Here is a 227083-nt window from a genome sequence, read left to right as displayed (position 1 = left end):
GCGGCGTACCGGTTTCGTCGTGCAGTTGGCGGACGTGGGCGTCCGGGCCGGGGAAGAACACGGTGGTACGGCCGGTGTCGGACCAGCGCGTCGCGCTGTACCCGGGCGTGCGTGGCCGAGAGAGCGGAGAGCGCGGCGACCGCGCGGTCCGCCCGGACCTCCTGGGTGACACCCACGGTCGTGTTGAAGACGACCACCAGGCCGATGACGACGGCCTTTCGCTCACGCGGGACCGGCTGCTGCGTGAACACAGCACGCTCGACATCAGCACCCACGGCACTGAGGGACTCGCGCCCTCCAAGGTCCTCGCCGCGTCTGCGGCAGAGGCGGACCTGCTCGTCCTCGGCTCTCGAGCACTCGGCGCTGTCGCCGGATTCATCGTGGGCTCGACCGCCTCGGCGACCCTTCCCGAGACCGACACACCCGTCGTACTCGTGCGCTCCGTCGACGGCCGAGACCAACCGCCCGGGCACACGGACGATGCCGGACCGGTGGTGCTCGGAGTGGACCTGCGCAGCAACTGCGACCGGCTCCTCGCCTTCGCCTGCGAGGAAGCGGACCGGCGGGCCTGCCCTCTCGTCGTCGTACACGGCTGGTCGCTCCCGCCGGTCTTCTCCTACGCTCCCGCCCTCGATCCCGGCGTCGAGAAGGAAATGGCCGACGGACTCGAGACCACGCTGCGCGAGCTGCTGAACCCCTGGACGCAGATGTACCCGCAACTCGCCGTCGACGCACGCGTCGTCATCGGCCGGCCCGCCATCCAGATCCTGGACGCGGCGTCCGGCGCTGCACTCGTCGTGGTCGGCCGGCGTATCCGTCGCCCGGCACTCGGTGCCCGCATCGGCCCCATCGCCCACGCGGTGATGCACCACGCCACCTCACCGGTCGCCGTCGTGGCGCACGACTGAGGCCGCACAGACAGGAACAGCCCCGTGACCGCAACATACTTCGACCCCGATACCGTCATACGGCTCGTCGGCGACGCCGTCACCGCCCCGTCCATGCACAACGCCCAGCCGTGGAAGTTCGTGTTCCCTATAGGCGGCGGTGCCCTCGCTCTGTACGGCGATCCGGAACGCGCCATGACCCGAACCGACCCGAATCACCGTGGCCTCCACCTCGGTTGCGCCGCGGCACTGTTCAACCTGCGTGTGTCCGCGGCCTGGATCGGTCTCCCGGTTCGCGTGCAGCTCCTGCCCGACGACGCCGAACCATGGCCGCTCGCCACGGTGACCATCGACGAATCGACGGGCACGGACCGCGAGCTGGCCTCCTTGCACGACGCCCTCCGGCGTCGGCACACCAACCGGTAAGCCCCAGCCGATCGCACAGCTCGCCGCGCCGGGGCACGGGTGCTCCCTGGAGCGCGGACAGCAGATCGAGCGTTTCCGCTCCGGAGAGTTCCGGGTAAAGGCGCAGTTCACCCGGCAGGTACCCCAGATGCGGAGCCACCCTGCTGTGATCGGCTACCGGGTCCAGCCCGAGCACCCGAACGCGCCCCTCGGTCGGCCGGAGCAGCCCGGTCAGGCACCGCAGCGTGGTCGTCTTTCCCGCACCGTTCGGCCCGAGGAAGCCGAACACCTCACCCGGTCGCACTGTGAGGCTCAGGCTGTCGACTCCCATCACCGGCCCGTACCTCTTGGTCAGTCCGGTCAGCTCGATGGCCGACCCGTCACCCATGGGTCCAGTCTGATCCTGCTGCTGGAGACCTGCCTGCTCACCCAAGGTCGTAGGCCGAGAGGGGGGCGTGCCGCGGTGCGGTCCCCGCTGCTGCCATGTCGGTGTAGGCAGTGCGCTTGAGCTGCATCGCCAGGTTCTCGAGCGCCCGGGCGGCCGCGAGTTCGTCGCCGATCTCGGGCACGTCGTTGTCCGTGGGGTTGCAGCGCGCGGTGCCGTGGCCCGTGAGGCGGGTGGTTCCGGTGTCGAGTTCGACGCGGACCTTGGTCGCGTGATCTTCCTCGAAGAGGTAGAGGTGGGTCTTCCATTCGGTCGTGTGCGACATGGTGTGCCTCCGATCGGATCAGGAGTAGCGGTGGTGCCGGCGTCGGGCCCAGCGTCGGATCTCGTCGCTTCCCCAGACCAGCGGTGGGGGCCGGGATGAGGAGGACGACATCCAAAGGCGGCGGTTCTCGCGGTGAGCGGCGGCGCGGTTGCCGTCCGTCCAAGCCGCCGCTCTGAGGGCGACCCCGACGATGACGGCCGGCACGCAGGTCAGCGGGAAGGCGGGTGCAGACGGGTCCGGGTGCGGTCGGCATCACGCCTGAGCGGGTTGCCCACCGTCCCTTTCGCCCGGTGGTGCATGGCACGCCTCCGTGCTGGTGCGTACCGGAGCAGGGCCGTCCCTTCAGGCGGCCACGAGCTCGGCGCTGATGTGGTGGGCCCACTTCTGGATGCGCTCGGGGTTGCGGAAGTCTCCGCCCTTGCCCTGGCGGTTCAGCGCCTTGGCAAGGAAGCCCGGGGTGCGGGCCGTAAGGCTGCCGCCGAAGGTCATGTGCTCGCGCGCTCCGATCAGCTGCATCTCCCGGGCGACGGCGGAGACCGGGGGGATGTCGTGATCATCGGCCGAGCGGTCGAGCGGGCCGCTGCTGAACATCCACACGGGGCGGTGCCGCAAGGAGTCGGCATTGCGTTCTGCGCAGTGCTTGGCCTTGCTGCTCCAGTGGCCGGCGTAGAGGGATCCTCCGAGGACGACGGCGTCGTAGGCGCGGACGTCGTGGACATCGTCGGCGGGAAGTACGACGGCGTCGAAACCGTCCTCCCGGAGGGTCGTGCCGATCTGTTCGGCGATGCCGGCGGTGGCTCCGTGCTTGGTGCCGTAGGCGACCAGGACTCGCTTGGTGCTCATGGCGGGTGCTCCTTGGTTCCGTGGTGAGGGGCTGATGCCACTGTCACGCGGCCGCGGGCTGGTCCGCTTGGGCCGGACGGATCCCTACGGGGGCCATTCGGTCCTCCCCGAAGCGGCCCTCCTCGACGGCGACGTGCTGCTTGAGGGCGGCGAAGCTGTCCGGGGCGACGGAGATCGAGTCGATTCCGACGCGGACGAGGAAGGCGGCGTAGGCCGGGTCGTCGCTGGGCCTCTGTCCGCACAGGCCCACTGGACGGCCCAGGGCCTGGACCCTCGGCAGGAGGATCCGGATGAGGTTGGTGACGGCCGGGTCGTTTTCGTCGAAGACGTGGGCGAGGGCCTAGGTGTCGCGGTCGACGCCGGGGGTGAGCTGGGTGAGGTCGTTGCTGCCGATGGAGAAGCCGTCGAAGCGCTGGGCGAAGTCCTGGGCGAGAAGGATGGTGGCCCTCCCGGTAGCCGTCGCTGTAATAGCGGCTGGCACCACGCCAACCGATCATCGGGCTGGCCTCCACCGGTTCGAAGGGGCGGCCGCCGAGGAGCTTGGCGTACTCGTTGGTCTTGAAGTCGCTGGTGCGGATGACGACCCGGTCGGGCCAGCGGGAAGCGGCGATCCGGGCGATGCCGTACGCGAGGCGGTCGTGGCGAAGCCGGGCGGTACACGCAGGTGCCGCTGGTGTCTGTCGGCCCCACCGTGCGGGCGGTGACCGCCGGCGCGAAGCCGCCCACGGCGCAGGACGCGGTCCGGCTCGCATCCGATCTGGTTGCCGCGGGCTTCGCCACGCTCGCAGCAGCGGCCGAGGGATGCGACGTGCTGCTGGCAAACGGGATGACGGCGGCTGCCGCCGACGCAGCCACCGTCACCGCAAAACTGCTCCTCAGCTCAGCCCATCCGGAATGGCCTACGACCACCGTGTAGACCTGCGCGGCCTCGATCAAGTGCCCGCGCGCACGATGGTGCTCGGCTCCCGGGACGGCCCGGCTGCCCGCGGAGACGAAGGAGTGGCTGGGCCGAACGCCAGGCGTGTCAAGCTGGGGCTATGGGACGGACACGTCCGCCCGGACGATGGTGATCGGACACGGCGCGTGGACCGCCGCCTGCTGACTCACCGAACCGAGCAGGGCCCGGCGGAAGCCGCCGCGACCACGGCTGCCCACGACCAGCAGGTCCGCCCCCTCTGCCGCATCGACCAGGACATCGACCGGATTGCCGCGCACCAGGCGCTGGTGCACACGGGAGGCACCGTCCTCACCGAGGACCGTGCGGACCTCCTCGACCAGACGCCGCTCGGCCTCCTCCTCGTCGAACGTGGCGTCGACCGCCGGAGCCGACCACGACGCGGCACCGGGCAGGTCCCACGCCGCGACCGCCTCCACTCGCCCGCTCACCAGCGCTGCGTACCGGACCGCCCAGCGCAGCGCGGCCTGGGACGAGGACGATCCGTCGACGCCCACCACGATCCGCGGAGCCTCATGCTGCCTGTCCATTCGGTTCACCCTTCCAAACGGCTGATACATCCACAGTGTGCGCATCACGAACGCACCGCCACGCGGAACCGCGGTGGCTACCGTGTCAGCCCTTGGGGAGCCGGAACCACCGATCCTGGCCTGCGCCAATGCGTTCGTGCCGGTCGCCGGGCAGGACCAGGGGCACCGGGCCCAGCGGTGACGGGGGGACGCTGATGCCGAGCCGGCCGGGCCGGAACCGGATCCGGATGTCCCGGTGCCCCAGGTAGGAGACCGAGAACGAGGAACCGGGCACTTCGGAGAGGGGCACCGGGTCGATGTGCAGGCCGTCGCCGTGGGGCTCGAGTCCGACGATGCCGCGCTCGACGAGGTCGAGGGTGCCGCCCATGGCACCGAGGTGGATCCCTTCGCCGGTGGTGCCGCCCTGGACGTCGGTGACGTCACTGAGCAGGGCTTCCTGGCAGTAGTGCCAAGCGTCCGGGCCCTGCTCCCGGGCGAGGACCCAGCCGTGGACGAGGCTGCTCAGCGTGGAGCCGTGGCAGGTGCGGCGCAGGTAGTAGTCCACCGTCCGGCCCCAGAGGCCGTCGTCGAGGCGGTATCCGAGCCGAAGGAAGAGTTGTTCGAGTTCTGTGGGGCGGAAGAGGTAGCCGAGCATGAGGGTGTCGGCCTGCTTGGACGCCTGGTACCGGTTGGGTGTGTCCCCCTCGGCTTCCAGGATGCGGTCCAGGCGGCGGATGTCGTGGTAGCGGGCGCGGTAGCCGTCCCAGTCGAGCTCGGCGAGGTCCCCGTAGCCGTGGAACTGGCTGATCACGTCGCGATGGAACGGCACGTACAGGCGGCGGGACACGTTCTCCCAGACGGTGAGCTCGTCGCGGCCGATGCCGAGATGCGTGAGGAGCTCCGCGCGCCGGGCCGCCGGTAGTTCCCCGTACAGGTCGAGGGCGCGGGCCAGTACCCACGCGGTGGTGACGTTGGTGTAGGCGTTGTCGTCGATGCCGGGAGCGGCGGCATCCGGGTAGGCATCGTGATACTCGTCCGGTCCGACGACGCCACGGATCCGGTAGCGGCCGAGGCCGGCGTCCCACGTCGCCGCGTCAGCCCAGAAGTGGGCCATGTGTAGGAGGAGTTCGGCGCCCGAGCCGTGCATGAATCCGGCATCGCCGGTGGCCTGCCCGTACCGCCACACGTTCCAGGCGATGGCCGACCCCACGTGGCGCTGGAGGTGGGAGAGCGGTCTCAGGATGAGTGTCTGTGTGGCGGTGGCGGCGGTGCATAGCCGGTCTACCGGTGCCACAGGTCGTGCTGATGTCCGGACTGCGAGCCCGATCCGTACCCGGGAGGTGGCGGTAGTGCAGGAGAGCCAGGCGGTGCCCTCCGCCTCCACCCCGGACCGGTGCTCGACGAGGTGCCGCCCGGCCAGGGCGCGGTAGCGGTCGACTCCCGCGTTGACGACGTCGCCGTCGAGTACGGACTCGATCTCGATCCTGCCGCTCCAGCCGTACGCTCTGAACACCGTGTTCTGCGCGGCCAGGTTCGGGTCGCCCATGTGGACGAGGCGCGTGTGGGTGACGCCCAGGCGACGGCCTTCGGCGTCGTGGAAGAGCATGCGGCGGGTGAGCGTTCCGGCGCGCAGGTCCAGCGACACGTGGCTGTGGCGCAGGGGCGGGTGGTCGGGCGTGAGCCAGTCGCCGGGAGGTGCGCCCTCGGGCAGGCAGCGGTACCGCAGGGCGGTCCAGTCCGGCAGCCGGACCATGTCCTCGTTGGAGACCGTACGTCCGCCGACGGTGGAGGTGAGCCGGTCGTAGCAGCCGGCCAGGTAGGTGCCCGGGTAGTGGATGTCACCGGCGACGCTTTAGGGCGCTGAACCGCGCGTGGCGAAGCGGCCGTTGCCCAGGGTGCACAGGGACTCGACCAGCCGCTCGGTCTTGGGGTCGTAGCGTTGGTACTCCCGGCTCCAGGCCGTGGTCACGGGCAGCCGCCTTCGAGTGCGGCGGGCAGTCCGCCGAGGTCGGGGAGGACGAGCTGGGCGCCGTGTGCGCGCAGGGCGTCCCTCATGTGCGGGTCGCCCTCGCGGTTGAGTCCCACCACCAGGCTGAACCGGCCTCGGTGTCCCGCTTCGACGCCGGCGAGTGCGTCCTCCACCACGGCGGTGTGAGCGGGGGGCGCGCCGAGACGGCCGGCGGCTTCGAGGAAGAGGGCAGGGTCGGGCTCGCCCGGAAGATCAAGTGCGGCAGCGTCCCGGCCGTCCACTAGGGCGTCGAAGTAGCCGATGAGCCCTGCGGACTCCAAGAGGGAGCGGGCGTGCCGGGAAGCCGAGACGGCCGCGCACCGGATCGTCTTCTCCCTCAGTTCCTGGAGCACGGGCCGCACGTCCTCGAAGGCGCGGACACCCTCAGTGCGCAGCATAGCGGAGAAGACCGCCTCCTTGCGGGCGGCGACCGCGTGGACGGTGGCGCACCCGGGCGGGTCCTCGGGCGTTCCGGGCGGGAGGTCGATGTGGCGGGCAGCGAGGAAGGCGCGTACGCCGTCGAGACGGGCCCTGCCGTCTACCAGGTCCCGGTCCTCGCGGACGGCGTCGAACGGGCGCAACCGTGCTCCGGCCTGCGATGGCTGCCACTCGGGGAGGCAGCCGTGGCGAGGAGCACTCCGGCGGTGTCGAAGACGACCGTGCGCAGTTCGTTCATGAGTCGTGCACCACGCGACGGCCGGTGATGCGGGCGGGGGTGAGCTTCATCCAGTGGCTGCGCGGTCCGCCGGCCCAGGGCTGGGAGCGGGCCGTGGTGCTGAGGTGGTGAATCTCGTCCGGGTCTGTGACCGCTGCCAGTTCGCCCACGGCCAGCACGCTCCAACCAGTGGCGGTCACGTCGTCGATGTTGTCGATCTCGAAGGCGACCTCGGTTCCGGCAGCTCTGGCGGTGACGGCTTCGGCGGAGGTGCGGAAGGCGATGTCGGGTCCTGCGACGAGGTAGTTGACGGGGAGGACGGCCGGGCCTTCGGGGGTGAAGATGGCGATGCGGCCCACGCCGTGCGTGTTCAGCAGCCGTCGGCATTCGGTCTCGTCCAGTGGCACGAGCGTACTGTCGCGCCGGGCGGTGGATCGGCCGGCAACGCGGTGGGCGTTGACGCCGGTCAGGTCGTCGACGGTGAGGCCGAGGGCGTCGGCCACCCGGACGAGGGTGCCGATGGCAGGACTGGCGGCGTGCTCCTCAAGGTAGGCGATGTACGTGCCGTCGGCGCCGCACCGCCGGCCCAGTTCGTCGCGGCTCAGACCGAGGGCTTCGCGGCGGGCCGCCAGGCGGCGGCCCAGGTCGGTGCGTCCGGTCGTCTCGCCGGACTGCTGGGGGTGCATGCGCGGTGTGCTCTTCACGGCATTCACTGCTCCTGGGGCGGTACGGCTACCGCGTCGTGCTGCGGTCCGCCGAGCACGACCTTGAGGGCGCCGGTGTCTCCGGCGCGGGAGAAGACGTCGTACGCCTCTTCCATTTGGTCCAGCTCGAAGCGGTGGGTGACCATCGCGTCCCCGGGCAGTCGGCCTGCGGCCATCATGCGCAGCAGCATGGGCGTGGAGTGGGTGTCGACGAGACCGGTGGTGATGGTCACGTCCTTGATCCACAAGTCCTCGAGGTGGAGGACGGCGGGCTTGCCATGCACGCCGATGTTGGCGACCCGGCCGCCCGGGCGGACCATGCGGGTGCACATCTCGAAGGCCTCGGGCACGCCGACGGCCTCGATGACCACGTCCGCCCCGAGCCCGTCGGTCAGGTCCTCCACCAGCCGCTCGGGCTCCTCGTCCGCGCTCGCGGTGGCATCCGCGCCAAGGTCGCGCGCGGCAGCGAGCCGGGACGCGGCGAGGTCGACGGCGATGATCCGCCCGGGGCTGTAGAGCTGCGCCGTGGCGATGGCGGCCAGGCCGATGGGGCCGGCACCGACCACGACGACCGTGTCGCCCGGGCGCACGTTGCCGTTGAGCACGCCGACCTCGTAGGAGGTCGGGAAGATGTCGGCGAGCAGTACGGCGTCGTGGCCGGCCAGGGCGCTGGGCAGCGGGTACACGGAGAGGTCGGCGAAGGGGACGCGTACGTATTCGGCCTGAGTGCCGTCGATGGTGTGGCCCAGGACCCAGCCTCCTCCTCCGCGGCACTGACCGTAGCGCCCTTCACGGCAGAAGCGGCAGCGGCCGCACGCGGAGATGCAGGAGATCAGGACGCGGTCACCGGGGCGGACGCTGCGGACGTCGCCGCCGGTCTCGACGACGGTCCCGACGGCCTCGTGTCCGAGGATCCGGCCGGGCGTCACTTCGGGGACGTCGCCCTTGATGATGTGCAGGTCGGTGCCGCAGATGGTGACGGCGTCGACCCGGACGATCGCGTCGGCGGCGTCCTTGATCGAGGGGTCCGGGACGTCCTGCCAGGAGGTCTGTCCGGGCCCGTGGAAGACGAGTGCCTTCATGGCGCGGCCTTCTCTCTGTGTGCTGTGCGGGAGGGGTCACCGTCAGGCTGTGCCTGAGTCCCCCCGTCGCGCTTGGGCCGGTCGGCCCCGACCCGGGGCCGGTAGGTCCCCAGCGGACAGGGCGTTCCGGTGCAACGGTGGAGACCGGCATCCGTTCCGAAAGGAGGGCTGCTGCCATGTCCCAGTCAGCCCCGTCTCCAGCTTCCACCCGCTCGGCCCTGCTGAGGTTCCTCGGCGGAGTGCGGACGGTCACCGGCAGCAAGTTCTTGGTCGAGAGCGACCACGCCCGGATCCTCGTCGACTGCGGACTCTTCCAGGGTGTCGCGGACCTGCGCCGTCGCAACTGGGACAAGCTGCCCTGCGACGCCTCGGACATCCACGCTGTCGTGGTGACCCACGCCCACCTGGACCACTGCGGCTACCTGCCGCGCCTGGTCCGGCACGGCTTCCGCGGCCCGATCCTGACCAGCGCCCACACCACTCGGCTCGCCGAGATCGTGCTCCGCGACAGCGCCCGCCTCCAGATGGAAGCCGCCGAGCACGCCAACCAGCACGGCTGGTCCAAGCACCGCCCCGCCAAGCCGCTCTACGACGACGATGACGTCGACCAGACGATCAAGTACTTCGACCCGGTACCGGTGGGCAGTGAGATCGAGATCATGGCCGGCACGAAGCTGATGCTGCACCACGGAGGTCACATCCTCGGCTCCGCCTGGACGCACCTGACCCTGGAAGACGGCCACACCCTCGCCGTCAGCGGCGACCTCGGCCGCCCCGGCCACCCGCTCCTCCTGCCGCCCGAGCCGTTCTCCGGCGCCGATGTCCTGCTGATGGAGTCGACGTACGGCAACCGCCGCCACGACCACGAGAGCGCGCGACGCGAATTCGCCTCGGTGATCACGCGGACGCTGTCCCGTGGCGGGACCGTGGTCATCCCGGCCTTCGCGATCGACCGCACCGAGGTCGTCCTGCACGAGCTGGCCACCCTGCGCAGTGACGGCACCCTGCCCCGCCACGTACCCGTCTACGTCGACAGCCCCATGGCCCTGGCGGCACTGGACGTCTACCGCGACGCCGTCCGGGCCCACTCGCCCGAGCTGCGTCCCGAGATCCTCGCCCAGGGCGAGGCGGCGATCAGCCCGGAGCCCTTCCTGGCCGCCCGGACCGTCCAGGAGTCGACCGACATCAACAACACCAGCGGCCCGGCGATCATCGTCTCGTCCGCCGGCATGGCCACCGGCGGCCGCGTCCTGCACCACCTCCACCGGATCCTGCCCGACCCCCGCAACGCCGTGGTCATCGTCGGCTTCGCAGCCGCCGGCACCCGCTCCCGCGACCTCGTGGACGGCGCCCGCACGCTCAAGATGTTCGGCGAGTACGTCCCCGTACGCGCGGAGGTGGCCGACGTACCGCACTTCTCCGCGCACGCGGACGCCGACCAGATCATCGACTGGCTGCGCGCCGCCCCCGCCCCGCATGCCACCTACCTCGTCCACGGCGAGGAGACCGCCTCCGAAACCCTGCGGGACCGCATCGAACACGAGCTGGGCTGGACGGCCGTCGTACCCAAGTCCGGGGAGGCCGTCCTGGTCCGCTGACCGGGCCGGACGGTCCCCACGGTGTGCACCGCGCGGCCCTCCCAGCCACGGTGCCCCACCGAGCAGGGTGAATGCCAAGGGTTGGAGGCACTCCATGAGCACCATGCACACCATCCTCGAAGCGATGGCACCGGAAGCCCGCGAAGCCCTGCTCGCCCGCTCCCGCCAGGTGACCTTCCCGGCCGGCACCCGCATCTTCAACGAACGCCGACGGGCCGAGAAATTCTGGATCATCCAGTGCGGCACCGTGGACCTCGACACCCACGTCCCCGGTCACATGAACGTGGTCATCGACACCCTCGGCTACGGCGAGCTCCTCGGCTGGTCCTGGATGTTCCCTCCCTACAGCTGGCACCTCGGCGCCACCGCCTCCCACGCGGTGCGCGCCCTGGAGTTCGATGCCGCAGCCGTACGCCAGCTGTGCAACGAGGACTCGGCCGTCGGCCGCTCCGTCTTCGTCGCCGTGGGCGCGGTCATCGCCGACCGGCTCGACTCCGCCCGCACCCGGCTCCTCGACCTGTTCGCCCCTCACGGAAGCGGCACCCCGCTCGCCCACGCACGCTGAGGACCCCGCCATGACCTCCACCCCGTACACCGTCGCCGACGTCATGACCACCAAGGTCATCGCCGTCACCCCCTCGACCGGCTTCAAGGACATCGTCACCGCGATGGAGCGGTGGAAGGTGACCGCCCTACCCGTCATCGAGGGCGAGGGTCACGTAGTCGGCGTGGTCTCCGAGGCCGACCTCCTGCCCAAGGAGGAGTTCCACGAGCACCGCCCGGGCCTGATCGAGCAGATGCGCCGCCTCGGCGACACCGCCAAGGCCGGCTCCACCCGCGCCGAGAACATGATGACCACCCCGGCCGTCACGATCCGCCCCGACGCCACTCTCTCTCGGGCCGCCCACCTCATGGCCGACCGCCACATCAAGCGCCTCCCGGTCGTCGACGCCGACGGCACCCTCCAGGGCATCGTCAGCCGCGCCGACCTCCTCAAGGTCTTCCTCCGCACCGACTAGGAACTCGCCACCGAGATCCGCCGCACCGTAGTCGACCGCCTCTTCCCCCTCTCCCACGAAGCCGTCAAGGTCACCGTGACCCAAGGGATCGCCACCCTGACCGGACGGGTCCGCGACGGCGACCTGATCCCCCTGGCCGAACGCCTCGCCCACTCCGTCGAGGGCATCGTCGACGTCCACTGCCAACTCAAGCACCAGGCTGGCGCCACCAGTTCCTGAACCTCCACAGGACGGGGTACCGCAACTGGCAGAACGCAGTCGCTGCGATTCCGTGGGGGCTGCTGGAAGGCGCCATCCAAACTGAGGGGCTCCGTGCCGCTGGAGGCGCTGGCGCTGGCCGGGGTGGTGATCGCCGTGGTGGGCGCACTGCTACCCACTGGGTGGGGCGCAGGAGGGGGCGGCAGCCTTGGAGTCCGTGCCACTGGGCGACGTCCGCTCTGTTCGTCCGGTGATTCGTTTCGCCTTTCAGGTCTGCTTCGTGCAGCCTGCTCTGCCGACCGGTAGTCCGCTTGTCCAAGATTTGCCCAAGGTCGGGCCAAGCTGCGATGGCACGAGCCCAGCCGCTCCTGGGCGCGTCTAGCTTGGTCCGGCATGACTGTCGATGCTGAGCTTCATGGGTTGGTGGGGCGGCGGCGGTTCGTTCGGGCCGCGCTGACGGGAGCGGTGGCCGTGGGCGCCGGACTGGTCTCCGGTTCGCCGGCGACGTCGACCGTCACCACCAGGTTGAACGGCCCGCGGTCCGCCACCCCTGAGTCCGCGCTGGGGGAACTCGCCGCAGGCAACCGGCGCTGGCGGACGTTCCATGAGCGACATCCCGACCGGACGCGGGCCGTGCGGCAGGCGCTGGCCGCGGGGCAGCATCCCTTCGCCGTGATCCTGGGCTGCGTCGATTCCCGCGTGCCTCCGGAACTGGTCTTCGATCAGGGCCTGGGCGACCTGCTGACCGTGCGCTCGGCCGGCGAGGTCCTGGACGAAGCGGTCCTCGGGAGCATCGCGTACGGGGTGTTGGAGTTGGCCATCCCGCTGGTCGTGGTCCTGGGGCACCAGTCGTGCGGGGCCGTCACTGCTGCTGTCCAGGCGGCCGAGAGTGGGGAACGGCTGCCCGGGCACATGCAGTACCTGGCTGATCAGGTCCGTCCCGCTATCGACCGCACGCTGACGGGGGCCGCCCGTGTCGATGCGGCGATCACTGAGAACGTGCGGCTGGTTCGGTCTCGTCTGGCCGTCGAGCCCGCCCTGTCTCCGAGGATCGCGGGGAAGGGGCTGGCGGTGGTCGGAGCCCGGTACGAACTCACCAGCCAGCGGGTGCACCGCATCCACTGACCTCCGCCCGCGACGCGGTTTGCGTCGCACTCGCAGCCGCTAGACTTGCAGAGTTATGCAATTTACTAGTTTCCAATTGGTTGGACGGGGGTTGCGGTGTGGCTGGGTTCGCGGAAGCGGCGCTGGAGCGGGTCCGGGTGGCGCGGGCTCGTCTCGCGGCTGCGCGGGAGGCTGATGATGCCTTCGAAGAGGCGCAGGCCTCGGACGAGCTGGAGGACGCGCTGCGTGTGGCCCACGATCACGGCGTGGCCACGGGCGACGAGGGCAGCCGGTGAGCCCGGCGGCGGCGCCGAGTCGGCCGGTCGCACGGTGATGGTCCGCCGTTCGAGCGGGCAGGCGCCGACGCGCAGGCATGCGTGGACGGTGCCGCTGGTGCCGGGCTCGGTGCGGTCCGCACGCGAGCGCACCGAGCGGTCGCTCGTGCTGTTCGGCCTGGAGAGCAGCAGGGGTTGCGCATCGTGGCCGAACTGGCCCGTACGTACGGCGGCGACGTCCGCGTGGAGCCCGCGGGCGAGCACGGCAAGGCCATCGTGGTCCGCTTCATCCTGCCGGAAGGAACCCCGTGATCAGCAGTCACAGACCAGACGCCCAGCTGTATCGGATCACCTATCCCGGCAACGTCGGCGATGCCGATGCCCGTACCGTCGAGGCGGGTGAGGTCGCGGGCATCGTCGAGGAGGCCGGGCAGTACGGCAGGCAGGTCCTCGTGCGCCCGTACGCGCACCCGCAGGATGCCCTGGACACCGGGGAACGGAGAGGACTCGTGATCGACGGCAAACCCGAGGAGAGCGCGGCGGCGAAGCACGAGAGGTGGCTGGCGAAGGGTGTCGCCCTGCGTGCCTTCTTCTATATCGCCGGCACGCACCTGTTCGCCGGGTTCGTGTGGCTGCTGTTCTTCCTGGGCCAGCACGCACAGAAGTAGGAAGCGGCCGTCTCCCGGTGTCAGAAGCGCGATGAACCCCGCGCTACGGGAGACGGCCGCCGTTCATGGCCCCGTGCTATCGGGGGCTGTTGGCGCGAAGGTCGGCGAGCAGTTCGGCCTGACCTTGAAGGACACCGGAGAGGATGCTGCGAGCAACTCGCAGCAGCTCTACGACCTCGTCGCTGGTGAGCCGGTAGTACACGTTCGCGCCTTCGCGGCGGGTGATCACCAGGTTGGCCTTGCGTAGGACCGCGAGCTGTTGGGACAGGCTCGCGGCTTCGACGCCGACCTCGGGCAGCAGCTCGGCGACCGCGTGCTCACGCACACTGAGCAGCTCCAGAACGCGGATGCGGACCGGGTGGCCCAGTGTTTTGAAGAACTCCGCCTTGAGCTGGTACAGCGGTGCGCTCACTTGGGTACCCCTGCCTCGACTGCCCATCGCATCCACCCAGAACCGTTTCGCCGTAGGGGGCGTCCTTTCGCCCCTACACACCTTGTGACCTCCACAATTGCAGATCAGCGCAACTCCTGGCGCAGGGCGGCCTGTCTTTGTGACGTTCGCCCCCCCCGCGGAGGGCTTTCGTCGTCAGCCCTTCGTGACGAACGCGGTCCCCGTGGAGCAGGCCCCCTCGGCCGGCCACTGGTCGCTGCTCCATTGGCGCTGCTCGTCGCCCACCGCGTGGTGGGCGGCCAGCGCGGAGGGCAGGTCGCAGTGGACGGGGATCGGCGGGCAGGAGCCGTCGGGGACGAGGGAGCCGTCCGCGGGGATCGAGGCGAGTTCCAGGGGCCGCCCCTCCTCGGCGAGCCGGCGGGCCGCCTGGGCGACGGCGAGTTGTCCGCCCACCGACCAGCCGAGCAGTCCGCTCAGGTCGAGGACGACCGGTCCGGTGCCGCGGGCCAGGACCCACCCGATCGCGCCGGTGAAGCGCGCGATCGCATCCGAGCCGAGGTGTCCGGCCAGGGACAGGACCCCCAGGCCGGGGTGGGTGGTGTAGCGCCACTCGATCGTCATCGTCATTTCCTCAGGTCTCACAGGGGAAGGGTGATCCAGATGCTCTTGCCGCGCCCGTCCGCATCCGGCCGGAGCACTGCGGTCCCGCCAAGCTCCATCGTCATCTCGACGACGGTGGCCAGCCCGCTGCCCGGAGCCGTGGCCAGCGCCCCGAAGAGGGCCGGCTGATACGGGTGACGGTCGTGGACGGCGAACGCGAACGCACCCGCCCCGTGTGCGAAGGTCACGGTGATCGTCGGCGACAGTACGGCGGCGTGGCGGACGCTGTTGGTGACCAGCTCGGCCAGGATCAGCAGCCCCGGCCCGACGCTCGGATGCCGCAGGCCCGCACCGCACTCGACCAGCACCAGTTCGGCCGTCTCCCGGGCGATACGTACGGCCGAGCCCGTGGCGGGCACGTTCAGCACGTGCCGGTAGGGCATCGTCCGGACCTCGACGCTCACCGCCCGGCCCCCTGAACGGGGCGGGCGAGACGGAACCCCGACACCTGCTGCGGGTGGATGCGCAGCAGCGTGTCGTGCGGGCCGTGGGCCCAGCCGGACAGCGTCCGCCGGTAGTGCGCGGCCTCGTCCGGGTCCGTGATGATGTCGGCGGGGCCGTGGGCCGTCACCGTCCATCCGGTGCCGGTCGGGGTGCGGATCTCGTCCGCGTGATAGGTCAGCACCGCCCTGCCGGGGATCGCCGCGGCCTGCACGGGCGTGCGGACGATCAGGCGCCCGTACTCCAGGACGTGGGTGGCCGGGCGGACGAGAGCGTGCTCGCGCTGGACGTAGACCAGGCGTCCTTGGGCAGAGCCTTCGAGGAGCCACAGGGCCTCGGTGCCGGAGACATCGATCATGAGGCGTTCGCCGGGGACGGTCATCGTGCGGCCTTCCGGATACGGTGCGGATGGTGCTTGAGAGGCAGCAGCCCTGCCTGTTCCAGATGTTTGCGGGCTCCGGCGATCGCCTCGGGCGTGGTGGCGTACTCCCGGCCCGCGTGCCGCAGCAGGTCGAGTGCACCGACGGCCTCGAGTGCCTGGCGCTGACCGGGCCGGATGCCGGACGTCATGACGGCGATGCCACGCCGGGTCAGCTTCTGGACCGCGTCCTTCAGCACGAGTGCGCCGGTGGCGTCCATCGTGGTGACGCGGGACATGCGCAGGATCACCACCTTCACGTCGGAGACCTCCGACAGCTCCAGCAGGAAGCGGTGCGCGCCGGCGAAGAAGACGGGCCCGTCGATGCGGTAGGCGACGATGTGCTCGGCCAGCAGCGCGTGCTCCTCGTCGCTGTGTTCGCCGGGCAGGTCCGGGCGGAAATCCACCTGGTCCATCCGCGCCTGGTTCGCGACCGCCTTCAGGGCGAGTGCCCCGGCCACGACGAGGCCGATGATCACCGCGTAGACGAGATCGAGGACCAAGGTGGCGGCCGCCGTCAGTACCAGCACGACGGCGTCCGAGCGGGTCGCCTTCACCATCGCCCGGAGCGAGCCGACCTCGACCATCCGGATCGCGGTCGCCAGCAGCACCCCCGCCAGGGCGGCGAGCGGGATCTTGGAGACCAGGGGTGCGGCAGCGAACACGATCACCGCGAGCACGGCGGCATGCGTCAGGGCGGCGAGCCGGGAGGAGGCGCCGGTGCGGACGTTGACCGCCGTACGGGCTATCGCCGCGGTGGCCGGTACGCCGCCGAACAGCGGGGCGGCAAGGTTCGCGATGCCCTGCCCGAACAGCTCCTTGTCCGGGTCGTGCTTCTGCCCCACCGTCATCCCGTCCGCGACCGTCGCCGACAGCAGCGACTCCAGCGCGGCCAGCGCGGCCACCGCGATCGCGGGTGCGAGAAGCGACCCCAGCGTGGACGGGTCGAGGAAGGCCAGGGAGGGCGCGGGCAGCCCGGACGGCAGCTTGCCGATGGGGGCCGCCGCGTCCAGACGGAAGACCTGCGCGATCACGGTCGCGGCGATGACCGCCACGATGGAGAACGGGACGGTGGGCCGCCAGCGGGCGCCGAGCATCATCACGGTCGCGACGCCGAGTGAGAGCGCGATGGCCGTCCAGTTCGGGGCGTGCGCGAACTCGACGACGGCCCGCCAGGCGACGGCGAGGACCTTCTCGCCGTCCGGCTTGGGCACCCCGAGCGCGCTCGGTATCTGCTGAAGTCCGATCACGCAGGCGATTCCGAGGGTGAAGCCCTCGACGACCGGCGCCGGCACGTAGCGCATGTACTGCCCGGCCTTCATCAGCGCCAAGGCGATCAGGAGGACACCGGCCATCAGCCCGACGGTCAGCACCCCGCCGGGCCCGTACTGGGCGACGATCGGCACCAGAACCACCGTCATCGCACCCGTGGGCCCCGACACCTGAAGGTTGGACCCGCCGAACAGTGCGGCGAGCGCGCCCGCGACCACGGCGGTGGCAAGCCCGGCCTCGGCGCCGAGCCCGGAGGAGACCCCGAAGCCGAGCGCGAGCGGCAGAGCGACGATCGCGACGGTGAGACCGGCCAGGAGATTCCCGCGGGGGTTTCGGCGCATCACCGCGAAGTCGCCCCGGGTCGGCATCAAGGAGCGGACCCGGTCGAGTCCGGTGGTCAGCACGGTATTCACTGTGCGGGGACCTCGGACTCGCGCAGCTCCTCCAGGAGCTCACTCTGTCCGGTCAGCACCTCGGTCAGAATCCGCCGGGCCGCCCGCATCAGCTGCGCGACGTCCCCGCCCGCGAGCTCGTAGACCACCGTCGAGCCGTCACGGACCGAGGTCACGATTCCCGAGCGGCGCAGCACCGCGAGTTGCTGGGACAACGCCGAGGGCTCGACCTCGATCGAGGCCAGGATGTCCCGTACCGGCATCGGCCCGTCCTGCAACAGCTCCAGGACCCTTATCCGTACGGGGTGCCCGAGCATGCGGAAGAAGTCGGCCTTGGCCTGATACAGGGGAACAGGCATGGTCTCGCATCCTTCTCATCGCCCCGGGCGCCGGGGAAGTGGCTGGTGCTGTGCCCGTGGCTACCTACGGGCGCAGCCAGCACAGCATCTACGAAATTGCATAACTTTGCAATTCGTGGATTCTGCGGCTGTTCCCATGTCGAAGGCTGTAACGTCACGGCGTGGGCCCCGCCGCATCCCCCGTCGGCGGGGCCCCTCCGGCGGGTTCCGTGCCGGCGTCGGTCGCCCTGGAGTGGATCCGTGGCCTGGGCGTGGAATGTTTCCCCGGTCGTGCCGGGGAGCGCGGCCGTTGCCTGATGATGTGGTGGAACGAGCACCTGCGCCCTCCGATCCTCCAGCGCTCGCGTGCCAGCGCCTTGAGGACGTAAGGAATTGCAGAAGTTTGCAATTAGGATATCCTCGGCTCACCATGGCGCGGGTGCCTCGAGCCCCGCGTGTACGTACCGAGCTAGGACAGAACAGATGACGGCGAGTCTGCCCCCGTGCCCGAAGTGCTCCAGCGAGTACACCTACGAGATGAACGCGCTGATGGTCTGCCCGGAGTGCGCCCACGAGTGGGTTCCCGCTGCGACCGGGACGGATGACGAGAGCGCCTCGGGCGAGCGGGTGATCAAGGATGCCGTCGGGAACGCGCTGAGCGACGGTGACACCGTGACCGTCGTCAAGGCCCTCAAGGTCAAGGGCAGTCCGTCGGGGATCAAGGCGGGCACCAAGGTGCGCAACATCCGTCTGGTCGACGGGGTCGACGGCCACGACATCGACTGCAAGATCGACGGATTCGGTGCCATGCAGCTCAAGTCGAGCGTGGTCAAGAAGGCCTGACCTGGCTCCCGGTTTTGGAGAGCCTGGGCAACGTTTCGGGTGCACTCTCGTAGGCAGAGGCTCTCGGCGGCCGGCGGCTCCTGTCGCGCTCCTCCAGCAGTCTTGGGCGCGAACCGGTGCACGAAATGGCGAGACGGCCTGACCCGCCCGTGCGGTCAGGCCGTCTTCCGCATGGCCCTCAGGCCAGGGCGAGGAAGAGCTTCTCGAGTTCTTCCTCGGTCATGGGGGGCTGGGTTCCGTCGGCGTTGTTCATGCACTGACGCATGCCGCTGGCGACGATTTTGAAGCCGGCGCGGTCGAGCGCCTTGGAGACCGCGGCGAGCTGGGTGACGACGTCCTTGCAGTCACGGCCGGCTTCGATCATGGCGATGACTCCGGCGAGCTGTCCCTGGGCGCGGCGCAGACGGTTGAGGACTGAGCTGACCGCTGCTTCGTCGACCTTCACCGGGTGCCTCCTGGTTCGTGTGCTGTCCCCTCATGGTACCCCAGGGGGTATATGTGGGGGTCAGTGCTTGCGGAGGGCCGCGAGTGCGGCATCTAGGTCGCCTTGGTGGGGGCGGTTGTGGGGGAGCTTGGCGAGGATGGCTGCCATGCCGCAGGTGTTGGTGAGGGCGGAGAGGGCCAGGCCGCCGGCGACCGCGGCGGAGATGAGCTGGAAGGCGGGGTGGATCAGTCCGAGTGCGAGGCCTGCGAGGACGAGGGCGCCGGCGGTCAGGCGGACCTGGCGCTCCATGCCCCACGTGGTCCGGGAGGGGGGCTCGGGGTGGTGGAGGTCGTGGCCGGCGGCTGCCCAGGCGCCGGTGCCCCCGGTGAGGGTGGCGGTGCTGATGCCGTGCTCGGCGAGCGTCGTGCAGGCGCGGTCGGAGCGTGCTCCGGAGGCGCAGACGACGAGGATGTCGCCGCGGTCGGCGGCGTGACGGATGTCGGGCAGGGCGCGTGAGAGCTGGTCGAGGGGGATGTTCAGGGCGCCGGGCAGGTGGCCTGCGGCGTATTCGCCGGGGGTGCGGACGTCGAGGATGGTGAGCTCGTGCAGACGGGTGCGGGCCTGGGCGGAGTTGAGGGTGTGGGGGGTGGTCATGGCGGAGTGGTCCCTCCTGGGTGTCGGCCGGGGCCGGGAGCGGGCGCCGGGTGAGCTTGGGGTGTGCCGTGGGGCGGCTGTGGTGTCAGCGGATCGCGTCGGTGAGCATGAAGGCCGCGACGGCCAGCAGTGTGACGGCGAAGGTCCGTTGCAGGGTGGGGCCCGTGATCTTGGCGGCGAGGCGCTTCCCGTCCCAGGCGCCGAGGATCGCGGCGCCGGTGAAGGGTGCGATGACCGCCCAGTGCAGAGGTGCGGCGCTGCCGGTGCGGGCGGTGAGCGCGGCGAGTGAGTTGACGGTGATGACGAGCAGGCTGGTGCCGACGGCTGTCCGCATGCGCAGGCCCAGGACTCCCACGAGGGTGGGGACGGCGAGGAATCCGCCGCCGACGCCCAGGAATCCGGTGATCGCGCCCAGGCCCGCGCCGGCTCCGGCGGCCCGTACCGGCTGTACCGGGCGGAACTCCTTCTCGGCTTGGGGAGGTTTGAGCATGCGCAGGGCAGCGACGCCCGCGATGGCCGCGAACGCGCCGGTCAGCACCTGTCCGGGCAGCCGTGCGGCGAGGGTGGCCGCCGCCATGGCGGGGAGTATGCCGGCGGCTGCGAAGAGGGCGCCGGTTTTCCAGCGGACGTTGCCGGAGGTGGCGTGGGCGTAGAGAGCGGTCGCGGATGTGGCGGTGACGATGATCAGCGACGCCGTGGTGGCGGCGGCCGGGGTGAAGCCGAGCAGGTAGATCAGGGCCGGGACCGCGAGCACACTGCCGCCACCCCCGAGAGCCCCGAGTGCGAGGCCGATGACCGCTCCTGCGATCAGGGCGAGGAGGAGCGTGCTCACGCTATCGAGCCGCTGTTTCCACGGTCGTCGACAACCGGCAGCCCGGCCGCTGCCCAGGCGCTCATGCCGCCCCTGACGTCGGCCGCGTCCGCCCCGCGCGCGGTCAGGAGCTTCACGGCCCGTTGGGAGCGGTGCCCGGAACGGCAGATCACCACCAGTGGCCGGCCCTGGGCGGCCGGGGGCAGGCCGTCACTGGTCATCAGGGCGGAGAGCGGGGCGTGTACGGCCCCGGGTGCGTGTCCGGCGGTCCACTCGGCGCGCTCGCGTACGTCGAGCAGGACGGCGCCCTCGTCGCGCGTGCCCTGATGGGCCTGGGTCGGAGTCACGCGGGCGGGGCCGCGGCGGAAGAGGGACATCTGCGGGTCTTTCTCTCGTCGGAAGTGGGGAGGGCGAGTCGTCAGCCGCCGAGGCCGCCGAACCCGCTGACCACCTGGAGGCCTGCGCTCCGGGCGGCGTCGAAGGAGTCGTCGACGGCCACGACGTCGCGCCCGGCGGCGTCGAGCAAGGAGGCTGCGATGCCCGCGCGCATTCCGCCCGCGCAGTGCACCCACACCACTCCGTCCGGAACTTCGTCCTGGCGCCGGTGGAGCTGGTGGACAGGGATGTGTACCGAGCCCTTGATCCAGCCCTCCGCCCGCTCGGAGTCCCGCCGCACGTCCAGCACGATCCGGTGCTCGTACGGGTCCAGGGCGGCGAGGTCGGCGAACGTGGCCCGCGGGAAGCTCCGCGGATCCTCGCCCTCCGGAAGCCAATCGGCGGGCTCTCCGGTAGCCGCGGCGGCCGGCCGGTCGATACCGACCCGGGCCAGTTCGCGCTGCGCCTTCGCCAGCTGCTCGGGGGATTCGGCGAGGAGGGTGACGGGCTTGCCCCAGGGGATCAGCCACGCGAGGTAGGTGGCGAGCTTCCCGTCGGCCTCGAAGTTGAAGGCCCCCGCGACGTGCCCCTGGGCGAATGCGATGCGGTTGCGCAGGTCGACCACCCATTCCCCGGCCGCCAGGCGGGCCGCGATGTCGGCGGCGTCCGCCACGGGAGGTGTGGTCAGGTCGACCGGAGCCGGTCCCGCGGCGTTGGCCGGTCCCATGTGGGCGTAGTACGCGGGTACGTCGTCGAGCCCGGCCAGCAGGGCGGAGACGAAGGCGTCGATGTCCTGGACGAGGGCGTCGTTTCCCGCCTTCTCCTTGCCGATGGTGCTGGCGTTTCCGTCCGCCTGGGCCGAGGAGCAGAAGCTTCCGAACCCGTGGGTGGGCAGCACTTCGGTTTCGTCCGGGAGTTCGGCGGCCAGCCGGTGCGCGGAGGCGTGCTGGGCGCGGGCCAGCTCCTCGGTCAGGCGCGGCTCCACCAGGTCGGGTCGCCCGACCGTCCCGATCAGCAGGGAACCCCCGGTGAACACGGCGACGGCCGCGCCCTGCTCCTCCAGGACGTAGGAGGTGTGGTGCGGGGTGTGCCCGGGGGTGGCCAGCGCTCGCAGTGTGATGCCCTCGTCCACCGTGACGGTGTCGCCGTCATGGACGGGGGTGCGGGCGAAGGACACCCGGGCCGTGGCCGGCACCAGGTAGTCCGCGCCGGTGAGGCGTGCCAGATCCAGGCCGCCGGTGACGTAGTCGTTGTGGATGTGGGTCTCCACTACATGGGAGATCCGCACCCCTCGTCGGGCCGCCGCGGCTAGCACCTGGTCGATGTCGCGCGGCGGGTCCACCGCCACGGCCGCGTGGGCACCGCCTGCCAGGTAGCTGCGGTTGCCGAGCCCTTCCAGGTCAAGGGTGTCGATGAAGAACACGCTGTCGCTCCTTCTCGCGAGAATTACCCCCGGGGGTATATATCGAGCGTAGCATTAGTACCCCCGGGGGTATTTTTGGCGGAGTCTCGACCCGTTGGAGGCCCGTGGGTGGGCCTACTCGCGAGCAAGGCCGCAACCGCCACGAAAGGGATGAACCAATGCGCTACGACCGCACCGTCCGCCTCACCGGTGACTTCGCCACCACCGTGTCCGCCGTCCGCGAGGCCTTGGCTGCGCAGGGCTTCGGGATCCTCACCGAGATCGACGTCACCGCCACCCTGAAGGCCAAACTCGGCCACGACATGGAGGACTACCTCATCCTCGGAGCCTGCAACCCGCCGCTCGCCCACCAAGCCCTGGACGTCGACCGCACCATCGGACTGCTCCTGCCGTGCAACGTCGTCGTCCGCACCGACGGGGGCGAGACCGTGGTCCAGGCGCTCGACCCGGCCACGATGGTCACCCTCACGGGCCTGCCCGCCCTCCAGCCGGTCGCCGAAGAGGCCGGTCGCCGCCTGGATGCCGCCCTGGCCGCTCTGCGCGACGGCGGCTGAGCTCTTCGCTCCAGCCGCTCCCCGCCCGTTGGAGTGGGCGTCGGTGTGGGCGGCGTCCGTGCCGAAAGCCGCCCGCGCGGTCCCCGACGGGCGGTCATCTGCTGTTCGGCGCTGACCGGCCATGACTGAGACGAGGGCGGCGCGTTCGGTGAGTGCGTCGGCAGGCGGGCGCTCGGCCATGGTGGCCAGGACTGCTGCAACGCGGTGTCGGGCAGCGGAGCCGGATACGGTGAAGACGACCTCGACGGCCCGCCCGTGCGCCGATGCGGGAGGCGATCTGGCTGCATCGCCCGGGTGAGGGCCCGTTGAGGTTCGGCGCCGCAGGTGCGGTGGCCGGGAGGTGTCGAACCGCCGTGCCAGGCACGGTTCCACGGCCTCGGCGATCCTTGGATCGTCCGGGTCGTGGTGTTGCATTCCAGATATAGCGGGCCTTCGGTGAAGGCGGGGTGGGCCGGGATTGCGGGGCGGCCCCGCTGTCCACGGGCAGGTCGGCCAGGCGCCATTCCAGCATCCCGTCGGTCAGCCGGACGGCCTTGCGGCCCCGGTCGTGCGACGAGACGGATCTCGGCGGCCTGATCCTGCGCGCACTGGCCACCCCGGGCCACACCGACGAACACCTCTCCTTCCTGCTCCTGGACGGCACCCGTGAGCTGGCAGTGTTCACCGGCGGCTCGCTCATCGTCGGCTCGGCCGCCCGTACCGACCTACTCGGCGCCGACCGGGCCGAGGAGCTGGCCCGCGCCCAGTACCACTCGCTCAGGTGGCTGGCCGAGCTGCCCGACACCACCGACGTCTGGCCGACGCACGGCGCGGGCTCCTTCTGCTCCGCCCCGCCCGGCGCCGAACGCACCACCACCATCGGCGCCCAGCGACGGGCCAACCCGCTGCTCGCCGCGCCGGACGAGGACGCCTTCGTCGCGCAGCTGCTGGGAAGCCTCGGCTCCTACCCCGCCTACTTCGACCGGCTCGGCGAAGCGAACCGGCGCGGGCCCGCGGTCCTCACCACCGCCCCCGCGCTCGCCGCGCTGTCGCCTGCCCAGGTCCGCGCTCTCCTCGGCGAGGGCGCTCACCTCGTCGACGTACGACGCGTGGCGGACTTCGCCCAAGGCCACATCCCGGGCGCCGTCTCCATCCCGCTGCGCGACCAGTTCGCCACCTGGCTGGGCTGGCTGCTGCCCGCGCGACAGCTACCCGTTCGGCATGTTCGCCGTGCCGACCTCCGATGTCCGCCGCATCCACGCCTCCAGCGGCACCACCGGCCGCCCCACCGTGGTCGGCTACACCGAGCAGGACCTTTCGATGTGGGCCGACGTCGTGGCCCGCTGCATCCGCGCCGCAGGCGGCCGGCCCGGCGACGTGTTGCACAACGCCTTCGGGTACGGCCTGTTCACCGGCGGACTCGGTGCCCACTACGGAGCCGAACGAGCCGGCTGCACGGTCGTTCCGGCCTCCGGCGGCATGACGGCCCGACAGGTCCAGATCATCCAGGACTTCAAGCCCAGCATCATCATGGTCACCCCCTCCTACATGCTCGCGCTCCTCGACGAGTTCGAACGCCAGGGCGTGGACCCCCGCACCACCTCACTTCGGATCGGCATCTTCGGCGCGGAACCCTGGACCGAGCAGATGCGCTCCGAGATCGAGGAGCGCTTCGACATCCACGCCGTCGACATCTACGGCCTGTCCGAAGGCATCGGCCCCGGCGTCGCCGACGAATGCGTCGAGACCAAGGACGGACTGCACATCTGGGAAGACCACTTCTACCCCGAGGTGCTGGACCCGCTCTCGGACGAGGTCCTGCCCGACGGCGAAAGCGGAGAACTGGCCTTCACTTCGCTGACCAAGGAAGCCATGCCCATCATCCGCTACCGCACCCGGGACCTCACCCGCCTGCTGCCCGGCACGGCCAGGCCCGCCTTCCGGCGAATGGAGAAGGTCGCCGGCCGCTGCGACGACATGATCATCCTGCGCGGAGTCAACGTCTTCCCCACCCAGATCGAGGAGATCGTCCTGCGCATCCCCGCGCTGTCGCCGCACTTCCAGCTGGAGCTGACCCGGCGCGGCCGCATGGACCACCTGACCGTTCGCGTCGAGGCGCGGCCGGACGCGACGCCGGACGAACGCGCCGCCGCCGCGGGCATCCTCGCCAAGGCAGTCAAGGACGGCGTCGGGGTCTCGGTCACCGTCGACATCGTCGACCCGGAAACCCTCGAACGCTCGGTCGGCAAACTGCGGCGCCTCGTCGACTCCCGCGATCAGTGACCACCGGTCCTGCCGCCCTGATCGCATGACCAGGCCGCCGCCACCCCCGGCCGGCCCGCGGCGCGGGGGTCCCGCCCACAACCGCGACTCCTTGGTGGAGATCGCGGTCGAGGTGTTCAACGAACGCCTGGACCCTGGGCGGCAGTGCGAGGCGCAGCCCGAGTGCGGTGACCGCCACCGGGTCGGTGCTCGCGAGGACGGCCCCGAGAACCAGCGCCATCCGCCAGGACGGCGGAGTCAGGGCGGAGGCGACGTACCCCACCACGGCGGCCGAGGCCAGGACGACGTCACGCCGACCAGACTTCCCGGCACACCGCCTTCACCATGTCCGCATGGAGTGTGTCAGGGCAGCGTCAAGGTGTTCGCGCACTGCCGTGACCCGGCCGATTTTCACCTGATGATGATCGTCAGCAGCACTTGTGTGCCTCTGCCGGCCAGGGAAGCCCTCTGCGCGGATCGGGGCGTGTTCTTTGGCGTGAGGAGGCGCGTGTCGTGGTGGAGGCGGTTGCCAGGCCCGGGAGGCTGAAGGTCTTTCTCGGGGCGGCCCCCGGCGTGGGCAAGACGTACCGGATGCTGGACGAGGGTCGGCGCCGGGCGGACCGTGGGACGGATGTGGTCGTCGCCTTCGTCGAGTGCCACGGACGCCGCCTGACCGAGGCGAAGCTGGCCGGGCTGGAGATGGTTCCGCGTGCGGAACGTGCCTATCGGGGCGGCCGGTTCGAGGAGATGGACCTGCGAGCGGTGCTGGAGCGGCGGCCCGGGGTGGCGCTCGTCGACGAGCTGGCCCACTCCGTCGTCCCCGGTGGCAACCCTGCCAAGCGGTGGCAGGAGGTGGAGGCGTTGCTCGCGGCCGGGATCGACGTGGTGACCGCCGTCAACATCCAGCACCTGGAATCCCTCAACGACGTCGTCGAGAAGATCACCAAGGTCCCGCAGCACGAGACCGTGCCGGACGCGGTGGTACGCCGGGCCGATGAGATCGAGCTGGTGGACCTGCCGCCCGAGGCGCTGCGACGGCGCATGGCGCACGGGAACATCTACACGCCGGAGAAGGTCGATGCGGCGCTGTCCAACTACTTTCGGATCGGGAACCTCACTGCTCTGCGGGAACTTGCCCTGTTGTGGCTCGCGGGGCGGGTGGACGAGGCGTTGCAGAAGTACCGTGCCGACCACGGGATAGGGGGAGTGTGGGAGGCCCGGGAGCGGGTGGTCGTCGCGATCACCGGCGGACCTGAGGGTGACACGCTCATCCGGCGGGCGGCCAGGATCGCCGCCCGATCGGCGGGCGGAGACCTTCTCGCCGTGCACATGGCGCGCAGCGACGGCCTGGCTGCGGGAGCGTCGGCTTCCGCGTTGGTTCGCCAGCGTGCGCTCGTCGAAAGCCTCGGCGGGAGCTACCACTTTCTCGTCGGCGACGATGTGCCCACGGTGCTCACCGAGTTCGCCCATGCGGAGAACGCCACGCAGTTGGTCCTCGGCACGAGCCGGCGCCGTCGTATCGAGCGTTTCCTGACCGGGCGGGGGACGGGTGAGACGATCGTCGGGCTCTCCGAGGATATCGACGTACACATAGTCACTCACGAACGGGCGGGCGGTGGAAGGCTGTTGCCTTCCAGGCGGCGAACGCTGCCGACGTCCCGGCTGATCGCCGGACCGGTTCTGGGCCTCGTGCTTCCGTTCGCCCTCACATTCCTGCTCGACCAGACCCGGGGCAGCCTCAACCTCACCAGTGAGGCGCTGCTGTTCCTGGTGGCGGTGGTCGGGGTGGCGTGCGTGGGCGGAGTGGTGTCGGCGCTGGTGGCGTCCCTGACCGCGTCGCTTCTGCTGAACTACTGGTTCATCCCGCCGGTCGGTGAGTTCACCATCGCCGAGCCCAACAACATCCTCGCGCTGGTGGTGTTCGCCGTGGTCGCGGGGACCGTCGCAGTGGCCGTAGACCGGTCGATGCGGCTGTCGCGCCGGGCCGCCCGGGCGACGGCGGAGGCGGAGACGCTCTCCTCGCTGGCCGGCTCCATCGTGCGGGGAGGCCAGGCCGTTCCGGCGCTCCTGGAACGGACGAGGGAGACTTTCGGCATGGATTCGGTAGAACTCGTTGATCGCCCGATCGAGGGGGACGACTCCGTCGTTCAGGTCCCGGTGGGAGGGGATGCGCGTCTCGTCCTACGGGGACGTCCGCTGCCCGCCTCCGACCGGCGCGTCCTGGCCGCCTTCGCCGCGCATGTGACCGTCGCGGTTGAACAGGCGAGGCTCGCGGAGGCGGCCGCCGAGATCGAACCCGTCAAGGCCGCCGACCGGATGCGTACCGCCCTCCTCGCGGCGGTCAGCCACGACCTGCGCACCCCCCTTGCCGCCGGCTGGGCGGCCATCGAGTCCCTGCGGGCCAGCGACGTGGAGTTCAGCGAGGAGGACCGGAACGAACTCCTCGCCACCGCCGACGAGTCGATGGCCCGGCTCAACCGTCTCGTCGAGAACCTCCTGGACATGAGCCGACTGCAGGCCGGGGCGCTGAAGCTGGACCTCCGTGCGACCCACCTGATGGAGGTACTGCCGGCCGCGCTGGACGGCCTGCCCACCGACGCGCCCGCCGTCGATGCCCAGAGTCTCGAGCAGGCCCCGGCCGTGCTGGCCGATCCACCGCTTCTGGAGCGCGTGGTCGCCAACCTGCTGAGCAACGCCGCCCGGCACACCCCGCCCGGGCGACATGTGCTGCTGACGGCGAGCTCGTTCGACGACCGGGTCGAGATCCGGGTCGTCGACCGCGGGCCCGGAATCCCCGAGGCGGACCGCGGACGAGCCTTCGTGCCCTTCCAGCGCCTCGGCGACACCGACAACACCACGGGCGTCGGGCTCGGCCTCGCGCTCTCCCGAGGCCTCGCCGAGGCGATGGGCGGCACGCTCACCCCCGAGGACACCCCGGGAGGCGGCCTGACGATGACCCTCTCGCTGCCGGCTGCCCTTCCAGTTCCCGTCTAGTGCGACACCCCATCTGGCGTGCCCGCTCGCCTGTTCGCCAGTTTGGCAAAGGGTCGTCAAGTCCGACCCGCCCCGCATCCCCTTACGCCAGGAGGGCGCGCCAGCGGTCGGCCGACTTCAGCATGTCCTCGACGACCCGCTCCAGGAACGTCCCCACCTTGGCCAGCCGCTGCCCCACGGGTGTGTCCAGCCCGAGCGTCTCGGCCGCCGCCATCGCGGCCTGCGCGGACGAGCGCGTCTGCTGCGAGCTGATCACGATCGAGTGGTACCAGGCGTCGTCGTCGACCACGTAGATGTCGCGACGCCGCTGCGGATCGCGCTCGCGCCGGACGTATCCCTGCTGGACCAGGAAGTTCACGGACACGGACACGGAGGCTGGGCTGACCTTCAGCCTGTGGGTCAGCTCGGCTGCGGTGCGCCTGCCGTCCTCGGACAGCAGCAGGTCGACGTGCACGCGCGCTGTCATCCTCGGCAGCCCTGCCCTGACCGCCAGCTCGATGATCTCCTCTTCCATCGCGCTTCCCGGCGCTCCGGCCGGCGCTCCGGCTGTGCACGGGGGTGCCGGTGTGCCGCGCTGCGCCCGCTGGACCGTCGCGCGGTGCGCCTGCTGGGGCCGGTAGCCGCCGGGGCTGCCGTTGCGTGCGACCTCCCGACTGATCGTCGAGGTCGACCGGTCGAGCCGCCTGGCGATCTCGGCATAGGAGAGCCCATCGGCGAGTCCGGCCGCAATGCGCTGGCGTTCCTGCTGGGTCAACCGTCCTCCAGGCATGCTGCCAGTATTGCTTTCGCCGCCGGTCAGTGCAACGGAGCATTGCATTCGAGCTCAGCGCCATTGCATCAATTTGCCGCCGCCCAGCTGCGGTTATGCCATCTAGTGGATTGCGGTCACCCTGAATGCGACGTAGCTTTCGAGAAACGTCAAACGCGCACTATCGCGAGCTGAGGAATGATCATGGGTGAATCCCTCCACACTGTCACGTCGCTGCCGACGGAGCGTCAGCCCGGTTGTCCCTTCGACCCGCCGGCAGAGTTGATCGATGCCCGCGGGCACGGTCCGATCAGCCGCTACACCCACCCCGGCGGGAAGCCCGGCTGGATGATCACCGGATACGACCTGGTCAGGTCGGTCTTGGCCGACCCGCGGTTCAGCTCGCGCAAGGACCTGCTGAACGTGGTCGACTTCGAGATCCCGCCGGCGCCGCCCGGGGAGTTCCTCCTCATGGACGAACCGCAGCACGGGCGCTACCGGAAGCCTCTGGTGGGCAAGTTCACCGCGCGGCGGATGCGCCTGCTGACCGAGCGCATCGAGCAGATCACCAACGACTGCCTGGACGCCATGGAGGAGGCCGGGCCGTCGGCGGACTTGGTGACCGCGTTCGCCAAGCCCATCCCCACCATCATCATCTGTGAGCTGCTGGGGGTGCCGTACGAGGACCGGGCCTCCTTCCAGGAACAGATCGACAAGTTCATGAACGGGGAGACGGGCGACGAAGAGCTGCTGGCGGCCTACACCGCGACCCAGGACTACCTCGCGAAGCTGGTGGCCGCCAAGCGCGCGAACCTCACCGACGACGTGCTCAGTGAACTCACCGACAGCGACCTGACCGATGAGGAGCTGCAGGGGATCAGCCTGATCCTGCTGGCGGCCGGATTCGACACCACCGCGAACATGCTGGCCCTCGGGGCCTTCGCGCTGCTGCAGAACCCGGAGCAACTGGCGGCCCTGCGCGCCGATCCCACGCTCGTGGACCAGGCCGTGGAGGAGCTCCTGCGGTATCTGAGCGTCGCCAAGTCGTTCATGAGGACGGCAGTGGAGGACGTCGAGGTGGGCGGCCAGACCATCGAGGCCGGCACGACGGTGGTCCTGTCGTACAACACCGCCAACCGCGACCCCGAACGCTACGCGGATCCCCACGAGCTCGACCTCCGCAGGGACTCCGGCGGCCACCTGGCCTTCGGGCACGGCATCCACCTGTGCCTGGGTGCGCAGCTGGCCCGTGTCGAGATGCGCGTCGCGTTCTCCGCGCTGCTGGCCCGCTTCCCCACGCTGTGCCTGGCCGTACCGGCCGAAGAGGTTGCGCTGCGTCCGGAGACCGCGGACATCTACGGGGTGAAGAGCCTCCCGGTCACCTGGGACGTGTGACCGCCGACGCGCTGAGGAGATCCTCAGCGCGTCGGCGCTTGCGGCCGGGACGGGCAGCTCAGGTCGTGGCTTCGGCCGGGAGGTCGGGGGGCGTCTGCGGGGCCCCGTCCTTGAGGGGCAGGGTGATCACCATGGTGAGTCCGCCACCGGGGGTGTCCTCGGCGGTGAGGGTGCCGTCCATGGCTTCGAGGAAGCCCCGGGCGACCGCCAGACCGAGCCCGACCCCGGCGCCCGCAGGGGTGTCTCCGTACCGCTGGAAGGGTTCGAATATCCGGTTCTTCGCCTCGTCGGGGACGCCGGGTCCGCGGTCCACGACGCGGAGCTCGATGCGTGCGCCGAGGGTGCTGGCGGACACAAGGACGGTCTCGCCGGCGGGGTTGTACTTGACGGCGTTCTCGACGATGTTCGCGACGGCCCGTTCCAGGAGGCCGCGGTCGACGGCGACCATGGGCAGGGTCTCGGGGATGTCCAGGGCCACGCTGTCGTCGGGGACTCCGGCCAGTGCCATCGGGACGACCTCGTCGAGGTCGGTCTCGCGGATGAGCGGGACGACGGTGCCCGTCTGGAGGCGGGACATGTCCAGGAGGTTGCCGATCAGGTGGTCGAGGCGGTCGGCGCCGTCCTCGATGCCCTCCAGGAGATCGGCCCGGTCCTCCTCGGACCATTCCACGTCGTCGGCGCGCAGGGAGGTGACGGCCACCTTGATGCCGGCGAGCGGGGTGCGCAGATCGTGGCTGACGGCGGCGAGGAGCGCGGTGCGGATCTGATTGCCCTCGATCAGGCGGCGGGCTTCCTCGGCCTCGTCGACCAGGCGCTGGCGGTCGAGTACGACGGCTGCCTGGGCGGCGAAGGCGCCGAGGACCCGGCGGTCCTCGGCGGGCAGGACCCGGCCTGTGAGGGCGAGGGACATGTTCTCGCCGATGGGCATGTCGACGTCGGCGTCCTCGGGGCGGGCGACGGGATTGCGCCCGGTGCTGCCCGCGCAGGCCCACGGTTCGACGTCCGTACCGCGTTCCAGCAGTGCCACGGATTCCATGGCGAAGGTCTCGCGGACCCGTTCCAGCAGTGCGTCGAGGGCGGTTTCGCCGCGCAGGATGCTGCCGGCGAGGAAGGAGAGGATCTCGGACTCGGCGCGGAGCCGGGCGGCCTGTTGGGTGCGGCGGGCGGCCAGGTCGACGACGGACGCCACGGACACGGCCACGCCGACGAAGATCGCGATGGCGACGATGTTCTTGGGGTCGGAGATGGTGAACTCGTGCAGTGGCGGGGTGAAGTAGTAGTTGAGCAGCAGGGAGCCGAAGGCCGCCGAGGCGAGCGCGGGCAGCAGCCCGCCGAGGAGCGCCGCCGCCACCGTGAAGGTGAGGAAGAGCAGCATGTCGTTGGCGAGCCCGAGCTCGGGAACGACCTGGCTCAGAAAGACGGTGAGCAGCGCGGGGCCGGCGACACCGGTCAGCCACCCCCAGACGACTCGGAGCCTGCCGAGCCGCGCGCCGCGCGCGACGGGCAGTCCGCGGCCCTTGGCGGCTTCGTCGTGGGTGACGATGTGCACGTCGAGGTCGGGCCCCGATTCCCGGGCGACGGTGGCGCTCACGCCTGGGCTGAAGACGGATCGCCAGGATCGTCTGCGGCTCACGCCGAGGACGATCTGGGTGGCGTTGCAGCCGCGGGCGAACTCCAGGAGCGCGTCGGGGACGTTGTCGCCGATGACGTGGTGGAAGGTGCCGCCGAGGTCCTCGACCAGGGTGCGCTGGACGGCGAGTTCCTTGGGGGAGGCGGCGGTCAGCCCGTCGCTGCGGGCGATGTAGACGGCCAGGACCTCGCCGCCCGAGCCCTTCTCGGCGAGGCGGGCCGCGCGGCGGATGAGCGTACGGCCTTCCGGGCCGCCGGTGAGGCCGACGACGATGCGTTCGCGGGCCTGCCAGGTGGAGCGGATGTTGTGCTCGCCGCGGTATTCCTGGAGGTACTCGTCGACCCGGTCGGCGACCCAGAGCAGCGCGAGTTCGCGCAGGGCGGTGAGGTTCCCGGGGCGGAAGTAGTTGGACAGGGCCGCGTCGACCTTGTCGGGCTTGTAGATGTTGCCGTGGGCCATGCGGCGGCGCAGGGCCTGCGGGGACATGTCGACCAGCTCGATCTGGTCGGCCCGTCGCACCACCTCGTCCGGGACGGTCTCGCGCTGGCGCACGCCCGTGATCGTCTCGACGACATCGCCGAGGGATTCCAGGTGCTGGATGTTGACGGTGGAGACGACGTCGATGCCGGCTTGGAGGAGTTCCTCCACGTCCTGCCACCGCTTGGTGTTGCGGGAGCCGGGGATGTTGGTGTGGGCGAGCTCGTCGACGAGCGCGACGGCGGGGCGCCGCGCGAGGATCGCGTCCACGTCCATCTCGGTGAAGGAGGATTCCCGGTACTCCAGTTCGCGCCGTGCGATCTGTTCCAGACCGTGCAGCATCACCTCGGTGCGCGGACGGTTGTGGTGCTCCACGAAGGCGACGACGACGTCGGTGCCGCGCTCCACCCTGCGGTGGCCCTCCGAGAGCATCGCGTACGTCTTGCCGACGCCGGGGGCCGAGCCCAGGTAGATGCGAAACTTGCCGCGTCCCATTGTTGAATCATCCCTCGAAGCGGTAGCCCATGCCGGGCTCGGTGATCAGATAGCGGGGGTGCGAGGGGTCCGCTTCCAGTTTGCGGCGCAGCTGGGCCATGTAGACCCGCAGGTAGTTGGTGTGCCCGGAGTACGTCGGCCCCCAGACGTCCAGCAACAGCTTGGTCTGGGTGATCAGCCGCCCGGGATTGGTGATGAGGATTTCCAGGATGTGCCACTCGGTGGGCGTGAGCCGCACCGTGCGATCACTACGCCTGACCTTCTTGGCGATCAGGTCGACGGTGAAATCGTCAGTCGTGATCACGGCAACCTCGTTGGACGGTGCCGGGATCTCCTGACGGCGGACGGCGGCCCGCAGCCGGGCGAGCAGTTCGTCCATGCTGAACGGCTTGGTGACGTAGTCGTCGGCGCCCGCGTCCAAGGCGCGGATCTTCTCCTCGGAGGTGTGACGGGCGGAGAGGACGAGGATCGGCACTCCGCTGGTCATCCGTACCTCCTTGATCACGTCGATGCCGTCCATGTCCGGCAGACCGAGGTCCAGCAGGATGACGTCCGGCTTGCGCGCGGCTGCCAGTCTCAGAGCGGTGTTTCCCTCGGAAGCCGTCTCCACCCCGAACTTCCGCGCCTCCAGGTTGATCCTGAGCGCACGGACGAGCTGGGCATCGTCTTCCACCACCAGCACCTTGATCATCGGTGTGGGGCCTTCCTCTTTCGGTGGATACGGGTCGGAGCCGGCGGGACGCGCAAGCGCCGCGTCCCGCCGGCTCCAGAGCCTTGGTCGTGGAGAACGTCAGCCCTTGGCCAGTGCCTTGAGCGCGGTGTTGAGTTCGAGGACGTTGACGCGGGGTTCGCCCATGAAGCCGAGGGTGCGGCCGGTGGTGTGGTCGGCGACGAGCTCTTCGACCTGCTTGACGTCGAGCTTGTTCTGCTCGGCGACCCGGTGGATCTGGAGCTTGGCGTACTCGGGGGAGATGTCGGGGTCGAGGCCGGAGCCGGAGGAGGTGACGGCGTCGGCCGGGACGTCCTCGGGCTTGACCTGGTGGCCGGCGGTGGAGTTGTCGGCGATGACGGCGTCCTTGGCGGCGATGACCTGGGCGCAGAGGGTGCCCTCCTCCGCCTGGTCGGTGCACTTGCCGTTGATCGCGCCGTTGTCGGCGGAGCGGTTGGTGGCGCCGGAGAGGATCAGCGAGTACTGCGTGTTGACGCTGTTGCTGCCCAGTCCGTTGGAGGGGCGCGGCTGGAACCACTTCAGGTCCGGCTTGACCGCCTCCTCCGCGTCATCGGGGTTCTGCTTCGGGAGGTTGTAGCTCTGCCCGATGAGGGAGGAGCCGACGACCTGGCCGCTCTTGTCCTTGATCTCGGAGCCGTTGGCCTTGTCGTTGAACAGGACCTGGGCGATGCCCGTGACGGCGAGCGGGTAGATGACCCCGCAGATCACGGTCAGAACGAGAAGGGCTCGGAGGCCCGCACCGATCAGGCGCGCTGTGGTGCCTACAGAGTTGTTCATGACGGATCAGCCGATTCCGGGGAAGAGGGAGATGAGCATGTCGATGACCTTGATGCCGATGAACGGGGCGATCAGACCGCCCACGCCGTACAGCCCCAGGTTTCGGCGGAGCATCTTGTCGGCGCTGGTGGGGCGGTACCGGACGCCCTTGAGGGCGAGCGGTACGAGGGCGATGATGATCAGCGCGTTGAAGATGACCGCGGAGAGGATCGCTGATTCCGGCGAGGTCAGGCCCATGATGTTGAGCTTGTCGAGGCCCGGGTAGACCACGGCGAACATGGCCGGGATGATCGCGAAGTACTTGGCGACGTCGTTGGCGATGGAGAAGGTGGTCAGGGCGCCGCGGGTGATCAGCAGCTGCTTGCCGATCTCCACGATCTCGATGAGCTTGGTGGGGTTGGAGTCCAGGTCCACCATGTTCCCGGCCTCCTTGGCGGCCGAGGTGCCGGTGTTCATGGCGACGCCCACGTCGGCCTGGGCCAGTGCGGGGGCGTCGTTCGTGCCGTCGCCGGTCATGGCGACGAGCTTTCCGCCGGCCTGCTCCCGCTTGATGAGGGCCATCTTGTCCTCGGGCGTCGCTTCCGCCAGGAAGTCGTCCACACCCGCTTCTTCGGCGATGGCCTTGGCGGTCAGCGGGTTGTCACCCGTGATCATGATCGTCTTGATGCCCATGCGGCGCAGTTCGTCGAACCGCTCGCGCATGCCTTCCTTGACGACGTCCTTGAGGTGGATGACGCCGAGGACGCGGGCGCCCTTCTCATCGTCGACCGCGACGAGGAGCGGGGTGCCGCCGGCTTCGGAGATGCGGTTGGCGAGGAGGTCGGCGTCATCGGAGACCTGGCCGCCCTGCTCCCTGACCCAGGTGATGACCGAACCGGCCGCGCCCTTGCGGGTCTTCTTGCCGTCCACGTTCACGCCCGACATGCGGGTCTGGGCGGTGAAGGCGATCCACTCGGCGTGCGCGAGCTCGCCCTGGTGGCGTTCGCGCAGTCCGTACTTCTCCTTCGCGAGGACCACGATGGAGCGGCCCTCGGGGGTCTCGTCCGCGAGGGAGGAGAGCTGGGCGGCATCCGCCAGTTCGGCCTCGTCCGTGCCGGTGACCGGTACGAACTCGGAGGCCTGGCGGTTGCCGAGGGTGATGGTGCCGGTCTTGTCGAGGAGCAGGGTCGAGACGTCGCCCGCGGCTTCCACCGCACGGCCGCTCATCGCGAGGACGTTGCGCTGGACCAGGCGGTCCATGCCCGCGATGCCGATGGCGGAGAGCAGGGCGCCGATGGTGGTGGGGATCAGGCAGACGAGGAGCGCGGTGAGGACGATCATCGACTGCTCGGCGCCGGCGTAGATCGCGAAGGGCTGGAGGGTGACGACGGCCAGCAGGAAGACGATGGTCAGCGAGGCCAGCAGGATGTTGAGTGCGATCTCGTTGGGCGTCTTCTGCCGGGCCGCGCCTTCGACCAGGGCGATCATCCGGTCGATGAAGGTCTCGCCGGGCTTCGTCGTGATCTTGATGACGATCCGGTCGGAGAGGACCTTGGTGCCGCCGGTGACGGCCGAGCGGTCGCCGCCGGACTCGCGGATGACCGGGGCGGACTCTCCGGTGATGGCCGACTCGTCGACGGACGCGACGCCTTCGACGACGTCACCGTCGCCGGGGATGATGTCCCCGGCCTCGCAGACCACCAGGTCGCCGATACGAAGCTCCGTGCCCGGCACCTGCTCCTCCACCGAGCCGTTCAGCCGGCGGGCGACCGTGTCCGTCTTGGCCTTGCGCAGCGTGTCGGCCTGGGCCTTGCCGCGGCCTTCGGCGACTGCCTCGGCGAGGTTGGCGAAGATCGTGGTCAGCCACAGCCAGGCAGTGATGGCCCAGCCGAACCAGTCGGTCGGGTCCTTGATCGCCAGCACGGTGGTGACCACCGAGCCGATCAGGACGACGAACATGACCGGGGACTTGATCATGACGCGCGGGTCGAGCTTGCGGACGGCGTCCGGGAAGGACTTCAGCAGCTGCTTGGGGTCGAACAGCCCCCCGCCCACACGGCCGGCAGGCGGCTTGTGGCCGGTTGGCAGGTCGTCGTGCGGAGCCCTGGTAGGTGTGGCGGTGCTCATGATGCGAGCCCTTCGGCGAGCGGACCCAGCGCCAGGGCCGGGAAGTAGGTGAGTCCGGTGATGATGATGATCGTTCCGACGAGCAGGCCCGTGTAGAGCGGCTTGTCGGTGCGCAGGGTGCCCGCCGTCTCGGGGACGGGCTTCTGCTCGGCCAGCGAGCCGGCCAGCGCGAGGACGAACACCATGGGCAGGAAGCGGCCCAGCAGCATGGCGATGCCGATGGTGCTGTTGAACCACTGGGTGTCGGCGTTGAGGCCGGCGAAGGCCGAGCCGTTGTTGTTGGCGCCCGAGGTGTAGGCGTAGAGGATCTCGGAGAATCCGTGCGCCCCGGAGTTCGTCATCGAGTTGCCCGGGGTGGGCAGCGCCATGGCCGCGGCGGTGAAGCACAGCACCAGAGCCGGGGTGATCAGGATGTAGCAGGCCGCGAACTTGATCTGGCGGGTGCCGATCTTCTTGCCCAGGTACTCGGGAGTGCGGCCGACCATCAGGCCGGCGATGAACACGGCGATGATCGCCATGATCAGCATGCCGTAGAGGCCGGAGCCGACGCCGCCGGGCGCGATCTCGCCGAGCTGCATGCCCAGCAGCTGGATCCCGCCGCCGAGCCCGGTGTAGGAGGAGTGGAAGGAGTTGACGGCGCCGGTCGAGGTCAGCGTGGTCGCCACCGAGAAGATCGAGGAGGCCGCGATGCCGTACCGGGTCTCCTTGCCCTCCATCGCCCCGCCGGCCACGTCGAAGGCCGGGCCGTGGTGCGCGAACTCGGTCCACATCATCAGCGCGGTGAAACCGACCCAGATGATGCCCATGGTCGCGAGGATCGCGTAACCCTGGCGCAGGTTTCCGACCATGCGGCCGAAGGTCCGGGTCATCGCGAACGGGATGACCAGGATCAGGAAGACCTCGAAGAGGTTCGAGAACGGGGTCGGGTTCTCGAAGGGGTGGGCCGAGTTGGCGTTGAAGTAGCCGCCACCGTTCGTACCCAGCTCCTTGATGACCTCCTGCGAAGCCACCGCCCCGCCGTTCCACTGCTGGGTGCCACCCATGAACTGGCCGACCTCGCGGATCCCGGCGAAGTTCTGCATGACCCCGCACGCGACCAGGACGAGCGCGCCGATCACCGAGATCGGCAGCAGGATCCGGACCGTGCCGCGCACCAGGTCCGACCAGAAGTTGCCGAGCTCGCCTGTCCGGGAGCGCGCGAAGCCCCGTACGAGGGCGACCGCGACGGCCATGCCGACGGCGGCGGAGACGAAGTTCTGGACCGCGAGGCCGCCGGTCTGGACGACGTGGCCCATGGCCTGCTCGCCGTAGTAAGACTGCCAGTTGGTGTTCGCCACGAAGGACGCGGCGGTGTTGAAGGCCTGGTCCGGGTCGATCGCCACGAAGCCGAGCGAGCCGGGCAGCACACCCTGCGCGCGCTGCAGCAGGTAGAGGAAGAGGACGCTCACGGCGGAGAAGGCGAGGACGCCGCGCAGGTAGGCGGGCCAGCGCATTTCGGCCGACGGGTTGGCGCCGATGGCCTTGTAGATCCACTTCTCCGGCTTGTAGTGCTTCTCGGAGGAGTAGACCCGGGCCATGTAGTCGCCGAGGGGGCGGTACGCCAGAGCCAGCGCGGCGATCAGCGCGAGCAGCTGGAGCACACCAGCGGTAACGGGGCTCATGCTCAGAACCTCTCCGGGTACACAAGGGCGAGGACGAGATAACCCAGCAGGGAGACGGCCACGACGAGGCCGACGATGTTTTCGACGGTCACAGCTTTGCCACCCCTCGGGCGATGAGAGCCACCAGCGCGAACACCGCGACCGTGGTGACGACGAAGGCCAGGTCGGCCATCGTGAGCTCCTGAGTGAAGAGGAAGGAATACGTATCGGCCAGATGGCCGATGACGACATAACCGTGTCTTCACCCCGGCGTTAAGACGCCTTGACGGGCTCCTTACGGGCGCAGGGGAACTCTTAACGCCATCCTTACGGGAAAGGCGGTCGGCGAGCGGATCAGCCCTGGTGGGGCAGGCCGGCCGTGTCCATGGCTCCACCGGCTTGGGCGGCCAGCGCGACAGCCACGAGGCGGGCTTCCTCGGTGGGAAGGGGGCGGCCGGGGTACGGGTCGAGGAGGAAGCGGCCGTAGTAGTGGCCGCCGCCGACGACGCGCAGTTCGGTCTCTCCGTCCGGCCAGCCGGCGTACTCGGTGATCCGGCCACCACGGCGGTGCCACAGACCGCCGCCGTGTTCCAGCCGCGGCAGGTTCCCCATCAGGGTTCCGTACTCGAAGCGGCAGGCGCGGAGCCCCAGCAGGCCGACGAGCTCGCGGCGCACGTACTCGACCACCGCGTCGGGCGAGCCGCCGTCCTCGGCCAGCCGGGCGGTTCCCTGGAGACTCGACAGGTACGCGGCGTCGGTGACGACGACCGCCTGGAGGCGGCGGGCGCGCACGGCCAGCTGCGAGACGATCAGGCCGACGACGAGCAGCAGGACCGCCGTCTCGACGTCCGCGCGGTCCGAGATGGCGAACTGCTGGTAGGGCCTGGTGAGGAAGAAGTCGAACCAGGCGGCTGCCGAGAGCGCGGCCACCGACGAGCCGGTCGTGATGCGACGCGTCGTTCAGAACGTGTCGGGCTTGATCAGAGCGAAGACGAGACAGCCGAGCAGTGCGAGGGCGATGAGCAGGCCGACCAGGTTCTCCGCGTTCATCGGGTTCATCGGGTTCTTCTCCTGTTTGTCCTGGTCGGGAATGTTTCGCCTACATCAAGGCTGCCCCTCCGCGGAGCCCGCACAACGTGCGACACCGCCTCTTGACGGAGCTCTGACGCCCTCCTCGCCCCCGCCGCGTATGGAACCCGTGAAGAGTGGCGGGGTGGCCGTATGAATCACGCCAAGGGTGCTGGCGGCCACCCGGTACGCCTTCGACGCTGTCCTCACTTTGCTCATTCGGAGGGATCGGCGACATGGCCTTGCAGGTAGGAAAAGCGATCACGGCGGCTCAGGGGCCGGGCCAGGAGGAGCCCCCTGATACGGGTGCGAGCCGGGTCGGGGACCGGCACAAACTGACCGCCGTCCAGGGCCTGGCCGCGCTGTCGCTCGACGCGATGGCCTCCGTCGCCTACGGACCGGAGTCGATCGTCCTCGTACTGGCCGCCGCCGGTGCGTACGGGATGGGCTTCACCCTCCCCGTCACCCTCGCGATCGCCGCGCTCCTCGCCGTACTGGTGGCCTCGTACCGTCAGGTGATCGCCGCGTTCCCGGACGGCGGCGGTTCCTATGCCGTCGCCAAACGGCACCTCGGCCGGCGTACGAGCCTCGTCGCGGCGGCCTCGCTGATCCTCGACTACGTCCTCAACGTCGCGGTGTCCGTCACCGCCGGCGTGGCCGCCCTGACCTCGGCCTTCCCGGGCCTCCACGGTGAGCGGGTCTGGATCTGCCTCGCGGTCCTGGTCCTGGTCACCGCCGTGAACCTGCGCGGGGTCGTCGAATCCGCCAAGGCGTTCCTCGTGCCGACCGCGCTCTTCGTCGGCACGATCCTCGCGATGATCACTGTCGGCCTCTTCCGCGACGGCCCGGCAAGCACCGCCTCCGCCGCCGGGCACGCCTCCGCGCTCGGCGAGGGCGCGACCACCGTCGGCGCGCTGCTCCTGCTGAAGGCCTTCGCGGCCGGCTGCTCGGCCCTGACCGGCGTCGAGGCCGTCGCCAACGCCGTCCCGTCCTTCCGGGCCCCGGCCGCCCGCCGGGCGCAGCGCACCGAGGTCGCCCTCGGCGCCCTGCTCGGCGTCATGCTGATCGGCCTGTCGATCCTCATCGGCCGCTTCCACCTCCAGCCCGTCGAAGGCGTCACCGTCCTCGCCCAGCTCGCGGACGCCTCCTTCGGCCACAACGCGGCTTTCTACGTGGTCCAGTTCGCCACCATGGTGCTGCTCGCGCTCGCCGCGAACACCTCCTTCGGCGGCCTGCCGGTGCTGATGAGCCTGCTGGCCCGCGACAACCACATGCCGCACTTCTTCGCGCTCAAGGCCGACCGGCAGGTGCACCGTCACGGCGTCCTCGCGCTGGCCGTCGTATCCGCTGCGCTGCTCGTCTTCTCCGGGGGCGACACCAACACCCTCGTCCCGCTCTTCGCCATCGGCGTCTTCGTCGGCTTCACCATCTGCCAGGTCGGCATGGTCCTGCACTGGTACGGCGAGCGCCCGAAGGCTTGGCAGGCCAAAGCGGTCCTCAACGGCTTCGGTGCCCTGCTGACCGGTGTCTCCGCGGTGGTCGTCACCGCCACCAAGTTCACCGAGGGAGCCTGGCTGATCGTCCTCGCACTGCCGCTGATCGTCCTCGGCTTCGAGAAGGTCAACCGGGCGTACACGGAGATCGGTGAACGCCTCGAACTCGGCCGCGTCCCGCGACCGCCGCACCGTGCCCACTCGCTCGTCGTGGTACCGGTCTCCGGTCTCTCCCGACTCACCTGCCAGGCCCTGACCGCGGCCCGCTCCCTCGGTGACGAGGTCCTCGCCGTCACCGTCACCCATCCCACAGCCGAGGACCGGCAGTCGACCGACGCCCTCCGCCGGGACTGGGAGCTGTGGAACCCCGGCGTAGAACTCATCGAACTCACCTCGGAAAAACGGGCGTTGGGTCGTCCTGTGTCCACGTACGTACGAAAGCTCAGCCAGACCCACCCGGGCGCCCAGGTCACCGTGCTCATCCCGGAGACCGAACCCGCCCACCTTTGGCAGCGGATGCTCCAGAACCAGCGCGGCTCCGTCGTCGCCCACGCCGTACGCCGCGACACCGACGCCGCGATCTGCCGACTCCGCTTCCGCCTCGACGCACAGGCCGAACAGGCGGTCCTTGACGGCTCCTTCACGGAGTCCTGACGCGATTCACCGTGCCGGCGTCAAGACGGCACAAATATCAGGCCGAGCAGGGCCGATGGCGTCTCGACGGCCGGTAGGTTCCTGCTCGTTCCACCGCCGGGGATCCCAACGTCACGCGACGAGCCGGAGGGGGTCCCACAAGGGACGGATCCCCCGGCGGTGCGCATCTCGTTCCGGCTGAGCCGATCCCACCAGAAGGTCTCTCCATGCCTCCCGCCGCCACCCGGCAGGTACCTCCCGTCCCGTCCCCGTCACAGGCGCCGGTCAATCGGCCGCCCAGAAGACGCCCGGCCGGGCCGCCCCTGCTGGAGTCGATACGGCCGGCGGCCTCGTTCCGCGAGGCCGTACGCAAGCTCCATCCCCGTGAACTGGTCCGTAAGCCGGTGCTGTTCGTGGTGGCCATCGGATCCGTGCTGACCACGCTGTCGGCGCTCATCCACCCGTCCGTCTTCACCTGGGTGATCAGTGTCTGGCTCTGGCTGACGGTGATCTTCGCCAACTTCGCCGAGGCCGTCGCCGAAGGCCGCGGCCGGGCCCAGGCCGAGTCGCTGCGCAAGGCCCGTACGGACACCGTCGCGCTGCGGCTGCGGCACTGGACCTACGGCATGAACCTGCGGCAGGCCGAGACGGAGGCCGTTGCCCCGAGCGAGCTACAGCCCCTGGACGTCGTACTGGTGGAGGCGGGGGAGCTGATCCCGGCCGACGGCGACGTCATCGACGGCGCCGCGGCCGTCGACGAATCCGCCGTCACCGGCGAATCGGCGGCGGTGATCCGGGAGTCCGGTGGTGACCGTTCGAGCGTCACGGGCGGCACCACCGTGCTCTCCGACTCGCTCGTCGTGCGCGTCACCTCTCGCCCGGGGCAGAGCTTCATGGACCGGATGATCGCTCTGGTCGAGGGCGCGTCCCGGCAGAAGACCCCGAACGAGATCGCGCTCAACATCCTGCTGGCCGCTCTCACGGTCATCTTCATCCTGGTCGTCATCTCGCTGCAGCCGATGGCCTCCTACGCGGGCGCCGCCCAGACGACCACCGTCCTGGTGGCCCTCCTCGTCACCCTCATCCCGACGACCATCGGCGCCTTGCTCTCGGCGATCGGCATCGCGGGCATGGACCGCCTGGTCCAGCGCAACGTCGTCGCGATGAGCGGGCGGGCGGTCGAGGCCGCCGGTGACGTGAACACCCTGCTCCTCGACAAGACCGGCACCATCACCCTCGGAAACCGCGAGGCGGCCTCCTTCATCCCGCTTCCCGGCATCGACCACATCAAGCTCGCGGACGCCGCCCAGCTGGCCTCGCTGTCCGACGAGACCCCCGAAGGCCGGTCCGTCGTCGCCCTGGCCCAGCAGTACGGGCTGCAGGCCGTTGCCGAGGAGGACCTGAGCAACCCGCGCTTCCAGGCGTTCAGCGCCCGTACGCGCATGAGCGGGATCAACCTGAGCTGGGAGAACGGCGCCGGCTGCGCCATCCGCAAGGGCGCGGCGGCCCAGGTGGCCGAATGGGTGACGTTGCGCGGCGGAACCGTACCGGCGGAGGCCCTGGACTGGTCCAACGGGGTCTCGGCTTCCGGCGGAACGCCGCTCCTGGTGGCCGTCCACGACTGGGACGGCCCGCGGGTACTCGGGATCATCCACCTCAAGGACGTCGTCAAGGAGGGGATCCGGGAGCGCTTCGCGGAGCTGCGCGCCATGGGGATCCGCACGGTCATGGTGACCGGCGACAACCCGCTGACCGCCAAGGCCATCGCACAGGAGGCCGGGGTCGACGAGTACCTCGCCGAGGCGACACCCGAGGACAAGCTCGCGCTCATCAAGCGGGAGCAGGAGGGCGGCAAGCTCGTCGCGATGACGGGCGACGGCACGAACGACGCACCTGCGCTGGCCCAAGCGGACGTTGGCGTCGCGATGAACACGGGTACCTCGGCCGCCAAGGAGGCCGGGAACATGGTGGACCTGGACTCCAACCCCACCAAGCTCATCGAGATCGTCGAGATCGGCAAGCAACTCCTGATCACACGAGGAGCGTTGACGACGTTCTCGATCACGAACGACGTCGCGAAGTACTTCGCGATCATCCCGGCGATGTTCACCGCGGCTTACCCGGGGTTGGAGGCCCTCAACATCATGGGGCTGCACAGCCCCACCTCCGCCATCACCTCGGCGATCATCTTCAACGCCCTGATCATCATCGCCCTGATCCCGCTCGCCCTGCGCGGAGTCCGCTACAGGCCGGCCTCCGCGCACGACCTGCTGCGCCGCAACCTCGCTGTCTACGGCCTCGGCGGTCTGATCCTGCCGTTCGTCGGCATCAAGCTCATCGACCTCCTGGTGTCCACGATCCCCGGGCTCGGGTGAGATCCGTCAAGACCTCATCAGAGGGCCGTCAGGACGCTTGAGGCCCCGGCCGCAGGCCAGTTGGATGGATGACGTGAACATCGGTCTGCTCCACGACGACCGGCCGCCGCATCCGGCGTAGCCCGGTACGCAACCCGTTCGCCTTCTCGTGCGCCAGAGCCCGTTGCCGGCCGCGCACGCCCCCCGCCCGTATCAAAACGGGACCCACCGCACGGTCATGGCCACGGCCCGGACCTCCGGGCCGCTCGCGGCCGTGCCTTTCCCCTGGAACCACTCATGTCTTCATTCCTGTCCGGCCGCACCATCATGGTCACCGGCGCCACTTCCGGCATCGGCTACGAGACGGCACGCCGGCTCGCCGAGTGCGGCGCAACCGTCCTCCTGCACGGCCGCACCCCGGAAGAGGCCCGGGCAGCGGTGAAGCGACTCATCGCCACCGCCGACGTCGACGCGGAACTCCTGCGGCCGTGCGCAGCGGACTTCGCGCACCTCGACGAGGTCGAGAGGCTCGCCATCCGGGTCATCACCGGTCACCCGCACCTCGACGTCCTGGTCAACAACGCCGCTGTCGCCGCCCCCGAGCGTCACACCATCACGCCCGACGGCAACGAGCTGACCTTCCAAGTCAACTTCCTCGCCCACTACCTGCTGACGAACCTGCTCGAACCGGCACTCACCAGCGGCACGGGCGGCCGGGTCGTCAACGTCTCCTCCTCGATGCACCGCACCGCGTCGATCGCGTGGAACGACCCCAACCGGACCCGCCGTTACGCGCCCCTCGCCGCTTACGCCCAGTCGCAGCTCGCGCTCACCGTCTTCGCCGCCGACCCCCGCGTCACCGCCGTCTCCGTCAATCCGGGGGTCTGCGAGACCACGCTGAGGCCGCTGTACGGACACGAGGGCGCGACGCCCGCCGAGGGTGCCGCACACGTCGTGCGGCTGTGCGACCCGGCCGTCGAGATCGTCAACGGCGCCTACTACGACCGCGGCGAGCGGATGGAGCCCGCCGTCGGCGCGACCGAGGAGCGCACGGTCAAGCGGCTGAACAAGCTCGCCGACCTGCTCGTAGGGCACGCCGCCTGACCGGGCCTGCGTACCGCTCCGACCACGGCCGCAAGGCCGACCGGCGCTGACGCCCACCAGCGCCGGTCCCCGCGGGGGCGGCCCACTGCCCCGGGTCGTCCCCGCCCCTCTTTCTCTCTCTGACCTAGGCGGCAACCGTCGTGATCGAGCTCCTTCCGTCCCGTCTGCCCGCCCTGGCCCGTTGGTTCCCCGGCGGGGCGCCCGGCGTCGCGGCGCTCCCCGAGCACGTCATTGCCACCGGCAACGGCCGCTGGTGGGCTGACCGTTCCATGAACCCGAGGGCCGTCGCGGTCTCCAGCGGGGACCACGTCCTGCTGCGCGGGGACCCGAGCGGGCTGACTCCCGAGGCTCTCGCTCCGTTCGCGGGCGGCTACGTCGAAGCCCCGGCCCGTTTCCTGCCGGTCCTCGGCGGCGCCTTCCGCCGTGTCGACCCGTGGGAGCGCCTGGTCTACGTACACCAGGCGCCCGCCATGCCGGCCCGCCCGGCGCGCGGCATCACGGTGCGCCGGCTGACCCCCAAGGACGCTCCGGCCCTCGTCGCCCTTGGCCCGGAAGCGGCCTGGATACACAAGACCTGGGGCAGCCCGGAGCAGCTTGCCGCCTCCGGCCTCGCCTGGGGTGCCTTCCACCGGAGCCAGGTCCTCTCGCTGGCCTGTACCTACTTCCTGGGCGGCCAGTACGAGGACGTCGCAGCCCTGGCCGACCCCGGCCACCGCCGGCAACACCTCGCACTCGCCTGCGTCACCGCCCTGTGCCAGGACGTCGCCGCCCGCGGCCGCACACCGAGCTGGACCTGCTCCCGCGACAACCGCCCCAGCCGGCTCCTCGCCTGGTCGGCGGGGTTCCGCCTGACGCGCGAGTACGTGCACTACGCGACCGGCCCCGCCCGCTGGCTGACGCCTGCCACGCAGACAGAGGCGGCGTGAGTGCGTACGGGAACTCCTGCCCCTCCCGCAGGCAAACTCAGTTGTGACGGGCGAGCTTGATCGCGGAGACGAGCAGGATCAAGGCCAGCACGGGGATGAGTACCAGGTCCGGGAACACACCCAGGAGGACCCCGCCCAGCACCGCGCCGACGACCGATCCTGCGGCCATGATCATGGTGAAGCGGACGTTCGCGCCGAGCACGGCGAAGCTTCCGTCACGGCTGTATCGGGCGAAGGCCACGAGCATGGTCGGCAGGGACGCGAGCAGGGAGAGACTTCCCGCGGTCTTGATGTCCACACCGAACAGCAGCACGCATCAGGGCGGCCAGCACCTTGTAGAGGGTGGAGCTGCGCATGCGTACCGCCCAGGTCGCTCCGGCCCAGGCGCCCAGCAGGCTCCCGGCCAGCAGGTTGACCGCGACCGGCCGGCGTGCGGCAGGATTCGTCCGGATCTCTGAGCTCGGGCTTCGACTCCGGCCGTGATCGAGTCGGGCTCTCCGCAGGACGTACGACAGGGAGGCGGCACGCCGGTGACTCGGGTGCTGGTGGTGGATGACGAACCGCAGCTGGTGCGGTCGCTGGTCATCCATCTGAAGGCGCGCAAGTACGACGTGGAATCCGCGAGGGACGGGGGCCAGGCTTCGCAGGTTGCCGCGGTCCGGCGGCCGGACGTGGTCCTGCTCGACCTCGGACCACCGGGGCCGGCTCGTCAGCCACCCCGGCATGGGGTACCGCTTCGAGGCGTGAGCGAGGCGGAGCCGCAGGGGCCCGGGGTCGGGCGCCCTGACCGGGCATCGGACAGGGAGATGGGGCGACCCCTGTGAACAGGGCCGCCCCGTGGGAGTCGGTTGCCGGTCAGCAGCAGGGTTTGCTGCCGTGGTTGGAGCCCTTCCTGCGGCGGGACCTCTTCTTGCGGGCGCGCTTGGACATGTCGGGTGATCCCTTCAGGCGGTGTGGCCGACGAGGAGGTCGGCGAGCTTGTTGAGGCGCTTGATCGTGCGGCCGTCGGTGGCTGCCGCGGCCGGGGCGACGCGCTCGTCGCGGTCGTAGTAGGCGCCGTTGACGATCTCGGTGGCCGGGTCGCAGAGCATGACGACGTGCGCCGCGCCCTCAGAGGCGGAGTCGCCCTCGTTTCCGTAGAGGGGGAGCAGGCCGGTCTCGCAGATCCCGGGGTGGACGTACACTGCGGTGACGCGCGGGTCGGCGGCGAAGACGGTCAGCGCCAGTTGCGACTGTGCGTACGCGGCGAGGCGCGAGTACCGGCGGATGCGCTGCGGGTCGTTCCACTGGATGGCGGCGGTGCGGTGGAGCGAGGAGGAGACGTTGACGACCCGGCCTCCCGGATCGCTGGTGAGAGCGGCTCCGAGGAGTTCCGTCAGGAGGTAGTGGGCGAGGAAGTTGACCTGGAAGGCGATCTCGTTGCCGTCGGGGGTGAGGGTGTGGGGCGCGGGTGCGGCGATGGCCGCGTTGTTGACCAGGACGTCGAGGCGCGGGTGTTCGCGTGCTACGGCGTGGGCCAGGTTCTCGACCTCCTCCAGGCGGGCGAAGTCGGCGGCGAGCGGGCGCACGAGGCTGCCGCTCACGCTGGAGGTGGCGATGAGCCGGTCGGTGGCCGCCCGGGCCTCCTCGGCGGTGCGGCCGTGCAGGAGGACGACCGCGCCGCGTTCGGCGAGTTGGCGGGCGGTCTCGTAGCCGATGCCGGAAGTGGCGCCGGTGACGAGGACGGTACGTCCGGACAGGGATGAAGGCATGTCGGATTCCTGGAAACGGGCATGGCTGACGTGCCCGGCGCCCCGGCAGAAGGCAGGGCGTGGGCTCAGATCATGCGGCGAGGGTGAGGACGCGTACGGAGCTTCGACCAGCGTCGTTCAAGAGGCTGGTGGCAGGTACGCGGAGGACGCGCGGCCGATGTATCAGAAGGCCGGGCGGACAGCGGGCGCCGTCGGCTGCACCTGATTCGGTGGCCGATCGTCGTAGTGCGGACCGCTGTTCATGACCCCATCCCAGCGCATGGGGGATGCGGCGGCAAGATCCTCGGCTGGTTTTGACGGCCTTCTGACGTACGTCGGGTGACGCCACCGCAGCCGTCCTCGTGCAGGTCATCAGGGCCGCGTCAAGATCGGCGATCGTGCGCAAGGAACGTGTCAGGAAGTGCCCGCGAGTCCGCCGGCCGGGCACAGACTGGTGTCGCGACGGAACCGGAGGACGGGCCGGTGGCACGCGGCTGGCGGGCGGTGGCCTGAACACCGCCGAGGAAGCGCATGGTCCCACCGTGGGGGTAGGGGCCGATGCGACCGCGTGCCGGTCAGCCGTCGCACAACACAAGGGCCGTCCGGCCTCCGGTGGGGGATACGGAGGCCGGACGGCTCGCGTGTTCTCGGCCGGCGGGCGGGCCCCGCAGGTCGCCGGCCACCAAGCCGGTGCCTCCCACCCCGGCTTCGGCCAGGCTTGGACGAGTTTCGTCAGGGCGGTGTCAATTCCCCGTATGAGCCCTTGAGCGCAGCCCCACAGGAGCAGTTTGATGAATGACACGGACCTGGGGCAGCGCCACGAGGACCAGCCGCCGCATCTGGCGCTGCCGACCACGTGCCGCGCTGTCCTCCGGGCGCTCCGGCGCCGGTAGAGACCCGGCGGCCGGCCGTGCCGGCCACCGGCCGCCCGCAGGTCCCTCTCCATCTGCTCACCACGGCCGTTCCAGACCGGTCGGCGCTGATCCACACTCCGCCGGCTCCGGCCTCCGTCCGGGCCGCCCCCGCCCGTCTGTTTCCCGCTGGCGCACCGCGGCGTCGACCGCTCCACGCGCTACCGCATCCTCGCCGCACACGACGAGGCCGCCGCGACCAGGTCCGGGGCCCCTCTGCGCCACGCTCTTGACTTTCGGGGCAGCCAAGCACCTCGGACTGCCCCTGGAAGAGATCGTCGAACTCCTCGCGGTGTGGCAGGCCGGGGCCGGCAAGGACGTGAAGGCGGACCTGCGACCGCGGCTCGCCGCCCGCCTGGCCGAGGCCGAGACCCGCGCCGCGCGAGGTGGTCGAAGGCGCCGTAGGGACCGCCGTCCCCGATGGCCTCCGGTTCACCCTGCCCGCCGAGCGGACCGCCTCGGTGGCAGCGCTCGCCGCCGCCGAGCAGCAGTGCTGCCCCTTCTTCGACTTCCGCCTCCACCTCGACGGCAAGGTGCTGCACCTGGAGGTCCGCGCCTCCGCCGACGGCACCATCCTGCTCACCGAGCTGTTCGGCCCGGGTGCCTGACCGGCGCCCCGCCGCCTTTTCTCTCCCGTTCCGTTCTCTGCCAGGAAGACCTCTGCCGTGCTCGTCGCCCGCTCCCTCGCCCTGTTCGCCCTCGCCGCTCTGTTCGAGATCGGAGGCGCTTGGCTGGTCTGGCAGGGCGTCCGCGAACACAAGGGCTGGATCTGGATCGGCGCCGGCGTCATCGCCCTCGGCCGCATCCTCGCCGCGTACGGCGGCATCCTCGTCGCCGGGTCGATCGCCTGGGGCATGGTCGCCGACGGCTACCGCCCCGACCGCTACGACGTGATCGGCGCCCCGGTCTGCCTCGCCGGGATGGCCGTCATCGTGTACGCGCCCCGGAGCCACTGACCGAACTCTGCGTCGCTCTGACATCCGCTACTCCATCGGGAGGGTGCGCGTTAAGGACGCGTCAGGATTGGCTCAAGTGCGGGCATAAGTGATCAGGCTGCGTACGCTTGCTCAGCCGTCGAGGTCGATGGCTGATTCTTTGCCGTACGACAGGAGCCCACCACGATGGCCACCCCTGCCCGCACGTCGCGCCTGAGGGCGTGGATGCTGGAAGGCTTGACCGCGCAGACCAGTTCGCCCGCCGCCAAGGAGGCGGCGGCCCAGCCGCACGGCCGCCCGTGGTGGCGGGTCATGTGCCTGACGGGTCTGGACTACTTCTCCACCCTCGGCTACCAACCAGGCATCGCGGCGCTCGCGGCCGGCCTGCTGTCGCCGCTGGCGACCATCGTGCTCGTCCTGCTCACCCTCTTCGGCGCCCTTCCCGTCTACCGGAGGGTGGCCGAGGAGAGCCCGAACGGCGAAGGCTCCATCGCCATGCTGGAACGGCTGCTGACGTTCTGGAAGGGGAAGCTGTTCGTCCTGACCCTGCTCGGGTTCGCGGCGACCGACTTCCTCATCACCATCACCCTGTCGGCGGCCGACGCGACCGCGCACTTGGTGGAGAACCCGCACCTCACGAGCACCTTGCACGGCCACGAAGTACTGATCACCATGATCATGATCGCGCTGCTCGGGGCCGTGTTCCTCAAGGGGTTCAGCGAGGCCATCGGCGTCGCCGTGGTCCTGGTGGCCGTCTACCTCGGCCTGAACATCGTGGTCGTGGCCGTCGGCCTGTGGAACGTGATGACCGAACCGCACGTCATCACCGACTGGTCGGACGCGCTGACCACCGAACACGGCAACCCCTTCATGATGATCGCCATCGCGCTCATCGTGTTTCCGAAGCTCGCGCTCGGCCTCTCCGGGTTCGAGACCGGTGTGGCGGTCATGCCGCACGTCAAGGGCGATCCCGAAGACACCGTTGAGAAGCCGGCCGGCCGGATCCGCGGGGCGAAGAAGCTGCTGACGACCGCGGCCATCATCATGAGCGTCTTCTTGATCTGCTCCAGCTTCATCACCACACTGCTGATCCCGGCCGAACAGTTCAAGCCGGGCGGCGAGGCCAACGGCCGCGCCCTGGCCTACCTCGCCCACGAGCACCTGGGCTCCGCCTTCGGCACGGTCTACGACATCTCCACGATCCTGATCCTCTGGTTCGCGGGCTCCTCCGCGATGGCGGGCCTGCTCAACCTGATGCCGCGCTACCTGCCCCGCTACGGCATGGCCCCGCACTGGGCGCGCGCCCTGCGGCCGATGGTCATCGTATTCACGCTGGTCGCGTTCCTGGTGACCTGGATCTTCAACGCCGACGTGGACGCGCAGGGCGGTGCGTATGCCACCGGTGTCCTGGTCCTGATCACCTCGGCGGCCGTCGCCGTGACCATCGCCGCCCGCCGGGCCGGCGAGCGCGGCTGGACCATCGGCTTCGCCATCATTTCGGCCGTCTTCATCTACACCACCGCCGTGAACGTCGTCGAGCGCCCCGACGGCGTGAAGATCGGTGCCTGCTTCATCGCGGGCATCATGGCGCTCTCGCTGCTGTCCCGCCTCGCCCGCGTCTTCGAGCTGCGCGTCACCGACGTGGAACTGGACGACATGGCGGCCCGCTTCATCCGCGACACCGCCAACCGCACCATCCGGTTCATCGCCAACGAGCCGGACAACCGGGACAAGGCCGAGTACCGCGAGAAGGTCGAGCAGATCAGAGCGGACAACGACATCCCGCCCGGCGACGACGTCATGTTCGTCGAGGTCACCATCCTGGACGCATCCGAGTTCGAATCCGGCATGCGGGTACGCGGCGAAGTGCTCCACGACCGCTACCGCGTCCTGACCCTGGAGGGCTCCAGCATCCCCAACGCGCTGGCCGCCCTCCTCCTCCACGTACGCGACGAGACCGGCCAACGCCCGCACATCTACTTCGAGTGGACCGAGGGCAACCCGATGGCCAACTTCCTCCGCTTCTTCCTCTTCGGCCAGGGCGAGGTCGCCCCGGTCACCCGAGAAGTCATCCGCGAGGCCGAACCCGACCGCACCCGCCGCCCGCACGTTCACGCCGGCTGACGTCAGGAAACCGACAGGAATCCCGCCGGATCCTCGCTTCCGCGAGGATCCGGCGGGATTCTCACAGCTGTGACCATTGACTGGCGTCCCGACCGCGGTATCCGCCGGACCGTACTCGTCCTCGGGGCGGCCGGCCTGACCCTCATCGCCACCGGCGCCGTCCTCGACGTCCTGTGGCTGCTTGGCATCGGTGTCTGGGGAGTGATCGCAGCCATGATGGTCGAGCTCGTCTACCGGCCCTAGCCAGTGCCACATCGGGCAACGTCCGCCCTGTCGACGACGGCGCGTAGGCGCCGGTCGTCGGCGTGGCGGTTTCGCCAGATGCAGCCGCGAGCCGCCCCCGATGGCCGAGGCCTGGAGCGCGCTGCGGCGACCGGCCGGTTCCTCAATCCCGATGCCGTCCGGTCGGTGCCTTCAGCAGCCGGTCCAGCTCCTTCCCGGCCGCGTCGTACCCGGCGTCGGAGATCCGTTGCAGCTCGCGCAGGTCGCCGGTCGCGGCCGCGCGTCGAGTGAGCAGGAAGCCGGCGTGCATGCATCCCTCATCCAGCAGCTCGCTCAGCTCCCCGAGGTCGTCGGCCGCGTCGGCGAGGTCGGCCAGCCGATCCAAAGCGGTCTCGTTGCCCCCATCGGCAAGCTCGCGCAGGGTCTCCCGATCGATATTCGTGTCCGTCATGACGCCATGCTGCAACCTTGCCCCAGGGGCAAGGTCAAGTGGGGCGATGGCCGTGTGATCACCATCGGGCAGCTGGCCAAGTACGTCGGAGTGTCGATCAAGACCATCCGCGTCTATCACGACAAGGGCCTGCTCCCCGAGCCCGACCGCGACGCATCCGGATACCGCCGGTACGGCGCGAACGACGCCATCAACCTGATCAAGATCCGGACGCTCGCCGAAACCGGCATCCCCCTGGCCCGCATCCGGGACCTGAGATCAGCAACGGACGAGGAGTTCCAGCAGGCGCTGGACGAGATCGACGACGAACTAAACGCCCGCACTTGCAACGCGACTTGTGGATCCTCGTGTTCGCCACCCACCCGGACCGCGCGATCACCCTGTTCCACGAGCAAGCCGAGATCCTGGCCGACCCCGCCCTACGGCAGCTCTTCCTCGAATACGACCACTCCTATGACCTCGACGCCGACGATCCCCGCATCGACGACCTCGCCCGCCGGATCGCCGAGGCGCATCGGGAACGCTACGGACCCGACGAGCTGCCCGAGTTGGACACCGCCTCCGAGATCCCCGCCCTCATCCAGGGCACGGTCAACGCCTCGTCCCCGGCATGGCAACGACTCGACGCACTCATTCGCGCACAACTGGGCGCGTGACCCGACGTGTACGGACACAGGATCCCGGTGCGTGCCGAGATCGGTCGACGCGCCGCGAACTACAGGCCGAGCGTTGCCCGATGCGGCACTATGGGTTGTCCCGTAACTGCTGGTCACGGGTGAGATGATCTTGGTGTGGCTGGTGTGATCACGGCGTCGGAGCCGTCCTGGATAGCCCCGTTCACCGGGCCGAGCCCGCGCTGTTTCGGGAAGCTGGTGACCGTGTTGCGGCGCGAGGGCACGGATGCGGTCCGCAAGGGCCGGCCGTGGAGCCTTCCGCTGGAGGACCGGGCACTGCTGGTCGCGGCGTACTGGCGGACGAACTTGACGATGCGACAGCTCGCCCCGCTGTTCGGGGCCGACGGCGGCTATCCCGGCACCGGACTCCTCATGCCACACCGCCGGCGCAAAGGCGAAGACCTGCCCGACTGGAAGCAGGAACACAACACGTCCCACAAGCAGGTCCGTGCACGCGTCGAGCACGTCTTCGCCCGCATGAAGACCTGGAGGATCCTCCGCGACTGCCGCCTCAAAGGCGACGGCGTCCACCACGCCATGCTCGGCATCGCCCGACTGCACAACCTCGCCCTCGCCGGATAGGCCAGCGGATCACACCACGACTGACCCTGCCCAGGACGACCCGAAGATCATTTACGGGACAACCCTTAGTCGTACCAGGTGGCGGTCATGTCCCCTGGCGTGGTGTAGCGGCGGGCAGCTGTTCTCTGCCCTGGGTGGTCAGCAACATGTCGCGGTGAGCCCGGCACCCGCGCTGGGCGAGGCGGATGCCGAGGCCAACCGGCAGCTGACCGGCTCACCACCAAGCGCCTGCGGACAGGGGGCCGACCGGTTGCCTGGCAGGGAACCCCATGGGGGACATGCACGCTCCGCCTTCGCCCTCCCAGGCGTCTTCCCGGTTCCGGACGTCGGGCCTTCGGCCGATGACGGTTTCGGCGGCGATCAGCGCGCCGGCGGTCAGCACGCTGCCGGGGACGGAGGCGGCCGCCATCAGGCGGGCCGCGGCGGCGGGTGCGGTATGGGGCGGGACGACGAGGAGGTCCCAGCGGCCGATGGTGTAGGAGAGCAGGATCAGCTTGTCGGGGTCCTGCTCGGTGAACCAACCCACGTGAACCGTACGCCCGTCCACGGGAACCGTGTGCGGGATGACGGGCCAGCGGTCGGGGTTCACGATGACGCGGGTGATGCGCCCCCAGGTCTCGTCCAAGGCGGCGAGGAGAAGGGGCAGCTCGGCTGCGAGGTCACGGGAGCGGGGCCACCAGGCGCCGTCCAGCTGCCCGCCGAGGGCGGTCTTCGGCGTGAGCACGAGGCGAGCGGGGCGAGGAGGCGCGAGGAGCGGGGCAGGTGTGGTGGGTTCCAGGGCGACGGTCATGGTGGAGACCTGTCCCCGGGCCGCCCGCAGATTCGACGGCCCGGCGTATTGATCGCCGGAAACGACACCTGAGTTGTATCCGGTGCGCGAAATACTCCCGGTATCTCCACCGTACTCCGGTACGGAGATCAGAAGGGGTTCTGACCAGGTATTTCGGCTGAGGCGGAGGTTCATGCCCCGGCCGTCTGGGCGGCTGACGCGGTCAGGGCGCAGTTGACGTCGACCACGCCTTCCACGGCGCGTGCGAGACGTGCTGCCACCGGAATGAGCGATGCGTCGAGGATGCCGCCGCAGAGGGTGACCACGCCGTGGTGGACATCGACCCGCACCCGGTGCTGTGCGAGCGGGAACAGTCGGCCGACCACCTCGCGCCTTATCTCGTCCGCCAGTTCACCGTCCGTCCGTAGGAACACCTTGAGCAGATCGGTGCGGCTGACGATGCCCCGGAGAGTGCCGGCCGGGTCGACGACCAGCAGTCGTTTGATGTGGCGTTCCGCCATGAGCCGGGCCGCCTGGGCCAGGGTGGTGTCGGGCGGAACCATGACGGCGGGGGTCGTCATCAGGTCCTTGGCCAGGGTCGATCCGGCCTTCAGCGTGTCGCCCAGCCGCCGCATCTGCTCGATGAGCCCGGGGTCGTGATCGCGGAACTCCTCCTTCGGAAGCAGATCGGCTTCCGAGACCACACCGATGACCTTGCTCGCGCCCTCGCCTTCGACGACCGGCACGGCTGTCACTTTCCACTGGTTCATGACGGCAACGATCTCCTTGAACTCGGCGAGGGGCGTGACGCTGACGACGACTCTCGTCATCACGTCGCGGACGAGATGCGGACTGGAGGTCATGGCGTGGTCCTCGATGAGAAGGCGAACATTTCGCGGGCTGTCATGGAGATCGGCGGCCGTCGTCCGGCGGAGAAGGCCCCGTCATCCACCCTCACACCTCCACGGCACGGGCCGAACGGGCCTGTCAGGCCCCGGTGCGGGACCGTCCGGCCCTGTCCGTGAAACGAGAGCCGGGGACAGCATGAGGTGACCTTTGCCGGAGCACGGGAGACAAAGAGAGGTGGCGTCATGAGGGCACTCGTCTTTGAGGGGCCGGGGCGCACCGCGTGGCAGGACGTGCCGGATCCGGGCATCAAGGATCCCGGCGACGTGATCGTGCGCGTCGACGCGGTGAGCATCTGCGGTACCGACCTGCACATCGTCAAGGGGGACCTGCCCGAGGTGGTTCCGGGGCGGGTGCTCGGTCACGAGGCCGTGGGCACGGTGGTGGAGAGCGGCGGTGATGTCCGCTCGGTGCGGCCCGGTGACCGGGTGCTCGTCTCGTGCATCTCCTCGTGCGGCCGGTGCCGGTTCTGCCGTGAGAGCCGCTACGGACAGTGCCGCGGGGGCGGCGGGTGGGTGCTCGGCCACAGCATTGACGGCACCCAGGCCGAGTACGTCCGCGTCCCGTTCGCCGACCTTTCGGTGTACCCGCTGCCGAGCACGGTCGACAGCGCTGAGGCCGTGCTGCTCGCGGACATCTTCCCCACCGCTTACGAGGTGGGCGTGCTGAACGGCAACGTGCGGCCCGGGGACACCGTCGTCGTGGTCGGCGCCGGACCCGTGGGACTCGCGGCCATCGCCACGGCCCGGCTGTACTCGCCGGCCCGCGTCATCGCCGTGGACCTCGCGCCGTCCCGGCTGGCGAAGGCGCGTGAGTTGGGCGCGGACGCGGTCGTGAACGCTGCCGAGGAGCCGGAGCAGCTCGTGGGTGACCTGACCGACGGTCTCGGCGCGGACGTCGTCATGGAGGCCGTCGGCGTGCCCGAGACCTTCGAGATGTGCACCCGGATGGTCCGCCCGGGCGGCCGGGTCGCGAACATCGGCGTCCACGGCCGGCCCGCGACCCTGCACCTCGAAGACCTGTGGATCAAGGACGTCACCTTCACCACCGGGCTCGTGGACACCTGCTCCACGCCGATGCTGCTGCGCATGCTGGCGGCCGGACGGCTGCCGACCTCGTCGCTGATCAGCCATCGTTTCGGGCTGGGACAGATGGAGGAGGCGTACGAGGTGTTCTCCCGCGCCGGTGAGACGGGTGCGCTGAAGGTCGTGCTGGGCGGGCCGCGCCACGATGACCTGGCCGTGTCGAACCCGTCGCGCGTCCTGGAGACCTGACGGCGCCGGTGCGCCACGTCGCCGGTGGCTGTTCCGTTGGGCAGGGGCGGGGCGGGGATCTTCGCGGCGAGCTCCGCCACGGGTGGCGCCTGGACCGCGGCGGCCGCAGTGGCGGCGGTGGCGGCGGTGGCGGCCGGCGAGGAAGGCGCCGAGTTCGCCGATGGTGCTCATGAGCGGTGCGGGGAAGACCACGGTGGTGTTCTTGTCGACGCCGACCTCCACGAGGCTCTGCAGGTTGCGCAGTTGCAGGGCGAGGGGGTGGGCCATCATCGTGTCGGGGGCGTCGCCGAGTGCGGTGGCGGTCATCGACTCGCCCTCCGCGTTGATGATCTTGTCCCTCTTCTCCCGTTCGGCCTCGGCCTGGCGGGCCATCGCGCGCTTCACGGGGCTCGGCACGGTTGCGACCGGGTGCGGCGAGCCTGCCTCGCTTCCATGCTCGCGCGGTGCGGGTGGGGCGGGCAGGGGCCGAACGGTCCACATCCTGAGTCAGCGGGGAACGTCTTCGGTGCCGCGGTCCGGCGGAGCGGTGCGGGTGCGGGTGTCGTCGGAGTGGGCCGTGAGCCGGTCGATGACCGTGACCACGCCGTCCAACTGTCCGGCGAGCCGGAGCGCGACGGGAATCTGGCTGCTCCTGGCGAGTCGGCCGTCCAGGGTGACGACCCCGTCCACTACGCGCACGCTCACGGCGTCGGCGCCGATGTCCATCGTGTCCGCGAGCACCTCCTCGACCAGCACGCGGTGTATCTCGTGGTCCGGGCGGAGGAACACGCGCAGCAGGTCCCGACGGGTCACGATGCCGACCAGCCGGTCCTCCTCGTCGACGACCGGGAGCCGCGTCACGCCCCGCCGGGTGATGAGGCGCGCGGCCTCGGTGACCGTCTGTTCGGCGTGGACCGTGACGGCCGGCTCGGTCATCACGTCTCGAGCGGTGAGGTGGTCTTGGATGAGCAGATCGGTCCGCGAAATGACCCCGATGACACGCTCGTCCCCGTCCACGACCGGCACTCCGCTGATGTCGTGGTCAATGAGCAGCGCGGCCACGTCGTCGGACGGAGTGCGCCCGACGACCGAGATGACCTCGTCGGTCATGAGGAAGCCGACTTTGGCGTGCTTCATCTGCGGCCCTCCTGTCGGCCTCGGCCAGTGAGCGCACCGTGTGGAGCACCCTCACCAGCCACCATCCGCCGCGTACGCCCGCAGTGCGAGGGCCGAACGGGCCCTCTGCCAGGACTGACCGGTCCAGGCGGTGTGCGGTCGGTGAATCGATGGGTGACGGGCAAGGGACCTTCGGTCCCATGACTGCCCCCTGCGGCCCATTCCTCGCGCCGGTCCGGGTGACAGTGTGAAAGCACCCCCGACGCCGTTCCACGGAGGAGGAAGCCATGCAAGGCGCCACCCCATACCGTCCGGACCTCGGCTCGGTCGTCGTCGGTGTCGACGGATCGAGCACCGCGCTGACAGCGGCATTGTGGGCCGCCGCCGAGGCGTCCCGACGCAACAGCACCCTTCACATCTTCTACGCGGGCGATACCGCCGACCGGATCTCCTACCTGTCGGCTCAGATCATCGAACGCGTCCACGCGGAGGGCCGTGACCTGTTGGAGGTTACGGCCGCTACGGTCTCGGAGCGATTCCCGACCCTCCACGTCACTACGGAGTACAGCCGCCGGGACCCCGTCTCCGGTCTGCACCGGGTGGCGGCGAAGTACGGCACCACGGTGGTCGGTCACCGCGGGACGGGCGGCTTCGAGTCGCTGATGCTGGGTTCGGTCGGGCTGAGGCTCACAGCGGGCGCCACGACCCCCGTCATCGTGGTGCGCGGCGGCGAGGACCTCGCCGAGAACGGCGTGGTCCTGGCCGCGGTGCGAGACGAGTACGACCTCGAATGCGCGCGCTATGCCGCCCGCGAAGCAGAGCTGCGCAAGGCAACGCTGCGCCTGCTGACCGTGTGGAACATCCTTCAGTACGCCGGAACCGTCGTCACCATGCTCGACGACGTCGACGAACTCACCAGCCGCCATGTCCGCAGTCTGGAGTCCGTCGCCGACCGCGTACGCGAGGAGTTCCCCGCGTTGACCGTGAACGCCGATGCCGAGAAGAGCGTGTCGGTGGCCGCGGTCCTGGTCGAGGCATCACGCCGTGCGGACCTGCTCGTCATGGGAGGACGGCGATCGCCCGGGTACTTCGGGCCCGCCCTGGGACGTACCGCGCACAGTCTCCTGCACCACTCGCACTGCCCCGTGGAGCTCATTCCGCGGCACGACGAGGAGCAGGGGAGCAACGCGTCATGACGGACATCGCGGAAGGACGGGACATCGCGGTGGGGATCGACCCCGCCGGCGGGTGGCGCCTGCCCCTCGCCTGGGCAGCCGACGAGGCACACCGCCGCAATGTACGCCTCCGTCTCGTCCTGGCCGTGCCCTCTCCTCACGACACCGAGCGCATCGTCGACGACACCGCGCAGCACAATGCCGTACGCCAGGCCAGCTCGGAGGCCCTCGCAGAAGCCGCGGCCTGGGCACGCGAGCGCCACCCCGGGACGGAACTGGCCACCGCCCTGCGCGACGGCTACCCGGCACCCGTGCTCTGCGGGACGTCCAGACACGCACGCATGGTCGTCCTCGGTTCCCGGCACCTGACCCGGCCCGAGGAGATCTTCAGCGGCTGCTCCGTCGTGCTGCCCGTCACCGCACAGGCCCACTGCCCCGTCGTCGTGGTGCGAGGCCCCGAACGCACCGCCCAGACACCGGCCCATATCGTCGTCGGGGTCGACGGCGGCGAGTCGTCGAAGACGGCCATGGCCTTGGCGTTCCAGGAGGCCGCGCTTCACGGCTGCGAGCTGCACGCGATCTCGGTGTGGCAGCCGCCCGTCTTCTCCTTCCAGAACGAGACGGCGGCTGTGGGGGCCCAGCGCCGCATGCTGACCGAGGTAGCCGCAGGTGGGGCACAGGAGTACCCGGACGCGAAGCTCACCCACGAGGTGCTGACCGGACACCCGGTGGAGCGCCTCGCCGAGGCGGCCGAGCACGCCCTGGCCCTGATCGTGGGCCGACGCGGCAAGGGCGGCTACACGGGCCTCCGGCTCGGATCGGTCGTCCACGGGCTGCTCCACCGTGCGCACTGCCCCGTCATCACCGTCCCGAGCGGGTGAACGGGCACCGCGAGCTTGCAGGTGGGCAACAGCCCGACCGGATTCGCTACGGTCCGGACCCCTCGTGCCCGTCACCCAGGGTGCCGACCCTGACCGGTCGACGGGCGGGGGACTACGCTGAAGGCCGGGCTGGCGCGCAGAGCCCCTCGATGCCGGCGGAGGTGTCCATGGTCGGGGACGGTCGCGATGCGCCGACGAGCCGGATTCCGCAGCCGAGACTGGACGCGCTCCAGGCAGAGATCAGTGACGCGAGGGGTACCCGTGACCGGCTGAAGGGCCTGCTGGAGGCGGTCATGTCGCTGGGGCAGGAGCTGGACCTGGCCCAGGTGCTGCGCGGGATCGTTGAGGCCGCGGTCGTCCTCGTGGACGCGGAGTACGGCGCGCTGGGCGTGGTGGGAGACGACGAGAAACTCGCCGAATTCCTCCCGGTGGGCATCAGCGACCAGCTCCGGGCGCGGATCGGCACCCTCCCCGCCGGGCACGGACTGCTGGGCGAGCTGATCAGGCACCCGCGGCCATTGCGCCTGGGAGACCTCTCGGAACATGCGGCCTCCGCCGGTTTCCCGGAAAACCACCCTCCGATGCGCTCCTTCCTCGGCGTACCGATCCGGGTCCGGGACGAGGTGTTCGGCAACCTCTACCTGACGGAGAAGCGGGGCGGCACGGACTTCGACGCGGAGGACGAAGGAGTCCTGTCGACCCTCGCGGTCGCCGCGGGAGTGGCCATCGACAACGCCCGTCTGTACGAGGAGGTCCGCCTCCGGGAACGGTGGCAGGCGGCCAGCTCCGACTTCACGAGCGCGCTGCTGTCCGGCTCCTCCGAGATCGAAGTACTGGAAGGCATGCTCGAGCGTGCCCGGGACATCATCTCGGCCGAGATGTGCGTCTTTTACCAGGTGGGGCCCAGCGGCGAGCTGCGCGGCTCGCTGGCCCTGGGGGAAGGCGCCGAAGCGCACCGCGGGATCGTGCTGCCCGGCGGCGAGGGGATTCTGGCCGGGCCCGGCATGGCGCGGGACGGACTCGTCACCTTGGCGGACGTGGCCACCGACACCCGGGTGGCGGCGCAGCCGGACGTCTGGACGGGCTTCGGGCCGGCCGTGGCCGTCACGGTGGGCACCCGGGCGAAGCTACGGGGTGTACTGATGCTGGCGCGGCGTACCGGGCGGCCGACGTTCTCCGCGACCGAGGTGGCGCCCCTGCCCGGCTTCGCGGGCCAGGCGGCCCTGGCTCTGGAGCTGGCCGACCGGCGCCGGGACGGTGAACAGGTGAGCCTGCTCGAGGACCGCGACAGGATCGCCCGCGACCTGCACGATCTCGCGATCCAGCGGCTCTTCGCGACGGGGATGACCCTGCAGAGCGCCCAGCGCTTCGTGGAGCACCCCGAGGCGTCCGAGCGGCTGAGCCGGTCGATCGACGACCTGGACGAGACCATCAAGATCATCCGTACGACCATCTTCGGACTCCGCGACCACGAGACGTCGGGCAGCACGCCGAGACTCCGGGTCCGCGCGGTGCGGGCCGTGGGCGAGGCGGCGGCGCTGCTCGGATTCTCACCCGCCCTGCGCATGGAGGGGCTGATCGACACCGACGTGCCGGCCCCGGTCGCCGACGAGGTGATCGCCGTCCTCGTCGAGGCCCTGACCAATGTGGCCCGGCATGCGCGGGCGGCTCGCGCGGAGGTCGGGATCGTCCTGGCGGAAGGCGTACTCACCGTGACGGTGAGCGACGACGGCGTGGGCGTCGCGGAGGGCGGCCGTCGTAGCGGGCTGCGCAACCTCGCGGAGCGCGCCGAGGCCCACGGGGGCGGACTGTCCCTCTCGCCGCGCCCGGACGGTGACGGGACCCGTCTGGAATGGCGGATCCCGCTCGCTCCTCCCCGGTGAGTACGGGCGTCAGCGACCGGTTTCGTCGCGCTCGCGGACCTCGGCGGCGATCACGGCTGCCTGGACGCGGCGTTCGACCCCGAGCTTGGCGAGCAGCCGGGAGATGTGGTTCTTGACCGTCTTCTCGGACAGGAAGAGCCGCTTGCCGATCTGACGGTTGGTGAGGCCCTCGCCAATGAGCTCCAGCACGGCGCGCTCCCGCTCGGAGAGCACCGTCAACCGCTGGTCTTCCTGAGGTTTCGTGCCGCCCGGATCCCGGAGCGAGCGCATCAGGCGGGCCGTGGTCGCCGGGTCGAGCATCGACTGCCCCGTCGCCACCGTCCGGATGGCGGCGACCAGGTCCGAGCCCTTGATCTGCTTCAGGACGTATCCGGCGGCGCCGGCCATGATGGCGTCGAGCAGGGCGTCCTCGTCGTCGAAGGACGTCAGCATGAGGCAGGCGAGGTCCGGCATGCGCGAGCGCAGCTCACGGCAGACGGTGATGCCGTCGCTGTCGGGCAGCCGGACGTCGAGCACGGCCACGTCCGGCCTGAGCGCGGGCCCCCGGGCCAGGGCCTGGGCGGCCGTCGCCGCCTCGCCCACCACCTCGATGTCGGGCTCGGAGTCCAGCAGGTCGTGCAAGCCGCGCCGGACGACCTCGTGGTCGTCGAGGAGGAACACCCGGATGGGAGCCGGGGCGGCAGTTGGTGCATCGGACATCCACGCCACACCCTCGGGTCGGGATACGTCTCGGGTCGATTGTCTCAGATGTGGCTTCCGCTGCCGTGGGGCGCGTAGAGGTCGAGGAGCCGGATCCGGGAGGAGACGAGCCGGTGGGCGAGCACCTGGCAAACCCACTGCCACATCGCGGAGGCGAGCGCGGGGTCGGCGTCCATCAGCTCGCGCACGGCTGCGGCGTCGAACTCGTCGGTACGGACCGGCGTCATGGCCTCGGCGCCGAAGTGCCAGGTGTAGGGGCGGAACAGCCAGGACCAGCCGACGAGCTCGCCGGGGCCGACGGTCTCGACCACCGCGGCCTGCCGGCCGGGTACGTGCACGTCCATGCCCACGTTCCCCGACCGGATGACCCAGAAGTGGCTGGTGTGCCCGCCTTGGTTGAACAGGCGCGCGCCGGCGGGGAAGTCCGCCTCGTGGGCGAGGGCCAGCAGGCTGCCGCGGTGTTCCGGGGAGAGGGCGTGGTCGAAGCGGTTGGGGGAGGAGGTGAGCCGGTGGGGGGAAGAGGTGCTCATGGCGGTTCTCCGTTCGGGTCCACCTCAACCCTCCGCCGGTGGTGGCCGGCCCGGGAAGGGCCGTTCGGTACCCTCCCGGACCCGGGCGGCCCACCCGTACCACCCCGGGCGCGGCTATCAGTAGGGCCAGGACCAGTCGGCGACCTCCGGCAGGTCGGTTCCGTGGAGGCGGATCCAGTCGTGGTGGCGGATCCGCTGGTCGGTCATGCTCTGGCGCAGGCCCTCGGCGCGGCCGGCGAGCCCGGGGACGCGGTCGATGACGTCCATGACGAGCCGGTAGCGGTCGAGGTCGTTGCGCACGACCATGTCGAAGGGCGTGGTGGTCGTGCCGGACTCCTTGTAGCCGCGGACGTGCAGCTGGGCGTGGCCGGTCCGGCGGTAGGCGAGGCGGTGGATCAGCCACGGGTACCCGTGGTAGGCGAAGATCACGGGCTTGTCGGTGGTGAAGAGGGCGTTGTACTCGGTGTCGGTCATGCCGTGCGGGTGCTCTTCGTGGGGCATCAGCCGAGCGATGTCGACGACGTTGACGACCCGGACGGCCAGCGAGGGGAGGCGTTCGCGAAGCAGGGACACGGCAGCGAGCACCTCCAGGGTGGGCACGTCCCCGGCGCAGGCGAGCACGACGTCCGGCTCGCGGGAGCCGTCGTCGGTTCCCGCCCACTCCCAGACACCGGCGCCGCGCGCCACGTGCGCGCGGGCCTCCCCGATGGGCAGCCAGTCGAAGCAGGGCTGCTTGCCCGCGACGATCACGTTCACCTGGTCGCGGCTGCGCAGGGCGTGATCGGCCACCACGAGGAGGGTGTTGGCGTCCGGCGGCAGGTAAACGCGCACGACGTCCGGGCTCTTGTTGAGGACGTGGTCGACGAATCCGGGGTCCTGGTGGGAGAAGCCGTTGCTGTCCTGGCGCCAGACGTGCGAGGTGAGCAGGTAGTTGAGGGAGGCGACCGGCGCGCGCCAGGACAGCTCGCGGGCGCTCTTGAGCCATTTGATGTGCTGGCCGACCATGGAGTCGACGATGTGGGCGAAGGCTTCGTACGTGGAGAACAGTCCGTGGCGGCCGGTGAGGAGGTACCCCTCCAGCCAGCCCTGGCAGACGTGCTCGGAGAGGATCTCCATGACCCGGCCGTCGCGGGAGAGGTTCTGGTCGGTGGGTTCCGTCATGCCTTGCCAGGCCTTGCCCGTCACCGCGTACAGATCGTCGAGGTGGTTGCTCGCCGTCTCGTCCGGTCCGACGACCCGGAAGTCCCGGCGTCCGGCCGTGGCCCTCATGATCTGGGCGAGGTAGCGGCCCAGGACGCGGGTGGGCTCGTGCAGGGTGCTTCCGGGCTTCTCCACGGGGACGGACCACGCGTCGAGCTCGGGCAGGGGGAGCGAGCGCAGCAGCCGGCCGCCGTTGGCGTACGGGCTCGCGCCCAGGCGGCGCTCGCCCTCCGGTACGCAGGCCAGTACGGCCGGCGCCGGACGGCCCTCGGAGCCGAAGAGCTCCTCGGGCCGGTAGGAGCGCATCCAGCTCTCCAGTTGCTTCAGGTGTTCGGGGTTCTCACGGACCCCGGCGAGCGGCACTTGGTGCGCGCGCCAGGTGCCCTCGACGGGTTGGCCGTCGACGGTCGCGGGCCCGGTCCAGCCCTTGGGGGTCCGAAGGACGATCACCGGCCAGCGTGCGCGCTCGGCGCCCGGATCCGTGCCCGCGGCCCGCGCCGCCCGCTGGATGGCGCGGATGCGGTCGAGGGCCTGGTCCATGGCTCGGGCCATGGCCGGGTGGACGAGGGCGGGGTCACTGCCGGAGACGTAGAGGGGCTCGTGTCCGTAGCCGCGCAGCAGCGTGTCGAGCTCGGCCTCGGGGATCCGTGACAGCACGGTCGGGTTGGCGATCTTGTAGCCGTTGAGGTGGAGGATCGGCAGGACGGCGCCGTCGTGGACCGGGTCCAGGAACTTGTTGGAGTGCCACGACGCGGCCAGCGGCCCCGTCTCCGCCTCGCCGTCGCCGATGACGCAGGCGACGAGCAGGCCGGGATGGTCGAAGGCGGCCCCGTACGCGTGGGCCAGTGAGTAGCCGAGCTCGCCGCCCTCGTGGATGGAGCCGGGCGTTTCCGGCGCCACGTGACTCGGAACGCCGCCGGGGAAGGAGAACTGGCGGAACAGCTTGCGCATCCCGTCCGTGTCGCGGCCGATGTCCGGGTAGACCTCGCTGTACGTGCCCTCCAGCCAGGAGTTGGCGAGGACGGCCGCCCCCCCGTGGCCGGGTCCCCAGACGCACAGGGCCTCCAGCGAACGCTCCTTGATCACCCGGTTCAGGTGGGTGTGGACGAGGTTCAGGCCGGGTGCGGTGCCCCAGTGGCCGAGCAGTCTGGGCTTGATGTGCTCCGGCCGCAGGGGTTCCGTGAGCAGGGGGTTGTCCAGGAGGTAGATCTGGCCGGCGGCCAGATAGTTCGCGGCACGCCAGTGCGCGTCCAGCTCCGCGATCCGGTACGTGGTGGTCATCAGTGCTCCTTCGAACCGCAGGCTGCGGCATGCGTCGGTTGAGCCGATGTCCGAACCGTGCTCCCACGGGGCTGGGGGAGGGAAGGGCAGGAGCGGCCCCTGCATGGGGGCCGGTCGGCCCCTTCTGTGCCGGCGGCCGGGGGCGGAGTGTGGGCAGGCGTACCGGCAGGGCCCGCTGCCCCGGCTGCCATCGGGCCCTGCCGGTACGCCGGGAACGGTGGATGGTTTGAGACGATGCGGGGCCCAGGACCGTGTCAGGGCGCTCGTCCCGAGGAGGCAGGCAGGTGAAGGGAACCGAGGCCGAGGCGGAAGCCGAGGCGCGGCATCATCCGGTTGTCGTCGCACACCGTACGAGCCGGGCCGCCGATGTCCAGTTGCGCGTCGCCGACGCGATCACGAAGTTCGCCGGCTCCATGCCGTTCGTCTATCTCCACGCGATCGGCTTCGCCTTCTGGATGCTGTTCGTGGAGGCCAATCCCTGGCCCATGCTGACGCTCATCGTCTCCCTGGAGGCGATCTTCCTGTCGACGTTCGTGATGATCGGCCAGAACCGGCAGGCAGCGTTCCAGCAGGCGAAGGCCGACCACGATTTCGTCGAGCAGGAGCTGGAACTCAAGACCAATACGGAACTGACCCGTGCCATCCACGCGATGACCACGGAACTCCACCGCCGACTGGTTCCCGAAGCGGACAGCGGTAGCGGGTCTCTTGTCCAGTGAAGAAGCTGCTCACGGCCGCTCGCGCGCGGCGGCCAGGTTCATGGGCATGCCGTCCTCGGACATCCCCAGCAGGTGGGCGCCCACGCGACAGGTGTGGAAGTAGTGCTCCGCCTCCTGCTCGCTGGGGTGGACGCCCAGCCGCGCAGCGCCTTGGCGAAGCCCTTCTTGTTGTCGTGCGGGCCTTCGATGCCGTAGATGGCCGCTGCGGCGGCGGGGTAGCGCATCCGCTCGGGCGTCACGTCCAGCACTGCGGCGAAGGAGATCTGCTGCGCGTTCGCCAGGCCGAAACGCTGCCCGGAGGCCATCAGTTCGGGGTCGGCCCAGGTGGGCAGTTGACGGGTCGTCTCCAGGAAGGCGCGCAGCTTGGCGGGCAGCCCGCCGGGGATGGCCTGGCCGTTGGTGTTCCGGCGCTTGATGCGGCCCGGGCGGCTGATGCCGTGGTCCCGCCGCCGAGAAGCGTGGTGGCGCCGGCCACCGCTGCGGCGGTCCCCGGGCGGGGCTGGGGGCGGGGCTGTCGCCCCTGGGTGTGATGTTTGGTGGATCAGCCCCCTGGCGGTGCTGCTGGTGGCAGATGATCACAGCGTCACGTGCGCGGATCGCGCGCACTCAACAGGAAGGCACCGCCATGGCCGCGCAGGTCGAGTTCCAGTACGAGACTCCTGACATCTCCGAGGAAGGCGACGTTGTCACCTGGGCATGGGCGGTCGTCAACAGCGGCTCCGAACCGGCCCGCGAGGTCGTGATGAAGCACACCGTCGTCCCCTCGCTTGAGGTCACCAACGTGACCGGACCGTCCGAGGTCGTCGGCGAGATCGTGAAGAGCACCTGGGCGACGCTGGCGGCCGGCGAGAAGGCCGAAGGCACGATCACCGCGAACCTTCCCGAGGACCTGAGCGGCTCGGTGAGCATCAAGGGCAGGGTCGTCTGGCAAGCCGACGAAAGCTGAGCATCGCCGGCGGGCCATGCACAGACACTGGGCGCGGCCCGCATTGGCGGTAGGTCATGGAGTCAGATTCCATGGCCTACCGCCAGAGCCCCGGCCCGGAGACGTCCCGCCCGACGGGCACTCCGCCCCGCGGCTCGACGTCCTCCGGCCCGACCAGGTGGACGCCGTCACCGGCAGGTGGAAGCCGCACGCTTCCGTGTGCGGCCTGATCCGGCCCGTCGAGGAGGAGGCCTCCTGCGGGTCCGAGGCGTCGGCGGCATCGAGCCGGGCGACGCCGCCCAGCGGCAGGCCCTTGAAAGACCTCGGGGCCGCCGACACGGTCGCCTGCGGCGACACCGCCTTCGGCGGGGAGACCGACCTCTGCGGTTACACCCCGAGGCGAGGACCGCATGGGCCCGACCGGCCCCGGTAGGGGGACCGTCCGGCCCTGTGCGCGCACCGGTAGTGGGTACAGCCTGAGGTTGACGCCCCGTGCGTCTCCAAGTTCCTGTACCTGCCACGAACCGAACCGCAAGGGTGTGACGATCATGGGAGAGACCACGGCAGATGCGTCCCCGACCAAGGTTCCGGCTGCCCGTGGCGACCTCGGGCGACGCGTGACCGCCCGCCGCGAAGAGCTGGGAATCACGCGTGAAGAACTCGGGGAGCGCTGCGGTGCCGCAGCGTCGTACATCGCCTACGTGGAGGAGCGGGCGGCGGCGCCCAGCATGGGCATGCTCGTGGGTCTCGCGGACGGCCTGGGGACCACCGTTGCCGAGCTGACCGGGAGAACGACCGACAGCCCTCCCGGCATGGGGACCGCGATGCGCGATTCCGCGTCGACGGTGCTGAGCGAGGCCGAGTGCCTCCGCCTGCTCTCCACCCATGGCATCGGCCGGGTCGGGTTCTCCGGCATGGAAGGACTGGCCGTCTTTCCCGTCAACTACGTCGTCGTGGGAAACGAGGTCGCGTTCCGCACGGCGGCCGACTCGCGCCTCGCCGAGGCATCCGGGACCGAGGTCGCCTTCGAGGTGGACCACATCGACGACGCGATGCGAGAGGGCTGGAACGTCATGGCCGTCGGCGAGCTGACCGGTGTCACGGACGGGGAGCGAGTCAGCCACCTGTACTCCGTCGCCCGCTCGCTCCCCTGGGCCGGCGGACCCCGTACGCACTGGATGTCCGTGACCCCGAACCGGATCACCGGCCGCCGTGTGGGATCCGGGTGAACGCTCCGCGTGCCGTCGTGTTCGACACCGACGGGGTACTCCTCGACTCGGCCCGGCTGCACGCCGCGGCCTGGAAGACCGCCTTCGACAGCTGTCTGGACGCCTGGGCCGCATCCGGGAACGGGCGGCAGCCGTGCTTCGACGAAGACCGTGAGTACCGCCAGTGGGTCGACGGCAAGCCCCGGCTGGACGGGGCGAGCTCTTTCCTGAGTTCCCGTGGCATCGACCTGCCGACCGGCAGCCCCGACAGCGCACCGGGCGACGACACGGTCTGGGCGGTCGCGGCGCGCAAGGAGGCGGCGTTCGTACGCACGCTGAGGTCCGGGGCCGTCCACGCCTTCACCGACGTCGCTCCGGCGCTCGCCCGGCTGCGGGCGCACGGCGTGTGCTGCGCCGCCGTGTCGGCCTCCCGCCATGCCCGGCCGCTTCTCGGATCAGCCTCCCTGCTGAGCTACTTCGACGCTGTGGTGGACGGTACGGACGCTGCCGAACTGGGACTGGCGGGCAAGCCGGACCCCGCCCTGTTCCTCGAAGCGACCGTACGGCTCGGGGTGGACCCCGCCCGCTGCGCGGTGGTGGAAGACGCCCTCGCGGGTGTCGAAGCAGGTCGGCGCGGCCACTTCGGCCTCGTCATCGGCCTCGACCGAACGACGATCCCCGCCACCGCGCGAGCGCTGCGGGAACGCGGGGCGGACCTGGTCGCCGCCGAACTCCACGCCGTCGCAGACACCGTCTGCGGGGCCGGACCGTGACGGCCGCGTGGACGTGGGAATACGGCCACTACGACCCCAAGACGGAGCGACTCGTCGAAGCCCTGTGCACGCTGGGCAACGGCAGGTTCGCCACGCGCGGTGCGGCCCCCGAGACCCCGGCGGGCCCCGTGCACTATCCCGCCACCTACGCCGCCGGCTGCTACAACCGGCTCACCTCGCACGTGGCCGGACAGCAGGTCGACAACGAGGACATGGTCAACCTGCCCAACTGGACGGCACTGCGGTACCGCTGCGTCGCCGACGATGGACTCCCGGGCGACTGGCTGACTCCCGACGACCCGGGGATGCTGCACCACAAGGTGGTGCTCGACCTGCGCCGAGGAACGCTCACCCGGCACATGCTCTTCCAGAACGGCCACGGCCGCCGCCTCGGCGTCACCCACGTCCGCATCGTGCACATGGGGGACCCCTACCTCGCGGCCCAGCGGACCACCTTCCACGCGTACGGCTGGAGCGGCCTGATCGAAGTGGAATCAGCGCTCGACGGAGACGTGGCCAACGCGGGAGTGGAACGCTACGGCGGGCTCGATGGCCACCACCTCACGGACCACCGGACGGGCTTCGCACCGCACGGCGTCGCATGGATCGCCTGCCGCACCACATCCTCCCGCACCGAAATCGGCCTTGCCGTCAGGACGGTCACCCGACCCCGCGCACCCACCATGACGAGCCACACCGCGGCCGGGACGGTACAGACGTTCAGACTGCCCATGGCTCCCAGGCGATCCGCGACGGTGGTGAAGACCGCAGCCCTGTACACCTCCCTCGACAGGCCGACCGGAGACCTCCTGTCACGCGCGATCGAACACGCTTCGCGGGCCCCCGGATTCCCGGACCTGCTCACAGCACAGCACTCGGCCTGGGAACGGCTCTGGGAGCAGGGCGAGTTGAGCGTCTCGGGGGAGACGGGCCGGATCCTGCGCCTCCACGTCTTCCACGTGCTGCAGACGCTCTCCCCGCACACCGCAGAGCTGGACGTGGGCGTTCCCGCGAGGGGGCTGCACGGTGAGGCCTACCGGGGCCACGTCTTCTGGGACGAACTCTTCGTCCTGCCCTACATCACCCTGCACTTCCCGGAAGTCGCGCGGGCCCTGCTCATGTACCGCCACCGACGGCTGCCGGCCGCCCGCGATGCTGCCCGGCAAGCCGGTCAGAGCGGGGCGATGTTCCCCTGGCAGAGCGGAAGTTCGGGGCAGGAGGAGAGCCAGGCCCTGCATCTCAATCCCCGCTCGGGCCGCTGGCTGCCCGACCATTCGCACTTGCAGCGCCACGTCGGCTCCGCGATAGCCCTGAACGTCGGCCGGTACGGTCGGGCCACCGGAGACACCGGCTTCCTGCACGGCCCCGGCGCGGAACTCCTGCTGGAGATCGCGAGCTTCTGGGCCCGAGCCGCCGCCTATGACCCTGAACGAAAGCGGTACCGCATACGCGGTGTGCTGGGCCCCGACGAGTACCACGACGCCTATCCCGAGGCTGCGGAACCCGGAATCGACGACAACGCCTACACCAACGTGATGGCGGCCTGGGTGATCCAGCAGGGGCTCGAGCTGCTCGGCGAGCTGCCGCCCGCCCGCCGGACGGAGCTGACCGAACGGCTCGGCCTGGACCGCGGCGCGCTCGAGCGTTGGGACGATGTGTCCCGCCGCCTGTACGTCCCGTTCCACCGGGGCGTCATCAGCCAGTTCGAGGGGTACGGAGACCTGGCCGAGCTGGACTGGGCGGCCTACCGCGCCCGGTACGGCGACATCCGCCGACTCGACCGGATCCTGGAAGCCGAAGGGGATACGGTCAACCGCTACCAGGCGTCGAAACAGGCCGATGTGATCATGCTCGGCCACCTCTTCCGGCCCGCCGAGCTGTATGCCCTCTTCGCCCGGCTCGGCTACCGGCTCGACGACACGGTGTGGCGGGCGACCGTCGCGTACTACCTGCCGCGCACGAGCCACGGATCGACGCTCAGCAGCCTCGTACACGGCTGGGTGCTGGCCCGCCAGAAGGACCCGGACGCCTGGAAGTACTGCGAGGAGGCACTCCTCGGCGACGTCACGGACATCCAGGGCGGCACCACCGGCGAGGGGATCCACCTGGGCGCCATGGCCGGCACCCTCGACCTCGCGGAGCGCGGCGTCACGGGCCTGGAGACCGGCCCCGAAGGCCTGTACGTCGATCCCGTCCCCCTCCGGGAGATGGAGCCCGTCGCGTTCACGCTCTGCCACCGGGGACACCGCGGTGTCCGCGTACGACTGCTCCCCGGCAGGTTCGGCATCACCGTGCCGGAATCCTGCCAAGGTCCCCTGGCCCTCATGCTGCCCGGGGAACGGGCCGTCGTGGTGGCGGCCGGCGACGAGCATCTGTTCCGCCTTCCACCGGACTGATCCCTGTCTTCAAGGAGATCCCCGGCCCGGACTAGGAACGACCGAAGGAGGAAGCGCATGAGTGCGAAACAGGTTCTGGTCGCCTACGGAAGCAAGCACGGAGCGACGGCCGGGATCGCGGAGCAGATCGGAACGTCGCTGCGCGAGGACGGCATCGACGTTTGGGTGGTCCCGGCCGGCGAGGTCACGGACGTCCGAGGTTACGACGGGGTGGTGCTGGGCGGCTCCCTGTACGCAGGGCGGTGGAACGGCCGGGCCCGGCGCTGCGCGAAGCGCAACGCCCGCTATCTGAAGCACCGTCCCGTCTGGCTGTTCAGCAGCGGACCCGTCGACTCCTCCGCCGAACGCAGCGACATCCCACCCGTGCGGGCCGTCGCCCGTCAGATGCGACAACTCGGCGCCCGCGACCACATCACCTTCGGCGGCAGCCTCACGGAGGGTACGCCCGGCCTGCTGGCACGCGCCCTCGTACGCCAGGGCAAGGGCGGAGACTTCCGCAACCCCGAGCGCATCCAGGCCTGGGCACACCACATCGGCGCCGAGCTCACAGCTGCCGGCCCGCCCGCTCCATGAGAAGACTCCCGGTGCCGGAGGCCCGCCATGCTTCACGGAACACCGCCCAATCCGCTGCGGCGGACAGCTGACCGAACGCGCACCCGGTGGCTCGTGGCCTTCGCACTGTCGACTCTCGTCGCTGCTCTCTGCGGAGTGGCCGTCGGGCTGGCCGTGTGGAACGTCGACAGCCGCACCGCGCTGGAACAGGCCGAGCACGTGCACCGGATCACGGCCACGACGGTGGGGGCCGCCGAACGGGCACCAGACGCTTGGACCGGCGGTGCCGCCGATTCCGTCGCACAGGCCGCCTGGCAATTCCCTTCGGCCACCCGGCACACGGGCCTCGTAAAGGTCCAGCCCAAAACCCCCGCGGGCCGGCCCGTCGCGATCTGGGTGGACGACACGGGCCGTACGGTCCACGGATCCCCGTCCGCGGGCGAGAGGGCCTTCGCCGCGATGACCGTCGGCGCCACTGCCGCTGCCCTGATCGCACTGACGGCCGCAGGCGTCGTCCACCTGAGGCTTCGGACCATCGAGGCGCGCAGCCTGTCCATGTGGGAACGGGATTGGGAACGTCTGGAACCCGGCTGGTCGGGCCGACTGCCCACTGAATCAGGAGTCGACGATGACTGAGGCCCTCACCGGAGTGCCGCCCACACCGCGTGATCGGAGCGAACCGCTGCCATGGCTGCGCCGGGAGCTCGACACGGAGCGGGCCCGGCACCTACCTCGGCACCGTCTCCGCCGTCCCGGGTCATGACCGTGTTCCTCTACGTTCTGTGGCGGGCTGGCGGGCTGGCGGGCTGGCGGGCTGGCGGGCACCCCGGGGACCCGACCGGTCAGGGAACCCCACCGCACCACGCGTACGTCATCGCGACGACCGCCACCTTCGCCGGCTTCATCACCTACCAGGTCGGCACGGTGGTGGCCGCCCGCACCGACCACGCGTCACTGCACGCCATCGCGGTCTTTCCCGTCCTGGCCTCGGACACCGAGGAACTGCGCCGCCTGAGGCGGCGCACCCGTATGCCCGCGCACACCTGACATGAGCAGGGGGAACACCGGTGCGTTCACTCGTGGGCGATCACGGCGACGGGTGCGGCGGCGTGGTGCAGGACCGCGTGCGCGATCGCCCCGATGTGGGTGCCGTAGGCGGACCGTCGGATGCGCCTGCCGACCACGACGAGCGCGGCACCTTGTGAGGCGTCCACGAGCTGGATCCCGGACTGGCCGATGCGCACCTCGGGGGTGACCGCCACCGAGGGGTACTTCTCGCCCCAGGGGCCGATCATCTCGTCCATGGCCGTGGCGAGCCCCTGACCGATCTCCTCCTGGACACCGGGATCGAGACCGGGGCCGTAGCCGACGACCGGCGGCGGTGCCCATGCGTGGAGCACCCGCAGGGTGCACCCACGTCGTGCTGCCTCGTCGAAGGCGAAGGAGAGGAGCGCGTCACAAGGGCGCCCGATGTCCACTCCCGCCACGATCGGGCCGTCGGTACCGGAACCCTCGGCCGGCGTCGCTCCGTCGTGCGGCGCCCTGACGAGAACAACCGGCTGATCGGCCGCGGCGATGGCACCGGCGCCGATGGAGCCGAGCATGAATCCGGCGATGCTGCCGAGCCCTCGGGAACCCAGCACCAGAATGTCCGAAGAGGCGGCCGCATGGGCCAGGGCCGTGGCCGGGATTCCCGACAGCCGGCGGGAGGTGATCTCCAGATCCGGGTACAGCCGCTTGATGTCCTCGGAGGCCTCGCGCAGCAGTCGCTCCGCCCACTGGCGCTGGATCTCGGTGGTCGCGACGGCGAGAGGGGGGCGCTCCAGCCACTCCTCCACGTGGACCAGGGCCAGAGGCACCCCTCGGAGGTGGGCTTCGTGCGCGGCCCATCGGGCCGCCGCGACACTTTCGCGCGAGCCGTCGAGGCCGGCGGTCACAAGGTTGGCCATGGAGCCCATCTCCCTCAGTTGACGTGTGAGTTCCATGCTCCGCCCCGGCCACCGCTTCCAAGAGGGGCCGAGGGGCCCGTTGTGGAGCCGACCGGCCCTTACGGGGCGACGTCCGGGGTGAGCGGCGGCCCTTCACCGCCCAGGTCGAGTCGGAAGGGCGGGTACTCGTCCGTCATGAGCGCCGCGTAGGCGATGACGCGCAGCACCCAGCGGTTGAGCCCGACCACCAGGTCGAACAGGTCGCGCGGGTACGTTCCGGTGAAGGCGAGTACGGCGACCGGCGCGGCCGTGTGGTGGAGGACGGCGTGGGCGACCGGGCCGAGGTGCGTGCCCGTGGGCGAGCGGCGGATGCGGGCGTCCGATGACGACGAGGTCCGCGCCCGTGGTGGCCTGGACGAGCTCCCGTCCCGCTGATCCGATGAACGTCTTCTCCTCGAGCCGTACGTCGGGGAACTTCAGCCGCCACGGCATGAGCATGTCGTCGAGCATCTGGGCGACGGTGCGGTCGACCTCGCGTCGCGTGCGACCGACGGATTGAGGACGGGCGTCACCAGGTGATGGGTTGCGCTCCGCGCTCCGGCGGGATCAGACGGGAGTCGTCCATGCGGGCGGTGAGCTCGTCCACCACGGCGACGACACCGTCCAGTCGTGCGGTGAGGCGCAGGGCGAGGGGGATCTGGCTCTGCCGTTCCAGCCGGCCTCGGAGGGTCACGACACCGTCCAGGACGTGCACGTCCACCGCCCTGGTGGGCGCCCCGATGCTGTCGGACAGCACGTCGTCGCTCACGTGCCGCCGTATCTCGGCATCGGGGCGCAGGAAGACGCGCAGGAGATCGCGCCGGGTGACGATGCCGATGAGACGCTCTTCCTCGTCGATGACCGGAAGGCGTTCCACGCCCCGTCGTGTCATGAGCTGTCCGGCCTCGGAGACGCTCTCCTGCGCGCGGACCGTGACAGCGGGAGCCGACATGATGTCCGCGGCCGTCCGGGCCGTTCGGGCGAGCAGGTCGCTCTCGGAGACGACGCCGACCACACGGTCGTCCTCGTCCACGACGGGCAGTCCGGTGATGTCGTAGTCGGCGAGGAGCTTGACGATCTCCCTGAACGTCGCCGAACGATCCACCGCGATGACCTCGGCCGTCATCACCTCGCCGACCTGGGTGTGCTTCACGAGCGGACCTCCTGTACGTCGTCATGCGGGGGCGCAGAGGGCTGGCGCGCACCACCCGTACCAGCCACCATCCGCCCCGCCGGCTTCCCTTTCGAGGGCCGAATGGTCCTGCACGAGGGCCGACCGGGTCCGTCCACGGGGGCCTACGCCGGTTCCGGGAGCGAGGAGGGACCAGTCGGCCCTCGTCCTGGCCTCTATGGCCCTCGCCGTCCACACGTCCGCGATGCCAGCGTGAGAGGAGAAGCACGATGGCCCTCGATCGGGAGAAACCATGGAAGGCAGCATCACCGCCGGTCCGGAACTCGGGACGGTCATCGTCGGCGTCGACGGGTCGGATCCCGCACGCGGGGCAGCCCTGTGGGCCGCGGCCGAAGCCGCACGTCGGGGGAAGACCCTGCACATCGTCCACGCCGCCGACACGGACAGCAGAGCCTTCTACGCATCGGTGGAAACCATCGAACGGGTCCGCGCAGCGGGCCGCGAACTACTCGATGACACCGCCGCGGCCGTAGCGGATCTCCATCCCGACCTGCACGTCACCACGGAATTCAGCCGCAGCGCCGCCGTACCCACCCTCCGCCGGGCCGCCGGCCTCCACGGCACCGTCGTCGTCGGCAACCGCGGTCTCGGCGGGTTCACCTCGCTGATGCTCGGCTCCGTCGGACTCAAGGCAGCCGCCAGTGCCACCACCCCCTTCGCCGTGGTGCGGGGTACGGACCCGAGAGTCGAGACGGGCAGCGTTCTGGCCGGCGTCCGCGACGAACACGACCTCGACTGCGTCAGGTACGCCGCGTGCGAAGCAGAGCTGCGCAAGGCGTCGCTGTGGCTGCTGCACGTCTGGAACCCGCTGCAGTCCGTGGGCAACGTCGTGAGCATCCTCGACGACGTCGAGGAGATCAGCGTCCGGCACGCACAGCGTCTGACGGCCATGGCCGGCCTGATCCGCGAGGAGTTCCCGGATCTGACCGTGCACGCCGACCTGGAGAAGAGCTTCTCGGTGGCCGGTGTACTGGCCGAGGCCTCGCAGCACGCGGACCTGCTGGTCGTCGGCGGGAGGCGCTCGCCGGGCTACATCGGCCGCACGCTGGGGCACGCGAACCACAGCCTTCTGCACCACGCGCGGTGTCCCGTGCTGCTCATCCCGCGGCACGGCAACGACCAGGGGAGCGAGTCGTGATGACGAACATGACAGGCCGTGAGATCGTCGTCGGCATCGACCCGGTCAGGGACTGGCACATGGCCCTGGCCTGGGCCGCCGACGAGGCGCACCGCCGGGCGCTCGGACTGGGTCTCGCACTGGCGGTGCCACCGCAACACGACACCCAGCACGCCGACGGGAGCACGCACCGCATCGACCTGCGCCGGACCGGATCGGAAACCCTCGAAGCAGCCGCCGCGTGGACGCGGTCGCGTCACCCGAAACTCGAACTGTCCACCCACCTGCTCGACGGGTTCCCGGCTCCCGTTCTCGGCCGGCTTTCCCTGAAGGCCCCCATGGTGGTGCTCGGCTCGCGACACCTCAGCCGCACCGAGGAGTTCCTCAGCGCCGGTTCCCTGGTGGTGCCCGTGGTCGCGCAGGCGCACTGCCCGGTCGTGGTCGTCGGCGATGCGGAGCACGTCAGCCAACTGTCGCCGTACATGGTGGCCGCGGTCGACGGCAGCGAGTCGTCGAAGGCGGCGCTGGCCGTGGCCTTCGAGGAAGCGAGCGTACGCGGATGCGCCCTGCGGGCGATCTCGGTGTGGCACCAGCCCCTGCTCTCGTTCCAGAACAAGAACGCCGGTCTCCAGGCGCAGCGCCGCATGCTGTCCGAGACCGTCGCCGGCTGGTCGGAGAAGTACCCGGACGTCGCGCTCACCCACGAAGTGCTCGCAGGCCACCCGGTCGAGGAGCTGGCGAAGGCAGCCGAACACGCTCTGGCCCTGGTCCTGGGCCGCCGCGGGAACGGGGGTTACACCGGCATGCGCCTCGGCTCCGTCGTCCACGGACTGCTGCACCGGGCACACTGCCCGGTCATCACGGTCCCCGTCTCGCAAGGGACCTGATGTCCGCGCCCGCGGCACGCCAGGCACCCGCCACCCCACGGAAGCCCACCGGACTCAGCGAACGGGAGGCCGAGCGCCGCCTGGCCGAGCACGGCCGCAACGAAATCGCCGCCCAGTCGGCCACACCCCTGTACGCGCGGGTCCTGGCGCAGCTCAAAGACCCCCTGATCATGGTCCTGATCGGCGCGATCCTGCTCACGATCGCCATCGGCGACCACGCCGACTCCATCGTCATCGGCCTGGTGATCCTCTTCAACACCACCGTCGGCGTGACCCAGGAGATCCGCGCCGACAACGCGGTGGCCGCCCTCTCGGCCATGTCGGCCCCGGGAGCACGCGTACTGAGGGAGGGCGCGCCGCGCGAGGTCCCGGCCACCGACGTCGTACCCGGTGACGTGCTCCTCCTCGGCGAAGGCGACATCGTCGCCGCCGACGCCGAACTCACCGAGGCATCGGCCCTCCTCGTCGACGAGTCCATGCTCACCGGCGAGTCCGTCGCGGTGGACAAGGATCCGGGTACGACCCTGAGCGCCGGAACCGTCGTCGTACGGGGGAGAGGCGTGGCCACCGTTGCGGCGACCGGCGCGGCCAGCGCACTCGGCCGTATCGCCGCCCTCCTCGAAGGCGGACGGGAGCCGACCCCGCTGCAACACCGCCTCGCCTCCCTCGGACGGATCCTTGCCGCCGCCACCCTCGGACTCTGCCTGGTCGTCTTCGCACTCGGCCTCCTGCAAGGCCTGCCCGTCGGGATCATGGCAGTGACCGCCATCAGCCTGGCGGTCGCCGCGGTACCGGAATCCCTGCCCGCCGTCGTCACCCTCGCCCTCGCCCTCGGCGCCCGCCGCATGGCCACGCGGCACGCGCTCGTACGCCGCCTCCCCGCCGTGGAGACGCTCGGTTCCGTATCGGTCCTCGCCACGGACAAGACCGGCACCCTCACCGAAGGGCGCATGGTGGTCCAGCAGGTCTGGATGCCCCATGCCACGGCCGACCTCTCCGGCGTCGGCTACGAGCCGGAAGGCGACGTCCTGATCGCCGGCCTGCGCCCGACGCCCGCGGAAATGGATCCGCTACGCGAACTGCTGACCACGGCGGCGCTCTGCAACGACGCCTCGATCCACCCGCCGACGGGACCCGTCCCGCCCGACGACCGCTGGACCCCCATGGGCGATCCCACCGAGGCGGCCCTCCTGACGGCCGCGGCCAAGGCGGGCTGTGCCGGTCAGGCCGACCTCCACGAAAGCCACCCGCGCGCGGACGAAGCTCCCTTCGACAGCCTGCGCAAACGCATGACCACCCTGCACACCACGCCCGAGGACCGGGTGCTCGTCTGCCTGAAGGGCGCGCCCGAAGCGATCCTCGACCCCGCAGTCCTCGCCGACCCCACGGACCTGCTCCACACGGCGGAACAGCAGGCCGCGCTGCTGGCCGCACATGGCTTCCGCGTCCTCGCCGTCGCTTCCGGTACGCGGGACGACGTCCCCCACCACCCCGCCGACGCCGAGCCCGGCCTCCACCTGCGCGGCCTGGTCGCCATCAGCGACCCGCCCAAAACGGAGGCCGCAGCCACGATCGCCGCCTGCCGGGCCGCCGGCATCACCCCCATCCTCATCACCGGCGACCACCCCGCCACCGCGCGCGCCGTGGCAACCCAGGTCGGCCTGCTGTCCGCCGGCAGCTCGCACGAGAATGTGGTCACCGGTGCGGACCTCGCCGCCGGCCGGGTCGCGGACCTCACCACCGTCCGCGTATTCGCGCGCACGACTCCGCAGCAGAAGCTGGACATCGTGGAAGCCTGGCGCTCCCACGGCGCCGTCACCGCGATGACCGGCGACGGCGTCAACGACGGACCCGCCCTGCGCCAGGCCGACATCGGCGTCGCGATGGGCGCGCGCGGCACGGAGGTCGCGCGGCAGGCCGCCGACCTCGTGCTCACCAACGACGAACTGTCAACCGTCGTCGCGGCGGTCGAGGAAGGCCGTCGCGTCTACGACAACATCCGGCGCTTCCTCGTGTACGGCCTGGCCGGCGGAACGGCCGAGATCCTCGTCATGCTCACCGGCCCCCTCATCGGCCTCCCCCTGCCCCTGCGGGCCGGACAGATCCTCTGGATCAACCTCCTCACCCACGGCCTCACCGGTGTCGCCATGGGCGCCGAACCCGTCTCACCGGGCGCCATGAACAGACCTCCCCGCCCGCCCGGACAGCACATCCTCGGCGCCGGCGCCTGGCAGCGACTCCTCCTGCTCGCCACCGCCGTCACCGCCTCCTGCCTGGCAGCCGCCCTCACCGCACGCGCCTGGGAACTGCCGTGGCAGAGCGTGCTCTTCCTCGCCCTGCTCGCCGGCCAGCTCGGAGTGGTACTGGGCCTGCGAGCCCGCCTGCTGACCAAGGAGAACCTCTTCCTCCCCCTCGCGGTCCTCGCCTCCGCACTCCTCGCGGCAGCCGCGCTCTACCTCCCCGCACTCCGGTCGATCCTGGAGACCGAACCCCTCGACGCGACCGGCATCGGACTGGCGGCAGCCACAGCCCTGATCGGATTCGTCGCAGCCCGCTTCGTACGGACGGCGTTCCACGCGCAGCCACGGGCGACGGCCATCTCCCACGGCTGAGGCGAAACGGCCTTGGCCGGGTGATGCCGCCTTGATGGCCATCCGTGCTCCGCCGCGTCCTCGGCCGTTCCCGGGAACCGAGCGGGGGCAGCGGCGGGGCGAACGGGCTCGCTCCAGGGGTGCGGTTCTCTGGGCAACCCGCTTGGCCGGGAGCGCTGTTCCTCCGTACCCCACCGCTGCCCACTTCGCCGCCCCGTGCCCGTGGCGGGTGCGGGGCAGTAGGAGCGCTCTCGGGCCGTCAGGCGGGGGCGAGTCACAGATCGGGGCCGAAGCCCTGGAAGTTGATGACCGCGGGGGCCGCGCCCTGGGTGATCGGTGCTCGCCCACCGCCCGCAGGAAGGGGAGCGGCCCGCAGAGGTAGGCCGTGGTGCCGGGGTGCCCTCGACGAAGAGGTCGCGGCTACGGAGGCGATGCGCAACTGGAGGCGAGAGCGCCGCGGCCCATTCCGTGCGATGGGCTCGAAGTCTTCGTTCGTGCGCGGTGCGTGGCTGTGTCCGGAGCGAGGGTCCTTCCAGCCTGACCTGTTCACGCCCTGTCGTGCGTCGATCTCAGTCGGTAGCGTCGCCGGTCCAAGATCATTCACTTTGAGGGAGTTCGATGAGCGCGAACACAGTGACCCCCTGTACTGGGACAGCTGCTGACGGCCCTGGCGGGGGCGCCGGGGACGGCAGGCAAGTTCGAGTCCTGGACCGGCAGGGGCCCCAATGAGCCGCTGACCGCGGAAGAGGTGGCCGCGGCGGCTCCCGCCGGCATGCTTTCGGCGCTGGCCGAGCTGGCCCGGGTGAGCGAAGCGGAAGAGGCGGCCTCCCTCGCCGAGGAGATCTCTGCCCTGGTGGACGCCATCCCGGCCGAGACCATCGAGGTGTTCCGGGCGGCGGCGCGGATCGAGGACCTCACCCCGGCAGAGGAATCGGCGGCCGAGCAGATCGTGGCGGAGGCCCGCGCCCTGGCGGCCGCCCTGCCGCAGAGCCGCTCCTGGCTCGGCTCCGGCCCCAACGAACCCCTCGCCGAGGAACAGGTGGGGCCTTGGGGCAAGGCCCGATGACGCTGATGGTTCTTGTCTCCGGTCGGTCGGCGTGACGTCGGTTGCACGGGGAAGGCGGTTGGCCATGGGCCGGGCGAATGTCGCCCGACCCATGGTTCTCCCGTGGTGGCAGGGGAACGAGGGAGTCCTCGCGGGCGTTGGTGCGAGGGTAGGAGCGGTATCGGGGGATCCGATTTCCGAAGCTTTCGAGGGAGCGCTCATGAGCACGGCGAAGGACTTGTTCATCATCGCCATGGACGAACGGCCCGGGGCTGGTGTCGGGCAGGGCGACTTGTCGCTCGCGCTCGCGGGCGCCGAACTGATCGATCTCCTCGCCGTACAGGCCGCTTCTCTGGACGGCGACTCCATCGTGCCAGGCGGGCCGTATGAGCCGCATGACGAGCTCGTGGCCGAGGCCTCGTCGGCGCTCATCCGGCAGACGCCCTACGAAGGGGTCGAAGACTGGTTGTGGCGCCGCGGCCGGGATCTGTCCACGACCTACCAGGCCACCCTCGAAGAGGCCGGCCAGCTGACTCGGGGACGGCGCGCCCTGCTGCCCTTCGGAAACGACCGCCTGGAAGTCGCCGAGACACCCGCTCGGCGCCGGGCCCGCAGCCGGTGGGAGGCGGGTGAGCCCACCCTCATCGCCCTCGCCGCGGTCGTGGGCATTGAGGCCGCCCGCTCCGAGGACGGAGGCGAGCGCGCGAACGAGCCGGTCGTCGAGGACGAAGCGGTGACCACCGTGCTGGCGATCGTCAACGACGCGGTGACGGAGCTGGAAGCCGTAAGACAGCGGCGTTCCATCGAGAACGCGGCCTTCGCCAATGTCTGGCGTGTCCCGTAGGCATATACGCCGCCTGGTGCCCTCCAGAGCCGTCCGATGTGACCGAGCCCTGGCGGGAGAAGTTCGCGTACGGCGGCGCCGTGGTGCTACCGGTCGAGGAGGGCGCTGACGGTCTTGCCGCCGGTCGGGTGGCGGGTGACGGCCGTAGCCCGGGCGAGGTGGTTGACCATGGGCCAGCCGAATCCTCCGGCGCCACCGTTCAGGTCAGGGCTGCGCATGCGCGGGGCCCGCGGACCGTCGTCGTGGACGGCGACCTCGACGGCGCCAGGGTGCGCGGTCAGGTCCAAGGTGCAGGTGCCGCCGCCGTGCCGCAGTGCGTTCGTGACGAGCTCTGAGACGACCAGGACCACGGTGTCGGCTGCTTCGGCCGCGATCACCGGCAGGAGGTCGTGCAGGAAGTGGCGGGTGGTCTCGCGTGCGCCGGCGACCGATGCCGTGGCGCAGGTGGGTGCGACGGTGATGCTCATCGTGCTCATCGGGTCTCCCAGGTCGCTGGTTGTCGCTGCGCGTCCCGTGGGCGCTCAGTGGGTTTCCCCGGACCGCGGGGACCAGGCCGGCGCTGACAGCGCTGCGCCCTGGTCCCTCGTTGGGGGCGGCTGTTGACCGGCACCGGGGTCGAGGGCGCTCGCCGGAGCGGCCGTACCGGAGCTGCTACTGGTGGGGTACGTGGTTCAGCCGCGGGGTGCGGGTACGGCGATGGGCTGCCGGGCCCCGGCGCCGCCGGCCGGGTAAGGGGTTGCGTCGTGCGGGGACGCTGGGGGCCAGGGCGAGGAGGGCGATGACCGCGAGGGCCGCGGCGATGAGGGTCACGGTGATGAGGGTCATGTTCCTGCCTTCCGTCGGGTTCTGACTGCCTGTAGCTACTTGGTGTTACCGAATCCCGGGCGGCTAAACACGGTGGGTGATGTTTGAGTGGCGGAGGCGGGGCATACGCCATGACGTAACGCTTTCTACCGCTTGGAGTGATGACCATGTCCGGTGACGAGAAGACTCAGGCCAAGGTCGAGCAGGCCAAGGGCAAGGCCAAGGAGACCGCCGGCCGCCTCGTGGGCAACGAGCGCCTGACCGCGGAAGGCCGCGCCGAGCAGGCCAAGGGCGACGCCCGCCAGGCCAAGGAAAAGATCAAGGACGTCTTCAAGGACTGACCACACACCGCGGTGTTCAAGGGGGCAGGCCCGGACCAGGGCCTGCCCCCTTTCCGTTTTCGCGCGACCACAGGGGTGCTGCCTCCGACCGGTTGCGTGCTGCGCCGCTCCCGAGAGCCGGACCGCCGAAAACCACCTCACCGGCCCTGACCGTCGGTGAAAAGGGGTCTCCAGCTGTATCCGGGCGGCGGCCGGGCGGGGCGGTGACATCGGCGGATTCGCAGGCTGTCGCCGCCGGACACAGGTCACGGCCCGAAGGCGCACTGCGTGGCCTGGTCTCTGCTCTTGCCGGTGTCCGACGGGGGGCGCCAGAGCCGGATGAGTGGTGCGATCCTCGGCGGCGTAAGCGGGGGGCGCCGCCGCGTCGGGCTCCTGCACCGGCGGTGCTCGGCACGTCGTGTCCCTCCGGCCCGCGGGTGCCCGGCCGCCGAGTACAGCTCGTGCCAGCCCTCGGCGGGCTTGAACCCGGTCCGTTAGGCCCTGCTGGAGTGCATGCGAGGGTGTATCTCAGATGGCTGTGCCCGGTAGCTTCGCTCGCAGAGAAGGCGAGGTCAGATCGTCATCTTTTACCCCTGTGTACCAGCAGCGTTCGGGGGTATCAGCGTGCAAGCAGAGGTGTGGCGTGTGTGAAGGAGGGTGGCGGTGATGGGCTCCTTGGTGCCCCTGGACGAGTGTGCGTCGCTGGTCAGCCTTCCGATTGTGTCTGCCCTGGCCCTGGACGGCTGTGAACCGATCGCAGGGGCCCGGCGTTCTGCCCGAGATTTCATGACCGCCGTGCAGGCTGTTCATGGACTTCCGGTGTCCGAGCGTGCGATGAGCATGGTGGAACTGGTCGTCAGCGAGCTGGTAACCAATTCCTACAAATACGCCCCCGGGCCGTGTCTGCTGGAACTGGAAGTCGTCAACGGCGCGGTGGAGATCAGCGTGTGGGATACCGGCGATCGGCTCCCCGTGGCGAGCCCGGCTGATCCGGGACGGGTTGGGCAGCACGGCCTGGAGATCGCGATGGCGGTGTGCCGCAGCTTCGAGGTACGGCGCGAGTCCGTGGGTAAGCGCGTGAAGGTTGCAGTGGCGCTGGCCGACGATCCCGGCGGCAACCCGGCCGGCCGGATGTCGTGATCATGCTGGTCAGGTCTCTTGCCCGGTAAGTGGGACGCGGTGTCATCAGAGTGATGACGGCCCAGACGGAGTACGCACGATCCCCTCGTGTCCTCGGCGCGGCTTTCGTGCAGCTGGCAGATCATCACTGCCACTGCGCTGGCCCTCGCCGGTGCCGGTCTCACCGCGCCCGCACATGCCGACCCCGTCTCCGACCTCGGCAGCGCGGTCAGCGCCGTGAACAAATGGAACTTCACGGCCGCGCCGCCGTATGCCCGCAGGAAGTCGCCGTGGTGCCCGTTCTCGGCGACCGGGTCGGCGACCACGCGGACAACTGCTCCAACGGCAACGGCAACGGCAACGTCATCGGCCACGCGAGATAGCGCGGCGCCCGGCCGAGCGCCCGCCCGGCATCGCGCGACGGCTTCGAACGGCGGCATGTCACCGGCGTGCGCTGAGCCCGGTGGCCGGGTACCTGGGGCTGGGGGAGCAGGCTCCTCCAGCGCATGCAGCGCCCGTTGTGGGCGTCCTCCGGAGTCAAGGACCCCGCCTACCCCGACACGATGTATGTCAGTGAACTCGTCGTCGCGGGCACCGTGAACACCATGCCGGGCGCCACGCTGGCCGCGTTCGCCGACCACGGCGCCCTTCCCGGGCCCCCGCCGGTGGCGGACGACTTCGCGGCCGCGGCCGCCCACTTCGAAGCACTGGAACGGGCCGGCGTCGACTTCGCCGACGTCACCGACACCCTGGACCGCGAAGGACCGGCCAAGTTCGAGGGCAGCTGGAAGGAGCTCGGAGCATAGGTGGAGCGCGAGATGCACTCCGAAGGCGTCCGAGTCGGCGAGGCAAGCCGGCGCACACTGGTCTCGTCCCACCACGGAGTGCCGGGTTCCCCGAGGGCGACCTTCGCCGTGTGCACGCGGCGCCCGGCCTCGCGTTCTCCCTGTTCGTCGTGCGCCCGCAGGGCGGCCCCGACGGCACGCCGGGCCGCCATCAGGTGCGTACGCAACCGCGCGGCGATATCGGCGGGAACGTCCGGGTCGGTGGCCCGCCAGCGCCTGCCGTCGAGGACGACGTAGCGTCCGTCCGAGGTGTGTTCCGGCGGAGAGCTTCCGGCATTAGGCGCGCCCGCCGTGACATGGGTACTCGCGGTCTTCGCAGAGCCGGGTGGAGGGGTGTCGTCGTGGCTCTTGCGCGCACAGTTCTGGCATGCGATCGGTTCCTTACGGTGGAGGCAGGGAGGCCATCTGGCCGAGGAGGGCAAACGGCTCGTCGGGCACGTGTCCCATGGCGAGTTGGGAAGCGAAGCGGGTGAGACCGTTCACGCCGTCGGCCACGTGGACGGTTCCCGCCCCAGCCCCCGCCGCGGCCGGGGGCTGGGGCGGGGGCGGGCCCGGTCAGGGCCCAGTCGACCTTGAAGGTCGCGAAGTCCCACTGGAAGCGTTGCAGGTCCCGTGCGAGGCGGGAGGGGAGATGCTCTTCGCCGACGAGGTCGCGGTACAGCGCCGGCGCCGACGTGTCGGCGGGTACGGCCCGGCGCGCGTCGACGGTTTCTCCGCCTGCTGTCCTGACCCCGACCGCGGTGCCGCCCCGTACGACGACGGACGCGACATGTTCCCCGTGGCGCAGGACGCCTCCGCGGCGCCGCAGGCGGCTCACGACTGCATGGGTCAGGGCGCCGGCACCGCCCATGGGAACGGGGAAGCCGGCTCTGGGCGAGCATCGACATCACACCGCGCGAGGGATGATGGGGATGGAATGACGGAACGTGAGGTCAGGAGCTTCCTCACTCCGCGTCCTCACGGGTAGGTGAGCCCGCTTCGCCATGGCTGCATGAGCCAGCTGACGGCACCGGGAACGAGGCACGTTTCCTGGACTGCTCGCGGACGCGGGTGTGGACGGTCGAAGTGCGCGTCAGCTGACCCGAAGACCGACCGCCAGCGTCAGTTCAAGGACCCGCTGTGGCGATGCGAGATCCGGGAACAGCTCCCGCAGCTGCGACATCCGGTACCGGACTGTCTGGGGATGGACGAACAACGCCGCCGCCACCTCGTCCCGCCTGCCCTGGTGCAGCAGCCACGCCCGCAACGTCTCCTCCAGCCGCCGTGCGGTCGCGACGGGCAAGGTCCGCAACGGTGCGAGGGCTCGGGCACGCAGGTCTGCGAACGCGTCCGCGTCAGCGCTCAGCACCAGCTCGGGCAGGTGGTCCTCGGTGTCGCGAACATCAGAGGAGAGGGAGCGCGCGCGTAGGGCTCGTGCGTACGAGGCCGACGCACGAGTCCATGGCCGGGCCGGGCCGACCACGGCGGTGCGGCCGGTTAGCTGCCGCAGGAGATGTGATCGGTCGGCATCGGGGACGAGCAGCACACCGGTGACGTCCGGCAGATCATCGAGGACGAGGGTGCTCGGGTCGAGGGCGCGGTAGGCGGGCCGGGCCTGGGCGGCGGGCAGCAGGACCGCGGTCAGGGAAACCGGAGGCTGCCACCCGGCCCGTTGAGCAGAGGCGAGCAGCACGTCCGTGCTCGCGTCGGCGAGGAGATCGCGGGCCAGGTGTTCCAGGTGGCGCTCGTGGGCCCTGCCCCGGGCGGCCAGTTCGTCGGCGTGGCCCGCGGCGCTCGCGGCGGAGAGCTCGTCGATGTAGGCGAAGGTCAGCTCGGCGAACTTGGCGACCTCGGCGGCGGGCAGACCTGCGGGTACGGCACCCGCTGCCAGGCATCGCCAGGCCACGCGGGCGCCGACGCGGTAGGCGCTGAGTAGGGCGTCCATCGAACGGCCGTCGCGCACCTCGCCGCGGCCCAGCTCGTAGGCTGCGTCACCGGCGTCGCCGCCTGTGGCGTTCCCGCTCGCGAGGTCCAGGTAGTGCCCCAGGGCGGTGCGGACGGATCGGCGGATGGTGGCGCCCATGCGGCCCGAAAGGGCGTTGGCGTAGGGATGGACCTCGTCGATGATCGCCTGGACGACCTCGTCGGCCGTGGTCTTCAGCGCGGCCCGAAGTGCGGTGACCGTCGTCTCATCCAGGGTCAGTTCGCTGGCCCTCCGGATTGCATGGCTCACGTTTTGTTCCCTGCGAACAGTTCAGTCGACCAGATTTACGTCCTGCGGTCAGGACTTTACCCCTTGAGGCGCAGCAAGCTGGAGTCATGACGAGTACAGCCCTCCGCAGCAGGGCGTGGAAACTGCTGGACATGGTCACGACGCCGCTGCTGCCGTCGGACTACCTCGACCTGGTCAGCCCGCTGCGTGCGGGCGCTGACCTGCGTGGGCGCATCGAGGCCGTGCACCCCGAGACTGGGGACGCCGCGACCATCGTGATCAGGCCGGGCCGGGGCTGGCGCGGCCACACAGCCGGTCAGTACGTGCGGATCGGGGTCGACGTCGACGGGGTGCGCCTGTGGCGTGCCTACTCCATCACCTCGCCGACAAACCGCCAGGACGGCCGCGTCACGATCACCGTGAAGGCGATCCCGGACGGCAAGGTCAGCAACCACCTGGTCCGCAGGGCGAAACCGGGCACGCTGATCCAGCTCGACCAGCCGACCGGTGACTTCGTGCTGCCGCAGGCCAAGCCCGCCAAGGTGCTCTACCTGACGGCCGGCAGCGGCATCACGCCCGTGATGGGCATGCTGCGCGACATCGAGCTCGACGACGTCGTCATGGTCCACTCCGCGCCACAGCCGCAAGACGTGATCTTCCGCAACGAACTGCACCACCTGGTCGCGGACAACAAGCTGCGGCTCACCGAGGTGCACACCGACACAGACGGCATGCTCGACATCGCCCGTCTCGACGAACTCGTGCCCGACTGGGCCGAGCGCGAGACCTGGGCTTGCGGGCCCGCGGGCCTGCTCGACGCCGCCGAACAGCACTGGACCGAGCACGGCGTACAAGAGCGCCTGCACACCGAACGCTTCCGCCCCAGCATCGTCGTCGCCGGCGACGGCGGCGAGGTCACGTTCAGCGCCACCGGCAAGACCGTCGACGCGGACGGCGCAACGCCGTTGCTGGACGTCGGCGAGGAGGCCGGCGTGCTCATGCCCTCCGGGTGCCGCATGGGCATCTGCTTCGGCTGCGTCACGCCGCTCAAGTCGGGCGCCGTCCGCGACCTGCGCACCGGCGAGATCACCGAGGCCGAGCCGGGCGTCCTCATCCAGACCTGCGTGTCCGCCGCGGCGGGCCCCTGCGACATCGAACGGTAGGAGCACCTTGACCGCCATCGACCCCACCGCCCACCTGACCGCGGAGCAGATCGAGGAGCTTGGCCGCGAGCTGGACGCGATCCGCGACGAGGTGATCGCCAGCCGCGGCGAGAAGGACGCCGCCTACATCCGTAAGGTCATCTCGGCGCAGCGCAAGCTCGAGCTGGTCAGCAGGGGCGTGCTGCTGTTCTCGATCTTCCCGCCCGCGTGGCTGCTCGGCACCGCCGGTCTGTCCGTGGCGAAGATCATGGACAACATGGAGATCGGCCACAACATCCTGCACGGCCAGTGGGACTGGATGCGGGACCCGAAGATCCACTCCACCACCTGGGAGTGGGATCACGTCTCGCCGTCCGAGCAGTGGAAGCACTCGCACAACGAGCTGCACCACACCTACACCAACGTGATCGGCAAGGACAACGACCTCGGCTACGGCATCATGCGCGTCGACGAGGACCAGAGGTGGCACCCGTTCCACCTCGGCCAGCCGCTGTGGAACTTCATCAACGCCTGCTTCTTCGAGTACGGCATCGCAGCGTACGACCTGGAGCTCGCCAAGAACCTGCACAAGCGCCGCCGCAAGAACCCGGAGTTCCGCGCGCGGGCCAAGGCCGTGGGCCGCAAGATCCGCAAGCAGGTGCTCAAGGACTACGTGATCCACCCGCTGCTGTCGGGCCCGTCGTTCCTCACCACGCTCGCCGCCACGTTCACCGCGAACCTGGTCCGCAACCTCTGGACCCACTCGGTGATCATGTGCGGGCACTTCCCCGAGGGCGTGCAGGTCTTCGAGCGCCGGTCGATCAAGGGCGAGACGCGCGGCCAGTGGTACCTGCGCCAGATGCTTGGCTCGGCGAACATCAGCGGCAGCAGGGCCATGCACTTCATGACCGGCAACCTGTCGCACCAGATCGAGCACCACCTGTTCCCGGACCTGCCGAGCAACCGGTACGCCGAGGTCGCGGTGAAGGTGCGCGCGCTGTTCGAAAAGTACGAGCTCGAGTACGTCACCGGGCCGCTGCCCAAGCAGGTGTTCTCCGCGTGGCACAAGGTCTTCCGGCTCTCGCTGCCGAACAAGAAGCCCAAGGTCAAGACGCCGGACCGCGAGCAGGAGCTCGTCGCGGCCTGATCCCCGGTACTGGTCGAACCGCAGCCGGCCCGATCCGGGCGGTGCGCACCGTGAACGGGGCCTTGCTCTCGAAGTCGGTGAACGCCAGGTCGAGCAGCTCAGGGTCGCTGCCGGCCTGCCCGTCAGGGGTGATCTGGTTGATCACCACCGGCAGCTGCTCGGCCACATAACCGACGAGCGTTCCACTGTAGGTCCCGGTCCTCTCCGCTACCTCAGCGAGCGTGTCCCGGCCAAGGACCGTGACGACCTCCTGGGGCGCGAGCGGCGCGTTGGCATCCGTGCCGATCCAGGACTGGGCCTGCCAGGCACGCGTGGTGGTGGACCTGGACCCCGAGATCGTGCTCGGGGTGACCTTCGTGGGGCCGGGCGTGGTCGAGCTGGTGCACGCGGCGACCGTCGCGGTCGCGGCGCAGGGACCGGACTACCTCTCCAGGGAGGGAAGCTCGTCAGGTGCCGGACAGATTCGCCGTCCGGCGTGATCGAAGACGTAGAGCTGAGCCAGGTCGACCAGCAGCGGAATCCGTGCCCCGACCCGCACCCGGACATGCGGTCCTGTGCGCACGACGAGATCGCTGCGCACCGCGCCCCGCCGTGCCGGACCGACGGTCGCCTCTGCATCCGGGGCGGCTTCTGCTAGGTCCTCCAGGACCGCTACCGGACCGGACAGCCGTTCCATGGCACGGTTCCTGAGCCGTCTGAGGCAGCTCTGCTGCTGCTTGTGGCCGCGCCGGGGAGCGGTCGGCTGCCGGGGTGCTTCCAGCTCCGTCACCACGGCGGGGCTGGAGCCGGTGTCCACGTGGACCAGTGCCTCGTGCCCCTGGTACTCGACGTGCTCGACGATGCCCGTCATCGCCGCCTCGCCGGGCCGCGCCTGGCTCGGCGGGGCGATCCTGACGGCCTCCGACCGCAGCCCGACGATGATCGGACGCCCCTGCTGGATCCGGAGCAACTGGTGGTCGGTGCTGAGGGGTTGGGAGAGGGTGAGCCGGTGGCGCCCCAGATCGATCCACTCTCTTGCTGACATCGCGCAACTCGATGGTTCGACCCACGACGATCCAACTGCGGTCCGGGCAACGCGGTGTACGCCGGTGTCGACCCGAAGCACGGGCCGCCACCGGCGTACACGGAAGCGATGGTCCCGCCCCCGTTTGCCGGAGGAGGGCGCTGAAGGTTCCGCGGGTAGGGGCTAGGCGTTGTCAGGAGCGTGTAGCTCGCCCGTCCGTGCCACCGCTGCGTACCAGTGGGCGCTCGACTTGGGCGTGCGCTTCAGGGTGTCGTAGTCGACGTGGACTGCGCCGAACCGTTTGGCGTAGCCGTACGACCACTCGAAGTTGTCGAGCAGCGACCAGAGGAAGTAGCCGCGCACGCCCACCCCGTCGGTGATCGCCCGGTGCACGGCCTCGAGGTGTGCGTGGACGTACGCTGCCCGTTCCGGGTCGTGGACCGTCCCGTCCGGTCCGACCTCGTCTTCGTACGCCGCTCCGTTCTCGCTGATGACCAGCGGCAGACCGGGATAGCGAGCGGCGGTCCGGGTCAACAGGTCGTACAGCGCGCTCGCGTCCACCGGCCAGCCCATCGCGGTGCGTTCACCCGGAGCACGGTGGAAGGCGACCTCGTCCGCGCCGGGCCAGGGCGAGTGCTCGCTGTTGCCGTGCCCGTCGTCCTGCGGCCGCTCCGCACCCTTCGCCACGTGCGAGACGACCGTCGGCGTGTAGTAGTTGACGGCGAGCAGGTCCAGGGGCTGGTGGATCGTGGCGGTGTCGCCGTCCTGGACGAAGGACCAGTCGGTGAGGTGGGCGGTGTCCGCGAGGAGGTCTTGGGGATAGGCGCCTTCGAGCATGGGGCCGAGCCAGATTCGGTTGCCGGCGGCGTCGATGCGCCGGGCCGCGTCCTGGTCTTCGGCCGAGGGCGTCAGGGGGCGGACCTCGTGGAGGTTGAGGGAGACCGCGAGCTGGGCGTCCCCGGGCAGTGCGGCGCGCAGGGCCTGGACGGCGAGACCGTGGCCGAGGTTGAGGTGGTGGGCGGCGCGCAGGGCGGCGACCGGGTCGGTCCGGCCGGGGGCGTGGACGCCGGAGGCGTAGCCGAGGAACGCGCTGCACCAGGGTTCGTTGAGGGTGATCCAGCGTTTCACCCGGTCTCCGAGGGCGTCGGCCACGAAGCCCGCGTATTCAGCGAAGCGCTCGGCGGTGGCGCGCTCCGGCCAGCCTCCGGAGTCCTCCAGGTGCTGGGGGAGGTCCCAGTGGTAGAGGGTCAGGGCGGGTTCGATGCCGGCGGCGAGCAGTTCGTCGACGAGCCGGCGGTAGAAGTCCAGGCCCTTCTGGACCGCCGGGCCGCGTCCGGTCGGCTGAACGCGGGACCAGGAGACGGAGAAGCGATAGGCGCCCAGGCCGAGTTCGGACATCAGGCGGACGTCTTCGGAGAAGCGGTGGTAGTGGTCGACGGCCACGTCGCCGGTATGGCCTTCGAAGACCTTGCCGGGGGTGTGCGAGAAGGTGTCCCAGATGGACGGGGTCCGGCCGTCCTGGCGGGCGGCGCCCTCGATCTGGTAGGCGGCGGTGGCCGTGCCCCACAGGAAGTCGGACGGGAAGGTGCGGACGGTGGTGAGTGGCCGGGTCTCGGACGCGGTCATAGGAGAGCGCTCCCAACGCAAGCTTGGATGGTGCGGTGCGGACAGGGGAAAGGAGCCGGCCGGTTCGTGAGCGGCCGGTCAGGACTGGACCGGGCGGTCAGTTCTTGACGGCGCCGGCGGTGATGCCGCCCACGATGTGCTTGCCGAGGACGGCGAAGACCAGGAGCAGCGGCAGCGTGGAGATGAGCGCGCCGGTGAGCACGACGGCCTGGTCGACGGTGTGGTTTCCCGCGCCGAGGCCGGCCAGGGCGACCTGGAGGGTCGGATTCCCGTCCGGGGTCAGGGCGATGAAGGGCCAGAAGAAGTCGTTCCAGGCCTGGACGAAGACGAGCATCCCGAGGACCGCCATCGCGGGCCGGGCGACGGGGAACACCACGTGCCAGATGATGCGCAGGCTGTGCGCGCCGTCCATCCGGGCTGCCTCCACGAGCTCCACCGGGAGGGCTTCGATGAGGTATTGGCGCATGAAGAACACGCCGAAGGCCGCGACGAGCGAGGGCAGGACCACCGACTGGAGCTGGTCGACCCAGCCGAGGTCGGTGATGATCTGGTATAGCGGGATCACGCTGAGCTGCGGCGGAATCGTCATGGTGGCGACCACGAGGGCGAGCAGGGCGCCGCGGCCCTTGAAGGGCAGCTTGGCGAAGGCGAACCCGGCCAGGGTGGAGAACAGGACGGTGGACAGGGCCACGAGCCCGGCCACGACCGTCGTGTTGACCAGTGCCTCGCCCATGTCGACCTGGTTCCAGGCGAAGGAGAGGTTGTCGAGGAGCCGGGGGCCGGGCAGGAGCGGGGCGGGGGCCTCGACCACGCGCTCGCCCGAGTGGGAAGCGGCGACGAGGTTCCAATACAGCGGGAAAAGGGAAATCAAGGCGGCCAGGCCCAGCAGGACGTAGGTCAGCGGTCCCGCGTGGTGCTGACGGCCCGGCGACTGGCGGAACCGCCCGGCCGTCGTCGTGTCGAGTGTGCGGGCCATGAGCTCAGCTCCCCGGCTTCTTGCGCTTGCGGTGCGAACGGGTGATCAGCATCTGGAGGCCGCCGATCAGCAGGAGGAGCAGGAGCATGACCCAGGCGATGGCGGACGCTTGGCCCAGCGCGCCCGTCACCCAGCCCTTCTCGTACATCAGCAGGCTCAGCGTCTGGAACTGGTTCCCGCTGCCGCCGCTGATGCCGACACTGCCGCCGAAGAGCATGGGCTCGCCGAAGAGCTGGGTGGCACCGATGGTGGAGACGACGATCGTGAAGAGGATCGTCGGCCGGATGGACGGGATGGTGACGCTGAGGAACTGGCGCCAGCGCGAGGCCCCGTCCAGCGCGGCGGCCTCGTAGAGGTCCTGGGGCACGGCCTGCATGGCCGCCAGGTAGATGAGCGCGTTGTAGCCCGTCCAGCGCCAGGTGACGATCACCGAGATCGCGATCTGTGCGGGCCACTTGGAGGACTCCCAGGAGACCGGGTCGAAGCCCGCCCAGCCCAGCACCGTGTTGATCAGGCCGTAGTCGGTGTTGAACAGCTGGGCGAAGACGAGCGTCGCCGCCGCGATCGAGGTGGCGTACGGGGCGAGGACCGCGACCCGGAAGAACGCCCGGCCGCGCAAGGTGTAGTTGAGCAGGTGCGCGAGGCCGAGGGCAATCAGCAGCTGGGGAACGGTGGAGATCACGCCGATGGTGAGGGTGTTGGCGAGGGCGTTCCAGAAGAACTCGCTGGTCGCCAGGGAGGTGTAGTTCTCCAGGCCCTTCCACTGCGCGCTGCCGCCGAGTTCGACGCGGTGAAGCGACAGCCAGCCCGTGTAGACCAGGGGGAAGAGCCCGAAGGCCGCGAAGGTGAGGAAGAAGGGGGCGATGAAGGCGTAGGGGGCCGCCTTCAGGTCCAGGCGGTAGAGCGTGCTGCGCCGGCCGCTGCGGCCGGCGGACCGCCGCTTGCCGGAGCCGGAGCCGGAGCCGGAGACCGGGACGGGGCTGGCGTCGGGGTCCGGGTTCTGTGCTGCGGGCGGCGGGGAGCCGCCACCCGTCGCCCGTACGGAGGTGGCCACGGGGGCGTCCTTCCAGGTCGATGCGTGCGGTGGTGCGGACGGGCACGGCCCGCCGCCGCTCGTGGGCGGCGGCGGGACGCGCGCGGCCCCGCTACTGGTCGATCTTGTCGTCGACCAGCTTCTTGACGTTGTCCCAGGCCTTCGCCGGGTCGGTGCCGCGCTGCTCGATGTCGAGGATGCCGTTGTCGGTGAGGAAGGTCTTCACCTGGCCGTCCCCCCCGCACATCAGAGAGCAGGCATTCCCATGGAGTTCGGCGCAGCGCTGCGGCAAGAGCGGCTCGTCGCCATCGTCCGCGGCAAGGACGCCGAGGCGTCCTTCCGCACCGTCATGACCCTCGTCGAAGAGGGGGTGCCGCTCGTCGAGGTCTCGCTCAGCGGGACCGGTGCACTGGACGTCATCGGCCGGGCCCGCAAGGAGCTCGGCGACGCGGCATGGCTCGGGGCCGGCACGGTCCTGACCGCCGAGGACGCCCAGCGGGCGGCCGAAGCCGGGGCCAACCTGATGGTCACCCCGGGGCTCGGCGCCGGCGTGGTCGAATCGGTCCGGCAGGGACTGCCGGTGCTGGCCGGGGTCATCACCCCGTCCGAGGTCATCGCGGCCGACGCGGCGGGGGCCGCGGCGCTGAAGCTGTTCCCCGGCACGATCGGCGGACCGGCGTACCTGCGGGCGCTGCGCGCGCCCTTCCCCGACCTGCCGTTCGTGCCGGTCGGCGGGGTGGACGCGGCAGCCGCCGCCGAGTACCTGTCCTCCGGGGCGGTCGCGGTCGGAGTCGGCGCCCCACTGGTCGGGGACGCGGCCGACGGCGGGGACCTGGACGCGCTGCGGCGCCGGGCCGCCGAGTTCAAGGCGGTGTGCGCGTGAGCGGGCCCGGCGCCACCCCCGATGTGCTGACCTTCGGGGAGACCACGGTCGCGCTGCGCGGCAGCGGGCCGCTGCGGCTGGGCGGGACCATGGAGGTCTGCGTGGCCGGCGCCGAGTCGAACGTCGCGATCGGGCTGGCCCGGCTCGGCCACGCGGTCCGCTGGGCGGGCGCGGTCGGCGCGGACGAGGCCGGCGAGCTGGTGCTGCGGACGCTGCGCGACGAGGGCGTCGACGTCTCCGGAGCCTCCCTCGACGACGGCGGGGCCCCGACCGGGCTGATGCTCGCGGAGCCGAGGACGCCGGAACCGACGCGGGTGCACTACCACCGCGCCGGCTCGGCGGGCTCCCGCCTCAAGGCCTGCTCGCTGGAGCGCGCCTTCACGGCGGCCCCGCCCAGGGTCCTGCACCTGACCGGCATCACCCCGGCGCTGTCCCGCTCGGCCCGCTCGGCGGCGACGATGGCACGCTGCGCCTCGCGGCCGAGCACTCGGCGCTGGTCTGCCTGGACGTCAACTTCCGGTCCCGCCTCTGGGACGCGGAGGAAGCGGCGTCGGTGCTCCGCGCGTGGGCCCCTTCGGTGGACGTCCTGATCGCCTCGAACGACGAGCTGCCGCTGTGCCTGCCGGCGGACGCCCCGGCCGACCCGACCGCCCGGGCGAAGCAACTGCTGGCGCTCGGGGTCGGGGAGGTGGTGGTCAAACTCGGCGCGGCCGGGGCGACCGCCTACGGCGAAGACGGCGCGTCGGTCCACGCCCCCGCCCGCCCGGTCCGGGCCGTGGACACGGCCGACGCGGGCGACACCGGCGGCGCGGGCGACGCGTTCGTCGCGGGTTACCTCTCGGCGTTCCTCGACGGGGCCGGTACGGAGGCCCGCCTGGACCGCGCCGTCAGGACGGGCGCCTTCGCGGTGTCCTCGCGGGGCGACTGGGAGGGCGCGCCGACCCGCTCGGAGCCGGCCCTCCTGTCGTCCCCCGCCGGCACGGTGCTCCGCTGAGACCCCGGCGGGGTCCGGGCCGACACGGGGGTGCGGCCTGGACCCCGCCGGCCCAATCCTCCCGCCGGCCCGATACCCCCGCCGGCCCAGTACCCCCGTCGGCGCGGGGCTCGGGGATTCCGGAGACCGGGTGCACTGCGTAGCCTGTACCGCATGCCCCGTTACGAATACCGCTGCCGGACCTGCGAAGACACCTTCGAGGTCAGCCGGCCCATGGCCGAGTCCTCCGCCCCCGCCGACTGTCCCGCCGGGCACCCCGACACCGTCAAACTGCTCTCCGCCGTCGCCGTGGGCGGGACGAGCAGCGCCCCCGCGGCCCCGATGGGCGGAGGCGGCGGAGGCGGCTGCTGCGGAGGCGGCGGCTGCGGTTAGGAAGCCCGCTCGTGATCAATACACCTAGCGCTTGCGCGAGAGGGTCAGGCCGTCGGAGATGGTGAGCATGACCGACTCCATGCGGGCGTCCGCCGCCACGTGGTCGTTGTAGGCCCGGACGCCCGCCGCCGCGCCCGTCGCCGATTCGTCCAGCACCGAGCCGTGGTAGAGCGTGTTGTCGGTGACGATCAGCCCGCCCGGGCGCAGCCGCGGCACGAGCTCCTCCCAGTAGGCGATCTGGCTCTCCTTGTCCGCGTCGACGTACGCCATGTCGATGTGCGGCTCCGCCGGCATCGCGCGCAGCGTCTGGAGCGCGGGCGCGATCCGCAGCTCGATGCGGTCCGCGACGCCCGCCTTCGCCCAGGCCTCGCGGGCGTACGCCGTCCACTCCTCGGAGACGTCGCACGCGATGAGCCGGCCGTCCGCGGGCAGCGCCTGGGCCATCGACAGCGAGGAGAAGCCGGTGAAGGTGCCGATCTCCACGATGTGCCGGGCCCCGGTCAGCCGGACCAGGAAGGCCAGGAGCGGCCCCTGCTCCTCGGCCGACTGCATGCCGGCCGAGCGCGGGAACACCTCGTAGGTCGTGGCCACCAGCCCCCGCTGGACCTCGTCCAGCGGGGGGATGTGCGCCAGCATGTACTGGTAGAGCTCATCTGTGATCTTGGTGCTGTTGCCCTTGGTCATGCCCCCAGTGTGCCGACCGCGGCCGCCTCGCGGGCGAATGCGCGCACGATTTCCTCACCGGCCAGCACGCCCTTCTCGGCCAGCGCCGTGACGTGCGGCGCCGTCCAGTCGGCGTCGGCCAGCTCTCCGTGGCCCGGGCGCCAGCCCTGGTCCGCCGCGAGCAGCAGGTCCGCGTCCAGCAGCGAGTCCCCGGCGGCGAGCGTGGCCGTGGCCCCCGTACGCCGGGCCACCTCGCGCATGGCCGCGCTCTTGGTCAGCGGGCGCGGGACGGCGTAGATCTTCCGGCCCTGCAGCGAGATCGTCCAGCCGCGCGCCTCGGCCCATTCCGTCAGCGACTTGATCCACTCCGGCGGGACCAGGTCCCGCTCCACGACCAGGTAGGCGAACAGGTCCTCGGCGACCCGCGCCTTGCGCAGCCACGCCGGGTCGGTCGCGGACAGCAGGTGTGCGCGCATCTCCTCCAGCGGGGCGGACTCCGCGGCCAGCCGGGCCGCGACCTGGCGGCGCCAGTCCCGGTCCGGGACCCCGTCCACCAGGAGCTGGCCGCCGTTGGCGCAGATCGCGTACGCCGCCGGCCGCCCGGGGAAGCGGATGCGCTGGTACTGCTTGCGCGTGCGGGTGGTGGTCGGGACGAACACGACGTCCGGGTCCGCCGACAGCTCCACCAGCAGCTGCGCCGCCGTCTCCGTCATGTACGACAGCGGCTTGCTCTCGTGCACCTCGACGCACAGCAGCCGCGGGGCCTCCGGGTCGGGCATGGTCAGGGCGAGCGCGGCCGCGGAGTAGATGAGCGTGCGGTCGAGGTCACTGGCTACGAGGACGGTCACTTGGCTGACACAGCCTTTCCGTCGGCGCCCGTGGCGCCGCGCGTGAAACGGGGGTGGATGAGGCCCACGCACGTGTAGGGAAGTCCGTCGACCTCCTCCACCGGCACCCCGCGCTGCTGCGCGAGGAGTCGTACGTGGTCCAGGTCGGCCCCGGCGCCGCGCTGCGCGAGGATCTTCCACGGCACCCGGCGCAGCAGGACCCGCGTGGTCTCGCCGACGCCCGGCTTGACGAGGTTCACGTCGTGGATCCCGTACTCCTCGCTGATGCGCTCGACCGCGGCCCAGCCCACCCAGGTCGGCGTGCGGTCGGCGGCGAGGAGCTCCTTGACCTCGGCGTCCACGGCCTCGGCCACCTCCTCGAAGTGCGCGGCGACGGTGTCGACGAAGTCGACGGAGACGTCGGCTCCGGCGAGCTCGCGGTAGAACTTCGCGCCGTGGAAGTCGGCGGGACCGACCAGGTCTGACCTCAGAACCGTACGCGAGACCAGTCCGGAAACAGTGGAATTGAGACAGGCCGACGGGATCAGGAAGTCCTCGCGGGTTCCGTAGGTCTCCACGCAGGATCCGGGGTCTGCGAGGACCACGATCTCCGGGTTGAAGCCCTCGAACTCGCCCAGGGCCTCGCGCAGCTCGCGGCTGATGGCGCCCTTGCCGGTCCACCCGTCGACGAAGACCACGTCGGCCGGATCGTGGTGGGCGGCCAGCCAGCGCAGCGCGTTGGCGTCGATGCCGCGGCCGCGCACGATGGAGACGGCGTAGTGCGGCAGGTCGAGGCCGTGCCGGGCCCGGGCCCAGCGCCGCATCAGGACCCCCACCGGGGTGCCGGCGCGGGCCAGGGAGACGAGGACGGGCGAGGGGCGGGGGTCCCTCCCATGCCGAAGGCTATGGGGGCGCTCGGCGAGGACGGTCTCGGTGACCACGCCGACCGCGCGGGCCATGCGGGCGGCGGAGGCGGTCAGCGCGCTCTGGTAGAGCCGCTGGTACTCCGGGGACGGCTGGTACTCGACGGGCAGGGACTCCGCGTAGTGGGCCCCGCCCGCCTGTATGGCCTCCTCGCGCTCCTCCGTCGGGGCTTCCAGCTCGACGTCGGAGAAGTCCTGGAGGAGCCAGCCGACGTCCTCGGCGGCGTACGAGGAGAAGGCTGGGCCGCGCAGCGGTTCGCGCCGGGGCTCGGTCATGGAGGGCTCCTGCGGTTCGGGGACGTACGACGGTATGACGGCCAGCAGGACGTGGCCGGTGTGCGGGGCGAGGGCCGCGAGGAGCCCGGCGCGGAGCTCGGGGGTGTCGCCGGCCGAGTCCACGACGGCGACGACGGCGTCGAAGGCGGCGCCCGCCACGTTGTACGCGTACCGGTCGCCCGGGCCGTCGGCGGGGGCGTCGTGGGCCGGGAAGACGAGGCGGGTGCGGATCGCGTAGCCGGGATCGTCGACGGCGAGCACCGGGGAGCGGGTGGTGGTGGAGAAGCGGACCTCGGCGGCCGCACCGGACGCCTCCAGGGCCTGCGCGAGGCGCAGCGGGGCGTACATCAGCTCCTCGTTGCCGAGTACGAGGACCCGTGCGGGGGCCGCGCCGAGCGCGGCCGTGAGCCGGTCCGCCATGGCGGGCAGGGCCGCGTCCAGCGCTTCGCGGTGCGCGGGGGTGAAGCCGTGCCGTCCGCCGTCGGGTATCCCGGCCGGCCAGTCCAGGGCCACCGTGGTGACCCGCGGGTCGGCTGCCGGGGCGCCGCCCCGGACCCCGCTCCGCGAACTCCCCCGGACTCCGTCCAGCGGGACCCCCGGGAGGGGCCGGATCTCCTCGTACTCCTCCACCAGTGCCTGTCCCTTCTCCAGGACGCCCTCCGGGAGGGAGACCGTGCCGGAGGCGAGGGAGATCAGGTCCACCCGGGCGCCGAGGTCGGCGGCGAAGGCGGTGAGCCGGTCGCGGTCGGCCGGGGAGCGCATGTCGACGAGGGCGACGACGACGTAGTGGCCGCGCGGGTGGCGGGCGTGCAGGTCGCGGATGGTGTTCAGGACCGTGTTGCCGGTGGAGAACTCGTCGTCGACGAGGACCAGCGGGCCCGGGCCAGCCAGCAGCTCCGGGTCCTCGGGGAGCAGCAGGTGCGAGGTGGCGTGCGAGTGGGCCTCCTCGAAGCCGCCCGCGGGCTCCACGCCGGGCACGGGGCGGCGGGTGGAGTGCAGGTAGGGGGCGAGGCCGAGGCCGTCGGCGACGCAGTGGCCGAGCCCGGTCGCGGTCTCGGCGTAGCCGAGGACCACCGCCGAGGCGGCCCCCCGCTCGCCCAGCAGCTCCCGGACGCGCTCGCCGAGCCCGTACCCGGCGGCGTACACGGCGGCCGGGGACTGCGGGACGTGCTTGCCCAGCACCTGCGAGACCAGCAGGTGCGCCCGCTTGGGGTTGCGCCGCAGCGCGAGCCCGAGCAGCTCTTCGAGCCTCGGCCCGCCGGCCCCGGTGCCCGCCCCCTCCTCCAGGCTGACGCCCAGCCGGTCCGCGACCCAGGTTCCCGACCACACCGCTTCGATCTTCTTGCCCTTCCTCGCAGTCAACGGCCCGCTCACACCTGGAGCCCGGCCGTGAGGAGATCGACGAAGCCGACCTCCTCCTTCGCCACACCGAAGACCTCGGCGCGCAGCATGGTGCGCTCGGCCCAGGCCCGGTGGGGCTTCACCTCGTTCATCTTGTTCGTGTAGGCGGAACGCATCACTCCGCCGCCTCCGCGCTCGGGTCGGAGGATGTCTTGAGCATCGCTGAACTCCTCGTGCGACACCACCGAGAGCGCGTGGACCGGGGTGACGTGGGCGGGGTGGATGCAGGTCTTGCCCAGCAGCCCGTTGGCCCGGTCCAGCTCGATCTCGCGCAGCAGCCCGTCCAGGTCGTGCTCGATCAGCGCGGTGCGCAGCTCCTCGACGCCCTCCTCCAGGAAGGGGCTGCGGCGCAGCTGCGGCTTGAAGAGGCGCTGCTGGCTGCGGAAGTACTCCCACACCGGGCCGGTGACCGTGAAGCCGGTGCCGTCGGCGCGGCTGAGCACGTTGACCACGTCGGCGATGACGCCCGCGACGATCTGGACGTCGTAGGCGGTCATGTCGGGGGTGCGGCGCAGACCGTACGCGGAGCAGAAGTCGGTCACTCCCAGCCGCAGCGCGAGCACCCGCTCGCGGTACTTGTTGACCGTGCGGGAGATCCCGGCGAGGGCCTCGACGCGGGTCTCCAGGTGCAGCAGCTCCGGGGTCTCCAGGACGGGCATCGCGTACAGCCGGGACTGTCCGCTCGCCGCCTCCGCCTCCGCGACGGCTTCGAGGAAGGCGATCCCGCGTGTTTCGGTGAATTTCGGGAGTACGAATCCGGCCAGTCTCGCTGCCGAGCCGCCGAGCCGGTGCACGAGATCGGGGATCTGCTCGGGCGTGCGGACGCGGATGAAGAGCAGCGGGAGCTCCGCCGGGTCCTCGTCGAGGGCGGCGAACTGCCGGACGAGGTTCTCCTCGCCCCCCACGACATCGGCGTCGCTGATGGAATCCTCCAGGCAGAGGACCATGGAGACGACTCCGCGGCCGGCCTGCTTGCGGATGTCCCGTGCGAGCTGGGTCCGGGTGGCCGGACTGTAGAGGGTGGCCCCCAGGGCGGCCGCGAGCGTGCGTGCGGGGGAGGCGGCGGTGAACTCTGCCGGCTCCTGGTGGAAGAGGTCCTTTCGGACTGTGGGCGAGATGTGCCCGAAATGACGCATGTGCTTCCCCCGTACTGCCTCGGCGGCCCAACTGGCGTGGCCGGTAATAGTACGTACGAATGAGATTCAAGAGTTCCTCAAGCACATGAAATCGAGGTAACCCTCTTGCACCATGCCCAGGACTCGCGGTCGGGACAAGGTCTCCGGGGGGCCGCATTGTCCCGGTCGTGCCCGGGAGTGCAGGATGGCCGTCATGACGCACGCGATGCAGAAGGGCTCGAACATCCCGGTGACCGCCGCGGCGGTCCGGGCGGTGCTGCGCTGGACCGGTGGGCCCGATGTGCCGGACGTGGACGCCTCCGCGCTGCTCGTGGGCCCGGACGGGCGGGTGCGCTCGGACGAGGACTTCGTCTTCTACAACCAGCCCCGGCACCCTTCGGGGGCCGTCTGGCGGCTCGGCAAGAAGCAGCTCGGCGACGGGATCACCGACGCCGTCCAGGCGGACCTGCGGGCCGTCACCCCGCTCGTGGACCGGATCCTGGTCGTCGCCTCCGCCGAGGACGTGCCCTTCCAGCGCGTCCATGACCTGCGGATCCTCCTCTACGACGCCACCGCGACCGGCGGCTCCGAACCGCTGGCCTTCTTCGACGTGCGGCCCGAGACCGGCGCCGAGACGGCGCTGATCTGCGGCGAGCTGTACCGGCGGGGCGAGGGGTGGAAGTTCCGGGCGCTCGGCGAGGGCTACTCCAACGGGCTGGTCGGGCTGGCCACCGACCACGGGATCTCCGTGGACGAGGGCACCGCCGACGCCCCCGACGCCCCGGCCGGCCAGGCGGCCGCCCCGGTGGCGCCCGCGCCGCCCACACAGGCCCTGCCGGACGCGCAGCCCGCCTACGGGTACCCGCAGCCGGTGTCGCCCGTGCCGGTGCCCGCTCCGGGCGGGGATCCGGCCTTCCGGCTGCCCGTGCAGGGTCCGCAGTTCATCCGCCGGTGAGCACGCGCCGCGTCATCCGCCGGTGAGCGCGCGAGCGGGCGCGCGCCGCCCGCCGGCCGCGCGCCTCACCGGCTGGACGTCTTGTAGCCCCGGCCCCACTGGAGGCCCCACCCGTACAGGCGGTCGAGCTCGGCCTGGAACCCGTAGACGAACTTGACCTCGCGGCGCACGATCAGCTCGCCCTTGATGTTCTCCATGGAGACCACGGCGCAGGAGCGGGCCTGCGGGTGGCGCTCCTCCAGCGGGATCTCGATGCGCGGCCCGGTGATCGGGTAGAGGGTGACCATGGCGTGCGTCCGGTCGAAGGCCGGGGTCTGGTCGTAGATGTAGACGAAGACCAGCAGCCGCTTGATGTCCTCCGCGTGGTCGAGGTTGACGAAGATCGTCTCGCCGGAGGGCGCCCCGAACCGGTCGTCGCCGCTCAGCTTCACGTAGGGCGGGCTGTTGATGTCGCCGTGCAGGTTGCCCAGCGGCTGGACGACGCCGCGGGTGCCGTCGGTGAGCTCGTAGAGGCAGCCGATGTCGAGGTCGACGTTGACCATGCCCTGGGTGTGCGCCTGCACCATGTCGGGTTTGAACAGTTTGAACGGATGCCGGAAGAGCTGTCCGCTCTGGCCGGCCGCGCGGCCGCCTATGTCCGAGGTCCGCATCCGCCAGGACAGGTTGACGCGCAGGTTTCCGTGCACCGCCCCCTGCTTGGTGAGCGACACCGTCGGATGGCGTTTGGTCAGCTCGATGGCGTTCGACGAGGCGCTGCCCGACTGGAAGTGCACACCGCGGTTGCCCCTGATGCCGTCGAAGAATCCCATTCCCTCAACCCCCCTGATCCCCTGGTCCGCTGGTTGCCTGGTTGCCTGGTTGCCCGGTCCCCTGGCTGCCCGCCGGCATGCGCGGGCGGGGCGGCCCGGTGGGTCCGTGGACCCTCCGGACCGCCCCGCACTTGAGCGTTCCGCATTACCGCCGTGATCATGCCTCGGCGGTGGAACCCTCCAGTTCCAGGCGCTTGTTGCGGCGCACCGAGGACCAGAAGGACCAGCCGATCAGCACGACGCCGACGAGACCGGTGATGACCTCGTTGATCTCGTGCTGGATGGTGACGAGCAGGATGACGGCGAGCGCGCCGATGGCGTAGTGCGCGCCGTGCTCCAGGTAGACGTAGTCGTCGAGGGTGCCCTGGCGGACCAGGTAGACCGTGAGCGACCGGACGTACATGGCACCGATGCCGAGGCCCAGGGCCATGAGGACGATGTCGTTGGTGATGGCGAAGGCGCCGATGACCCCGTCGAAGGAGAAGGAGGCGTCGAGGACTTCGAGGTAGAGGAACATGAAGAACGCGGCCTTGCCGGCCATGGCGATGGCCGTGACCGGCTTGCCGGACTTCTTGGCCGCCTCTTCCGCCTCGTGCTCGGCCTCTTCCTCTTCTTCGAGCTTGTTCTCGAAGTAGCCGGAGAGACCGCCGACGACCATGTAGGTGATCAGGCCGAGGACACCCGAGATCAGGACGGTCTGCGCCTTGTCCACGTGGGCGCCACCGTGCTGGTGGGCCTGGGTGGCGAAGGTCATGGCCGTGATGACCAGGATGATCAGCGCGATGCACGCCGACAGCATGTCGATCTTGCCGAGCTTCGCGAGCGGACGCTCGAGCCAGGCGAGCCACTTGATGTCACGGTCCTCGAAGATGAAGTCGAGGAAGATCATCAGCAGGAACATGCCACCGAAGGCGGCGATGGACGGGTGAGCGTCCGTGACCAGCTCCTGGTACCGGTTCTTGTCGGTAAGGGCCAGGTTGACGGCGTCGATGGGCCCGATCTTGGCGCTGATCGCGACGATGACGACAGGGAAGACCAGTCGCATGCCGAAGACCGCGATCAGAACGCCGATGGTGAGGAAGATCTTCTGCCAGAAGGCATTCATCTTCTTCAGGATTCCGGCGTTGACCACCGCGTTGTCGAAGGACAGCGAGATCTCGAGGATCGACAGGATCGCGACGATCCCGAAGGCCTCCCAGCTCCCGTAGAACAGCGCCGCAACCAGTCCGAGCGCAGTGATTGCGAACGACCAGCCGAAGGTTTTCAGAACCACTGGCATCCCATCGTCTTGTACGGCTTTACGAAACGTTGACCCCGAAGTCTAGAGCGATGCCGCGGAGCCCCGACGCGTACCCCTGCCCCACTGCGCGGAACTTCCATTCGCCGCCGTACCGGTAGACCTCGCCGAAGATCATCGCGGTCTCGCTGGAGGCGTCCTCGGAGAGGTCGTAGCGCGCCAACTCCTGGCCGTCCGCCTCGTTGACCACGCGGATGAACGCGTTGCTGACCTGGCCGAAGCTCTGCCGGCGGGAGTCCGCGTCGTGAATGGAGACCGGAAAGACGATCTTGTCCACGGACTCCGGCACCTTGGTGAGGTCGATGATGATCGACTCGTCGTCACCGTCACCCTCGCCGGTGAGGTTGTCCCCCGTGTGTTCGACGGAGCCCTCGGGGCTCTTCAGGTTGTTGTAGAAGACGAAGTAGTCGTCGCCGAGCACCCGGCCGCTGTTGCACAGCAGCGCGCTCGCGTCGAGGTCGAAGTCGGCTCCCGTGGTCGAGCGCGCGTCCCATCCGAGGCCGATCAGAACCCGGGTGAGGTTCGGTGCAGCCTTGGAGAGGGAGACATTGCCCCCCTTGGCGAGTGTGACGCCCATGTTGTGGTCCTCCCCGGACAACGGTGTGACGAGACGGTACGGCGGGTGCTGCGGGTACGGCGGTAAAGCCGGTCCGGCGCCGTACACACAGTGCACGGCGCCGGACGGGGTGAAGAGGCTCGCTCTGACGGATCAGGCCGGCCCAAGGCCTCAGACGTTGACGCCGAAGTCCTGCGCGATGCCGCGCAGGCCGGAGGCGTAGCCCTGGCCGATGGCGCGGAACTTCCACTCGGCGCCGTTGCGGTAGAGCTCGCCGAAGACCATGGCGGTCTCCGTCGAGGCGTCCTCCGACAGGTCGTAGCGGGCGAGCTCGGCGTTGTCGGCCTGGTTCACGACGCGGATGTACGCGTTGCGGACCTGGCCGAAGCTCTGCTGGCGGCTCTCGGCCTCGTAGATCGAGACCGGGAAGACGATCTTGGCCACGTCGGCGGGGACGCCGGCGAGGTTGACCTTGATCGCTTCGTCGTCGCCTTCGCCCTCACCGGTGGTGTTGTCACCGGTGTGCTCGACGGAACCGTCCGGGCTCTTCAGGTTGTTGAAGAACACGAAGTTCGCGTCGCTGGCGACCTTGCCCTGGTCGTTGGTCAGGATCGCGCTGGCGTCGAGGTCGAAGTCGACACCGGTGGTGGTGCGAGCGTCCCAGCCCAGACCGACGATGACCGCCGTCAGGTTCGGCGCGGCCTTGGTCAGCGAGACGTTGCCGCCCTTGCTGAGGCTGACTCCCACGGGTCCTCCATAAGGTTTTTGTGTGGGGCGGGGCCCCGTCGTGCGGTTTCTACCGGATCAACGTTTCGATCCTAGTGACGGGTTCCCGCCTGTACGGGCTTATTCGAAGCGGACAGGCGGACAGGCGGACAGGCGGACGTGCAACCGTGCGACCGTGCGACCGTGCCCATGAGCCTGCGGCACGCACTCAGAGGCTGTCGAGGGCCTTGATGTACTCGTTCAGGTCACGCGCGTCGGGCAGCCCGTTGACGACGCTCCAGCGCACGATGCCGTCCTTGTCGATGACGAAGGTGCCGCGGACCGCGCAGCCCTTGTCCTCGTCGAAGACGCCGTAGGCGCGGGAGGTCTCGCCGTGCGGCCAGAAGTCCGACAGGAGCGGGTACTCCAGGCCCTCCTGCTCGCCGAAGACGCGCAGGGTGGGCACGGAGTCGTTGGAGACCGCGAGGAGCTGCACGTCGGCGTTCTGGAAGCGCGGGAGCTGGTCCCGCAGCTCGCACAGCTCGCCGGTGCAGACACCGGTGAAGGCGAACGGGTAGAAGAGCAGCACCACGGCCTTCTCCCCGCGGAAGTCGGAGAGCCGCACGGTGGCGCCGTGGTTGTCCTTGAGCTCGAAGTCCGGGGCCTTGCTGCCGACCTCGATCGCCATCTGTCGCATCCCTTCGGTCCCGCAGCCCCGCGTTGGGCTGTCCGGGTGATCTCAGCTTATGGGTCCGCCGCGCTCGCGGCGGTGGCCGCGGCCGCCGCCGAACGCACACACCCCGCCGGCCGGGATGATTCCGGCAGGCGGGGTGTGTGTCCGCTTGGCTGCGGGGCGCGGCTCAGCGCTTGGACTTGGCCGTCTTCGGAGTCACCAGCTTGGTGGCGGTCCACTCCTTGCCGACGGGCAGTCCCTTGGCCAGGGAGAGGCCGGCGGTCTCGGCGGCCTCACTGATGTCGCTGGCCTCGACGAAGCCGTCCTTGCCGGTCTTGGGAGTCACCAGCAGGATCAGTGCGCCGTCCTCGACCAGCTCGGTCGCGTCGACCAGGGCGTCCGTCAGGTCGCCGTCGTCCTCCCGGAACCACAGCAGAACCGCGTCTGCGACATCGTCGTAGTCCTCATCGACGAGTTCGGTGACGTGATCCTCTACGGCATCACGGAATTCCTGATCGACGTCGTCGTCGTAGCCGATCTCCTGGACCACCTGTTCGGACTGGAAACCCAGCCGGGCGGCCAGGTTCTCCGCGTGGTCCGCGGTCGCGCTCACGGGGTGCCTCCTGCTCATGTTCGGTGAATGTTCTTCGGCGGCGCGCGTACGCGCAGCATTGGGCGTAGTCCACACGGGCGCGGCGGATCGCGCAAGTACCCGGCCGCCGAGACCGTCGAAACGGTGACGATTGCGGCCGTCTCGCCGCAACTTTCAGCCCCTCCGTATGTACCTCTGGTGATTCATCCCACACCATTCCACCCCATTCGGCATCGCCTCGGGACTTTCCTACCTGTTTGAGGGACGAACGACCTCGCGAAGCCGTAGATCGACATGGGCGTAAGGTTGCGGTTTGGCCGGTGCCGTCGCCACAGCCGTCACAATCCCGCCGACCTCGAGGGATTACCGAGCGGTAAAGATGACGATTACCGGCGAGCGTAAGACCATGGGAGGCGGCGAACCCCAAGGCACGACTCCCCCGACAGCGAAGGAACAGCGTGGCTTCCGCATCCGATCGCAATCCGATCATCATTGGTGGCCTGCCGAGCCAGGTCCCGGACTTCGATCCGGAAGAGACGCAGGAGTGGCTCGACTCCCTCGACGCCGCCGTCGACGAGCGGGGCCGCGAGCGCGCCCGCTACCTGATGCTGCGGCTGATCGAGCGGGCCCGCGAGAAGCGCGTGGCCGTGCCCGAGATGCGCTCCACCGACTACGTCAACACCATCGCCACCAAGGACGAGCCCTTCTTCCCCGGCAACGAGGAGATCGAGCGCAAGGTCCTCAACGCCACCCGGTGGAACGCGGCCGTCATGGTCTCGCGCGCCCAGCGCCCCGGCATCGGCGTCGGCGGCCACATCGCCACGTTCGCCTCCTCCGCGTCCCTCTACGACGTGGGCTTCAACCACTTCTTCCGGGGCAAGGACGAGGGTGACGGCGGCGACCAGATCTTCTTCCAGGGCCACGCCTCCCCCGGCATCTACGCCCGCGCCTACCTCCTGGACCGGCTCTCCGAGCAGCAGCTCGACGCGTTCCGCCAGGAGAAGTCGAAGGCCCCGTACGGCCTGTCCAGCTATCCGCACCCGCGGCTGATGCCGGACTTCTGGGAGTTCCCGACCGTCTCGATGGGCCTCGGCCCGCTCGGTGCGATCTACCAGGCCCGGATGAACCGCTACATGCAGGCCCGCGGTATCGCGGACACGTCCAAGTCACACGTTTGGGCGTATCTCGGCGACGGCGAGATGGACGAGCCGGAGTCGCTCGGCCAGCTGTCCATCGCGGCCCGCGAGCACCTGGACAACCTGACCTTCGTCGTCAACTGCAACCTGCAGCGCCTCGACGGCCCGGTCCGCGGCAACGGCAAGATCATGCAGGAGCTGGAGTCGCAGTTCCGCGGCGCCGGCTGGAACGTCATCAAGCTGATCTGGGACCGGTCCTGGGACCCGCTGCTGGCCCAGGACCGCGACGGCATCCTGGTCAACAAGCTGAACACCACCCCGGACGGGCAGTTCCAGACGTACGCCACCGAGACCGGTGCGTACATCCGCGACCACTTCTTCGGCGGCGACCACCGGCTGCGCGCGATGGTCGAGAACATGACCGACCAGCAGATCCAGCACCTGGGCCGCGGCGGTCACGACCACAAGAAGGTCTACGCGGCGTACGCGGCGGCCAAGGCCCACAAGGGCCAGCCGACGGTGATCCTGGCGCAGACGGTCAAGGGCTGGACCCTCGGCCCGAACTTCGAGGGCCGCAACGCGACCCACCAGATGAAGAAGCTGACGGCGGACGACCTCAAGCGCTTCCGCGACCGCCTGCACATCCCGATCACGGACGCCCAGCTGGAGGACGGCGCGCCGCCGTACTACCACCCGGGCCGCAACTCCCCCGAGATCCAGTACATGCACGACCGCCGCAGCGCGCTCGGCGGCTACGTGCCGACCCGCGTGGTGCGCGCCAAGCCGCTCCAGCTGCCGGGCGACGCCACGTACGCGGCCGCCAAGAAGGGTTCGGGACAGCAGTCGATCGCCACCACCATGGCCTTCGTCCGCATCCTGAAGGACCTCATGCGGGACAAGGAGATCGGCAGGCGCTTCGTGCTGATCGCGCCCGACGAGTACCGCACCTTCGGCATGGACGCGTTCTTCCCGAGCGCCAAGATCTACAACCCGCTGGGCCAGCAGTACGAGGCGGTCGACCGCGACCTGCTGCTCGCGTACAAGGAGTCCCCGACGGGCCAGATGCTGCACGACGGCATCTCGGAGGCGGGCTGCACGGCCTCGCTGATCGCCGCCGGTTCGGCGTACGCGACGCACGGCGAGCCGCTGATCCCGGTCTACGTCTTCTACTCGATGTTCGGTTTCCAGCGCACCGGTGACCAGTTCTGGCAGATGGCCGACCAGCTGGCCCGCGGCTTCGTCCTCGGCGCGACCGCCGGCCGGACCACCCTGACGGGTGAGGGCCTGCAGCACGCCGACGGCCACTCCCAGCTGCTGGCGTCGACCAACCCGGGCTGTGTGGCGTACGACCCGGCGTACGGGTACGAGATCGCGCACATCGTCCGGGACGGTCTGCGGCGGATGTACGGGCCCGACGCCGAGGACGTCTTCTACTACCTGACGGTCTACAACGAGCCGATCCAGCACCCGGCCGAGCCGGCGGACGTCGATGTGGACGGCATCCTGAACGGCATCCACCGGGTCTCGGCCGGCACGGCCGGCGCCGTCGGGGCGCAGATCATGGCCTCGGGCGTGGCGGTGCCGTGGGCGCTGGAGGCGCAGCGGATCCTGGCCGCCGAGTGGAACGTCAAGGCGGACGTGTGGTCGGCGACCTCCTGGAACGAGCTGCGCCGCGAGGCCGTGGCGGTGGAGGAGCACAACCTGCTCCACCCGGAGGAGGAGCAGCGCGTCCCGTACGTGACGCGCAAGCTGTCCGGCGCGGAGGGTCCGTTCGTGGCGGTCTCCGACTGGATGCGGGCGGTCCCGGACCAGATCTCGCGCTGGGTCCCGGGCACGTACACCTCGCTGGGCGCGGACGGCTTCGGCTTCGCGGACACGCGCGGTGCGGCCCGGCGGTTCTTCCACATCGACGCGCAGTCGGTGGTCCTCTCGGTGCTGACCGAGCTGGCCAAGGAGGGCAAGATCGACCGCTCCGCGCTGAAGCAGGCGATCGACCGCTACCAGCTGCTGGACGTCAGGGCCGCGGACCCGGGCGCGGCGGGCGGCGACGCCTGACCCCCCGCGGGTCGAACGGGTGAGGACGGGGGGCCGGGCCGCCGAGGCGACCCGGCCCCCCGTCGTTCCCGGGTCCGGGTGCGGGGTGCGGGGTCCGGACCCCGATGCCGGGGTCCGCCGCGTCTTACGCGTTCTTTACGATGCTCCGCATGAAGCAACCCTCCCGCCAGTCGCGGTGGGAGCGCCGGACGCAGACGCCTCTGCTGGTGCTCGCCCTCGGATTCGCCGTCGCCTATGCCGTGCCCATCGTCGTGCCCGACGCGAGTGCGGCCGTGCACCGCGCCTGCATGCACGCCGAGTGGGTGGTGTGGGCGGCCTTCGCCGCCGACTACCTGATGCGGCTGGGCCTGTCGGCTTCGAAGAAGGCGTTCGTACGGACCCACTGGATGGACCTGGCGGCGGTGCTGCTGCCGATGATCCAGCCGCTGCGGCTGCTGCGCGTGGTCTCCACGCTGATGCTGGTGGGCCGGCGGGCCCGGATGGCCCCGCAGATCCGGCTGACCACCTACGTGGCGGGCGCGGTGGTCGGGCTGCTGATGTTCGGCTCGCTCGCCGTGCTGAGCGTGGAGCGGGAGGCTCCCGGCGGCAACATCAAGAACCTGGGCGACGCCCTGTGGTGGTCGGTGACCACCATGACGACGGTCGGCTACGGCGACCACTCCCCCACCACCGGGCTCGGCCGGCTGCTGGCGGTGGGGCTGATGCTGTCCGGGATCGCGCTGCTGGGTGTGGTGACCGCCAACATCGCGGCCTGGTTCATCTCCCGCTTCGAGCGGGACGACCGGGTGGAACGGGCCCAGACGGCCGCGATCGCCGAACTGGCGTCGGAGGTACGGGCGCTGCGCGCGGAGGTCGCCCGGCTCGCCGCACCCGGGCCCGGGGCAGGACCCGGGCCCGGGACCGCTCCGGGCGCGGGGGCGGGCCTGCCGGCCCAGGCGCCCGGGGCGGCTCCGGCGGCGGCCGCCGTCAGCGCTCCCACACCTTGAACGCCCTGACCTGGTAGGGCGACTGGGGCAGCCACACCCCGTCGCCCGGATAGGTCTGGAACTCGCCCGTCTCGGCGCACTCGGCGGACTGGTAGGTGGTCACCGGGCGCCCGGTGCGGTTGACGAGGGACTGGGCGGTGGTGCCGGGCGGCAGCGCCGTACAGCTGTTGATGTCGAGGGTGCTGAGCTCGTGGGTCTTGCGGGCCCCTTTGAACTCCGGCTTCGCCCACAGGCACAGCTGACCGGTCGCGCAGGCCCCGAGCGTCGGCGGCCCGGCGGCCCGGCCCGGGGCGTGCCCGGAGCCGTGGGCCGGAGCCTGGCCCGCCGCGTGGGCGGCGGCGGTGGTTCCGGGGATCAGCAGGGTGGCGGCGAGGACGGCGGCCGGGGCGAAGGTCGTGCTCCACGTACGCATGACGGGTCAACTCCTGGTGGACGGACGGGCCCCGGACCGTTTCCGAAAGCTCCGTCGACACCACGCTGACCTGCGCGGACGGCCGGGCGGAAGGGGCCGCGGCCGGGTCCACCCTGATAGGCGACAACCCCGCCGGAACCGTCCGGCGGGGCTCTCGTACGCACGGAGTTGACGCCTCCGCGACCCCGTCCGATCGGCGGCGGACGGGGCCGGGGAGGCGCCGGAGGGGGCGCCGCCCGGGCCGCAGCGGGCGGCTCGGGCGGCGCCGGTCAGTGCCGGTCAGCGCCGGTCGGCGGGCTGGACACGGGCTGGACGTGGGCTGGACACGGGCTAGATGTGGGCCGCGCCCGCCCCCGCGGCGGCGTTCTCGCCGCGCTTGGTGAAGCCGGCGACGATCGCGGCGAGTACCGCGACCACGCCCGCGACGGTGAAGGCGGTGCTCATGCCCGCCACGAACGTGTCGTGGGCGACGCCCGTGATGGCCTGCGCGACCTGCTCCGCAGCGCCCGGCGGGACCGGGGCCACACCGACCTGGACCCCCTTCTCCGCGAGGTCGAGCTGCTCGGGGGTGAGCGGCGGCAGCTTCGCCGCGGCCCAGTTGTCCCCGAAGGTGCCGGCGACCTTGCTCGCCATGACCGCGCCGAGCACGGCGGTGCCCAGGCTGCCGCCGACCTGCATGGCGGCCTGCTGGAGCCCGCCGGCCACGCCGGACAGCTCCAGCGGGGCGTTGCCGACGATGACCTCGGTGGCGCCGACCATGACGGGCGCGAGCCCGAGGCCCATCAGGGCGAACCAGAGCGACATGGTGAGGGTGGAGGTGGCCGGGGTCAGCTGGGCCATCCCGAAACAGGCGACGGCGGTGGCGACCATGCCCGCGACCAGCGGCGGGCGCGGGCCGACCTTGGTGATGGCGAAGCCGGCCAGCGGCGAGCCGATGATCATCATCCCGGTGAGGGGCAGCAGGTGCAGGCCGCTGTCCACGGGGCTCATGCCGTGGATGTTCTGCAGGTAGAAGGTCACGAAGAACAGCCCGCCCATGAAGGCGAAGGCCATCAGGACCATCAGCACGGTGCCCGCGGACAGCGGCAGCGAGCGGAACATCCCGAGCGGGATCAGCGGCTCGGAGACGTGGTTCTCCCAGACGGCGAAGGCCGCGAAGCAGAGCAGGGAGCCGCCGAGGAAGGCCAGGGTCTTGAGGTCGCCCCAGCCCCATTCGGAGGCCTTGATCAGGGCCCAGATCAGCGAGAACATCCCGCCCGACAGCAGGGCGATGCCGAGGACGTCGAAGGAGCGCGGGGCGTTCTCGGCCCGGTGGTCGACCAGGATGAACAGGCCGAAGGCGAGCGCGAGCACGCCGACGGGCACGTTGATGAAGAAGACCGACTGCCAGCTCACGTTCTCCACGAGCAGGCCGCCGACGATCGGCCCGGCGGCGGTCGAGGCGCCGATGACCATGCCCCAGATGCCGATGGCCATGTTGAGCTTCTCGGCCGGGAACGTGGCGCGCAGCAGCCCGAGCGCGGCGGGCATCAGCAGGGCACCGAAGACGCCCTGGGCGACGCGGAAGCCGATGACGAGCTCGACTCCGCCGGAGAGGCCGATGGCCGCCGAGGAGACGGCGAAGCCGGCGATGCCTATGAGGAAGGTCTGGCGGTGGCCGAAGCGGTCGCCGAGCTTGCCCGCGGTGATCAGGGAGACCGCGAGGGCCAGGAGGTAGCCGTTGGTGATCCACTGGACGTCCGCGAGCGAGGCGCCGAGGTCCTTCTGGATGGCCGGGTTGGCGACGGCGACGATCGTGCCGTCGAGGGTGACCATCATGACGCCGACCGCGACGGCGAAGAGGGTCAGCCACGGATGGCCGCGCAGGCCGGTGCGGACCGGCGCCGGGTCCGGTTCCTTGCCGAGGACCACGCCTTGGCCGTCGACGGTGATCTGACTAGTCATGCGGACAGATTAGTGACAGTCGCTGACACTTCACAGACGGCTTAACGAGACAGTCGCTGTCAGGTCCGTCACAGATACGCTGACCGCCCACTCCAGCGTCAGAAGGGACCCCGTACGCCGTGATGACCGAAGAGCGTCCCGCGCCGCCCGCACCGGCGACCGGACTGCGCGAGCGCAAGAAGCGGCGCACCCGCGACGCGCTGCTGCGCGCCGCCCTCCTCCTCTTCATCGCCCAGGGGTACGAGGAGACCACCGTCGACGAGATCACCGACGCGGTGGACGTCTCCCAGCGCACCTTCTTCCGGTACTTCGCCAACAAGGAAGAGGTCGCCTTCGCGGTCCAGGACCTGGTCGAATCGCACTTCGTCGCCGCGCTGCGCTCCCGCCCCGCGGCCGAGGGCCCGCTCGAGGCGATGCGCGCGGCCGTCCTCGACGCCTGGGACACCGTCGAGGAGGCCATCTCGGACCTGGTCCCGGTCGACCTGTACATGCGCAGCTACCGGCTCATCGAGTCCACCCCGGCCCTGCTCGCCGTGCACCTGCGCCGCTCCACGGAGCTGGAGGAGCGGATCTCCCGGCTGATCGCCGAGCGCGAGGGGCTGGACGTGGACGCCGATCCGCGCCCCCGGGTGGCCGTCGCCGCGTTCTCGGGCGTGATGCGGGTCACCGGGCGGCTCTGGGGGCAGGGCGAGGACACCGGCGTCGCGACGATCCGGCGGATGACCGAGCGCTACCTCGACCAGATCGGCCCTGCGCTGGCCGCCGACTGGCGCCGCCCGGTCTGACCCGCGCGATCTTCCGGGCCGGCCCGCACGATCTTCCGGGCCGCCATCCGGCGCCGCTCCGCTCCGCGCGGCCCGCGGTGACTCCGGTCACCCGGCGCGCCGCGGGCCGGAATGGTCTCCTACGCTGAGCGCAGTGAAACTGTCCGGCCTTGCCCACCCCCACTCGTCCGACGCCGTCGCGCGCCCGGCCGTCCTGCGCACCCTGCTCGCGCTGACGGTGGTCTTCCTCATGCTCGCGACCACCGGATGGACCTCCGTGTACCGGCCCGAGGACGGGGCCTCGGCGCGCCGGGCGGCACTCACCTCCTGGGCCCAGTCGCGCTTCGGCGGCCGGCCGCTGCCCGCCGCCGACGCCCCCGCGCCGATCGTGGCGCGCTTCTTCGCGAGCCTGGACGGCGCCCAGCGCGCCCGGCTCGCCGAAGCCCACCCGCTCGTGGTCGGAAGCCTCGACGGCGTGCCCGTGGCCACCCGCTACCGGGCCAACCGGATCGCCCTGCAGCAGGCCGCGCGGTCCGAGGAGGCCCACCGCGGCGACGTCACGCTGGCCCCCTCCGACCGCGCCACGGCCGGGCGGCGCGCCCACCGCTTCGAGTCCCTCGCCGAAGCGGGCCGGCAGATCCTCATGTTCGACCCCACCGGCAGCGGCCTGGTCGCCGAGGTCTTCGGCGACCTCGGCACGGCCCGCCGGGTCTCGGTGATCATCCCGGGCGTCGACACCGACGCGCTCACCTTCGAGCGCACCGAGCGGCGCCTGACCGCCCCCGTCGGCATGGCGGAGTCCCTGTACGAGGCCGAGCGCGCGGCCGCGCCCGCCGGCCGCACGGCCGTCATCGCCTGGGCCGGCTACACCGCCCCGAGCGGGGTCGGCATGGACGCGGCGACCGGCCGGATGGCCGTGGACGGCGCCGCCAGACTGCGCGCGCTGACCTCCGCGCTGCCCGGGAGCTCGAGCGTGGCGCTGTTCTGCCACAGCTACGGCTCCGTGGTCTGCGGGGTAGCCGCGCACGAGCTGCCGGCCCGGGTCACGGACATCGCAGTGGCGGGCAGCCCCGGGATGCGGGTCGACAACGCCCGCGAGCTGGGCACTTCGGCGCGGGTGTGGTCGATGCGGGACACCGGCGACTGGATCGCCGACGTCCCGCACCTGGAGTTCGGCGGCCTCGGCCACGGCGCGGATCCGGTCTCCCCGGAGTTCGGCGCGCGCGTGCTGTCGGCGGCCGGAGCCAAGAGCCACACCGGCTACTTCACGCCAGGGACCGCTTCCCTGGACAACTTCGCCAAAATCGGAACCGGTGCGTTCGGTTCCACTGTGTGCGCCACCGGGGACGACACCTGCCGGCGCGGGATTTCCCGCGCCGACGGTTCCTGACCCACCCGGACGACCCGAAATCGGACCTCACAGCGGGGGGACGCGCGGGGGTGCGTCCCTTTACGATGTGCCGCATGGGTGACGTACTGGCCGGAAACCATGCCGTCTGGGAGTTCGACCGCACCACGGACTCGATGATCATCCGCTTCGCACGGGGGATGCGAACGCCCAGGCTCTGGCACGCCCTGGGAACCCGCCGGATCCCCCTCGAAGCGTTGTCCGGGGTGAGCGTGACCGCGGGGCGCCGGGACACCGTCGTGCTGCGCGCCCACGCGCGAGCGGGCGCGGACCCCCTGGTGGAGGCCGCGGCGGGGCAGCTGAGGGAAGCGTGCGATCCGTACCGGCTGGTGCTGCCCGGCGACGCCCGGGGTCGGGCGGCCGCCTTCGCACAGGCCCTGCGCGAGCGGCTGGGCCCGGCCGGACCCGCCGACCGCTTCCTGGTCGCGGCTCCGCAGCCGCCGCTCGCCCTGAAGGCGTACGACGCCCGCCTCGCCTTCGACGGCGCCTGCGTCGCCTTCCGCTGGTCCCGCACCGGGGCCACGAGCACCAAGTGGAAGGCCGGCGACCAGCGTTATCCGCTGTCCGCGCTGACCGGCCTCGCCTGGCACTCCCCGGACCGCCCCGGGGCCCACCTGCGGCTCTCGGTCCAGGGCGCCCCGGGTGACCCGCGCCCCGACCACGACCTCGCCTCCGCCGTCTTCGGCGTGGGCTACGGCGCCGTCCACGAGTCCCTGCCGTTCGCGGCGGCGGTCCTCGCCGGGCTGCGCACCCGCACCCCCGTCGCGTCGGTCCCTAGACCCCGCGCCGACGATCGCCTCCGGCACCTCGCCGAACTGCACGGCGCGGGCCTGCTCACCGACGCGGAGTACACGGCCCTGCGCGACCGCTTCGCGGCCGAAGCCTGACCCCGACCCGACCCGACCCGGCCCGGGTCGACCCGGGCTACGCCTCGCGGGCCACCGACGTCGCGGACATGTCCGGGTAGCGGTCTCCCGCGACCAGGGACGCGATCGGCTCCAGCCGCGCCAGCTCGGCTTCCGTCAGGGCGATCCGCGTCGCCGCCGTGTTCTCCGCGACCCGCTCCGGCTTGCGCGTGCCGGGGATCGGCACCACCGTCAGCCCGTGCACCGCCGCCCGCCGCTGCACCCACGCCAGCGCGATCTGCCCCGGCGTGGCCCCGTGCGCCGCCGCGATCTCCCGTACCGGCGCCAGCAGCGCCGCGTTCGTCCGCGCGTTCTCCCCCGTGAACCGGGGCTGGTCCCGGCGGAAGTCACCGGCCGTCAGCTCCGCCGCCGCGTCCGTGAACGCGCCGGTCAGGAAGCCGCGTCCGAGCGGGGAGTACGGCACGAGCGCCACGCCGAGCTCCGCCGCGGCGGCCGCGGCGCTGCGCTCCACGTCCCGGCTGAAGAGCGACCACTCCGACTGGAGCGCCGCGATCGGGTGCACGGCGTGCGCCTCGCGCAGCTCGGGCCCGGTCACCTCGCTCAGCCCGAGGTGGCGCACCTTGCCCTCCCGCACCAACTCCGCCATCGCGCCGACCGATTCGGCGAAGGGGACGGCCGGATCGTGCCGGTGCATGTAGTAGAGGTCGATCACCTCGGTGCCGAGCCTGCGCAGGCTGGCCTCCACCGCCCGACGGATGTACGCCGCGTCGTTGCGGACCCCCCGGTACACCGGGTCGTCGGTGCGCTCGATGGCGAACTTCGTGGCGAGGGTGATCTCTTCGCGGTGCGCGGCCACGAACGGCGCGAGGAACTCCTCGTTCGCGCCCCGCCCGTAGACGTCGGCGGTGTCGAAGAGGGTGACCCCGGCGTCGAGCGCCGCGTCGAGGGTCCGGCGGGCGACCGCCTCGTCCGTGTCCCCGTAGAACTCGCTCATGCCCATGCAGCCGAGGCCCTGGACGCCCACCAGCGGGCCGCCCTTGCCCAGTTCGACCTTTTCGAGCCTGCCGGTCTTCTCGGCGTGCTCGGCGTGCTCGGTGTTCTCGGTCATGTCCGGTCCGCCTTTTCCGCGACGGCGTGCATCGCATACATGTCGATCTTGTAGTCCAATACGGCGAGCGCGTCGCCCAGTTCCGCGATCCGCGCCCGCACATCGCGCCGCGTCCGCTCCAGCAGTTCGCGCCGCTGGCCGACGGTGTGCCCGCCCTCCCTGACCAGTTCGGCGTAGCGGACCATGTCCGCCACCGACATCCCGGTGGCGCGCAGCTTGCCCACGAAGGCCAGCCAGTCGAGGTCCTTGTCGCTGAAGCGCCGCTGTCCCGAGTGCGAGCGGTCCACGTGCGGCATGAGGCCGATCCGCTCGTACCAGCGCAAGGTGTGCTGGGTCAGACCGGTCCGGGCCTCGACCTCGCTGATCGTGTACCGCGTCTGCGTCAGGCTCATGGCCACACGCTAAAACCTTGGAGTGCACTCCAAGCAAGTAGGCTCGGCCGCATGGAGAGCATGCAGAGTCTGCGGACCATCGAGAACTGGCCGGTTGTGACCGCCGCGGCCGCCGTCGTCCGCGCCGACGGGACCGTACTGGGCGCCCACGGCCCGGTGGACCACCGCTTCGCCCTGGCCTCCGTGACCAAGCCGCTCGCCGCCTACGCCGCCCTCGTCGCCTACGAGGAGGGCGCGATCGAGCTGGACGAGCCGGCCGGGCCGCAGGGCTCCACCGTCCGCCACCTGCTGGCGCACACCAGTGGCCTGGCCTTCGACGAGCACCGCGTGAGCTCCCCGCCCGGGCAGCGCCGCCTGTACTCGAACGCCGGTTTCGAGGTGCTGGGCGACCACATCGCCAAGGCCACCGGGATCCCCTTCTCCGAGTACGTCCACCAGGCGGTCTTCGAGCCGCTGGGCATGGCGTCGAGCAGCCTGGAGGGCTCCCCCGCCAAGGACGGCGTCTCCACCGTCGCCGACCTCGCGCGCTTCGCCGCCGAACTCCAGCAGCCGCGGCTGCTGGACGTCCGCACCGTCGCCGAGGCCACCGCCGTGGTCCACCCCGGACTGAAGGGCGTCCTGCCCGGCTACGGCCACCAGTCCCCCAACGACTGGGGCCTCGGTCTGGAGATCCGCGACGGGAAGGCCCCGCACTGGACGGGCTCCGGCTCCTCGCCGCGCACCTTCGGGCACTTCGGGCAGGCCGGGACCTTCCTGTGGGTGGACCCGGACGCGCGCGCCGCGTGCGTGGCGCTGACCGACCGCCCCTTCGGCCCGTGGGCCGTGGAGGCCTGGCCCGTGTTCACCGACGCGGTGCTCGCCGACCTCCGCCGCCCGGTCTGATCGGCCGGCCGGTCAGGGAAGCTCCCAGATCAGCAGCTCGCCCGGGGATCCGGCGACGAGCTCCAGGTCCGGCTCGCCGGTGATCCGCAGGGAGTCCCCGGGGCCGATCTCCTCCCCGTGCTCGCCGTCCAGGCGCAGGTCTCCCCGTACGACGTGCACGTACACCCGCTCGGCCGCCGGCACGGCGACCCGCTCGCCCGCGCCCGGCCGCCGTACGTGCAGGACGGCCCCGGCCGCCGGCACCGCGTAGGGCGTGCTGTCGGCGATGCCCCTGACCAGGGCGTACGAGGGCTCCCCGGCCGTGTCGAGCGGCGCGAGCCACATCTGGACGAAGCGCAGCGGCCCGGGGCCGTCGTTGCGCTCCACGTGGCGCGTGCCGGAAGCGGCGCCGAGGTGCTGTACGTCGCCGGGCCGGACCAGGGTTCCGGCGCCCGTGGCGCCCTGGTGGGTGAGCTCGCCGTCGGCCACCCAGGTGACGATCTCGGTGTGGCTGTGGGGGTGCTCGTCGAAGCCGGCGCCGGGGGCGAGGGTCTCCTCGTTGCACGCCATGACCGGGCCGAAGCGCAGGTTGTCCGGGTCGTAGTGCTGTCCGAAGGAGAAGGCGTGCCGGGTGGCGATCCCGGCCTGCGCGTCCCCGCCCTCGTACCGGTCGGAGCCGCGGCGTACATCAATCATGGGGGTCACCGTAGCCTCCGGACCGGGTGGCGCCCGTGGTACCGGACGCCGCGAGCTCTCCCCGATAAGGCAGTCTTGTCACGTGCCCCAACCCGAACGTGAGCATTCCCCCGCGATCCATTCCGCGCATCCGGCTCCCGCCCATCCGCATTCCGCGACGCTGCGGCGGCTCGAGAAGTCCTCCGGCCGGCTCGCGGCCAACGCCATCGCGCGCATGGACGAGACGCTGCCGTGGTACCGGGCGATGCCACCGGAGAACCGGTCCTGGATCGGCCTGGTCGCCCAGGCCGGCATCGCCGCGTTCACCGAGTGGTTCCGGCATCCGGAGGCCCCTCAGGCGATCTCGACCGATGTCTTCGGGACGGCTCCGCGCGAGCTGACCCGGGCGATCACCCTGCGCCAGACCGTCGAGATGGTGCGGACCACGATCGAGGTCATGGAGACCGCGATCGACGAGGTCGCGGCACCCGGTGACGAGTCGATCCTGCGCGAGGCGCTGCTGGTGTACGCCCGGGAGATCGCCTTCGCGACCGCCCAGGTGTACGCGCAGGCCGCCGAGGCCCGCGGGGCGTGGGACGCCCGGCTGGAGTCGCTGGTCGTCAACGCGGTGCTGTCCGGCGAGGCCGACGAGGGCGCCCTGTCCCGGGCGGCGGCGCTCGGCTGGAACTCCCCGGACCACGTGTGCGTCGTGCTGGGCACCGCGCCGGAGGGCGACAGCGAGCTGACGGTGGAGGCGATCCGGCGCGCGGCCCGCCACCACAAGCTGCAGGTCCTCACCGGTGTGCTCGGCGACCGGCTCGTGGTCATCGCGGGCGGCAGCGACAATCCGATGCAGGTCGCGAAGTCCCTGATCGGGCCGTTCGCGGCGGGTCCGGTGGTGGCCGGCCCGGTCGTCCCGGACCTGCTGAACGCCACGAAGTCCGCGCAGGCGGCGGCGGCCGGGCTCAAGGCCTGCACGGCCTGGCAGGACGCTCCGCGTCCGGTGCTGGCGGACGATCTCCTGCCCGAACGCGCGATCGCGTCGGACCCTTCGGCGCGCGAGCAGTTGGTGGAGGAGATCTACAGACCGCTGGAGGAGGCGGGTTCGGCCCTCCTGGAGACGCTCAGCGTCTACCTGGAGCAGGCGAGCAGTCTCGAAGGCGCAGCTCGGATGCTGTTCGTTCACCCCAACACCGTGCGCTACCGGCTGCGACGTGTGACGGACGTCACCGGCTGGTCGCCCTCAGATGTCCGTTCCGCGTTCACCCTGAGGATCGCCCTGATCCTCGGGCGTCTGGCCGACGGCGATCCTCAGTCCTAGACTTTTGTCGGACATCAACAATTACCCCGAAGGTTCTTCGTCCCTGTCCCCACGGGCGGCGCGGACCGAACACAAGAGAGAGTGTGAGGGTGCTCGTACTCGTCGCTCCCGGCCAAGGCGCACAGACGCCCGGCTTCCTGACTCCCTGGCTCGAACTGCCCGGCGCCGCTGCCCGCGTCGCCGGCTGGTCGGACGCCATCGGGCTCGACCTTGCCCACTACGGCACGAAGGCCGACGCGGAGGAGATCCGCGACACGGCCGTGGCGCAGCCCCTGCTGGTTGCCGCCGGTCTGCTCTCCGCGTCCGCGCTGGGCGCGCCCACGGCCTTCGGTGCCGTCGCGGGCCACAGCGTCGGCGAGATCACCGCCGCCGCCTACGCCGGCGTGCTGTCCGACACGGACGCGCTGTCCTTCGTACGCACCCGCGGGCTCGGCATGGCCGAGGCCGCGGCGATCACCGCGACGGGCATGGCGGCGGTCCTCGGCGGGGAGCCGGACGTCGTCGTGGCCCACCTGGAGAAGCTGGGCCTGACCCCGGCGAACGTGAACGGCGCGGGCCAGATCGTGGCCGCGGGGACCATGGAGCAGATCGCGGCCCTGGAGGCCGAGAAGCCCGAGGGTTCCATGAAGGTCGTCGCCCTCAAGGTCGCGGGCGCCTTCCACACGCACCACATGGCTCCGGCGGTCGCCGGTCTGGAGAAGGCGGCAGCCGCCCTCTCCCCGGCCGACCCGGTGCTGAAGTACGTATCGAACAAGGATGGCCAGGTCGTGACCACGGGCGCCGATGTCGTCGCCCGGCTGGTCGGCCAGGTGGCCAACCCGGTCCGCTGGGACCTGTGCATGGAGACGTTCGCCGAACTGGGTGTCACGGGGATCATCGAGCTGTCCCCGGGTGGCACTCTGACGGGTCTGGCCAAGCGCGCGCTCAAGGGCGTACCGAGCGTGGCCCTGAGGACCCCGGACGATCTCGAGAAGGCCGCGGCGCTCGTAGCCGAGCACGCGGTCTGAGAGAAGGAGCCCACACAGCATGTCGAAGATCAAGCCATCCAAGGGCTCCCCGTACGCCCGCATCCTCGGTGTGGGCGGCTACCGCCCTGTCCGCGTGGTGCCCAACGAGGTCATCCTCGAGACCATCGACTCGTCCGACGAGTGGATCCGCTCCCGTTCCGGCATCGCCACGCGGCACTGGGCCTCGCCCCAGGAGACCGTCGCCGCGATGTCGGTGGAGGCCTCCGGCAAGGCGCTGGCCGCCGCCGGGATCGAGCCGGAGAAGATCGGCGCCGTGATCGTCTCGACGGTGTCGCACTTCAAGCAGACCCCGGCGGTCGCGACGGAGATCGCGCACCGCATCGGCGCGGGCAAGCCCGCGGCCTTCGACATCTCGGCGGGCTGCGCCGGCTTCGGCTACGGCCTGACCCTGGCCAAGGGCCTGATCGTGGAGGGTTCGGCGGAGTACGTCCTCGTCATCGGCGTGGAGCGGCTCTCGGACCTCACCGACCTGGAGGACCGTGCGACGGCCTTCCTCTTCGGCGACGGCGCGGGCGCCGTGGTCGTCGGCCCCTCGGACGAGCCGGGCATCGGCCCCACGGTGTGGGGTTCCGAGGGCGACAAGTCCGAGACGATCAAGCAGACCGTGCCGTGGGACGAGTACCGCAGCACGGACAGCGCCGAGAAGTTTCCGGCCATCACCCAGGAGGGCCAGGCGGTCTTCCGCTGGGCCGTCTTCGAGATGGCCAAGGTGGCCCAGCAGGCGCTCGACGCAGCCGGGATCACCGCCGATGACCTGGACGTCTTCATTCCGCACCAGGCAAACATGCGGATCATCGACTCGATGGTGAAGACTCTGAAGCTGCCGGAGCACGTCACGGTCGCCCGTGACGTCGAAACCACCGGCAACACCTCGGCCGCCTCGATCCCGCTCGCTATGGAGCGGCTCCTGGCGACCGGAGCGGCGAAGAGCGGCGACACCGCGCTCGTCATCGGCTTCGGGGCGGGACTCGTCTACGCCGCGACGGTCGTTACCCTCCCCTAGGGTCCGGAATCCCTTTTTCCGTCCCTGTTCCACCCCAGTACCCAATGAAGGAGCGCCACATGGCCTACACCCAGGATGAGATCGTCGAAGGTCTCGCCGAGATCGTCAACGAGATCGCCGGCATCCCGACCGAGGACGTCCAGCTCGAGAAGTCCTTCACCGACGACCTGGACGTCGACTCGCTGTCCATGGTCGAGGTCGTCGTCGCCGCCGAAGAGCGCTTCGAGGTGAAGATCCCGGACGAGGACGTCAAGGGTCTCAAGACCGTCGGCGATGCTGCGAGCTACATCCTCAAGAACCAGGCCTGAGCCTGACGAGCGTTTGTCGCCACCTGGCGGTGGCGCCGTGACAATTCAGCACCCCCTGAGACGTGGAGAAAGAATTCCTGTGAGCCCGACCAATCGCACCGTGGTCGTCACCGGTATCGGCGCAACCACTCCGCTGGGTGGCGACAGCGCTTCGACCTGGGAAGGTCTGCTTGCCGGCCGTTCCGGCGTAAAGCCCCTCGAGGGCGAGCGCTTTGCCGAACTCCCGGTTCGTATCGCCGCAACTGCCGCCGTGGACCCGAGTGAGGTCCTTCCCCGGCCGCTGGCCCGCAAGCTGGACCGCTCGGCCCAGTTCGCGATCATCGCGGCCCGCGAGGCGTGGGCCGACGCCGGCTACACCGCCCCGGCGGGCGAGGACGCGTCGATCGCGCCCGAGCGCCTGGGCACCGTCATCGCCTCCGGCATCGGCGGCGTGACCACCCTGCTCGACCAGTACGACGTACTGAAGGAAAAGGGTGTGCGCCGGGTCTCCCCGCACACCGTCCCCATGCTCATGCCGAACGGCCCGTCGGCCAACGTCGGCCTGGAGGTCAACGCCCGCGCGGGTGTGCACACTCCGGTCAGCGCCTGCGCGTCGGGCGCCGAGGCCATCGGCTACGCCGTCGAGATGATCCGCACCGGCCGTGCCGACGTGGTCGTCGCGGGCGGCACCGAGGCGGCGATCCACCCGCTGCCGATCGCCGCGTTCGCCAACATGATGGCGATGTCCAAGAACAACGAGAACCCGACCACGGCCTCCCGCCCGTACGACAAGGCCCGCGACGGCTTCGTCCTCGGCGAGGGCGCCGGCGTCGTGATCCTGGAGTCCGCCGAGCACGCCGCCGCGCGCGGCGCCCGGGTCTACTGCGAGGTGCTGGGCCAGGGCCTGTCCGCGGACAGCCACCACATCGCGCAGCCGGAGCCGACCGGCCGCGGTGTCGCGGCCGCCGTGCAGAACCTGCTCGACAACACGGGTCTCGACCCGGCCGAGCTGGTCCACCTGAACGCGCACGCCACGTCCACCCCGCAGGGTGACACGGCCGAGCTGAAGGCCCTGCGCAAGGTGCTGGGCGACGACCTCGACCACATCGCGATCTCGGCCACCAAGTCGATGACCGGTCACCTCCTCGGTGGCGCGGGCGGCATCGAGACCGTCGCGACGGTGCTGGCGCTGTACCACCGCCTGGCCCCGCCGACGATCAACCTCGACGACATCGACGACGACATCGACGCGGACATCGTGCGCGGCGAGCCCCGCAAGCTCCCGGCCGACGGCCCGATCTCCGCGATCAACAACTCCTTCGGCTTCGGCGGCCACAACGTGACGCTCGCGTTCCGTACTGTCTGACCGAGACCCACGCGAAAGGCCCACCCGGATGGTTCCGGGTGGGCCTTTCGCGTGCGCGAGCAGGGCTCAGACGACCTGGTGGAGCCAGCGCACCGGAGCGCCCTCGCCGGCGTAGCGGAAGGGTTCGAGCTCGTCGTCCCAGGGCTTGCCGAGCAGTTTGGCGATCTCCGCCTCCAGGTCCGTCTCTCCGCGCGAGGACCGGGCGAGGGCGGCACGCAGCCGGTCCTCGGGGATCAGGATGTCGCCGTGCATTCCGGTGACGGCGTGGAAGATGCCGAGCTGCGGGGTGGAGCTGTAGCGCTCGCCCTCGGCCGTCGGGCAGGGTTCCGCGGTCACTTCGAAGCGGAGCAGGTGCCAGCCGCGCAGGGCGGAGGCGAGTTTCGATGCGGTGCCCGCCTCGGCCTGCCAGGAGAACTCGGCTCTCCAGGTGCCCGGGGAGGCGGGCTGACGGATCCAGTCGAGGTTCACCCGCACCCCGAGCACCCCCGCAACAGCCCATTCCACGTGCGGGCAGAGCGCGCGCGGTGCGGAGTGCACGTACAGGACTCCACGTGTCGTCACCGGGACCTCCAGTGTGGGACGAGGTCGGGAATAAACTCCAGAAAACGGACAGTATGTGACGTGATGTAATGTAACGGAAATTATTTGACATTGCGTTGCGGGACTTGCGGCCGAAACGCCACGGGAAAAAGCTACCGTGCGCCGGGGGTCATGGTGTGACGTACGGTCGCTCCCAGGCCCGTAAACACAGAGCATTCACTCAGCAGGACGCCCCCGATGGACGCGGGGCGACGAGGAGGGACCTCCCGCATGCGCACCACCGCCCCGCGCCGCCGAGCGCGCAGGACGCTTCCGGGCGCGGGCGCGACGGCCGCCCTGCTGGTCGTGGCGGCGGGTGTGCTGGGCGGGTGTTCGGCCGACGGGGCGAAGCCCGCGGGCGAACGGGGGGCGCAGGCCGCGCCCCGCTGGAACACCGCGCCCGCCTCGGTCGCCGCGGTCGGCGACTCCATCACGCGCGGTTTCGACGCCTGTTCGGTGCTGGCCGACTGCCCGGAGGCCTCCTGGGCCACCGGTGACGACCCCGCCGTCCACTCGCTGGCCGCTCGGCTGCTCGGGGAGGCCGAGGCGCCCGCGCGCAGTTGGAACTACGCGGTGACCGGCTCCCGGATGGCCGACCTGCCGGGACAGCTGGCCTCCGCCGCCGCGCACAGGCCCGGCCTGGTCACGGTGATGGTGGGCTCGAACGACGCCTGCCGGCCGTCGGCTTCGTCGATGACCCCGGTGGCCGCCTTCCGCTCCGGGTTCGAGAAGGCGCTCGCGGACCTGCGGGCCGCCTCGCCCGCCTCGCAGGTGTACGTCTCCAGCGTCCCGGACCTCCAGCGCCTGTGGGAGCAGGGCAAGGACGATCCGATGGTGCGCCAGGTCTGGCGGCTCGGCATCTGCCAGTCGATGCTCGCCGAACCCACCTCCGAGACCGCCGGGGCGACGGCCCGGCGCGAGCAGGTGCGGGCGCGCGTGGTCGAGTACAACGAGGTGCTGCGCGAGGTCTGCGCGAAGGACGGGCTGTGCCGCTACGACGGCGGCGCGGTCTTCCAGTACCCGTTCTCGGCGGAGCAGTTGAGCCGCTGGGACTGGTTCCACCCGGGCAAGGACGGACAGGCGCGGCTCGCGGAACTGGCGCACCGACAGGTGACCTCCGCCGAGCCCCCGCGTTGACGCCGGACAGCGGACAGGACCGGGGGCGGGTGTCAGGGCCCGCCCCCGGTCCAGCTCTTGGATCACCTCAACACGGGTGATTTCCGGCCATTACAGATCGAGGGTCGCCGTCAGCCGCGTGTCGCCGTGCGCGTGGCTCGCGCGGACCTCGTAGCCGCCGCCGATCCGCTGCCAGGCGCGGGCGTCCTCGTCCCAGATCTCGAAGGCGCGCCCGGGCAGGGCGATCTCGACCTCCACGCTCTCGCCGGGCCCGGCGCTCACGCTCGCGAAGCCGGCCAGCCAGCTCGCCGGGCGCTCCACGGTGTCGGCCGTGGGGGCCAGGTAGATCTGGACGGTCTCGCGGCCCGGCCGGGCGCCGGTGTTGGTGAGGCGGACCCGCACCGCCTCCGGGGTGGCCTCCAGGGACTCGTACGCCCAGTCCGTGTAGCCGAGGCCGTGGCCGAAGGGGTAGGCGGGGGCGATCCCCTCCCGCTCGTACGCCCGGTAGCCGATGAAGAGCCCCTCTCCGTACTCCAGGCGCCCCTCGGTCGGGATGACCTCGGTGACCGGCGCGTCCGCGAACCGCGCGGGCCAGGTGGTGGGCAGCCGCCCGCCCGGCTCGGCGTCGCCGAGGAGTACGTCGGCCAGCGCGGCCCCGCCCTCCTGCCCGGGGAACCAGGTCAGCAGGACGGCGGCGACCTCCTCGCGCCACGGGAGCTCGACCGGGGAGCCGGCGTTGACGACGACCACGGTGTTCGGGTTGACCGCGGCGACGGCCCTGACCAGGTCGTCCTGGCGGCCCGGGAGGGTGAGGTCGACCCGGTCGAAGCCCTCGGACTCCACGCGCTCGGTGGTGGCGACGACCACGACGGCGGTGTCGGCCGCGCGCGCCGCCTCCACGGCCTCGTCGATGAGCTCGTCGGCGGAGCGCTGCGGGCCGAGATGGAGGAAGGAGAACATGATCGCCTTGAGGGGCAGGGCGCTCACGTCGGGGACCTGGTAGGTCAGGGAGACCTCGACGGCCTCGCCCTCGGTGAGGGTGAGGCGGGTCCGTTCGTTGGGGGCTCCGAAGAAGGCCTCGAACGGGTCGGCCTCGTTGCCCATCGACTGGACGCCCTCCCAGCGGATCTCGCCGCCGACGGCGAGGGCGAAGGCGCCGAGTCCGCGGGTGCCGAAGGCGTGCTCGCCGCTCTCGCGCGGGACGAAGGTGCCGACGACCTCGATGCTCGCCATCGTCTCGTACGCGGCGCCCTCGGGCAGGTCGTCGCCGATCCACTGGACCTGGCCGGTCGGCAGCGAGCCCGTGCCGAGGACGGCGCCGGAGGCGTCGCGGCAGATCGCGCGGAGCTCGAAGCCCTTGTCAGCGGGGGTGAGTTCGTCGCTGGGGTCGGCGCCGACGGCGAAGCGCACCGCGCCCTCGGGGAGGGCCGCGGTCAGTCCGTCCAGCGGGGAGACGATCCGCTCGGGGAAGACGGTGGCGGAACCGCCGCCCAGCACGCGGGCGTCGCGGGCGGCGGCGCCGATGACGGCGACGGTGCGGCCGGCGGAGGTGTCGAGGGGCAGGGCCCGCTCGGTGCCGGACACGGCCTCGTTGCGGACGAGGACGAAGCCGCGGGCGGCGAGCTCGCGGGCCAGGGCCTGGCCGTCGACGGGCGCCGGGACCTCGCCGACGACGGCGGGGGCGCCCTCCAGGATGCCGACGCGGGCGGCGAGGCGCAGGACGTTGCGGACGGCCTCGTCGACGGCGGCTTCCGGCACCTCGCCGGAGCGGACGGCGTCGGCGAGCGGTGCGCCGTAGACGCAGGCGGGGCCGGGCATGACCACGTCGAGGCCGCCGAGGATGTCGCCGGTGGTGGAGCGGGCGGCCATCCAGTCGGAGACGTTGCAGCCGTCGAAGCCCCACTCGGCGCGCAGGACCTCGTTGACGAGGTGGGCGTTCTCGCTCATGTACACGCCGTTGACCCGGTTGTAGGCCGTCATGATGCCCCACGGGTGGGCGTTGGCGACGATCGCCTCGAAGGGCGCCAGGTACAGCTCGCGCAGCGGGCGCGGGGCGATGACGCTGTCGACGGTGAACCGGTCGGTCTCGGCGTCGTTGCCGACGAAGTGCTTGACGGTGGTGCCGACCCCGCCGTCCTGGACCCCGTTCACGTAGCCGCTGCCGACGGCGCCGGTGAGGTACGGGTCCTCCGAGTAGCACTCGAAGTGGCGGCCGCCGAGCGGGGAGCGGTGCAGGTTGACGGTGGGCGCGAGGAGGACGTGGACGCCCTTGCGGCGGGCCTCCTGGGCGAGGAGGCGGCCGGCCCGGCGGGCGAGCGCCGGGTCCCAGGCGGCGGCGAGCGCGGTCGGGGAGGGCAGGGCGACGGACGGGTCGTCGGCGGTCCAGCGCACGCCGCGCACCCCGATGGGGCCGTCGGAGAAGACCAGGGAGCGCAGCCCGATCTCGGGGACGGCGGGCAGGGACCACATGTCCTGGCCGGCCAGCAGCCGGGCCTTGGTGTCGAGGTCCAGCTTGCCCAGCGCCGCCTCTACGACGTCGTTGCGGACCTGATCGGCATCGGTCACGGCCATGCCTCCTCGTTGAGTGCGGGTAGTCGAGACGCGGGGCCGCGCGCCGGCCGTGCGGGGCGGCTGCGCGGTGCGGCTGGCTCCATCGTGGACCGTTTACCTGTAGAGCGGTAGGGTTCGTAATCTGTTCGTGATAGAAAGATGCCGTACGGTCCTGCTGGCGGGCTGAACGGAAGGGGCGTCGCGGCGATGGCCAGGGCGAGAAGTGAGGAACGGCGCGGGGAGATCGTCCGCGCGGCCGTCGAGGTCATCGCGGAGCGCGGCTACCGCGGCGCTTCACTCGGTACGGTCGCCGAGCGCGTGGGGCTGACCCAGCAGGGGCTGCTGCACTACTTCCCGACCAAGGAGGCGCTGCTGGTCGCCGTCCTGGAGGAGCGCGACCGCTGGGACACCGGCGGCGGCAGCCGCGCCTCGGCCGGCACGTGGCGCCTGGACCTGCTGGCCTCGCTGGTGGACTACAACGCGATGCGCCCGGGCATCGTGCAGACCTTCTCCGCACTGCTCGGCGAGAGCGTCACCGACGGCCATCCCGCACGGGAGTTCTTCACCGATCGGTACGCGCAGGTGCGCGGGGAGATGGCGGCGATGCTGCGCGCCGAGTTCGGCGAGCGCCTCCCCTCGGGCCTCACCCCCGAGCAGGCGGCCCCGCTGCTGGCCGCCGTGATGGACGGCCTCCAGTACCAGTGGCTGCTCGCCCCGGAAGCCGTGGACATGCCGGCCGTCTTCCGGTCCTTCCTGACGCTCCTGCACGGACCGGCGGCCTGACCCGGACCCGCTCCCCGCCCCCTCGCGCCGGCTGGCAAGCTGGAGCCCGTGAAGATCGCCGCCGCCCAGCTGACCTGCGTCCCCGCCGACGTGCCCGCCAACGCCGCGCGCGCGGCCGCCCTCGCCGCCCGGGCCCGGGCGGAGGGCGTCGACCTGGTGGTGTTCCCCGAGCTCACGCTGACCGGGTACGAACTGCCCGCGCTCGCCACCGACCCGGGACTGTGGCTGACCGGGCCGGACGACCCCCGGCTGGACCCCGTCCGGGCCGCCGGGACCGCCACCGCCGTCAACGTCGCGCTGCGCGGGGACGGCCCCCTGCCCCTCATCGCGACCCTGGTGCACGACGCGGCCGGCGCGCACGTGACCACGTACGCCAAGCAGCACCTCTTCCGCCACGAGCAGGAGGTCTTCGCGGCGGGGGCGGTCCCGGGCCGGTTCGAACTCGGCGGGATCCGCTTCTCCCTGGGCATCTGCTTCGACAACCACTTCGCGGACGTGCCCGGCGCGGGCGCGGCGGCCGGCTGCCGGGTGCACCTGGCGAGCTCGCTCTACGGGACGGGCGACGGCGTCGGCGAGCGCGCCTGGGTCCACCCCGGGATCGCCCGGGACCACGGCATGTACGTGGCCCTCGCCAACCACGTCGGGCCGGCGGGGCCGTGGACCGGGTGCGGGGGCGCGGCCGTGTGGGCGCCGGGCGGGGCGCTGCTGGCCGAGGCCGACGACCGCACGCCGTCCTTCGCGGTGGCGGACATCCCGGCGGAGCGGGCCAACGCCTGACGGGCGGGCCCGCGCCGGACGGGCGGGCCCGCGCCGGATCAGCGGGCCGCCGTCGCCCGCGGCTGCGCGCCGGAGCCGGCGGCCTCGTCCGGGTCCGCTCCGCCGCGGCCCGCTCCGTCCGGTTCCCCGGGCGCGCGGTCGCGCATCAGGGCGGGCACCACGAGGGCGATCGCCGCCACCGTGTACACGCCGCTCCACAGCACCCAGCCGCCGGGCGGGTTCCAGTGCGCCGAGTACGGGATCCAGGGGCCGCTGACGCCGACCGCGAAGCGCCGCAGCGCCCAGAAGAACGCCGCCGCGTTCGCCAGCGCGAGGCCGGCCACCGCGAAGCCGACCAACCGGCGCCAGGGGAAGCCCTTCTCGGGCGCCCGGCTCGCGCAGATCAGCGCCGCCATCAACGGCAGGCCGACCGCGAAGGGCAGCAGGTAGCGGCCCTGCCAGACCATGCCGAGCGTCTCCGCCTGCGAGGCCTGGGCCACCACCGGGACCACGACGATCGCCACCAGCATGCCGATCAGCGCCACCGCCTCGCGCCCGCGGCCGTACGCCAGCCCCAGCACGGTGACCACGGCGATCACGCCGAGCCAGACCTGCCAGGTGAAGGCCGGGGCCGGGGTGTCCAGCCAGCCGAAGTAGCCGAGCATCTGGTGGACGTAGGTCTCGGTGTTCCCGAAGGTCTGCCGGGCCGCTTCCCGCATGGTGAGCGACTTGGGGACGTTGATCACCGAGTTGTCGGGGTGCGCGCGGGCCCAGAGCAGCGCACCGACCGTGGCGAGGCCGAGCAGCGCCGTCCAGATCCACAGGGCCTTGCGGCGCAGCACCGGGCGCAGCGCGCCGCGCTCGGCCAGCAGCACCGAGAAGACGACCGCCCCGGCGAACCAGATCAGTCCGAGCGGGCGGATGTTGATGAGCACCAGGCCGCCGATGCCGACCCTGGCCAGCCTGCGGTTCAGCAGTCCCGGATCGGGCGACATGAAGATCGACAGCAGGGCGGTCCACACCAGGATGCCGGCGGCGATCTCACCGCCGCTGGGGTTGACCATGCCGGCCATGTACAGGGCCATGGGCGTGGCCGCGGTGAAGACGCCGAGCAGCGCGACCGAGCGCCTGCGCGTCCACTCGGCGGCCGTGACCACGGCGCTCGCCAGCAGGGCCGAGCAGAACAGGGCCGCCATCAGGCGCATCAGGTACAGCCCGCGCGGACCGTCGACCAGCAGGCTCGGCCAGCCGGTCACCATGTAGTACGCCGGGTGGTAGCGGCCGGCCGCGGTCGGGACCTCGGCGGTCTTCTCCGAGTGGCCGAGCTTGCGGGCGCAGGACGCGGGCCGCTCCTCGTGCCAGGCGTAGCACTCGTGCTGCTTGGGCAGCTGCTTGTACCACTCCGGGAGCTTGACCCCGGTCTCGGCGAACTTCCCCTCGATGCCCGCCACCATGTGCGGGACCATCACCTCGGAGCCGTTGATCTGGCCCCGGGCGACGGCCGCCGCGCGGATGAAGTGCGCGTGCTCGTCCGGGGAGCCGCCGAGCGGGGTGGCGGCGGACCAGGAGGCCGCGAGGGTGAAGAAGAGCACGAAGGAGACAGCCCAGAGCCGCTTGGGAGTCTTGGCCGACCAGTCGGCCAGCCGCGTCAGTGCGGAGATCATGTCGTCCTTCGGGTCAACGGATGTAGCTCAGCCAGGACTGGTCGCCGTCCTTGGAGCACTCGTGCTTGGGGGCGAACTTCGGGCACTTGCCGTTCTGCTGGCGAACGGTGTGGGAAACCCAGGGCAGGATCCGGTACGTACCGTCCTGCGCCGGCATGTACCGGTCGGACATCGCGGAGGACACCGTGCCGAGCAGGAGCAGCAGGGCGCAGAGGGCGCCGATCACCGCTCCCTCGCGGCCGGGGAAGCCGCCGCCCGTGACGCCGGCCCGTCCCGGCGCGGCCGGGGCGCCGTCGGCCGCTTCGGCGGTGCGCCGCTCGGCCATCCGCTGCGAGACCAGGTGGGCCACCAGGCCGCACAGGATCAGTCCGCAGTAGAGCAGCTGGTTGTTGGTGCGCGTGTACAGCTGGACCGTGTGCGTCTCGTACATGTTCTGGGCGATGTACATGCGCATCACCCACGCGCTGATGAACATCGCGGCGATGGTGACCACCAGCGGCTTGCGCAGGCCCAGCCAGATCGCGACGCCCAGGCAGACGAAGGTCACGATGGCGAACAGGCCGACCCCGCCGAACTCCCCGGGCGGCGGCCAGTCGCCCACCTTGCCCGGCATGTCCGTGCGCCACATCAGGTAGTACGCCGGGTCGGTGAAGTTGTCGAAGCGGAAGTTGTAGTCCTTGGTGGTCTGCCCCTCCTTGAGCATGACCATCAGGTACTTCCCCGCCACCACCATGAAGGCGGCCAGGGCGGAGCCCATGAAGGCGGCGCCCTTGAGCCGGCCGCTCTTCCACGGGAAGTACAGCAGCGCGGCGAAGAACACGCCGCCCGCGCTCCACAGGAACCAGCCCGAGTACGTCAGGAAGAGCACCGCGAGCAGCGCGCCGAAGCCGGCGCCCTTGAGCAGCAGCGGACGCCAGTTCGCGGTGCCGCTGCGGCGCAGCGCCACGACCATGGCCACCAGGACCGGCACGAGCACGACGAGGACCGTCTGGCTGTACGGCTTGTAGGAGTCGATCAGCGCGAAGGCCGGTACGACGCCGAAGGCGAGCGCCCGGATCGGGCTGAGGAGCAGCCGCCAGGCGAAGTAGGTGAGCGGGCCGAAGAACGCGGCCCCGAGGATCTGGAGGTCCTTGAAGGCGTAGGCGGTGTTCCCGCCGCGGAACAGCTCGGCGTAGTAGCCGAGGGTGTAGAGCGGAGCCGGCGGGTAGACCGGGGAGCCGGAGGGCTTCCCGTTGGCCACCAGGTGGGCCCACTCGACGATCCGGCCGCTGTCGCCGTTGAGGCCGAACATCGGCCACGGCGTGCCCTGGAGCGCGACCACCGCGCCCGCCGCGACGAAACCGCTGGCCAGACCGGCGATGCCGGCGGCGGATATCCGGGTGGCCAGATCGAAGTGGCGGCCGCCGCGGAGCTTCATCGCCAGCAGCACCAGGCCGATGAGCAGCAGGCCGAGCAGCGCGAACCGCAGCTGGATCGCGGCCAGGCCGCTGACCTGCGCGATGCGGTTCAGCGGGTTGAGTTTGAAGCCGCGCGCCAGCACGGGGAGGATGAGGGCGGCGGTGAAGGCCACGACCGCTTCGAGCAGCAGCAGCGCGCCTCGGGAGCGCAGGAGGCGGGCCGGGCCCGACTCCGATCGGGCGGGCGCCGCGGGGGCGCTCTCGGGACCCGGGCGCACGGGCGCCGACCCCTCGGTACTGACTGTCACTTGAAGATGTCCCTACTGCTGGTCGGTCCTCGGCCCTGCGGCCGGTCGTTTCTCAGCAAGCCACTGTCCGGCTCGGGCCCCGAACGACCCGTGCTCCGGACAAGGACGCGGACTCAAGGACGGTGTGGGACAGCTTTGACTCTTGCCGCCGCACATACTATCGGGTGGCGCAGGAGGATAGCGGAGCCCCAGGGGCCCCGACTCCCACGGTGGCAACGGCCCCGGAACTCCTCGCGAAACCCGCTCCGGCGCGGCCTCGAACAGCCCCGTGACGGCCACCGGCGGGGCCTGCGGGCGCCCCGCGCCCGGTGTGCGCAAGCCGGGTCCGAGCAGCCCGCGACACGACCCCGTACGGCCCTCAAAGCGATCTCCAGGCATCCCGCACACCCCACTTGACCTGGGATTTCACTGTTCCCGACGGTAAGATCGGGGACACGGGAAAGGGGTTCGGATGGACCGGAACATACGCACTGTCGACGATGTGCTCGCCCTCATGGACGGCCTCTTCGCACCGGAGGCCGACCGCTGGACGACCGGCGGATCCTCCTGGTGGGACGACTTCTACACGGACCGGGAACGTCCGGTTCCCTTCTTCGCGGCGAAGCCCGACGAGAACCTCGTCTCCTGCCTCGCCCGCGGCCTGATCGCCCCGGGCGGCCGCGCCCTCGACCTGGGCTGCGGCCCCGGCCGCAACGCCCTGCACCTGGCCTCGCTCGGCTTCGAGGTGGACGCCGTGGACCTCTCCCCGACGGCCCTGGCGTGGGCCGCGGAGCGGGTCCGCGCGGCCGGGGCGCCGGCGGATCGGATCCGCTTCCACCAGGGCGACGCCTTCGGCGCGGCCGGCGCCGGGCTCGTGGGCCCGTACGACGTGATCTACGACTCCGGCTGCTTCCACCACCTGCCGCCGCACCGCCGCGTCAGCTACCTGGCCCTGCTGGACCGGCTCCTGGCGCCCGGCGGCAGCTTCGCCCTCACCTGCTTCGCCTCCGGCGCGATGGGCTCCGAACTGCCCGACGCCGAGTTCTACGGCCGGGCCCGCCTCGAGGGCGGCCTCGCCTACACCGCGGAGTCGTTGCGGTGGGTCTTCGGCGACCTCACCGAGGTCGAGCTGCGCCGGATGAACGACGAGCCGCCCTCGTCCGGCTCCTTCGGCGAGGCCTTCCTGTGGACGGCGCTGTTCCGCCGCCCGGCCGACGGGGCCCAGGGCCTCGGGCCGGGCCTCAGGCCGTGATGCCCGGCGCGTCGGGGAGCAGGTGCTTGGCGCCCCACGCGCCGAGGGACGCCAGGGCCTCGTTCAGCTCCAGGCCCAGCGGGGTCAGGGAGTACTCGACGCGCGGCGGCACCTCCTCGTAGACCTCGCGGTGGACGACGCCGTCCGTCTCCAGCTCGCGCAGCTGGGCCGCGAGGACCTTCTCCGAGACCCCCGGCACCAGTCGGCGCAGTTCGCCGAAGCGGCGCGGGCGCTGCTCCAGCTCCCACAAGACCGACACCTTCCACTTGCCGTCGATCACGGACATCGCCGCGGCGATCCCGCAGTGATCCGCGCCCGGCCGCTGTGTCTGCGCCATCACGCACCCCTCCCCACCTGTTCGCTCACCTCGGGGTAACCACCCACTCCGAAGTGCGTACTTGAGCATCCCACGGCCCGCCACCAGGCTGAACGGCATGACCGACACCAGCACGAAGACCCCGCTCACCCTCATCGGACTCGGCTCGATGGGCACCGCCCTCGCCCGCACCTGGCTCGCCGCCGGGCACCCGCTCACCGTCTGGAACCGCACCCCCGCCAAGGCCGAGGCCCTCGCCGCCGAAGGCGCCGTCGTGGCCGCGAGCGCCGCCGAGGCGGTGGCCGCGAACGGCCTCGTCGTACTCTGCCTGCTGGACGACGCCAGCGTCGGTTCGGCCCTGGAGGGCCTGGACCTGACCGGCAAGGACCTGGTCGACCTGACCACCGGCACGCCCGCCGACGGCCGCGCCCGGGCGGCGTGGGCCCAGGAGCGCGGGGCCCGGTTCCTCGACGGCGGGATCATGGCCACGCCGTCCATGATCGGCGTCCCCGAAGCCGGCGGGTACGTCTTCTACAGCGGCTCCCCCGCCCTCTTCGAGGCACACCGCGGCACGCTGGAGGTCCCGGCCGGCCCCCGCTTCGTGGGTTCCGACCCCGGTCACGCGGCCCTGCACGACGTGGCCCTGCTGAGCGCGATGACCGGGCTGTTCGCCGGGATCTCGCACGCCTACGCGCTGATCGAGGGCGAGGGGATCTCCCCGAAGGACCTGGCTCCGCTGCTGACCGAGTGGCTGGGGGCGATGGGCTTCTTCGCGGGCGCCGCCGCCGAGCGGCTGGTCTCGGGGGACTTCACCACGGGCGTCGAGTCGAACCTGGCCATGCAGGTCGCGGCGAGCGCCACCTATCTGCGGACCGCAGCGGAGCAGGGCGTCAGCCCCGAGCTGATCAGTCCGTACCTGGACCTGATGCGGGAGCGGCTGACGGCCGATCCGGCGGCCCACGGGGGCGAGGACACCACGGGGGTGATCAAGCTGCTGAAGCGCCGGGCCGCTTAGTACACGGGCGGCGGGCCGAAACTGCCGGCCGGGGTCTCCCCCGCCATCCCGGCACCGGCTTCGCCCGGGCCGTCCTGCCCGTGCTGCCTGTCCTGCCCCTCCCGCGCCCGCGGGTCCGTTTCCCCGTCCACGTCCAGCAGGTCCCTGGCCATCAGCGTGGCCCCGGCCACCGCGCCCGGCATCAGGAACACGGCGACGAACGGCACCAGGAAGGCGAGCACCAGCGGTACGCCGAAGCCGAGCACCAGCGCCCGGCGCGAGCGCAGCAGCGCCAGCTGCCCGGGGAGCTCGATCCGACGGCGCATCAGGGCGACGGAGACGAGCTCCTGGGTCAGGAAGAAGCCGGTGACGCAGAAGCCGAGGGCCGGCACCACGGTCTGCCCGAGCACGGGCACGAAGCCGAGGGCGAAGAGCAGGATCCCGTAGAGCAGCACCCGGCCGAGGATCTTGAGGCTGTCCCGGGCGGAGATCCACAGTTCCTGCCAGAGGGTGAGCCCCGACTCGGGGACCTCGCCGCCCTCGCTCCGGTCCACCTGCTCCGAGAGGGACTCGTAGAAGGGCTGGCCCACGAGCAGCGTCACGGCGGTGAAGGTGATCACGGCGAGGAAGAGGCCGAGGCCGAAGAGCACGGCGGTCAGGAAGCCGCGGAAGAACCCGAGCCACGGCGAGGACCAGCCGTCGGCGAAGGGAGTCGCCCAGGCGGTCAGGTCGTCGGCGCCGTAGCCGAGGCCGATGAGCGCCCCGGCGTACAGGACCAGGGAGACGAGCCCGGGCAGCAGGCCGAAGCCCAGCCAGCGTCCGTGCTTCAGCACCCACCGCTGTCCGGCCAGCAGATACCCGAATCCCCCCGCAAGATCACGCATGGGGCCAGTCTAGGTCGTGTCGTCACGGGCCCGTCCGGCCGGGCCCGCGCAGGCCGAAGGCCGCACCCCGGTGCCGGGGTGCGGCCTTCGTACGGTCATGCCGCTGCGGAGATCAGACCGCGAGCTCGACCGTGATGTTGCCGCGGGTCGCCTTGGAGTACGGGCAGACCTGGTGGGCCTTCTCGATGAGGTCCTTGGCGATGGCGGCGTCCACGTTCGGGATGGTGGCCGAGATCTTGACGATGATGCCGAAGCCGTCGTCGTTCTTGCCGATGCCGACCTCGGCGGTGACCGTGGAGCCGGAGATGTCGGCGTTCTCGTTGCGGGCGACGACGCCGAGCGCACCCTGGAAGCAGGCGCTGTAGCCGGCGGCGAACAGCTGCTCGGGGTTGGTGCCCTCGCCGCTGCCGCCGAGCTCCTTCGGCGGGTTCACGACGACGTCGAGCTTGCCGTCGTTGGTGGCGACGCGGCCGTCACGGCCGTTCTCGGCGGTGGCCACGGCGGTGTAAGCGACATCGGAGTACTGGATGGACATGTAAGGAAATCCTCCTGGTGAATCGCCCCGACTCGCGCCCACGCGTCGTGACGGTGTGGAGTGAGCCTAACGGGTGAAGGAAACGATCATCTTTCCGGTGTTCTCGCCGCGCAGCATTCCGAGGAACGCGCCGGTCGCGTTCTCCACGCCCTCGAAGACCGTTTCGTCGGCGACGAGCTGCCCCGAGCGCAGCCAGCCGGCCACGTCCTGGACGAACTGCTGCTGCATCCCGGCGTGGTCGCCGACGAGGACGCCCTGGAGGCGCAGGCGCTTGCCGATGACCAGCGCGAGGTTGCGCGGACCGGGCGCGGGTTCCGTGTCGTTGTACTGGGCGATGGCCCCGCACAGGGTGGCGCGGCCGTGCACGTTCAGGGAGGAGATGGCGGCTTCGAGGTGGTCGCCGCCGACGTTGTCGAAGTAGACGTCGATGCCTTCGGGCGCGGCCTCGCGCAGCTGCCCGGCGACGGGGCCGTTCTTGTAGTTGAAGGCGGCGTCGAAACCGTACTTCTCCGTGAGGAGCGTCACCTTCTCGTCGGAGCCGGCGGAGCCGATCACCCGGGAGGCGCCCTTGATCTTCGCGAACTGGCCGACGAGGCTGCCGACCGCTCCGGCGGCGCCGGAGACGAAGACGGAGTCGCCCGCCTTGAAGGAGGCCACCTCGAAGAGGCCCGCGTAGGCCGTCAGGCCGGGCATGCCGAGGACGCCGAGGTAGGCGGAGAGCGGGGCGAGGGAGGCGTCGACCGCGGTGGCGTGCTTGGCGTCCACGTCCGCGTATTCGCGCCAGCCGAGGCCGTGCAGTACGTGGTCGCCGACCGCGAAGCGCTCGTCCGCGGAGGCCACGACCTCGCCGACCGCGCCGCCGTCCATGGGCTTGTCGAGCTGGAAGGGCGGGATGTAGGACTTCACGTCGTTCATCCGGCCGCGCATGTAGGGGTCCACGGACATGTGGAGGTTGCGCACCAGGATCCGGCCGGGGGCCGGGGCGGCGACGGGCACCTCGCGCAGGGCGAAGTCCTCGGCGACGGGCCAGCCCTGCGGGCGGCGGACGAGGTGCCACTCGCGGCTGACGGCAGGGATCTGGGACATGGGGCGCTCCTGAATGGGGGGAGGAAATGCTTCACGACGTGAAACAACCATGCGCCTGGATATTTCATGTTGTCAAGTAAATGGGTACGCTGGTTTCATGCCCAGTCGTCGTGTTGACCCCCTGACCGTTGAGGTCGTCGAGCTCATCGGCGACGTCGTGTCCCGCTACCACGAGGAGTACGAGCACGCGGCCGCCAGCCACCAGCTGACCGGGGCGCAGGCACGCGTGCTGAACCTGCTCTCGCTGGAGCCGATGGCGATGCGCAAGATCGCGCAGAAGCTGAAGTGCGAGCCGTCGAACGTCACCGGCATCGTGGACCGGCTGGAGACCCGGGGCCTCGTCGAGCGGCGCCCCGACCCGGCCGACCGGCGCGTCAAACTGGCCGCGCCCACCGAGGAGGGGCTGCAGACCGCCGACCGGCTGCGGGAGTCGCTGGACTTCGCGCGCGAGCCGCTGGCCGGGCTCTCCGCGGCGGAGCGGGCGGTCCTGCGCGATCTGCTCAGGCGGATGCTGGGCTGAGCCCGCGGCTCAGTTGCAGTCGAAGATCCAGAACTTGCACGTCTTGCTCGGCTTCGGCGTGGGCTGCGGATGCGGGGGCGTACCGGGCGGCTGCGCCGTGCCGGAGGTGCTCGGTACGGGCTGCCCCGATGCCGTGGGATCCACGGTTCCCCCCGGTCCGGGAGTGCCCGGCCCCGCCTTGCCCGACGCGGAGGCCGACGGCGCCGGGCCCTGACTTCCCCCGGCGGTGGCCCCCGGCCCGGCCGTCTTCGTGGCACCGGCGGTGGCCTTCGCGGAGCCGGCTCCGGTGGCCTTGCCCGAAGGCACCGCCGACGGGGCGGCCGGAGTCCCCGTCAGGCCCGGGAGCGGAGCCGGCTGCTCGGGACCGGCGTCGTCGGTCAGCACCACGGTCGCCGCCCGGTCGGTGCGCTGCCCGTCGGTCGCCATCCGGGCCAGCCCGAGCGTGGCCCCGCCGGCGAGCAGCAGCCCGATCCCGGCGGTGAGCGCGGTCCGGCGGCGCCGCCGGTGCGTGGCGCGCCGGCGGCTGCCGGCCCGGCCCTGCTGTCCGGCCCCGGCGCCGGACAGCACGACGAGCGAGTCGGCGTACACGTCGGCGAGCGCGGCCGGGTCGCTCCCGGGGGAGGCGGCGGCCGGTCGTGGGGGAGCGGCCGGTATCAGGTACTCGGCCGGGGTCCCACATCCGGCGCACGCGAGCGCGCCGTTGAGGTGCCTGCGGCAGGCGATGCAGTAGTCCATGGCGCCCGCAGGCTACGCGCTCACCTGCAACATCCGGATCGCGGGATCGTAAGGATCCTGTGTGGAATCGTGGAGTCCGTGACAGGGACAGCAGGCACACCGCCCCCCGCCCGGAAGGCTTTCGGCCCGGCCGGCTTCCAACTGGTGCTGCTGCGCCGGATGGCGGACTTCCAGCCGGGCCTGGCCGAGGAGGCCCGCCGTCGGCTCGGCGCCTCGCTCGCGGAGCAGCGGGAGGCGAACAAGCGCTGGCAGGCCATGGTCCGGTCGCCGCGCTCCCGGGGCGCCCTGGCCCGCTACCGCTCGGTGCTCGGCCCGCCGGAGGCCGCCGAGCCCCGGACGATCGGCGACCTCACCTGCGAGGCCCTGCTGTGGCCGGTGCCGCTCTGGCCCGACCTGCGCTTCGAGGTGCTCGCCGCGCCGGACGGGGCCGTCTGGAACGAGTGGCTGGTGCGGGCCCCGGGCGCGCGGAGCCCCGTACTGGAGTCGGCGCGGGACCTGCTGCCCTGGTCGGCGACGGTGGACGAGGTGGCGCGGGCCTTCGCACCCGTGCGGCCGATGGAGGGGAGCGCGCCGACGCGGTGGCGGCTCGCGTTCACCGCGTCGGGACGCTCCTGCGTGGCGGAGTTCACGTACGGCCTGCTCCAGGAGGTCTCCGTGACGGAGAATCCGGAAGCGACGGCCCGCACCCCCTAGGAGCGCAGGAAGGCCCGCACTCCCGCCGAGGTGGGGTCGTCGCCGAGCAGGTCGTTGTGCTTGAGGCAGCCGACCGGGGTGTTCGTCGCGCCGGTGAGCGGAACGCTGTCGTCGGGGTTGACGACCTCGTCGCAGTTCGACCAGAAGGTCGCGTACTTCACGGCGCCGGGCGTCTCGTCGCCGGAGTTCAGGTTCTTCACGACGTACGAACCGGGGGTCATGTCGCGGCAGGCCTGGTCCCACAGGGCGCAGGCCCAGGCGGTGGAGGTGCCCCGGTTGGGGCCGGCCAGGGAGACCCAGTGGCCGACGCCCGCGGCGCCGCCGCCGAACTTCACGTACCAGCGGCTGACGAGCGAGCCGAAGGAGTGGCTGACGATGTCCACGCGGGCGGCGCCGGTGTCCCGGCGGACCTGGTCGACGTAGGCGGCGAGCCGGCCGGCGAGGACCTCGTTGACGGACTGGTGGGTGTCGTATCCGAAGGAGAAGAGCTCGGAGTCGGCGTACCCGTCGGCGCGCAGGTCCTCGCGCAGGGAACCCCAGACCCCGGGGTCGGCGTTGTAGCCGTGCACGAAGACCACCGGGGTGCGGGCGGTCGCGGGCCGGGCCGGGGCCCCGCCGGAGGCCTGGGCCGGGAGCGCGGGCGCCGCGAGCAGCGCCAGGCAGAGCGTCAGGAGCGCGAGCAGTCTCTGGCGGGCCGTCAGCATCGGTTCCCCTTTACCTTGTTACGGGCCAGTAGCACGTTCGGTGCGGGCATGCTCGCGCCTGTCGGGACAGAAATCCACCCCCGTGCAGCACCCTCTGGCGCCTCTTGCGCCCCTCCTTTATCCGAAGACACCCCCCACCCGGAGCATCAAATCGGGCAATACGGGTAATTCACCCGAGAAGATGTGAAGTGTGACCGGCGCCCGCCGGTCTTCTTGCGTCAGTGCTCTCGGGAGGATCTGCCGTGACCGTCAGTCTTGAGCAGTTGCGCCGCTGCCACGTCGCCGTCGACCTCGGAGCGGCCCGGACCCGCGTGTACGTCAAGGGCGCCGGTCTGGTCGTGGACGAACCCAGCGTCGCCGCGGTGAACACGCGGACCGGCGCACTCATCGCCGTCGGCACCTTCGCCGAGCGGATGACCGGCCGCACGCCCGACTACATCCGGGTCGTCCGCCCCGTCTCCGGCGGCACCGTCGTGGACATCGAGATGGCCCAGCGCATGCTGCGCCACCTCCTCGGCGAGAAGCTGCGGCGCGCCCTGCGCCGCAAGCCCCGGCTGCGGGCCGCCGCCTGCACCCCCCACGACGCCGACCCGCTCGCCCAGCGGGCCGCCGTCGAAACCCTCGTCGGACTCGGCGCCCGCCGCGTCGAACTCGTCGACACCCTGATCGCGGCCGCCGTCGGCTGCGGACTGCCCGTGGAGCAGCCGACCGCGACGATGATCATGGTGTGCGGGGCCGCCGCCACCCAGGTCGCCGTCCTGTCCCTCGGTTCGATCGTCACCGCCGAGCGGATCCCCGTCGGCGGCGAGGCCATCGACCACGCGGTGGTCCAGCACCTGCGCCACGCGCACGAGCTGATGCTGCCCAGCCAGGCCGTCCGCCCCCTCCAGCTGGCCCTGCACGGCAACGGCATCACCGCCGAGGGCCCGGCCTCCACCCTCATCCACGGCCGCGACGTGGCCACCGGCCTGGCCCGCTCCGTCCACGTGGACACCGCGGCCGTCCGGGACGCCATCCACACCCCGCTGACCGCCGTCCTCGACGGCATCGGCAAGGTGCTGCGCGACTGCCCGCCGGACCTGGTCGCGGACCTGACGGACCGGGGGATCATGATGGTGGGCGGCAGCGCCCTGCTGCCGGGCCTGGATCAGATGCTCCGCGACGCGACCGGAATGCCCGTCGCCATCGCGGAACGGCCGGACATCTGCGCGATCCTGGGCCTCGGCATGATGCTCGAAGGAAAGATCGCCCCCATGGTTCTGAACCCGCTGGCCGAATGACGCGTCCCGCCGTGTCCCCCCACGACGGCGAGGACGCGCAGCCCTCGAGCCTGCCCGTCCTGCTGGAGGCGGTCCTCAGCGTCGGCTCCGAACTCGAGCTGCGCAGCACCCTCCAGCACATCGTGGATTCGGCGGCCGAACTGTGCACGGCCCGGTACGCGGCGCTCGGGGTCATCGACCCCGAGCGCGCCCGGCTGACCGAGCTGTTCACGACCGGCCTGACCGAAGCCGAGAGGGCGGCGATCCCCCACCTGCCGGACGGCCGCTGCGGCTTGCTCGGCACCCTGATCGCCGACCCGCGCCCGCTCGTGCTGGAGGACCTCACCCAAGATCCCCGAGCGGCCGGCTTCCCGCCCGGGCACCCGTCGATGCGCAGCTTCCTCGGCGTCCCCATCCGGGTCCACACCGAGGTCTTCGGCAACCTCTACCTCACCGAGAAGGCGGGCGGCGGCCCCTTCACGGACGCGGACCTCGCGCTGGTCCGCGTACTGGCCTCGCAGGCGGGCATAGCGATCGGCAACGCCCGGCTGTACGAGACGGTGCGCCGCCGGGAGCGCTGGATCGAGGGCGCCGCCGCCGTGACCACCACCCTGCTCGCGGGCCGGCCCGCGGCCGACGCGCTGATGTGCGTGGCCGAACGGGCGCGGCTGCTGGCGGACGCGGCCGCCGGGGTCGTCCTGCAGCCCACCGCGGAAGGCGGCATGGAGATCGTGGCCGCCTCCACCCAGGGGGACCCCGGGGACCTGGTGGGCACGGCCATCGCGCCGGGCTCGGCGGTCCTGGAACAACTCCTCGGCGGCGAGCCGGTCTTCATCGACGACTCGGCGACCGACCCCCGGATGACCACGCACGTGCGCGAGCGCTTCGGCCCCAGCATGATGCTGCCGCTGCAGAGCGGCGGCCAGCTGATCGGCACCCTCGCCCTGCCCCGGGTCCGCGGCGGCCCCCCCTACGACGCGGTCGACCGGCTGCTGGCCTCGCAGTTCGCCTCCCAGGCCGCGCTGGCCCTCGTACTGGCGGACGCCCAGCACGACCGCGAGCAGTTGGCCGTCTACGAGGACCGCGACCGCATCGCCCGGGACCTGCACGACCTGGTGGTGCAGCGGCTGTTCGCGACCGAGATGATGCTGGAGAGCACCCGGCGCCGCTCCGCCAACGCGCCCGCCGGCGACACGGTCGGCGAGGAACTGAGCCGGGCGGTCGACGAGCTGGACTCCACGATCCAGGAGGTCCGCACGGCCATCTTCGCCCTCCAGCAGCCGCCCACGGACGCGCCGACGACCTTCCGCGGCCGGGTCCTGCGGGAGACCGGCGGGGCGGCGGTCCTGCTGGGCTTCCAGCCGTCGGTCCACTTCGCGGGCACGGTGGACGCGCTGTTGTCGGAGCCGGTGGCGGCCGACCTCCTCGCCGCGCTGCGCGGCGCGCTGGCCGCCGCGCACCGCCGCTCGGAGGTCACCTCCATCGAGGTCGAGGTCGACGCCGTCCCCGCCCGCGTCCGCCTCACCGTCTCCGACGACGGCCGCACGGAGGCGGGCACCCGGGGCACGACCCTGACGTGGGAGTCCCCGCTCTGAACCGGCCGCCGCCGTACTGGACGTACCGGTGTGGTCCGACAACGCGGCGAGGTGCCGTGCCGGGCGCCGCGACCCGGTGGACCTTTCCGGTCACAGCACCAGCGCGAGGCCCTAGGCTTGCGGCGTGACGAACCGCCTCTCGGCCCGCGCGGCCGTCGCCTCCGTGACCGACTCCGGCAGCTTCGAGGAACTGCCCGCGCCCCTCGGGGAGTCGGCCCCCGACGGCCCCCTCGGCTGGGCCGGCTACGACGACTCCCGCACGCGCGCGGCGCGGCGGACCGGCGAGGACGAGTCCGTCGTCGTCGGTACGGCCCTCCTCGGCGGACGTCCCGCCGTCGTGATCGCCTTCGAATTCGGCTTCCTCGGCGGGTCGCTGGGCGGGCGGACGGGCGACCGGCTCGAAGCCGCCCACGCCCACGCCCGCGCCCACCGGCTCCCCCTCGTCTCGCTCATCGCCACCGGCGGCTCCCGCATGCAGGAGGGCATGCTCGCGCTGACCCAGCTGCAGCGCGTGGCCCGCCAGTGCGCCCTCACCCGCGCGGCCGGGCTGGCGCAGATCGCCGTCCTTCGCGATCCCACCACCGGCGGCGGCTGGGCCACCCTCGGCGCGGGGGCCGACGTGATCCTCGCGCTGCCCGGGGCGCAGGTCGGCTTCGCCGGGTCCCGGGTCCGGCCGGCGGACGCCGATCCGGCGGCCTACAGCGCCGAGGGCCAGTACGCCGCCGGGCACGTCGACGCGGTCGTCCCCGCGGCGGAGCTGCCCGCGACCCTCGCCGCCTGGCTCCGCGTGCTGGCCGCGCCCCGCTCCGCCGGGCCCGTCGAGCCGCCCGCCGCGCTGGCCGACGTGGCGCCCCCGGCCACCGGGTGGGACGCCGTCCGCCTGGCCCGGGATCCCGGCCGGCCGCGCGCGGGGCGGTACCTGGACGCGTACTTCGAGCTCCGGCTGCCGCTGTCCGGGGACCGCGCGGGCGGCGTGGACCCCGGGATGCTGTGCGGTTTCGGGCTCCGGGAGGGCCGGGCCGTGGCCTACGCCGCCCAGTGCGGCACCGCCACCCGCCCGGCGGGCTACCGCACCGCGGCCCGCGTCGTCCGGCTCGCGGACCGGCTCGGCATCCCCGTGCTCACCCTGGTGGACACCCCGGGCGCGGCCAACGACGCCGCCGCCGAGCACGCGGGGGCGGGCGCCGCCATCGCCGACGCCTTCGCGGCGCTCGCCTCGGCCGCGGTGCCCTTGACCACCCTCCTGATCGGCGAGGGCGGCTCGGGCGGCGCCCTGGCCCTGGCCGCGCCGGGCAACACCTGGGTCACCCCGGACAGCTACTTCTCGGTGATCGCCCCGGAGCTGGCGGCGGCCATCCTCAAGCGGCCCCCGGAGTCGGCCCCGGCGACGGCGGACCAACTGCGCGTCCGCCCCCAGGACCTGGTCGCCCTGGGCGTCGCCCGCGGGATCGTCTCCCCCGCCAAGGACTGACGGCCCGCTCAGCGGCCCCAGGCCCGCGCCGGGAGCTTCACGTCCACCCGGTACAGCCGGGTGGTCCGCTGCGCCAGGCGTCGAAGTCCCCGATCGGCGTCTTGCGCGCGGTGCGCAGGCCCGGCCCCTCCGCCGGCGCGGCCACCTTCGAGGCGTCCGTCGCGCCCAGGGGGTCGGCGGCGTACAGCCGTGCCGTGATCTCGAACTGCTGGGTGAAGCCGCGCTCCAGCACGATCAGCCGGCCGTCGCGCGTCGGCGCGAGCTCCACCAGCCCGTGCCCGGCGGCCACCGGGTAGGCGTACCGCCGGCCCGGGACGAACTCCCCGCCGCCGCCGCGCCGTTCCCAGGTCTGGATTCCGCCGCAGCGTCCGCCCCAGCGCGTCCTTGCCGTCACGGAGAGCCCGGAGAGCCCGCCGACCGGCTTCCCGTCGAGGGTGGCCTTGTCGAGGGAGTCCGAGTAGCCCGCGACGGAGAGGTACGGCGAGCAGGAGCGGTCCCGCTTCGGCCCCCCGGTGTCCGCGAGGGCCTGCGGGGCCCCTTTCGCATCCGGCCGAATGCGCCCGCGCACCCGCCCCGCTCAGGCCTTCGGGTCCAGCGCGTCGTAGCGGGCGAACCCCCGCCACCGCAGGGCCAGCAGCCCGAGCACGAGCACGCAGCCGAGCCCGCCGCCCGTGATCGCGACGGTCGGGGAGGAGAGGTCGGCGACGGTGCCGGCGATGAAGTCCCCGAGCCGGGGCCCGCCCGCGACGACCACGATGAAGACGCCCTGGAGCCGGCCCCGCATGTCGTCGGGGGTGGCCGCCTGGAGCATCGTGGTGCGGAACACCATCGAGATGGTGTCGGCGCAGCCGGCCAGGGCCAGGAAGAACAGCCCGAGCCAGAGGTTGCGGGTCAGTCCGAACACGGCGATGGCCAGCCCCCACGCGGCGACGGCGATCAGGATCGCGACCCCGTGCCGGCGGATCCGCCCCTGCCAGCCGGAGAACAGCCCGCCCAGCAGCGCGCCCACGGCGGGGGCGGCCACCAGCAGTCCGACCGTCTTGGCGTCGCCGCCGAACCAGAGCACGGCGACGGCCGGGAACAGCGCCTTCGGCTGGGCCAGCACCATCGCGGCCAGGTCGGAGAAGAAGGTCATCCGGATGTTGGGCCGGGTCCCGAGGAAGCGCAGGCCGTCGAGGACGGAGGCCCGGCCCGTGCGGCCCTCCGCCCGGTCGGGCCGCATCGCCGGCAGCCGCCAGGTCGCGTAGAGGGCGGCGCCGAAGGTGACGGCGTCGATCAGGTAGGCGGCCTGGTAGCCCCACCAGCCGACGATGAACCCGCCCAGCATCGGCCCGGCCGTCATGCCGAAGGTCATGGTCACGGAGTTCAGGGCGTTGGCGGCGGGCAGTTGCTCCGCGGGGAGCAGCCGCGGGATCATCGCGGAGCGGGCCGGACCGTTCAGCGCCCCGCACACGGACTGCAGCGCGACCACGGCGTACAGCAGCCAGACCCGGTGGTAGTCGAGCAGCGCGGCGCCGGCCAGCCCGATCGACAGGGCGGTCAGGCAGAGCGAGCTGTAGAGGCCGAGCTTGCGGCGGTCGACGGTGTCGGCGACGGCGCCGCCGTAGAGCCCGAAGGCGACGAGCGGGACGAGCGAGAAGAGCCCGACCAGTCCGACGGAGAAGCTGGATCCGGTGATCTCGTACACCTGGAGCGAGATCGCGAGTGCGGTCATCGCCTGGCCCAGCCAGGAAATGGTCCCGCCGAACCACAGCCGGCGGTAGTCCGGGGAGGTCTTCAGCGGGGTGAGGTCGGCGAATATGCGGCGCCGGGGGCGGATGGGCGACTGGGGAACGGTTGTACGAGTCACGAGCGATGGTAACCAGGCGGCCGCCGGGGCCCCGTGGGGCCGGACCCCCCTCACGCACCTGTTCACGCACCCGCAACAGTCGCCCCACCGCGATCCGGCGCCCCAGGGGCGGGTGCCTTTTACCGGTAACCCGCCACCACCACCGGACATTTGACCGAATAGACGTGCGCTCCTCGCCGGGAGTTCAGCTCATGATGAAAAGACTCGTATGTCCAGGGAGGCGTAGTGATCGAACCTGGCACCAGCACCACGAGCACCGGCACCGCGCGCACCGGTACCACGCGCACCGGAACTCCGAGCGCGATCGATGGGCTCTTCCCCCTCACCGTGGGGGTCGAGGAGGAGTTCCTCCTCGTCGACGCCCGCACGCTGCGGGTGGTCCCGGCCGCCCCGCTCGTCCTCTCCACCGCCGCCGGACTCCCCCACGAACTGCACGCGGAGGGCACCCGCTACCAGGTGGAGATCGCCACCCCCGTCGCCGACTCGGCCGTCACCCTGCGCAGAGACCTCGCCGGGCTGCGGCGCACCCTCGCCCGGGCGGCCCGCGCCCACGGCTGCCGGCTGCTGGCCGCGCCGTCCCCGGTGATCGCCGTGGAGGGCCCGCTCCATCTGACCGACGACGAGCCCCGCCAGCGCGAGCAGCACCGGCGGTTCGGCGCGCTCACCGACACCCTCGTCAGCTGCGGCCGGCACATCCACATCGGCACCCTCGACGTGGACACGGCCGTCGCGGTGTCCAACCGGGTCAGGCCCTGGCTGCCCACGCTGATCGCGCTGGCGGCCAACTCCCCCTTCTGGGGCGGCCGCGACACCGGGCACGCGAGCTGGCGGGCGATGGCCTGGTCGGGCTGGCCCTCGGCCGGCCCGCCCCCGCACTTCACCTCGACGGCGCACTTCCGGCGCTCGGTGCAGACCCTGCTCGGGTCCGGCGCGGCCCTGGACACCAAGATGGTCTATTGGGACCTGCGCCCCTCGGGGAACTGGCCGACGCTCGAATTCCGGGCTCCCGACATGTCCCCGGACATCGACACGGCCGTCCTGCAGGCCGAGCTGGCCCGCGCCCTGGTGGCGACGGCGCTGCGCGAGATCTCCGAGCAGCGTCCCGACCCGCCCGTACGGGACGACGTACTGCGCCTCGCGCGCTGGCGGGCGGCCCACGACGGGCTGGAGGGGTTCGGCCTGGACCCGTACACCGGCGCCGAACTCCCGGCGGCGGACCTGGCGGAGGCCCTGCTCGACCTGGTGGCCCCCGAACTGGCCGCCTCCGGCGACCTCGACCACGCGGCCAAGACGATGGCCGCACTGCTGCGCGACGGCTCGGGCGCCCACCGCCAGCGGGCGGCCTTCGCCCGGCGCGGGGACCTGATGGACGTCCTGCGCCACCTGGCGGACGAAACGGAGGCCTTCTAGTTTCTGTGACCGGGAAGGTCCACCGGGTCGCGGCGCCCGGCACGACACCTCGCCGCCGTCCCGCGGAAACGCCAAGCCGCAGGTGCGATCGTTTCTGCACCTGCGGCTCGCAGGGGGGCGGGCGGTGGCGCGGGCCCGCGCCGGTCGGCAACCGGCCAGGAAAGGCCTGCTTGCGCCCCTCCGCCGGACCTGGCACCGGGCTATGCTGCGAACAGAACGTCCCCGTTCCAGACCCTGACGGCGCGTTGCCTGCCACAGATTTCCGCGTCCGGCCCGGACCCCCAGGTCCGCCCGCCCCGGCGCATCCGAGGGCACGGCTCGTCCGCATCCTGGGACTCAGGCCGCCGGACCGGCCGTCACCCGCCGCGCACGCACACCCACACCGGGAAGTGCCTGGAGGGGCCGGGGAGTTCGGCGCCGAACGGCGCTGCCCGACTGGTCCCGAACCGAGGCACCCCATCATGCGTGTCCCCGATCCGAACGCCCACCGGTACGACGAGAGCAGCCGCGTGCTGATCTCGCCCACCGGAGAGATCGACCTGTCGACCGTCGACTCGCTGCGCACCTCCCTGTCCCAATGCCTGCACGACGGCGTCCGTACCGTCGACGTCGACCTGTCCGCCGTCACCTTCTGCGACTGCAGGTGCCTCAACGTCCTGCTTTCGGCGTGGTGGCGCATCACGGCGGCCGGGGGAACCCTGCACCTGCACCACCCGCCGCCCGTACTGGTCCGGATGATCGACATCACCCGTACCGGTTTCCTGCTCGGCGACCGGCCCGCTCCCGCGCTCGGAGTCGCGCTGTGACGGACACCGCGCCGCCGGGGCGCCCGCAACGGGGCCGCCGCACGGCGCTGTCCGGTCCGGACGCCTTGGCCGAGCTCCGCCTGCGGCGGCTGAACCGGTGGCAGGCCGAAGGGCTGAAGAAGGACGTGGCGGACCTGTACGTACTGTCCTCGCGCCCGGTGGCCGGTACGGCCCACAGCAGCAGGGAGGCCTTCCTGCACCGGCTCACGGGCGACGTCCGGCGGCCCGGATTCGCCATGCTGGTCGCGGAGCGGCCCGCCTTGTCCGGATGCGTCTTCGGCTTCCCCCTGCGGCGCGACGGCTCATGGTGGCGCGGGTTCCTCGGGGCCCTTCCCCGGGATGTCGAACAGCTCACCGCCTCCGGCCACGCCTTCGCCATCAGCGAAGTCGTGGTCGCCCCGCACGAACGGGCCCTCACCGTCGGCCGGCGGCTGCAGGAGCGGCTGCTCGACGACCATCGGGCCTCGCTCGGCGCCACCCTGGTGCCCGAGTCCGACATCAGGGCCCTGAAGGCCTTCCAGTCCTGGGGATGGCGCGAGATCGGAGAGGTCCACAGGCCGCCCGGTAGGACGATGATCCGGGCCCTGGTCCTGCCCCTCGGCCGTCCGGCGGCGACCACGACCACGACCAGCACGTCGCAGCACCTCGACGGCCTTCGGCGGCCGAAACGGTGACGGGTGGCCGATCGGCCAGGATCCGGGTGCTGGTGGCCGAGCAGGCGGCCCGGCGCGGCGCACGGGTCGCGGTGGTGGACGTGTGCACGGCCGACGTGGCCGCGCTCCCGATCGGCGGAGCCGGGGTGTCGGCCATGTCCCGGACGGCGGCCGGGCATCCGCTGTGCGCCACCGGCCCGGTGAGCGAGCGGATCGAAGACCTCCAGCTCACTTTGGGCGAAGGCCCCGGTGTGGACGCCTTCGCCCTCGGGTCCGCCGTCCTGGCGCCCGATCTGCGGGCCGACGGGGAACGGCGCCGATGGCCCGCCTTCGCCCCGGAGGCCGCCGCCGCCGGCGCGGCGGCGCTGTTCGCGTTCCCGCTGCGGATCGGTGCGATCAGTCCCGGAGTCCTGGACCTCTACTCCGACGTGCCGCTCGAGCTGGCCCCCGGGGAACTGGCCGATGCCATGGTGTTCGCCGACACCGCCACGCTCGTGCTCCTCGGCACGCGGATCGACCCGAGGGGTGGGTCCCTCGGGGACCTCGGCGGCTACCGGGCCGAGGTCGACCAGGCCACCGGGATGCTCACCGTCCAGCTCGGCGTGGGGATCGAGGAGGCGTTCGTCCGCCTGCGGGCCTACGCCTACACCCACGGGCGGCGGCTCGCCGAGGTGGCCGCCGACGTGGTGGCCCGCCGACTGCGGTTCACGCCGGACCCGGACGAGGATCAGAGCGCATCCGACGATGCCTGACAACAGAAGGTGTGCACGATGAATGAGCAGCTCCTTGCCAAGGCCTTCGTCGAACTGGCGGACAACTTGGTCGCGGACTTCGACCTGATCGACTTCCTCCGCATGCTGACCGACAGCTGCGTCGGCATGCTCGGTGTGAACGCGGCCGGCGTGCTCCTCGCGGACCTGAACGGGGAACTCCGCGTGATGGCCGCCTCCGACGAGCACGTGCGGGTGCTCGAACTGCTCCAGCTCCAGAACGACGAGGGCCCGTGCCTGGAGTGCTTCCACACGGGCGTCCCCGTCAGCGTCCCGGACCTGGCCACCGAAGCGGCCCGCTGGCCGCGCTTCACCGAACAGGCCCTCCGCAGCGGGTACTCGGCGGTCCAGACCCTGCCGATGCGCCTGCGGGACGAGGTCGTCGGAGCGCTGAACCTGTTCCGCACCTGGCCCGGGCCCTTCGACCCGGCCGCCACGCGCGTCGCCCAGGCCCTGGCCGACGTCGCCACCATCAGCCTCCTGCAGCAGCGCTCCTCCCGGCAGAGCACGATGCTCAACGAGCAACTGCAGACGGCCCTGAACAGCCGGGTGCTGATCGAGCAGGCCAAGGGCAAGCTCGCCGAACGCCAGGGCATCGGCATGGAGGAGGCCTTCACCGCGCTGCGGAGCTACGCCCGCGCGCACAACCGCCGGCTGTCCGACCTGGCCGGCGCCTTCATCGACGGAACCGAACCCCTCGACGGCCTGATCCCCTGACCGTCAGCGCGGTTCCCGGCGGTCCCGGCGGTCCTCGCGGTCCTCGCGGCTCCGGCGGCCGCGGTGCTGCCGGGCGTAACGGCGGTCCCAGCGGTGCTGCCGGTCCCGGTCGTCGCGATAGTCGCCGTAGTCGCGGTAGCCGTCGTGGTCACGGTAGCCGTCGTGGTCACGGTAGCCGTCGTGGTCACGGTGGCCGTCGTGGTCACGGTGGCCACCGGAGCGGCCCCAGCCACCCCTGGTGCGTCCGCGGTGCACGAGGGCGAAGAGCAGCACGGCGGCGGCCACCCACAGCAGGTGGTCGAGATAGCCGAAGAGGATCAGGGCGATCAGGAGGACGAGGAGCACGACGGGCACGAGCGGTCCCTTCCACAGCGGAACAGGTCATCGCTGCCGGGGACCGGGGCCTCGTCAAGCAGGTTAGCCCCACCGGGGGTTCGGCGACAGCCCCCGTCCCTTCGCCGCCCCGTCCCCCGCCGAAGGCCCTGTTGACAGGGGGCACCGCCCGGCGTTGACTGACGAGGACGGCGTTGGGCCGCACCGCCCCGGAAAGCTCCGGGAGCGGCCCTCCACCCTCCGCTTCGCCCGGACCCCGCGGAACGCAGGCACCACCCCTGTGACCGCTGTGCAGGTCCCGGCCATGCCCTTCCGGATTCTTCTCCTCCTGCCCGGCACCGACGCGCCATCAACCGAGGAGAGTCGACGGGAATGCAGCAGTACGACTTACGAGCCGGGAACAGCGGGGAACGGCCGTGACCAGAGCCGTGATCATCATCGCGGCCCTCGTCGTCGCGACCCTCGTCGCGGTGGCGGCCGTCCTCCTGGCCACACTCGGCCACCGCCGGATCGGGCGCGGTCTCAGACGGCGCTTCGGCCCTGAGTACGAACGCCTCGTGAGCCGCCACGAGGGTGACACGAAGGCCGCGGACCGAGAACTCGGAGCGCGTCTGAAGCAGCACGGTTCCGTCCGGGAACGGCCGCTCTCGCCTGCTTCCCGGGAGCAGTACGCAGCCCAATGGGCCGGGATCCAGAAGCGGTTCGTCGACTCCCCGCAGGAGGCGGTCGCCGAGGCCGACGCGTTGTTGGCGCGGCTGACGGCGGACCGGGGCTTCCCGGACGGCGGGCCCTTCGAAGAGCGGCTCGCCGCGCTCTCCGTGCACCACGCGCAGCACGTCGACGGCTATCGCGGGGTGCACGGGGCCGTCCGCGGCCCGGGCGGCACGGAGGAGAAGAGGCTGGCCATGATCGGGGCCCGGGACCTCTTCGACGCCCTGGTCGCCCAGCAGCCGGCCGACTCGGGCCGGCACCGTCCGCAGCGCCACCACGCCGAGGGAAGTGGCACGCGATGACGTACGACCAGGAACGCGCACGGCAGACCCCGGACCGGAGCCCGCTCCCGGGACGGCTCGACCCGCGCGGGGGCCCCGCTCCACGTACCGCTCCACGGACCGCGCCGCGCGAGGAACCGCCCGGGGCCACCACGGGCGCCGTGCCGCCCGCGAACGCCAAGGCACCCGTGTCCCTGCTCGCGCAGAGCGACCGGGACAAGCTGACCCTGCACCTGCAGCACGCCCTCGGGGCCTTCATCCAGAATCCGCGCGAAGCGGTCGAGGAAGCCGACACCACCTTCGCCGAAGCCACCACCCGCGTCACGGCCGCACTCGTGGAACGCCGCCGTGTCATCGGCGCGACCCATCGGGGCCCCGGCGTCGAAGCGGAGACGGAAGACCTGCGGCTCGCCCTGCGCCAGTACCGGGAGATCACCTTGCGGCTGCTGCGCATGTGAGCGCCCTTGCTCCGAACAGCCCCTGACCGCCGGCGGGGACGGCCCGTCCTCCCCGACGAGCCACCCCGCCGGCCCCTCGTCACCACCGCGCGAACGAAGGGTGCGGCCCCGGTTCCCACCGCCGGGGCCGCACCCTTGCCGTGCGGTCGGTCCCCGCGGCGCGTGATGACCGCCGAGCCAAGGAGACATGCGTCCATGACACACACCGGCACGCAGCGCACCCGGCGCAACCGCCCCTACGACGACTCCCCCGACACCGCGGCCGCGTTCCGCCGCATCGCCTCCCTTCCGGAGGGCCCGCAAAGGGCCGCACTGCGACAGGAGGTGGTGTGCGCCTGGATCCCGATGGCCGCGCGGCTGGCCCAGCGGTTCAGCAACGGCAGAGAGCCCCTGGAGGACCTCCGCCAGGTTGCCCAAGTCGGTCTGGTCAAGGCGGTGTCCCGCTTCGACCCGGACGTGGGCACCGCTTTCGAGGCCTTCGCCATCCCGACGATCGTCGGCGAGGTGAAGCGGCACTTCCGCGACAACCTGTGGGCGGTGCACGTGCCGCGCCGCGTCCAGGAACTGCGCCTGCAGGTGCGAGCGGCCGACCGGGAGCTGTGCCCCTCGCGCGGCACCGGCGGCCCCACGGCGGCCGAGATCGCCGCGGCGACGGGCCTGACCGAGCAAGAGGTGCGCAGGGGCCAGGGGGCCCTCCACAGCTGGTCCACCCTGTCCATCGAGGCCGCGCACGGCCACCACGAGGACGCGTACCCACTGGCGGAAACCCTCGGCTGCTCGGATCCCGCCTTCGACCGCATCGTCGACCGGGAGACGCTCCGGCCCCTGCTGCGGGCACTGCCCGAGCGCGACCGGCGGATCCTCTACCTGAGGTTCTTCCGCGAGATGGACCAGAGCGGCATCGGCGAAGAGCTCGGCATGTCCCAGATGCACGTGTCCCGCCTGATCCGCCGCATCTGCGAGTCCCTGCGCGACCAGGCCATGTCCGACGCCGCCTGAAAGCCCGCCCGATGGCGAGAATTCACCCAGGAAACGCCAAAGCCGCAGATGAGAACGATTCTTCACCTGCGGCTCGCAGTGGGGCGGGTGGGACTCGAACCTATCGACGTGACCCGTCTCACCTACGGTTTTCCGAAAGCCCGGGATAAATAGGCCGATTTCAATCCTGCTGAACGCTGCTCAACCTTGGTGGATCCGAATTGGTGAGGCGATCGCCACACCAACTTCTGGAGCCCCACGGAGCTACGGACGCGGAGTACTCTCGCCGCCGCACTCACCGGCTTGCCCCCTCCCAAAGCAGGGACTGCCACACCTCAGCAGTCCGTCCACGGCTTTCGAGGACCGTCACACTCCGCATCCACCAGCCTCGCCCGTAGCGCACGGTGTCAGCTGCGAGAGCGAGCCACCACCCGCAAGACGGCGTCAGTACCAGGGCCTACGGAAGCTTCCGAGTAGCCCAGTCCGCGTCGGTGAGCTTGCACGTCGTCTGCTCGCCCTGCACCTGGCGACGACTTCGACGGAAGCCCCCCCCCATGGACCCGAAGATCCGCTTCTCAGAAGTGTCCGTTGTCCGGGGTAAAGCCCAGCCTCGCGAGCGACCCTACGTTGGGTGAGCGAACGCGCACCGGGGCACGGCGTCTCGGACCCGTTCCCGGGCGGTGCAGAACGCCGAGAAGATGCTCCAGAACACGCCCAGACTCCGACCCGTCAATATCGGGCGGAGCCTGGACGTGCAGGTGGAAATACAATCACGACATAGCTTCAGAGCGCTGGGGTGCTCGCCCGGACTCGTCCAGCACGGACTGGAATACAGCCCGAACCTCCACACTCTGAAACTATTTCATCACGAGCCCTTCGAGTCTTCGCGGAATGATTTCAGCAGCCGAAGAAATGAATCCACCGAAGATTCACCTTCCTTCGTCAATTGATCGACGGCTGAAATCCAACCGCCTGTGCGCGAGATCCCATACGTTCGACTGAGCCAGTCGGAAAAATCTCCGACCTGCCCCAGCTCGAATCCCTCATCGATGCCATGGATCTGCAGTGCAAGAAAATACCCCGAAAGGAAGCTTGCAATCTCACTCAGCGTGTCGCCATCCCTGATGAAACCCAGCCTGATACGAGGATTCTCCAAGACGTCGTAGATGTTGTTCAAATCGAGCTTCGAAATGATGATCTCCCTGGAAGGTCGACTCCGCGTCTGAGTGTTCCGCGAGCAAGATCTTTACCTGATCGGTGGCAAATGGCTTAACCGCCCCCCGGATGGAACTGATAGTTCCCGTTTCCGTCGAGCTTGAGCGAACCCCGTCGCGTCACCACCGGGAAGGCCCCGACACTGTCGGAGAAGCGGGCCATGTAATCCGCCTCTGGTACCCCATGCCGCCCGGTCCAATTATCGAAGACCCGGCCGTCCTTGACGACGGCATAGTGATTATACCAAACACCCTCATTACCCTTGTAGGGCAACGTCGGATACTTTCCTTGAATTTGCGGCAGAATTTCCAGTACTTCGCCTCCGCCAAGCCTTCCTTGAATGTGCACAGCACATGCCTCACAGCCGCTGCTACCGACGATCTTACTGTCGCTCGCAGCCTTCCAGGATGCTCCTAGGTCCGGTCCGCAACCCGTCGTGTTGTGGACGAGAACCGGTGCGCGACCTGCGAGTACGTAGTAGGTGTGGACGTCGTCGACGGTCAGGTCGTGGGTGCGCTGGAGTTTGGTGTAGCGGTTGAGTGCAATGATCTCGACGCGGTCGCCTGTGCTGGAGTGGAGCCAGGTGCCCACATTGAGGTCGCCGGCCTCGACCCATTCCTTGAGTTCAGGGACCCAGAAGGGGTGGGTGTCTGTGGCGACGATTGTCTGCGGGCCGTCTTTCGTGGCCACAGTGAGCTCGGTGAAGTCCTTGTCGTCTTTGGTCAGGATCGTATCAAGGACGGTCTTCTTGTAGTTCTCGCCGGTTTCGGGGTCTGTTGCGAGAACGACATCTCCGACTTCGACGTCCTCGATGTTCTTGTCAGATCCGTCGGCCATGAGAACTTTGGTGCCGGGCAGGAAGGAATGGCGGACGCACGGTGGGAGTGGCTTCGTACGTGGGCCGGTTTTCAACCCAAAGCGGCCGATTTTCAACCCAGAGCGGCCGCTTAGGAGTCCGATTACAAACCCTAGTTTGTTGCCGTCCTCGTACTCCTCACCCCCGGTGTCGACACCCGCGAGACCCATCGCCCCGTCGTGGACTTCTCCCCCACGGTCTGTGTGAGACATCATGTCAATAACAGGGGCGATGAAAGATCGAGCTACCCCGGCGAGTGTGTTCCCGGTCGCCTTCATGCGATGACGTGGGTGAACGTACCTTCGATACGGCTGAACGAAGTGTTCGGACCTGGCAGCTGTCTCGCTTTTATCGATGATCCAGGACTGCCAGCGCCATCCGCCGTTACCCGTGTACTGCCACGACTCGTGGTAGTTGACCGTCGCACCGCTGCGGGAATCGCTCGGCGTGCAGGTGCTTGTATTGCCGCCGCAGGTTCCATCGGGGCGCAGGCCGGAGGGGTCGGAGAGGTTGACCGGGTCGTTGTTGCTGTATGCGTAGCCGTTCCACTGCTGGGGATCGGTGACGACGAGGAGCGGGTCGGTGGTGATGAAGCGGCCTGTTGAGGGTTGGTATTGGCGGGCGCCCAGGTTCGTCAGGCCCGTCTTGTCGTCCTGGGTGCCACCGACGAAGCCCTTGTCTCCGTCCCAGACCCCGGGTGCGGGCTGGGGGCCTCGGGGGTTGCCGAAGGGGTCCGACGCGCGTCGGGAGACGGCGAGGGTGCCCGAGTCGAGGGACAGCAGGCCGGTGCCGTGGTGGTCGGCGAGCTGGATCGACATGACCGTCGTGCCCTCGCGGACCATGGTCAGGCCGCCCGGGATCGGGTAGTACCGGGTACCGGTCAGGGTTTTGGCGACGGTGTCGTAGGTGAGCTGGTCCGAGCCGAGCCGGATGATGGTCTTGCCCGGGTTGCGCTGGATGAGTTGCAGACCGCTCGCGTCGTAGACGTACGAGGTGGTCTGGTCGGTGGCCGTCCACTTCTGGCCCGCGGGCACGGTGGTGGCGCAGTCGCCGAGTACGACGTCGGTGCCGTTGGTGGTGACGTTGCCGGGTACGGACAGGCAACGTGTTGACTGGGCGTTGTACAGGGTGCCGTCGGCGCGCTTGGTCCAGGTCTGGGATGCGGAGGCGTCACAGGGCTGGAGCAGGACGGTCGAGCCGGCTGTGGTGCCCGAGGTGGTGAGGCATTTGTCGAATACCTTGAGCAGGGATCCGCTCAGCGCGAACTTCTGTGCTCCGGTTCCGTTGCAGGTGTAGATCTGAACAGGTGTGCTGTTGGCGGAGCTTGCGCTCTGCATGTCCAGGCACTTGCCGCCGATGCCGGTGATGGAGATGGGCGGGGTGTTGCTGTCCAGCTTGCCTTCGGCGTTCCACACCAGCCCTGTGTTGCCGGTCTTCGAGGTGTACATGCTGGTCGTGTTGCCGACGGCGTCGTAGCCGTTGCTGCCGGCGGCCGTGGTCGAGGCGCCGGTCTTGGTGGTGGTGCTGGTCAGCGCGTGCGGGCCTCCGAGGCCGTTCCCGTTGTTGGCCGTTCCGGCGCCGGGGAAGGCCTGGGTAGTGATGGTGTCCTTCGTGGTGTTGCCGGTGAGGTCGTGGTCGGTGAATGTCTTGCGGTTGCCCGTGATGTCGTAGGTGTAGTCCTGCCAGTACGGGTTGCTTCCGCCGACCGTCGCCGCAGTGGGGGCGGTGCTGGTGCACTGACCTTGGTCCTGGGTCTGCCCCTGGTCGGCGGGCGGGACCGTGATGCCCGCGGTGTCGGTCCAGGCGGTCGTCACCCGGCCGAGGCTGTCGTAGGTGAAGCACTGCCGGTCGGTGGCCGTGGGGGTGTTGTCCGGGATCGTGGTGACGGAGGTGATCCGGCCAGCGTCGTTGTAGGTGTACCCGGTCTGCTGGACCGCGCCGGTCTGCGAGGTCTGCTTGTCCAGGAACTGCTTGCGCAGACGTCCCGTCGCTTGGTCGTAGTCGGCTGTGATCACGACCTGGGTCGCGTCGGGGTTCACCGTGGAGCGGAGGACCCTGCCGTAGGCGTCGTACTTGGTCTGGACGTCGTACGTGGTCGCGCCGGCGTATTTGTACAGCTGACCGTAGTCGTTGTACGAGTAGGAGAGTTTATCGAGCGGCAGGCCGCCCAGCGCGGGAAGTCTGGAATTCGTGAGCTGACCCGTCAGGGCGTCGTACGCCGCTGTGGTGTTGTAGGTGAAGGGGGCGTCGGCCGCCTGTCCCACCTCGGGACCGGGGATGGTGATGCTGGAGGACGTGGCGCGGTAGGCGTCGTCGTACCCCTTGACCGTCGTCGTGTAAGCCTGGCCTCCGCTTCCTCCGGCGTACCTGATCGATGCGGTCGGCTGGCCCTTGGCAACGGAGTCGAAGGTCCACCCCGCGAGCTGCTTGTCCGCGGTGACGGAGTCGGCGTAGAGACCGGTCTTGCGTCCGATCAGGTCATAGGTGGAGACGAGCTTCTTGCCACGGGCATCGGTGGTGCTCGCCACCCGGGAGGCTCCGTCGTACGTGGTCGTGCTGGTTCCGGAATCGGGGTCGGTGGACTGGGTCTGGCGTCCCTGGAGGTCGTAGGTGTATCGCCAGGTGTTGCCTGCCGCGTCCTTGCGGGTCTCGGGGGAACCGGTGGGTGTGTAGGTGTATGCCGTGATGGTCGCGTCAGCGCGATTGCCGGTGGCTGTGGCCGTGCTGTATTGCCAGAGCTCTGTGGCGCGTCCGCGGATGTCGGCGAACGTGTGGTCGGGTAACCGCCCTGGGGCGGCACGACGTCGGTACGGCCCGCGTCCGGATAGCTGGTCGTGGTACGGGACTGCTCCACGCCGTTCGACCAGGAGGCGGACACGATCGCTCGGCCTCGGCCGTCGTAGGAGGTGCGGGTCTGCTGGGCGATGGTGCTGTCCGCGGCCACCACTCGGGTACCGGAGGGGCCGGCATCTTCGTTGTACGCGGTGGCGTTGACCGTGGCCGGTCGGCCCTGGGAGTCGTAGCGGGTCTCGCTGATGAGCCGGCCCGTGTACTCGGGGTTGGGCGAGGTGGACTGAGTCTGGCGGGTGCGGCCGAAGCTGTCGAGCAGGTCGATGGACTTCGTGCGGACCGGTGTGCCGCCGTCCCTGGTCAGGGTGCTGGTCGTGCGCGTGGACGGCACACCTGCCGTGTCGGACACCACGTAGGCGAAGGTGACGTTCGCCGCGTCGGGGTTGAGTTGCGGTGACCTGCCCGGCAGCCAGACCGCCGTCATGCGCCCGAGGGCGTCATAGGTCTGGGTCGTGACCTTGCCGTTGGGGTCCGTGCTGGTGAGGCTGGTGCTGCGGCGGGTCCCGAAGGTGTTCACCGTGTCCCATGTGGCCCCGGATACCCCGGGCGCGGGGGCGGAGACGGTGATGCTCTGCGGGAGTTCGCCGGGCGCCGCCGGGGTGTAGGTGACGCTGGCGGTGGAGCCCGCAGGGTGCTGGGCGTCGGTGGTGCGGGGGTCGGTCACGGTCGTCCCGCGGCCGTAGACGTCGGACGTGAGGAGGGAGCTGGTGGTGTAAGAGGCGATTCCGTCGGCGTTGTAGTGGTCCAGCGTCTGGGTGCCCGACGTCGTACCGGTCGCCCCGGCCTCACCGTACGGCTTGTTGTCGAACAGGATCCGCTGGGCGGACGCGGTGTTCGTAGCGTCCGGCGTGGCCTTACAGGCGTTGGCTCCGGAGACCGTGAGCGTCTCGGAGACGAGGGCTGTGCGCTGCGGGTCCGGTGCGACCGCGTACTTGTTGCGGGTGCACAGATCCGGCAGGCCGTCCGCCTGGTCGAGTACGGTCTCGACGCGATTGTTGTGGTCTTTGTCGGTATGCGTCGTGGTGGTCTGGGTACTCCAGGTGCCGTCGGCCTTGCGCTCCTGGCCGATTGCCGTGGTCGTGGTGGCGTTGTACCGGGCCACCAGGTCGGGCAGGCCACCTCCGACGATGTGCCTCGCGGTCTCCGCTTCGCCCGACGCGGAGTTCACGCTGCGTGCGGTGACGGTGCCGCCCGCCTGGTCGAAGGTCTCGGTCTGCAGTGCCGCACCGCTGAGCCAGGCGTCGTCGGTGACGTCCCGGCCTAGAGCATCGGTGAGGTGGACGCTGCGGGTGGTGCCGTCCTTGCGCTTGTCCCCGTTCATGCCGGTCCGGTACGTGGTACGGGACTGGGAGCGCGGGCCGTCCGTGCCGCTGCCGACGGTGGAGGTCACGGTGGTGAAGCCGCGGAAATCTCCCCAGGTGCGCGCTTTGGACTCGGTGAACTCACTGTCGTCACGGTGCCAGGCAGCGGGACCGTAGGTGTAGGCGGTGAGCTTCTGCGGCGCGTCCGTGGTGGTGTCGTTCTCGGTGACGGACTTGACCGTGTAGTGGTTGAACCAGTCCAGGACCGGGTCCGCGTTCGCGAGCGAACCCTGCGGGGACCACCGGACCGGATAGCAGGCCATCGTGTTGTTGTCTTCGGCGGCCGGCATCACCTTGTTGACGCGGGAGCATCCTGGCAGGTTGTAGTCCACGTTGAGGACGGCGCCGGTCTCGGTCTTGATCTGCTGGATCCGCGCGCGGTTCATGATCGGCGGTGCCGGTACCAGATCCGTGCCGTCGACCCGGTTGGGCAGCATGACGGGCGTGAAGGTGACGGGCTTCAGGGCTGCGGCCGGGGTCTCGGCCTTGCCCGTGCGCAGTACGGAGTCGAGCCACAGGACCTTCTGGCTGGTGGCGTCCGACGGGGAGGGGAAGGAGTGCTTGAGTGCGTAGGAGTCGATGTCCTTCCAGGCCTTGTTGATGCGGGCCTGGGTGGTGATGTTGGCCAGCCGCTTGGTTGTGAAGTAGGTCGGGCTGTAGTTGGTGCAGGTGCCGGCCTTCTTGCACTCCTGGTCGATGGGGACGTCGGGCCAGTGGGTCTGGTTGGCCGCGGTGCGGTTGGCCGCGTCACAGACGGCCTGATCGCAGCGTTCGTCCGTGCCGAAGGTGACACGGGCCGCCGGCTCGAGTGTTCCCTTGGCGGCGATCTGCTCGCTCAGCCGCTGCCCGTAGGCGATCTTCTGGACGGTGTTGGCGCGGGTGTATTCCGTGCGGCTGCCGGTGCCGGCGTTCTGGCCGCCGCCGCGTTCGTACCAGTTGGTCTCGGGAGCCCAGGTGTAGGTGGTGAGGTTGCCGTTCGCGTCGACGATGTAGTCGAGGGAGAGGCGCTGCCACATCTGACAGTACGAGGCCTTGCCCTTGGCGCTGTCGTAGCAGGGGTCGCCGCTCTTCGGAGAGTAGACCGGGACGCTGGAGACGGAGTTGGTGGCCGGGTCGGTCTTGTCTCCGCCGGGCAGGTGGTTGACGCCGAAGTAGAAGGCGGTGCCGGAGCTGTCCGTCATCTTCGCGTAGGTGCCGCCCGGAACGCCGTTGGCGGCGTCGGAGAAGAACTCGACCTTGCTTCCGTCGTCCGCGCTCAGGCGCCAGGTGCCGGTGGCCGCGTCGGTGGTGGCGCCGGCTGAGCCCTGGTTGTCACCCCGGACGAGCCGCCCGCTGTGGGAACCCGCGGAGATGACGGCGTTGAATCCGCCCCAGCACAGGTCACCAGAGGTGTCGATGCCGTTCTTGTGGCAGGGTTTGAATGTGCGTTCGATGTAGCCGGGATTGAAGTCCCAGCCCTCTCCTACCCAAGAGGCCTGAGAGTTCGTGGCGGACGTACGGCCGTCCACCGAGGCGGAGTTGTAGCCCAGCTCCACGCTGGGTGTCACGCCGCCCAGGGTGGACGGCGTCTCGATCGGGTAGCCGTAAGTCATTGCGCCGGCGGCCGTGCCGGCGGCCCACCCGGACGACGAGGCCAGCGATGTGGCGGTGTAGGAGCCGCCACCGCCCGAGGGGCCGGTTTCCGCTGCAAGTACGACGCCCTGCGCGGGCGCGGCGGGCGGCGCGGCGGCCGACGAGGCCGCAGAAGACTGTCCGGACTGCTTGGCCGAGGGCGCGAGCACCGAGCGGCCCGGGAGCGGGACGGCCACGTCGGCGTTCACACGGCCGGTGGCCTTGTCGTAGTCCATGGCCACGGGCGTGCGCTCGCGGCACTCGGCGCGCTCGGGTGTGACAGCGGCGCAGGCGGGGAGGGCCACCAACCGGCCGCGGGAAGTGAACTGTCCGTCCGTCGCCGCCTGGAGGGCGGCAACGTCGAGCGAGACCCGAGTGGGGACGGACCCTGTCGTGGCGCCCGGACGCGTGGCTGAGAGCGTGAGCAGCTCGCCGTGGACTCCGGCCCCAGCCGTGGAGCGCGAGTCACCGCGGAAGACCGTGACGGTGACGCCTGCGGCGTCCGTCGTACCCGCGGCCGCTACCCACACCGGCAGGTCGCCTGCGCGGGCGGGAACGCCGGGCCGAGCGGCCGCCAGATCCGCCGTGCCGGTCTGGGCCGGCCGTGCCTCAAGAGCCTGTCCCGGCTTCGGCCGCTCGGGAACGGCAAAGGGAGGCTTGACCTCTCCGGCCGTACGGGCCGGGGATACCTTCAGCGACGCGGTTCTCGGGAGCGGCGTGTGTGGGGGCTTCCAAGCCTTGCTGAAATCGGGCCCGGCTGCTGCTGCCTGCCCAATGGGCACGGAGAGCAGGGATGTCGTCAGGGCAAGAACAATCGGAAAGGTGGCTCGTGTCCGATATTTTTGATTATTTCTACGCATGCCAAGGACTGGCATCGTAACTCCCCCCGGAGTTGGCCAAGATGGCCGTGATCCCTGATGATCAACGACTCAATCGCAGGGAATTTACCTGCAAATATGCTCTAGAGTCGACAAAATCTTGAGATCTGAAAGTGTTTCACATCACGCGGGAGCGGGTCACGGCTTTCTGGCTGAAAATCCCTAGGCCAGGTCGCTGCACTTTCGCAGCCCTGCCGGCCGATCTCGCCCCCTTCTGCACCCTGGGCGTGATGGAGAAGCGTGAGCCCGGCAAGGCGATCCGGTCCCCACCTGAACCCGTGGAGCTTGGTGTGAGCGGGTGGGGCGGCCGTGAAAACTGCATGCTCCACAAGTCGCACGAGAGTATCGCCGTCGGCATAGCTGCCAGATTCCGGGGGGGGATCCTGCCACATGCGGAGCTGTGGACTCACCCAGACCCCTGGACTCACGCAAGGGCGGCTGCGCGGGTGAATGTCCTGCCGTACGGGCTCCATCCGCAAGCGTCTCCCGCGACTCGGCGCGGTTGGGCATGAGGGTCTGCCACCCCATTAGATCAACACGCTTGCACATAAAGCGAGTTCCGATCCATGCGCGTACATCCCTGACACCGCGTCGCGCCTCGGCGTAGCCGGTGCATCCGGCATTCCGCCAGGCCGGTTCGGGCCAATCTGGCTGGTCAGTCAACGTGCGTGCTCAAGATCACCGCACGATTTGACGGTCACATCCGACATAAGGGCAAGAAACCGCAGATCGCACATTGCTGAGTGCGTTTCTTCCTGTCAGAGTTCCTCAGATCTCTGTGCGAAATTGCATGGAGACACACACGCAATGGGGGGCGTAAAGACGTGACCAACAAACCAAGGCCCGGCCCGCGAACCTTGTCGAACTCATCGTTCCCGAGCCAGGCGCGTCAGGGATCACACCGACCGATATCAGCCACCGTGGCGTTGGCCCTTTTCGCGGCTCTGCTGCTGTCGGCGCCCCACGCCGCGCAAGCGGCGACCTCGCAGCCCGGCTCGGGGGCGGCCGGGGATTCCCCCTCGGTACCGGCCCCTGTCGGCCCTGCCGAGAAGGCTCGGGTCGAGGCGGTGCGGACCGGCAAGGACGTTCCTGTGCCCGAGCTCACCACGGAGTACGCCACAACCGTCGTGACTCCGGAAGGCAAGCTGCGTACCGAGCAGAGCCTGTTGCCGGAGCGCACGAAGAGCACACAGGGCAAGTGGCTGACCTTGGACGACGCGCTGATCGTGGGGGCGGACGGCACAGTCGTGCCGAAGGCGTCGAGTTCCGGGCTGACCGTCTCCGGTGGCGGTACGGGTCCCCTGGCCACCATGACCACCGAGGAGGGCAAGCAACTGTCGGTGTCCTCGCCCTTCCCGGGCGCCCTGTCCAAGCCGGTGCTCACCGGCAACGGCGCGCTGTTCCAGAACGTCGCTCCCGACACCGACCTTCAGGTGAACGCCACCAAGTGGGGCGGCTACACCACGGTCGTGATCCTCCGGACCCCAGCCGCGGCCGCGAACCCGGCCGTGCACAACCTGGTCTTCCCCACCACCACCAAGGGCCTGACTCTCTCGAAGAGTGAGGACGGCGGCCTCACAGCCGATGGCGGTGACGGTGCCGCCTTCCGGGCGCCGGCTCCGCTCATGTGGTCCGCCAAGGAACCGCGCCAGCCCAGCAATGGAGGTGCCAAGTTTGCGGCCCTCGACGCCGTCGAGGTATCGGCGGGGCCCTCCGGCCCCAAGCCTGTTCTGAGCAGTGCTCAGGGGCCTGGCATCGGGGCCAGCGTGGCAACCATTCCCGTCACCCGCGCCGAAGTGACCGGCTCCGGTGCTGAGGCCTCCGGAGCCATCGCGCTCGCGCCGAGTCCGGACCTGCTCGACGGCAACAACACCAGCTACCCGATCTACGTGGACCCGTCCTGGTCTCCCGATGCCCGGGGCAAGCAGCACCACGCCTGGGTCGGCTCCGCCTGGCCCGGCACGGGCAACTTCGACCGCACCGGCTCGACCGACCGTGACCACCCGGGCGTCGGCTACCAGGGTTGGGAGACCGCGAAGGGCATCGAGCGCTCCCTGTACGAGTTCGCCGTCAACGGATACGCCGGCGCGACCATCAACTCAGCCACCCTGCGCGTGAGCCAGTACATCTCCGCGGACTGGTCGTGCACGAACAAGTACTCCGTGGATGTCTACCGGGCCCGGGAGTTCGACAGCTCGGTGTCCTGGGATAAGCACGAGATCCGGGAGTGGATCGGCGCCCAGAACGTTCCCGGCAACGGCAACAGCTCCGACTGCTACGGCGACGTCCCCGTGGACTTCAACGTCACGGGTGCGATGCGCGACGCGATCCGCGACACCGGCAAACCGCTCGCCTTCGCCCTGCGCGGACCGGAAGGCACCGGCGACAAGATCGGCTTCAAGCGCTTCTCGTACAACGCGACCCTGAGCACGCAGTACGACTTCCCGCCCCTGCCCCCGGAGAACCCGCGCACCGTCCCGGCCCCGCGCCGCGTCGTGGCCGGTGATACGCAGGCCTGCGGCACCGTGGCCGAGGCACAGTACGGGTGGATCACAACAAGCAACGTCACCCTCGCTTCCACCGTCAAGAGCCCCAACCAGAGTCAGCTCACCGAATGGGTGGACCTCTTCGACATGACCGACCCAGGGACCGCCGATCAGGGCTGGTCCGGCTTCGTGGGAACGGGCAGCGAGGCACGGTACACAACGCCCTACGGCACTCTGAAGGACGGCCACAACTACGCCTGGGCCACCCGCGGCGACGACGGTCTCCTCCGCGGTCCCGCCAGCACCACCTGCCACTTCGCAGTGGACCTCACCCCGCCGGTCATGAAGTTCGAACCGGCGACCGACCTGGCCAAGCAGTTCCCACCGTCGGGTGACGGCCGGGTCACCAAGCTCGGCCTCGGCGACACCGGCATCATCCCTGTCGTCGCCTCTGACGCCAGCCCGGTCGTCCCCTCCGGCGCAAGCCCCGGTACGGTTCTGCGCAAGTCGGGCCTGGCCTGTATCGAGTTCGGCTTCAACCCGCAGCTCACCGACGTGACCCGAAAATGTGACGCCGAGAGCCTCACGGGCATCAGCGTCAAGCCCACGCACTGGGGCACCAACATCGTCTACGCGCGCGTCCTCGACGAAGCCGGCAACGCCTCGCAAACCATGTCCTACGCCTTCTACGTTCCCTGGAAGCCCGGCCCGGCCGCCTTTGGGGACACCAGCGGCGACGGCCGCCCCGACATCCTGCTCCCGGACGACAAGGGCAACCTCATCGCGTACGGCCGCGCCAGCGACGGCACCGCCGCCAGCATGATCCCCAGTCGCACCACCGCCAGCGCCCTCCAGGGGCCGGAAACGAGCGCCGGCACGACCTGGAAGGACTACCGGGTCTCCCACCGCGGCTCCCGCAATCCGGGCCTCAATGCGGACGACCTTTTCGTCCACCAGGACCCGGCGGCCATCGGTGCCATCGGAGGCGAGACGCTCTTCGCCTACGACAACAACCTGGCCAACCCCGGCACCTACAACCTGGGCGCTAAGGAGCCGATCGACAAGCCCATCTGCTTCGTGACGACGTACACCCCGTCCTGTGCCGGGTACACGAGCAAGACCTGGAAGTACTCGAGCCAGATCACCATGACAGGCCCGGCCAAGACCACCCGCCGCACGCCTGATGGCGATGTCACGAACGCCACCGGACTGCTCTCCGTGGAAGCGGGCAAACTCTGGTTCTACCCGATGCAGTCCAACCAGCAGCTGGCCGTGCCCACCCTGGTCGACGCCGGCATCCCCTGGGACGGGAAGGACCTGATCGTTCCCGGGAACGCCCTGCGGATCGGTGCCACCGCTGACGCCGCACCAGCCCTCTGGGTCCGCGACCGGAGCACGGGGGACGTCTTCCAGTACGCGATGACGACTGCCTCGCGCAGCGTGAACCCCGACGACCCCGAAGACCGTGACCTCACTCTCGTGGTGACCGGCCTGGCCAAGCAGCCGACCACCCGGATCGGTGCGAACCTCAAAGCCGCCACCTATCCGCGAGTGGGCTCCGACGGCGACCTGAACGACGACGGCGTCCCGGACTTCTGGGCACAGGACTCCACCGGCACACTTCACTCCTGGGCAGGTACGACGAACGCACCTGTCGCGGGCATCCGTATGGTGACCGGCCTCGACGGCGAGTACCAGGTGCGCGCGAGCGGACGGGCGCCGACGATCGAATGGCGTCTCGACGGCAATGCGAACGCGATTCCGGCGATGAACGCCGGGGGCGTCGCCAACACCACGACAACCCAGGACGTCACGTATCCCACGGACAGTCTGGGCGGCCAGAACCGTCAGGTCGGTGCCTTCGACGGCACTGACCACTCGGTGGTCACCGGCCCCTCCAAGGTCGTCGACACCCGGAAGTCCTTCACCGTCAGCACCTGGGCGAAGGTGAACGGGGCCGCGGACAACACCATCGTCAGCCAGGACCTGGCACACGCGAGCAGCTTTAAGCTCTGGTCCGACGGCAAGGACTGGCGCTTCGCCATCGCCAAGGGCGACGATGACGGCTGGCCCTACGACTTCAACAGCTCCGTCACTCCGGCGAACGCCGTCGACAAGGTCAAGTGGACCCAGCTCACCGCCACCTACAACGCCACGACAGGCGCGATGAGCCTCTACGTCAACGGCACCCTTGCCTCCAGCGGCCACCACGCGGCGAGCACCAGCCCCGAACCCAGCGGCCAGCTCGTGCTCGGCCGCGAAAAATACCAGAGCAAGGCGGCGAACTGGCTGAGCGGCAGCATCGCGAACCTGTCCGTCCACCAGGACTACGTGCCCGCTGTATCGGCGGCCAAAGTCCCGATCCGCTTCGCCGCATCGCCGGACATCTGCATGGACGCCCCGAACAACAACACCGCTGACGGCCAGCGCCTCGCAATCTGGGGATGCAACGGGTCGCCCGCCCAGCAGTTCGACATCAACGCGAACGGCAGCATCGCCATCAACGGGCAGTGCGTCTCGGCCAACGGCAACCAGACGGCGTCCGGTACCCCGGTCGTCTTCTCGAGTTGCAAGGGCGAGGGCGGCCAGCAGTGGCTCCCCCGCGCTGACGGCACCCTCTACAACCCGCAGTCCAGCATGTGCCTGGACGACCCCTGGGCAAGCCAAACCTGGGGAACCACCCTCATGCTCGTCACCTGCAACGGCACTCCTGCCCAGCGCTGGAGCATCCCGACGGTGACGATGGCCAACCTGCCGTACTCCCCGTAGTGACCCACCAATAGCAGACGCGAGAGGCGCTCGGTCCGGGAAGTTCGGCCGAACGCCTCTCGTGCTCACCACCAGCTCATCCCTACGCGCACGGAGGTGATCGGCAGCAGAAGACGTGCAGCACCAGACCAACTCTGGCGTAGAGCCCCCGTTCGGCGCCGGAGCATCGTGGCTCCTACAAGTGACCCCTGCTCCTACGACACACGAGGAAGTCATCGTCGGCGCGAAGGCGCCTGCCATCAACCGGACTCGGCACCTCGGGGTCAGGCGTGGGTTGTGGCTGAGGCAGTACTGGGCTGGCGGGTTCGGAACCGGCCGCGCGGCGCGAGGTGGGCAAGCGGCTCAAAGGGCGCTCCCGGACAGAGACGCCTTGGGCATAGCTGCGCCGGGACGACAGCCGTGGGACCGATGACCACCCGTCCCACGCCTGAACGGGCAAAGCCCCAGCTCAGGGGCCTTCGAGGTGCACGTGATGCAGCCTTCGCCTCACATTCGCCACACCGGCGCAGGGCTCCCACGGCCGCGAAAGAGGTGTTTTCGCAGGTCAGAAGGTTTCTTCTAACCTGCCATGGTGGGGCGGGTGGGACTCGAACCCACGGCCGACGGATTATGAGTCCGATCGAGGACGGCCCGGAGGATGCCGCCGGGTGATCAACTCTGCCCTTCCGGCCGGTCAGGGACCACGCTCACCGCCTCAACGTGACGATCACTGACACCACCTTCAGGCGCGTCCGTTCCCATCGGGTTCCCAGGGCACTCACGCCACCCGACCCGCCTGACCAGTCAAGGCTCACGCCGGCCGGGTTGCTAACAAGATCAACAGTCGCGCCAGCGGCAAGGTGACCAAGCAATAGTCGGACTACGCGCCCCTCGCGTCCAAACCATCGGCATGATGGACGGGTATGCACCCAAAGTGCATCCTCCGCAGAGCAGTTGCCCTCTGCGATTCGGGCGTGAGGAGCTGCGTAGTGGCGAGTAATGACCTCGTACTGATTGATCAGGTACTCAAGCAACGGGCAGCAGTGTCACCGCTGCTCGCAGACAAGATCTTCGAGGTCTTCGCGTGCGAGCAAGCAGTCACAACAGGAGACCTCTCCCTTGAGGAGATTCAAGCCGGGGTGATCGGGGGCGGCGGGGACGGCGCGATCGACGGGGTGTTCGTCTTCCTCAACGAGCGGCTGCTCGCAGAAGAAGACGAGACCCCTCCACCAGCCGATGTCCCGCGGGGGTCGCGTCTCCTGCTCTGGCTTGTTCAAGCCAAACGCGAAAAGTCCTTCACGGAAACGGCGATCGACCTCGCCGCTTCTTCTACCCGGCGCCTTTTGGACCTGGAGGAGACCGAGGAAGACCTCCTAGAACTGTACGGGGCTGAGCTCGTAACTAATGTTTCGCGATTCCGACGAACACTCACAACGATAGCCACTCGAAACCCACAAGTCGAAGTCCGATTCTCGTACGTAAGCCGCGGGGAAGTCTCCGACGTGAATTCTAAAGTCGAGAAGAAGGCGCGCGACCTGGAGAGCGCTTTTGCCGCGAAATTCACTGGAGGGGTCGGAAAAGTTGAATTCATTGGCGCATCAGAACTGTGGCAGCGATCAAACCAAGTACGGTCGTACACACTGGAACTTCCATACACTGAAAGCATCACCCACGGAGCGAGCCATATTGCGCTCGTAACACTGAGGGACTACCTCGGCTTCATCAGCGACGAGGAAGGGGCTCTCCGCCGCCACATTTTCGACTGGAACGTGCGCGACTACGAGGGCGGCGTCGAGGTTAACCGCGAAATTAGGGACTCTCTCCTAGACCACTCCGCTCCACAGTTCTGGTGGCTCAACAACGGAGTAACCATCACATGTTCACGAGCCTGGACCGTAGGGGGGAAGGTCTTCTCGCTGGATGATGTCCAGATCGTCAACGGCCTACAGACCTCTCACACGGTTCATGAAGCACTGCGCGACTTGCAACATCAGGAACCTAATCACCCTTCCTTCAGCGGCCTCATCCAGGTTCGAATCCTAAAAACAAACAACATGGAGGAACGGGACAAAGTAATCCGTGCAACAAACAGGCAGACCAAAGTCCACGATGCTTCTCTGCACGCGACGGACGACAATCAACGAAAGATCGAAGCCTTCTTCCTCGAACATGACTGGTTCTACGACCGCCGCAAGAATTACTACCGCAACCTTGGGAAACCGGCGAATCGAATTATCGGAATTCCTCTGCTTGCTCAAGCACTGGCAGCTATGGGGTTCAGTGAACCCCATAGCGCACGTTCACGGCCGTCCAGTCTACTCAAGAGCCCGAGCAACTATAGGAAGTATTTTTCCACGACAACACCGCTGCCTGTATATCTGTGGCTCGCCCGCCAGCAGCGCGTCGTAGACGAATTTCTCGCGAATGATGTCCACCCATCCGAGCGCACCGACCTTCGGTTTCACCTGGCCATGCTCAGCGCAGCCGAACTACTCGGGTCTGCCGTACACAATCCCCAGCAACTACGAAAATTGAGCGAACAGGAATCCCACTCAGACGAGGACTCCCTCTTCAGTCTTCTCTACTTGCTGATCAGGGAACGCGACGCGTTTTCCGTAGCAACAGAAAGTTCCTTCGACAAGATCGCCAAGGGCCCCAGCTTCGTCCCTGTCCTCCTAAGGGCGGCAGGCCACAAATAGCCCCCAGTGTTGTGCACTCGACCGGGCGCCGGGCTCACAAGCCAGCGCCCGGCAGTCATGACCAAATCCAGCTTCGCCCAAGTCAGCCCGCTCATGGGTACGTTGCTAGCAAGCGGAGTCTGATAGATCACAACAGATGGAGGCGCCCGGATGTTGGAGGAAGCAGAAGAGATCGGCCGTCGCGTACGGCGGGCACGGCTGCGACTTGGGATGCCACAGGCTGACCTCGCTGCCGCCCTGGGGAAGACACAGGGCTGGGTGTCCAAGATGGAGCGCGGCCTGATCGAGCTGGACCGGGTCGGGCTGCTGAACCTCGTGGCCGCCGAGCTGCACGTGCATCCCAATGACCTGATCGGCCGGCCGTACGCGAGTAGCCCCGCCGAGAATCAGTGGCAGGTCTCAGCCGCATCCATCCTGCGCGAGCTGCGCCGCTACGACCTCGCGCCGATCTTCGACGGCGCCCCGCGCGCGTCCGGTGAGCTGTGGCGGGACATGACCCGCCTGCACCGCCTGCGAGATGCGGCGGCCAACACGGCGATCCTCGCCACCCTCCCCGACCTCCTCCGCGAGGCCCGCGCCCTGGCCGAGGCCGCGACCGGCCACGAGCGCGAGGAAGCGTTCGCGATCTACGCCGTGGCGTGCAAGTTCGCCCACACCGCCGCGCACGCCCTCGGGCACCCCGAGCTCGTCGCAATGGCGGCCGAACGCGCCGCATGGGCCGCCCGTCTCTCGGCCGACCCCGTCATGCCCGCGCTCGCCGACTGGATGCGCGTCTGGGACATGTGGGCCACGGCAGATTGGGACGACTCGCTCACCCTGTCCGACAAGGCCATCGCCAGCGTGCAGCGCGAATACGAGCTCGGCGAGCCCCTCGCCCTACGGATGTGGGGCACGCTCCACCTGCGCGCCGCCGTCGCCGCGGCCCGTGCCGGCCGACCGGTCGAGGCCGATGAGCGGATCAACCACGCCCGCGACGCCGCCCGCAGGATGACCGGCCAGCACAACCCGCCGATCTACGACCGTCACTCGGTCACCTTCTCCCCGGGCAACGTACAGATCCACGCGATCAGCGTCGCCCTGGAGACCGGCGAGCAGACCAAGGCCCTCGCCATAAACCGCCGCACGGCCCCCGAGCTCGTCGCCGCTCTACCCAACTCCCGTCAGGGCCATCACCACATGGACCTCGCCCGCGCGTGGCTGTGGGACGGCAACCGTGACCGCGCGCTCGCGGAGCTGGAGACCGCGGAGCGGATCGCCCCCCAGCTCGTACGGAACCATCCGATCGCCCGGTCGACCCTCCGAGGCATTGTCTACGCCGAGCGGATCGCCACCCGCGAAAAGCTGCGCCGTATGTCAGACCGCTTCCACCTGGACGGATGAGGGCGGTATTCCTCCGATTCATATTGGGCCCCTGACCCGCCCCTAACTTCTGAGGCATGACAGGACGACCAACACCCCATCTCCCTTCACAGGGTGGCGAGTTAGGGACGGCCGGACCGTTCTACCCACGACTCGGCGACCTCGCCCGCGACACCGCCAAGGACGGGCGAATCGGCGTCATCGTGACGCTGCCCAGAGTGGGCGCCAGCACCTACCACCTGCGTCCGCCGGGCGGTGGCGACGAGTGGTCGGCGCCGGCTGACGGAACTACCCTGCGCCCCGTCCCGGCGCAGGCCACGTACGTGACCCCGATGCGGCGCGACGCCGTGTACGACCACCGGGCCCAGCAGAGCGCGCTGCCGGTCCTGGTCCACTACGACGACGGCGGTACGGCCGAGTCCCTGCTCGTCCTCACCCCGGACCAGGTCGAGTTGTACGCGATCCAGTTCGAGCGACTCATCTCCCAGCGCGAGCAGGCACAAGAGAACGCAGCATGACCGCGCGCCATGCTACGCAGCGCGGGGCCGCATCCGGCGATCCGGTGGGCCGCTTCCTGAGCTGGATATGGGTGCTGGGCACCGCCGCAGGATTCGCTGCGCTCGCCACCATGACCACCGCTGAGCTCGGGCACCGCGACGCACTGTCGGCCATGGCCATCCCCGACGCCGGATTCCCGGCGCTCTGATCTCCCCGCCCGCTCGGATGACCCGACAAGACCCGGGCGGGCGGGGCACGCCTCGGTAGGCACCGTCCCCAGTCGCGCCGGCCGAGGCGCTTCACAGCACGTCCCATGCACCACTGACCAAGGAGGCAAGGACCGTGACCGTAATCCAGGAGCGTCCCGCGACCGACGCGCGGAATCTGATCGGCGCCAAGCTGCGCGCGACGCTCGTGTCCAACATGCAGGCCAAGTTCCCCGAGCTGACCGATGACAAGGCCGACCGCGGCGTCGGGCAGATGATCGCCTTCCTCGCGGCGGGCGCGTACAGCGACACCCCGCTCAGCCCGTCGCCGCTCGTCGATGACTTCTGGCACGCCTTCCTGCTGCACACGCAGGCGTACCAGGACTTCTGCTCGGGGACGATCGGCAAGTTCGTCCACCACCAGCCCGGGTTCCTCGACAAGGAGGAACACGGCGGCGGCAAGGCCCTGCGCGCCCGGACGGTCGACGCGATCGTCGCGTCCGGCTTCGTGATCGACATGGAGTTCTGGCCCGAGCTGGACCTCGCCGACTGCTCGCAGTGCCACGCCAACTGCCACAACAGCCCCAAGTACGCCTGACGTACCGCCTGCGGCCGGTCCTCGGCTTGTGCCACTCTGTGGCCGAGCCGGGGACCGGCTTCCGTTCTGCACGAGGAGTAAGCGGGTGGACCGCACCGCATGGCTTGAACTCCCACCCGAGGCCCGTAGCGCCGTCGAGACCTACACCGGCCCCGTTGAGCACGCCGAGACCGCCGAGACCGGCGTCATGGCCCGTCTCGCCTGCACCCTCCACACCGCCGCCGGGCCGGTCTTCGTCAAGGGCACCCGCAGCGACGAGCCCACAGCGTGGATGTACGACTACGAGGCGCGCGTGACCCGAGTCGCACCGCTCGCCGCCCGCGTGCTCTGGCAGGTCGACGCCGGCGGGTGGCTGCTCACCGGGTACGAGTACCTCGTCGGCCCGCACCCGGACCTCAGCCCCGGCTCATCCGACCTCGGCCCCTACCTCGGCACTCTCACCACGATGTCCGAGGCGTCGTGGCCGGAGCAGGTCCGCAAGAAGCCGCTGCACACTCGCTGGGCCGGGTTCTTCCCTGACGACCGCTGCACCGACCTCGAAGGCCGTGCCCTCGTCCACTCCGATGTGTCACCGCTGAACATGCTGGCCACCGCGAACGGAATCCGCGTACTGGACTGGGCCCTGGCCTGTCCCGGCCCGGCGTGGGCAGACACAGCGTTCGCCATCCCTCGCTTCATTCACGCCGGCCACACCGCGGAGCAAGCCGAAGCCCTTGCCCGAGCGGTGCCCGCCTACTACTCCGCAGAGCCCTCGGCCGTCGCCACCTTCGCCGCCACCCTCTGTGGCGTCTGGGAGAGCCGCGCCGCTGCCGACCCGGCGCCGCACCGCGCCCCGCTGATCGCTGCCGCCCGAGCATGGTCCAGGCATCGCAGCAGCCAGGATGTGCACAGCGCTTAGTACCGAAACCCAGTGCGATCGTCCTGCCGGGTTCCTATCTTGATCGTATGGATGCCACACCCCCCGAGCCCCGCCTGTTCGCGAACCGATGGCCCGAAGGAATCGGGCCGGATGGTCAGCCCCTCCACCGGGAACGTTGCACCTGCTTCGATCAGTACAGGGTGCACCCGCGCGCCCGGGTCGGGTTTCACGGCGAGCAGCAGGACACGTCCTCGGCGGGTTGGCTGCGTCTTCTCGGGCTCGTCGAAGAGGCGGTCGCGGACGGCAGGGAGGAATTCAACCCGCTCGTCGAGCTCAGCCCGCAAGAGCGGCGAGACGTCATCACGCTGCCCGCGAGCATCGGCCGGCTGACCGCGGTCAAGCATCTGAGGCTCTATGGCAGCAACCTGGTGCGGATTCCCCCGGAAATCGGCGCTATGAGCAGCCTGGAGGAGTTCAGCCCGTACACCTCCCACCGGCTGCACTGGTTCCCGTACGAGATCACCCGCTGCTCGAAGCTGGTGCGGAGCACGGTCAGCACCCGCTCGCTGTTCGGTAACTTCAAGCTGCGCCCGCCCTTTCCCCGGCTGCGGACGACGGGCGATTCTCAATCCGGCGGTCACCTCGCTGCGCTGGACCCGAAGCGGTGGGGCACGACAGCCATCAGTGCGTGCAGTGTCTGTGACCGGCCGGTGGAGGGATCAGAGCTTCACCAGCGGTGGATCTCGCTCGTGGTCGCCACCGACGTCCTGCCGCTGCTCGTCAACGCCTGCTCGGCCGCCTGCCTCGCCGCGCTGCCGCCCGGCGCCGCCAAGCACGCTCCCCAGCCTCACATCGGCGGATGGGACGTGGCCCAGCCGTCGGCCGACTGGGCCTGACGTTCTCCCATACGCACAGCCCCGCTGGTTGGCGGGGCTGTGCTGTAGGGCGCACTCCGTCAGCTACGCATCGAGCTGTGCCGCTTCTTGGTCGGCAAAGCGGGCAGCGATGGCACTGCGCAGACCGTCGCCGCCGTCGGCTGAGCCGTCGACCTGGCGCCGCAGACCGGCGACGGTTTCCCGCAGGCCGGGCTCGGCCTGGTCGAGGTCGAGGCGGATGCGCAGGGCCGCGCTCTGGTCCTTGGGCAGGCGGTCAACGAGGGCCCGGTCGACCGTGCGCAGCACGGGGGCCGGGTCCGGTTCGGTCCAGTCGAGGCCGGCCAAGCCTTCGGGCTTGGGGCTCCTGGCAGCGAGGTACAACGGGAGTTCGACGCGCAGAGCGCGCAGGGTGTCGACGTCTGCCGAGCCGATCACATCGGCAGCGCTGCGGCCGGCGTCGAGCAGGGCTCGGGTGCGGTCCCACGCGCGTCCCCGGCGGGTCTCGGCGAGGAGCTGCTCGGTTGCGTCGCGCTCGGTCGGCGTCGAGGTGCGTTCGGCGTATGCGCGGATCTGGTCGGCTGCCGCCTTGGTCGTGCGCTCAATGCCGTCCAGTTCAGTGCCTGCGCGCTCGCGGGCGGCACGTTCCATTTCCGTCCGGCGACGGGCGTTCGCCTCGTCGGTGAGGTCGGGGTCGCGGAAGGTGCGGGCCTGGCTGATCCCGTCGTCGAGGCGGCGACGTAGTGCGGTGAGGTCCGTTTCGCGGGCACGCCGGACGGCGGCGAGGGAGAGCTGTGCGTCGATGATGCTCGGGCCGGTGAGGCTGGTCATGGTGTGGGGTCCTTCGGCGGCGGGGCTGGTCAGTAGAAGCGGACGAGCAAGGGCTGCCCCTGCTCGTCGCACGGCAGAGGGCGAGCAGGGCGCAGGGTGTGCAGCTCGGCATACCGGCGCATGGCGTCGACCTGAGCGCGGTGCTCGACTGGCGGGCCGTCCGGGGCTTCCTCGACGGCGAGGTGCTGGCCGCTCTGCTGCGCCTGCTCCCGAACATGTCCGAACCAGCGGACGTTGTCCGTGTAGAGAGTGCCGTCGACCCACCACGGCGCGGTGTGGACAAAGCCCCGATCTGCGAGAACGGGGTGAGTGCTGACGGGGCCCGAACGGGCTTCCGGGGCGGTGATCCGCTTCCAAGGAATCTTGCGATCGTCAGGCGTGATGTCCTCCCACTGTGAGCGGTCGACGTCTGCGGCGGTCATAGGGCGGTTCCTCCTTGGCGGTAGTGGTCGAGGGCTGTGCGGTCGACGAGCCACAAACGCTCGCCGGCCCGCCGGGCGGGCAGGCGCCCGGCTTCGATCAGGGACCGAATCCAGCGCGGCGAGCACTCCATGAGCGCCGCCGCCTCGATCACGGTCACCTCGACCGTGTCAGGGTCCGCCAGGGTGCTTCCGGTAGCGGCAGGCCGTACGGACTCTGCGGTCGCGTGCTCGGCGCCGGCCTGTAGTGCGACGAGGAGTCGTCGCGCTCCGGCCGAGAGCTCGCCTCCATCTGTGCGCACCCGTTCGTCGAGGTGAGCCGAGAGGATGCGAACGACCTCACTCGCGAGCACGGGCGGAACGATCACCGATCCGTCTGGCCGGAGCATCGAACTGCCCAGTCGTACCCGATCCGAGTCATCGAACCGACGGATTTGGTATCCGCTACGGGCATCATCAGCGCAGGTCGTGAGGGGGTTGGGAACGCGCTGGGAACGGTCGAGGGTGTTCATTCGCCACTCTCCCGAACGGCCTCTTTGGCAAGCGCTACGACGGTACGGCCGAGCATCGACGTCTCTGAGCCCTCGGCCACGCGAGCGAGCAGCCGTATCTCGCGGGTCAACGTCAGTCGGGGCGGCCCCGGCGACCGCTCGTCATCTTCCTGGTCCCCGTCGACGGGGAAGCCGAACAGCTCGGCGAGCGCGTCCATGACGGTGAGCACGGGCAGAGCGGCGGTGGTGCCGTCTTCGAGGGTGAGCTGCCACATGCTCTCGCGGGACGCGTCTTCGAGGCGGGCGAGGCGGTCGGCGAGCTTGTTCTTCCTACGGGCCATCAGCGCGCGTCACCCCCGGCTGCTTCGAGGGCGGCGAGGCGCTGTTCGAGGTCGAGGGACTCGCGCAGGGCAAGGACGGCGTCGAGCAACACACGGGCAGCCTGCACGCGGGCCTGCCCCTTCTCGTTGTCGAGCGCATCGACGAGGGTGGCCACGGCCTTGGTCGAGGCGGCGGCGAGCTGCCCGACTGCGAGCTGTAGCAGCTCGGTTCGAGTCGCCGTTACCTGTCGACCGAACCCGGGGTCCTCCATCCAACGGCGGATGGTGCGGCCGGAGACGCCGGCCTCGCGGGCGGCCTGCTCGGCCGTGTTGCCGCGGGCCAGGGCGACCACAGCGGCGGGGCGATTCTTACTGGTCATCTCGGGGTCCTTCTCTCCTCACGCGCGCGTGAGGACGTAATGAGGCGTGGGTGGGCGTTCCCCGCGACGGCAGGGAGACCGGAGGAGGCGACATCCGGGCATCTGGTGATCGGGGAGACGCTGAGCGTGTCCCGAGGGTGAGTGCGGGCCGTGAGTGTGGCCCGTTTGACCGTGTCCCCTATAGGGACACTGGGACACGGTCATACGGTCGGGGCCACCGTGGCCGGGGAAGTGGTCGGCCACGGTGGGACACGGTCGTACGGTCAGTCGGTGGAATCGGTAAACGGGCGCTTCGACTCGTGAAGCTGCGCGTTTCGGGCGCCGGGCGTGACGCTCACGTACCCCTCGTCGACAAGCAGGGCGAGCGCTCGGCGTACGGCATCCTGCTTGCCGGACACACGGTCGAGGACACCGCGCACGCTGAGCGGCTCCCTCGCGGTGGCGAGAGCGTCTGACACCCGCTTCATGAGCGCCGTCGGCCGGAACGGCCCGTCACGCTGCACGGGCGCCGGCAGACTCACGAGCGCCGAGCCGTCGAGCTGGGACTCGACGATGAAGTCGGCGAACCAGTGAAGCGCCCCGTTGCTGCCCGGCAGAGCGTTCTTGCGGACCTGTCCGGGGCGGTCCTTGGCAACGCGTACACGGGATTTGCCCGTCTGCCCGGGGGCAAGGGGCGTGATGTTCTCCAGTACGAAGGCGCACCCGTTGAGTCCGGAGAGCTTGTGCTGCGAGCCGGTCGCCCAGCGGCCCCGGCTCTCGCGGTCCTTGTTGACGTGGTCGAGCAGCAGCACGGCCGGGCCCTGCTCGGCGAGCCATCGGGGCAGGATGCGCCAGAAGCCGGCGACGTCCGTGTCGTCCTTCGGCTTGAGACCAAAGAGGCCCATCGCTTCGGTGACGCCATCGATGACGGCGAAGGTGGTCGGGCTGGTGAGGTAGGGGGCCAGAGCGGCGCGGCCTGCGTCGCCGAGCGGCCCGTCGGGGCGGAAGTAGTGGAAGCGTTCGGCGATGGCGGCGGCCGGGGCTCCGAGGGCGAGCAGGCGCGAGACGATGCCGCCTTCCTCGTCCTCGAAGTCGAGGTACATCACGGCGTTTCCGAGGGCGAGTTCGGCGGTCGCTACGGTGAGTGCAAGCCATGTCTTCATGGCTTCGGGCTCGGCGAAGATGCTGTGCAGGCGACCGGGGTAGAAGAGACCGGCGCCGTCGTCACGGCGGCCGATGGTCGGCTGCGGCGCGCTGTGGGTGCCGTCGAGCACGGGGCCGAGGTCGACGCGCTGCCATGTGGTGCGGTCGGTCATGGCGGCCTCGCTCGGTTGGGCCGGGACGGCAGCGAGAATGCGCTCACGCGCGGTCGGGGCGGTCATACGGCGGCCCCTCGCGGGTGGTGCATTCCCGAGCGCAGGCCCGAGGTGATGGTCTTCTCCGTTTCCGTCGGGCCGAGGCCGTTGGCTGCTGCCGCGGCGAGCAGCTCGTCGACGATCTCGGCGGGGGTGAGGTCACCGCGGCCGGCGAGTGTGCCGAGCTTGAACGCGGCCCGGTGCAGGGTGTCGTTCCGGGTTCCGGGGGCGGCCGTGCGGACGGCGTCGGCCTCGGCGCGCAGCGCGGCGGCGGCGTACCCCGGGCGGGTGGTGCGCGGCGGGGTCAGCGGCAGCACTACCGCGTGCACTGGCTCGGGCGTCGCCGGGGCGGCGAGCTCGCCGAGCCAATCGGGCAAGGCGAGGACCTCGGCGTCGAGGCCGGTCAGCCATCGGTACGGGGCGCCGTTCGCGGTTGAGGGCGGGGCGACGACGTACCCTCCGACCGCACGTACGTCGATCTTCCACCCGAGGCGGCCGGCGCTGTTGCGGATCTCGCCGTCGACCGGCGCCCGGTAGTAGAGGTGCTGGCCGCCCGATGCGGTGCGAACCGCCGGGGTGGTGCCGAACGGCCACCGAGCCCCGTGGCGGGCATGCAGCTCGGCGAGAACATCGGCGCCGTCGGTGATCCCGGGCAGGGTCCACTCGTCAGGCGGGGTGTCGCCCTTGGCCGTGTCGAGGTCGACCACGACGAGACCGGAGGGACCGCAGGCGATGCCGACGCCATACGGTCCGTGCGACCACGCCCGTACGATCGCGTCCTTCTCGGTCGTGGCCCGCTGCTGCCACTCCTTCACGGCGGGCCGCTTGTCGTCGGGGCGGAGGGGAAATACGTGCATGCCGTGGCTGGCGAGGTCGAGCACCTGCTCGACCCGCCGTGCCGTGTCGGTCTCGTTCATCGGGCGGCCCCGGACCGGCGTCCGGTGGGCAGGTACGGCAACGAGCGACGCGCGCGCTCAGTAGCCTGGAACATGAAGCTTCCTTACTGGCGGCGCAAGGTGGTGAGAGACCTCGCGCTCGCCGTGACTGTTCAGAGCTGGGCAGTGCTGAGGGGCTTCGGGGCCTCGGCTCGGTGTTAGCGCACCGGCCGGGGCCCGCCTATTCCGGCTGAACGCCGAGGAGTTCGAGCAGTTCGGCCGTGACCACGCGGTAGGCGCTACCCAGACGCAGCGTCCGTACGGGCATCTCGCCGCGCTGGGCCAGTTGGTAGAACTTGCTCCGCCCCAGGCCAAGCGCGCGACCTGCCGTTACGAGGTCGACCGCGGGCGGGAGAGCCAGGAGATCCGATCGGGTCATGCTGGACTGTGTCACTGAGTCACTACCTCTTCGGTTTTGGTGACAGGTGAGCACAGAATGCACCTCAATGCTGGACAGTGTCAATCAACTTGAATACTGTGCTTCCATGACACAAGAGGAATGGCCTGCTCGACTGGCCCGCACGATGGCCACTGAGGTCCGGCGCTTCCGCCAAGTACGCGGAATGAGCGCGCAGCAGCTCGCGGACCGCTGCGCCGAACTCGGCATGCCCATCGCGCGATCCGTGCTGGCCAACTTCGAGAGCGGTCGGCGACCGACCCTTTCCGTTGCCGAACTCATGGTCATCTCGCAAGCCCTGCGCGTACCGCCCGTCGCGCTGGTCGTCCCCGTGGGATACGAGGAGACCGTCGAGCCACTTCCAGGAGTCCAGGCGCACGCCTTCGAGGCAGCTCAGTGGATCACTGGCGAGGCGGCGGGCAGGACCGGTGCCGACTGGGCCGTCACTGATCAAGACGCCGACGACTTCGAAGACACGCCATATGGGATGTTCCGATACCGCGAGCATGCGCAGGCCATCGCCACACTGCTGCGACATCAGCAGATCGCGGACGAGGACAGGAAACGGGCCGCGCGAGTGGCCGACAGCGACGCGGAGCTACGTGACGCACTTCTCCGCGCCGCGGAGGCCACGGACGCCGCCCTAGAAGGAATCGTTGAGCGCCTTGAAGAGATCAGGGCAGTCCTACGCGAAGACGGGCTGATGCCCCCTCCGCTCCCTCGATGGGTTCACCATCGCTTCCCATACGACCCAGCAGTCAAGGAGGCAGATTGAAAGGCCACGTGTTCAAGCGGTGCCAGTGCCCGGCGCAGTACGACGCCAAGGGCCGGCGCAAGAACTGCAAGAAGGCACACGGTTCCTGGTACTACGCCGCCGACACCGGGATCGAGAGGGACGGCAAGCGGCAGCAGCTCAAGAAGGGCGGGTTCGCCACGGCCGATGAGGCCGAGCGCGAGCTGAGCACGGTCCTCGCCCGGATCAGTGAGGGCAGCTACACCCACGACGACGGGCAGACCGTCGAGCAGTGGCTCAAGAAGTGGATGGAGCTCAAGGAGCGGGCGGGCCGGCGCCCGACGACGCTCCGCTCGTACCGGCACCACATCGACGACTACCTCGTGCCGCACCTCGGCCGCATACGCCTGCGCGACCTGCGGCCCTCGCACGTCGACAAGCTGCTCGCCGAGGTCAACGACGGGAAGCGGAAGACGGCGACCGTTCGCCGCATTCACGCGACGCTGCGCAGCGCCCTGACGACCGCGGTGAAGCAGCAGCTCATCACCTTCAACATGGCGAAGAACGTCGAGCTGCCAACCTCTCAGCGCCCCAAGGTCATCCCGTGGGAGCCGGCCGAGCTCGGCGCCTTCCTCGACCACATCGGCACGCACCGCCTCGGCGCCCTCTTCGAGGTGATCGCCGGAACGGGCCTGCGCCGCGGTGAGGCGTGCGGGCTCCGATGGGACGACGTCGACTTCGCCCGGCGGGTGATCGTCGTGCGGCAGCAGATCGTGCAGGTGTCCGGGCTCAAGAAGCGGGACATGCCGCCCGTGGCGTGTCCGTACTGCGAAGGGGGACACATCGGTCTGATGTTCTCCCGGCCCAAGACGGCGAGCGGCGAAGATCGGATCATCGACCTCGACGAGCTGACCGTCGGTGCGCTCCTGAGTCACAAGCTGCGGCAGGAGGACGAGCGCCGCAAGTGGAAGTTGGCGTACCGGGACCACGGGCTCGTGTTCGCCCATGACGACGGCGACGCCCTGCGCCCGGATCACGTCTCCAAGCTCTTCGGCGGCCTGATCGACGCCGTCCGGTTCGAGGACGACGCGCACCTGCCCGCCGGGGAGCGCCGGCGGCTGCGGCGGGTACGGCTGCACGACCTGCGGCACGGACAGGCGTCGCTGATGCTCGCCGCCGGGGTCGACATGGCGATCGTGTCGAAGCGCCTCGGGCACTCCACGGTGACGATCACCACGGACCTGTATTCGCACCTGCTGGGTGGAGTCGGGCGCGACGCCGCCGAGAAGGCCGCCTCACTCGTGCCGCGCCGTCGCCGCGATCAGCCCGAGACGGCCGACCCGCGTTCCCAGGTGGTTCCCAGCCAAAGGCTTGAGCTCAGCTCGCCTGATGGCGCGACAGACCCCGGAAACGCCAAAGCCGCAGGTGAGATCGTTTCTTCACCTGCGGCTCGCAGTGGGGCGGGTGGGACTCGAACCCACGGCCGACGGATTATGAGTCCGCTGCTCTAACCGGCTGAGCTACCGCCCCTTCACGGCGTGGCGCGTACATGTGTGCGCGCCGTCTGCCGCAGCATAGCCGCTCATACGATCTCCTGCCTCGGATGCCTCGCATGATCGGCTTCGCCTGCCCAGAGAGACCGCGCCGGGCGCTGGCCGGTTCCGCACGCAGGGCAATAAAAAGAAAAAGGACCCACACGGGGTCCTCGTTCTCTCTTGCTCCCCCGACTGGACTCGAACCAGTAACCTGCCGATTAACAGTCGGCTGCTCTGCCAATTGAGCTACAGGGGACCGCGCTCCCCCGACTGGACTCGAACCAGTAACCTGCCGATTAACAGTCGGCTGCTCTGCCAATTGAGCTACAGGGGATTGCTGCGTTGCACCGAACAGCCCACCTCCGGCCTGGCCGGGGGGCGAGTGCCCGTTGCGAGTCATAGATTAGCGCAAGCAGGGGGGTGCTCCGCCAATCGGTATCGCCAGCGGGCCGGGCACCACACGACGAAGGGTGGCAGGCATGCGGTACAAGGTCACGTTCGCGGTCGGACTGGCCCTCGGGTACGTGCTCGGAACCCGGGCCGGGCGCGAGCGTTATGAACAGTTGAAGAAGTCCGCGCGCGAGCTCGCGCAGAACCCCGCCGTGCGCAACGCCGCCGAAAGCGCCGGTCAGAGCGGGCGCGAGTTCGCCGGCAAGGCCTTCGCCGCGGTGAGCGACAAGGTCGGCGACGCCGTGCCGGACGCCCTGGCCGGGCGGGTACGGGGCCTGCGCGCCCGGGTCGGCGGCGGCGGCTCGGGCGAGGACGACTGGGGCACCAGCAACACCTGACGGTTCACCCGGACGCCGCCGCGGCCGGTCGCCGCGCGGGACCCGCGAGGGCTCCGCGCGGTCCGGGGCGGACGAGTTCGCTCAGACGTGCGGCAGAATTCTCCGCATGGGGATAGTCGCCGGGCTGGACAGCTCTTCCACCTTCACTCGCATCGTCGTCTGCGACACCGAGACGGGCGCCGTGCTGCGCCAGGGGTACGCCCCCCATCCGCAGCCCACCGGCGAGGCCCTGCCTCACGAGACGGATCCACAGGCTTGGCTGCTCTCGCTCGGCGAGGCCGCCGGCGGCGGGCTCCTCGAAGGGGTGCAGGCCATCGGCGTCTCCGCCCAGCAGCACGGCCTGCTGCCGCTGGACGCGCAGGGCGCCCTGGTGCGCCCCGCTCTGGTCGGCAACGACAAGCGCGGCCAGGTCGCCGCCGCCGACCTGATCGAGTCGCTCGGCGGCCGGCAGGCCTGGTCCGAGGCCGTCGGCTCCGTCCCCCATTCGGCACAGCCGCTGGCGAAGCTCGCCTGGCTGGCCCGCGCCGAGCCGGACGCGGCCCGGCGGATCGCCGTACTGATGTCCCCGCACGACTGGCTCGTGTGGCAGCTGCTGGGCCGCCCGGCCCGGCGGACCACCGACCGGGGCGGCGCCTCCGGCACCGGCTACTGGTCGGCGGCCACCGGCACCTACCGCCCCGACCTGGTCGAGCTCGCGCTCGGGCACCGGGCGCTGCTGCCCGAGGTGCTCGGCCCGGCCGACGCCGCCGGCACCACCCCCGAGGGGCTGCTGATCTCCGCCGGGACCGGCGAGACCATGGCCGCCGCGCTCGGGCTGGGCATGGGCCCGGGCGACGCGGTGGTCTCGCTCGGCGCGTCCGGGTCGGTGATGGCGGTGCACCGCGAGGCGCTGTCGGAGCCGGGCGGGCTGATCACCTCGCTCGCCGACGCCACCGGCATGCACCTGCCGGTGGTCAACACCTCCAACGCGGTACGGGCCCTGCGCGGCACCGCCGAGCTGCTGGGCACCGATCTGGAGGGGCTGAGCACGCTCTCCCTGAAGTCGACCCCGGGCGCGCACGGACTCGTACTCCTGCCGTACCTGGAGGGCGAGCGGACGCCGAACCTGCCGCACACCGCCGGAACCCTGTCCGGGCTGCGGCGCGACTCCATGAAGCCGGAACACCTGGCGCGGGCCGCCTTCGAGGGCATGCTCTGCGGACTGGTGGACGCCCTCGACGTGCTGCGCAGCCGCGGGGTGGAGATCCGCCGGGTGTTCCTGCTCGGCGCGGCGGCCGAGCTGCCCGCCGTACAGGCCTTCGCGCCGGGGCTGTTCGGCACGCAGATCGTCGTACCGGCGCCGGCGGACTACGCGGCGCTGGGCGCTGCCCGGCAGGCGGCGTGGGCGCTCGGCGTGGCACAGGGCACACTCGCTGCGCACACCCCGCCGGTGTGGCCGGCGCCGGCGGCCCAGGTCTTCGAGCCGGACGAGGAGTACCCGGCCTGGCAGGGCGTGCGCCAGCAGTACATCGCGACCCGGGAGCAGATCCACCCCGGAGCGTTCTGAGCGGTCTCGGGGAAGCGGCGCCGGCCGCCGGCCCACCGGCGCGTTTCGGGAGATCAGCCCAACCGGGCCTTCACGTGGTCGACCACCGCCCGGAACTCCTCCGTCGGCGAGAAGTCGAGGTACTCGGTGTCCTCAAGGGCCTCCGGGGCGTGTCCGGGCGCCCAGTAGCAGGCCTCCCCGGCCGAGTAGACCGTGTCCCCGTCCTTCGTGTGCATCTTGATCTTGCCCTTGAGCACATAGGCATAGTGCGGGCACGTGCACAGGTCGTCCGGCAGGCCCTTGAACGCCGGGGTCATGTCCACGCCCTTGTCGAACCGTCCGAACGCGACGGTGTAGCCTCCGCCGATCTCCTGCAGGCGCAGCTCGGCGCCGTTGCCCTCGAAGGCGACGGGGGTCTGCTCCCGTGTGGTTGCCGTCATGGGTCCCTCCACAGCCGGTCCGTCCCGAGAACCCCCCGTCTCCCATGCTCCTCCCGATGCTCGCGGTCGGCGCGGCCGGCGGGGGTCCTGGGGCTCGGGACGCCGGGGAACGGACGTACTCCTTTTGACCGGGCTTTGCGAAAAGCGGTGGGGATCGGGCCACGGGGTGGCCGAAGATGGGGTGAACCCCCTCGATCATGCCGACCGGAGCCTGCGCGTGCTCATACGACTTCTGCGGACCCACCTCGGTCCGTACCGGAAACCGATCGCCGTGCTGGTCCTGCTGCAGCTGCTGCAGACCAGCGCGAGCCTCTACCTGCCCACGCTGAACGCCGACATCATCGACAACGGTGTCGTCAACGGCGACACGGGCTACATCCTGCGCTTCGGCGCGCTGATGCTCGGCGTCTCGCTGGTCCAGCTCGTCTGCAACGTCGGCGCCGTCTACTTCGGCGCCCGCACCGCGGCGGCCCTCGGCCGCGACGTCCGCGCCGCCGTCTTCGACCGCGTGCAGAGCTTCTCGGCGCGCGAGCTCGGCCACTTCGGCGCCCCGTCGCTGATCACCCGTACGACCAACGACGTGCAGCAGATCCAGATGCTCGTGCTGATGACCTTCACCCTGATGGTCTCGGCTCCGATCATGTGCGTCGGCGGCATCTTCATGGCGCTGTCGCTGGACGTGAAGCTGTCGGGCGTACTGCTCGCGGTGGTTCCCGTGCTCGGTCTGTCGGTCGGCGCGATCGTCCTGAAGACGCGTCCGCTGTTCCGCGCTATGCAGACGCGCCTGGACACCGTGAACCGGGTCCTGCGCGAGCAGATCACCGGCAACCGGGTGATCCGCGCCTTCGTCCGCGACGACTACGAGAAGGAGCGTTTCCGCGAGGCCAACGCCGACCTCACCGGCGTCTCGCTGGCCGCCGGCAAGCTGCTCGCGCTGATGTTCCCGACCGTCATAGTCGTCGTGAACATCTCCAGCGTCGCCGTCATCTGGTTCGGCGCGATGCGCATCGACAGCGGCGGCATGGAGATCGGCCAGCTGACGGCCTTCCTCGCCTACCTGATGCAGATCGTCATGGCCGTGATGATGGCCACCTTCATGTTCATGATGGTGCCGCGCGCCGAAGTCTGCGCCGAGCGCGTCCAGGAGGTCCTGGACACCGACTCCAGCGTGGTCCCGCCCGCCGAGCCCGTCCTCGAGCTCGACCGCCACGGCCGCCTCGAACTGCGCGGCGCCGACTTCCGCTACCCGGGCGCCGAGGCCCCGGTCCTGCGCGGGGTGGACCTGGTGGCCCGCCCCGGCGAGACCACCGCGGTGATCGGCTCCACCGGCAGCGGCAAGTCCACGCTGCTGGGCCTGGTCCCCCGGCTGTTCGACGCGACCGGCGGCGAGGTGCTCGTCGACGGCGAGGACGTGCGCGGCCTCGACCCGGACCTGCTCGCCAGGACGGTCGGCATGGTCCCGCAGAAGCCGTACCTGTTCTCCGGGACGGTCGCCACCAACCTGCGCTACGGGCGGCCGGACGCCACCGACGAAGAGCTGTGGCACGCGCTGGAGGTGGCGCAGGCCAAGGGCTTCGTGTCCGAGCTGGAGGGCGGGCTCGACGCGCCCATCGCCCAGGGCGGCACCAATGTCTCCGGCGGACAGCGCCAGCGGCTCGCGATCGCGCGCACGCTCGTGCAGCGCCCGGAGATCTACCTGTTCGACGACTCCTTCTCGGCCCTGGACTACGCGACGGACGCGGCGCTGCGCGCGGCGCTCGCCCGCGAGACCGAGGACGCGACCGTGGTCATCGTCGCCCAGCGGGTCTCCACGATCCGCGACGCCGACCGGATCATCGTCCTCGACGAGGGGCAGGTGGTGGGCGAGGGGCGCCACCACGAGCTGATGGCCGGCAACGAGACCTACCGGGAGATCGTGCTCTCCCAGCTGACGGAGGCGGAGGCCGCATGAGCGGGCCCGGAGGACGGATGATGATGGGTCCGCCCACGACGCGGACCATGGACTTCAAGGGCTCGGGCAACCGGCTGCTGCGCGAGCTGGCGCGCGACCGGGCCAAGCTGTGGGGCATGGTCCTGGCGGTGGTGGCCAGTGTCGCCGCCTCGGTGACCGGTCCGAAGATCCTCGGCAAGGCCACCGACCTCGTGTTCGCGGGGATCGTCGGCCGGGAGGCCGGGCAGGAGATGCCGCCCGGCGCCACCAAGGAGCAGGCCCTGGCGGCGATGCGCGCCAAGGGTCAGGGCGGGATGGCGGACATGCTGTCCGGCACCGCCTTCACCCCGGGCAAGGGCATCGACTTCGGCGCGGTCGGGGCGGTGGCTCTGTGGGCGCTGGGCGTCTTCACGCTCGCCGGCCTGCTGATGCTGGTGGCCACCCGGCTGTCGAACCACATCATGAACGCCGCCGTGTACCGGATGCGCGAGCAGTTGCAGGCGAAGCTGTCGCGGCTGCCGCTGTCGTACTTCGACCAGCAGAAGCGCGGCGAGGTGCTGAGCCGGGCCACGAACGACATCGACAACATCGGGCAGACGCTCCAGCAGACGATGGGCCAGCTGCTCAACTCGATCCTGACGATCGTCGGCGTGCTGGCGATGATGTTCTGGATCTCTCCGCTGCTGGCGCTGGTCGCACTGGTGACCATCCCGGTCTCGGCGTACGTCGCCGCGAAGATCGGCAAGAAGTCGCAGCCGCAGTTCGTGGCGCAGTGGAAGTCCACCGGCGCCCTGAACGCGCACGTCGAGGAGATGTACTCGGGCCACACGCTGGTCAAGGTCTTCGGCCGGCAGAAGGAGTCCGCGGCCCTGTTCGCCGAGCAGAACGAGGCGCTGTACAGGGCCTCGTTCAAGGCGCAGCTGGTCAGCGGGATCATGCAGCCGGTGATGCTGTTCATCTCGAACATCAACTACGTGCTCGTCGCGGTCGTCGGCGGCCTGCGGGTGGCCTCGGGCACCCTGTCGATCGGTGACGTCCAGGCGTTCATCCAGTACTCGCGCCAGTTCTCGATGCCGCTGACGCAGGTCGCCTCCATGGCGAACCTGGTGCAGTCCGGTGTCGCGTCGGCGGAGCGGGTCTACGAGCTGCTGGACGCGCCCGAGCAGGAGCCGGACGCCGAGGTTCCGGAGCGTCCGGAGACCCTGCTCGGGCAGGTCACCTTCGACAAGGTCGCCTTCCGCTACGAGCCGGACAAGCCGCTGATCGAGAACCTCTCGCTCAGCGTCGACCCCGGCCAGACGGTCGCGATCGTCGGCCCGACCGGCGCCGGCAAGACCACGCTGGTCAACCTGCTCATGCGGTTCTACGAGGTCACGGGCGGCGAGATCGGCCTCGACGGGGTGGACATCGCGAAGATGACCCGCGAGGAACTGCGCGGCGGCATCGGCATGGTGCTCCAGGACACCTGGCTGTTCGGCGGCACCATCGCGGAGAACATCGCCTACGGCGCCTCGCGCGAGGTCACGCGCGCCGAGATCGAGGAGGCCGCGCGGGCGGCGCACGCGGACCGGTTCGTCCGCACCCTGCCCGACGGCTACGACACGGTGCTGGACGACGAGGGCGCGGGCGTCAGCGCGGGCGAGAAGCAGCTGATCACCATCGCGCGGGCGTTCCTGTCCGACCCGGTGATCCTGGTCCTCGACGAGGCGACGAGCTCGGTGGACACCCGCACCGAGGTGCTGATCCAGAAGGCGATGGCGCGCCTCGCGCACGGCCGGACGTCCTTCGTGATCGCGCACCGGCTGTCCACGATCCGCGACGCCGACCTGATCCTGGTGATGGAGAGCGGCTCGATCGTGGAGCAGGGCACGCACGAGGAGCTGCTGTCCTCGGACGGCGCGTACGCGCGGCTGTACGCGGCGCAGTTCGCGCAGGCGGTGGCGGAGGTCGACTAGACGACGACCTGGGGCCCGGCGCGGCCGGTGTCGGGAGGGGCGCCCTTCGGGGCGCCCCTTCCCGTGCTCAGTCCAGATATCCGCGCAGCTGGTCGGCGAAGGCGTGGTCGCGCAGCTTGTTCAGCGTCTTGGACTCGATCTGCCGGATCCGCTCGCGGGTCACCCCGAAGATCCGCCCGATCTCCTCGAGGGTGCGCGGCCGCCCGTCGGCGAGCCCGTAGCGCAGCTGTACGACCTTGCGCTCCCGCTCCCCGAGGGTGGAGAGCACCGCTTCCAGGTGCTCGCGGAGCAGGAAGAACGCGGCCGACTCCACGGGCGAGGCGGCGTCGCCGTCCTCGATGAGGTCGCCGAGCGCGACGTCGTCCTCCTCGCCCACGGGTGCGTGCAGCGAGACCGGCTCCTGCGCGAGGCGCAGCACCTCCAGGACCCGCTCGGGGGTCAACTCCAGGTGGACGGCGACCTCTTCGGCGGTGGGCTCGTACCCGCGCTCCTGGAGCATGCGGCGCTGGACGCGGACGACGCGGTTGATCAGCTCGACGACGTGGACGGGTACGCGGATGGTCCGGGCCTGGTCGGCCAGCGCCCTGGACATCGCCTGGCGGATCCACCAGGTGGCGTAGGTGGAGAACTTGTAGCCGCGGGCGTAGTCGAACTTCTCGACGGCCCGGATCAGTCCGAGGTTCCCCTCCTGGACCAGGTCGAGCATGGTCAGTCCGCGGCCGACGTAGCGCTTGGCGACGGAGACGACGAGCCGCAGGTTCGACTCGATGAGGCGGCGCTTGGCCATGCGCCCCATGACGACGAGCTTGTCCAGGTCGAGCGTGAGCTGCAGGTCGAGCACGGCGCCGCTGGCGAGCTTCTCCTCCGCGAAGAGCCCCGCCTCCACGCGCCGCGCGAGCTCGACTTCCTCGACGGCGGTGAGCAGCGGGATCCTGCCTATCTCGCGCAGGTACTGCCGGAAGAGGTCGGCGGACGGACCGGCCCCGGCGGAGCCTTCGCCGGCGCGCTTGCGCTGCGTGGGCACGTGCTCGACCCGCTCCGGAGCCTCGGGCTCCTCCTCCTCGTCCACGGCGTCGGCCTCGGCCTCGGGCTCTTCGGCCGCGGCCGCTTCGGCGTCGGCTGCGGCGCCTCCGGGCGGACTGACGCTGACGGTCAAGCTCTGGGTCTGCACGGGGGCGACCTCCACAGGGCTCCGAGGACGGGGGCACCGGATCTCAGTGTGGCGTACGGCACATCGCTGCCACGAGGGGCGTGCGAGCACTTTCTGAGTCCGGCGCGTGACCCATGGTTACCCCCTGACGAGAACCCCGATGCGGATCGGACGCATGTCCGACTGGTGCCGGCGCTGCGCGCGGACGCTGCGTCCGGTGGGGGGTCGCGACGTACGGCAGCAGGCGATCTTCGACCCCTCCCTGAAGCACTGGCCGCGCGCCTACCGGGCCGGCGATCCGGTCTTCGCGGATCCCGCGCGGACGGCCGCCTGGGCGGCGGCCCGGCGAGCCGGGCGACCTCGGCTGCGGGGCCGTGGTCCTGGCCGCCTCGCCCGCGCTCTCGCCGGCCTGGAAACTGCTGTGGATCATCAGCGACGCGCATCCGCAGGGCAAGGACCTCTACGACGCCGTCCTGCTCGCCTGAACGCCGGCTCGATCCCGGGCACGGAATGGCCGCACTTCGAGACGGAGTACCCGCACCTGGCCCGGGCCGGCGAGGCAGCCTTCGTCGAGCGCCTGGTCGAGGCGCTCGCGCCCACCTTCGCGGCGGGCGGGCATGCCTAGACCGGCTCCACCCGGACCGCGCAGACCTTGAACTCCGGCATCCGGGAGGTGGGGTCCAGCGCCGGGTTGGTCAGGGTGTTGGCGCGGCCCTCGCCCGGCCAGTGGAAGGGCATGAAGACCGTGTCCGCCCGGATGGTGTCCGTGATCCGGGCCGGGGCGACCGCGCGGCCGCGCCGGGAGGTGACGGCCAGGAGGGCCCCGTCGACGGCGCCGAGGCGCGCCGCGAGGCGGGGGTGGAGTTCCACGAAGGGGCCGGGGGCGGCTTCGTTGAGCTCCGCCACCCGGCGGGTCTGCGCGCCCGACTGGTACTGGGCGACCACCCGGCCGGTGGTGAGCAGCAGCGGGTACTGCGCGTCCGGCATCTCGGCGGCGTCGCGGTGGGTGACGGGCACGAAGCGGGCCCGTCCGTCCTCGGTGGCGAACCGGTCGAGGAAGAGGCGCGGGGTGCCGGGGTGGGGCTCCCCCGGGGCTCCCTGCCCGGCCCCGGAGTCCGCCGGGCAGGGCCAGAAGACGCCCTGCTCGGCCTCGATGCGGGCGTACGTGATGCCCGAGTAGTCCGCCGGGCCGCCCGCCGAGGCGCGGCGCAGCTCTTCGAAGACCTCCTCGGGCGCGGTCGGGAAGGCCTTCGGCATGCCCAGCCGGGACGCCAGGCCGTGCAGGACCTCCAGGTCGGAGCGGACGCCCGGCGGCGGGGTCAGCGCCCGGCGGCGGAGCAGGACCCTGCCCTCCAGATTGGTGGTGGTGCCGGTCTCCTCCGCCCACTGGGTGACCGGGAGGACCACGTCCGCCAGGGCGGCCGTCTCGGACAGGACCACGTCCGCGACCGCGAGGAAGTCCAGGGAGCGGATGCGCTCCTCGACGTGGGCGGCGCGGGGGGCCGACACCACCGGGTTGGAGCCCATCAGGAGCAGGGCCTTCACCTCGGAGCCCAAGGCGTCGAGGAGTTCGTAGGCGCTGCGGCCCGGGCCGGGGAGCGCGTCGGGGTCGATGCCCCAGACGCCGGCGACGTGCGCCCGCGCCGCGGGGTCGGTGAGCTTGCGGTAGCCGGGGAGCTGGTCGGCCTTCTGGCCGTGCTCGCGGCCGCCCTGGCCGTTGCCCTGGCCGGTGAGGCATCCGTAGCCGGAGAGCGGGCGGCCGGCCCGGCCGGTGGCCAGGCACAGGTTGATCCAGGCGCCGACGGTGTCGGTGCCCTTGGAGTGCTGCTCGGGTCCGCGCGCGGTGAGCACCATGGCGGAGGAGGGCTCGCAGAACAGGGCGACCGCTTCGCGGAGCTTGGGCACCGGCACGCCGGTGATGCGCTCGACCAGCTCCGGCCAGTGCGCCATGGCGGCCGCTCGGGCCTCTTCCCAGCCGGTGGTGCGCCCGGCGATGAACTCCTCGTCCGTGTGCCCCCCGGCCACCACCAGGTGGAGCAGGCCGAGCGCCAGCGCCAGGTCCGTGCCGGGGCGCGGGGCCAGGTGCAGGTCGGCCTGTTCGGCGGTCCGCGTGCGGCGCGGGTCCACCACGATCAGCGTGCCGCCGTTCTCCCTGAGTTCCCGGAAGAAGCGCAGGGCGGGCGGCATGGTCTCGGCGGGGTTGGAGCCGACGAGGATGACGCAGCCGGTCCGGGGGATGTCCTCCAGCGGGAAGGGCAGCCCCCGGTCGAGCCCGAAGGCCCGCTGGTGCGCGGCGGCGGCCGAGGACATGCAGAACCGGCCGTTGTAGTCGATCTGCGAGGTCCCCAGCGCGACCCGGGCGAACTTCCCGAGGGCGTACGCCTTCTCGTTCGTCAGCCCGCCTCCGCCGAACACCCCGACCGCGTCCGCCCCGGACGACCGCCGGGTGCGGGCGAGGCCCTCGGCGACGGCGTCGAGGGCCTCCTCCCAGGTGGCCGGTTCCAGCTGCCCGGCGTGGGTGCGGACGAGCGGCTGGGTCAGGCGCACCCGGGAGGAGAGCACGGCGGGAGCGGTGCGGCCCTTGCCGCACAGCGCGCCCCGGTTCACGGGGAAGTCCGCGCGCTCCTCCACCACCACGCCCGCTCCGCCCGGTTCGGGGCGGAGGTTCATCCCGCACTGCAGGGCGCAGTACGGGCAGTGCGTGGCGGTGACGGCGGAGGAGGCGGTGTCTGCCGGTGCGGCTCCCGGAGTGTGCATGCGGTTCACGATGCGACGCGGGTGTTACGCGGACCGCCACCCCCGGTTACGCCTCTTGTACGAGCCCCTCAGCGCGGGCCCTGCCGGCCGGTGAGGTACTGGACGGTCAGGCCTGCCGTCCAGCCGCCGTCCACCGCGAGCTCGGCGCCGGTCATGTATCCGGCGGCGTCCGAGAGGAGGAAGGCGATCGCGGCGGCGATCTCCTCGGGGAGGCCGACGCGGCCGAGGGGGGTGCCCGGGTAGTTGCCCTCGCCGGCCCGGATGCCGATCGGGGCGGTCATCGGGGTCAGCGTCATGCCGGGGTGCACGGAGTTGACGCGGATCCCGGCCTCGGCGAGCTCGACCGCGCCGATCTTCGACAGGCCGCGCACGCCCCACTTCGAGGCGCCGTATCCGGCGGTCAGCGCGAGGCCGGTGAGGCCGGCGGCGGAGGAGATGTTGACGATCGAGCCGCCGCCGTTCGCGCGCAGCAGCGGGATCGCGGTCTTGATGCCGATGAAGACGCCGACCAAATTGATCTCGACGACCCTGCGGAAGTGCTCGACGCTCTCGTGTTCCAGGAACTGGCCGGTGGAGATCCCGGCGTTGTTGACCAGGCCGTCGATCCGGCCGAACTCGGCGACCGCGTGGCCCAGCGCCGCCTCCCAGTCGGATTCGCTGGTCACGTCGTGCCGCACGAAGCGCGCGGCGCCGCCGAGCTTCGCGGCCGTCTCCGCGCCCTCCGCCTCCAGGACGTCGGTGATCAGCACCCTGCCCCCGCCGTCCACGACGGCCTGCGCGGCCGCCGCGCCGAGGCCTCGGGCCCCACCGGTGACGACGACGACCTTGCCGCTCAGATCCACAACAGCCACGGTTCCACACCCCTGCCGAACGAGACGGATCGCTATATGACTAATCGGCATATGCCGACAGCGGCGTCAGTCTGTCAGAGCGGCCAGGGCCCGCGACACCCCCTCCTCCTTCGGCCCCAGGAACCGCGGCTCCGGCTTGAAGACCGCGTCCAGCGCCGCCTTTCCCGACGCGAAGACCTCGCGCGCGCCGCCGTAGTACCAGGTCGCGTCGTGCACCTCGGCCACCCCGACCCCGTACGCGTCCACGCCCGCGGCCCGGCACAGCGCGACCGCCCGGCGGATGTGGAAGTCCTGGCTGACCAGCACCGCCCGGCGCACCCCGAAGATCTCCCGGGCCCGGACGCAGGAGTCCCACGAGTCGAAGCCGGCGTAGTCGCTGACGATCCGGGCGTCCGGCACCCCGTGCCCCGTCAGGTACGCCCGCATCGCGTCGGGCTCGTCGTATTCGGTGCGGCTGTTGTCGCCGGTGACGAGGACGACCTTGACCCGGCCGGCCCGATAGAGCTCGGCGGCGGCGTCGAGGCGGCTCGCGAGGTAGGGGGTCGGCCGGCCGTTCCACAGCCCGGCCCCGAAGACCACCGCCACCTCGGCGGCGGGCGCGTCCGCGGTGGTGCGCAGCCGCGGACCGGCCGCCGCGTGCGTCCACGCCGAGGGCAGCAGCGCCAGCGCGCAGAGCGCCATGACCGCCTGCACGGCCCGCCGCCGGGCCGGCATGCCCCGCAGCGCCGCCCGCAGGCCCCGTACCGCCGCGGGCAGGCCCCGGACCGCCCCGGGCAGCGTCCTTGCCGCCCCGAGCAGGCCCCGTACCGCTGTGCGCATCCTTACCCCCTGGTTGGTCCCGTCGACTACGGACGCGTGTACGGTCCCGGCGGTTTCCCCGGCGGTTTCCCCGGGGGCTCCCCCGCCGCGGGCGCGGGCGGCCACACCCCGCCGTCCACCCCCCTGTGAGCAGGTGGAAAACACCCGTCACCCCGGCGCAACGCGTCGGCAACCTGCGGCGCGCAGGATCGGTCCATGACGGAGCCGGCGCACCCTCCCGAGTCCCTGCCCCTCCCGCTTCCGCCCGCCACCACGGCGGAGTTGCTGCACCGGATCACCGCCCAGCTCGGCACCCAGCTGAGCGGTCTGCGCCCCCGACACCACGGAGTCCCCCCATGCAGCCCACCCTCGTCGCCGTGGCCCACGGCAGCCGCGACCCGCGCGCACCGCGCGCCGTCGAAGCCCTCCTCGAACGGGTCCGCGAGCTCCGTCCCCGCCTCGACGTCCGGCTCGGCCACATCGAGCTGAACCACCCCCTGCTGGACCGCGCCCTCGAACGGACCGCCGGGTCCGCCGTCCTGGTGCCGCTGCTGCTGGGGCGCGGCACCCACGTCAAGCGGGACCTGCCGGCCGCCGCCGCCCGCGCCGGACACCTGCGGACCGAGGTCGCCGCCCCGCTCGGACCGCACCCGCTGCTCGTCGAGGCGCTGTACGAGCGGCTGCTGGAGGCCGGCTGGAGCGCCGGTTCCGCGGTGGTGCTGGCCTGCGCCGGATCCCGCGACCCCGACTCCGCCGCCGACGCCCGGACCACCGCCGCGCTGCTCGGCGAACGGCTCGGCGGGGTGCCCGTCGTCCCGGCCTACGCCTCGGCCGCCGCGCCCAGCGTGCCCGACGCCGTGCGGGCGCTGGCCGCGCGGGGCCACCGGGTCGCGGTCGCCTCGTACTTCACCGCGCCCGGCCGCTTCGCCGCGCAGAGCGCCGCCGCCGCGCCGGGCCCGGCCGCGGCACCGCTCGGGGACCATCCGGCACTGGCCCGGCTGGTGCTGCAGCGCTACGACGAGGCCCTCCTCGCACGGCACGGCGGGCAGCACGGCGGGCAGCACGGGGAGCGGCTGGAACTGGCCACCGTCTGAGGGGCGTGTTGCTCGGATTGCTCGGATTGTCTCGTCTTGTCGGCAGGTCCGGTTACCGTTCTGGGCATGGAAGGCTTGGAAGGCACCACCGCGTCCGCTCGTCCGCCCTACGATCCCGCCGACACCGAGCGCTGGGCGACCGAGCCCGACAAACGGCCAGGCCGGACCGCGTTCCAGCGCGACCGCGCCCGCGTGCTGCACTCCGCCTCCCTGCGCCGGCTCGCCGGGAAGACCCAGGTCGTCACCCCCGGCACGCGTTCCTACGACTGGGACGCCAGCCCCCGCACCCGCCTGACCCACTCCCTGGAGTGCGCCCAGGTCGGCCGCGAGCTGGGCGCCGCGCTGGGCTGCGATCCCGATCTCGTCGAGGCGGCCTGCCTCTCGCACGACATGGGCCACCCGCCCTTCGGCCACAACGGCGAGGAGGCGCTCAACGAGTTCGCCAAGGACTGCGGCGGCTTCGAGGGCAACGCCCAGTCGCTGCGCCTGCTGACCCGGCTGGAGCCCAAGCGGTTCGTCCCCGATCCGGGGAGCGGCGAGCTGGTGAGCGTCGGCCTGAACCTGACCCGGGCCTGCCTGGACGCGGCCACCAAGTACCCCTGGGCGCGCGGGGACCACCCGACCGAACCGGACTCGGTGAAGTTCGGCGCGTACGAGGACGACCTGCCGGTCTTCGAGTGGCTGCGCCGCGGCGCGCCCGCCGACCGCAAGTGCTTCGAGGCGCAGGTCATGGACTGGTCGGACGACGTGGCGTACTCCGTCCACGACTTCGAGGACGGCCTGCACGCCGGCCACCTCGACCCGAACCTGCTGTTCGCCGAGCCGGAGCGCACCGCGATCTGGCGGGTCGCCATCGGCCGCTACGTGCCCTCCGACACCGAGCCGGAGGAACTGCGCGAGGCGCTGGACCGGTTGATGGGCGAGGAGTGGTGGCCGCACGGGTACGACGGCTCGGCCGTGGCCCAGGCCCGCCTGAAGGACGCCACCAGCCAGCTGATCGGCCGCTTCTGCCTGGCCGCCGAGGGGGCGACCCGACAGGCGTACGGAACCGGCCGGCTGACCCGGTACGCGGCGGAGCTGGTGGTTCCGCGCGAAGCGCGCAACGAGTGCGCCGTGCTGAAGGCGGTCGCCGACCTGTACGTGATGCAGCGCGACGAGCAGGAGCGCATCCGAGCCGATCAGCGCGTGGTCCTGGCCGAGCTCGCGGAGGCCCTGAGCGCCCGCGCGCCCGAGGGGCTGGACCCGCAGTTCCGGGCGATCTTCGACGCGGCGCCGGACGACCGGGCCCGCAAACGCGCGGTCGTCGACCAGATCGCGGCGCTCACGGACGCCTCCGCGCGCTCCCTGCACGCCCGCCTCACGCTGCGCACCCGACGCGCCGAAGGGTGAGCCGATCGGGCCACTCCCCCTTCACGGGGCACGCTCAGTGCGGGACGCTCGCATGTGGTCGCATGTGGCGGAGAGGTTATGAGGAGGCATCAGGTGGTCGACGCACACCGGACGTTCGTCATCGTCGGCGCAGGGCTCGCCGGAGCCAAGGCAGCCGAGACGCTGCGTTCCGAGGGGTTCACGGGGCGGGTGATCCTGATCGGCGACGAGCGCGAGCATCCCTACGAGAGGCCCCCGCTCTCCAAGGGCTACCTGTCGGGCAAGGAGGAGCGTGAGAGCGTCTTCGTCCACGAGCCGTCCTGGTACGCGGCCTCCGACATCGAGCTGCACCTCGGCCAGCCCGCGGTCCAGCTGGACCGGGAGGCCAAGAAGGTGGTCCTCGGCGACGGCACGGCGCTGCCCTACGACAAGCTGCTCCTGGCCACCGGAGCCGAGCCGCGCCGGCTCGACATCCCGGGCACCGGCCTGGTCGGGGTGCACCACCTGCGCCGGCTCGCGCACGCCGAGCGGCTGCGCGGGGCCCTCGCGGGCCTGGGCCGGGACAACGGGCACCTGCTGATCGCGGGCGCCGGCTGGATCGGCCTGGAGGTCGCCGCGGCGGCCCGGGGGTACGGGGCCGAGGTCACCGTGATCGAGCCGGAGGCGACCCCGCTGCACACGGTGCTGGGCCCGGAGGTCGGCCGGCTCTTCGCCGACCTGCACACCGAGCACGGGGTCCGCTTCCACTTCGGGGCCCGGCTGACCGAGATCGTCGGGCACGACGGCATGGTCCTGGCAGCCCGCACCGACGACGGCGAGGAGCACCCGGCGCACGCGGTCCTCGCGGCGATCGGGGCCTCGCCGCGGACCGCCCTGGCGGAGACCTCGGGCCTGGCCCTGGTGGACCGGGAGCACGGCGGCGGGATCGCCGTGGACGCCTCGCTGCGCACCTCCGACCCGGACGTCTTCGCGGTCGGCGACGTGGCGGCCGCGCACCACCCCGTGCTGGGGGCCCGGCTGCGGGTGGAGCACTGGGCGAACGCCCTCAACGGGGGCCCGGCCGCCGCGCGGGCGATGCTGGGGCAGGAGGTCTCGTACGACCGGGTGCCGTACTTCTTCTCCGACCAGTACGACGTGGGCCTGGAGTACTCGGGGTACGCCCCGGCGGGCGGCTACGACCAGGTGCTCATCCGCGGCGACGTGGGCAAGCGGGAGTTCATCGCCTTCTGGCTCTCGGACGGCCGGGTCCTGGCCGGGATGAACGTGAACGTGTGGGACGTCACCGAGCACATCCAGGCCCTGATCAGGTCAAAGGCGCCCGTGGACCGCGAGAAACTGGCGGATCCATCGATTCCGCTTTCGGCCCTGGTACCGGCGGAGGGGGCCTGACGGGATTGTCGGTGACCGGCCGTAGACTTCAGGCGTGGCAGGACGGATCAACGAAGACGACGTGAAGGCGGTACGGGACGCGGTCCCGATCGACGCCGTGGTCTCGGAGTACCTCCAGCTGCGCAACGCCGGCGGCGGCAACCTCAAGGGCCTCTGCCCCTTCCACGACGAGAAGTCCCCGTCCTTCCAGGTCAGCCCCAGCAAGGGCTTCTACCACTGCTTCGGCTGCCAGGCGGGCGGGGACACCCTCGACTTCATCATGAAGATCGACCACCTCTCCTTCTCGGAGGCGGTCGAGCGCCTGGCCGGCACGGCCGGCATCACCCTGCGGTACGAGGAGGGCGGCTACACCGCCGGCAGCAGCGGACGCGGCGAGCGCATCCGGCTGGTCGAGGCGCACAAGGCGGCCGCCCTCTTCTACATGGACCAGCTCGACAGCGCCGAAGCGGAGATCGGCCGCAAGTTCCTGGCCGAGCGCGGCTTCGACCAGGCCGCCGCCGCGCACTTCAGCGTCGGCTACAGCCCGGCCGGCTGGGACCACCTGACCCGCTTCCTGCGCGGCAAGGGCTTCAGCGACAAGGAACTGATCACCTCGGGCCTGGCCCAGGACAGCCGCAGCGGAAAGCCCATCGACCGCTTCCGCGGCCGCCTCATGTGGCCCATCCGCGACATCAGCGGCGAGGTCGTCGGCTTCGGCGCGCGCAAGCTGCGCGACGACGACAACGGCCCCAAGTACCTGAACACGCCCGAGACCTCGATCTACAAGAAGTCCCAGGTGCTGTACGGCATCGACCTGGCCAAGAAGGAGATCGCCAAGACCTCCCGGGCCGTCGTCGTCGAGGGCTACACCGATGTGATGGCCTGCCACCTGGCCGGGGTCACCACCGCGATCGCCACCTGTGGCACCGCCTTCGGCGGCGACCACATCAAGATCCTGCGCCGCCTGCTCATGGACAACGCGACCGCCGAGGTGATCTTCACCTTCGACGGCGACTCGGCCGGGCAGAAGGCCGCACTGCGCGCCTTCGAGGACGACCAGAAGTTCGCCGCCGAGACCTCCATCACCATCGCCCCGGACGGCATGGACCCCTGCGACCTGCGCCTGGCCCAGGGCGACGCGGCCGTGTCCGGACTGGTCGAGGCCCGCACGCCGCTGTTCGAGTTCGCGCTGCGGCACATCGTCTCCCGGCACAACCTGGAGAATCCGGCGGGGCGGGCGGCCGCGCTGGAAGAAGCCGCCCCGATCATCAAGAAGATCAAGAACATCGGGATCCAGCACGAGTCCGCGGTCCAGCTCGCCGGCATGCTCGGCATGCGCGACGAGCAGTTCGTGGTCAAGCGGATCGCCCAGCTGGACCGCTGGTCCCGGGACCGGGGGAACCAGCCCCAGCAGCAGCGCCGGGGCCACTCCTACGAGGACATCGCCGCGCCGGCCGCCACGCCCTCGGGCCCCGCGCTGAACCTGCGCAGCCCCTCCCACATCACCGAGCGCGAGCTGCTCAAGCTGGCGCTGCAGCGCCCGGCGCTGGTCTCCCCCGCCTTCGACGCGTACGGGATGGACGAGTTCACCGCCCCGCCCTACGCGGCCGTCCGCCAGGCCATCCAGGACGCCGGCGGCGCCTCCCTGGGCACCGAGGACTATGTGATCCGGGTCCGGGAGGCCGCGCCGAACGACACCGTCCGCGCACTGGTCACCGAGCTCGTCGTCGAGGCCATCCACGCGAAGACGGTCGACGAGGTCTACGCCGGGGTCCAGCTGGTCCAGGTCCGGCTCCGCGCGGTCGACCGCCGGGTGCACGAGATCCAGGGCACGATGGCCCGCCTCGGCCCGCAGGCCCCGCCGGAGCAGCTGGCGGCGGTCCAGGAGGAGCTGTGGGTCCTCCAGCAGTACGGGCGGCGCCTGCGCAACCGGGGCGCGGAAGGCCTGTAGTACGGGGCCCAGCGGTACGGGGCCTTCGCACAAGGCCCCGGAACGGCGTCGCGGCGACAGCGGCCCTGCCCCTATGCTCCGCCGGTGACCACAGTGAACACGGCGCTCGCCGAGATCCTCGAACGCCCCGACCAGGGGACGGCCGACTCCGGCGACGGGCCTCTCATCGCGGCCCTCCTCGACGGCGGAGTCTTCGTACCGGTGGACGCCAAGGGCTCCGTGGTGTTCCTCGCGGAGGACGAAGGACCGGGCCTCCCCGGGTACGTCAGCGCGGAATGCCTCGCCGAGGACCTCCCCGAGGCGGCGGGCGCCGTCCACTGCGACGCCATGCGGCTGCACGACATCCTGCGGCAGACGAAGGCCGTGAAGATGATCGTCTCCTCCCCGGCCGGATGGGCCAAGATCCCCTCCGACATGCTGCTCGACGCCCTCCGGCAGGGGACCCGCCTGACGGAGGGGCGGTCGGTCATGCTCGGCTGGTCGACCCGCCCCCTGGCCCTGGCCCTGCGGGACGCACTGCGGGCGCGGCTGCTGGACTTCCCCGGGATCGAGACCGTGTGGATCGCGGACGCCTGCTGGGAGCACTCCGGCGTGGAACAGCTGCTGGTGCACCTGGCCGTCGGTGCGGACGCCCCGCCCGAGGCCGCCTCGCGGCTGATGGAGGCGGTGATGTCCGAGGACGTCACCGTCGGCGACGGCGACCCCGCCGTGGCCTCGATCGTCCTCGATCCCGTCGCGCAGGCCGACCAGGTCCGCCACCTCGACTCCCTGGGCCTGGACACCCTGCGCGCGGACCACGCGCGGCGGCGCGTCGAGGTCGTCTCCCGCGAGTTCGACGCCGCCCCGCCGCCCCCCGCGCCCGAGCCCCGTCCCCGGCGCTGGTGGCGGCGGCCCTGACTCGCCTAGTGCTGTGGCCGGGAAGGTTTGCCGGGTCGCGGTGTCCGGTGCGGTGCCTCGCAAGGCGGAGGGCCGCCGCTTGTACTGGACGTACTTCGGTGGTCCGACAACGCGGCGAGGTGCCGTGCCGGGCGGCGCGACCCGGTGGACCTTTCCGGTCACAGCACTAGGTGTTCCGTCCCGGGAGGTTGTGGACGGGTGAGCCAGGTCTCGGCTGAGGGATCTTGAAGGGGTGTGACCCGGATACGTCAGAAACCCGCCAGAACTTGATCTTGGCCTGCTGAGTGCCTGACGGTGTCGGGGATCTTGGCGATGACGGTCGGCCATGCCCTCGACATCTCAGTCTCCAAGATCCCCGACCTCGTCACCCGCGATCAGCTCTGCGTCTCCTCGCGGCGTCCAATAGCGGCCGCATCGGGTACGACGAGCAGCTTGCCGGTGGTACGCCGAGCCTCCAGATCGCTGTGGGCCTGGGCGGCCTCGGACAATGCGTAGCGGCCCGTTACGGTGACCTCAAGCGCCTTGGAGCGCACCCACTCGAACACATCGGCGGCCCGTCGGAGCAGTTCGGACCGATCGGCGATGAAGTCCCCGAGGCTGGGCCGGATCAGGGTCAGCGAACCGCCGTGGGCGAGCCGAATCGGATCAAACGGCGGCACGGCACCACTTGCCGCGCCGAAGAGCACGAGATGGCCGCGGGTTCGCAGGCTGGCGAGGCTCGCATCGAAGGTGTGCGCGCCGACGCCGTCGAAGACAACCGGCAGTCCCTGACCGCCGTTGAGCCGCCTCACTTCGGCTGCGAGATCGTCGACTGCGGAGGAAAGGATCACCTCAGCGGCCCCGGCACGCTTCGCCAGCTCGGCCTTCGCCGTGGTCGACGTCGTGCCGATCACCCTGCCGCCGAGATGGGTGATGAGCTGGGTCAAAAGCAGCCCCATGCCACCAGCAGCCGCATGCACGAGCACCGTGTCGCCCCCCTGAACCGGGTAGGCGTCCTTGACGAGATAGTGCGCGGTCATGCCTTGGAGGAGCACGGCGGCGGCTGTCTCGAAGCCGATATCGTCGGGCAGCGGCACCAGCCGGGAGGAGTCCACGACGGCCCGCTCGGCATACGTGCCGGGAATCTCCACCCAACCGACCCGGTCCCCGACTGCGACGTCAGCGACGCCGGGTCCAACTTCGACGACCGTGCCGGCGCCCTCAGCGCCCGGGGTGAAGGGCAGCGGGAGGCTGTACCGGCCTTCGCGGTGGTAGACGTCGAGGAAGTTGACCCCGGATGCGGCGACCTCCACGACCGCCTCGCCCGGACCCGGCCGCGGCTGGTCCACCTCGGCCTCCTGCAGCACCTCGGGACCGCCCACTTCGTACACCTGAATCGCTCGCATGGCCCTCCAATAACGGCTCATCCCCCACCAACCCCGTTGATGGCGATTAACGGCTCATCCCCCACCAACCCCGTTGATGGCGATCCGATTCCCGGCAAGCGGACCAGCCCGCCGCCCCCGCCGAGAGCTGAGACGCCTGCTTTGCACCCGGGTCTGGGACAGGAGACCGAGGCCGTCAAGGGTCGACGAATGCACCACCGGCCGCTTCCGCACCGCCGTACGGCCACCCACCCGCACCGGCGTAGCCTCCGGCAGCTCCACCGCGCGGCGCACGAAATCGACCACCGCCTCCGGATACTCCTCCGGCCTCGGGAACCGGCCCATCCGCTGGTACGACTTCAACGCCAGCAGCAGGGCCAGCTGATCTCCATCCGCGTCCATCCGCTCCGCCGCCCACGCCGCCTCCTCCCGCGTCGGCGCGAAGAACAGATGCAGCTCATGCGTACTGACCAGCCGCTTGAAACGCGGATACGCAGTCCGCTCGATCGAAGTCATCCCCACGCCCCGCAAGATCCGGCAGCCAACGACGTTCCAGGCACCCGCGCCGCATCGTGCCGCCCGAGGTCATGCCGCGAGGCAGAAGGCCCGTAGCCACGACAGCCCAACGCATGACGTGGTAAACCACCGGCTCAACCCAAGATCAAGTTCTGGCGGGTTTCTGCCGTACCGACCCGGACCGAACACCGGATCATCAAGGTCCGCCTCCTGCGCCGCTGGGGACCGGCCCGGCGGACACAAGGTCCGGGGTCGGCAAGCGGGCCGCAAGACCCGCAGGAACGCTGGCTACAGCTACCTGCACACCGCCGTCGACGACCACTCCCGCCTCGCCTACAGCGAGATCCACGCGGACGAGAAGAAGGAGACCGCCACCGCCTTCTGGCAACGGCCCCACGCCTTCTTCACCGGCGCTGGGATCACCGTCGAACGGGTTCTGACCGACAACGGCTCCTGCTACCGCTCACGCGACTGGCGCGACAGCCTGGCGGCGGCCGGGATCACCCACAAACGAACCCGGCCCTACCGGCCCCAGACCAACGGCAAGGTCGAACGCTTCAACCGCACCCTGCTCGACGAATGGGCCTACGCCCGCCCCTACCGGTCAGACATCGAACGCCGCGAAGCGTTCCCCGGCTGGCTCCACTCCTACAATCACCACCGCGGACACACCGCACTCGCAGGCAAACCACCCGCGAGCCGCGTCCCCAACCTAACGAGGCAACACACCTAGGGCGTCTCTTTCGGATCTTGCCGGGCCGACAAGATCCAAAAGAGACGGCCTAGCGGCGCAGCCAGTCGCCGCCGGGGATCTGCCTGCCGGAGCGGGCGAGGCGGCGGGCCAGTGGGGTCGCCGCCAGGTAGACCCAGGCACGGACCGGGGTGCCGTCGGGGAGCAGGGCCTCGCGGGCGGTGCGGTCGTAGATGTTGCCGGGGCTGCCGGGGCCCTCGTACTCCTCCAGCAGATCGAGCGCGACGAGGAGTTCCCCGTAGGCGCCCGGGGCCGGGGTGATCAGCTCCCCGGCCACGGCGGAGCCCGGGCGGTCGACGGCGTAGGGGTATCCGGGGCCCTCGTACAGCGCCGCGTCCGGCAGGCGGGCGGGCTCCTCGGCGGCCGTGCGGCCGCGCAGGAACAGGTCGTGGTTGACCTCGCCCGGCCGCAAGGTCCCGTAGACGAAGAAGGGCAGCTCCGGCAGTTCCTCCGCCGCGCGGATCCCGGCGCGGGTCCCGGCACGGAGCTCCCCCGGGGGAATCGTTCCTTCGCCGTGGCCTTCCGGCCGATCGGCCGATGTCATGCGGCCCTCCCTCGACTCACAGTGGGCTGTCCCGCGGCTCCCGGCCGGCCGACGCCGGGGCGAAGGTCCCGAGTTCGGCGGCGCGGGCCCCCGTACGCACCGCTGTTACACAACCTCCCGACGCCCGTGACCGACGCCGTCTACCGTCAGTCTGCCTCCTCCCCCCACCCCACGGTTCCGCCCCCATGAATCGACTGACCCGCCGCAGCCTCGCCGCCGTCCTGCTCTGCACCGGCCTCGGCGGCTGCGCCGCACCCGGCGGCCTCGGCCACGGCGAGCCCGCGCCGCCCGTCTCGGCCCAGCCCCGGCCCACACCGCTGTGGCCGTTGTGGGCCGACGACTCCGCGACCGCGGGCGGCACCGCGGTGGCCAGCCGGATGCCGCCGCCGGAGCCGCTCACGACCGGCCCCACCGTGGGGCCGGAGGGGGTCGAGAAGGTCGACGTGCTGGCCGTCCTCGGCGCGGACAGGACGATGAAGGCGTTCGGCCGCGCCGGGAAGATCGACGGTCCCGGCCGCGCCGGGGTCCGGCCGCCGGCGTTCGCGGACCTGACCGGTGACGGGAAGCGCGAGCTGATCATCGCCGCCGACAGCGCCACCGGGCGCTCGGCCCTGAGCGTCTACACCGTGGCCGGCGGAAAGCTCGTGCCGATCCTGTTCACCACCGGCCGCCGGATGAGCCCCGAGATCGTCGGCAGCGACCTGCTGGTCCGCACCGCCGACGACGACGGTTCCGCGCACGCCGTCCGCTACCACTGGGACGGCCGGCGGATGACCGTGCTCAGCGACGAGCGGCAGTTCGGCGACAGCATCTCCGGCGCCCGCCCCGGACCGTGCCCGGCCCCGCTGCCCTCGGGATCCGATTCCCCGGTCCGAAAGGGCCAGGGCGCCCGGTGAAGGGCGCCGTGTTCAGCTGCCGCCGCCTCCTGCACGCCCTGGGCCTGCGCTGGAAGATCTCCGTCCTGCTCGCCGTCGGCTGCTCGCTCGTCGCCCTCACCATCGGCGTGCTGATCCACGAGGCCCGCGCCCGCCAGGTGGCCGACGCGGCCCGGCACAGCGCCGTCGCCCAACTCGTCCGCGTGCGGCAGGTGTACGAGCTCACGGGCCGGCTGGACTTCGACAAGGTCGGCGAGGCCGACGCCCGCATCGACTGCCCCAGCCTGCCGGAGTCCCTGCGCAAGGCCGCCCTCGCCGGCCGGCGCACCACCTACCTCGATCTGGACGGGCCCCGCCCCGCGGTGTGGGCCGCCCGGCCGGTCGGCGGCGACCAAGTGCTCTCCGTACGCCAGTCGCTGGCCGCCGACCAGAAGGAACTGCAGGACCTCGACCACCAGTTGATCGCCTTCGGGGTGGTGGTCGTCAGCCTCGCGGCGATCGGCGGGGCGGCGCTGGCCAGCCGGCTGAGCAAGGACCTGCGGTCGGCGGCCGAGACGGCCCGGCGGATCAGCGCGGGCGAGCTGGACGCGCGGATCGGCCCGTCGAGCGTGCCGGGGACGCGCAACGAGGTGACCGAGCTGTCCGCGGCGGTCGACACCATGGCGGCGAGCCTGCAGCGGCGGCTGGTGGCGGAGCAGCGGTTCACGGCCGACGTGGCGCACGAGCTGCGGACCCCGCTGACCGGGCTGCACACCGCCGCCGAACTGCTGCCGCCGGGCCGGCCCACGGAGCTGGTGCGCGACCGGGTCTCGGCCCTGCGCACCCTGACCGAGGACCTCCTGGAAGTGGCCCGGCTGGACGCGGACCGGGAGGTGGCGCAGCTGGACACGCACCGGCTGGGCCCGCTGGTGGAGTCGATCACCCGGTGTTCGGGGGTCGGGGCCCTGGTGCTGGGCGCGGACGGCCCGGGGTGCGTGCGCACGGACGCGCGGCGCCTGGAACGCATCCTGACGAACCTGCTGGTCAACGCCCGCAGGCACGGCGGGGCCCCGATCACCGTGACGGTGGCCGGGAACACCGTCACGGTCCGCGACGAGGGCCCGGGCTTCCCGGAGCCGCTGCTGCGCGACGGCCCGCAGCGGTTCCTGACCGGCGCGACGGAACGCGGCCAGGGCACGGGCCTCGGCCTGACCATCGCCCTGGGCCAGGCCCAGGTGATCGGCGCCTCGGTCACGCTGGCCAACGCCGCCCCGCCCGGCGCCTCGGCCAAGATCACCCTCCCGCCGGCCGATCCCGCCCCCGGCCCGGGGCACCCCCCGGCGAGGGCCGGGGAGGGTTGAGGCGCCCCGAGGAGGGCCGCCGTCACCCGGACGGGGTGGGGGTCCACGGATGGCCCCTCGTCGCCTCCGACCTGCGGAAACGGTGTGCCGACGGGCACTCCGGGCCACATCTGACAGCGCATCAGCAGGCGCGCAGCCGCCACCCCCGGTTATCTCGGGAACACGACCCCGTGTCCACAGGAGACCTCCAATGCGCCGACGCACCGCCCACGTGCTCACCGCCACCGCGCTGACCGCTGCCGCGTTCACCGGCCCGGTGGCCGGCGCGGTCGCCGCCGCGGAGCTGGGCGTGGCGGGTTTCGCGGCCGGGGACTTCGCCCCGCTGGAGGTCTGGCCCAAGTCCGCCTCCCCCGGCACCACCGTCACGGTGAACACCAGCGCCTGCGGCCGCGCGAGCCACGCCGAGGGCGATGCCACCACCGTCGGTGGCGGCCGCTTCAAACTGACCCCGGGGACCCGCAAGGAGGTGGTCGTGGGGCAGTTCCAGGTCTCCCGCGGCACCCCTCCCGGGACCTACGGCATCGGCGCCACCTGCGCGAACGGCAAGTTCGCCACCGGCGACCTGATCGTCACCGAACACGACCGCGGCCCCCAGGGCCACGTGCGTACCGGGGTGGGCGGTGGCACGACCACCACCGCCGACCCCGCCAAGATCGCGGCGGGAGCGGCAGTGCTGGCCGCGACCGCCGCCGGCGGTATCTGGCTCCTGCGTCGCCGGGCGAGCGGCACGCGGAGCTGACGGACGCCCACCGCGGCTCCGGCCGCGGTCCGACCGGTACCGTCCCCCGTCGCCCGCCCCGCGAGGTCCCCCCCGTTCGCGGGGCCGGGCGACGGCCAGTCACCACACAGCGTTCGAAGGCGCGACGGCGAGGGGGCCCGTGATGGACACGAACCGAGCCCGCTCCGGCGGGCTCGTGGCGCTCGCCGCCTGCATCGGCGTCTGGCTCGTCGGAAGCGGATCCGGCGAAGAGGTCCGGCCCCCGCTGCCCTCACCCGGCGAGGCCCTGAGCGCCCACGCCCAGTACCCCGGGGCCATCGCCCCGCTCCCCGGCTCCCCGCCCACCCGCATCAAGATCCCCTCCATCCGGGTGGACGCCCCGCTCACCGGGCTCGGCCTGCAGTCCGACGGCAGCCTCGAGGTGCCGCCGCCGGCCCGCCGGGACCTGGCGGGCTGGTACCGCGACGGGACGACCCCGGGCGCCACCGGCACCGCGGTCGTCGCCGGGCACGTGGACGACGCCACCGGCCCGGCGGTCTTCTACCACCTCGGGGCGCTGCGCCGGGGCGCCGTGATCGAGGTCGCCCGCGCGGACGGACGTACGGCCGTGTTCACGGTCCACGCGGTCGAGGTCTACGACGCCAAGGTCTTCCCGGACGCCCGCGTCTACGGGTCCTCGCCGCGCGCCGAGCTCCGCGTCATCACCTGCGGCGGCGGTTTCTCCCCGCGCACCGGCTACCGGGGCAACGTGGTCGTCTTCGCCCACCTCACCGGCACGTACTGAGCCCGGCGGCGGCCCTCAGTACGAAGGCGCGTACCAGCGGCGGTGCACGAACGGCTCGACGGACAGCACGGCGGCGCCCGCGACGGCGCCCACGAGCAGGGAGGCCGAGCCGCCCCCGGCGAGGAGCGCGCCCCCGCAGGCGGCCGCCACGACCAGCGGCCGCGCCAGGGTCAGCGGCCCGAGGCCGATCACCGTCGCGAGGGTGCTGGCCCTGAACGGCAGGACGAGGTACGCGGCGAGCGAGAGCGCGACGGCCAGCGCGTGGACCCCGAGCGGGAGGAGGAAGCCGACGCCGCCGTCGGCGAGGGCCGCGTACGCCCGGTCCGGATCGTCGGCGGCCAGCAGGACGCCGCCGGCGGTGAGCGCGGGGGCGAGCAGCAGGGCCGCGCCGACGGCGAGGCCGCGCAGGGACGCGCGGGTGATGGCGCGCCGCTTGCGGATCCGGGCGTCCCGGCCGGCGTAGGCGCGGAAGCCGCTGAAGGCCGCGTCGACGAGGCCGAGGGCGGCCAGCGGCAGGGCCGGGTTCACCCGGCGGACCCGGCGGAGGCTCCGGCGCCGGCCGGGGCGCCACCGGGCAGCCCGGAGCCCGGCCCACGGACCGGCCCGCGGACCGGGGCCAGGTGCTCCGGGCCCACGAGCCGGCGGGAGGAGCGGCCCAGCGCCCGGCGCAGCGGGTCCTCCAGCTCCGGCCGGACGCCGATGACCGGGCGCAGGGTGGTGCAGAAGGGGTTGACCAGGAAGCGGGGTTCGTAGACCAGGGGCCGGATGCCGGGCACGCTCGCCGCGCGCAACAGGGTCTCGTCGGAGTGGGCGCGCCGGGCGGAGACCACCCCGTCGTGGCGGCCGAGCGGGTGGCGCATCCGGGCCCGGTGGAACATCCAGGCGCCGACGGGCGCCAGTCCGGTGGCCGCGATGTCGAAGTGGCAGAAGGCGAGTGCCGGGGAGTCGGCCTGGGCCTCGAAGAACTCCGTGAGCGCCCGGCCCCGGAAGTGGTGCAGCACACCGGTGGAGACGTAGACGGTGGCGACCTCCGGCAGGTCGAAGGCGTTGCCGTGGACGAACCGGCAGTCGAGCCCTTCGGCGCGGGCCAGCCGGTCGGCCTCGCCGACCAGCGCGGCGTCGAGGTCGACCCCGATGAGTTCGACGCCCGGGCCCAGGGCGCCGGTGGCCGCGAGCCGGCGGATCAGGTAGCCGAGCCCGCAGCCGATGTCGACGAGTCTGAACCGGCCGCGCCGCCCGGCGATCTCCCGGATGGCCTCGATGAGCGGGGCGATCACGTGCACGAGACGTTCGTCGACGCGCAGTTCCTCGCTGAGCCGCTGCATCTCGGTGTGGACGCCGATCATCAGGCGGTCCACGGCGAGGGGGTCGAGCACCTCGTCGGGGCCGGCCGGCAGCCGGGCGACGATGTGGGCCGCGTGCCGGTCCCCGGATGCGCGGAGCCTGCGGACCACTTCGTCGCGGCGCACCGGCAGCCGCTCCCCGCTGCGCGGGTCCGTGACGGTGATCAGGTCGGATATCTCGAGGTGGGGCACGACCGGAACTTTACGCCCCGGGCCGGATCCGGCCCGGTCAGCCCCACTGTTCGAGCCCCAGCTTGACCACGAGGGCGCCGACCACCGTCAGGAGGACGCCGCGCACGAAGCCGCTGCCCTTCTTCAGGGCCATCCGGGCGCCGACCATCGCGCCGGCCAGGTTGAACGCCGCCATCAGCGCGGCCAGTTGCCACAGCACCATGCCCTGGTACGCGAACATCGCGAGCGCCCCGGCGTTGGTGCACACGTTGACGATCTTCGCCGTGGCGGAGGCGGTGACCAGGTCGAGGTGGAGGAGGGCCGTCAGGGCCAGGACGAGGAAGGTGCCGGTGCCGGGGCCGATGAGCCCGTCGTAGAACCCGATGCCGAGGCCGGCCAGCGCGATGGCGAGCAGCACGCGCTGCCGGCTGACGGGGGTGGCGGAGGGGGCCGTGCCGAAGGCGGGCCGGAAGAGGACGAAGCCCGCGACGACCACCAGGACGACCATGATCATCGGACGCAGCGCGTCCTTGCTGATCCCGCCGGCCAGCGCCGCCCCGCCCATCGAGCCGACGAGGGCGGCCAGGCCGATGCGGACGGCGAGCTTCACGTCCACCCGGGTCTTGCGCAGGTACGTCACCGCCGCCCCCGCGGTGCCGACGATGGCCACGGCCTTGTTGGTGCCGAGGACGGTGGCGGGGTGGGCGTTCGGCAGGCCGAGGAGCAGGGCCGGCAGGAGCAGCAGGCCGCCGCCGCCCACGACGGCGTCGATCCAGCCCGCCGCGGCGGCGGCCACGCACAGCACGATGATCATGGTTGTCGATATGTCAGGCACGGCACCGACCCTACGGAGCAGGTGGGTGCACCATCCATCAATCCCCGGAAACTTGCGCAAAGGTTGAGCTTTGCCTGGCCGGCGCCCGGTCCGGGGCCACCGGGGCCGACGGGTCCACCGCCGCCGTCAGCACGCTCGCGGCCAGCACGCTGGCCAGCCCGAGCCCGGCCGCGAGCCGCCGCGCGGGCCGTACGCGGGCCAGCGCGGCCAGCACGGTGTGCGCCGGGGAGGTACGGGGCCTGCGGTGACGGGCGGCCGCGGCCCCCGGCCCGGCCGCCGCGGCGGTCCGGGCGGGCGGGGGCACGGACAGGGCGACGTGCAGCGGATGGCGCATGGTGCGGCGGCCTCTCGGAAGCGGATGCGGAAGCGGGAGCAGATGCGGAAGCGGACAGACAGGCGGGCGGGCGGGCAGGCGGGCAGGCAGAGCGGCCGGCCCGCAGATCTCAGAAGCTGAAGCACTCGGAGTGGATCTGACCGGCGGGCACCCCGGCCCACAGCAGCGCGGCCTGCGCGGCCTCCGCCATCCCGGGCGGCCCGCACAGGTACACGTCGTGCTCCGCCAGGTCCGGGACCAGCGCGAGCAGCGCCTGCGGGGCCAGCGGATCTCCGGCGGCGCCGGAGCGCCCGAGCAGGTAGTGCAGACCGGCCTGCCGCTCGGCGGCGATGGCCTCCAGCTCGGAGCGCAGGACGAGGTGCTCCTCGGCCCCGGCCCGGTAGAGCAGGGTGATGTCCCCTGGCCCGCCCGGCAGGGTTTCGAACAGGGCCCGCATCGGGGTGATCCCGACCCCGCCGGCGAGCAGCAGCACCTTGGGCCGGGTCCGGCGGGCGGCGGTGAGCGCCCCGAAGGGCCCGGTGGCGATGACCCGCGTGCCCGGGCGCAGCCGGCGGATCCGGCGGGAGTGGCCGCCCAGCGCCTTCACCGTGATGCGCAGGGCGTCCCCGCGGACCGGCGCCGACAGCGAGAACGGCAGCGCGGTGTGCCACAGCCGGCGCTGCAGGAACCGCCAGCGCAGGAACTGGCCCGGCTCCGCGCGCAGCTCCGCGAGGTGCTCCCCGCAGACGACGACGGAGACCACTCCGGGCCCCTCGAAGCGGACCTCGGCGACCCGCAGCGCGTGCCGCAGGGCCTGGCGGACGGGGACCACGGCGCGGTACCAGACGAGCAGGACGGCCACGGCCGCGTGGGCGAGGGCCCAGAACCAGGCGACGGGGCCCACGTCGGGCCCGGCGAGCTGGTGCCCGAAGGCCAGGGCCGCGGCGAGGTAGACCAGCAGGTGCACCCCGCGCCAGGTTTCGTGCGAGACGCGGCGGCGTACGGAGCGGGCGGAGGTGACGCCGACGGCGGCCAGGAGGACGGTCCCGGCCGCCGCGGCCGCCACGGCCGGGTAGCCGAGCAGCTCCCGGACGGCGGAGAGCACGTCGACCCCCTCGTGCACGGCGTAGCCGCACAGCGCGAAGAGCCCGTGCCCGAAGCAGAGCAGCAGGACGTGGCGGCCGCCCAGCGCGTGCCAGCGGGCGAGCCGGTCGGCGCCCACGCCGTGCTCGACGGCGGGGACCCTGGCCATCAGGAACAGCATGACGAGGACCCCGTACCCGGCGAACAGTCCGGACAGGTGGGCGGCGGTCGCGAACAGCGCGTCGAGCCGGGCCGAGGGCCGCACCTGGGCGGCCCACAGCAGGGCCACGATCCCCGCCCCGCCCAGCATTCCGCCCTTGACCCGCACCGCCGCATCTCGCATACGAACCACGCTAAGGGCGGTCCGCACGCCCGCCCGGTCCGGCGGATGATCCTTAAGGCGGCCTTGAGGAACGCCTCACGGACCCTTAACCCGGACGCTGAGGTCGGCGTTCCGTCCGGGTAACAAAGCCGGTGCGGAGGGGAAACAGCAGCCGCGCACGCTCGGGTCATGACCTCGGAACAGCAGCGCGTGGTGGTGATCGGCGGCGGCCTCGCGGGCCTGCGGCTCGCGTCCCGCCTGGGCGGGAACGTCACCGTCCTCGGCGAGGAGCCGCACGTCCCTTACAACCGGGTCCTGCTCGCCGAGGTCCTGGCCGGCCGGTACGCGCCGGAGGTGACGGCTCTCCCGGCCGCCGGCCCGGCGCTGCGCCGGGGCGTCCGGGCGGTGCGGATCGACCGGGCCGAACAGGTGGTGCACTGCGACGACGGAACGGTCGAGCCCTACGGCACCCTGGTCCTGGCCACCGGGTCGAACCCGGTGCTCCCCGCGCTGCGCGGCCTGTTCGAACCCGAGGGCCGGGAGCTGCCCTCCGGGGTCCACGCGTTCCGCACGATGGACGACTGCATGGCCCTGTCCGCGGCGCTGCGCCCCGGGGTGCGCGCGGTGGTGATCGGCGGCGGCCTCCTCGGCGTCTCGGCGGCCCGTGCCCTGGCCGAGCGGGGCGCGCAGGTGGTCCTCACCCAGCAGGGCGAGCGCCTGATGGAGCGGCAGCTCGACGAGGACGCCTCGGAGCTGCTGCGGACGCACCTGGCCGGCCTGGGCGTCGAGATCCACACGGAATGCCGGGTCCGCGGCCTGTCGACGGCCCCAGCGGCGCCGCTCCAGGCCGGTCCGGCACGAGCCCCGGCGCCTCCGCTCCCGGGGCTCCGCCCCGGACCCCGCGCCTCGATCGCCGTTGGGGCTGGAACTGCCCTGCGGGCGGTCCGGCAGCACCCTCCCGGCGGCCCCAGCCGCAATCCAGCCCCGCCGGCGTTTGAGCCGCGGGTGCGGGCAGAGCCCGGAACGCCCCGCAGGGTCACCGGGGTCGAGCTCGCCGACGGCTACCGGCTCGACGCCGACATCGTCGTGCTCGCCTGCGGCGTACGGCCCCGCACCGGCCTGGCGCTGGCCGCCGGGCTCGAGGTCCGCACCGGCATCGTCGTCGACGACCGGCTGCGCACGAGCGACCCCCGCATCCACGCCGTCGGCGACTGCGCCGAGCACGCCGGCCGGGTCTACGGCCTGGCCGGCCCCGCCCTGGAACAGGCCGAGGCCCTCGCCAAGGTCCTCCTCGGCACCGGCCGCGGCATCAGCGCCGGCGCCGCCACCTCACCGGGCACGGACACCGGCACCGGCACCGGCCGGGACGCCGACACCGGTCAGGCAGCAGGCACCGGTCAGGCAGCCGGCACCGGCCCGGCAGCAGGCACCGGCCCGGACGGCGGCACCGAAGCCCCGTCCACCTACACCGGCACCCGGGCCCTGACCCGCCTCACCCTCACCGCCGGCGGCGACCGGCCGCTCGACCTCGCCGCCTTCGGCGAGACCACCCCGCTCCCCGGCGACGACGTGGTCCGCCTCGCCGACGCCACCCGCCGCACCTACCGCAAGGTCGTCGTCCGCGGCGACCGCCTCGTCGGCGGGGTCCTGCTCGGTGAGCTCTCCAGCGTGGGCGCCCTCGCCCGCAGCTGGGAGGACGGCGCCCCCCTCACCGACAAGCACGGTCTCACCGACCTGCACCACCTGCTCACCGACGACGGAGGCTCCTGATCATGGCCGCAGCCACGCCCACGCCCACCCCCGCCATCGTGCTCATCGGCCACGGCATGGTCGGCCAGCGCTACCTGGAGGCGCTCGCCGAGCTCGGGGCCACCGCCACGCACCGGATCACCGTGCTCTGTGAGGAGCCCCGGCCGGCCTACGACCGCGTGCACCTGACCTCGTACTTCTCGGGCAGCACCCCCGAGGACCTCTCCATGACCCCGGCCTCGTTCATGGCGGACCACGGGATCGCCCTGCACCTCGACGACCCCGCCGAGGCCATCGACCGGGAGGCCCGGACCGTCACCTCCCGCTCGGGGCGCGTGTTCCCGTACGACGTCCTCGTGCTCGCGACGGGCAGCTACCCCTTCGTGCCGCCGGTCCCCGGCAAGGACGCCCCGGGCTGCTTCGTCTACCGCACCATCGAGGACCTGCTGGCGATCGAGGAGTACGCCAAGACCCGCACAAGCGGCGCCGTCGTCGGCGGCGGCCTGCTCGGGCTGGAGGCCGCCGGCGCGCTCCAGGGCCTCGGGCTCGCCACCCGCATCGTGGAGTTCGCGCCCCGGCTGATGCCCGTCCAGGTCGACGAGGGCGGCGGCGCGGCCCTGCTGCGCACCATCCAGAACATGGGGCTCACCGTCCACACGGGCGTCGGCACCCAGGCGGTCGTGACCGGCGAGGACGGCTCGGTCACCGGCATGAAGCTGTCCGACGGCTCCACGGTCTCCACGGAACTGGTCGTCTTCTCCGCCGGCGTCCGCCCCCGCGACCAGCTCGCCCGCGAGAGCGGCCTGAGCGTCGGCGAGCGCGGCGGCATCGCCGTCGACGCCCGCTGCCGCACCTCCGACCCGCACGTCTACGCCATCGGCGAGTGCGCGCTCGCCGCCGACGGCCGCGTCTACGGCCTGGTCGCCCCCGGCTACGAGATGGCCGAGACGGCCGCCGAGGACCTGCTGGGCCGCGAGAAGGAGTTCACCGGAGCCGATCTGTCCACCAAGCTCAAGCTGCTCGGCGTGGACGTGGCCTCCTTCGGCGACGCGCACGGCGCCACCGCCGGCAGCCTCGACGTCGTCTACTCCGACTCCCGCTCCGGCCTCTACAAGAAGGTGGTCGTCTCCGCCGAAGGCGTCCTGCTGGGCGGCGTCCTGGTCGGTGACGCCGACTCCTACGGCCTGCTGCGCCCGCTCACCGGCTCCGTGCCGCCCGTCACCCCCGAGCAGCTGGTGCTGCCCGCCGGGGCCGGCGCGCCCGTCGCCCTGGGTCCCTCCTCGCTCCCCGACACCGCGGTGATCTGCTCCTGCCACAACGTCACCAAGAAGGCGATCACCGCCCACGCGACCGTGCCCGAGGTCAAGAAGTGCACCAAGGCGGGCACCGGCTGCGGCAGCTGCCTGAAGGTGATCGGCCAGCTGATGCCGCCCGCCGCCGACAAAGGGCTGTGCGACTGCTTCGCCTTCACCCGCGCCGAGCTCTACGAGATCGTGCGCACCCTGCGCGTGAGCTCGTACCAGCAGCTGCTGGACAGCCACGGCCGCGAGGGCGCGCGCGGCGGGGACGGCTGCGAGCTGTGCAAGCCCACCGTCGGCTCGATCATCGCCTCGCTCGCCCCCACCCTCGGTGCGAGCGGATACGTCCTGGACGGCGAGCAGGCCGCCCTGCAGGACACCAACGACCACTTCCTCGCGAACATGCAGCGCAACGGCTCGTACTCGGTGGTCCCGCGCATCCCCGGCGGCGAGATCACCCCGGACAAGCTCATCGTGATCGGCGAGGTGGCCCGCGACTTCGGCCTCTACACGAAGATCACCGGCGGCCAGCGCATAGACCTCTTCGGAGCCAGCGTCGACCAGCTCCCCCGCATCTGGGCGCGCCTGGTCGACGCCGGGTTCGAGTCCGGGCACGCGTACGGGAAGGCCCTGCGGACGGTGAAGTCCTGCGTCGGCCAGACCTGGTGCCGCTACGGGGTCCAGGACTCCGTGCGGATGGCCATCGACCTGGAGCTGCGCTACCGGGGGCTGCGCGCCCCGCACAAGCTCAAGTCGGCGGTCTCCGGCTGCGCCCGCGAGTGCGCGGAGGCGCAGAGCAAGGACTTCGGGGTCATCGCGACGGCGAGCGGCTGGAACCTCTACGTCGGCGGCAACGGCGGGGCCACCCCGCGCCACGCCGACCTGCTGGCCCAGGACCTGTCCGACGCCGAGCTGATCCGGCTCATCGACCGGTTCCTGATGTTCTACATCCGCACGGCCGACCGGCTGGAGCGCACGTCCACCTGGCTGGAGCGGCTGGAGGGCGGCCTCGGCCACCTGCGGGACGTGATCGTGCACGACTCGCTCGGGCTGTGCGCGGAGCTGGAGTCTTTGATGGCCGACCACGTGGAGCACTACCGCGACGAGTGGGCCGAGACCCTGGAGGACCCGGAGCGGCTGCGCCGGTTCGTCTCCTTCGTCAACGCCCCCGGCGCCCCCGACCCGACCGTGAAGTTCGTCCCCGAGCGCGACCAGGTCAAGCCCGACCTGGCCGTCCTCACCCTTGAGCCCGTTGGATCCCTGGGAGGTACCCGATGACCGTCGAACTGCAGGTGGACGAGGGCTGGCTGACGGTGTGCGAGCTGTCCGAGCTGGTCCCCGGGCGCGGGGTCGCGGCCCTGCTGCCCGACGGGAACCAGGCCGCGGTGTTCCTCGACCGCAACGGGCGCCCGTACGCCATCGCCAACCGGGACCCCTTCACGGGGGCGTACGTCCTCTCGCGCGGGCTGCTCGGCTCGGCGGAGGGGCGGACCTTCGTGGCCTCGCCGCTGCTCAAGCAGCGCTTCGACCTGGAGACGGGGCGCTGCCTGGACGACGAGGAGGTGGCGGTCCGCACCTATCCGGTGCGGACGGCCGCGACCTCGGCGTGAGCGGTGGGGCCGGTGAGCGGTGGGGCCCGTGATCAGCCCTGGACCATCGCCGGGTCCATCCACATGATCTCCCAGGTGTGCCCGTCGAGGTCGTCGAAGGCGCGGCCGTACATGACGCCGTGGTCCTGGGCCGGGCGGGGCTCGGTGGCCCCGGCCGCCAGGGCCCCGTCGACGAGCTCGTCGACCGCGGCGCGGCTCTCGGCGCTCAGACACAGCAGCACCTCGGAGGTCGTGGTCGCGTCCGCGATGGCCTTGTGGGTGAAGTCCTTGTACCGGGCCTCGGTCAGGAACATGGCCACGATCGAGTCGGTGATGGGCATCGAGGCGCAGTTCTCGTCGGTGAACTGGGCGTTGTAGGTGTAGCCGAGCTTGCCCCAGAAGGTCTTGGTGGCCTCGAGGTCCTTGACCGGCAGGTTGACGAAGATCATGGTGGAGGACATCGGGGTCTCTCTTCTCTCGACGCGTTCCGTTGCTTTCGAGAGGTAGACCGGGGAGTCCGGAGAAACTCATCGCTCCCCGCGAAATTCTTTCGAGAACTTCGAAACCGCAGGTCAGGCCCGCATCGAGCTCAGCTCCAGGGCCGCCAGCGGTACGAAGCCCACCGTGCCCTCGCCGCGCAGCAGCTCCGTGTCCGCGCCGGCGAGCCGCTTGTGCAGGGTCAGCGCGATCCGCTCGCCCTGCGCCTTGGCCCGCTCCGCGTTCGGGCCCCGGTGCAGTCCGTCGATCGTGGCGCGCCACAGCTGCACCCAGCGGCCGAAGTCCGCGGCGGTCATCTCGCGGGCCGCGTTCAGGACCGCGTGCGGGGCGAAGGCGTTGCGCCGGTAGTCGGCGCTGCGGAAGAGGGCCCGCTCCCAGAAATCGGTGATCCGGGGCAGGTGCACCTCGAGGTCGGTGCCGGCCACCTCGGTGAAGAACGGCCCGATCCGGGGGTCGGCGAAGGCCGCCGTGTAGAAGCGGCGCAGCACGACGTCCAGGTCGGCGCGGCCGGAGATGTCGCGGACGGCTGCGTGGTGGCTCATGGTTCCACCATCCTCCCGCACCGGGGCCGCCCCCAGGGCAGAAAGTCCCGCAGTACGTCACCCGGAGGTCGCCCGAACCCCCGTCCGGACGCCCGCCCGGACGCCGCCCGGACGCCCGCCCGGACGCAGCGCCCCGATATCCCGGAATCCCCTCAGCGGATTGACCCCGAGCCGGTCGCCCGCGCGCCATGTGGAATTGACGTCATGTCAACTCGGCGGTCCTATGTTCCTCGACGCGTGTGCGACTCCGCGCCCGACCGGGCGCGGAGCTCCTCCTTCTCCGGGAGTGACCGTGGAACGTCGTACCTTCCTGCGCGGGGCCGTCATCGGGTCCTCGGCCGCCGCCTTCGGCGGCACTCTGATGCACGGGGCCGCCTACGCGGCCCCCGCCCAGCCCGGCGCCGGCCCCTACGGGGCACTCGGCGCGGCGGACGCGAACGGCATCATGCTGCCCGCCGGCTTCAGCAGCCGGGTGATCGCCCGTTCGGGCCAGACCGTGAGCGGCACCTCGTACACCTGGCACAGCGCCCCGGACGGCGGCGCCTGCTTCCCGGACGGCACGGGCTGGATCTACGTGTCGAACTCCGAGATCAACCCCTCCGGCGGCGCGAGCGCGGTGAAGTTCAACTCCTCCGGCACCATCACCGGCGCCCACCGGATCCTGTCCAACACCCGGCAGAACTGCGCGGGCGGCAAGACCCCGTGGAACACCTGGCTGTCCTGTGAGGAGGTCGACCGCGGTTTCGTCTACGAGGCCGACCCGTACGGGGTGAACGCGTCGGTGCAGCGCCCGGCGATGGGCCGCTTCAAGCACGAGGCGGCGGCCGCCGACCCGGTGCGCCAGGTGATCTACCTGACCGAGGACGAGACCAGCGGCTGCTTCTACCGCTTCATCCCCACCACCTGGGGGAACCTCTCCTCCGGCACCCTCCAGGTCCTGAAGGCCGGCACGGCCACCTCCGGCTCCTTCACCTGGGCCAACGTCCCCGACCCGGACGGCTCGCCGACCGCCACGCGCAGCCAGGTCTCGGGCTCGAAGAAGTTCAACGGCGGCGAGGGCTGCCACTACGCCAACGACACGGTCTGGTTCACCACCAAGGGCGACAACCGGGTCTGGCAGCTCAACCTCGCGGCCGGCACCTACGAGCTGGCCTACGACGACTCCCTGGTGTCCGGCGGCGGCGCCCCCCTGACGGGCGTCGACAACGTCACGGGGTCCTCGTACGGCGACCTGTACGTCGCCGAGGACGGCGGCAACCTGGAGATCTGCGTGATCACCCCGGACGACGTGGTCGCCCCCTTCCTGCGGGTGACCGGCCAGTCCTCCTCGGAGATCACCGGCCCGGCCTTCTCCCCCGCCGGCAACCGGCTCTACTTCAGCAGCCAGCGCGGTACGAGCGGCAGCTCCACGGGCGGCATCACCTACGAGGTCACGGGACCCTTCCGAGTCTGACCGGCCGGGGCCGCATCCAGCCCCGGCGGGTCACGGACCCGCCGGGGCGCGGCCCGCTCACGAGGCGATCGCACCGCCCTTCAGCAGTGCGGCGCCCAGCGGCGTCACCGTGTGCAGCACCGCGTTGCCCCGGCGCAGCGTCGTGACGAGGCCCGCCTCGCGCATCACCCCGGCGTGCTGGCTCGCGGAGGCCAGCGAGACCCCCGCGCGCCGGGCCAGCTCGCTCGTGGTGGCCCCGTCGCCGATGGCCTGGAGCACCACCGAGCGGGTGTGCCCCACGAGCTTGCCCAAGTTGCGCTGGCGGTACTGGCGCTGCTCCTCCGCCGGCCGGGTGGCCTCGCAGCCGGCCTGGGCCGAGGACAGCTCGGCCGCGGCCGGGTAGACCAGCACCGGCGGCAGCTCCGGATCGTGCAGGGTCACCGCCGTGCGCCGGCAGAAGAAGGACGGCTGGAGCAGCAGCCCGCGCCCCCGCAGCCGTACGTCCCGGTCCACGGGGTAGTCGCACTCCAGCACCGGAGCCCGCCAGCGCAGCATCGGCGGCAGCGAGGCGAGCAGCTCGTCCGCTCCGCCGTCGAGCAGCGCCCGGCCGCGCGCGGCCCGCTCGGCCTCGATCTGGGCCTGGATGTGCGTCCAGTACGGCTCCACGGCCGCCCGGTGGTAGCCGCGCAGCTCGCCGAGAAGCCTGGGCAGGTGCGTGGTGGCGCCCTCCATGAAGTCCCGCAGCCGCCTGGGGACCATGCCGTCGGTGCCCGTGCCCGTACCCGGCGCCACGGGCATGCCGAAGGCCGCCGCCATGCCCGATCCCGCTCCGGCGCCCTGGCCGAGCAGCACGAGCTCGCGCCGCATCCGCTCGGGGTGGATCGCGCGCAGGGCGTCGAGGCCGACGTCCCACCCGTACTTCCCCTCGACGGGGGTGAGGAAATCGGGGAAATATCCGCGGCTCGGTATCAGCGCGCCGAGGAGCCGTGTTTCACCATTCAACCTGCTCCGGGTTTCCGTACGCCATTCACCGAAGAGCCGGGCATCCCGCCGGTCTCTTAATCGGTGAAAACTCAAAATCGTTTCCCACAACGCATCGGGACGCCCTGCCATCCGTACGCGTGCCAGGTCCACTCCAGTGAAATGGATACGCAGCACCGAACCCCCACCTGTGCAACCGCAATCCCCCCGCCCCATGAGTATGCACGCCGTCACACGTGGTCACCATGGCCTTTCAGCCACAGTTGAAACCCCTTTCGGCGGGGGTGTGACAACCGAAATCCTGTACTCCGCCGGGCACACTCCGGCGCGACCGAAACGCTCCGCGAAGGCCGTGGGGGGCTTTGCGGGGCCTGGCGGTCGGTCGCACCGGGTAGCGCCGACGTGTCCGGCGGATTGGCGACAGGCGGTGGACGGGTGGGGATCCGTCCACCGCCTGTTGCCGTTAAGGCTTGTGGAACAACATTGAACGAATATTGCCCGGCCGGGAACGTCGGAACGCCGGAACCGGAGCACGGGAACCGGAACGCCGGAACCGGAACGCCGAACCGGAACGCCGAACCGCGGCGCCGGGCCCCCGAACACCGGGCCCCGCCGCGGCCGGGAAATAGACGCGCCTGCCGCCGGGCGTCAGGAACCCGGGGGCAGGCGCGGTCCAAGGGGGCCCTGTACGGGGCCCTGGGCGGGTCAGCGGCTGTCGCTGCCCTTCGCCTCGGCGGCGGCGCGGCCGGCCTCCAGGCGCGCGACCGGAATCCGGAACGGCGAGCAGGAGACGTAGTCGAGGCCGACCTCGTGGAAGAAGTGGACGGACTCGGGGTCGCCGCCGTGCTCTCCGCAGACGCCGAGCTTGAGGTCGGGGCGGGTGGCCCGGCCGGCCTCGACGGCGCTGCGGACCAGCGAGCCGACGCCCTCCCGGTCGATGGTCTCGAACGGCGAGACCCCGAAGATGCCCTTCTCCAGGTAGGCGGTGAAGAAGCTGGCCTCGACGTCGTCGCGGGAGAAGCCCCACACCGTCTGGGTCAGGTCGTTCGTGCCGAAGGAGAAGAACTGCGCGGCCTCGGCGATCTGACCGGCGGTCAGCGCGGCGCGCGGCAGCTCGATCATGGTGCCGATGGTCAGCTTGAGGCTGGTGCCGGTGGCGGCCTCGACCTCGGCGATGACCTGGTCGGCCTCCTCGCGGACGATCTCCAGCTCCTGCACGGTGCCCACGAGCGGGACCATGATCTCGGCGCGCGGGTCGCCCTTGGCGTTCTTGCGCTCGGCCGCGGCCTCGGCGATCGCCCGGACCTGCATGGCGAACAGGCCGGGGATGACCAGGCCGAGGCGGACGCCGCGCAGACCCAGCATCGGGTTCTGCTCGTGCAGCTTGTGCACCGCCTGGAGCAGGCGCAGGTCGTTCTCGTTGGCGTCCTTGCGGGACTCGGCGAGGGCGACGCGCACCGACAGCTCGGTGATGTCCGGCAGGAACTCGTGCAGCGGCGGGTCGAGCAGGCGGACGGTGACGGGCAGCCCGTCCATCGCCTCGAACAGCTCGACGAAGTCCTTCTTCTGCAGCGGCAGGAGGGCCGCCAGCGCCGCCTCGCGCTCCTTGTCGGTGTCCGCGAGGATCAGGTGCTCGACCAGTTCGCGGCGCTCGCCGAGGAACATGTGCTCGGTGCGGCACAGGCCGATGCCCTGGGCGCCGAAGCGGCGGGCGCGCAGCGCGTCCTCGGCGTTGTCGGCGTTGGCGCGCACGCGCAGCCGGCGGACGCGGTCGGCGTAGGCCATGATCCGGTGGACGGCGGCGACGAGCTCGTCGGCGTCGTCGGCCCCGGCGTGCATGCGGCCCTCGAAGTACTCGACGACCGGCGACGGTACGACGGGTACCTCACCGAGGTAGACCTTGCCGGTCGAGCCGTCGATGGAGACGACGTCGCCCTCTTCGACGACCGTTCCGCCGACCGTCATGCGGCGGCGCTTGGTGTCGACCTCGAGGTCCTCGGCGCCGCAGACGCAGGTCTTGCCCATGCCGCGGGCGACGACGGCGGCGTGCGAGGTCTTGCCGCCGCGCGAGGTCAGGATGCCCTCGGAGGCGATCATGCCGTCCAGGTCGTCGGGGTTGGTCTCGCGGCGGATCAGGATGACCTTCTCGCCCGAGCGGGACCACTTGACGGCCGTGTAGGAGTCGAAGACGGCCTTGCCGACCGCCGCGCCCGGGGAGGCGGCGATGCCGCGGCCGAGCAGGGTCGTCTTGGCGTCCTCGTCGAACCGCGGGAACATCAGCTGCGCGAGCTGGGCGCCGTTGACGCGCTGGAGGGCCTCGGCCTCGTCGATCAGGCCCTGGTCCACGAGCTGGGTGGCGATGCGGAAGGCCGCGCCCGCGGTGCGCTTGCCGACGCGGGTCTGGAGCATCCACAGCTGGCCGCGCTCGATGGTGAACTCGATGTCGCAGAGATCCTTGTAGTGGGTCTCCAGCGTCGTCATGATCGTCATGAGCTGGTCGTACGAGGCCTTGTCGATCGCCTCGAGGTCCGCCAGCGGGACGGTGTTGCGGATGCCCGCGACGACATCCTCGCCCTGGGCGTTCTGCAGGTAGTCGCCGTAGACGCCCGCGTGGCCGGTGGCCGGGTCGCGGGTGAAGGCGACGCCGGTGCCGGAGTCGGGGCCGAGGTTGCCGAAGACCATCGAGCAGATGTTGACCGCGGTGCCCAGGTCGCTCGGGATGCGCTCCTGGCGGCGGTAGAGCTTGGCGCGGTCGGTGTTCCAGGAGTTGAAGACCGCTTCGACGGCGAGGTCGAGCTGCTCGCGGGCGTCCTGCGGGAAATCGCGGCCGGCCTGCTTGGCGACGATCTTCTTGAAGCGGGCGACCAGCTTCTTGAGGTCGGCGGCGTCGAGGTCGGTGTCGACGGTGACCTTCTTGGCGGCCTTGGCCTCGTCGAGGGCTTCCTCGAAGAGCTCGCCGTCCACGCCCAGCACGGTCTTGCCGAACATCTGGATGAGGCGGCGGTAGGAGTCCCACGCGAAGCGCTCGTTGCCGGCCTGCGCGGCGAGGCCGACGACGGACTCGTCGGAGAGGCCGATGTTGAGGACCGTGTCCATCATGCCGGGCATCGAGAACTTGGCGCCGGAACGCACGGAGACCAGCAGCGGGTCGTCCGACTGGCCGAGCTTCTTGCCCATCTTCGCCTCGAGGGCGGCGAGGTGCGCGCTGACCTCTTCGCGCAGCTCGGCCGGGGCCTCGCCGCTGTCGAGGTAGACCTTGCAGGCCTCGGTGGTGATGGTGAAGCCGGGAGGGACCGGCAGACCCAGGTTGGTCATCTCGGCGAGGTTGGCGCCCTTGCCACCGAGAAGGTCCTTGAGGTCGCGGTTGCCCTCCGTGAAGTCGTAGACGAACTTCTGATCTTTGTTTTCCGACACGGGTCTCGACTCCTCGAGGCTCGGTGGCTGCCCTGACGGCCAGGAACATACCCAGATCGAAGGCTTCTGGGTACGTCCACTTGGCCGTCATGTGGCCGTAACCACCCGCCCGCCACCACTTCGAAAGTAACTGGCGAGTAGCCAGAACATACGAAGAGTCTTCACATCCCGAAGGATCAAGGGCTCACTGAGGCTCAATCACGCTCGGATGAGCGATCATCGATACATTTGCGTTCAAGAGTTGAACGCACAAAGGGTGGCACCCAGTGCCACCCTTTGAAAGTCTTACCCGTGACCAACATGCTCATCTGAGCGAAACCTCACCCATGCGTGGCGTATGTCACGCCGCAGATGGCACGTTTTGCCAACGACTTCTCAACCTCCGGACGTGTCCAGTTCGGCTTCCTCGCTCACGCCCGCACAGTCATAGGGATCCTTCAACCAGCCTTCGGGCAGGACAACCCGGTTGTTTCCGGACGTCCGGCCGCGCGGACCGTCCGCGCTCTCCGGCCAGGGCTGGTCCAGATCCAGCTCGCTCAGATGAGCATCCAGCTCGGCCAGGGAGGAGGTGACGGCAAGCTTGCGCCGCATCTCCGAACCCACCGAGAAGCCCTTGGTGTACCAGGCCACGTGCTTACGGAAGTCGATCACCCCGCGCGCCTCGTCGCCGATCCACTCCCCGAGCAGTTGGGCGTGCCGGTGCATGGTGCGCGCGACCTCGCGCAGCGTGGGCTTGTGGAAGTCCTCGGGACGCCCCTCGAAGGCCGCGACCAGGTCGTTGAACAGCCACGGCCGCCCCAGGCAGCCGCGGCCCACGACCACGCCGTCGCAGCCGGTCTCGCGGACCATGCGCAGCGCGTCCTCGGCGCACCAGATGTCGCCGTTGCCGAGCACCGGGATCTCCGGCACGTGCTCCTTGAGCCGCGCGATGGCGTCCCAGTCGGCGGTGCCGCCGTAGTGCTGCGCCGTGGTGCGGCCGTGCAGGGCAATGGCGGTGACGCCCTCCTCGACGGCGATCCGGCCGGCGTCGAGGTAGGTGAGGTGGTCGTCGTTGATGCCCTTGCGCATCTTCATCGTGACCGGCAGGTCGCCCGCGCCCGCGACGGCCTCGCGCAGGATCGCGCGCAGCAGGTTCCGCTTGTAGGGGAGGGCCGAGCCACCGCCCTTGCGGGTCACCTTGGGGACCGGGCAGCCGAAGTTGAGGTCGATGTGGTCGGCGCGGTCCTCTTCGACGATCATGCGCACCGCTTTGCCGACCGTCGCCGGGTCGACCCCGTACAGCTGGATCGAGCGGGTCTTCTCGGTCGCGTCGAAGTGGATCAGCTGCATGGTCTTCTCGTTGCGCTCGACCAGGGCCCGGGTCGTGATCATCTCGCTCACGAACAGCCCCTTGCCGCCCGAGAACTCGCGGCACAGGGTTCGGAACGGGGCATTGGTGATGCCGGCCATCGGCGCGAGCACCACCGGGGGCTGCACGGTGTGCGGGCCGATCGCGAGAGGCGGGGGGAGCGTGGTCATCCCCCCATTGTCGCGCAGTCGCGCCTCGGGTCACACTTCTTTAGTTAGCCGTACTATCGGCATCATGCGCGACTTGAGCCCCAGGAGGCGCCTGCTCGTCCTGGCGATCTGCTGCATGAGCCTGCTCATCGTCAGCCTCGACAACACCGTCCTGAACGTGGCCCTCCCCTCGATGCGCCGCGATCTCGACGCCTCCGTGGCCGGCATGCAGTGGACGATCGACGCCTACACGCTGGTCCTCGCCGCCCTGCTGATGCTCGCCGGCTCCACGGCGGACCGGATCGGCCGCCGCAAGGTCTTCACCGTCGGCCTGGTCCTCTTCACCCTCGGCTCGCTGCTCTGCTCGCTCGCGCCGAGCCTGGGCTGGCTCGTCGTCTTCCGGATGGTCCAGGCCGTGGGCGGCTCGATGCTCAACCCGGTCGCCATGTCGATCATCACCAACACCTTCACCGACCCGCGCGAGCGGGCCCGCGCCATCGGCGTGTGGGGCGCGGTGGTCGGCGTCTCCATGGCAGCGGGCCCGCTGATCGGCGGCCTGCTCGTGGACTCGGTCGGCTGGCGGTCCATCTTCTGGGTGAACCTCCCCGTCGGCATGGTCGCCCTCGCCCTGACCCTGCGCTACGTCCCCGAGTCGCGGGCCGACCATCCGCGCCGCCCGGACCCGGTCGGGCAGCTGCTGATCATGACCCTGCTCGGCTCCCTCACCTACGGGATCATCGAAGCCCCGGCCGCGGGGCCGGGCTCCCCGCTGATCCTCGGCTGCGCCGCGCTCGCCGTCGCCTCCCTGGCCGGGCTGCTGGTCTACGAGCCGAGGCGGGCGGAGCCCCTGATCGACCCGCGGTTCTTCCGCAGCGCCCCCTTCAGCGGGGCCACGGTGATCGCGGTGTGCGCCTTCGCGTCGCTGTCCGGGTTCCTGTTCCTGAACACCCTGTACCTGCAGGACGTACGGGGCCTCGACGCCCTGGACGCCGGCCTCTACATGCTGCCCATGGCGACCCTGGCCTTCCTCTGCGCCCCGATCTCGGGCCGGCTGGTCGGCACCCGGGGCCCGCGGCTGCCGCTGGCGGTCGCCGGAGTGACCATGGCCGCGAGCGGCCTGCTCTTCGCCGCGTTCTCCGCCGAGTCCTCGACCCCGCTCCTCTTCATCGGGTACGTGCTCTTCGGGCTCGGGTTCGGCATGGTCAACGCGCCCATCACCAACACGGCCGTCTCCGGCATGCCGCGCGCACAGGCGGGCGTGGCCGCGGCGGTGGCCTCCACCAGCCGGCAGACCGGCGGAACCCTGGGCGTCGCGATCGTCGGCGCGGTCCTGGCCGCCGGCATGGCGGGTGCGCCCGGCTCCCCGACCGACTTCGTCGCGGCGGCCCGCCCCGCGTACTGGATCATCACGGTGTGCGGCCTGCTCGTCCTGCTCGTGGGCCTGGCCACGAGCGGCCCCTGGGCCCGGGCCACGGCCCTGCGCACGGCCGCCGCCCTCACCCCGGCCGCCGCCCCGCCCCGGACGAAGACCCCGCCGACGGCGTGAGCCGGCGGGGGCGTACGGGGCGGGGGGGACCGGCCGCACGCCCCGTACGCCCCGCCGACGGGCGGGGGCCGCCGGGCAGCGGGCAGCGGTCAGCGGGCAGGCCAGGGGCCGGCGGGCAGGGGCCGGGGGTCAGGCCAGGGGCCCCGCGGGCAGGGCCCCGGCGGGGGCCCCCCCGACCATCCCGGCCCGGTCGGCCGCACCTTCTCCGCCACCCGGGGCCGCGCCAGGGCGTCCGGGAGCCTGGCCGCTCCGCGCCTAACCGGCACCTC

At 71.0% G+C, this 227083-nt stretch carries 207 protein-coding genes, 3 tRNA genes and 14 pseudogenes; 112 read left to right on the top strand and 112 right to left on the bottom strand.

Annotated elements, in window-relative coordinates:
- The first annotated feature begins 74 nt into the window (after positions 1–74).
- Positions 75–908 carry a universal stress protein gene (locus tag DRB89_RS01115; protein WP_239515962.1) on the top strand — a complete coding sequence of 278 codons (834 nt, stop codon included), beginning with the start codon at positions 75–77 and terminating at the stop codon, positions 906–908.
- A gap of 24 nt (positions 909–932) precedes the next feature.
- Positions 933–1313, top strand: coding sequence for a hypothetical protein (locus DRB89_RS44115; RefSeq protein WP_239515961.1), 381 nt, complete (start codon positions 933–935; stop codon positions 1311–1313).
- Between the two features lie 404 nt (positions 1314–1717).
- Here the strand turns inward: DRB89_RS44115 and DRB89_RS01105 are convergent, their stop codons facing one another.
- The 3 genes and pseudogenes from DRB89_RS01105 to DRB89_RS01095 all read right to left on the bottom strand — a co-directional run bounded on the left by DRB89_RS01105 (position 1718) and on the right by DRB89_RS01095 (position 3326).
- Positions 1718–2002: a dsRBD fold-containing protein gene (locus DRB89_RS01105; RefSeq protein WP_112446454.1), complete on the bottom strand. Its 285-nt coding sequence runs from the start codon at positions 2000–2002 to the stop codon at positions 1718–1720.
- Positions 2003–2344: 342 nt separating this feature from the next.
- Positions 2345–2845: a flavodoxin domain-containing protein gene (locus DRB89_RS01100; protein ID WP_112446455.1), complete on the bottom strand. Its 501-nt coding sequence runs from the start codon at positions 2843–2845 to the stop codon at positions 2345–2347.
- Positions 2846–2888: 43 nt separating this feature from the next.
- Positions 2889–3326, bottom strand: a pseudogene (locus tag DRB89_RS01095) (putative PEP-binding protein).
- Positions 3327–3545: 219 nt separating this feature from the next.
- Between DRB89_RS01095 and DRB89_RS42635 the strand changes: the two are divergent.
- Positions 3546–3761 (top strand): hypothetical protein, encoded by a 216-nt coding sequence (locus DRB89_RS42635; RefSeq protein ID WP_162688392.1) that lies wholly within the window; start codon positions 3546–3548, stop codon positions 3759–3761.
- Between the two features lie 119 nt (positions 3762–3880).
- Here the strand turns inward: DRB89_RS42635 and DRB89_RS01090 are convergent, their stop codons facing one another.
- The 5 genes and pseudogenes from DRB89_RS01090 to DRB89_RS01070 all read right to left on the bottom strand — a co-directional run bounded on the left by DRB89_RS01090 (position 3881) and on the right by DRB89_RS01070 (position 8758).
- A complete protein-coding gene (locus DRB89_RS01090; protein WP_204357613.1) occupies positions 3881–4330 on the bottom strand; it encodes a universal stress protein in 450 nt (149 codons plus the stop codon).
- An 85-nt stretch (positions 4331–4415) separates the two neighbouring features.
- Positions 4416–6278: pseudogene (locus tag DRB89_RS01085) on the bottom strand (hypothetical protein).
- On the bottom strand, positions 6275–6898 hold the full coding sequence (locus tag DRB89_RS01080) for an HAD-IA family hydrolase (protein WP_239515960.1): 624 nt from the start codon (positions 6896–6898) through the stop codon (positions 6275–6277). Before DRB89_RS01080 ends, DRB89_RS01085 begins: the two are co-directional and overlap by 4 nt.
- Before the next feature lie 91 nt (positions 6899–6989).
- Positions 6990–7676 carry a pyridoxamine 5'-phosphate oxidase family protein gene (locus tag DRB89_RS01075; RefSeq protein WP_239515959.1) on the bottom strand — a complete coding sequence of 229 codons (687 nt, stop codon included), beginning with the start codon at positions 7674–7676 and terminating at the stop codon, positions 6990–6992.
- Positions 7677–7681: 5 nt separating this feature from the next.
- Complete coding sequence (locus tag DRB89_RS01070; RefSeq protein ID WP_112446457.1) at positions 7682–8758, bottom strand: zinc-dependent alcohol dehydrogenase family protein; 1077 nt, start codon at positions 8756–8758, stop codon at positions 7682–7684.
- A 176-nt stretch (positions 8759–8934) separates the two neighbouring features.
- Here DRB89_RS01070 and DRB89_RS01065 point away from each other — a divergent pair, with 176 nt between their 5' ends.
- The 4 genes and pseudogenes from DRB89_RS01065 (at position 8935) to DRB89_RS01050 (ending at position 12698) form a co-directional block, all read left to right on the top strand.
- Entirely contained in the window at positions 8935–10356 is a 1422-nt protein-coding gene (locus tag DRB89_RS01065; RefSeq protein WP_112446458.1) for an MBL fold metallo-hydrolase, read from the top strand.
- Between the two features lie 94 nt (positions 10357–10450).
- Complete coding sequence (locus DRB89_RS01060; protein WP_112446459.1) at positions 10451–10921, top strand: cyclic nucleotide-binding domain-containing protein; 471 nt, start codon at positions 10451–10453, stop codon at positions 10919–10921.
- A 10-nt stretch (positions 10922–10931) separates the two neighbouring features.
- Positions 10932–11594, top strand: a pseudogene (locus DRB89_RS01055) (CBS domain-containing protein).
- A 372-nt stretch (positions 11595–11966) separates the two neighbouring features.
- Positions 11967–12698 (top strand): carbonic anhydrase, encoded by a 732-nt coding sequence (locus DRB89_RS01050; RefSeq protein WP_112446460.1) that lies wholly within the window; start codon positions 11967–11969, stop codon positions 12696–12698.
- Between the two features lie 65 nt (positions 12699–12763).
- Here DRB89_RS01050 and DRB89_RS42630 read toward each other — a convergent pair whose 3' ends face one another.
- Positions 12764–13105: a hypothetical protein gene (locus DRB89_RS42630; protein ID WP_162688425.1), complete on the bottom strand. Its 342-nt coding sequence runs from the start codon at positions 13103–13105 to the stop codon at positions 12764–12766.
- 359 nt (positions 13106–13464) lie between these two features.
- Between DRB89_RS42630 and DRB89_RS44110 the strand changes: the two genes are divergently transcribed.
- Entirely contained in the window at positions 13465–13620 is a 156-nt protein-coding gene (locus DRB89_RS44110; protein WP_239516717.1) for a DUF6126 family protein, read from the top strand.
- A 76-nt stretch (positions 13621–13696) separates the two neighbouring features.
- On the opposite strand, the gene DRB89_RS01040 is transcribed toward DRB89_RS44110, so the two are convergent.
- The 6 genes from DRB89_RS01040 to DRB89_RS01015 all read right to left on the bottom strand — a co-directional run bounded on the left by DRB89_RS01040 (position 13697) and on the right by DRB89_RS01015 (position 17553).
- Positions 13697–14032, bottom strand: coding sequence for a metalloregulator ArsR/SmtB family transcription factor (locus DRB89_RS01040; protein ID WP_204357614.1), 336 nt, complete (start codon positions 14030–14032; stop codon positions 13697–13699).
- 174 nt (positions 14033–14206) lie between these two features.
- Entirely contained in the window at positions 14207–14632 is a 426-nt protein-coding gene (locus DRB89_RS01035; RefSeq protein ID WP_112446462.1) for an anti-sigma factor antagonist, read from the bottom strand.
- 17 nt (positions 14633–14649) lie between these two features.
- Positions 14650–15054 (bottom strand): ATP-binding protein, encoded by a 405-nt coding sequence (locus DRB89_RS01030; protein WP_112453145.1) that lies wholly within the window; start codon positions 15052–15054, stop codon positions 14650–14652.
- A 17-nt stretch (positions 15055–15071) separates the two neighbouring features.
- Positions 15072–15494, bottom strand: a complete 423-nt coding sequence (locus DRB89_RS01025) for a pyridoxamine 5'-phosphate oxidase family protein (RefSeq protein WP_239515958.1) — start codon at positions 15492–15494, stop codon at positions 15072–15074.
- A complete protein-coding gene (locus tag DRB89_RS01020; RefSeq protein WP_204357974.1) occupies positions 15491–17170 on the bottom strand; it encodes a SulP family inorganic anion transporter in 1680 nt (559 codons plus the stop codon). Before DRB89_RS01020 ends, DRB89_RS01025 begins: the two co-directional genes overlap by 4 nt.
- Positions 17171–17211: 41 nt before the next feature.
- A complete protein-coding gene (locus DRB89_RS01015; RefSeq protein WP_112446463.1) occupies positions 17212–17553 on the bottom strand; it encodes a metalloregulator ArsR/SmtB family transcription factor in 342 nt (113 codons plus the stop codon).
- Between the two features lie 462 nt (positions 17554–18015).
- On the opposite strand from DRB89_RS01015, the gene DRB89_RS01010 reads away from it, so the two are divergent.
- Positions 18016–18375, top strand: coding sequence for a zinc ribbon domain-containing protein YjdM (locus DRB89_RS01010; protein ID WP_112446464.1), 360 nt, complete (start codon positions 18016–18018; stop codon positions 18373–18375).
- A 178-nt stretch (positions 18376–18553) separates the two neighbouring features.
- On the opposite strand, the gene DRB89_RS01005 is transcribed toward DRB89_RS01010, so the two are convergent.
- The 5 genes from DRB89_RS01005 to DRB89_RS00985 all read right to left on the bottom strand — a co-directional run bounded on the left by DRB89_RS01005 (position 18554) and on the right by DRB89_RS00985 (position 22062).
- Entirely contained in the window at positions 18554–18820 is a 267-nt protein-coding gene (locus DRB89_RS01005) for a metal-sensitive transcriptional regulator (RefSeq protein ID WP_112446465.1), read from the bottom strand.
- A gap of 60 nt (positions 18821–18880) precedes the next feature.
- Positions 18881–19453 carry a rhodanese-like domain-containing protein gene (locus tag DRB89_RS01000; protein ID WP_112463180.1) on the bottom strand — a complete coding sequence of 191 codons (573 nt, stop codon included), beginning with the start codon at positions 19451–19453 and terminating at the stop codon, positions 18881–18883.
- Positions 19454–19538: 85 nt separating this feature from the next.
- Positions 19539–20285 (bottom strand): sulfite exporter TauE/SafE family protein, encoded by a 747-nt coding sequence (locus DRB89_RS00995; RefSeq protein WP_112446467.1) that lies wholly within the window; start codon positions 20283–20285, stop codon positions 19539–19541.
- Positions 20282–20641 (bottom strand): rhodanese-like domain-containing protein, encoded by a 360-nt coding sequence (locus tag DRB89_RS00990; protein ID WP_112446468.1) that lies wholly within the window; start codon positions 20639–20641, stop codon positions 20282–20284. The genes DRB89_RS00995 and DRB89_RS00990 overlap by 4 nt, the downstream gene beginning before the upstream one ends.
- A 41-nt stretch (positions 20642–20682) precedes the next feature.
- Complete coding sequence (locus tag DRB89_RS00985) at positions 20683–22062, bottom strand: MBL fold metallo-hydrolase (protein WP_112446469.1); 1380 nt, start codon at positions 22060–22062, stop codon at positions 20683–20685.
- 158 nt (positions 22063–22220) lie between these two features.
- Between DRB89_RS00985 and DRB89_RS00980 the strand changes: the two genes are divergently transcribed.
- The 3 genes and pseudogenes from DRB89_RS00980 to DRB89_RS00965 form a co-directional block, all read left to right on the top strand.
- The gene (locus DRB89_RS00980; RefSeq protein ID WP_112446470.1) at positions 22221–22616 is read left to right on the top strand and encodes a DUF302 domain-containing protein; all 396 of its coding nucleotides are present in this window, start codon (positions 22221–22223) and stop codon (positions 22614–22616) included.
- Between the two features lie 446 nt (positions 22617–23062).
- Positions 23063–23716: pseudogene (locus DRB89_RS44105) on the top strand (MBL fold metallo-hydrolase); the annotation flags it as partial.
- A gap of 79 nt (positions 23717–23795) precedes the next feature.
- A pseudogene (locus DRB89_RS00965) lies at positions 23796–24878 on the top strand (AMP-binding protein); the annotation flags it as partial.
- Positions 24879–25005: 127 nt separating this feature from the next.
- Here DRB89_RS00965 and DRB89_RS44100 read toward each other — a convergent pair.
- Positions 25006–25164: pseudogene (locus DRB89_RS44100) on the bottom strand (Na+/H+ antiporter); the annotation flags it as partial.
- 209 nt (positions 25165–25373) lie between these two features.
- On the opposite strand from DRB89_RS44100, the gene DRB89_RS00955 reads away from it, so the two are divergent.
- The gene (locus tag DRB89_RS00955) at positions 25374–27851 is read left to right on the top strand and encodes an ATP-binding protein (RefSeq protein ID WP_112453148.1); all 2478 of its coding nucleotides are present in this window, start codon (positions 25374–25376) and stop codon (positions 27849–27851) included.
- Positions 27852–27933: 82 nt separating this feature from the next.
- Here DRB89_RS00955 and DRB89_RS00950 read toward each other — a convergent pair whose 3' ends face one another.
- Positions 27934–28620 carry a helix-turn-helix domain-containing protein gene (locus tag DRB89_RS00950; protein WP_112446471.1) on the bottom strand — a complete coding sequence of 229 codons (687 nt, stop codon included), beginning with the start codon at positions 28618–28620 and terminating at the stop codon, positions 27934–27936.
- 183 nt (positions 28621–28803) lie between these two features.
- On the opposite strand from DRB89_RS00950, the gene DRB89_RS00945 reads away from it, so the two are divergent.
- A complete protein-coding gene (locus DRB89_RS00945; RefSeq protein ID WP_112446472.1) occupies positions 28804–29994 on the top strand; it encodes a cytochrome P450 in 1191 nt (396 codons plus the stop codon).
- A gap of 58 nt (positions 29995–30052) precedes the next feature.
- Here DRB89_RS00945 and DRB89_RS00940 read toward each other — a convergent pair whose 3' ends face one another.
- From DRB89_RS00940 to kdpF (DRB89_RS00905), 8 genes are all read right to left on the bottom strand, one after another.
- A complete protein-coding gene (locus DRB89_RS00940; RefSeq protein ID WP_112446473.1) occupies positions 30053–32596 on the bottom strand; it encodes a sensor histidine kinase KdpD in 2544 nt (847 codons plus the stop codon).
- Between the two features lie 7 nt (positions 32597–32603).
- On the bottom strand, positions 32604–33287 hold the full coding sequence (locus DRB89_RS00935; RefSeq protein ID WP_112446474.1) for a response regulator: 684 nt from the start codon (positions 33285–33287) through the stop codon (positions 32604–32606).
- A 99-nt stretch (positions 33288–33386) separates the two neighbouring features.
- Positions 33387–34103 (bottom strand): potassium-transporting ATPase subunit C, encoded by a 717-nt coding sequence (locus DRB89_RS00930; protein WP_112446475.1) that lies wholly within the window; start codon positions 34101–34103, stop codon positions 33387–33389.
- A gap of 6 nt (positions 34104–34109) precedes the next feature.
- A complete protein-coding gene (gene kdpB / locus DRB89_RS00925; protein WP_112446476.1) occupies positions 34110–36209 on the bottom strand; it encodes a potassium-transporting ATPase subunit KdpB in 2100 nt (699 codons plus the stop codon).
- The gene (kdpA, locus tag DRB89_RS00920) at positions 36206–37870 is read right to left on the bottom strand and encodes a potassium-transporting ATPase subunit KdpA (protein WP_112446477.1); all 1665 of its coding nucleotides are present in this window, start codon (positions 37868–37870) and stop codon (positions 36206–36208) included. The genes kdpB (DRB89_RS00925) and kdpA overlap by 4 nt, the downstream gene beginning before the upstream one ends.
- 2 nt (positions 37871–37872) lie before the next feature.
- Positions 37873–37962: a K(+)-transporting ATPase subunit F gene (gene kdpF, locus DRB89_RS00915; RefSeq protein WP_042817481.1), complete on the bottom strand. Its 90-nt coding sequence runs from the start codon at positions 37960–37962 to the stop codon at positions 37873–37875.
- Positions 37963–38203: 241 nt separating this feature from the next.
- Positions 38204–38779 carry a DUF4118 domain-containing protein gene (locus DRB89_RS00910; protein ID WP_239515957.1) on the bottom strand — a complete coding sequence of 192 codons (576 nt, stop codon included), beginning with the start codon at positions 38777–38779 and terminating at the stop codon, positions 38204–38206.
- A gap of 30 nt (positions 38780–38809) precedes the next feature.
- A complete protein-coding gene (gene kdpF / locus DRB89_RS00905) occupies positions 38810–38908 on the bottom strand; it encodes a K(+)-transporting ATPase subunit F (RefSeq protein ID WP_204357615.1) in 99 nt (32 codons plus the stop codon).
- Positions 38909–39153: 245 nt separating this feature from the next.
- Here kdpF (DRB89_RS00905) and DRB89_RS00900 point away from each other — a divergent pair, with 245 nt between their 5' ends.
- The 4 genes from DRB89_RS00900 to DRB89_RS00885 all read left to right on the top strand — a co-directional run bounded on the left by DRB89_RS00900 (position 39154) and on the right by DRB89_RS00885 (position 45427).
- Positions 39154–41064, top strand: a complete 1911-nt coding sequence (locus tag DRB89_RS00900; RefSeq protein WP_112446479.1) for an APC family permease — start codon at positions 39154–39156, stop codon at positions 41062–41064.
- A gap of 206 nt (positions 41065–41270) precedes the next feature.
- Positions 41271–43418: a potassium-transporting ATPase subunit KdpB gene (gene kdpB / locus DRB89_RS00895; protein ID WP_112446480.1), complete on the top strand. Its 2148-nt coding sequence runs from the start codon at positions 41271–41273 to the stop codon at positions 43416–43418.
- A gap of 276 nt (positions 43419–43694) precedes the next feature.
- Entirely contained in the window at positions 43695–44501 is an 807-nt protein-coding gene (locus DRB89_RS00890; protein ID WP_112446481.1) for an SDR family NAD(P)-dependent oxidoreductase, read from the top strand.
- A 140-nt stretch (positions 44502–44641) separates the two neighbouring features.
- A complete protein-coding gene (locus tag DRB89_RS00885; protein ID WP_112446482.1) occupies positions 44642–45427 on the top strand; it encodes a GNAT family N-acetyltransferase in 786 nt (261 codons plus the stop codon).
- 37 nt (positions 45428–45464) lie between these two features.
- Here the strand turns inward: DRB89_RS00885 and DRB89_RS44095 are convergent, their stop codons facing one another.
- Entirely contained in the window at positions 45465–45725 is a 261-nt protein-coding gene (locus DRB89_RS44095) for a TSUP family transporter (protein WP_239515956.1), read from the bottom strand.
- Between the two features lie 232 nt (positions 45726–45957).
- Here DRB89_RS44095 and DRB89_RS44090 point away from each other — a divergent pair.
- Positions 45958–46125, top strand: a pseudogene (locus DRB89_RS44090) (response regulator); the annotation flags it as partial.
- A 246-nt stretch (positions 46126–46371) separates the two neighbouring features.
- On the opposite strand, the gene DRB89_RS00870 reads toward DRB89_RS44090, so the two are convergent.
- A complete protein-coding gene (locus DRB89_RS00870; RefSeq protein ID WP_112463179.1) occupies positions 46372–47178 on the bottom strand; it encodes an SDR family NAD(P)-dependent oxidoreductase in 807 nt (268 codons plus the stop codon).
- Positions 47179–48529: 1351 nt separating this feature from the next.
- Here DRB89_RS00870 and DRB89_RS44085 point away from each other — a divergent pair.
- The 4 genes from DRB89_RS44085 to DRB89_RS42625 all read left to right on the top strand — a co-directional run bounded on the left by DRB89_RS44085 (position 48530) and on the right by DRB89_RS42625 (position 51370).
- A complete protein-coding gene (locus DRB89_RS44085; protein WP_239515955.1) occupies positions 48530–48676 on the top strand; it encodes a hypothetical protein in 147 nt (48 codons plus the stop codon).
- 57 nt (positions 48677–48733) lie between these two features.
- Positions 48734–49024, top strand: coding sequence for a YnfA family protein (locus DRB89_RS00860; protein WP_112446484.1), 291 nt, complete (start codon positions 48734–48736; stop codon positions 49022–49024).
- Between the two features lie 165 nt (positions 49025–49189).
- The gene (locus DRB89_RS00855; RefSeq protein ID WP_112446485.1) at positions 49190–51127 is read left to right on the top strand and encodes an APC family permease; all 1938 of its coding nucleotides are present in this window, start codon (positions 49190–49192) and stop codon (positions 51125–51127) included.
- A 69-nt stretch (positions 51128–51196) separates the two neighbouring features.
- On the top strand, positions 51197–51370 hold the full coding sequence (locus tag DRB89_RS42625; RefSeq protein ID WP_162688391.1) for a hypothetical protein: 174 nt from the start codon (positions 51197–51199) through the stop codon (positions 51368–51370).
- Positions 51371–51512: 142 nt separating this feature from the next.
- Here DRB89_RS42625 and DRB89_RS00850 read toward each other — a convergent pair whose 3' ends face one another.
- Entirely contained in the window at positions 51513–51800 is a 288-nt protein-coding gene (locus DRB89_RS00850; RefSeq protein WP_112446486.1) for a hypothetical protein, read from the bottom strand.
- A gap of 6 nt (positions 51801–51806) precedes the next feature.
- Here DRB89_RS00850 and DRB89_RS44080 point away from each other — a divergent pair.
- The 3 genes and pseudogenes from DRB89_RS44080 to DRB89_RS00840 form a co-directional block, all read left to right on the top strand.
- Positions 51807–52001 (top strand): annotated as a pseudogene (locus DRB89_RS44080) (MerR family DNA-binding transcriptional regulator); the annotation flags it as partial.
- A 122-nt stretch (positions 52002–52123) separates the two neighbouring features.
- On the top strand, positions 52124–52456 hold the full coding sequence (locus DRB89_RS44075) for a MerR family transcriptional regulator (RefSeq protein WP_239515954.1): 333 nt from the start codon (positions 52124–52126) through the stop codon (positions 52454–52456).
- A 135-nt stretch (positions 52457–52591) separates the two neighbouring features.
- Positions 52592–53056 carry a transposase gene (locus DRB89_RS00840; RefSeq protein ID WP_112446487.1) on the top strand — a complete coding sequence of 155 codons (465 nt, stop codon included), beginning with the start codon at positions 52592–52594 and terminating at the stop codon, positions 53054–53056.
- 214 nt (positions 53057–53270) lie between these two features.
- Here the strand turns inward: DRB89_RS00840 and DRB89_RS00835 are convergent, their stop codons facing one another.
- Together DRB89_RS00835 and DRB89_RS00830 are read right to left on the bottom strand one after the other, a co-directional pair.
- Positions 53271–53846 carry a DUF5994 family protein gene (locus DRB89_RS00835; protein ID WP_112446488.1) on the bottom strand — a complete coding sequence of 192 codons (576 nt, stop codon included), beginning with the start codon at positions 53844–53846 and terminating at the stop codon, positions 53271–53273.
- A gap of 170 nt (positions 53847–54016) precedes the next feature.
- Positions 54017–54688: a CBS domain-containing protein gene (locus tag DRB89_RS00830; protein ID WP_112446489.1), complete on the bottom strand. Its 672-nt coding sequence runs from the start codon at positions 54686–54688 to the stop codon at positions 54017–54019.
- 228 nt (positions 54689–54916) lie between these two features.
- On the opposite strand from DRB89_RS00830, the gene DRB89_RS00825 reads away from it, so the two are divergent.
- A complete protein-coding gene (locus tag DRB89_RS00825; protein ID WP_112446490.1) occupies positions 54917–56005 on the top strand; it encodes an alcohol dehydrogenase catalytic domain-containing protein in 1089 nt (362 codons plus the stop codon).
- Between the two features lie 486 nt (positions 56006–56491).
- On the opposite strand, the gene DRB89_RS00815 is transcribed toward DRB89_RS00825, so the two are convergent.
- Positions 56492–57121, bottom strand: coding sequence for a CBS domain-containing protein (locus tag DRB89_RS00815; protein WP_112446491.1), 630 nt, complete (start codon positions 57119–57121; stop codon positions 56492–56494).
- A 266-nt stretch (positions 57122–57387) separates the two neighbouring features.
- On the opposite strand from DRB89_RS00815, the gene DRB89_RS00810 reads away from it, so the two are divergent.
- The 3 genes from DRB89_RS00810 to DRB89_RS00800 all read left to right on the top strand — a co-directional run bounded on the left by DRB89_RS00810 (position 57388) and on the right by DRB89_RS00800 (position 61039).
- Positions 57388–58296, top strand: coding sequence for a universal stress protein (locus DRB89_RS00810; RefSeq protein ID WP_112446492.1), 909 nt, complete (start codon positions 57388–57390; stop codon positions 58294–58296).
- Positions 58293–59156, top strand: a complete 864-nt coding sequence (locus tag DRB89_RS00805; protein ID WP_112446493.1) for a universal stress protein — start codon at positions 58293–58295, stop codon at positions 59154–59156. The genes DRB89_RS00810 and DRB89_RS00805 overlap by 4 nt, the downstream gene beginning before the upstream one ends.
- A 167-nt stretch (positions 59157–59323) precedes the next feature.
- A complete protein-coding gene (locus DRB89_RS00800; RefSeq protein ID WP_112453151.1) occupies positions 59324–61039 on the top strand; it encodes a GAF domain-containing sensor histidine kinase in 1716 nt (571 codons plus the stop codon).
- Between the two features lie 9 nt (positions 61040–61048).
- Here the strand turns inward: DRB89_RS00800 and DRB89_RS00795 are convergent, their stop codons facing one another.
- The 3 genes from DRB89_RS00795 to DRB89_RS00785 form a co-directional block, all read right to left on the bottom strand.
- Positions 61049–61738 (bottom strand): response regulator transcription factor, encoded by a 690-nt coding sequence (locus DRB89_RS00795; RefSeq protein WP_112446494.1) that lies wholly within the window; start codon positions 61736–61738, stop codon positions 61049–61051.
- A gap of 44 nt (positions 61739–61782) precedes the next feature.
- A complete protein-coding gene (locus DRB89_RS00790) occupies positions 61783–62268 on the bottom strand; it encodes a cyclic nucleotide-binding domain-containing protein (RefSeq protein WP_112446495.1) in 486 nt (161 codons plus the stop codon).
- A 117-nt stretch (positions 62269–62385) separates the two neighbouring features.
- Positions 62386–64749 carry a phosphoketolase family protein gene (locus DRB89_RS00785; RefSeq protein WP_112446496.1) on the bottom strand — a complete coding sequence of 788 codons (2364 nt, stop codon included), beginning with the start codon at positions 64747–64749 and terminating at the stop codon, positions 62386–62388.
- Positions 64750–65033: 284 nt separating this feature from the next.
- On the opposite strand from DRB89_RS00785, the gene DRB89_RS00780 reads away from it, so the two are divergent.
- Complete coding sequence (locus DRB89_RS00780; protein WP_112446497.1) at positions 65034–65468, top strand: DUF1003 domain-containing protein; 435 nt, start codon at positions 65034–65036, stop codon at positions 65466–65468.
- A gap of 38 nt (positions 65469–65506) precedes the next feature.
- Here the strand turns inward: DRB89_RS00780 and DRB89_RS42620 are convergent, their stop codons facing one another.
- Positions 65507–65773 carry a hypothetical protein gene (locus tag DRB89_RS42620; protein ID WP_162688424.1) on the bottom strand — a complete coding sequence of 89 codons (267 nt, stop codon included), beginning with the start codon at positions 65771–65773 and terminating at the stop codon, positions 65507–65509.
- A gap of 320 nt (positions 65774–66093) precedes the next feature.
- Between DRB89_RS42620 and DRB89_RS00775 the strand changes: the two genes are divergently transcribed.
- The 7 genes from DRB89_RS00775 (at position 66094) to DRB89_RS00740 (ending at position 72369) form a co-directional block, all read left to right on the top strand.
- A complete protein-coding gene (locus tag DRB89_RS00775) occupies positions 66094–66414 on the top strand; it encodes a hypothetical protein (RefSeq protein WP_112446498.1) in 321 nt (106 codons plus the stop codon).
- Between the two features lie 527 nt (positions 66415–66941).
- A complete protein-coding gene (locus DRB89_RS00765; protein ID WP_112453152.1) occupies positions 66942–67622 on the top strand; it encodes a pyridoxamine 5'-phosphate oxidase family protein in 681 nt (226 codons plus the stop codon).
- Positions 67619–68374, top strand: a complete 756-nt coding sequence (locus DRB89_RS00760; RefSeq protein WP_239515953.1) for an HAD-IA family hydrolase — start codon at positions 67619–67621, stop codon at positions 68372–68374. Before DRB89_RS00765 ends, DRB89_RS00760 begins: the two co-directional genes overlap by 4 nt.
- Positions 68371–70770: a glycoside hydrolase family 65 protein gene (locus DRB89_RS00755; protein WP_112446500.1), complete on the top strand. Its 2400-nt coding sequence runs from the start codon at positions 68371–68373 to the stop codon at positions 70768–70770. Before DRB89_RS00760 ends, DRB89_RS00755 begins: the two co-directional genes overlap by 4 nt.
- 57 nt (positions 70771–70827) lie before the next feature.
- Positions 70828–71343, top strand: a complete 516-nt coding sequence (locus tag DRB89_RS00750) for a flavodoxin domain-containing protein (protein ID WP_112446501.1) — start codon at positions 70828–70830, stop codon at positions 71341–71343.
- A gap of 93 nt (positions 71344–71436) precedes the next feature.
- Positions 71437–71958, top strand: coding sequence for a hypothetical protein (locus DRB89_RS00745; RefSeq protein ID WP_112446502.1), 522 nt, complete (start codon positions 71437–71439; stop codon positions 71956–71958).
- 129 nt (positions 71959–72087) lie between these two features.
- A complete protein-coding gene (locus tag DRB89_RS00740) occupies positions 72088–72369 on the top strand; it encodes a hypothetical protein (RefSeq protein WP_204358132.1) in 282 nt (93 codons plus the stop codon).
- A 26-nt stretch (positions 72370–72395) separates the two neighbouring features.
- Here DRB89_RS00740 and DRB89_RS00735 read toward each other — a convergent pair whose 3' ends face one another.
- The 3 genes and pseudogenes from DRB89_RS00735 to DRB89_RS00725 form a co-directional block, all read right to left on the bottom strand.
- Positions 72396–73271 (bottom strand): universal stress protein, encoded by an 876-nt coding sequence (locus DRB89_RS00735; RefSeq protein ID WP_343234562.1) that lies wholly within the window; start codon positions 73269–73271, stop codon positions 72396–72398.
- Between the two features lie 98 nt (positions 73272–73369).
- Positions 73370–73543, bottom strand: a pseudogene (locus tag DRB89_RS00730) (DUF4389 domain-containing protein); the annotation flags it as partial.
- Between the two features lie 275 nt (positions 73544–73818).
- Positions 73819–74442 (bottom strand): CBS domain-containing protein, encoded by a 624-nt coding sequence (locus DRB89_RS00725; protein ID WP_112450128.1) that lies wholly within the window; start codon positions 74440–74442, stop codon positions 73819–73821.
- Positions 74443–74713: 271 nt separating this feature from the next.
- Here DRB89_RS00725 and DRB89_RS00720 point away from each other — a divergent pair, with 271 nt between their 5' ends.
- From DRB89_RS00720 to DRB89_RS00700, 5 genes are all read left to right on the top strand, one after another.
- Positions 74714–75619: a universal stress protein gene (locus tag DRB89_RS00720; RefSeq protein WP_112450129.1), complete on the top strand. Its 906-nt coding sequence runs from the start codon at positions 74714–74716 to the stop codon at positions 75617–75619.
- Positions 75619–76485, top strand: a complete 867-nt coding sequence (locus tag DRB89_RS00715) for a universal stress protein (RefSeq protein ID WP_112450130.1) — start codon at positions 75619–75621, stop codon at positions 76483–76485. The genes DRB89_RS00720 and DRB89_RS00715 overlap by 1 nt, the downstream gene beginning before the upstream one ends.
- On the top strand, positions 76485–79097 hold the full coding sequence (locus DRB89_RS00710) for a cation-translocating P-type ATPase (protein ID WP_112463178.1): 2613 nt from the start codon (positions 76485–76487) through the stop codon (positions 79095–79097). The genes DRB89_RS00715 and DRB89_RS00710 overlap by 1 nt, the downstream gene beginning before the upstream one ends.
- Before the next feature lie 625 nt (positions 79098–79722).
- Positions 79723–80142, top strand: coding sequence for a YidB family protein (locus tag DRB89_RS00705; protein WP_343234844.1), 420 nt, complete (start codon positions 79723–79725; stop codon positions 80140–80142).
- A 199-nt stretch (positions 80143–80341) separates the two neighbouring features.
- Positions 80342–80965: a GPP34 family phosphoprotein gene (locus DRB89_RS00700; RefSeq protein ID WP_112450133.1), complete on the top strand. Its 624-nt coding sequence runs from the start codon at positions 80342–80344 to the stop codon at positions 80963–80965.
- Between the two features lie 86 nt (positions 80966–81051).
- Here DRB89_RS00700 and DRB89_RS00695 read toward each other — a convergent pair whose 3' ends face one another.
- Together DRB89_RS00695 and DRB89_RS43580 are read right to left on the bottom strand one after the other, a co-directional pair.
- Positions 81052–81441 carry an ATP-binding protein gene (locus tag DRB89_RS00695; protein ID WP_112450134.1) on the bottom strand — a complete coding sequence of 130 codons (390 nt, stop codon included), beginning with the start codon at positions 81439–81441 and terminating at the stop codon, positions 81052–81054.
- Positions 81442–81616: 175 nt separating this feature from the next.
- Entirely contained in the window at positions 81617–81790 is a 174-nt protein-coding gene (locus DRB89_RS43580) for a hypothetical protein (protein WP_204357796.1), read from the bottom strand.
- Positions 81791–81936: 146 nt separating this feature from the next.
- Between DRB89_RS43580 and DRB89_RS00690 the strand changes: the two genes are divergently transcribed.
- From DRB89_RS00690 to DRB89_RS00675, 4 genes are all read left to right on the top strand, one after another.
- On the top strand, positions 81937–82110 hold the full coding sequence (locus DRB89_RS00690; RefSeq protein WP_112453649.1) for a CsbD family protein: 174 nt from the start codon (positions 81937–81939) through the stop codon (positions 82108–82110).
- A 645-nt stretch (positions 82111–82755) separates the two neighbouring features.
- The gene (locus tag DRB89_RS00685; protein ID WP_112453650.1) at positions 82756–83229 is read left to right on the top strand and encodes an ATP-binding protein; all 474 of its coding nucleotides are present in this window, start codon (positions 82756–82758) and stop codon (positions 83227–83229) included.
- Positions 83230–83453: 224 nt separating this feature from the next.
- Positions 83454–83591 (top strand): hypothetical protein, encoded by a 138-nt coding sequence (locus DRB89_RS46230; RefSeq protein ID WP_343234563.1) that lies wholly within the window; start codon positions 83454–83456, stop codon positions 83589–83591.
- 123 nt (positions 83592–83714) lie between these two features.
- Positions 83715–84014 (top strand): transaldolase family protein, encoded by a 300-nt coding sequence (locus DRB89_RS00675; protein ID WP_112450135.1) that lies wholly within the window; start codon positions 83715–83717, stop codon positions 84012–84014.
- A gap of 435 nt (positions 84015–84449) precedes the next feature.
- On the opposite strand, the pseudogene DRB89_RS44065 reads toward DRB89_RS00675, so the two are convergent.
- Positions 84450–84918: pseudogene (locus DRB89_RS44065) on the bottom strand (NAD(P)/FAD-dependent oxidoreductase); the annotation flags it as partial.
- A 207-nt stretch (positions 84919–85125) separates the two neighbouring features.
- Positions 85126–86265 carry a PucR family transcriptional regulator gene (locus DRB89_RS00660; RefSeq protein ID WP_112450136.1) on the bottom strand — a complete coding sequence of 380 codons (1140 nt, stop codon included), beginning with the start codon at positions 86263–86265 and terminating at the stop codon, positions 85126–85128.
- Positions 86266–86351: 86 nt separating this feature from the next.
- Here DRB89_RS00660 and DRB89_RS00655 point away from each other — a divergent pair, with 86 nt between their 5' ends.
- The 3 genes from DRB89_RS00655 (at position 86352) to DRB89_RS42615 (ending at position 89012) form a co-directional block, all read left to right on the top strand.
- Complete coding sequence (locus DRB89_RS00655) at positions 86352–87407, top strand: ferredoxin reductase (RefSeq protein ID WP_112450137.1); 1056 nt, start codon at positions 86352–86354, stop codon at positions 87405–87407.
- A gap of 7 nt (positions 87408–87414) precedes the next feature.
- Entirely contained in the window at positions 87415–88533 is a 1119-nt protein-coding gene (locus DRB89_RS00650; protein WP_112450138.1) for an acyl-CoA desaturase, read from the top strand.
- 239 nt (positions 88534–88772) lie between these two features.
- Entirely contained in the window at positions 88773–89012 is a 240-nt protein-coding gene (locus DRB89_RS42615; protein ID WP_112450139.1) for a hypothetical protein, read from the top strand.
- Here the strand turns inward: DRB89_RS42615 and DRB89_RS00645 are convergent.
- From DRB89_RS00645 to DRB89_RS00630, 4 genes and pseudogenes are all read right to left on the bottom strand, one after another.
- A pseudogene (locus DRB89_RS00645) lies at positions 88955–89539 on the bottom strand (TOBE domain-containing protein); the annotation flags it as partial. The gene DRB89_RS42615 and the pseudogene DRB89_RS00645 sit on opposite strands and share 58 nt — an antisense overlap.
- Before the next feature lie 180 nt (positions 89540–89719).
- The gene (locus tag DRB89_RS00640; protein WP_112450141.1) at positions 89720–91162 is read right to left on the bottom strand and encodes a GH1 family beta-glucosidase; all 1443 of its coding nucleotides are present in this window, start codon (positions 91160–91162) and stop codon (positions 89720–89722) included.
- Between the two features lie 97 nt (positions 91163–91259).
- Positions 91260–92138, bottom strand: coding sequence for a carbohydrate ABC transporter permease (locus tag DRB89_RS00635; RefSeq protein ID WP_112450142.1), 879 nt, complete (start codon positions 92136–92138; stop codon positions 91260–91262).
- Positions 92139–92142: 4 nt separating this feature from the next.
- Positions 92143–93192, bottom strand: coding sequence for a sugar ABC transporter permease (locus DRB89_RS00630; protein ID WP_112450143.1), 1050 nt, complete (start codon positions 93190–93192; stop codon positions 92143–92145).
- A 244-nt stretch (positions 93193–93436) separates the two neighbouring features.
- On the opposite strand from DRB89_RS00630, the gene DRB89_RS00625 reads away from it, so the two are divergent.
- The 4 genes from DRB89_RS00625 to DRB89_RS00615 all read left to right on the top strand — a co-directional run bounded on the left by DRB89_RS00625 (position 93437) and on the right by DRB89_RS00615 (position 95420).
- Positions 93437–94054, top strand: coding sequence for a bifunctional 4-hydroxy-2-oxoglutarate aldolase/2-dehydro-3-deoxy-phosphogluconate aldolase (locus tag DRB89_RS00625; RefSeq protein ID WP_112446256.1), 618 nt, complete (start codon positions 93437–93439; stop codon positions 94052–94054).
- The gene (locus DRB89_RS45845; RefSeq protein WP_275431877.1) at positions 94051–94644 is read left to right on the top strand and encodes a PfkB family carbohydrate kinase; all 594 of its coding nucleotides are present in this window, start codon (positions 94051–94053) and stop codon (positions 94642–94644) included. The genes DRB89_RS00625 and DRB89_RS45845 overlap by 4 nt, the downstream gene beginning before the upstream one ends.
- A complete protein-coding gene (locus DRB89_RS45840; RefSeq protein WP_343234843.1) occupies positions 94548–95048 on the top strand; it encodes a PfkB family carbohydrate kinase in 501 nt (166 codons plus the stop codon). Before DRB89_RS45845 ends, DRB89_RS45840 begins: the two co-directional genes overlap by 97 nt.
- A gap of 153 nt (positions 95049–95201) precedes the next feature.
- Positions 95202–95420: a zinc ribbon domain-containing protein gene (locus DRB89_RS00615; RefSeq protein WP_112453112.1), complete on the top strand. Its 219-nt coding sequence runs from the start codon at positions 95202–95204 to the stop codon at positions 95418–95420.
- A gap of 24 nt (positions 95421–95444) precedes the next feature.
- Here DRB89_RS00615 and DRB89_RS00610 read toward each other — a convergent pair whose 3' ends face one another.
- The 4 genes from DRB89_RS00610 to DRB89_RS00595 are packed head-to-tail and all read right to left on the bottom strand — an operon-like array spanning position 95445 to position 100646.
- Positions 95445–96104: an O-methyltransferase gene (locus DRB89_RS00610; RefSeq protein ID WP_112446257.1), complete on the bottom strand. Its 660-nt coding sequence runs from the start codon at positions 96102–96104 to the stop codon at positions 95445–95447.
- A complete protein-coding gene (locus tag DRB89_RS00605) occupies positions 96101–96931 on the bottom strand; it encodes an HAD family hydrolase (protein ID WP_112446258.1) in 831 nt (276 codons plus the stop codon). The genes DRB89_RS00610 and DRB89_RS00605 overlap by 4 nt, the downstream gene beginning before the upstream one ends.
- A complete protein-coding gene (locus DRB89_RS00600) occupies positions 96928–99447 on the bottom strand; it encodes a phosphoribosyltransferase (RefSeq protein ID WP_112453113.1) in 2520 nt (839 codons plus the stop codon). Before DRB89_RS00600 ends, DRB89_RS00605 begins: the two co-directional genes overlap by 4 nt.
- Before the next feature lie 32 nt (positions 99448–99479).
- The gene (locus tag DRB89_RS00595) at positions 99480–100646 is read right to left on the bottom strand and encodes an HpcH/HpaI aldolase/citrate lyase family protein (protein ID WP_112446259.1); all 1167 of its coding nucleotides are present in this window, start codon (positions 100644–100646) and stop codon (positions 99480–99482) included.
- 193 nt (positions 100647–100839) lie between these two features.
- On the opposite strand from DRB89_RS00595, the gene DRB89_RS00590 reads away from it, so the two are divergent.
- Positions 100840–101580 (top strand): TerD family protein, encoded by a 741-nt coding sequence (locus DRB89_RS00590; protein ID WP_112453114.1) that lies wholly within the window; start codon positions 100840–100842, stop codon positions 101578–101580.
- Between the two features lie 65 nt (positions 101581–101645).
- On the opposite strand, the gene DRB89_RS00585 is transcribed toward DRB89_RS00590, so the two are convergent.
- The 6 genes from DRB89_RS00585 to DRB89_RS00560 form a co-directional block, all read right to left on the bottom strand.
- Complete coding sequence (locus DRB89_RS00585) at positions 101646–102389, bottom strand: Tellurium resistance (protein WP_112446260.1); 744 nt, start codon at positions 102387–102389, stop codon at positions 101646–101648.
- Between the two features lie 157 nt (positions 102390–102546).
- Complete coding sequence (locus DRB89_RS00580) at positions 102547–103662, bottom strand: DUF475 domain-containing protein (RefSeq protein WP_112446261.1); 1116 nt, start codon at positions 103660–103662, stop codon at positions 102547–102549.
- Between the two features lie 25 nt (positions 103663–103687).
- On the bottom strand, positions 103688–104263 hold the full coding sequence (locus tag DRB89_RS00575) for a TerD family protein (protein WP_112446262.1): 576 nt from the start codon (positions 104261–104263) through the stop codon (positions 103688–103690).
- A 150-nt stretch (positions 104264–104413) separates the two neighbouring features.
- Positions 104414–104989: a TerD family protein gene (locus DRB89_RS00570; RefSeq protein ID WP_112446263.1), complete on the bottom strand. Its 576-nt coding sequence runs from the start codon at positions 104987–104989 to the stop codon at positions 104414–104416.
- Between the two features lie 187 nt (positions 104990–105176).
- Positions 105177–105635 (bottom strand): peroxiredoxin, encoded by a 459-nt coding sequence (locus DRB89_RS00565; RefSeq protein ID WP_112446264.1) that lies wholly within the window; start codon positions 105633–105635, stop codon positions 105177–105179.
- A 172-nt stretch (positions 105636–105807) separates the two neighbouring features.
- Positions 105808–106233 (bottom strand): DUF3052 domain-containing protein, encoded by a 426-nt coding sequence (locus DRB89_RS00560; protein WP_204357601.1) that lies wholly within the window; start codon positions 106231–106233, stop codon positions 105808–105810.
- A 437-nt stretch (positions 106234–106670) separates the two neighbouring features.
- Between DRB89_RS00560 and aceE the strand changes: the two genes are divergently transcribed.
- Together aceE and DRB89_RS00545 are read left to right on the top strand one after the other, a co-directional pair.
- Complete coding sequence (gene aceE / locus DRB89_RS00550) at positions 106671–109403, top strand: pyruvate dehydrogenase (acetyl-transferring), homodimeric type (RefSeq protein WP_112446266.1); 2733 nt, start codon at positions 106671–106673, stop codon at positions 109401–109403.
- Between the two features lie 149 nt (positions 109404–109552).
- Positions 109553–110389: a potassium channel family protein gene (locus DRB89_RS00545; protein WP_112446267.1), complete on the top strand. Its 837-nt coding sequence runs from the start codon at positions 109553–109555 to the stop codon at positions 110387–110389.
- On the opposite strand, the gene DRB89_RS00540 is transcribed toward DRB89_RS00545, so the two are convergent.
- A complete protein-coding gene (locus DRB89_RS00540; protein ID WP_112446268.1) occupies positions 110370–110801 on the bottom strand; it encodes a peptidase inhibitor family I36 protein in 432 nt (143 codons plus the stop codon). The genes DRB89_RS00545 and DRB89_RS00540 overlap by 20 nt on opposite strands.
- A gap of 330 nt (positions 110802–111131) precedes the next feature.
- Complete coding sequence (locus DRB89_RS00535; protein ID WP_112446269.1) at positions 111132–112745, bottom strand: MFS transporter; 1614 nt, start codon at positions 112743–112745, stop codon at positions 111132–111134.
- 122 nt (positions 112746–112867) lie between these two features.
- Here DRB89_RS00535 and DRB89_RS00530 point away from each other — a divergent pair, with 122 nt between their 5' ends.
- The 3 genes from DRB89_RS00530 to DRB89_RS00520 all read left to right on the top strand — a co-directional run bounded on the left by DRB89_RS00530 (position 112868) and on the right by DRB89_RS00520 (position 115804).
- Entirely contained in the window at positions 112868–113530 is a 663-nt protein-coding gene (locus DRB89_RS00530) for a TetR family transcriptional regulator (protein WP_112446270.1), read from the top strand.
- A 229-nt stretch (positions 113531–113759) separates the two neighbouring features.
- The gene (locus tag DRB89_RS00525; RefSeq protein ID WP_204357970.1) at positions 113760–114899 is read left to right on the top strand and encodes an alpha/beta hydrolase; all 1140 of its coding nucleotides are present in this window, start codon (positions 113760–113762) and stop codon (positions 114897–114899) included.
- Between the two features lie 74 nt (positions 114900–114973).
- Positions 114974–115804, top strand: a complete 831-nt coding sequence (locus tag DRB89_RS00520; RefSeq protein ID WP_112446271.1) for a DUF4429 domain-containing protein — start codon at positions 114974–114976, stop codon at positions 115802–115804.
- Between the two features lie 37 nt (positions 115805–115841).
- Here DRB89_RS00520 and DRB89_RS00515 read toward each other — a convergent pair whose 3' ends face one another.
- Positions 115842–116891, bottom strand: a complete 1050-nt coding sequence (locus DRB89_RS00515; RefSeq protein ID WP_112446272.1) for an aldo/keto reductase — start codon at positions 116889–116891, stop codon at positions 115842–115844.
- Positions 116888–117283 (bottom strand): MerR family transcriptional regulator, encoded by a 396-nt coding sequence (locus tag DRB89_RS00510; RefSeq protein WP_112453116.1) that lies wholly within the window; start codon positions 117281–117283, stop codon positions 116888–116890. Before DRB89_RS00510 ends, DRB89_RS00515 begins: the two co-directional genes overlap by 4 nt.
- A gap of 60 nt (positions 117284–117343) precedes the next feature.
- Between DRB89_RS00510 and DRB89_RS00505 the strand changes: the two genes are divergently transcribed.
- On the top strand, positions 117344–118165 hold the full coding sequence (locus tag DRB89_RS00505; RefSeq protein ID WP_112453117.1) for a serine hydrolase domain-containing protein: 822 nt from the start codon (positions 117344–117346) through the stop codon (positions 118163–118165).
- A 12-nt stretch (positions 118166–118177) separates the two neighbouring features.
- Here the strand turns inward: DRB89_RS00505 and DRB89_RS00500 are convergent, their stop codons facing one another.
- Entirely contained in the window at positions 118178–118840 is a 663-nt protein-coding gene (locus DRB89_RS00500) for a pirin family protein (RefSeq protein WP_112453118.1), read from the bottom strand.
- Positions 118841–118955: 115 nt separating this feature from the next.
- Between DRB89_RS00500 and fasR the strand changes: the two genes are divergently transcribed.
- The 5 genes from fasR to fabF all read left to right on the top strand — a co-directional run bounded on the left by fasR (position 118956) and on the right by fabF (position 123824).
- Positions 118956–120140 carry a fatty acid biosynthesis transcriptional regulator FasR gene (fasR, locus tag DRB89_RS00495; RefSeq protein ID WP_112453119.1) on the top strand — a complete coding sequence of 395 codons (1185 nt, stop codon included), beginning with the start codon at positions 118956–118958 and terminating at the stop codon, positions 120138–120140.
- Positions 120141–120229: 89 nt separating this feature from the next.
- Positions 120230–121147 carry an ACP S-malonyltransferase gene (locus DRB89_RS00490; RefSeq protein WP_112446273.1) on the top strand — a complete coding sequence of 306 codons (918 nt, stop codon included), beginning with the start codon at positions 120230–120232 and terminating at the stop codon, positions 121145–121147.
- A 19-nt stretch (positions 121148–121166) separates the two neighbouring features.
- Positions 121167–122171 (top strand): ketoacyl-ACP synthase III, encoded by a 1005-nt coding sequence (locus DRB89_RS00485; RefSeq protein ID WP_112446274.1) that lies wholly within the window; start codon positions 121167–121169, stop codon positions 122169–122171.
- 59 nt (positions 122172–122230) lie between these two features.
- Positions 122231–122479 (top strand): acyl carrier protein, encoded by a 249-nt coding sequence (locus DRB89_RS00480; protein WP_112446275.1) that lies wholly within the window; start codon positions 122231–122233, stop codon positions 122477–122479.
- A gap of 79 nt (positions 122480–122558) precedes the next feature.
- The gene (gene fabF / locus DRB89_RS00475) at positions 122559–123824 is read left to right on the top strand and encodes a beta-ketoacyl-ACP synthase II (protein WP_112446276.1); all 1266 of its coding nucleotides are present in this window, start codon (positions 122559–122561) and stop codon (positions 123822–123824) included.
- 66 nt (positions 123825–123890) lie between these two features.
- Here fabF and DRB89_RS00470 read toward each other — a convergent pair whose 3' ends face one another.
- Complete coding sequence (locus tag DRB89_RS00470) at positions 123891–124385, bottom strand: DUF3145 domain-containing protein (protein ID WP_112446277.1); 495 nt, start codon at positions 124383–124385, stop codon at positions 123891–123893.
- A 249-nt stretch (positions 124386–124634) separates the two neighbouring features.
- On the opposite strand from DRB89_RS00470, the gene DRB89_RS00465 reads away from it, so the two are divergent.
- Positions 124635–125540, top strand: a complete 906-nt coding sequence (locus tag DRB89_RS00465; RefSeq protein ID WP_112446278.1) for an SGNH/GDSL hydrolase family protein — start codon at positions 124635–124637, stop codon at positions 125538–125540.
- Between the two features lie 90 nt (positions 125541–125630).
- On the opposite strand, the gene DRB89_RS00460 is transcribed toward DRB89_RS00465, so the two are convergent.
- On the bottom strand, positions 125631–128090 hold the full coding sequence (locus tag DRB89_RS00460) for a glycoside hydrolase family 3 C-terminal domain-containing protein (RefSeq protein WP_112446279.1): 2460 nt from the start codon (positions 128088–128090) through the stop codon (positions 125631–125633).
- Between the two features lie 186 nt (positions 128091–128276).
- Here DRB89_RS00460 and DRB89_RS00455 point away from each other — a divergent pair, with 186 nt between their 5' ends.
- Positions 128277–128852, top strand: a complete 576-nt coding sequence (locus DRB89_RS00455; RefSeq protein WP_112446280.1) for a TetR/AcrR family transcriptional regulator — start codon at positions 128277–128279, stop codon at positions 128850–128852.
- Between the two features lie 48 nt (positions 128853–128900).
- Entirely contained in the window at positions 128901–129629 is a 729-nt protein-coding gene (locus DRB89_RS00450) for a carbon-nitrogen hydrolase family protein (RefSeq protein WP_112446281.1), read from the top strand.
- Positions 129630–129667: 38 nt separating this feature from the next.
- Here DRB89_RS00450 and DRB89_RS00445 read toward each other — a convergent pair whose 3' ends face one another.
- Complete coding sequence (locus DRB89_RS00445) at positions 129668–131272, bottom strand: DUF2142 domain-containing protein (RefSeq protein ID WP_112446282.1); 1605 nt, start codon at positions 131270–131272, stop codon at positions 129668–129670.
- Between the two features lie 13 nt (positions 131273–131285).
- Entirely contained in the window at positions 131286–132977 is a 1692-nt protein-coding gene (locus DRB89_RS00440) for a hypothetical protein (RefSeq protein ID WP_162688423.1), read from the bottom strand.
- A 451-nt stretch (positions 132978–133428) separates the two neighbouring features.
- On the opposite strand from DRB89_RS00440, the gene DRB89_RS00435 reads away from it, so the two are divergent.
- A complete protein-coding gene (locus DRB89_RS00435; RefSeq protein WP_112446284.1) occupies positions 133429–134208 on the top strand; it encodes a class I SAM-dependent methyltransferase in 780 nt (259 codons plus the stop codon).
- Here DRB89_RS00435 and DRB89_RS00430 read toward each other — a convergent pair.
- Positions 134198–134545, bottom strand: coding sequence for a helix-turn-helix domain-containing protein (locus tag DRB89_RS00430; protein ID WP_112446285.1), 348 nt, complete (start codon positions 134543–134545; stop codon positions 134198–134200). The genes DRB89_RS00435 and DRB89_RS00430 overlap by 11 nt on opposite strands.
- Before the next feature lie 97 nt (positions 134546–134642).
- On the opposite strand from DRB89_RS00430, the gene DRB89_RS00425 reads away from it, so the two are divergent.
- Positions 134643–135539 carry an NAD(P)-binding domain-containing protein gene (locus tag DRB89_RS00425; RefSeq protein ID WP_112446286.1) on the top strand — a complete coding sequence of 299 codons (897 nt, stop codon included), beginning with the start codon at positions 134643–134645 and terminating at the stop codon, positions 135537–135539.
- Here DRB89_RS00425 and DRB89_RS00420 read toward each other — a convergent pair.
- The 3 genes from DRB89_RS00420 to DRB89_RS00410 all read right to left on the bottom strand — a co-directional run bounded on the left by DRB89_RS00420 (position 135536) and on the right by DRB89_RS00410 (position 138023).
- Positions 135536–136402 (bottom strand): EI24 domain-containing protein, encoded by an 867-nt coding sequence (locus DRB89_RS00420; RefSeq protein ID WP_112446287.1) that lies wholly within the window; start codon positions 136400–136402, stop codon positions 135536–135538. The two genes, DRB89_RS00425 and DRB89_RS00420, sit on opposite strands and share 4 nt — an antisense overlap.
- A 112-nt stretch (positions 136403–136514) precedes the next feature.
- Positions 136515–136937 (bottom strand): organic hydroperoxide resistance protein, encoded by a 423-nt coding sequence (locus tag DRB89_RS00415; protein ID WP_112446288.1) that lies wholly within the window; start codon positions 136935–136937, stop codon positions 136515–136517.
- Positions 136938–137003: 66 nt separating this feature from the next.
- Positions 137004–138023 carry an NADP-dependent oxidoreductase gene (locus DRB89_RS00410; protein ID WP_112446289.1) on the bottom strand — a complete coding sequence of 340 codons (1020 nt, stop codon included), beginning with the start codon at positions 138021–138023 and terminating at the stop codon, positions 137004–137006.
- Between the two features lie 97 nt (positions 138024–138120).
- On the opposite strand from DRB89_RS00410, the gene DRB89_RS00405 reads away from it, so the two are divergent.
- Complete coding sequence (locus tag DRB89_RS00405; RefSeq protein WP_112446290.1) at positions 138121–138543, top strand: MarR family transcriptional regulator; 423 nt, start codon at positions 138121–138123, stop codon at positions 138541–138543.
- Between the two features lie 9 nt (positions 138544–138552).
- Here the strand turns inward: DRB89_RS00405 and DRB89_RS00400 are convergent, their stop codons facing one another.
- The gene (locus tag DRB89_RS00400) at positions 138553–139278 is read right to left on the bottom strand and encodes a hypothetical protein (protein ID WP_112446291.1); all 726 of its coding nucleotides are present in this window, start codon (positions 139276–139278) and stop codon (positions 138553–138555) included.
- 159 nt (positions 139279–139437) lie between these two features.
- Here DRB89_RS00400 and DRB89_RS00395 point away from each other — a divergent pair, with 159 nt between their 5' ends.
- A complete protein-coding gene (locus DRB89_RS00395; protein ID WP_112453120.1) occupies positions 139438–139971 on the top strand; it encodes a hypothetical protein in 534 nt (177 codons plus the stop codon).
- On the opposite strand, the gene DRB89_RS00390 is transcribed toward DRB89_RS00395, so the two are convergent.
- Positions 139968–140675, bottom strand: a complete 708-nt coding sequence (locus DRB89_RS00390) for a triacylglycerol lipase (protein WP_112446292.1) — start codon at positions 140673–140675, stop codon at positions 139968–139970. The two genes, DRB89_RS00395 and DRB89_RS00390, sit on opposite strands and share 4 nt — an antisense overlap.
- A 242-nt stretch (positions 140676–140917) precedes the next feature.
- On the opposite strand from DRB89_RS00390, the gene DRB89_RS00385 reads away from it, so the two are divergent.
- The 3 genes from DRB89_RS00385 (at position 140918) to DRB89_RS00375 (ending at position 145000) form a co-directional block, all read left to right on the top strand.
- Entirely contained in the window at positions 140918–141955 is a 1038-nt protein-coding gene (locus tag DRB89_RS00385) for a rod shape-determining protein (RefSeq protein WP_112446293.1), read from the top strand.
- On the top strand, positions 141952–143529 hold the full coding sequence (locus DRB89_RS00380) for a GAF domain-containing protein (protein WP_112446294.1): 1578 nt from the start codon (positions 141952–141954) through the stop codon (positions 143527–143529). Before DRB89_RS00385 ends, DRB89_RS00380 begins: the two co-directional genes overlap by 4 nt.
- A gap of 124 nt (positions 143530–143653) precedes the next feature.
- Entirely contained in the window at positions 143654–145000 is a 1347-nt protein-coding gene (locus DRB89_RS00375) for a carboxyl transferase domain-containing protein (RefSeq protein ID WP_112446295.1), read from the top strand.
- Positions 145001–145037: 37 nt separating this feature from the next.
- On the opposite strand, the gene DRB89_RS00370 is transcribed toward DRB89_RS00375, so the two are convergent.
- Together DRB89_RS00370 and DRB89_RS00365 are read right to left on the bottom strand one after the other, a co-directional pair.
- The gene (locus tag DRB89_RS00370; protein WP_112446296.1) at positions 145038–145568 is read right to left on the bottom strand and encodes an esterase-like activity of phytase family protein; all 531 of its coding nucleotides are present in this window, start codon (positions 145566–145568) and stop codon (positions 145038–145040) included.
- Between the two features lie 9 nt (positions 145569–145577).
- A complete protein-coding gene (locus DRB89_RS00365; protein ID WP_239515952.1) occupies positions 145578–146849 on the bottom strand; it encodes an MFS transporter in 1272 nt (423 codons plus the stop codon).
- A gap of 225 nt (positions 146850–147074) precedes the next feature.
- Here DRB89_RS00365 and DRB89_RS00360 point away from each other — a divergent pair, with 225 nt between their 5' ends.
- The 5 genes from DRB89_RS00360 to DRB89_RS00340 all read left to right on the top strand — a co-directional run bounded on the left by DRB89_RS00360 (position 147075) and on the right by DRB89_RS00340 (position 151205).
- Positions 147075–148259, top strand: coding sequence for a glutamate--cysteine ligase (locus DRB89_RS00360; RefSeq protein ID WP_112446298.1), 1185 nt, complete (start codon positions 147075–147077; stop codon positions 148257–148259).
- A 461-nt stretch (positions 148260–148720) separates the two neighbouring features.
- On the top strand, positions 148721–149065 hold the full coding sequence (locus tag DRB89_RS00355) for an STAS domain-containing protein (protein WP_112446299.1): 345 nt from the start codon (positions 148721–148723) through the stop codon (positions 149063–149065).
- Positions 149062–149739 (top strand): hypothetical protein, encoded by a 678-nt coding sequence (locus tag DRB89_RS43575; RefSeq protein ID WP_204357602.1) that lies wholly within the window; start codon positions 149062–149064, stop codon positions 149737–149739. The genes DRB89_RS00355 and DRB89_RS43575 overlap by 4 nt, the downstream gene beginning before the upstream one ends.
- A 32-nt stretch (positions 149740–149771) precedes the next feature.
- A complete protein-coding gene (locus tag DRB89_RS00345; protein WP_239515951.1) occupies positions 149772–150470 on the top strand; it encodes an ANTAR domain-containing protein in 699 nt (232 codons plus the stop codon).
- An 18-nt stretch (positions 150471–150488) separates the two neighbouring features.
- Positions 150489–151205, top strand: coding sequence for a GAF and ANTAR domain-containing protein (locus tag DRB89_RS00340; RefSeq protein ID WP_112446301.1), 717 nt, complete (start codon positions 150489–150491; stop codon positions 151203–151205).
- A 3-nt stretch (positions 151206–151208) separates the two neighbouring features.
- Here DRB89_RS00340 and DRB89_RS00335 read toward each other — a convergent pair whose 3' ends face one another.
- Positions 151209–151559 (bottom strand): hypothetical protein, encoded by a 351-nt coding sequence (locus DRB89_RS00335; RefSeq protein ID WP_112446302.1) that lies wholly within the window; start codon positions 151557–151559, stop codon positions 151209–151211.
- 395 nt (positions 151560–151954) lie between these two features.
- Here DRB89_RS00335 and DRB89_RS00330 point away from each other — a divergent pair, with 395 nt between their 5' ends.
- The 3 genes from DRB89_RS00330 (at position 151955) to DRB89_RS00320 (ending at position 153987) form a co-directional block, all read left to right on the top strand.
- A complete protein-coding gene (locus DRB89_RS00330; RefSeq protein WP_112446303.1) occupies positions 151955–152551 on the top strand; it encodes a hypothetical protein in 597 nt (198 codons plus the stop codon).
- Entirely contained in the window at positions 152548–152988 is a 441-nt protein-coding gene (locus DRB89_RS00325) for a hypothetical protein (RefSeq protein WP_112446304.1), read from the top strand. The genes DRB89_RS00330 and DRB89_RS00325 overlap by 4 nt, the downstream gene beginning before the upstream one ends.
- 195 nt (positions 152989–153183) lie before the next feature.
- Complete coding sequence (locus DRB89_RS00320; RefSeq protein WP_112446305.1) at positions 153184–153987, top strand: SigB/SigF/SigG family RNA polymerase sigma factor; 804 nt, start codon at positions 153184–153186, stop codon at positions 153985–153987.
- Between the two features lie 844 nt (positions 153988–154831).
- Here DRB89_RS00320 and DRB89_RS42610 read toward each other — a convergent pair.
- The 3 genes from DRB89_RS42610 to DRB89_RS00310 form a co-directional block, all read right to left on the bottom strand.
- On the bottom strand, positions 154832–155143 hold the full coding sequence (locus tag DRB89_RS42610; RefSeq protein WP_162688422.1) for a hypothetical protein: 312 nt from the start codon (positions 155141–155143) through the stop codon (positions 154832–154834).
- 92 nt (positions 155144–155235) lie between these two features.
- Positions 155236–158565, bottom strand: coding sequence for a ricin-type beta-trefoil lectin domain protein (locus tag DRB89_RS00315; RefSeq protein WP_112446306.1), 3330 nt, complete (start codon positions 158563–158565; stop codon positions 155236–155238).
- Positions 158511–162389: a hypothetical protein gene (locus DRB89_RS00310; protein WP_162688421.1), complete on the bottom strand. Its 3879-nt coding sequence runs from the start codon at positions 162387–162389 to the stop codon at positions 158511–158513. The genes DRB89_RS00315 and DRB89_RS00310 overlap by 55 nt, the downstream gene beginning before the upstream one ends.
- Before the next feature lie 1439 nt (positions 162390–163828).
- Here DRB89_RS00310 and DRB89_RS00305 point away from each other — a divergent pair.
- The 8 genes from DRB89_RS00305 (at position 163829) to DRB89_RS00270 (ending at position 175086) form a co-directional block, all read left to right on the top strand.
- Positions 163829–167992: a ricin-type beta-trefoil lectin domain protein gene (locus tag DRB89_RS00305; protein ID WP_112446308.1), complete on the top strand. Its 4164-nt coding sequence runs from the start codon at positions 163829–163831 to the stop codon at positions 167990–167992.
- Positions 167993–168960: 968 nt separating this feature from the next.
- Complete coding sequence (locus tag DRB89_RS00300) at positions 168961–170670, top strand: AIPR family protein (RefSeq protein ID WP_162688420.1); 1710 nt, start codon at positions 168961–168963, stop codon at positions 170668–170670.
- A gap of 150 nt (positions 170671–170820) precedes the next feature.
- Entirely contained in the window at positions 170821–172050 is a 1230-nt protein-coding gene (locus DRB89_RS00295; protein WP_112446310.1) for a helix-turn-helix domain-containing protein, read from the top strand.
- Positions 172051–172247: 197 nt separating this feature from the next.
- A complete protein-coding gene (locus DRB89_RS44060) occupies positions 172248–172547 on the top strand; it encodes a hypothetical protein (RefSeq protein ID WP_239515950.1) in 300 nt (99 codons plus the stop codon).
- The gene (locus tag DRB89_RS00285) at positions 172544–172735 is read left to right on the top strand and encodes a hypothetical protein (protein WP_112446311.1); all 192 of its coding nucleotides are present in this window, start codon (positions 172544–172546) and stop codon (positions 172733–172735) included. Before DRB89_RS44060 ends, DRB89_RS00285 begins: the two co-directional genes overlap by 4 nt.
- A 134-nt stretch (positions 172736–172869) precedes the next feature.
- On the top strand, positions 172870–173331 hold the full coding sequence (locus DRB89_RS00280; protein WP_112446312.1) for a hypothetical protein: 462 nt from the start codon (positions 172870–172872) through the stop codon (positions 173329–173331).
- A gap of 85 nt (positions 173332–173416) precedes the next feature.
- Positions 173417–174229, top strand: a complete 813-nt coding sequence (locus DRB89_RS00275) for a phosphotransferase (protein ID WP_112446313.1) — start codon at positions 173417–173419, stop codon at positions 174227–174229.
- Between the two features lie 47 nt (positions 174230–174276).
- The gene (locus DRB89_RS00270; protein WP_239515949.1) at positions 174277–175086 is read left to right on the top strand and encodes a leucine-rich repeat domain-containing protein; all 810 of its coding nucleotides are present in this window, start codon (positions 174277–174279) and stop codon (positions 175084–175086) included.
- Between the two features lie 63 nt (positions 175087–175149).
- On the opposite strand, the gene DRB89_RS00265 is transcribed toward DRB89_RS00270, so the two are convergent.
- The 8 genes from DRB89_RS00265 to DRB89_RS00230 all read right to left on the bottom strand — a co-directional run bounded on the left by DRB89_RS00265 (position 175150) and on the right by DRB89_RS00230 (position 180151).
- A complete protein-coding gene (locus DRB89_RS00265) occupies positions 175150–175893 on the bottom strand; it encodes a hypothetical protein (RefSeq protein ID WP_112446315.1) in 744 nt (247 codons plus the stop codon).
- Positions 175894–175922: 29 nt separating this feature from the next.
- A complete protein-coding gene (locus tag DRB89_RS00260; RefSeq protein ID WP_112446316.1) occupies positions 175923–176315 on the bottom strand; it encodes a hypothetical protein in 393 nt (130 codons plus the stop codon).
- Positions 176312–176824, bottom strand: coding sequence for a helix-turn-helix domain-containing protein (locus DRB89_RS00255; RefSeq protein ID WP_112446317.1), 513 nt, complete (start codon positions 176822–176824; stop codon positions 176312–176314). Before DRB89_RS00255 ends, DRB89_RS00260 begins: the two co-directional genes overlap by 4 nt.
- Positions 176821–177144, bottom strand: a complete 324-nt coding sequence (locus DRB89_RS00250; RefSeq protein ID WP_112446318.1) for a hypothetical protein — start codon at positions 177142–177144, stop codon at positions 176821–176823. The genes DRB89_RS00255 and DRB89_RS00250 overlap by 4 nt, the downstream gene beginning before the upstream one ends.
- The gene (locus DRB89_RS00245) at positions 177144–177503 is read right to left on the bottom strand and encodes a hypothetical protein (protein ID WP_162688419.1); all 360 of its coding nucleotides are present in this window, start codon (positions 177501–177503) and stop codon (positions 177144–177146) included. The genes DRB89_RS00250 and DRB89_RS00245 overlap by 1 nt, the downstream gene beginning before the upstream one ends.
- A gap of 263 nt (positions 177504–177766) precedes the next feature.
- Positions 177767–178864, bottom strand: a complete 1098-nt coding sequence (locus tag DRB89_RS00240) for an AAA family ATPase (RefSeq protein ID WP_112446320.1) — start codon at positions 178862–178864, stop codon at positions 177767–177769.
- A complete protein-coding gene (locus tag DRB89_RS00235; protein WP_112446321.1) occupies positions 178861–179754 on the bottom strand; it encodes a bifunctional DNA primase/polymerase in 894 nt (297 codons plus the stop codon). The genes DRB89_RS00240 and DRB89_RS00235 overlap by 4 nt, the downstream gene beginning before the upstream one ends.
- 199 nt (positions 179755–179953) lie before the next feature.
- On the bottom strand, positions 179954–180151 hold the full coding sequence (locus DRB89_RS00230) for a hypothetical protein (protein ID WP_112453122.1): 198 nt from the start codon (positions 180149–180151) through the stop codon (positions 179954–179956).
- Between the two features lie 106 nt (positions 180152–180257).
- Between DRB89_RS00230 and DRB89_RS00225 the strand changes: the two genes are divergently transcribed.
- Positions 180258–180944, top strand: coding sequence for a helix-turn-helix transcriptional regulator (locus tag DRB89_RS00225; protein WP_162688418.1), 687 nt, complete (start codon positions 180258–180260; stop codon positions 180942–180944).
- Here DRB89_RS00225 and DRB89_RS44055 read toward each other — a convergent pair.
- The 4 genes from DRB89_RS44055 to DRB89_RS00195 all read right to left on the bottom strand — a co-directional run bounded on the left by DRB89_RS44055 (position 180899) and on the right by DRB89_RS00195 (position 182771).
- Positions 180899–182119: a hypothetical protein gene (locus tag DRB89_RS44055; RefSeq protein WP_239515948.1), complete on the bottom strand. Its 1221-nt coding sequence runs from the start codon at positions 182117–182119 to the stop codon at positions 180899–180901. The two genes, DRB89_RS00225 and DRB89_RS44055, sit on opposite strands and share 46 nt — an antisense overlap.
- Before the next feature lie 239 nt (positions 182120–182358).
- Positions 182359–182432 (bottom strand) — tRNA-Ile (locus DRB89_RS00205).
- A 188-nt stretch (positions 182433–182620) separates the two neighbouring features.
- A tRNA-Asn gene (locus DRB89_RS00200) sits at positions 182621–182693 on the bottom strand.
- 5 nt (positions 182694–182698) lie between these two features.
- A tRNA-Asn gene (locus DRB89_RS00195) sits at positions 182699–182771 on the bottom strand.
- Between the two features lie 145 nt (positions 182772–182916).
- On the opposite strand from DRB89_RS00195, the gene DRB89_RS00190 reads away from it, so the two are divergent.
- Positions 182917–183225, top strand: a complete 309-nt coding sequence (locus DRB89_RS00190) for a YtxH domain-containing protein (RefSeq protein ID WP_162688417.1) — start codon at positions 182917–182919, stop codon at positions 183223–183225.
- A 106-nt stretch (positions 183226–183331) separates the two neighbouring features.
- Positions 183332–184771: an FGGY family carbohydrate kinase gene (locus DRB89_RS00185; RefSeq protein ID WP_112446324.1), complete on the top strand. Its 1440-nt coding sequence runs from the start codon at positions 183332–183334 to the stop codon at positions 184769–184771.
- A 53-nt stretch (positions 184772–184824) separates the two neighbouring features.
- On the opposite strand, the gene DRB89_RS00180 is transcribed toward DRB89_RS00185, so the two are convergent.
- A complete protein-coding gene (locus tag DRB89_RS00180) occupies positions 184825–185190 on the bottom strand; it encodes a hypothetical protein (protein ID WP_112446325.1) in 366 nt (121 codons plus the stop codon).
- A 217-nt stretch (positions 185191–185407) separates the two neighbouring features.
- Between DRB89_RS00180 and DRB89_RS00175 the strand changes: the two genes are divergently transcribed.
- Both DRB89_RS00175 and DRB89_RS00170 read left to right on the top strand, forming a co-directional pair.
- A complete protein-coding gene (locus DRB89_RS00175; RefSeq protein ID WP_112453123.1) occupies positions 185408–187141 on the top strand; it encodes an ABC transporter ATP-binding protein in 1734 nt (577 codons plus the stop codon).
- On the top strand, positions 187138–189075 hold the full coding sequence (locus DRB89_RS00170; protein WP_112446326.1) for an ABC transporter ATP-binding protein: 1938 nt from the start codon (positions 187138–187140) through the stop codon (positions 189073–189075). Before DRB89_RS00175 ends, DRB89_RS00170 begins: the two co-directional genes overlap by 4 nt.
- Positions 189076–189142: 67 nt before the next feature.
- On the opposite strand, the pseudogene DRB89_RS00165 reads toward DRB89_RS00170, so the two are convergent.
- The 4 genes and pseudogenes from DRB89_RS00165 to DRB89_RS00145 form a co-directional block, all read right to left on the bottom strand.
- Positions 189143–190261 (bottom strand): annotated as a pseudogene (locus DRB89_RS00165) (RNA polymerase sigma factor); the annotation flags it as partial.
- A 585-nt stretch (positions 190262–190846) separates the two neighbouring features.
- Complete coding sequence (locus tag DRB89_RS00155) at positions 190847–192982, bottom strand: molybdopterin oxidoreductase family protein (protein WP_112446327.1); 2136 nt, start codon at positions 192980–192982, stop codon at positions 190847–190849.
- Positions 192983–193050: 68 nt separating this feature from the next.
- The gene (locus tag DRB89_RS00150) at positions 193051–193884 is read right to left on the bottom strand and encodes a glucose 1-dehydrogenase (protein ID WP_112446328.1); all 834 of its coding nucleotides are present in this window, start codon (positions 193882–193884) and stop codon (positions 193051–193053) included.
- A gap of 15 nt (positions 193885–193899) precedes the next feature.
- A complete protein-coding gene (locus tag DRB89_RS00145; protein ID WP_239516714.1) occupies positions 193900–194547 on the bottom strand; it encodes an ElyC/SanA/YdcF family protein in 648 nt (215 codons plus the stop codon).
- A 300-nt stretch (positions 194548–194847) separates the two neighbouring features.
- On the opposite strand from DRB89_RS00145, the pseudogene DRB89_RS00140 reads away from it, so the two are divergent.
- From DRB89_RS00140 to DRB89_RS00120, 5 genes and pseudogenes are all read left to right on the top strand, one after another.
- Positions 194848–195725, top strand: a pseudogene (locus tag DRB89_RS00140) (sirohydrochlorin chelatase).
- A gap of 66 nt (positions 195726–195791) precedes the next feature.
- On the top strand, positions 195792–197114 hold the full coding sequence (locus DRB89_RS00135) for a deoxyguanosinetriphosphate triphosphohydrolase (RefSeq protein WP_112446331.1): 1323 nt from the start codon (positions 195792–195794) through the stop codon (positions 197112–197114).
- Between the two features lie 93 nt (positions 197115–197207).
- The gene (locus DRB89_RS00130) at positions 197208–198482 is read left to right on the top strand and encodes an FAD-dependent oxidoreductase (RefSeq protein WP_112446332.1); all 1275 of its coding nucleotides are present in this window, start codon (positions 197208–197210) and stop codon (positions 198480–198482) included.
- A 34-nt stretch (positions 198483–198516) separates the two neighbouring features.
- Positions 198517–200412 (top strand): DNA primase, encoded by a 1896-nt coding sequence (gene dnaG, locus DRB89_RS00125; protein ID WP_112446333.1) that lies wholly within the window; start codon positions 198517–198519, stop codon positions 200410–200412.
- Positions 200413–200496: 84 nt separating this feature from the next.
- On the top strand, positions 200497–201309 hold the full coding sequence (locus tag DRB89_RS00120) for a hypothetical protein (protein WP_162688416.1): 813 nt from the start codon (positions 200497–200499) through the stop codon (positions 201307–201309).
- 374 nt (positions 201310–201683) lie between these two features.
- Here the strand turns inward: DRB89_RS00120 and DRB89_RS00115 are convergent, their stop codons facing one another.
- On the bottom strand, positions 201684–202694 hold the full coding sequence (locus DRB89_RS00115; RefSeq protein WP_112446335.1) for a quinone oxidoreductase: 1011 nt from the start codon (positions 202692–202694) through the stop codon (positions 201684–201686).
- A gap of 54 nt (positions 202695–202748) precedes the next feature.
- The gene (locus DRB89_RS00110) at positions 202749–203189 is read right to left on the bottom strand and encodes a DUF4158 domain-containing protein (protein ID WP_239515947.1); all 441 of its coding nucleotides are present in this window, start codon (positions 203187–203189) and stop codon (positions 202749–202751) included.
- A 177-nt stretch (positions 203190–203366) separates the two neighbouring features.
- On the opposite strand from DRB89_RS00110, the pseudogene DRB89_RS00105 reads away from it, so the two are divergent.
- Positions 203367–203922, top strand: a pseudogene (locus DRB89_RS00105) (integrase core domain-containing protein); the annotation flags it as partial.
- A gap of 49 nt (positions 203923–203971) precedes the next feature.
- Here DRB89_RS00105 and DRB89_RS00100 read toward each other — a convergent pair.
- Positions 203972–204484 carry a gamma-glutamylcyclotransferase family protein gene (locus DRB89_RS00100; protein ID WP_112446336.1) on the bottom strand — a complete coding sequence of 171 codons (513 nt, stop codon included), beginning with the start codon at positions 204482–204484 and terminating at the stop codon, positions 203972–203974.
- A 185-nt stretch (positions 204485–204669) separates the two neighbouring features.
- Between DRB89_RS00100 and DRB89_RS00095 the strand changes: the two genes are divergently transcribed.
- From DRB89_RS00095 to DRB89_RS00080, 4 genes are all read left to right on the top strand, one after another.
- The gene (locus DRB89_RS00095; RefSeq protein ID WP_204357603.1) at positions 204670–205380 is read left to right on the top strand and encodes a hypothetical protein; all 711 of its coding nucleotides are present in this window, start codon (positions 204670–204672) and stop codon (positions 205378–205380) included.
- Between the two features lie 8 nt (positions 205381–205388).
- Positions 205389–206699 (top strand): HAMP domain-containing sensor histidine kinase, encoded by a 1311-nt coding sequence (locus tag DRB89_RS00090; RefSeq protein ID WP_239515946.1) that lies wholly within the window; start codon positions 205389–205391, stop codon positions 206697–206699.
- A gap of 190 nt (positions 206700–206889) precedes the next feature.
- Positions 206890–207438, top strand: coding sequence for a hypothetical protein (locus DRB89_RS00085; protein WP_239515945.1), 549 nt, complete (start codon positions 206890–206892; stop codon positions 207436–207438).
- A 142-nt stretch (positions 207439–207580) separates the two neighbouring features.
- Positions 207581–208201 (top strand): class F sortase, encoded by a 621-nt coding sequence (locus DRB89_RS00080; protein WP_112463176.1) that lies wholly within the window; start codon positions 207581–207583, stop codon positions 208199–208201.
- A gap of 15 nt (positions 208202–208216) precedes the next feature.
- Here the strand turns inward: DRB89_RS00080 and DRB89_RS00075 are convergent, their stop codons facing one another.
- The 5 genes from DRB89_RS00075 to DRB89_RS00055 form a co-directional block, all read right to left on the bottom strand.
- Complete coding sequence (locus tag DRB89_RS00075) at positions 208217–208729, bottom strand: hypothetical protein (RefSeq protein WP_112450563.1); 513 nt, start codon at positions 208727–208729, stop codon at positions 208217–208219.
- Complete coding sequence (locus DRB89_RS00070) at positions 208726–209736, bottom strand: class I SAM-dependent methyltransferase (protein WP_112450562.1); 1011 nt, start codon at positions 209734–209736, stop codon at positions 208726–208728. Before DRB89_RS00070 ends, DRB89_RS00075 begins: the two co-directional genes overlap by 4 nt.
- Positions 209737–209773: 37 nt before the next feature.
- Positions 209774–210550: a TSUP family transporter gene (locus DRB89_RS00065; RefSeq protein ID WP_112450561.1), complete on the bottom strand. Its 777-nt coding sequence runs from the start codon at positions 210548–210550 to the stop codon at positions 209774–209776.
- Between the two features lie 37 nt (positions 210551–210587).
- Entirely contained in the window at positions 210588–210884 is a 297-nt protein-coding gene (locus DRB89_RS00060; RefSeq protein ID WP_112450560.1) for a hypothetical protein, read from the bottom strand.
- 109 nt (positions 210885–210993) lie between these two features.
- Positions 210994–212289, bottom strand: coding sequence for a ferric reductase-like transmembrane domain-containing protein (locus DRB89_RS00055; RefSeq protein ID WP_112450559.1), 1296 nt, complete (start codon positions 212287–212289; stop codon positions 210994–210996).
- A gap of 168 nt (positions 212290–212457) precedes the next feature.
- Between DRB89_RS00055 and DRB89_RS00050 the strand changes: the two genes are divergently transcribed.
- From DRB89_RS00050 to nirD, 3 genes are read left to right on the top strand one after another with little or no spacing between them, the layout of a single operon-like run.
- Positions 212458–214038 carry an FAD-dependent oxidoreductase gene (locus DRB89_RS00050; protein ID WP_112450558.1) on the top strand — a complete coding sequence of 527 codons (1581 nt, stop codon included), beginning with the start codon at positions 212458–212460 and terminating at the stop codon, positions 214036–214038.
- A 2-nt stretch (positions 214039–214040) separates the two neighbouring features.
- Positions 214041–216593 (top strand): nitrite reductase large subunit NirB, encoded by a 2553-nt coding sequence (nirB, locus tag DRB89_RS00045; protein WP_112450557.1) that lies wholly within the window; start codon positions 214041–214043, stop codon positions 216591–216593.
- Entirely contained in the window at positions 216590–216925 is a 336-nt protein-coding gene (gene nirD / locus DRB89_RS00040; RefSeq protein ID WP_112450556.1) for a nitrite reductase small subunit NirD, read from the top strand. Before nirB ends, nirD begins: the two co-directional genes overlap by 4 nt.
- Before the next feature lie 32 nt (positions 216926–216957).
- Here the strand turns inward: nirD and DRB89_RS00035 are convergent, their stop codons facing one another.
- Both DRB89_RS00035 and DRB89_RS00030 read right to left on the bottom strand, forming a co-directional pair.
- A complete protein-coding gene (locus tag DRB89_RS00035; RefSeq protein ID WP_112450555.1) occupies positions 216958–217365 on the bottom strand; it encodes a VOC family protein in 408 nt (135 codons plus the stop codon).
- A 111-nt stretch (positions 217366–217476) separates the two neighbouring features.
- Positions 217477–217944, bottom strand: a complete 468-nt coding sequence (locus DRB89_RS00030; protein ID WP_112450554.1) for a group III truncated hemoglobin — start codon at positions 217942–217944, stop codon at positions 217477–217479.
- Between the two features lie 292 nt (positions 217945–218236).
- Here DRB89_RS00030 and DRB89_RS00025 point away from each other — a divergent pair, with 292 nt between their 5' ends.
- A complete protein-coding gene (locus DRB89_RS00025) occupies positions 218237–219397 on the top strand; it encodes an alkaline phosphatase PhoX (RefSeq protein ID WP_112453700.1) in 1161 nt (386 codons plus the stop codon).
- A gap of 57 nt (positions 219398–219454) precedes the next feature.
- On the opposite strand, the gene DRB89_RS00020 is transcribed toward DRB89_RS00025, so the two are convergent.
- From DRB89_RS00020 to dusB, 3 genes are all read right to left on the bottom strand, one after another.
- Positions 219455–220534: a helix-turn-helix domain-containing protein gene (locus tag DRB89_RS00020; RefSeq protein ID WP_112450553.1), complete on the bottom strand. Its 1080-nt coding sequence runs from the start codon at positions 220532–220534 to the stop codon at positions 219455–219457.
- A gap of 528 nt (positions 220535–221062) precedes the next feature.
- Positions 221063–223771 (bottom strand): pyruvate, phosphate dikinase, encoded by a 2709-nt coding sequence (gene ppdK / locus DRB89_RS00015; RefSeq protein WP_112450552.1) that lies wholly within the window; start codon positions 223769–223771, stop codon positions 221063–221065.
- Between the two features lie 375 nt (positions 223772–224146).
- On the bottom strand, positions 224147–225289 hold the full coding sequence (dusB, locus tag DRB89_RS00010; RefSeq protein ID WP_204357814.1) for a tRNA dihydrouridine synthase DusB: 1143 nt from the start codon (positions 225287–225289) through the stop codon (positions 224147–224149).
- A 64-nt stretch (positions 225290–225353) separates the two neighbouring features.
- Here dusB and DRB89_RS00005 point away from each other — a divergent pair, with 64 nt between their 5' ends.
- Complete coding sequence (locus DRB89_RS00005) at positions 225354–226814, top strand: MFS transporter (protein WP_112450550.1); 1461 nt, start codon at positions 225354–225356, stop codon at positions 226812–226814.
- The last annotated feature ends 269 nt before the right edge of the window (positions 226815–227083 follow it).

It is taken from the genome of Streptomyces sp. ICC4, assembly GCF_003287915.1.
GTDB lineage: Bacteria > Actinomycetota > Actinomycetes > Streptomycetales > Streptomycetaceae > Streptomyces > Streptomyces tritrimontium.
This window is presented reverse-complemented; position numbering and strand designations above follow the sequence as displayed.

Bases quoted from the DNA above. Each gene is read 5' to 3' on its own strand.
- DRB89_RS00715 (WP_112450130.1), top strand. From the start codon at position 75,619: ATGACGAACATGACAGGCCGTGAGATCGTCGTCGGCATCGACCCGGTC.
- DRB89_RS00245 (WP_162688419.1), bottom strand. From the start codon at position 177,503: ATGACCAGTAAGAATCGCCCCGCCGCTGTGGTCGCCCTGGCCCGCGGC.
- DRB89_RS42620 (WP_162688424.1), bottom strand. From the start codon at position 65,773: ATGGCCTCCGGGCAGCGTTTCGGCCTGGCGAACGCGCAGCAGATCTCC.
- DRB89_RS00655 (WP_112450137.1), top strand. From the start codon at position 86,352: ATGACGAGTACAGCCCTCCGCAGCAGGGCGTGGAAACTGCTGGACATG.
- DRB89_RS00340 (WP_112446301.1), top strand. From the start codon at position 150,489: ATGAATGAGCAGCTCCTTGCCAAGGCCTTCGTCGAACTGGCGGACAAC.
- DRB89_RS00430 (WP_112446285.1), bottom strand. From the start codon at position 134,545: ATGGCGCAGACACAGCGGCCGGGCGCGGATCACTGCGGGATCGCCGCG.
- DRB89_RS00150 (WP_112446328.1), bottom strand. From the start codon at position 193,884: ATGCCGATTAGTCATATAGCGATCCGTCTCGTTCGGCAGGGGTGTGGA.
- DRB89_RS00095 (WP_204357603.1), top strand. From the start codon at position 204,670: ATGAATCGACTGACCCGCCGCAGCCTCGCCGCCGTCCTGCTCTGCACC.
- DRB89_RS01000 (WP_112463180.1), bottom strand. From the start codon at position 19,453: ATGACCACCCCCCACACCCTCAACTCCGCCCAGGCCCGCACCCGTCTG.
- DRB89_RS00405 (WP_112446290.1), top strand. From the start codon at position 138,121: ATGCCCAGTCGTCGTGTTGACCCCCTGACCGTTGAGGTCGTCGAGCTC.
- DRB89_RS00795 (WP_112446494.1), bottom strand. From the start codon at position 61,738: ATGTCCGATGCACCAACTGCCGCCCCGGCTCCCATCCGGGTGTTCCTC.
- kdpB (WP_112446476.1), bottom strand. From the start codon at position 36,209: ATGAGCACCGCCACACCTACCAGGGCTCCGCACGACGACCTGCCAACC.
- DRB89_RS00900 (WP_112446479.1), top strand. From the start codon at position 39,154: ATGGCCTTGCAGGTAGGAAAAGCGATCACGGCGGCTCAGGGGCCGGGC.
- DRB89_RS00585 (WP_112446260.1), bottom strand. From the start codon at position 102,389: ATGGGATTCTTCGACGGCATCAGGGGCAACCGCGGTGTGCACTTCCAG.
- DRB89_RS00395 (WP_112453120.1), top strand. From the start codon at position 139,438: ATGGCGGACTTCCAGCCGGGCCTGGCCGAGGAGGCCCGCCGTCGGCTC.
- DRB89_RS00590 (WP_112453114.1), top strand. From the start codon at position 100,840: ATGACGCACGCGATGCAGAAGGGCTCGAACATCCCGGTGACCGCCGCG.
- DRB89_RS00460 (WP_112446279.1), bottom strand. From the start codon at position 128,090: ATGGCCGTGACCGATGCCGATCAGGTCCGCAACGACGTCGTAGAGGCG.
- DRB89_RS00480 (WP_112446275.1), top strand. From the start codon at position 122,231: ATGGCCTACACCCAGGATGAGATCGTCGAAGGTCTCGCCGAGATCGTC.
- DRB89_RS00510 (WP_112453116.1), bottom strand. From the start codon at position 117,283: ATGAGCCTGACGCAGACGCGGTACACGATCAGCGAGGTCGAGGCCCGG.
- DRB89_RS00790 (WP_112446495.1), bottom strand. From the start codon at position 62,268: ATGAGCACCTCTTCCCCCCACCGGCTCACCTCCTCCCCCAACCGCTTC.
- DRB89_RS01050 (WP_112446460.1), top strand. From the start codon at position 11,967: ATGACTGTCGATGCTGAGCTTCATGGGTTGGTGGGGCGGCGGCGGTTC.
- DRB89_RS00110 (WP_239515947.1), bottom strand. From the start codon at position 203,189: ATGACTTCGATCGAGCGGACTGCGTATCCGCGTTTCAAGCGGCTGGTC.
- DRB89_RS01100 (WP_112446455.1), bottom strand. From the start codon at position 2,845: ATGAGCACCAAGCGAGTCCTGGTCGCCTACGGCACCAAGCACGGAGCC.
- DRB89_RS00380 (WP_112446294.1), top strand. From the start codon at position 141,952: ATGACGCGTCCCGCCGTGTCCCCCCACGACGGCGAGGACGCGCAGCCC.
- DRB89_RS00990 (WP_112446468.1), bottom strand. From the start codon at position 20,641: ATGTCCCTCTTCCGCCGCGGCCCCGCCCGCGTGACTCCGACCCAGGCC.
- DRB89_RS00085 (WP_239515945.1), top strand. From the start codon at position 206,890: ATGCGCCGACGCACCGCCCACGTGCTCACCGCCACCGCGCTGACCGCT.
- DRB89_RS00595 (WP_112446259.1), bottom strand. From the start codon at position 100,646: ATGCGTCATTTCGGGCACATCTCGCCCACAGTCCGAAAGGACCTCTTC.
- DRB89_RS00930 (WP_112446475.1), bottom strand. From the start codon at position 34,103: ATGAACAACTCTGTAGGCACCACAGCGCGCCTGATCGGTGCGGGCCTC.
- DRB89_RS00640 (WP_112450141.1), bottom strand. From the start codon at position 91,162: ATGACCGCGTCCGAGACCCGGCCACTCACCACCGTCCGCACCTTCCCG.
- DRB89_RS00170 (WP_112446326.1), top strand. From the start codon at position 187,138: ATGAGCGGGCCCGGAGGACGGATGATGATGGGTCCGCCCACGACGCGG.
- DRB89_RS00225 (WP_162688418.1), top strand. From the start codon at position 180,258: ATGACACAAGAGGAATGGCCTGCTCGACTGGCCCGCACGATGGCCACT.
- DRB89_RS01035 (WP_112446462.1), bottom strand. From the start codon at position 14,632: ATGACGATCGAGTGGCGCTACACCACCCACCCCGGCCTGGGGGTCCTG.
- DRB89_RS00080 (WP_112463176.1), top strand. From the start codon at position 207,581: ATGGACACGAACCGAGCCCGCTCCGGCGGGCTCGTGGCGCTCGCCGCC.
- DRB89_RS00625 (WP_112446256.1), top strand. From the start codon at position 93,437: ATGGAGTTCGGCGCAGCGCTGCGGCAAGAGCGGCTCGTCGCCATCGTC.
- DRB89_RS00270 (WP_239515949.1), top strand. From the start codon at position 174,277: ATGGATGCCACACCCCCCGAGCCCCGCCTGTTCGCGAACCGATGGCCC.
- DRB89_RS00565 (WP_112446264.1), bottom strand. From the start codon at position 105,635: ATGGCGATCGAGGTCGGCAGCAAGGCCCCGGACTTCGAGCTCAAGGAC.
- DRB89_RS00100 (WP_112446336.1), bottom strand. From the start codon at position 204,484: ATGACATCGGCCGATCGGCCGGAAGGCCACGGCGAAGGAACGATTCCC.
- DRB89_RS00255 (WP_112446317.1), bottom strand. From the start codon at position 176,824: ATGAACACCCTCGACCGTTCCCAGCGCGTTCCCAACCCCCTCACGACC.
- DRB89_RS00250 (WP_112446318.1), bottom strand. From the start codon at position 177,144: ATGGCCCGTAGGAAGAACAAGCTCGCCGACCGCCTCGCCCGCCTCGAA.
- DRB89_RS00400 (WP_112446291.1), bottom strand. From the start codon at position 139,278: ATGGACTACTGCATCGCCTGCCGCAGGCACCTCAACGGCGCGCTCGCG.
- DRB89_RS01025 (WP_239515958.1), bottom strand. From the start codon at position 15,494: ATGACCGTCCCCGGCGAACGCCTCATGATCGATGTCTCCGGCACCGAG.
- DRB89_RS01020 (WP_204357974.1), bottom strand. From the start codon at position 17,170: ATGCCGACCCGGGGCGACTTCGCGGTGATGCGCCGAAACCCCCGCGGG.
- DRB89_RS00980 (WP_112446470.1), top strand. From the start codon at position 22,221: ATGCGCTACGACCGCACCGTCCGCCTCACCGGTGACTTCGCCACCACC.
- DRB89_RS00720 (WP_112450129.1), top strand. From the start codon at position 74,714: ATGGAAGGCAGCATCACCGCCGGTCCGGAACTCGGGACGGTCATCGTC.
- DRB89_RS00945 (WP_112446472.1), top strand. From the start codon at position 28,804: ATGGGTGAATCCCTCCACACTGTCACGTCGCTGCCGACGGAGCGTCAG.
- DRB89_RS00700 (WP_112450133.1), top strand. From the start codon at position 80,342: ATGAGCACGGCGAAGGACTTGTTCATCATCGCCATGGACGAACGGCCC.
- DRB89_RS00540 (WP_112446268.1), bottom strand. From the start codon at position 110,801: ATGCGTACGTGGAGCACGACCTTCGCCCCGGCCGCCGTCCTCGCCGCC.
- DRB89_RS00685 (WP_112453650.1), top strand. From the start codon at position 82,756: ATGGGCTCCTTGGTGCCCCTGGACGAGTGTGCGTCGCTGGTCAGCCTT.
- DRB89_RS00890 (WP_112446481.1), top strand. From the start codon at position 43,695: ATGTCTTCATTCCTGTCCGGCCGCACCATCATGGTCACCGGCGCCACT.
- DRB89_RS00055 (WP_112450559.1), bottom strand. From the start codon at position 212,289: ATGCGAGATGCGGCGGTGCGGGTCAAGGGCGGAATGCTGGGCGGGGCG.
- DRB89_RS00805 (WP_112446493.1), top strand. From the start codon at position 58,293: ATGACGGACATCGCGGAAGGACGGGACATCGCGGTGGGGATCGACCCC.
- DRB89_RS00285 (WP_112446311.1), top strand. From the start codon at position 172,544: ATGACCGCGCGCCATGCTACGCAGCGCGGGGCCGCATCCGGCGATCCG.
- DRB89_RS00190 (WP_162688417.1), top strand. From the start codon at position 182,917: ATGCGGTACAAGGTCACGTTCGCGGTCGGACTGGCCCTCGGGTACGTG.
- DRB89_RS00295 (WP_112446310.1), top strand. From the start codon at position 170,821: ATGTTGGAGGAAGCAGAAGAGATCGGCCGTCGCGTACGGCGGGCACGG.
- kdpF (WP_204357615.1), bottom strand. From the start codon at position 38,908: ATGAACCCGATGAACGCGGAGAACCTGGTCGGCCTGCTCATCGCCCTC.
- kdpB (WP_112446480.1), top strand. From the start codon at position 41,271: ATGCCTCCCGCCGCCACCCGGCAGGTACCTCCCGTCCCGTCCCCGTCA.
- DRB89_RS00455 (WP_112446280.1), top strand. From the start codon at position 128,277: ATGGCCAGGGCGAGAAGTGAGGAACGGCGCGGGGAGATCGTCCGCGCG.
- DRB89_RS00390 (WP_112446292.1), bottom strand. From the start codon at position 140,675: ATGCTGACGGCCCGCCAGAGACTGCTCGCGCTCCTGACGCTCTGCCTG.
- DRB89_RS00500 (WP_112453118.1), bottom strand. From the start codon at position 118,840: ATGATTGATGTACGCCGCGGCTCCGACCGGTACGAGGGCGGGGACGCG.
- DRB89_RS00675 (WP_112450135.1), top strand. From the start codon at position 83,715: ATGCAGCGCCCGTTGTGGGCGTCCTCCGGAGTCAAGGACCCCGCCTAC.
- DRB89_RS00410 (WP_112446289.1), bottom strand. From the start codon at position 138,023: ATGTCCCAGATCCCTGCCGTCAGCCGCGAGTGGCACCTCGTCCGCCGC.
- DRB89_RS01060 (WP_112446459.1), top strand. From the start codon at position 10,451: ATGAGCACCATGCACACCATCCTCGAAGCGATGGCACCGGAAGCCCGC.
- DRB89_RS00420 (WP_112446287.1), bottom strand. From the start codon at position 136,402: ATGCGTGATCTTGCGGGGGGATTCGGGTATCTGCTGGCCGGACAGCGG.
- DRB89_RS01065 (WP_112446458.1), top strand. From the start codon at position 8,935: ATGTCCCAGTCAGCCCCGTCTCCAGCTTCCACCCGCTCGGCCCTGCTG.
- DRB89_RS00465 (WP_112446278.1), top strand. From the start codon at position 124,635: ATGCGCACCACCGCCCCGCGCCGCCGAGCGCGCAGGACGCTTCCGGGC.
- DRB89_RS00615 (WP_112453112.1), top strand. From the start codon at position 95,202: ATGCCCCGTTACGAATACCGCTGCCGGACCTGCGAAGACACCTTCGAG.
- DRB89_RS00535 (WP_112446269.1), bottom strand. From the start codon at position 112,745: ATGACTAGTCAGATCACCGTCGACGGCCAAGGCGTGGTCCTCGGCAAG.
- DRB89_RS00265 (WP_112446315.1), bottom strand. From the start codon at position 175,893: ATGACCAGCCTCACCGGCCCGAGCATCATCGACGCACAGCTCTCCCTC.
- DRB89_RS43580 (WP_204357796.1), bottom strand. From the start codon at position 81,790: ATGACCCTCATCACCGTGACCCTCATCGCCGCGGCCCTCGCGGTCATC.
- DRB89_RS01105 (WP_112446454.1), bottom strand. From the start codon at position 2,002: ATGTCGCACACGACCGAATGGAAGACCCACCTCTACCTCTTCGAGGAA.
- DRB89_RS00240 (WP_112446320.1), bottom strand. From the start codon at position 178,864: ATGACCGCCCCGACCGCGCGTGAGCGCATTCTCGCTGCCGTCCCGGCC.
- DRB89_RS00610 (WP_112446257.1), bottom strand. From the start codon at position 96,104: ATGACCAAGGGCAACAGCACCAAGATCACAGATGAGCTCTACCAGTAC.
- DRB89_RS00320 (WP_112446305.1), top strand. From the start codon at position 153,184: ATGACACACACCGGCACGCAGCGCACCCGGCGCAACCGCCCCTACGAC.
- DRB89_RS00425 (WP_112446286.1), top strand. From the start codon at position 134,643: ATGACCGACACCAGCACGAAGACCCCGCTCACCCTCATCGGACTCGGC.
- DRB89_RS00735 (WP_343234562.1), bottom strand. From the start codon at position 73,271: ATGGCCAACCTTGTGACCGCCGGCCTCGACGGCTCGCGCGAAAGTGTC.
- nirD (WP_112450556.1), top strand. From the start codon at position 216,590: ATGACCGTCGAACTGCAGGTGGACGAGGGCTGGCTGACGGTGTGCGAG.
- DRB89_RS00825 (WP_112446490.1), top strand. From the start codon at position 54,917: ATGAGGGCACTCGTCTTTGAGGGGCCGGGGCGCACCGCGTGGCAGGAC.
- DRB89_RS00030 (WP_112450554.1), bottom strand. From the start codon at position 217,944: ATGAGCCACCACGCAGCCGTCCGCGACATCTCCGGCCGCGCCGACCTG.
- DRB89_RS00800 (WP_112453151.1), top strand. From the start codon at position 59,324: ATGGTCGGGGACGGTCGCGATGCGCCGACGAGCCGGATTCCGCAGCCG.
- DRB89_RS00180 (WP_112446325.1), bottom strand. From the start codon at position 185,190: ATGACGGCAACCACACGGGAGCAGACCCCCGTCGCCTTCGAGGGCAAC.
- kdpA (WP_112446477.1), bottom strand. From the start codon at position 37,870: ATGAGCCCCGTTACCGCTGGTGTGCTCCAGCTGCTCGCGCTGATCGCC.
- DRB89_RS00435 (WP_112446284.1), top strand. From the start codon at position 133,429: ATGGACCGGAACATACGCACTGTCGACGATGTGCTCGCCCTCATGGAC.
- DRB89_RS01010 (WP_112446464.1), top strand. From the start codon at position 18,016: ATGACGGCGAGTCTGCCCCCGTGCCCGAAGTGCTCCAGCGAGTACACC.
- DRB89_RS00445 (WP_112446282.1), bottom strand. From the start codon at position 131,272: ATGATCTCCGCACTGACGCGGCTGGCCGACTGGTCGGCCAAGACTCCC.
- DRB89_RS00185 (WP_112446324.1), top strand. From the start codon at position 183,332: ATGGGGATAGTCGCCGGGCTGGACAGCTCTTCCACCTTCACTCGCATC.
- DRB89_RS00950 (WP_112446471.1), bottom strand. From the start codon at position 28,620: ATGCCTGGAGGACGGTTGACCCAGCAGGAACGCCAGCGCATTGCGGCC.
- dusB (WP_204357814.1), bottom strand. From the start codon at position 225,289: ATGACCACGCTCCCCCCGCCTCTCGCGATCGGCCCGCACACCGTGCAG.
- DRB89_RS01070 (WP_112446457.1), bottom strand. From the start codon at position 8,758: ATGAAGGCACTCGTCTTCCACGGGCCCGGACAGACCTCCTGGCAGGAC.
- DRB89_RS00775 (WP_112446498.1), top strand. From the start codon at position 66,094: ATGGCCGCGCAGGTCGAGTTCCAGTACGAGACTCCTGACATCTCCGAG.
- nirB (WP_112450557.1), top strand. From the start codon at position 214,041: ATGGCCGCAGCCACGCCCACGCCCACCCCCGCCATCGTGCTCATCGGC.
- DRB89_RS00690 (WP_112453649.1), top strand. From the start codon at position 81,937: ATGTCCGGTGACGAGAAGACTCAGGCCAAGGTCGAGCAGGCCAAGGGC.
- DRB89_RS00750 (WP_112446501.1), top strand. From the start codon at position 70,828: ATGAGTGCGAAACAGGTTCTGGTCGCCTACGGAAGCAAGCACGGAGCG.
- DRB89_RS00235 (WP_112446321.1), bottom strand. From the start codon at position 179,754: ATGAACGAGACCGACACGGCACGGCGGGTCGAGCAGGTGCTCGACCTC.
- DRB89_RS00835 (WP_112446488.1), bottom strand. From the start codon at position 53,846: ATGACCGTCGCCCTGGAACCCACCACACCTGCCCCGCTCCTCGCGCCT.
- DRB89_RS00935 (WP_112446474.1), bottom strand. From the start codon at position 33,287: ATGATCAAGGTGCTGGTGGTGGAAGACGATGCCCAGCTCGTCCGTGCG.
- DRB89_RS00635 (WP_112450142.1), bottom strand. From the start codon at position 92,138: ATGGCCCGCACACTCGACACGACGACGGCCGGGCGGTTCCGCCAGTCG.
- DRB89_RS00485 (WP_112446274.1), top strand. From the start codon at position 121,167: ATGTCGAAGATCAAGCCATCCAAGGGCTCCCCGTACGCCCGCATCCTC.
- DRB89_RS00355 (WP_112446299.1), top strand. From the start codon at position 148,721: ATGCGTGTCCCCGATCCGAACGCCCACCGGTACGACGAGAGCAGCCGC.
- DRB89_RS00765 (WP_112453152.1), top strand. From the start codon at position 66,942: ATGGGAGAGACCACGGCAGATGCGTCCCCGACCAAGGTTCCGGCTGCC.
- DRB89_RS00855 (WP_112446485.1), top strand. From the start codon at position 49,190: ATGGCCACCCCTGCCCGCACGTCGCGCCTGAGGGCGTGGATGCTGGAA.
- DRB89_RS00135 (WP_112446331.1), top strand. From the start codon at position 195,792: ATGGAAGGCTTGGAAGGCACCACCGCGTCCGCTCGTCCGCCCTACGAT.
- DRB89_RS00695 (WP_112450134.1), bottom strand. From the start codon at position 81,441: ATGAGCACGATGAGCATCACCGTCGCACCCACCTGCGCCACGGCATCG.
- DRB89_RS00830 (WP_112446489.1), bottom strand. From the start codon at position 54,688: ATGACCTCCAGTCCGCATCTCGTCCGCGACGTGATGACGAGAGTCGTC.
- DRB89_RS00575 (WP_112446262.1), bottom strand. From the start codon at position 104,263: ATGGGCGTCACACTCGCCAAGGGGGGCAATGTCTCCCTCTCCAAGGCT.
- DRB89_RS01090 (WP_204357613.1), bottom strand. From the start codon at position 4,330: ATGGACAGGCAGCATGAGGCTCCGCGGATCGTGGTGGGCGTCGACGGA.
- DRB89_RS00710 (WP_112463178.1), top strand. From the start codon at position 76,485: ATGTCCGCGCCCGCGGCACGCCAGGCACCCGCCACCCCACGGAAGCCC.
- DRB89_RS00060 (WP_112450560.1), bottom strand. From the start codon at position 210,884: ATGCGCCATCCGCTGCACGTCGCCCTGTCCGTGCCCCCGCCCGCCCGG.
- DRB89_RS00520 (WP_112446271.1), top strand. From the start codon at position 114,974: ATGGGTGACGTACTGGCCGGAAACCATGCCGTCTGGGAGTTCGACCGC.
- DRB89_RS00415 (WP_112446288.1), bottom strand. From the start codon at position 136,937: ATGTCCATCCAGTACTCCGATGTCGCTTACACCGCCGTGGCCACCGCC.
- DRB89_RS00260 (WP_112446316.1), bottom strand. From the start codon at position 176,315: ATGACCGCCGCAGACGTCGACCGCTCACAGTGGGAGGACATCACGCCT.
- DRB89_RS01030 (WP_112453145.1), bottom strand. From the start codon at position 15,054: ATGCCCTACCGGCACGTGCTGAACGTGCCCGCCACGGGCTCGGCCGTA.
- DRB89_RS00050 (WP_112450558.1), top strand. From the start codon at position 212,458: ATGACCTCGGAACAGCAGCGCGTGGTGGTGATCGGCGGCGGCCTCGCG.
- DRB89_RS00515 (WP_112446272.1), bottom strand. From the start codon at position 116,891: ATGACCGAGAACACCGAGCACGCCGAGCACGCCGAGAAGACCGGCAGG.
- DRB89_RS00230 (WP_112453122.1), bottom strand. From the start codon at position 180,151: ATGACCCGATCGGATCTCCTGGCTCTCCCGCCCGCGGTCGACCTCGTA.
- DRB89_RS00115 (WP_112446335.1), bottom strand. From the start codon at position 202,694: ATGCGAGCGATTCAGGTGTACGAAGTGGGCGGTCCCGAGGTGCTGCAG.
- DRB89_RS00810 (WP_112446492.1), top strand. From the start codon at position 57,388: ATGCAAGGCGCCACCCCATACCGTCCGGACCTCGGCTCGGTCGTCGTC.
- DRB89_RS00155 (WP_112446327.1), bottom strand. From the start codon at position 192,982: ATGCACACTCCGGGAGCCGCACCGGCAGACACCGCCTCCTCCGCCGTC.
- DRB89_RS00545 (WP_112446267.1), top strand. From the start codon at position 109,553: ATGAAGCAACCCTCCCGCCAGTCGCGGTGGGAGCGCCGGACGCAGACG.
- DRB89_RS00530 (WP_112446270.1), top strand. From the start codon at position 112,868: ATGACCGAAGAGCGTCCCGCGCCGCCCGCACCGGCGACCGGACTGCGC.
- DRB89_RS00815 (WP_112446491.1), bottom strand. From the start codon at position 57,121: ATGAAGCACGCCAAAGTCGGCTTCCTCATGACCGACGAGGTCATCTCG.
- DRB89_RS46230 (WP_343234563.1), top strand. From the start codon at position 83,454: ATGGAACTTCACGGCCGCGCCGCCGTATGCCCGCAGGAAGTCGCCGTG.
- DRB89_RS00850 (WP_112446486.1), bottom strand. From the start codon at position 51,800: ATGACGGACACGAATATCGATCGGGAGACCCTGCGCGAGCTTGCCGAT.
- DRB89_RS00785 (WP_112446496.1), bottom strand. From the start codon at position 64,749: ATGACCACCACGTACCGGATCGCGGAGCTGGACGCGCACTGGCGTGCC.
- DRB89_RS00940 (WP_112446473.1), bottom strand. From the start codon at position 32,596: ATGGGACGCGGCAAGTTTCGCATCTACCTGGGCTCGGCCCCCGGCGTC.
- DRB89_RS00870 (WP_112463179.1), bottom strand. From the start codon at position 47,178: ATGCCTTCATCCCTGTCCGGACGTACCGTCCTCGTCACCGGCGCCACT.
- DRB89_RS00525 (WP_204357970.1), top strand. From the start codon at position 113,760: ATGCTCGCGACCACCGGATGGACCTCCGTGTACCGGCCCGAGGACGGG.
- DRB89_RS00505 (WP_112453117.1), top strand. From the start codon at position 117,344: ATGCAGAGTCTGCGGACCATCGAGAACTGGCCGGTTGTGACCGCCGCG.
- DRB89_RS00005 (WP_112450550.1), top strand. From the start codon at position 225,354: ATGCGCGACTTGAGCCCCAGGAGGCGCCTGCTCGTCCTGGCGATCTGC.
- DRB89_RS01015 (WP_112446463.1), bottom strand. From the start codon at position 17,553: ATGCCTGTTCCCCTGTATCAGGCCAAGGCCGACTTCTTCCGCATGCTC.
- DRB89_RS00035 (WP_112450555.1), bottom strand. From the start codon at position 217,365: ATGTCCTCCACCATGATCTTCGTCAACCTGCCGGTCAAGGACCTCGAG.
- DRB89_RS00325 (WP_112446304.1), top strand. From the start codon at position 152,548: ATGACGTACGACCAGGAACGCGCACGGCAGACCCCGGACCGGAGCCCG.
- DRB89_RS00145 (WP_239516714.1), bottom strand. From the start codon at position 194,547: ATGCCGGCCCGGCGGCGGGCCGTGCAGGCGGTCATGGCGCTCTGCGCG.